We start from the raw sequence: 198,362 nt of genomic DNA on the forward strand, positions 1-198,362 counted from the left end.
CCACTGTGTGATGCGCCCGTTGGTCATCCTCGGACGGCCTCGGGCCACCGCCCACCGGGTAGCTTCGAGTGGTCGCCGACCTGCGTGGCGATGTCTCGGATGTTGCCCAGCGCGTCGACGAAGCGCTGGCCGATGGTGAGCAGAATGTCCAGGCCGGCGGTGACCAGGTCTCCGACCGACTCGGCGAGGGTGGAGATGGCCCACGGTAGGTCGATGACGGTTGCCCCTTCGGACGCCGCCTGCGCCAGTTTGCCGACCAGCCCCGTGACGATCTTCGCGAGTTCGACGGCGTAGTCGACGTTCGCCTTGGCGATCGTGAACAGCCACTGGCTGATGAACTCCGACTTGACGACGGACTCGTCGACCGCGGCTTTCTGCTTGAGCGCCTTGGCGTTGTAGGCACTCGCGGCGTCGCCGGTCCACTTGGGCAGGTTCTCATTCGCTGGGTCGGTGGTGACGGAAGAAAGGTCGGAGACCGGGGTCTTCACGTCGTTGACCCAGCGGAAGCTGACCTCGATTAGCGAGAGCACCGGTAGTTGATGCTCCAAGGCCTGCTCGACGCGGTCGAGAACGGCGGTCAGTGCCGTTTTGGTGCTGTCCAGGCTGTGCTTGATCCACAAGAGTGCTGCGGGTCCGAGGAGCCACTTCCACTGCTGTACCTGCTCGACGATCTCGTTGAACTTGGCGATCGCCGTGTCGATGCCGGCGCGGATGTGGTCGAACGCCTTGTTGAACGGTTCCCCGTACTCGAGATCAGTGGTGCCTGGCTGCATGTGGTGCTCCGTGCCCTCTCCGAACGTCGCGCGGTGGGGTCGCTAGGCCTTGTAGATCTTGTTGAGGTCGAGTGAGACGATCTCGTCGGCCCGGTCGTACTCGTCGGCGATGTGCTGCAGGGCCTTGCCAACCTGTTCGAATTCGGTCACCGCCCCATTCAGGACGGCGACCATGAAGGTGTGGAAGTCCCTGTACGCCAGTGAGTGGATGAGGACGTTCGCGTCACCGATGAAGAAGGCCGACGGGTCGAGGTGCAGCTGCTCCGCGGCGACCTTGATGGCAGCGACCCGGTCCGACAGCGTCAGCCACTTACCTCCCTCATCGCGTAGCGAGTCGGTGATGACGTTCAGTTCAGCCATCTCACTGCCTCACGATCCAGTCCGTCCGGCGCTGGCCAGCGCGAATGCGCGGAAGAGGGAACGGGCTTCGAACTGCAACTGATCGGCGTCGGCCCGTGCGATCCACCTGACGTCACCGGTGATGCCGGTGATGCCGCCTCCGCGGATGTGCAATGTCAGGCGGCCGTTGGGGCTCGACATGCTGGACTCGCCCTTCAATCCGGACAGGCGAGTCGCGGCGTCCAGCTCCTCGTCAAGGTCGTGCAGCGTCTGCCAGGTGTCGCGCAGGCACGTGTATTCGTCGATGTCCCGCTCGGGACTCCTGTCGAGCGGCTCCTGTTCCGGCGCTGCGGGACCTTTCTCCTCCGTCTGCAGACGGAGGAGCGCCGCCAATTCGAGGGCAGTCTGCACGGCGGCGACATACGCCTCGAAGAGCGCATCGGCGAACCCGCTGGGGCCGAGCTGGCTGCGCCAGTCGCGAGCGATCGTGACAGCTGAAACCTCTCGCTGGGTGTCGACCATGACCCGGACGGAGCCCGTCTGGTCCGCCCCGGAGCACTCCTCGGGGCGCAGTTCACGTTCCGTCTCGCGCATCACACGATTGGCCTGCTCGCGTAAGGCGGAATCGTCGCCCAGGAAGTCCAGACTCGCCAGCTTGAGGCGTTCGTGCCTGCTGCCCTGCTGCATTCGCCCCCGGCTTCCTGCTCGGTCAACGCTTTCCGTGCTGCGCCCGCCACGGCAAGGTAGGACCACGGTACGTGAATGACCAGGATCCCGGGGACCCCGGCGCTGGGCGGGACGTCTCGCTACGGCGAGGGACAGTGTCGCGCAGAGATGCCCCGGCAAGGCGCGCCTGACGGTGCGCGACCCGCCATGGGCCCGACCCGCGAAACCGCAGCTTACGAGCCGCGACCGAGTATTGGAGTAGGACAGGCGCGGCCGCGTTGACGACGCTGCCACCACTGCGCAAGCGCAAGGGCAGTCGTGGACGAGCGAACAGGCACAGATATTCCTCGAGTCCTACCGCGACGGCAAGAACCACCTCTCACGTTGGGCGAAGACCTGGCCAGCCAGCCTCAGGCGAACCTGAGCCTGGCTGGCCAGGTTACGTGCGGCTAGGCGCCGCCGGACCGTGCGCCGGGCAGCGTCCGCACGGCGGTCAGCGTCACATCGCCGCCCTGGTAGGACACCCTGAACATGTGGTGGCCCGCGTTCAGGACCCGCCGTTCCGGCAGGGAGTGGAAGTTGCCCCTGATCGAGTCGCCGCTCATGATCGTCAGTACCGTGCCGGGAGTGAGGGGCGCGCGAATGTCCAGGGTGAGTTCGCCGTTCAGCACCAGGTCACCCGCGGCCCGCACGCTCGTGTAGTCGTGGTCGCCGGAGATGGTGATGGCGAGGCGACCCGCTCGGCTGACGGTCACGTCGCCGCCGACGTTCAGGACGTTGCCCGGCGCGACGTCGGTCAGAGTGATGGACACCGCTGACGCCGCTTCCCCGGACGACAGGCCGGGCTGCAGCACGCCGCTGTCGACGTCGATGCTGCCTGCCACGAAACCGCTGCCGCCGAGCGTGCCGCCCTTGACGTGGATCGAGCTTGCGTGCGAGCCGGCGATCGAAAGCTTGCCGCCTTCCACCGTCGTGCCGCCCTCGTAGGTGGCGTGGCCCGACATGATCAGCAACCCGGAGCCCTGCTTGGTCAAAGACGCCGTGTAGAGGCTGTTGTCGATGTTGTTCTGAATGAAGGCCGCGCGCGCGTCCATCCATTCCTTACGCCACTTGGTGGCGTCCTCATAGCCAATCTTGTCGTACAGTTCCGGGTGGCCGTTGGTGATGGCTTGGACGTAAGGATCAGCCAGAATACCCTGAAGCAGGAAGGCGTTTTCGCTGAGCTTGCCGTCAGGGCTCAGTACGTTGGGGCTGAATTCACCGGCGAAGGCGATGCCCTGTTTCTTGTAGGCCGCCAGCCACTCCCGATCCTCCCGCTCCCTTTCCTTGATCGCGATCTGGCTGATGTCGTTCGACCAGACGTCCAGGGGCGCCTTGTCCATGTTGTAGGTCATGGGGCCCAGGAGCTGGCCGGGGCCATACATGCCCTTGTCCAGATCGGGGATGCCCCAGCCCCAGCGCGCGTCCGGAACGCCGTCGGGAGCGGTCCAAGCGATGGAAGCCCCGGAGGCAGAGGTTTGTCCGGTGCCGAGGAATCTCACACCGTCGGACATCTTGTTGTTCGCCGTGGTGAACATCAGATCACGGACCTGCTTGGCGTCCATGTTCGGATAGCGGGAGAGCAGAACCCCCATCACCGCTGTCGCAACGGGCGTCGCCGGAGACGTTCCGTTCGAGTTTGAATAGTTGGTGTCGCCACCGCTGTTCGTGGTCCGAACACTGTTCGACGGAGTGGACACGGTCCACCATTTGGCGAGCCCCGCCTCGTTGTACCCGGACTGCTTCGTGTATTCAGGATTGGCCGCAGTGGGCGGCTGCACCCCGCCGACGGATACCCACTGCTTTTCCGCCAGGGGATTGAAGATGGGATACGCCGGGCGAAAATACGGGTTGCTCCAGTCGTTGTTGCCGGCCGACCTTACGTTGACGGTGCCGCTGTCCTTGATAGCGTCCCAGATGGCATCCATGAAGGATCGTCCGGCGTAGCTCGGATTGTATTGGATGCCGTCTTTGGAATAGCTCTTCTTGAAAAGGAAATACTGATACTCCAGATCCTTCAAGTACTCGTTGGGGATAATGGTCGCCATTGCCGTGGCGCTGGCGCTGTCTTTGCCACGCAGTTGGTAGGCGTTGGCGAGGTTGCCATTGACTCCAAGGTCGTTTCCTAGGCCGTCAAAGCGGGTCCTGTCAATGGTCTGGACATACGATCCCCAACTGCTGTTGATGACCTGGGCGCCGGCGTCGACCAGGGCCTTGTTGGCGGTACGCCAGTACACGTAATCGTGGAAGGGGCCGTGGGACTGGGTGTCGGAACCGCCGGTCATGGCGACGTACATCTTCGATCCAAAGGCGATGCCGTGCTGGTCTTTGACATCGCGGATGCCGGAGGTGACCCCAAGCATGCCGGTCCCGTGCCCGTAGTCACTTGTTCTCGCCTGATCACCGGCCACAGTGAACGGCTGGCCTGCAGTAAACGGGTTCGCCGGGGTTGCTGCGTTTCGGTACCCGAAACCGGACGTGCCGTAGACGCCCTCCGCTCTCACCGGAACGATCAGCCCGGTCTGGAATGCTTCGTGTGTAGGCCTGTAGCCCGAATCCATCATGCCCAGCGCGACGCCCTGCCCGCGGTACCCTAGGGCGTAGGCGGTGGACGCGTTCACCGCGACAAGTTGCCATGGGGAATCGACAGCTGCGCCAGGGTTGGAAGGATTATGGCCGGTATAGTAACCATATTCCGGCGTTTCCCAGCTGGCTTTAGCGGCATCTAGTTCCCCTGGCCTCGTGGCGACAAAGCCGGGGTCTCCGGGGTACGCCGGGCCGCCGCCTGCATGGCCAGGGGTCGATGTCGGACCGGCCTTTGGCGATGCCCATGCGAACCCTGCCGGAAACAACGCGATGCTGCCTCCGGCAGCCAAGGCACCTCCCAGCTGACGCAGAAACTGCCGCCGATTCACGAACCTCATGCTCATCTCCGGCTCCTTCCGATGGGTCGATATATCTAACGGACCAGGGCGGCCCGTTGCGTCCCAGGGCCATGGTCTGCCTGCGCTGTTCGGGACAAAATAATGTGCCGTTCTGCCGCTTCTGCCAGGCGGATGTAAACGGCTTTGTTCGGGATCCCGACGGCGGCGCGAGCCGAAGCATGAACGTCGGGTGCCAACTGCTGTTGGGGCCGGCACCGAGGGTGACTTCGACGCCGGGAACGCTTCATGCCAGTGGCAGTGCAGACGGCGCAAGCCCGGTAACCGGCAACAGCCATTGCGAGCCGACGTGGTGCGCGCACCTTTGTGGCGTCAACCGCGATCAGAGGGAACCCCTGCCACGTCAGAACGGCGAACTGGATCGCTCCCACGAGTGGGCCTCCCTGCATGGTCACCAAATTAGACTGCGATAGAACTCCCTCGTCAAGGGGGCAAAAGCTGTCTACCAGAAACGGTTTTTGAGTGACCGCCCATATCGTTCATGTAACTGTTGTGCACTGGGCCACAGGTTACGTCCACGGAAGTGGTGTGCGACTTGTCCGTGATGGGCCTGTTGCGTAGATAAGAGACGGCCGAAGCCGACGCGGTCTGCGGCGTGGGTTGCCGGCAGCGCAGCGACGAGCGGGCCAACTCCCCGTAACGGTTACCGGCAGCGGGAGTGGGACGCCCGGGCCGGGGCGACCGACCGGATTCCGAACTGCGCCAGGGCTCCTACTTCCCGGACTGAGCTGAGTCACCGCCGGCGGGCTGAGCAGGCCTGTAGCGACCTCGTATCTGCTCGGCTGGGCCGAGGAGGCAGGTAACCGCTGGTAGCCCTCGTCAGAGACGTAGCTGCCGGTTGACCTCTGCCACCAGCTCGGCGGGCAGTTTGAGCAGCCGGCGGTCGTAGCTGAGCAGACCGTTCACCTCGTCTTCGACATCGGAGAGTTGGGTGTAGACCGTGGCACTCAGACCTTTGGCGATCGCCGGAGCGATCTGTTCGGCGTGCAGTCGGCGGAAAGCCGCACCGAGCGACGCCGCGTCGCGGAAACGGCGGTAGCCGAACTCGCGATCGGTCGACGTGTGCCCGCTGACGGCAAGGCTGTAGCCGCCGTACTCGGACAACACCAGCACCCGGTGGTCCCGGCCGCGCCGCGGCACCCGGAAGCGGCGGAAGTAGACGTGCAGGCTGCGCAGGTCGCCGCCGCCCTGGTCGTGCCAGCCGCTGGCGTGGTCGACACTGCGGGTCGGGTCCAGTGCGGCGACCTCGGCGGCGATCGCGGCGGCGTCGAACTGACCCCACCCCTCGTTGAACGGCACCCACACGGCGATGCTGACGACGTTGCGCAGCTGCTCGACGGTGTCGTGCAGCTCAGCCCGGAACTGCTCGCGCCCGGCGTCGTCGTCGCGGGCGAACCACCGCCGGCGTCGGTCGGTCAGCCGCAGCGGGCTGACCGCCGGAGCGGTGACCACCAGCGGCCGATACCGGCCACCACCGTTGACCATGTCCTGCCAGACCAGCATGCCGAGACGATCACAGTGGTAGTACCAGCGCGCCGGCTCGATCTTGATGTGCTTGCGGAGCATGGTGAAGCCGAGTTGCTTCATGGTCGCGATGTCGTGGACCAGGGCCTCGTCGGAGGGGGCCGTGTACCAGCCGTCGGACCAGTAGCCCTGGTCGAGGATGCCGGCGTGGAAGTACGGTGCGCCGTTGAGCAGCAGCCGTGGCGTGCCGTCCGGGGCGGGGCCGACACCGAAGGAGCGCATGCCGACGTAACTGCGGACCCGGTCGTCGCCCAGGTCCACAACCACCCCATAGAGGTACGGGTCCTCGGGGCTCCACCGCCGTGCCGCAGGGACCGGAACGCGAACCGGCCGTCCGGCGGATGCCTGCGCCACGCCTACCACGTCGTCGCCGGCCAGGATCGTCACCGTCGCATCGAGGGCGCCCGGGTCGGCGTGCACCGTCACCTCGAGGCAGCCCTCGTCGAGCAGCGGGGTCAGGCTGAGTCGCCGTACGTGCCGCGCGGGCACGCACTCGGCCCAGACGGTCTGCCAGATCCCGGACTGCGGGCTGTACCAGATTCCGCCGCGGCGCAGCCGCTGCTTGCCGCGCGAGTGGTGAGCGGTGTCGGTGTCGTCTCGTACCGCGACGACCAGCGTGTTGTCATCGTCGTGCAACGCACCGGTGATGTCGCAGTGAAACGGCAGGTAGCCGCCGGTATGCCTGCCCACCGGCGTGCCGTTGACAAAAACCTCGCAGGTCTGGTCGACGGCCCCGAAGTGCAACAGCACCCGCGCCGACGGGTCGGGCCGGAAACCGTCGGGCAGTCGTAAGACCCGGCTGTACCACAGTGTCTGGCCCGGTAGCAGTTGCCGGTTGACGCCCGAGAGAGGCGTTTCCGGCGAGAACGGGACGATGATCTCCCCGTCGTACCCCTGCGGCTGTTGGTGGCTGTCGGTGATCGCGTACTGCCAGCGGCCGTTGAGGTTGAGGTAGCTGTCCCGGACCAGCTGCGGGCGGGGATACTCCGGCAACGGCCGGTCCGGGTCGAGCGTCTCGCCCCACGGGGTCAGCAGTGGCCGGATCATCCGCGCGTCGCCGAGTCGTACCGGCGGCGCAACGTCAGCACCGGCACGACGATGAGGGCGAGCACTGCCAGCGCCGCCAGGAAGATGCCCGGCGTCGGCACCTGTTTGACCACGCCGAGGTCGGTGTAGGTCTCACCGGTGCCGTTGATGACCGCCGCGCCGAGGTAGGGCCCGACGACCATCGGCACCAGGATCGCGAAGATCATGCGCAGGCCCTGTACGTGGCCGGCGCGCTCCGGCGGGGAGAAGTCGCGTACCAGCGCCCCGATCGGGGCCAGCACCAGCATGAAGCCGGACATCATCAGCAGTCCGGCAGCGATCACCTGGCCGGTGCCCCGGGCCAGGTACATCGAGAACAGACCGGCCGCGTACACGGCGACGGCGGCCAGCAGGAAACTGACCCGGCCCATCCGGTCGATGAACCGGCCCACGACCACGCTGACGAGGGAGGCGCCGAGCAGCACGACGCCGAGCACGAGGGCGTAGCCGCCGATGTCCAGGTAGCGCTGCAGGTAGATGATCAGATATGGCAGGAAGACCTGGGTCGAGACACCCCAGATCGACCATGCGGCCAGCGCCAGGTAGAGCCGGGGGTTGGCGCGTACGGCAGCCGGGCGCAGCCCGTGCAACATCGAGCCGAGCAGGCGCTCGCCCCGCCGGACGGGCACGGGCTCGTCGCGAACCAGGAACCAGGCCAGCACCCCGACTGCGGCGATGATCCCACCGACGATCAGGAAGAACGTCCGCCACTGGCCGGCGCGGGTGAGGCCGTCGAACCCGCCGAAGACGGCGAGCATGGCCAGTAGCGGCATCGCGGCCAGCACCGACTCCACCCGGCCTCGGTTCGCCGGTCGGGTCACGTCCGTCACCCAGGCCTGGAACGCGGCGTCGTTGGCGCCCGAGCCGAGGAACGACATCAGGCAGTCCAACGCGATCACGGCGAGCAGTGCCAGTAGCACCGCGTCGGCGGCTGGTGCCAGTGCGGCAACACCGTCCACGGTGAGCAGGCCGAATGCCGCGGTGGCGACACCCCACGCGAGGTAGCCGCCCGCGATGAAGGCCCGGCGACGGCCGGACCGGTCGGAAATCGCTCCGATCAGCACGGTGGCCGCCGTCGCGGCCAGCGCACTCGCCGCGACCATGGTGGCGATGGCGGTCGGATCATCGGTGATCGTGTCGTGGACGAACACGTTGAGGTACATGTTCTCGACCGCCCAGGCCAGTTGGCCGACGAAGCCGAGCAGCACCAGTGAGGTCCAGGCGCGTCTGCCGAGCCGCGGGTCACCGGGGCCGGCGGGGGAGAACGTCGCGGGACCGGTGGCGGTGGGTACGGGCACAGCGCACCGTCCTTGCTAGCCGAGCCGGGGGCAGCCCGAAAGTGAGAGAGATTCTACAGATGTCCGTGTCTCGGCTGCGGGTGGTCAGATCACCGAGGTCCACGACGGCCGACTCACCATGCCGGCACTGACGCAGAGGGCGCGCGCGTAGACAGCCACGCGCAGTCCGTCGCTGGCGGTAAGAAACTGGTGGGAACCGTCCGTTGTCGATCCTGCCCCTGTGTCACCTTCGGCGATGGGCAGGTGGGGGTTCGAGTCACGGTCCGGGCGGCCAGCGTGTCAAGGTCGGCCCTGTACTGCGCCGGACGCGCCACCTCATCCAACGCGAGAGGCTCCTGGCCCGGTGGACCTGCCCTGCGAGGTGAGGTCCACCGCCATGGCGATCGTGCTCGTGCTGGCGGCCCTCGTGGCGAGGGTGCCGATGTCGAGGCTGCGGCCGGAGCCGTCGGTGATGACGCCGTCGTTCAGCCACAGGTCGGCGACGGGCGAGCCGAGAGTGGTCGACGCGGCCTCCAGCAGCCGCCGACGGGCTACGGCCGCGGCGACCCGGATGGGGGTGCAGGTCGAGATGATCGTGTTCGTTTCGCTGGTCACCTGGTTGAACGCCCCGTCCGGCCGGATGTCGGCCAGCGTGACGTGGACCCGCCTCCGTGGCACGGACAGTTCCTCGGCGATCAGCATGACGGTCGAGCTGGTGAGGCTCTGGCCGATCCAGGTGCGGGGCAACGCGAACGACACGGTCCCGTCCTGGCTGACCTCGACGGAGATCAGTCCTGATGTCGGCAGCGCGGCCGCGGTCATGATGTCGTTGAGGCCGAGCAGCCGCCTCACGTCTGACGACGGTAGCGGGGCGGTTGAGGTGGAAGTCACCGCCAGTTCAGCCGCGGTCACGAGGATCGGGGCGGCCAGCACGTACCCGAGGAACCGTCGCCGGGGGGCCCGCTCGACCACGGTACTGCCGCCGCCCGAGACCGGCCCGCCACCAGACCATGTCCCCGGCGCACCGAGAGCCCTCCGCGGTCCGCCCGCCAGTAGGACGTCGCGCCTGTCCAGCTCAGTCATGCCTCGACTCCTTACCGGACCACCAATGCCGGCACGCCGTGTCACGGGCTGAGTGCGTCGGGAAGAGCCAGGACGCGGGCCCGGCCCGCGCCCTTGGCTGCGACGCTCCCGATCAGAAGTCGCGATTGCCGACCGGGATCTCGATGTTGATCGACTGACCCTCGGACAGGAAGAGTAGGGCCAGCTTGCGCAGGAACTCGTCGAAGAGCCAGTAGCACTCCGGCGCGAGGGGGAGTGGGAGCAGGGCCTCCCGGACGGCGATGAACGGCCCCCAGAACGACCGCAACAGCGAGTCCCAGAGCAGGTCCCGGGGAATCTGGAGCCAGTTGGCGATCTGGTTACCGAGCATGAACCGCGTGAACGAGCCGAGGATGGGCTTGCTCAGTAGGCCGGCGTCGATCTCCTTGCCGAGGCTGAGCAGGATGTCCGCCAGCGCGATGCCCTCGGGCGTCGGTGCCAGCACCGGGTCGAGGATCTGGTCGGCCTGCGCGTTGGCCTCACTCCACGACGAGGGGATGTACTCGTCCTTGATGCCCAGCATGTGGGCGGCCACCTGCCACAGGTGGAGGAAGGCCGCCGAATCGCGGGCGGGGATCGGGACGTGCCAGGCGTTCAGCTTCCGCATGACCGTGGTCGGCAGGCTGTGCCAGGTGACCATCAGGTCCCGCTGACTGATCGGGATGTCCTCGGGGGCCACGTCGGTCCACTCCCGCGACTGCGGCAGGAGGTGCCGCACGCCGGCGTGCGCCAGCCGGGTCTTGACGGCCGTCACGATCATCGATCCGTCGGGTTGGTAGGCGTTGGCCGTCCCGATGTCGTATCCGAGTTTGGCGGTCTTGGAGATGCGGTCCTTCATGTCCGCGCCGCCCTTGGAGTAGTAGACGGCGCGGGCCTCCTTCGGAATGACGGTGCTCATCATGCCGCTGGCCAGGCCGTAGAGCACGCCGAGGTAGAGCCCCCGCTTCTCGTTGAACTGCACGGCGGTGGCCAGCTTCCCCTGGTCGACCCACGACGGCAGCACGCGGGCGCGCTCGATGAACTGGTGCACATCCGCTGGCAGCCCGGCTGGCAGTGGCTGACCGTTCTTGGTCCAGCCCCGTAGCAGTTGGTTGACCATGGGCACGTCGCCGCGGTCGAGCAGCGAGGCGACCAGTGGGTCGGCTTCCTCATCCCACACCCACCGCGGGTCGACGCCCGCTCCGGCGCCCGCCACTGAGCCCGAGGGGGACCAGGTCCACAGCGACTGGGCCTGCGCCGGCGCGGCGACACCCAATGCGCCGAGCGCACCCAACGCCCCACCGGCCTTCAACATCTTGCGTCTGCTGAGTGGATCCATGCTTGTCTCCTCCTCGAGCCCCCACTGATACGATGAAACGAATGTTGCGTCCGTGTATCAGATGAGAGCACACTGTGTCAGTGATCACAAGAATGAATGTGATGGTGCTCGATGTCTGAGGCGAGTGAGCCCACGACGCCGGCCCGCGCAGATCCACTTCGGACACAGGCTGGTCTGGGACGCCGCGCGGGACGATCGGAGGCGCCAGGTGACGGCATGCAGGACCTGACGGATCGGGTGAGAAAGTTCATCGATCACCAGGTGATCCCCGTCGAACGCGAGATCGAGACCGACCCCGAGGTCCGCGCGGGACTTCGCGCGGCCGCCCGCGCCGCCGGCGTCTTCGCCCCGTCGGCACCCAGGGGGTACGGCGGTCTGGGGCTGTCGATGCTCGAACAGGCCGACGTTCTCGAAGAGTCCGGCCGGAGTCTGCTCGGCCCGCTCGTCATAAACTGCGCGGCGCCCGACGAGGGCAACATGACGCTCCTCGAACACGTCGCCACGCCTGCGCAACGCGAGCGGTATCTCCGACCACTGGCCACCGGCGACGTTCGTTCGGCGTTCGCGATGACCGAGCCCGCCCCCGGTGCCGGATCGGACCCCGCGGCGCTCACCACGACGGCCGTGCGCGACGGTGGCGACTGGTTGATCGATGGCGGTAAGTGGTTCATCACCGGCGCCGACGGCGCCGCCTTCTTCATCGTGATGGCACGCACCGGCGCCGACGCCGCGACGATGTTCCTCGTCGACGCCGGCAGTCCCGGTCTGTCGGTCGGTCGGCACATTCCGACCATCGATGCCGGCTTCACCGGCGGGCACTGCGAGATGGTGTTCGAACGCTGCCGGGTGCCGTCGTCCGCCGTGCTGGGCGAGGTCGACCGCGGCTTCGCGAACGCCCAGGTCCGGCTCGGGCCCGCCCGCCTCACGCACTGCATGCGTTGGCTCGGTGTTGCGCGCCGCGCCCACGAGATCATGCTCGGCTATGTCGTCGAGCGTGAGCTGTTCGGTCACCGGCTGGCCGATCTCGGTCTGGCGCAGCACCTCATTGCCGACAACGAGATCGACATCGCGGCGTCCCGGGCACTGATCCGTACGACCGCCGCGACGTTGGACAAGCACGGGCGTGCGAACAACGAGACGTTGATCGCCAAGACGTTCGTGTCCGAGGCGGTCGGGCGCATCGTCGATCGCTCGGTGCAGTTGTGCGGCGGGCAGGGTGTCTCCCACGACCTACCGCTGGCGCGGTTCCTCGCCGAGGTGCGCCCGTTCCGCATCTACGACGGCCCGTCCGAGGTGCATCGCTGGGCGGTGGCTCGCCGCGCTGTCCGGCGGTACGAGGCCGCCCGACGCGGCGGGCAGGGCAGCGCTGAGTTCGTGACGAGAGACCCGCAGGGAGGGATCCGAGCATGACCACGGTCAAGGGACAACTTCAGGGCAAGGTCGCCTGGGTGACGGGCGCCGGCCAGGGTGTCGGAGCGGCGATCGCCGAAGGTCTGGCCGAGGCCGGCGCGTCAGTGATCCTCCAGTCGCGCCGGAGGGACGCGTTGCTGGCGGTGCGGGACAAGATCGTCGCCAATGGTGGCACGGCGGACATCGTGGCCGGCGACGTCACCGACGAGTCCATCGCTGATGCCGTCGTGATGTTGGCCCGGCAGCGATGGGGTCGTCTCGACGTCCTGGTGAACAACGCCGGGATCAGTCCGGCGCTGCACCGCAGCGAGCACCTGCGCGTCGCGGACTGGCAGTTGGTGATCGACACCAACCTGTCCGGGGTCTTCATCTGCGCCCGCGCCGCCGGCGCGGTCATGATCGAGCAAGGCGCGGGCAGCATCATCAACATGTCCTCGGTGCACGGTCAGGTCGGCCTTCCGAGACTTGCCGCCTACAGCGCCAGCAAGGGCGGAGTCGAGCAACTCACCCGGACGCTGGCGCTGGAGTGGGCGCCCGCCGGTGTCCGCGTGAACGCCGTGGCGCCCGGTTACCTGGAGACGCCGATGACGGAGGGGCTACGCAGCCACGAGCAGTGGTCGAAGCGGCTGCGCGAGCGCATTCCGATGGGTCGGTTCGGCCAGCCGCGTGAGGTTGTCGGCGCTGTCGCGTTCCTGGCCTCGGACGCTGCCAGCTATGTCACAGGCAGCGTCCTGCACGTCGATGGTGGGTGGACCGCCCAGTGACGAGCGGCGAACCCGCACGGCCCGGCTGGTTAGCCTGCGTTCGTCTGCCGGTGCCGCCCGCTCCCTGAGTCGAGCACATAACACCGATCGCTCCTTCCCAGAAAGTTAGCCGTCGTTTACAGTGCTGGAACGGGCCGCGGCGCCCTCGACGGCACCACGATGAGGGGTGCGCCGAACTCAACTCACACCACCACCAGGCCCGGTTACGGTTGAAGGAGTACCTCATGGATCCTGCCGACACCCTTGCCGACCGATGCGCCAAGACGGCCGCAGACCTCACCGTCCCCGCCCTCCTGCACCGCAACGCCACCGAGTTCGCCAACCTGCCGGCGCTGACAACGCTCGACCGCGACGACACCCGCACGTGGGCCGAGCTGCGCGATGAGGTCGCTGAGCTGTCCGGTGGCCTGGCCGAGATTGGTCTGGAGCCGGGCGGCCAGATGCTGATCATGATGTCGAGCAGGCCGGAGCACTGGCTGGTCGACCTCGCCGCCGTCCACCTGGGCGCGGTGCCCTCCACGATCTATCCGACGCTGAGCACCGACCAGATGCGACACCTGGCGCTACACAGCAGGGCCCAGGTGCTCGTGCTGGAAGGTGCCGCCGAGCTGGACCGCTGGCGTTCGGTCCTACCGGACCTGCCCAACCTGCGCCGGGTCGTGCTGGTCGACGAGCCCGGACTGGGCGACACGACCTCGGACGCCGTGCCGCTGTCACACGTACGCTCCGTCGGCCAGGCCGCGCACCAGGCCGACCCGGCCGCCTTCGATCGGCGCTGGCGCGCGATCCGACCCGAGCAGCCGGTGACGTTGCTGTACACGTCGGGGACGACAGGTGACCCGAAGGGCGTCGTACTCAGCCACCACAACGTGATCTATCAGGCCGTGGCCCTGGAGGCCAACGTGTCGGTCCCCGACCACTCCCCGTCGGTGGCCTACCTGCCGCTGGCCCACATCGCAGAGCGGTTCCTCGGAATCTACAACCCCATCTACCGCGCCGGTCACGTGACCATCTGCCCCGATCCCACCCAGCTCATCAAGGCCCTGCGCACCGTCGGTCCGCCATCGTTCTTCGGCGTTCCGCGAATCTGGGAGAAGATGGCCGCCGGTGTCCAGGCCCATCTGGCCACCGCGGAGCCGGCGGTGCAGGCCGCCTTCAGCGCCGCGAGCGCCGTCGCCCTTCAGGCGTACGAGCTGCGCGCGGCGGGCCAGGCCGTGCCCGACGAGTTGGCTGCCCGGTTGGCGCAGGCCGAAGCCACCGTCCTGCGACCGTTGCAGTCCACACTGGGCCTGCAGAACATGCTCTGGGCCGGCAGTGGTGCCGCCCCGATTCCGGTCGACGTCCTGCGGTTCCTGGCCGGGCTCGGCGTCGACGTGCTGGAGGTGTGGGGCATGACCGAGACCACCGGCACCGCCACCATCAACCTCCCGGAGGGTTTCCGCACCGGTACCGTCGGCCGGCCCCACCTCGGCATGCAGGTGCGCCTTGCCGACGACGGTGAGGTGCTCGTACGCGGGCCGCTGGTCTGCTCCGGGTACCTGCGCGGCGACGGCAGCGTCGAGCCGATCGTCGACGCGGACGGCTGGCTGGCCACCGGCGACGTCGGCACGATCGACGACGACGGCTACCTCACCATCACCGACCGCAAGAAGGAACTCATCATCACCTCGAGCGGCAAGAACATCTCGCCTGCGCACATCGAAGGGCTGCTTCGGGCACATCCGCTCATCGGTCAGGCGGTCGCGATCGGCGATCGGCGGCCGTACGTCACGGCGTTGATCGTGCTGGATGACGAGGTCGCGCCCCAGTGGGCGCGGTCGCATGGCATCAGCGACGCGCAGCTGCCCGGCCTGGCCTCGGACCCGCTGCTGCTCGCCGAGATCCAGGCCGCCGTCGACGCCGCCAACGCCCGGCTCGCCCGACCCGAGCAGGTCAAGACCTTCGAGGTGTTGCCGTCGAGCTGGACGCCGGCATCGGGGGAGCTGACCCCGACCCTGAAGCTGCGCCGCCGTGTCATCGTCGACCGGTACGGCGAGAGCATCGACGCCCTCTACCGGGCGACGGACCCGGCTGTCGAGTCCGTCACCGGATAGGGGCCTGAGCGTCGACTCGGGCCACTGGTCGACCACGCCGCCCCCGGCCGCCTCCACAACCCGTGCGTGCCGGAGTCGAAGGGTCAGCGATCACCCAACGGCTCCGGCCCGGCGGCCGGCGGCGGTTCCGGGCGGGCCAGCCACGTCGGGTCGAGGTCGGGTGGCGGTGGCGGCGAGCCCAGATCGGCGGGCTGGTACCCGTGCGGGTAGCCGGGGTAGGTGCGGTTGCGCGGCGCCTGGGTCAACCTGCTCGTGGTACGCGGCGGCAGCAGCCGCACCACCGCGGCCCGGGTCCGCAACCCACCCGTGACCGCCACGGACAGCCAGCGCGGCGCGGCTGGGAACGCGAACGCGTCACGTAGCTCGGCGGGCAGCAACGCGAGTACGCCGAGCCGCGCCGCACGACGCAAGGGCGCCGGGTACCACGAGCCGAACAGGTCCAGGGTGTAGGCGCCGATCCGCTGGTTGGTCGGGGCGTAGCGGAAGGTGGTGCGCTCATACTCGCGCTTGAAATCCCAGAACGCGTCGAAGTCGTCCGGCACGTCGCGGATACCCATTCGCGCACCGACGGCCCGGTAGTAGTGGAACGCGGCCAGCCGCTCGTGCTCGTGGGGCCGACGCCAGCCGAACCGGTCCAGCCAGTCGATCGGCTCGTACACGAAGGTGGACAACACATAGCGCATGTCGTCGTTGGAGATCGCGTACCGCTGGTGCGCCCGGTTGATGACCCTCAGCGCCTGCCGGCCGCGCGGCGAGTCATAGCCGTGCTCCGCCATCTCGGCCATCAGCAACGCGGTGTCGTCGTACCGCTGCTGCGCCCGCAGCCGGAACTCGCCTGTCGCGTCGAGCAGCGCGGAGATGCTGGGCACGCAGTACGTCCGCAGCAGCGCGAGCTCCAGGGCCCGCTGGTAGTCGAAGGGAAACTCGAAACCGATCGAGATCCGGTATATCTCGTGGTGGTCGCGAACCGGATCGAGTTCCTCGATACGACGCAACCAGCGGTGCCGACCGCCATCAGCCATCGCGTTCACCTCCCCAGCAGGTTCGGCGACGGCGCGGCGCGTTGTCAAGGCCGGGTGCGGCGCCGCGGTCAGGTCCCGACGACCCTCACCAGTGGCGTCCACACGGCAGCCTTGGGCGAGGCCCGCAGGCACCGGGTCCTGAAGGCTGCCAGGGTCACCTTTGCCCGCTACGGATACCGCCGCACCTCCATGGAGGCCATCGCCCAGGCCGCCGACATGTCACGACCGGCATCCTCGGGTGTCGCTACCCACCCCGGCGTACGGCGAGAGGAAGCCATCATGAACGCGAGCCTGGCCCTAGCCCGCTTCTCCGAGCTGCGCCGAGCGGGTGGCCGGGTCTCCGCCGCCGAGCTCGACGAGATCTGGGCCGAATTGGACACGGTTCGCCCCGAAGAGATCCTCGGCGAGTGGAAGGGCAGCGCGTTCGACACGGGGCACCCCCTCAACGGGCAGCTGGACAAGGTGCGGTGGTATGGCAAGGCCTTCGTCACCCTCACCGACGTCAAGCCGCTGATCTGCCGGAACGAGGAGGGCGAGCTGTACTCCAACACCGTGCTCGGCAAGGGCGGGGCCAGCCTGTGGGCAGTCGAGTTCCGCGGCGAGTCGACCGCGACGATGGTCTACGACGGGCAGCCGGTCTTCGATCACTTCAAGCGAGCCGACGAGAACACGCTCATGGGAATCATGAACGGCAAGTACGTCCCCGCCGACGGTCCCTTCTTCTACTTCGTACTCGAGCGCGTGGCCTGAGGCCGACCGTGCGAAGGAGTTCCCCATGCGAATCCGAGCTGCCGTCACCGACACCCAGAGCGGACCGTTCGTCGTCCAGGCCGTGGATCTCGAGGCTCCACGGCCGCACGAGGTGCTGGTCAGAATCGCCGCCGCCGGTGTGTGCCACACCGACCTCAGCATGCAGGCGATCTGGCCCCCGCGGCTGACTCCCATGGTCTTCGGCCACGAGGGGGCCGGCGTGGTCGAGGCAGTCGGCGCGGAGGTGACCACTCTCGCGCCGGGCGACCGCGTCTGCCTGACCTTCAGCAGTTGCGGTGCGTGTGAGCAGTGCGCGGCTGGCCATCCGGCCTACTGCCGCCGCCAGGAGGCCCTGAACACCTCCGGCGGCCGGGGCGACGGCACCACCCCACTGTCCCGCGACGGCACCCCCGTACACGGGGGGTTCTTCGGCCAGTCGAGCTTCGCCACGTTCGCGCTCGCCCACGAGCGCAACGCCATCCGGGTCCCCGCCGACCTGCCGGCCGTCGTTGCCGCGCCGCTGGGATGCGGTGCGCAGACGGGGGCGGGTACGGTGCTCAACCGCCTGCGCCCCGAGCCGGGAAGCTCCCTGGTCGTCATCGGCGCCGGCGGGGTCGGACTCACCGCGCTCATGGCCGCGATCGTTCGCGGCTGCGACCCTGTCATCGTCATCGAGCCGGTCGCCTCGCGACGCGCCCTGGCCACTGAGCTCGGCGCCAAGGCAGCCCTGGACCCGACGGCGGCCGGCCTCGTCGGCACCGTGCATGACCTCACCAGCGGCGGCGCACACCACATCGTGGACACCACCAGCCGGCCGGAGATGCTTCGCCGGGCCGTCGCCATCCTGCGTCCCCGGGGCGACCTCGCCCTCGTCGGTGTCGGCACCACAGTCGCCTTCAACGTCATGAGCCTGCTCGCCAAGGGAATCCGGGTCCACGGCGTGCTTGAGGGCGACGCGAACCCGGCGCGCTTCATCCCCGAACTGGTCGATCTCCACCAGCGTGGCCTCTTTCCGCTGGACCGGCTCATCGCCACCTTTCCCTTCGAGGACATCGGTGCCGCCGTGGACGGCATGCGCGACGGCTCCGCGATCAAGCCCGTCCTCACCTTCGACTGAGCCGCGTCGCCATCGCCGAGATGGCGGCGGTGCCCTTGTCGTACCTGCCCCTTGCAGGCGGAGTCAAGCTCCTCTATGTTAATAGAAAATCACACGTCTGGATGACTTGAAACGCGCTTGTAGTGCCCCAACAAGCTGGCGTTCAGGGCGATGTCCGGCTGGCCCGGGAAGTGGTGGCTAATGGAGAATCTCAGCAGACGAAGTGTCCTGACCCTCGGTGCCGCGCTGGGTCTGGTGACTGTGACCGACGTGCCGAAGGCATGGGCGTGGTCGTCCGCCAACTCGATCGCCGGAACCAACACGGTCACCGACCCGTGGGACGTCTGGGACGACGACACCGACCCGCTCGTCGCCTCCCTCCTCGACAACGGCCAGATTCCGGCCGTCAACAACGCGTTCAAGACGTTCATCAAGAACGGCGACCCGGTGCCCAGCGGCCTGCCCCCCGCGCTCGCCACCTACATCGGGCAGGTCAACAAGCTGCCGTCGTGGGCCGACCAGGCCAAGCTGGACCGTGCCGCCCAGTTCAACAAGCGCATGAGCATGTACCTGTTCCTGCTCTACGGGCTGGGCAGCGGCATCATGAGCACGGTGATCCCGCGGGAGGCCCGCAACGTTTACTGGTCCGAGGGCGGCGCCGACATGAAGTCGCGCGCGGCCAAGACTTTCACGTACGGCTACGACCTGAACACGCCCGACGCTTTCAAGGCGACGGGCAACTTCATCACCACCTCCACCAAGACCCGCCTGACGCACGCCGCGGTGCGGCACCTGCTGCCGCAGTCAGCAGCGTGGCGGGGGGTCACGGACCACCCGATTCCGATCAGCAACGGCGACATCCTGATCACCTTCCACAGCCTGGGCACCTACGTGCACAGCAAGCTGGTGGAGTGGCGTCGCTACGGCCTCCGGGTGTCGGCCGCCGAAGAGGAGGCCTACCTGCACATGTGGCAGGTAGCGCTGCACCTGCTCGGTGTACGGGACGAATTCATCCCCGCCACCTGGGCTGCCGCCCACGAGCAGTCGCAGTACGCACTGACGCCGATCCTCGCGCCGACACGGGAGGGCATCGACCTGGCCGACACCCTGCTGAACCTGACCTCATCGGTCGACCTGGGCATCACCAAGGGATTCCAACGCGAGTTCGCGCGCTATGTGCTCAGCGACCGGATCGGCAACTGGCTGAGGTTGCCGCGTGACCTCATCTCACGCGGCGTGATCGAGGCCGGTTGGCCAACGTACATCATGTTCCGTGAAGGGCTGTCGCCGGTCATGCCGGGCACCTTCTCGATGTTCGACCACTTCGTGCGCGGCCTGGCGATGCTCTTCCTCAACAACGGCACCTCGTCGTCCCACACCCCCATCACCATTCCGACGATGAACCGGCCCGGCAGCTGAGTCGGCGTCCCGACTTACCGGATCAGGGCACCGGTGACCAGTGCGGTGACCGTGTCCCGATGGCCGGGCGTATCCTGCCAGCGCAGGGCGCGCCCGGCCTCGACCACCACGCCGAAACCCGCATGGACCAGCATCCGGGCCTGTCGGGGGTCCAGCTCCGGGCGGACCAACCGCAACTGCTGCTCCCAGACGGCGATGTGCTCACGCTGCGCGAGGATCAAGGGGCGCCGCAGGTCGGCCGGAAGACTGGCGACCTCGGCGTCGGCGACGCTGTTGAGCGCGTTGTGCTCGAAGCAGTAGGCCACGTACGCCGCCGCCAGCGCGACCACGGCCTGACGTGGATCGGTCGCCCGCTGAAGGCTCCGCTCCACCGCCTGAGCCAGCAGGCCCGCAGCCTGCAGACAAGCCGCCACCAGAATGTCGACCTTGCCGGGGTAGTGGCGGTAGATCGCGGACGGGGCCAACCCCACGGCCTGTGCGATCTGCGCGTTCGTGACGTTGGCGAACCCGTCCTGTGCGAACAGCGGGATGGCCGCCGCCAGGATCTCGGCACGTCGAGTGCGCGGCACGGGCTGGGCGGGCAGTTCGACCAGGCTCGCGCTGCCCGCCGCCGTCGCCGGATCGGTCGCGACCACGCCCAGGGCAGATGCCAGCAACAGATCCTCGATCCGGCGTTGGGCGATCGAGGTGTGATGCATGGTGACGGACCCGATCACACCGAGGGCCGCCACCGCCCGCAGGTGCTCGCCGGGCAGCGGATATTCGCGCCGCACCAGTTCGATCACCCGCCCCACGACGTGGGCGAACTTCGTCCGAAGCAGCCGGCGGTCCGCGCGCTCGAGGTAGCGGGCCTCCCACCGGTAGAGGCCGCCCGACGCGCGGCGGGAGACCGTCACCCGGGTGACGGCGACGAGCACATCCTTCAGGGTCGCCTCTGGCGGGCACTCGTCGATGACCTCGACGAGCTTGTTCACGATGACATCGGCGCACTCGGCGAACAGCGCGTACTTGTTGGGGAAGTGCCGGTACAGCGCCGGGCCGCTGATACCGACCACGGCGGCGATCTCCTCCATGGACGCCGCGTGGTAGCCGCGCTCACTGAACACCTGGCCGGCCGCTTCGACGATGACCTGCCTGCGGTTGCGCGGTCGGGTGGCAGCAGTCGGCCCGGTGGTCACCGGATCAATCGATCAGAGGCGGGCGGACGCAGTGCCATACGCGCTAGTCAATCACAGCGCCATCGACGCTTCGAGAGCTCAGGCGTGCAGCACCGCGAGGGCGAGACGGGCCGTCTGGGTGTCGTAGCCCTCGGCGCGGTCGAAGCGGCCGAGCCGGCCGATGTCGGTGACGACGTTGAGCGCGGCGTGCACGAGCACGCGGACGTCGGCGGCCGGCAGGTCCGGTCGTACCGTCTCGACGAGGCGCATCCATTCCTCGACGTGCAGGCGTTGCGCCCCGCGCAGCTGGTGACGGTCCTCGTCGGGCAGGTTGTTGTTCTCTGCCAGGTAGACCGCGACGAGGTCGCTCTGGCCGAACGCGTAGGCGACGTAGGCCTGCACGACCCGGCGCAGAGCGTCCGCCGGGTCGCTCGCCTCGGCGATCGCGGTTGTCGTGGCCCCGGCGAGTCGGTCGGTGGCGCGGTAGTAGGCGGCCGCGAGCAGGTCGGCCTTGCTGGGGAAGTACCGGTACACGCTGGATGCCTGCATGCCGGCTGCGCGCCCGATGTCCTCGACGGCGACGGCGTGGTAGCCGTGGCGGTGGAACAGACGGATCGCCTCGATCAGCAGCAGTTCACGGCGCGAGGCGGGGCGCACCGGCGCGGTGCCCGGCGTGGCGTGCTGCTGTGGCGGCAACTGGGGGGCGTCGGCCCGCAGCAGAGTCCAGGCGACCCGGGTGAGCAGCTTCTCGGTGTCGGTGCCGGTTGCCGCCGCGCGGTAGGTGGTCACGCTGCCGAAGGCGCTGAGTGCCGCGTTGACCAGCAGCTCCGCCCGCCCGGCGGTCAGCTCGGGCCGCAGTTCGCGCAGCGGGCCGGCGAGGCGGCCGACCAGCGTGGCCAGGGTCGTGGCGAACTCCCGCCGATGCTCGGGTGTGAGGTAGCGGCCCTCCCACTGGTACAGCCCGGCGACGCGCCGTTTGCTCACGGCGACTCCGGCGATCGTGCTCAGTAGTTCGTCGAGGACACCCTCGGTGGTGTTCGCCTGCGGATCGGCGGTCGCGGCGAGCAGGGCGCCGACGACCTCCCGGGTGGCGTGCACCAGGATCGCGTACTTGTTCGGGAAGTGCCGGTACACCGCCGGGCCGCTGATGCCGACGACGGCGGCGATCTCGTCGACGGTTACCAGGTGATAGCCCCGCTCGCAGAACAGCTCGGCGCCGGCCAGCGCAATGCGGTCCTTGCGATCCTTCGGTCGTTTGGTCGCTGCCGGGCCCACACCGCTCGCTGCTGGTCGCACCCCTACAGGTTAGCGCCACCTCGCAGGGTTGCTGCGATTGCCCTCGGCCATCTTGCGTGCCATGCGTCGGTAAGGCCGAATGCAGCCAGCGTGCATCGGGTGTGGACGTTGCTTGACAAGCGGCCGTGAGCTCAACGAAAGTTAGGCTGGATTCGCATTTGGGTGAGCAGCGAGGAGCTTGGCGATGACAACCGAGGCGTTCATCTACGACGCACTGCGCACACCGCGCGGTCGGGGAAAGCCGAACGGATCGCTGCACGGGGTTAAGCCGGTCTCGCTCGTCGCTGGTTTGATCGAGGAGACCCTGCGGCGGATGCCCGGCCTTGACCCGGCGCTGATCGACGACATCGTCCTCGGGGTGGTGTCCCCGCTGGGCGACCAGGGCGCCGACATCGCCAAGACGGCCGCCATCACCGCCGGCCTGCCCGACACGGTGGCCGGCATGCAGCTCAACCGCTTCTGCGCCTCGGGCCTGGAAGCGGTGAACATCGCCGCGCAAAAGGTGCGTTCAGGGTGGGAGGATCTGGTCCTCGCCGGCGGCGTCGAGTCGATGTCCCGGGTTCCAATGGGATCCGACGGCGGAGCGTGGGCGCTGGATCCGGAGACCAACTTCAACACCAGCTTCGTGCCGCAGGGGGTCAGCGCGGATCTGATCGCGACTCTCGACGGCCATGACCGCGACGTGGTCGACGGCTATGCGTTGCAGTCGCAGGCCCGGGCGGCGAAGGCGTGGGCCAACGGCTACTTCAACCGCTCGGTGGTCCCCGTGCGGGACCGCAACGGCCTGACCGTCCTCGACCGCGACGAGCACATCCGGCTGGACTCGACCGCCGAGGGCCTCGCCGCGCTTCGCCCCTCCTTCGCCGGCATCGGGGAGAAGGCCGGCTTCGACGCGGTCGCGCTTCAGAAGTACCACTGGGTCGAGCGCATCAACCACGTCCACACGGCGGGCAATTCGTCCGGCATCGTCGACGGCGCCTCGTTGGTGGCCATCGGCAGCGAGGCCGTCGGTGCGGCCGCCGGCCTCACCCCGAGAGCGCGCGTCGTCGCTACGGCACTCAGCGGCGCCGATCCGACGATCATGCTCACCGGCCCGGCTCCGGCCGCTCGCAAGGCGCTGGCCAAGGCTGGCCTCGGCGTCGAGGACCTCGACCTGGTGGAGATCAACGAGGCGTTCGCGGCAGTGGTCCTGCGGTTCGTCGCCGACATGGGTCTGAGCATGGAGATCGTCAACGTCAACGGCGGCGCGATCGCGATGGGGCACCCGCTGGGGGCAACCGGCGCCATGATCCTCGGCACGCTCGTCGACGAACTGGAGCGACGCGGTGGTCGCTACGGGCTCGCCACGCTCTGCGTCGGCGGCGGCATGGGCATCGCGACCGTCATCGAACGAATCTGAGGAGTCACGAATGGTCAACACAATCCGGTGGGAGCGCGGCGATGACGGCATCGTCCTGCTCACCCTCGACCACCCCGGGCGTTCGGCGAACGTGATGAACGACGAATTCGGTGCGAGCCTCGTAGCGACGGTCGATCGGCTCGAAGCCGAGCGCGACCAGATCACCGGCGTGGTCATCACCTCGGCCAAGAAGACCTTCTTCGCCGGCGGCGACCTGGAAGCCCTGCTGCGGCTGACGCCGGCCGACGCCGAGACCTCGGCGGCGAACACCCGCATGCTCAAGAACGCGGTACGCCGACTGGAGACACTCGGTCGTCCGGTCGTGGCCGCCATCAACGGCTCGGCCCTCGGTGGCGGGCTGGAACTCGCCCTGGGCTGCCACCACCGCATCGTGCTCGACAACCCGGCCATCGAGATCGGCTTCCCAGAGGTCACCCTCGGCCTGCTGCCGGGCTGCGGTGGCGTCGTGCGCAGCGTCCGGCTGCTGGGCGTGACCGACGCGCTGACCAACTGGCTGCTCCGCGGCCAGCGGCGCCGACCGCAGGACGCACTCGCGCACGGGCTGGTCGACGAGATCGCCCCGGATGACGCGGCCATGCTGGGCGCGGCCCGTGCCTGGGTCACCGCCAACCCCGAAGCGGCCCAGCCGTACGACCGCAAGGGCTACAAGATTCCCGGCGGCACCCCGTCCACCCCCGCGCTCGCCGCCCAGTTGCCGGCGATGCCAGCCATTCTGCGTCAGCAGCTCAAGGGCGCGCCCTACCCCGCCCCGCTCAACATCCTCGCTGCCGCCGTCGAAGGCGCACAGGTCGACCTGGACACCGCCTTCACCATCGAGGGACGGTACTTCACCGAACTGGCCACCGGTCAGATCGCCAAGAACATGATCAAAGCACTCTTCTTCGACGTGCAGACCGCCGGATCGCGGGACATCGGCGCGGGCCACCCGCCGCTGCGGCGGGTGGCGGTCATCGGCGCGGGCATGATGGGCGCCGCCATCGCCTACGTGTGTGCTCGGGCCGGGATGCAGGTCGTGCTCAAGGACGTGACCCTCCTGGGGGCGCTGCGGGGGAGGGACTACTCGGTGGGCCTGCTCGACAAGGCCGTCGCCCGCGGTGTGTCCACGCTGGACGAGCGGGACGCGATCCTGGCCCGGATCCAGGCGACCGAGGACATCGCCGACCTCGCCGACGTCGACCTCGCCATCGAGGCGGTCTTCGAGGATCCCGCCCTCAAACACAAGGTGTACGCCGAGATCGAGCAGGTCGCACCGAACGCGCTCATCGCCTCCAACACGTCGACCCTGCCGATCACCCTGCTCGCCGAGGGCGTCAGCAAGCCGGAGGAGTTCATCGGCCTGCACTTCTTCTCGCCGGTGGACAAGATGCCGCTGGTCGAGGTGATCCGCGGCGAGCGCACCAACGAGGCCACGCTGCAACGGGCCCTCGGCCTCGTACGTCGGCTCCGCAAGACGCCCGTCGTCGTCAACGACAGCCGCGGATTCTTCACCAGCCGGGTCATCGGGACGTTCACCAACGAGGGCATCGCGATGCTGGCCGAGGGAATTCCGGCCGCAACCATCGAGCAGGCCAGCAGCCAGGCCGGATACCCCGCACCGGTCCTGGCGCTGATGGACGAGCTCACCCTCACCCTGCCCCGCAAGATCCGGCAGGAGACGGCCGCGGCCACGGTCGCCGCCGGCGGCACCTGGCAGCCGCACGCCGCCGACGCGGTCATCGACCGGATGATCGACGACTGCGGGCGGCCCGGACGCTCGGGTGGCGCTGGCTTCTACGACTACCGCGACGGTAAGCGGGTCGGCCTCTGGCCGGGCCTGCGGGACAACTTCGGCGGTACGAACCTCGGCACGCCCTTCGAGGACCTCAAGGAGCGGCTGCTCTTCATCGAGGCGGTCGAGTCGGTGAGGTGCCTCGAAGACGGGGTGCTCACCTCGGTGGTCGACGCCAACGTCGGTTCGATCCTCGGCATCGGTTACCCGAGCTGGACCGGCGGCGTCGTTCAGTACATCAACCAGTACGAGGGCGGGCTGCCGGGCTTCGTGGCTCGCGCGCGGGTGCTCGCGCAGCGCTACGGTGACCGGTTCAGCCCGCCCCAACTGCTGTTGGCCATGGCCGACCGGGGCGAGCGGTTCGAATAGTTGGTCAGAGCCCGGTGGCGAGTCGTTGGGCGTTCATGTACGCGATGGCCTCGACGGAGATCATCGGGTTGACGCCCAACGACGCCGGGAAGGTGGACGCGTCGGCGAGGACCAGGTTCGGGACCTCCCACGTGGCACCGTCGGGCCCGGCTACCGACGTGGCCCGGCTGCCGCCCATGCGGGCCGCGCCCATGATGTGCAGGGCGGCCATGGCGACCTGACCGGGCGCGGTCCCCAGGGTGTCCGTGTGGCGGATGAAGTCCTCGATGGAGCCCTTGCCGCTTTCCCAGATCGTGCCGCGCTGATGACCGGAGAACAGCTTGCGGGCGCCGGCCGCCTCGACGATGCGAGCGGCACCGGCGATCCCGGCCCGCATGTGGGCGGCGTCGTAGGCGGAGAGGCGGTAGTGCACCACCGGCTCGCCGTCGCTGCCGACCTTGACCTGTCCGCTGTCGCGGTCGCGGGTGATGATGCCGACCCCGCTGAGGTTCGGCAGCGACCGCATCTGGTCCAGGTGGGTCCGGGCGCCTGTCCAGCTCATGAAGGACACGGCGGTGGCCGGGTTGGTGGCGGCGGTCTCGTAGATGACGCCGTAGCCGAGGCCATCGAGATCGGCGTGTTCGGTGGAGTACCGGGTCTGCATTCCGCCCTCCCACGGGCGGACCTCCTCGGCGAACACGCCCCAGACGCCGGTGGCCGGGTGCAGATGGAGGTGCCGGCCGATGTTCGGGTTCGTGAGGCCGGAGCGGCGCAACAGGGCCGGCGTCTGCACGCTGCCGGCCGAGGCGACCACCGCGCGGGCGCGAATGATCACCGGGTGACCGTCGGCGGTGTGGCCGGCGACGCCGGTCGCCCTGCCGGCCGTGATGGTGACCGTGCGGACGTCGACGTCGACGAGAAGGCGCGCACCTGCGCGTTGGGCGTCGACGAGCCAGGTCTTGGTCGCGGATTTCTTGGCGCCGATGCGGCAGCCCAGGCCGCACCGCCCGCACTCGATGCCGGTGTCGCAGCCGTCGACGTTGCGGGGCATCTCGTCGACATGCCAGCCGAGCGTGGTCAGTCCGCGTTCCATGAGCGCGTCGCGGGACGAGATCCGGCCGTGGTCGCGGTTGACGCCGAGCCGGGACCACACCGCGTCGAGGCAACGCTCGTACTCGTCCGTGGCGAACTGTGGGACGCCCAGCGCGGCCCACTCGTCGCGAACCCGAGGCGGGGTGCGAAACGACGTGGTGTAGTTGACCACGGTGCCGCCACCGAGGCACTGCCCCTGGAGAATGCTCAGTTGGCCCTCTGCGGTGGCCGACGGGCCCGGGGCGTAGAGCCGCGACAATCCAGACAGCTCCCCGCCGTCGAAGTCCCTGTCGTCGTAGTACTCGCCCTTCTCCACGACGATCACGTCGAGGCCGTGCCCGGCGAGGACGGCCGCGGCGGTGCCGCCGCCAGCACCCGATCCGACGATGACGACGTCGCAGTCCAGGGTGGTGGCCACGGACGGACGGATCGGCGCCAGGACGGGCTCGGAGGCGTCGGTCCTGGTGCCGAGCGGTCCGGGGTAACCGATGGCGGGCCACACCGGCGATCGACCGGTCGGCCCGGGCGCCATGTAGTAGGACAGGGTGGCCGCGCCCTTGAGCGCCTGGAAGAGCGCCCGCTTGCGGGTGACGCCCGATTCGGCCAGACCCAGCAGCATCCGCTCGCGGCGCTGCTGGGTCTGCCGGGAGAACCGCCGTGCGCCGCCGCCGAGGATCAACTGGGTGGCGGGGGAGTCCCACAGATCCAGCAGTTGGAGGAACTGCCTGACCTCGGCGGCGCGAGGGTTGTGCAGGACCAGCGCGGCCATGATGTCGACCGCGCCGAGCTGACTGGCCGACGGGAGGTCGGCCCCATCGCCCGGTGCGAACGTGTCGCAGATGCTTGCCAGGGCGGCGCGCTGTCTGGCAGATAATTCCATGATTCTTCCATTCAGAGCGGTGGGCGGGGTTTCGCGTGTCCGGCGCCAGGCGCGGGGTGGTGCCGAAGGCCGACCATTGGCCGGATGACCCCGGCGGCGGTCAGCAGCGCCGTCGTTTTTCCCGCACCGCGGTCCGGTCGCAGGGCATCGCTCACGGCACGAGCTCCGATCCGAGATACGCGGTACGCACGGCCGGGTCGGAGAGCACGGCGCGCGGCGTCCCGGAGGCGATGACGGCCCCGTAGTCCAGGGCGTACACGCGAATCGCTGGCGCGGGAACCCTCTTCATGCTTACGGCACTGTAAATCACGCGTAACTTCTTGGGAAGGGTTCTGAACCTCGCACTAAGCAGGACAACTGCCGGACTGCTCGGCTTTCCGCTGGAGGGCTGTGTCGCCGGAGGGTGATGGTGAACCATGACTAACAAAGCACCCCGGCCGGTGAGTGTTCGGCACACTCGTCGGCCGGGGTGTCCGCCGTCGGTGGACGTGTCATCGACGGCGTGTCGCTGAGCCCTACCGCATGTGGTCGGACAGTCCGTAGGTCTTCGCGATGATCTCGCGCTGGATCTCGCTGGTGCCGCCGTAGACGGTGGACACGACCGAGGACCGGACCAGGCGCTCCATGTCGAACTCGGTCGCGTACCCGTAGCCGCCCATCATCTGCATGGCGTCCAGGGCGACGCGGCGGGCGGTCTCGGTGGCCTTGAGTTTCGCCATCGAGCTCTCCCGGGGCAGCAACGTGTCCGGAGAGCGGTCGACCTGGGCTGCGGTGTTGTAGACCAGGAGCCGGGCGCACTCGATCTCGGTGGCCAGGTCGGCCAGGCGATGCCGGATCACCTGGAACGACCCGATCGGCCGGCGGAACTGCTGCCGGTTCTTGACGTATTCCACGACGTCGTCGAACGCCCGCTGCGCGGTGCCGAGCATCAGGCTGGCGAGGATCAGCCGCTCCATGTTGAGCCCGGCCATCAGCTGCCGCCAGCCGTTGTCGATCTGGCCGACCACGGCGTCGGCGGGCAGCGCGCAGTCGGCGAAGTAGAGGTCGTTGACCTCCCGGCCGCCCATGGTGTCGATACCGGAGATCGTCAGTCCGGGTGCGTTAGCGGGGACCAGGAACATGGTCAGGCCGTCGTGGTCGCCGGCCCGGCCCGACGTGCGGGCGACCAGCAGAATGTGCTCGGCGAGATGGGCGTTGGAACACCAGGTCTTCTGGCCGTTGATGAGGAATCCGTCGCCCCGGCGCTCGGCGCGGCAGCTCAGGTTGGCCACGTCCGAGCCGGCCTCGGGCTCGGACATCGCGACCGCCTCGACGACGCCGCGGGCCACCCCGCTCAGGATGAGCTTCTTCTGCTCCGCCGAACCGAACCGCACGTAGGTGGCGGCGACGATGATCGACGTGGTGAAACCGCCGATCGGCGCCATCGCTCTGGCGGTCCCCTCCAGAAAGAGGCAGAGCTCCACCATCCCCGCGCCACCGCCGTCGAACTCCTCCGGCAGCGACAGGCCCAGCCAGCCGAGGTCGGCCATCTTGCGATACAACTCCGGGCTGTGGGGTTCCCGTCCGCCGTTGGTGAGTCTCTGCCGTTGCTCACGGGTTCCGGCCTCGCGGCGGCAGAAATCCTGCACGGCCGCGACAAGGGACCGTTGCTCGTCGCTCCATTCCACAGCTGTACCTCCAGCGTCGCAAAGGGATTGACAGCAAGGCTAGACTATCGAATATCAAATGTCAGGAGGCTGCCGATGACGTCCCTCGTTGAGCACCCTCGCCGGTTGCACGTCGTCGACCCGATCACCGGCGAGTCCCGCACCGATTACGACCTAGCAGACGAGGCCGCGGTGAGTGCCGCCGTGCAACAGGCCCGCGAGGCGGCCGGCTGGTGGTCCGGCCTGGACGCACGTCAACGTCGGCGTCATCTGCTCGCCTACAAGGCACTCGTCGCGAGCCGCATCGGCGAGCTGGCCGAGCTCATCCGCAGCGAGACCGGCAAGTCCCTCGCCGGGGCCCAGCTGGAGGTGATGCTCGCCGTCGAGCACCTGGACTGGGCCGCCCGGCACGCCCGGCATGTGCTGAAACGACGGTCGGTGTCCTCCGGCCTGCTCGCGTTCAATCAGGCCAGCTCCGTGGAGTACGTGCCGTACGGCGTCGTCGGCGTGATCGGGCCGTGGAACTATCCGGTCTACACGCCGATGGGGGCGATATCGCACGCGCTGGCCGCCGGCAACGCGGTGGTCTTCAAGCCCAGCGAGTACACCCCCGGCGTCGGCCTGTGGCTGGCCCAGCGTTGGAGCGAGCTGCATCCCGACCGACCGGTCCTGCAGGCCGTCACGGGTGACGGCACGACCGGGGCCGCGCTGTGCCGGGCAGGGGTCGACAAGATCGCGTTCACCGGGTCGGCCGCGACGGCACGGGCGGTCATGGCCGCCTGCGCCGAGAACCTGATCCCCGTCGTTATCGAGGGCGGCGGCAAGGACGCGCTCATCGTCACGGCCGACGCCGACCTCGACGCGGCCGCCCAGGCGGCCGTGTTCGGTGGCCTGGGCAACGCCGGGCAGACGTGCGCCGGAGTCGAGCGCGTCTACGTCGAGCAGGCCGTGTACGAGCCGTTCCTGGCCAAGCTGGCCGATCTGGTGCGGCAGGTCCGGCCGGGTGCCGAACCGGATGCGGCGTACGGGCCGATGAGCACGCCGGCCCAGCCGGGCATCGTGCTGAGCCACATCACCGACGCGATCGACCGGGGTGGCCGGGCGGTCGTCGGTGACACGAGTTCGGTGCGGCCTCCGTTCGTCGAGCCGGTCCTGCTGGCCGACGTCCCCGAGGACAGCACGGCGGTCACCGACGAGACCTTCGGTCCGGTGCTGGTGGTCAACCCGGTGGCCGACGCCGACGAGGCGCTACGCCGGACGAACGCGACCAGCTACGGGCTCTCCGGCTCGATCTTCACGCGCCATCGCCGCCGCGGACTGGCGCTCGCCGCGCGGCTGCGCGCGGGCGCGGTGTCGGTCAACTCGGTGCTCGGGTACGCCGGTGTGCCGTCACTGCCCTTCGGCGGCGTCGGCGACTCGGGCTTCGGGCGGGTCCACGGCGCGGACGGCCTGCGTGAGTTCAGCCGCCCGCGGTCGGTCACCTGGCAGCGGTTCCGGCCGGCGATCGACGTGATGACGTTGCAGCCGACCGCTTCCGCCATGCGGACCTCGTTGGCGATGTTCAAGTGGCGTCATGGTCGCCGGTGACTCACCCGCTCCACATCCCCAGACCATCGAGATGCTTCACCAACCGCTCTGCGCCGTCGGTGAAGTGGCGGGCCATGACGGGCCGGACGGTGACCGGGTCGTGGGCATCGAGCGCGTTGAGCAGGGCCTCGTGATCGGCGATCATGCTCGCCCGCCACTCCGGGTCGGCCGCGTAGAACCGCGATGGCGTGTAGCGCGTTGCCGTCCGCAGCAGCCAGGACAACTTGCGCGCGTCGGTCAGCCGGTTGATGCTGCGGTGGAACTCGAACTCGAGCTGCTCGACCCGGCTGACCTGCCTGGCCTGGGCGGCCCGGCGCAGCCGCTCGTGCTGCTGCCGCAGGTCGTCGAGTTGGGCCGGCGTGATGCTGACGGCGACCCGGGCGGCGAGCTCGCCGGCGATGTGACCCTGCAGGCTGAACACGTCGATGATGTCCTGCCTGGACAGCGGCGCGACCACGTGGCCCCGCCGCGGCTGCAGCTCGACCATGTCCTCCGCGCGCAGCATCAGCAGGGCCTCGCGCACCGGCGTGATGCTCAGCCCGGTCTCCTGCGCGACCTCCTCGAGCCGGATCCGCTCACCGGGGCGCAGCTGCCCCGACATGATCCGGTCGCGCAGCAGGCTCGCCACCGTCTCTGACAGCTGAGGATGAGAAACGTCCTGGACCTTGCTCCGCTCCGCCACACCGATAAGAGTATCAAATGTCAAATGTCACAAGAGATGCGTCGATGAGGTCGTTCCTGCGGGAGGCCGAACCGGCCGGTCGCGGTCTGCGGGCCGCGACCCACGCCGGGGTCCGCACGATCTGGTTCGACCGGCCCGACCAGCGGAACGCGATGACGCTGGACATGTTCCGCGACTACTACGCGGCGTTGCAGGCCGCCGACGCGGATCCGCAGGTGCGGGCGATCGTGGTGACCGGTGCCGGCGACTGGTTCTGTGTGGGCGCCGACCCGGAGGCGCTGCACGCGCTGCTCGACGAGCGTCACCGCGACCGGCTGGTGGACGATTTCGGCTTCGCACCCCATCTGCCTTTGACGCTCGGAACGCCGATCGTCGCGGCGGTCAACGGCGGCGCCGCCGGCCTCGGCCTGGTCCACGCGCTCTATGCCGACGTGCGGTTCCTGTCGTCGCAGGCACGCCTGGCCGCCGCGTTCAGCCGGCTCGGCCTCATCGCCGAGTACGGCAGCGCCTGGCTGCTGCCCCGGCTGGTCGGTGTCGGCAACACGCTCGATCTGCTGGTGTCCGGGCGCAAGATCGACGCCGCAGAGGCGTTCCGGATCGGACTGGTGCAACGGGTGCTCCCACGCGACGAGGTGCTGGCCGAGGCACAAGCCTATGCCGCCGATCTCGCCGCGCACTGCTCACCGGCGTCCATGGCGGTCATCCGCCGGCAGGTGTGGTCGGGCCTGGAGACCGGGGCCGCCGAGGCCGCCGCCGACGCCAACCGGCTCATGGCCGCGTCCCTCGCCGGGGCCGAGTTCGGTGAGGCCCTCGCCAGCCAGGTCCAGGGGCGTGCTCCCCGCTTCGCGGCGCGGTCCGGCGCATGAACGGCCCGCTGGACGGCATCCGCGTCGTGGAACTCGCCGGGATCGGCCCGGGCCCGTTCGCGGCGATGCTGCTGGCCGACCTGGGCGCCGACGTCGTCCGGGTCGACCGACCGGAGCCGGGCGCGCTGTCGGCTGGCTCCCCGGGACGGGACCTGCTCAACCGGGGCAAGCGGTCGGTCGTCGTGGACCTGAAGCATCCCGACGGGGCCGAGGTGGTCCTCGGACTGGCCGACCATGCCGCGATCATGATCGAGGGCTGGCGTCCCGGGGTGGCCGAACGGCTGGGCATCGGACCGCAGGTTGCGTTGGAGCGCAACCCGGGCCTCGTCTACGGACGAATGACCGGATGGGGACAGCAGGGGCCGCTGGCCCGCGCCGCCGGCCACGACATCGACTACATCGCCGTCGCCGGCGCACTCCATCCGATCGGCCGCGCCGGCGAGCCGCCGCAGATTCCGCTCAACCTCGTCGGTGACTTCGGTGGTGGCGCGCTCTACCTCGTCGTCGGCTGCCTGGCGGCGCTGCACGTGGCCCGGACCACCGGGCGCGGGCAGGTCGTCGACGCCGCCATCGTCGACGGCACGGCCCACCTCACCACGATGTTCACCGGCCTCCTCGCTGCCGGCGCGTGGCAGCCCGAGCGTGGCCGCAACCTGCTCGACGGCGGGGCGCCGTTCTACGACGTCTACGCGACCTCTGATGGCGGTTACATGGCGGTCGGCGCACTGGAACCCCAGTTCTACGCCGAACTCCTGCGGCTGCTCGGGCTGGCCGACGTGGACCTGCCGGCCCAGCACGACGTCGCCGGATGGCCGGTGCTGCGCGAACGCTTCGCGAAGGTCTTCGCCGAGGGCACCCGCGACGAGTGGACGAAGCTGTTTGATGGCACCGACGCCTGCGTGGCGCCGGTGCTGTCGCTCGCCGAGGCGCAACGCCATCCGCACCTGGTGGCCCGCGCGACGTTCGAGGAGCACTCCGACGTCCGGCAGCCCGCGGTGGCGCCCCGCCTGTCGCGGACACCGGGGGCGATCGGCGGCAGCCCGCCGGTGCCGGGCGCGGACACCGAGGCCGTGCTCACCGAGTGGGGTCTCGGCGCACACCGACAGCGGTGGCTGGACAACGGCGCCGTCAGCCAGACACAAGGAGTTCGCTGATGCGGATCGCGACACCGTTGGCCTATGCCACGGACCCCAGGAGCGGTGCGGACGCCGTGGCCGACTGGGAGCATGACGGCCTCGACGTGGTCTGGGTATCGGAGGCCTACGGCTTCGACGCCCCGACCATCATGGGCTACCTCGCCGCGAAGACGACCCGGTTGCAGATCGGCTCCGCCATCCTGCCCATCTACTCCCGAACCCCGGCGCTGCTGGCACAGACCGCGGCCGGCCTGGACGCGATCTCGGGGGGCCGCGCCATCCTCGGCCTCGGCGCGTCCGGACCGCAGGTGATCGAGGGATGGCACGGCGTCGCCTACGACCGACCGCTCGGACGGACCCGCGAGGTGATCCGGATCTGTCGGCAGGTGTGGCGACGCGAGACGCTGATCCAGGACGGCATCTACCGGCTGCCGTTGCCCGCCGGGGAGGGCACCGGCCTCGGCAAACCGCTGAAGATCCTCACCCACCCGGTCCGCGACCACATCCCGATCTACGTGGCCAGCCTGGGTGACAAGAACGTGCAGATGACCGCCGAGCTCGCCGACGGGTGGCTGCCCTTCCTGTACGACCCCGAGCGCGCGGCCGACGTCTGGGGCGCCGCGTTGACAGCCGGCCAGGCCAAGCGGCCCGACGATCTCGGACCGCTCGAGGTCGTGGCCGGCGGCCCACTGGCCATCGGACCGGACGTGACCGGCCTGCGCGACCTCGCCCGGCCACTGATCGCCCTGTACGTCGGTGGCATGGGCGCCAAGGGTCGCAACTTCTACCACGACCTGCTGTGCCGCTACGGCTACGCCGCCGAGGCGAGCCGCATCCAGGAGCTCTATCTGGCTGGTCGCAAAGCGGAGGCTGCCGCCGCCGTGCCGGCGGAACTGCTGGAACGCACCAGCCTGATCGGGCCGCAGAGCTACGTGCGGGACCGCGTCCAGGCCTATCGCGACGCCGGCGTCACGATCCTCAACGTCACGCCGCTGGGCTCCGATCCGCGGCGCCTCATCGCCTCAGTGAAGGACATGGCCCGGTAGGGACCTGTGGAGCAAGGAGCTGACGTACATGGCGAACCGCACCATCTTCTCCGACGACCACCTCGCGTTCACCGAACTGGTGCGCGCCTTCATCGACAAGGAGATCGCGCCGCACCACGACCGCTGGGAAGCCGACGGCATCGTCGACCGCGGCCTGTGGCGGGCCGCCGGCGCCGCCGGCCTGCTGGGCTTCTCCGTCGACGAGCGGTACGGCGGCGGAGGGGTGACGGACCGGCGCTTCAGCGCCGTCCTCACCGAGGAACTGGCCCGTGCGGGCGCGAGCGGCCCGGCGTTCGGCCTGCACAACGACATCATCGGGCCGTACCTCACCGACCTGACCAACGACGAGCAGAAGCAGCGGTGGCTGCCGGGCTTCTGCTCCGGCGATATCATCACCGCGATCGCCATGTCCGAACCTGGCGCCGGCAGCGACCTACAGGGCATCACGACCACCGCGGTCCGCGACGGCGACACCTACGTCCTCAACGGGCAGAAGACCTTCATCAGCAACGGCATCCTGGCCGACCTGGTCATCGTCGTGGCCCGCACCGATCCGGGAGCGAGGCACCGGGGGATCAGCCTGTTGGTGGTCGAGCGGGGCATGGACGGCTTCGAGCGCGGCCGCAACCTCGACAAGATCGGGCAGAAGGCGCAGGACACCGCCGAACTGTTCTTCGCCGACGTCCGGGTGCCTGCGGCCAATCTCCTCGGCGTCGAGGGGCAGGGCTTCGCCTACCTGATGCGCAACCTGCCCTTCGAGCGGCTGTCGATCGCCGTCGCGGCGCTCGCCGGTGCCGAGACGGTGTTCGAGCAGACCCTCGCGTACTGCAAGCAGCGCGAGGCATTCGGCCGTCCCATCGGCAGCTTCCAGCACAACCGGTTCGTGCTGGCCGAACTCGCCACCGAACTGCGCCTCGGCCGGGTCTTCGTCGACCAATGCCTGGTCGAACCCGCCCTCACGGCGGAGACGGCGGCGATGGCGAAATGGTGGTGCACCGAGCTGCAACACCGCACCGTCGACCGCTGCCTCCAGTTGCACGGCGGCTACGGCTACATGCGCGAGTATCCGGTGGCCAAGGCGTACCTGGACGCCCGTGTCCAGACGATCTACGGCGGCACCACCGAGATCATGAAGGAGGTGATCGGCCGGTCACTCGGCTTGTGAGTCGCACTCCAACATGGGCACGAGGAACCGCCGGGCCACGGCACGCAGCTGTTCGGCGTCATCGAGGTCGACGACGGCGCTGGGAGTGACGAGGAAGGAGCAGGACAGGCGCGTCATCAACTCGGCCACCACCTCGACGTCCACCGTCTCGGAGATGGTGCCGGCGTGTTGCTCGCGGCGGAGTTGGCCGGCGACGAACCGTTGCACCGTGGCCAGCGTACGCCCGCCGTCGCTGGTCATCGAGGGGATGACCGCGTCCGGTTCGGCGGTCATCAGCCCCCCGATCAGCGGGTTGCGGCGGAAAGCCTGCAACGCGCTGACGAAGCCCAGCACCACCCGGTCGCCGACGGTCGCCGCCTGCTGGATGTCGAGGAGGAACTGGTCGAAGTAGCGACGGAACTCCCGCCGGACCACCTGCTCGACCAGCCTGTCCTTGGTGGCGAACCGGCGGTACGCCGTGATCCGGGAGACGCCGGCCCGGCGGGCCACGTCCTCCATGGTGGACCGCCGGATGCCCATGCGGCAGAACTGCTCGTAGGCGGCGTCGAGAAGCCGTGCGGTGACCTCGTCGCTGTCGTCCGCGCGTTCCAGCGCCTCGGTGAACGCGCGTTCCAGCAGCGACTCCGGGCCGGACGCGGGCAGCAGCGGTTGGCCGCCGTGCCCGTCATGACCTGCCTCGGGTAGCCCGGGGGACGGTGCGTTCGCGGATGCGCTCCGGGCCATGGGCTGCCCTCTCGTGAGATACGGTGACGCACGTCTTGCATCACGGTACCAACCGCGTACCCGCAACGTTGATACCGGCGAGGCCGGTCTCGACGTACGGTTCCCACTCAACCCCGGGTGCCACCGATCGCGTCCTACTCTGCATCCGCTCGTGCACGCGAGGTGTACGCGACCTGGAGAGACGGCGCTGGCCAACACGAGCGGTGGGTTCAGCGCTTTCGTCGGCAGCACCACCCTTCCTACGAAACGGCGGGCAGCGCCGGGTTCTCGGCAGGGCCGTACACACACCTAGGCCTTGCCTCCGCTGGGGACGGTGGTGCGGCCGTCGGCGACGGCGATCTGGAAGGCGGCGTCGATAGCGGCGACGTTGCGGGTGATGTCGCCGCGGGTGGCGGCCCGCATGATGACGACGCCAGCATAGACGGACGAGTCGAGCGGGCCGCTGACGTTGTCGCCGACGCGAGTGGTGATGGTGGCGTCGACGACGCAGTCGAGGCGTAGGAGTTCCTCTCGGCTGGTGATGGCGGTGACGGTGCCGGCGGGGCGGGGCAGCATGTACTGGATCATGTGGTCGTCGCGCGGTGCGGGGGCGATGTCGACGCCGGCGCCGGTGGCGAGGTCGAGGAAGGTGTCCCACAGGTCGATGCCGTACTGGTGGCGGATCTGTGCGGTGATGCCGCCGCCGCCGGGGCGGCAGGCAATCTCACCGATGAGGTAGCCGTCCGGGCTCTTGAAGACTTCGAGATGGGTGACGCCGTCGCGGAGCCCGAGGGCGTCGACGACCTGGGTGTGCAGGTCGGCGATGAGGTGGGTTTCGGGGTCGTGGTCGGGCAGGGTGTACGAGCCGATGACGCCGCCGACACTGTCGAGGACGGGCGCGAAGTAGCGGGACACGGGCGCGAACCGCACGTGACCGTCGATGACCACGCCGTCGCAGTGGTATTCGGCTTCGATGTCGACCATCTGTTCGGCCAGCAGGGGGAACGGTGCGGTGCGCATGGCGGCGCGGCTGTCGTCGGCGAAGACGTCGTGCAGGTGGTCGGGGTCGCGGATGACGACGACGTAACCGGCGCCGCCGCCGCACGCGCGTTTGACGACGACGGGCCAGCCGAGGTGCCGGGCGGCCTCGACCGTGTCGTCGAGGGATTCCATCCGCCGGAACGCGGTGACGGGCAGGCCGGCCGCTGCGAGTTTCTGCTTCATCACGAACTTGTTGGAGAACGCGTTGGCGACCTCGTACCCCGGGCCGGGCAGGCCCAGGTAGGAGCGCAGGTAGCCGCCGGCCTGGACGCTCCACTCGGAGGGTGCGACAACCCAGTCGAAGGGGTGCCTCTCGCGGATTCGCAGCGCGGCGAGTCGTACGCCGGTGAGGTCGGCCACGGAGTCGACGAGTTCGACGTCGGTGCCCGGGTCGTAGAAGTGCCGGTACTTGTCGATGGTGATGACGGAGAGCCGGACGTCGGGGCGGTCCTGCAGGAGCCGGGCTCCGGTGCGGCAGTTGGAGTTGACGAGCAGCACGTTGGGCATGGTCACCCCACCGTTTCCTGAGGCACGGCGTGGGCCATGGCGGGGGTTTCCGTCCGGACGGGTCTGGGGTCGGTGGACCGGCTGGTGCGGGTGGGTGACCTGGTCCAGATGACGACGGCCAGTACGGCGGTGACGGCGGCGGGCAGAAAGACGAACACGGAGCCGGTGAGGCCGACGGTGAGGCCGAGCAGCAGTGACGACAGCGGCACGGTGCCGGTGATGAAGGTACGGATGACGGCGTTGACCCGGCCGGACAGTTCGGCGGGAATCTCGGCTTGGCGGTAGGCCATGGTCGTGGCGTTGACACCGCCTTCGCCGAAGCAGAGCAGGCAGAACGCGATGACGACGAGGATGGGCGCGACGAGCAGCAGGCCGACGGAGCCGAGGGCTGCGACGCCGAGCCACACGCCGATGCGCAGGTGGCGACGGTGCGGCCCGTTCGGTGCCAGAGGGCTGACCCAGGAGCCGATGGCAGCGGCGACGGCACCGAAGGAGACGGCGATACCGAGCGCACCAGGGGACCAGTTCCACTGGTTGGTGCCGATCGTGAGGATGGTGGGTTCGACGGCGCCGGCACCGAGGTTGTAGAGCGCGACGGCTGCGGTGAGCCGGCGCAGGTCTGGTCGGGCCCGGAAGTAGGCGATCCCTTCGCGGATCTGCTCTCGCATGGTGGGGCCGTGGCGTTCGATGACGGTGCGCACCTTGGGTAGGAACAGGGCGGCGACGGCGGTGACGAGGAAGCTGCCAGCGTCGATGATGAGGGCCCACGTGACACCGGCGGCGGCGATGGTCAGACCGGCCAGGGCAGGGCCGGCGAACCGGGCGACGAGCTGCGCGGAGTTGAACCAACTGGCTGCCTGGTCGAGCCGTTCGCGGGGGACGAGGGCGGGGATCAGGCCGTAGTCGCCCGCCACGTCGGAGACCACCTTGGCCAGGCCCATGACGGCGAGCATGACGAAGACCAGGGCGACCTGTTCGAACACGAGCAGCAAGGGGATCATCGCCACGGCGGCACATTGGACGATCTCGCCGGCGATGAACAGGGTGCGCCGGTCGTGCCGGTCGATGAACGCGCCGAGGAGCGGGGCAAGCAGGAAGGGCGCGGTCTGGGCGGCCATGCTCGTGACGGCGAGCAGGCTGGAGCCGGTGGATTCGAGCAGCGCCCAGGGCACGGCCAGGTACAGGAACGTGTTTCCGGCCATGGAGATGGCCGTCGCTCCGGTGTACAACCAGAACTTTCTCATGATCTTCCCATCGCCGTCGCGGCCGGGTGCGGCTCTCGCTGTGTCGGGCAGGGCCTTGGCGGTGCGGCGGACTCCGTTGGGGAAATCGTCCGGCGCGGCTATCCGTCGACAGTCATGTTGCCACGTCTTGCCAAATCTTGGCAATGCGGTCACGATGATGGCGCGATGAGGGGTGCTCCCGCTTCGCAGGATTGGCAACAATGGCCAGGCCTTGTGCGTGCCAGGCGAGCCAGGCGCAATCCATGCCCACACTCATCCGAGAGAGAGGCAGTACCGTGGCGCAGACCCTCGTGGCCCCATCGTCCGTCACCGTGACCCGGCTCGCGGGCAACATCGGCGCCGAGATCGGTGGTGTCGACACCAGCGGACCGCTCAGCGACGCCGCCGTCGCCGCCGTCCGTGCCGCCCTGCTGGCGCACAAGGTGGTGTTCCTCCGCGACCAGAGCCTCGACTACGACAGCCAGCAGGCGTTTGCCGAGCGGCTGGGCGAGCTGACGCTCAGCCACCCCATCTACGCCGCACCGGAGCGCCGTCCCGCGTTGCGCGAGATGGACTCCGCCCACGGCACGAAGGCAAACCACTGGCACACCGACCTGACCTTCATCGAGCGCCCACCCGCGTTCTGCCTCCTGCACGCCAAGATCATTCCGCCGGTGGGCGGGGACACGATGTGGGCGAACTGCGTCACCGCGTACCAGTCGCTGCCCGCTCCGCTGCGCGCACTCGCCGACGAGCTGCGCATCCTGCACAGCAACGACTCCGACTTCACCGACGACACCGTGGACCACCGCGACGACTACGTGTCCACCGCCTACGTCGCTGAGCACCCGGCTGTCCGGGTGCACCCGGAGACCGGCGAGCGTGCGCTGCTGCTCGGCGGCTTCGCCCGCAGCGTCGTGGGGATGACCCCGGCCGCCGGCCGCGACCTCATCCGGCTGCTGCAGGAGTACGTGACCCAGCCCGAGCAGACCGTCCGCTGGCAGTGGCGCGTCGGCGACCTCGTCATCTGGGACAACCAGGCGACGATGCACTACGCGATCTACGACTACGGCCGGGAGCGCCGTCGTGGCGAGCGACTGACGACCATCGGCCAGACCCCGGTCGGCATCGACGGCCAGGCCAGCGTCACCATCGCCGGTGACACCTCCGCATACAGCGCCGGCCTGCGCTGACGCCACGGCCCTTGTCGGACCGTGAGGAAGAGGCTGTGACATGAAGAACGTGCTGCTGATCAACTCGGGTCGCAAGGCCGTCGGCTGCGCACTCCAGGAACGGGACGACATCCTGCTGTCGGTCATCTCCATGCCCGGCTACCTCGACTGGTACGACGCGGGCACCGACCTGGAGGTTGTCGACACCATCGAGAACCTGGATCTGGTACGCGCGGCCGCCCTGCGGATCCGGGAGCGTAATCCCTTCGACTACGTGGTCGCCCCGTCGGAGTGGAGCGTCCCTGCCGGAGGCTTCATCCGTTCCTACTTCGGCATCCCCGGGCCGAGCTTCGACGTGGCGAACGCGTTCTCCAACAAGTTCGTGATGAAGCAGAAGGTCGCCGCGGCCGGGCTGCCGGTGGCGAGGTTCCGTCGGGTGAACACGCTCGGTCAGCTCGTCGCCGTCGGTGACGAGCTGGGCTGGCCGTACGTGCTCAAATCCGCCTTCGGCGGCGGCTCGGAGAACGTGTTCGTCGTCCGCGACACCGAGCACGCCAAGTCGATCATGGCCGGGGAGACCCTGGCCCGTCTGAGCGACCTGGACAGCCCGATGCTGGCCGAGGAGTTCGTCGACATCGACACCGAGTTCCACTGCGACGGGGTCGTCGTCGACGGCAAGGCCGTGTTCGCCGCCGCCTCCCGTTACCTCGCCCCGGTCCTCGACAGCCTCGGCGGCGTGATCGCCTCGTACACGCTCCCGGACGACCACGCCGACGCCCGCCTGATCTGCGACCTGCACGATCGGGTGGTCACCGCACTGGGGCTCCCCGACGGCGTCACCCACCTGGAGGTTCTCAAGTCCTCGCGCGGCTACCTGGTCGGTGAGATCGCCTGCCGGACCGCTGGCGGCGGCATCCCTCTCCAGCTTGAACACCAGTACGGAGTGGACACCACCGACGCCCTCATCGCCACGTCCATCGGCGACCCGGTCGAGTTGGACGTCCCGTCCCGATCCGACTACATGATCCAGTACATGCTGCCCCGGCCGGTGGGCACCGTCACCGCGATCAGTGCCGCCGCCGACCTGCGCTCCGCGCCTGGCGTGGAGTACGTCGAGATCAGCACGAAGGTCGGCGACCACCTCGCCGGTCCGGTGGACTCCTCGGTCTACGCCGGCATCGTGCTGATCCGGGCCGCGACCGAGGCGCAGGTGGCCGAGCGATGCGCGGAGATTGCGCGCCGGTACCGCATCGACGTGGCAGCGGAGCCGGTCGGCGACTCTGCGACGGCTGTCCTGGCCGAGACGAGGGGGTGACGCTGTGCGGATCACCGACCACCATGGCCTGGCTGTCGCTGACATCGTCCCGGAGGAGGTGGCGCAGCGGCCGTGGCGCGGCAGCGACAAGCACATCGACGTGGTACGCCTGCCAAACCCCCCGGACGATCTCCTGCCCGAACTCGCCGGACTCGGCTTCGTCCACAAGCCGGAACTGCTGTCGTGGCGCGCCGAACTCGGCCCGGACGAGGAGGAGTTCCTGGCCCGGCTGGCCACGAAGCCACGCCAGGACATCAGGCGCTCCATCCAGCGGGCCGAGGCCGCGCTCACCCTGACTGTCCACGACACCCTGCCGGCGCCGTTGCTCGACCGGTTTCTGGACCTGTACCGCTCGCGTGTGGCGGAGATGACCTACGGAATCACTATCGCGTGCCGGTACCGGGACGCGATGCTCGACGGTCCGGACAAGTACTACGGCGTCTTCGCGATGGACGGCGCGGAGATCGCCGGCGGGTGCCTGGTCCGTGAATGCCCGGACGAGGAGACGGTGCGCATCCGCTTCTCCGCCGTGACCGAGGAGTGGCGCCGGGCCAGCCTGGCTCGCACCCTCTACTTCGGGGCGATGCGAGTGGCCCGCGACAAGGGCTTCAAGTGGGTGACGTTGGGCGATGAACCCAACCTGTACGGCCACCTGACCAAGATGGGCCTGTTCCCATTCAAGGTCGCCATGGGCTTCCACCCGGTGCCGTCGCAGGACAATCACGACCCCGAGGGCCGCGACCTCGCTGACCTGGTCCTGACCGGCACGCACCTGAGCGGGCCCGGGCTGATGCTCGGGTATGTGCCCGGCCGTCGCCACGAGCGGCAGTTGACCGGGTACGTCATCAGCGACGAGCCGGTGGACCTGAAGCGGATCGCCGCCCCGTTCCTGGACGCGGTGGTCCAGGTGCCGCCTGGTGAGCGCGCCGCCTCGGCGGCGGTCCCGCTGCCCTGAGCGGCGCTGCCTGTTCCGCTGCCGACACTCCTGGACTGACTGACGCGACGGCTCCCGGTCCCGCCGGGAGCCGTCGTCGTGTTCCACCACGCCCGCCGCCTGATGAATCCCGTAGCGGCTCGCCGATGGCCGGTGACACGGCGAACCCCGGGTGTACGCCGGCGGACCGGCGCACACCCGGGGAACGGGCCCCGCTCACGTTGGCGGTGGGCTACATGCCCGCGCCCGCCACGAAGTCGGAGGTGTTGCCCTGCAACGTGACAGCGGGAGCGCCGTCGACACCGACAGTGGTGGTGCCGGCGACGGTGACCCGCTCACCGCGGCGGTGCTCGGTGTAGTCCTTGATCGCGTAGTGCAGGGTCGCCTGGTTGTCCCAGATCACCAGGTCGCCCTTCTGCCACTTCCAGCGCACCGTGTACTCGGGCTTGGTGGCGTACTCCGTCAGGATCCGGAGCAGGTCGCGGCCAGCCTGCGGGGTGTAGCCGGTGACAGCCCGCGCGAACCCGCCCAGCAGCAGGCAGCGCTCGCCGGTTTCCGGGTGCACCCGGACGGCCGGGTGTTCGGCCGCGAAGCGGTTCTTGAGGTACTTGGTCCGCACGTCGCCGTCGTAGGTGGCGTCGGTGAAGTCCGAATCGTTGGAGTGGACGACGCGCAGTCCGTCGGCCAGCGTGCGCAGTCCCTCCGGCAGGTCCCGGTACGCCGCACCGGTGTTGGCCCAGATCGTGTCGCCGCCGACCTCGGGGCAGACCACGTTGTGCAGGAAGGCGAAGGCCGGCGGGTTGTCCATGTAGGTGAAGTCCGCGTGCCAGTAGTTCGCGCGGGTGCCCTCGCCGCGGGAGTCCATCTCCCGCAGCAGCGGCTTGCCCTCGGGGCCGCCGTAGATCGGGTGCCCCAGGGTCAGGGTGCCGAACCGCTTGCCGAACGCCACCAGACGGTCGTAGTCCAGATCCTGACGCCGGATGAAGATCACCTTGTGGGTCAGTAGCGCCTGCCGCAGCTCGCGGATCACATCGTCGCTGAGGTCCTCGGAGGCGTCCACGCCGAGGATCTCAGCGCCGATGTTGCCCGCCACCTGCCGGATCCGGACCCGGGTGTTGACGGGGTTCTCGATGGTGTGAGTCACCTGGTCCTGCCCTTCCTTGTCGGAGTCGACGGCTCTGCCCGCGTGGAGCCTGGGAGGTGCACACGCTCCACGTCTGGGCGCCTGGCCAACGCCGCCGGTCTTGAGAGCCATATTGCCAAGTCTTGCCAGCCCTGGCAACGCCTGAATCCGCAGTATGGGAACTACTTTTCAGTCAGCAGCAACCTCGGCTCGGCGTCCGCCGATTGCTGGCTGTTGCCAAATCTGGCAGGCTTTGGCAAAGCGCATCGTCTCGTGGGAGGGCTAAACATGATCGATACCGAGGCCGTGGAGGCGATCCGCCAGGAGCTGATCACCTGGAGGTACAAGGGGCTGCCGGTGGCGCTGGACGGCTGCACCATCGCCAATGCCGCGGAACGCGGGCTCAACCTGTTCGAGGACGGATTCCTCGGGCCGATGCTCGTGCTCGACGACGACGCCCTGACCCACAACCTCACCACGATGGCGAAGTGGTGCGCCGACCGGGGAATGCAGCTCGCCCCGCACGCGAAAACGACGATGGCGCCGCAGCTCTGGGCTCGCCAGATCGAGGCGGGGGCGTACGGGCTGACTGCGGCCAACACCGCCCAGTTGCGGGTGTACCGCGCCTTCGGGGTGTCCCGGGTCATCTTCGCCAACGAACTGGTCGACAGTGCCGGGCTGCGCTGGGTCGACGAGGAACGGTCCGCGGACCCCGGGTTCGAGTTCGTCTGCTTCGTCGACTCGGTCGAGGTGGTGGCCCAGATGGAAGCCTCGCTGCGTCAGGTGGGTGCCGCGCCGGTGGATGTCCTGGTCGAGGTCGGCCGCACCGCCGGACGGGCCGGGGCGCGGTCGGTGGCCGAAGCGACGGCGGTGGCCCGCGCGGCCGCGGCCAGCCCACTCCTGCGTCTCGTCGGGGTGGGTGGCTACGAGGGTGTGCTGGTCAACGACCCGTCGCCGCACAGCATCTCGGTGGTCAACGAATTCCTGCACCGAATGCGCGAACTGACCATCGCCCTGCATCGCGAGGGACTGTTCGAGACCGACGAGATCCTGCTCACCGCAGGGGGCAGTTGCTTCTTCGACCAGGTCGCCGAGGTGTTCGGCGGGCCGTGGCCGGGCATGTCGGTGACCACCGTGCTGCGCAGCGGATGCTATGTCACCCACGACGACGGTTTCTACCGGTGGATGTCCCCGTTCTCCCGGGGCGAGGCCGCCAACGGCTCGCTACGGCCGGCCCTGAAGCTGTGGGCGCGGGTCACCTCGATGCCGGAGCCAGGGTTGGCCCTGCTGACCGCCGGCAAGCGGGACCTGTCGTTCGATGCCTGGCCGCCGGAACCGCAGCTGGTCCGCGGCGCCGACGGCGAGATCCGTGAACTGGCCGACTGCGCCATCCGCGCGGTCAACGACCAGCACGCCTTCCTCACACTGCCCGCCGGGCACGGGCTCGCGGTGGGGGACTGGGTCATGCTCGGACTGTCCTACCCGTGCACGGCCTTCGACAAGTGGCAGCTGATCCCCGTCGTGCGGGGCGAAACCGTTGTCGACTTCGTCCGGACCTACTTCTGACGAGGCTGCCCGGTGTGGGCGGCGCCGCCGTGGCGACGCCGCCCACACCGGACGACCCGGGCCCGGTTGGCTAGAGGAAGTGGCCGCTGGCCAGGTACGGCGTGGGTTCCGTCATGCCCCGCAGCGCCAGGTAGCCCTCCTGGCCGATGTCCAGCCGGGCGGCGAGCCCCACGTCGATCGCCCAGTGGTTGGCGGTGGTGATGCAGTTGATCAGCGTCGGCCCGCTCGACGAGGCCAGCGCCTCCCACAGCAGCGAGGACGCCGTCTGCGGGTCCTGGGCCGCCAGCAGCTTCGCCTGCCCGAGGTCCTCGTCGATGAACACGTACCCCTGCCGGCCCGACTGCCGGGACACCACCAGACGCATCCGGCGAATCATGTATTCGTGATCAGGGCCGTGCCCGGCGCCGCGTCGGCTCACGTCCAGCCGATCCATCCACTCGATGTCGTTCTCGTCGCCCTCGCTCAGGCCGGAGACCGTCGGCAGCGTGGACCGGTCCACGGTGCCCACCATGCGCATCTGCGGATAGAGCAGGAAACCCGCCAACCGGTAGCGGCGGGTGGCCCCGGGGTGCACTGTCGACGAGAACAGCCCCGGACGCCCATCGGCATGGGCCAGGACGGCGTCCATCAGCTGTCGGCCCAGCCCGCGCCCCTGGTGCTGGGGCAGCACGCCGTACGTGGCCAGATACCAGACCTGTTCCCGATTCTGCGAGATGGCGAAGCCGACCATGTCGTCACCGTCCATGGCCGCCCAACAGCCGCCTGGATCGGTCTCCACGAGGTACGACATCCGGTCGATCCACTGCTTGCCCACCGCGGCGGACCGGGGCTGAACCTCCGGCTCGCTCACCCGGCGGCTGAGCCGGTCGCCTTCGAAGAAGGTCACCGCCGAGGCTCGCTCGGCGGCTGGCACGTCCTCGACCCGCATCGGCCTGATCTGCGTCTCTCCCACGATCTCAACCGTCCTTTCCACTGCTCGCCGGTGGTCGCGCGCTCATTCCCCGTAGCCTGGCCGACGCCGACAGTGTCTCGGCCAGACTGCGCCAGGCCTCCGCCGCCAACTCCAGGTTGTGCGCCGCGGTCGCGTTGTGCGCCAGCCGCTGCAGGTGCGCGATGCCGGTCTCGGTGTCGCCCTCGACGATGGAGAGGCGGCCGCGCAGCACCTCGATCCGCAGCCGGTCCCGGAACGACAGGCGCCCGTCCGTATCGTCGATCCTGCCGGCCAGATCCTGGGCCTCGGCGAACCGCCCCTCCTCGAACGCCAGGTGTGCCTGCAGGGAGAGCATCTCCTGCTGGTGCAGCTCGGACCCGATCATCCGCAGCACGGGGGCGACCTCCTCCAGGCGGGCACGTGCCTCCGCAACCTGGGCCGGGGTGCTCTGCAGGTACAACGAAGCAGCGGCGAACCTCAGCCGCATCCACAGCTTGAGATCTTCGTGGCTGTCCAGCAGTCGCAGCGCCTGTTCCAGCATCTCCTGCGAGGCACGGTAGTCACCCTGGCGCATGCTGACCGTCGCCGATGCCCACAGCGCCTCCACGTACGCGGTGCCCGGAGTGCCTTCGGTGAGGGCGCACAGCAGGTCGGCGTGCCGGCGTGCCTCGCTCAGCCGGCCCGCCTCGGCCTCGGTGGGGATCAGCACGTGCAGCGCGGCCGTCCGGTCCGGCAGAGCGAGCGCGGTGGACAGTTTGACGGCCCGCTCGGCGTACTCGCGGGCCTTCACGATGTCGCCGAGGACCCGCAGGCAGCGCGACATCCGGGTACATGTGCGCACCAGCAGTTCGGGCACGTCCAGTTCCTCGGCCAGCGCGAGCAGTTCGGTCAGCAACGCGTACGCCGCCTCGTGCGCGCCCTCGTCACTGCGCAGCCCGGCCAGCAGCCACAGGGCCTGCCAGCGCAGCTCCGGCGCGCGTCCGTCGTCGAGGCGGAGCGCCTCGGCCACGCGTTCGGCGCTGTCGGTCTGCACACCCGACGTGACCGAGGCGAGCACGATTGCCAGTGTTGCCGACATCGGCTGGGAGAGGAACGCGGCCTCCTCGACCCCGAGCCGCTCTGCCAGGTACGCCACCACACGTGGCGTGGGTTGCCGGGCGCCCGACTCCAGCCGGGACAAATAGCCGGTGGAGATGTAATCCCCCGCGAGTGCAGCCTGCGACAGTCCGCGTCCCAATCGGAGGGCCCTCAAGCGTCGACCGAACTGCGGCTGATCCAATGTCTCATCCCTGAGGTGTGGGAGGCGGTGCCACTCGGCATCGACTCACATCTGCCGAGACACGCAATCACGGCAGAATGCAGACGGGTTGCGGCATCACGAATGTGATCCCCCCAGCGCCTCTTGGTGGCTTGACCGTAGTCGTGGAATAGCGGACTTGTCAACGCCAGGCAACAGCATTGTCAAAGACGTTGCCGTCCTCTACCGTCGTCGCTGAGCGCCACCCTGTCCCAGCTCGCCATCCATTCCGCCAGCCGCCGGCTGGTCCCGCGGCCGGTCGCCAGCGGGCGCTGGGTTCGCCACTGCTGGCGGCCTTTTGCCACGTGCACATTCCGGCGCGTGCCCTCTGCGAGGAGTCTCGAATGGCCTCGGTGAACACCCTCAGCCCGCCCACCGACCTCGACTTCAGCAAGCTGTCTCCCGAGATCCGGCGCGAGCTGCGCAAGCTGTGCCGGTTGGACAACCACCACGGAATACTCGGCGTCCTCTTCGACTACGCGGTCGTGGCGTTCGCCGTATATCTCAGCGTGGGTGTGTCGTACTGGTTCTACCCGGTGTCCCTGGTGCTCATCGGGTCCACCCAGCGTGCCCTGGTCAACCTCCTGCACGAAGCGTCGCACAAGGTGCTGGCACGCAATCAGACCTTGAACCTGGTGCTCAGCACGGTCTTCACCGGGCACCTGGTGTTCCACATGCACAACCCCTACCGCAGCTCACACATCGGCCTCCATCATCGCTACCTCGGTGACCGGGACAAGGACCCCGACTACAGCTTCCACGTGGAGTGCGGCATCTACGATCCGGGCGGCTCCAACCGGGCCTTCTTCCTGCGCAACATTCTCCTTGCGGCTCTGGGTCTGCGAACCCTCGAGTATGTCCGCTACGTGGTGGAGGACCGGCTGCTGTTCCGCGAGGACCAGATTGCCGTCTCGATGCCGATCAGCCTGCGCGCCGAGCGCTGGCTGCTGCTCGGAGTATGGACGGTGCTGCTGACCCCGATCGTGTCCGGCGGCTACCTGCTCGAATTCGTCCTGTTCTGGATTGTGCCGCTGTTCACCACCGCGGTCGCCATCGGCTGGCTGTCCGAACTGGCCGAACACTTCCCGTTGCCGGAGAGCGAGAACAGACAGATCCTGATGACCCGCAACCGCCACGGCTGGGCCATCGAACGGTTCCTGCTGGGGCGCCACAACGACAACTACCACCTGGTTCACCACCTCAACACCGGCGTGCCCTTCTGGAACATGAAGAAGGCCCACCGGATCCTGCTCGGCGATCCGGCTTACGCGTTGTGGGACGGGATGTGGGCTGGCATCATGACCCGCTCGCCGGGCCGCAGGGACAAGGAAACGCTGATCAGTTACGCCGGGAAATACCGCGAGTGGCGTCGCACCGGCGGCGATCCCGGCGACCCGGGGCAGCGCAGTTTCGCCGAGATCGCCGCGCTGGCCAGGCACTCGTGGACGCCGCCACCGCAACCACAGCCGGCACCGGTGCCCGCGCCGGCACGACCAGTGGCGGCACCGCCGCCGGAGCCTGCGGAGTCGCCCGTACCGGCCAGGGCCCGACGATGACGGCTGGCATGATCCACCTCAACACCGCCGGCGCGGGCCTGCCGGCCCCCGGCGTCACGGCCGCGATGACCGGCTACCTCGAGGCGGAGGCCACGGCCGGGCCGTACGAAGCCGAACAGGCCCGCGCCGACGATCTCACCAGCCGGGTGTACGCCGTGCTCGCGGACCTCGTCGGTGCGCAAGCGGAGCACATCGCCCTGTTCCCCAGTGCCACCGACGCGTGGTGCCGGATCGCGTGCCATCTCACCCTGCCCCAGGGAAGTCGGATCTGGACGACGCCGTACGAGTACGCGGGCAACCTCATCGCCCTGCAGCGGCTCGCCGCTCGCCGCGGGTGCGCCCTCGAGGTGATCCCGGCGGACGGCGCCGGCGACCTCGACCTGGAGTGGATGCGCGCCCACCTCGACGATCGGGTGGCGCTGGTGTCCGTGGTCCACATGCCGTCGGCGGTCGGTCTGATCCAGCCGGTCGAGCAGATCGGCGCGCTGCTGGCCGGCTCCGCGGCGGTGTACGTGGTGGACGCGTGCCAGACGGTGGGCCAGATCCGCGTCGACGTCGATGCGATCGGCTGCCACGCGCTCACCGCGGCGGGCCGCAAGTTCCTGCGCGGCCCGCGCGGCACCGGCTTCGCCTACCTGCGCCCCGACCTGTGGGACCGGATCGACCCCGTGTTCTACGACCTGCACGTCGCGCAGGCGCTGTCGCTGCACGAGCACCGGTGCGACGTGGACACGGCGGCCCGGTTCGAGACCGCCGAGCGTGGCAACGCCGCGATACTCGGCCTGCTCGCCGCCGCCGAGTACGCCCGCGCCGCGTCGCCGGCGCCGACGGCCGAGGTGTACGCGGCACTGACCGCCACCATTCGGCAGACACCCGGTGCCCGGCCACTGATGCCCGGCAGCCGACACGGCGGCATCGCGTCCTTCACGCACGACCGGCTGCCGCCGGAACGGATCCGCGACGCCCTCGCCGACGACGGGCTCAACACCTGGGTCGGCGTCGGCGCACACACTCCGCTGTACCTGGCCGCGGCCGGGATCGAACGGTTCGTGCGCACGTCGGTGCACCACTACAACAGCGTCGCCGACATCGAGGCGTTCGGCCGGTCGCTGCGCCGTGTCTGCGCCGCCTGACCGTTGCTGACCCGGCCTGCCGCCGAGGGGCGAGCGGGCACCGGCCCGGTTCAGCCGGTGGCGGCTCGACCGGCAAGGGCAGGGCCGTCACCGTACGGCTTGGCCAGGGTCTCCGCGAGGTTGCGCCACAGCTCGGCGGCGAGCTCGACGTTGTGGGCCTCGTCGGCCTGGCGGGCGAGGTCCTGCAGCGCCCGTATGCCGCCGTCGGCCTCACCGTTCAGAATGGACAGACGCGCGTGCAGGGCGGCGAGCTTGAGCCGATCGCGGAACGACAGCAGCGACCGCTGGGTGGCGGCCGCCTCGCACAGCACGCGCGCGTCGTCGAGCCGCCCCTCGGCGAACGCCAGGTGAGCCTGGAGGCTCTGCAACTCCTGGTGCTGACGCTCGGTGCCGATCAGGTTCAGGACCGGGCCGACAGCATCGAGTGCGGTGCGGGCCTGCGAGGGCTGCGCCGGAGTGATCTGCAGATACAGCGAGGCGGCGGCCAGGTGCAGCCGGATCCACAGCTGTAGGTCGTTGCGGCTGTTCGCGCCGGACAACGCCTCCTCCAGATAGGCGATGGCGCCGGCGTGGTCACCCTGGCGGGTGCGGACCGTCGCGGCCGACCAGAGCGCCTCGATGTGCAGCGTCCCGCCCGCAGGCTTGGTGAGGTGGCACAACTCGTCGGCATGGGTGCGGGCCTCATCGAGCTGGCCCGCCTCGGCCAGCGCGGAGACGAGGGCCTGCAGGGTTGCCGCGCGGTCGGTGAGCGACAGCTCGTCGGCGATGCTGTGCGCCTGCTGCGCGTACTCCCGGGCGCCGGTGGTGTCGCCGAGGGTGCGCAGGCAACGCGACAGCTGGGTCTGCGCGCGGGCCAGCAGCGGCGCGACGCCGAGTTGCGTGCTCAGCTTGACCAGCTCCTCCAACAGGTGGCGCTGCTCGTCGCGCTCGCCGGCGTCACCGCGGATCTCCGCGAGCAGCCAGAGCGCCTGCCAACGCTCGGCCGGGTCTCGCTGGCCGTCGGTACGCAGCGCCTCGGCCAGTGGTTCGGCGACGCGGTCGTCACCGCTGGCGGAGATCATCGCGGCCAGGATCTGGGTGAACGGAGAAGCCTGCACGACGTTCACCGGGTCGGCGTTCGGGTCTTCCAGGACCGAGGCCGGCACGCCGAGGCGCTGTGCGAGGTACGCCACCACACGGGGGGTCGGTCGCCGGGCCCCGGACTCGAGGCGGGAGAGGTAGCCGGTGGAGATTCCACCCTTTGCCAGCGCCGCCTGGGAAAGGCCGCGCTTTTCGCGCAGTGCGCGAAGCCGGGGCCCGAACTCGGACTGCTGCAGCATCTCCAACCCCCAAGGCCAAGGTCTCCGACAACCGACATCAAGCGCCGCAGGTGTGACCGCCGGTAATGACTCGGCATTGCCACCGACGGTATGTGGTTGAACAGGAGTATAGCCACGCCGGCGGGCAGCGTGACAGCGTGCCGGCACAGGGGTTGCCTCCACGGGTTGCCGGCGCGTTGCCGCGTCGGCAACCCTGCGTATCCGGGTCAGAACCGGGTGTTGTGCAGGGCGTACACCTCCGACTCGGGCATCGCCGCCAGGTCGCGAACGTCTGCGCGCTTGATCGCGGTGTAGAGGTCCCGGCGGGGCGAACCCAGCACCGACATCAACAGGTCGTCGCGTTCCAACGCAACGACCGCCTCGGCCAGGCTGGCGGGCAGGACGGTGACCCCGCGGCGCCGCAGTTCCGCGTCGGACAGGGTGTTCGGGTCGACGGTCAGTGGCGGGCCTGGATCGAGCCGCCGCCGTACCCCGTCCAACCCGGCATGGATGACGGCGCCCAGCGCCAGGTACGGGTTGGCGGTGCCGTCGCATGGCTTGATCTCGACGTTGGTGGTGCCGGACTCGTCGCCGCCCAGCACCGACGGGACCCGGACGGCGGCCTCGCGGTTGTCGAAGCCGTAACACCCGTAGGCACCGGCCCACCTGCCCCGCACCAGCCGCGCGTAACTGTTGACACTGGGGCACAGCAGGGCGGTGAGCGCTGGCAGGTGCGTCAGCACCCCGGCGATGAAGTGGTGCGCGACGTCCGACAGCCCCGCCCCGGGCGCGGCGAACGCGTTGCCGTCGCGCCAGAGGGACACGTGCAGGTGGTTGCCATTGCCGCGCAGCCCCGACAGCGGCACCGGGGCGAACGTGGCGCGCAGCCCGTGCTGCCGGGCCAGACCACGGGTGAGTATCCGCTGCCACACGTGGTTGTCGGCGGCACGCAGTGCCGGGGCGGGCCGGACCGTGACCTCGTGCTGGCCCGGCGAGGTCTCCGGGTGGTACTGCTCCACCGCCACACCGACCGAGCGCAGGGCGCGGATCAGCGCGATCACGTAGTCGTTGGTGACGTCGAACGCCTCGTTGTCGAGCGTGAGCCCGTCGTCGAACGGCACACCGTCGCGCAGCAGGGTGAACTCGGGTTCGAACGCGGCCACGACGGCGTACCCCTCCTGGTGGGCCTCGGCCACGGCGTCGCGGAGGAACGCCCGCGGACACGCACCCCACGGGGCACCGTCCCTGGTGAGCAGGTCACCGAGCATCGCCGCGGAGCCCGGCGCGTGCGGCAGCAGCGCCAGGGTGTCCGGGTCGGCGGAGATGCGCACCTCGTCCATCACCGCGAACCCCGGCACCGGCTGGGCCTGGTCCAGCAGGCTCGCCGCCTGGCGACCCACCGACAGCGGCACCCCCGACCGTAGCCGGCCGGGCAGCACCTCCCGGCCCACGCCCTTGCCCCGGAGGATCCCGTTGTGGTCCACCCACAGGAAGCGGACGATCTCCAGGTCGTGCCGCTCGACCAGTGCCAGGACGTCCGCCGCGGTCCGGCGCGGCGACCCGTCCACGGGACCGACATCGTCGGCGGGCGAACGGGGCAGGCCGGTGGTCACAGATCCCAGCGCGGCGGAGGTGATCGTCACGGCCCACTCCTCACCGGCGCGGGCAGGCAGTCGCCCAGCAGCGCCAGCGGCGGCTCGGCCACCAGGTAGAAGTGGTCGCCACGGACACCGTACGCGCGGACCGTCCCGGTGGTCAGCGTCGACCACGGGCGGCAGTCGGCGTCGTCGTCGGCGTCGCCCACGATCGTCGTCACCGGGCACCGCAGCATCGGCCCCGCGCCCGGTTCGTACGCGTGGAACATCCGGCCGTCGGCACGCACGTACGGCAGGACCAACTCCTGGAACTCGGGGTCGGCGGCCAACTCCGGGTCGGTGCCGCCGAGCGTCAGCAGGCGCTGCACGACCGCCGCGTCGTTCAGGTCGTCCGGGTCCGACAACTGCTCCGGCCCTGGGTACGGCGCGTCGCGCGATCCCGACGCGAACAGGTGGAACGGCTCGATCCCACGCTCCTGCAGGGCGACCGCGGTCTCCAGGGCGATGGCCGCGCCCATGCTGTGACCGAACAGGATCAGCGGGCGGTCCGCCAACGGCACCAGCGCGTCGGTGATCTGCGTGGCGAGCAGGCGAAGGTCGGTGGGCGGCGGTTCGGCGATCCGGTGCGCGCGGCCGGGATAGCAGACCGCGTGCACCTCGACGCCGGGGAGACGCCCGCCCCACGAATGGAACATGGCGGCGGAGCCGCCCGCGTGGGGGAAGCACACCAGACGCACGTCCGGGTCGGTGAGCGGCACTGGGCACCGCAGCCAGGTGGTGGTTTTGCGCATCGTCATCACTCTGCCTCCTGCATCAGGCCGGTACGCCGGGCGCGCAGCGCGCGGGCCCGCTGGGCGCGGGCGGAGCGGGCCTCGCCGGTGGCCGTGTCGGCGTCGGCCGCGTCGCCGCCGTCGCGCAGCAGCGCCACCTGCGACGCCACAGTGGTGTGCTGGAACAGGGCGACCACCGACAGTCGGCGCCCGGTACGCCGCTCCAGCGTGTCTCGTAGCCGGAACATCGCCAGCGAGTGACCGCCCAGGTCGAAGAAGTTGACGTCGGCGGGGACGTCGTCGCGCTGCAGTACATCGGTCCACGCCGCACTGACCTGCACGGCCAGCTCGGCCGGGTCCGCTGTGGGCGGCCGGGCCGGTCCGGCCGGCGTCGCCGCCTCGGCGGTCACGGGGCCGGCGTCGGCCAGGCCGCGCAGTGCGGCCCGGTCGGTCTTGCCGTTGGCCGTGCGCGGGAAGTGGTCCAGGACCACGATCCGGCTCGGCACCATGACCGCCGCAACCCGGTCGGCCAACTGCCGTCGCAGGGACTCCGGAGCAGCTCCGGCGAGAGATAGGACGAAGCCGACCAGCTCGGTGTCACCGGCGGCGGGGACGACCACGGCCTCGCGGACGCCGGGCAGCGCGCACAGCTGTGCCTCGACGGCCGAAAGCTCGATCCGATGACCGCGGACCTTGACCTGATGGTCCCGGCGACCGAGGAACTCCAGGGTGCCGTCGTTGGTCCACCGGCACAGGTCACCGGTGCGGTACATCCGCTCGCCAGGGATGGCCGCGAACGGATCGTCGCGGAACGCCCGGGCCGTGGCCTCGGGCCGCCCGTGGTAGCCGCGGGCCACACCGGGGCCGGCCACGTACAGCTCGCCCGACTCGCCGACGGGGACCGGGCACAGCTGCTCGTCCAGGACGTACACCCGGGCGCCGGGGATGGGACGGCCGATGGTCACCGGGGCTGGTGCGGTGAAACGCTGGTAGGTCGCCCACACGGTCGCCTCCGTCGGGCCGTACTCGTTCACCAGCTCGCAGCGACCGGAGGTCTCGACGAAGTGCCGCTCCACCAGCTGCTGCGGCAGGGCCTCACCGGCCACGATCGCGGTCCGCAGTGACTCCAGGCGGCCCCCTCCCATGCGCGCGGCGGCATCGAGCAGGTAGCTGTACAGCGAGGGGATGCACAGCAGGTGGGTGGCCCTGTGGTCGTCGACCAGTCTGACCAACTGCTCCGGGTCGCGTACCTGCGCGCCCGTTGCCACGATCAGGCAGCCGCCTGCGGTCAGCGTGCCCCACAGGCCGGCCACCGAGGAGTCGAAGCTGAGCGGGGACACCAGCAGGAACGTGGGTTCGCCCGGGTAGACCAGGCGCCGGGCCAGGGTCGAGGCGGCCAACTGCCCGTGCTCGACCACCACGCCCTTGGGCTCCCCGGTGCTGCCGGAGGTGTAGATGAGGTACGCCGGGTCGGTGAGCAGCACGGGGACGTCGACCGGTGCCCCGTCGGTGCCGGCGGCGGTGTCGCCTGCCGTGACCGGCACCAGGGGCAGGCCCGTGCCCGCCAGGCGGTCGGCGGTACCGTCACTGACCAGGGCCGCCCTGACCTGGGCATCGGCGAGGATCTCGGTCAACCGCTGGTCGGGCTGGCCGGGGTCCAGAGGTACGTACGCCGCGCCGCAGCGCAGCACGGCGAGGATGGCGGCGACGGTGGCCGTGCTGGCTTCGGCCAGGACCGCCACCCGGTCGCCGCGGCCCACACCGGCGTTCGTGAGCGCGGCGGCGATCCGGGAGCTGCGTGCGCCGAGTTCGGCGTAGCTCATCTCGTCGGTGCCGCAGCGCACCGCCGGCCGGGACGGCGTGCGCGCGGCCACCGCGGTCACCAGGTCCGGCACCGGCGACAGCGGACCGTCCGGCAGGGGATCGCCGAGGTACGCCGGGCACGGCAGGTCGGCCGGCGTGCCAAGCGGCGGGGTTATCGACAGCATGGTCATGGACGAGCTCCTTCTTCCCTGGTGACAAGGGTGCGGACGGAGATGCGGTAGCGGCGGACGGCGGCCACCCCGGCGTCGATCAGCCAACCGCGACAGGTACGCGGTCGCTGTCGACCAGGGCTCGGCACATCGACGTGTGATCGCCGAGCGTCGGGCGGGTCATGAGGTCGCGGATCGGCACCCGGATGCCGAGTTCGGTGCGTAGCCGGCGAGCCAGGTGGGTGATGCTCAGCGAGTCGCCGCCCAGCGCGAAGAAGTCGGCGTCATCGGACAACTGGTCCCGACCGAGCAGATCGCTCCACAGCTGGCCGAGCAGCGACGGCACGTCCTGCTCGAAGGCCCCGGCCGGGCGGTCGGCGCCGGGCGTCGCGCCGATGCCGCTGTCGCGCCCGGTCGCGAACACGGTCGCAGCCGCCGCCGGGGCGGTGACGGGCAGCGGGACGACAGCCGGCGGGTTGTGCCCGGCGGGCGCCGGTCTGGCCTCGGCGGCCAGGTGGCGTGGCCCGTGGAAGGCGTAGCCGGGAAGGTGGACGCGGCGCCCGGTGGGACACGTCGCGCCGATCTCCACCGGCTGCCCGACGGTCCACAGTCGTCCCAGGGCGGTGGGCACCGCCTCGTCGTCGGCGCCGGGCCGACCGCCGCACAGCGGCACGGCGGTGAGGCCGCCGCTCTCCGCCAGAGTGGACAGTGCGTGGCCTGGCCCGACCTCGACCACGACCGCATCGGTGAACCGCTCGCCCAGCCGCCGCAGTGATGGTCCGAACCGCACCGTGTGGCGCGCCTGTGCGGTGAACAGGGCCGCGCCGACGGGGGCTCCCGGGAGGAGCAGTTCACCGCTGTTCGTTGCCCACGGCAGCGTGGGCGGTCCGAGTCGCATCCCGGCCAATGCCTCCCGCAGTGGCGCAACCGCGGCGTCGACGAGCGCGGTGTGGAACGCGCGACGGCTGCGCAGCCGCCGCGCACGCACCCGGCCGCTCAGCCAGGCCTCAAAAGCGTCGACGACGTCCGGCGGGCCGGCCACCACGGTGTGGTCGGGAGAGTTGACGGCGGCGGTCTCCAGCGCCAGGCCGGATGCGCGTACCAGGTCAGCGGTCTCCTGTTCGCCGCAGGTCAGGGCGAGCATGGCACCGGGTGGGCACTGCTGCATGGCCGCCCCGCGCACGGTCACCAGCCGGGCGGCGTCGGCCAGGTCGAGCACACCGGCCACGCACGCGGCGGTGATCTCGCCGAGACTGTGCCCGGTGACGGCCGCCGGGTGCAGGCCGAGCTCGCGCAGCGCCATCGCGGCGGCGTACTCCACAGCGAACAGGGCGGGCTGGGCCAGGGCGGTCTCGGCCAGGTCGTCGGCGGCGAACCCGGGGTCGAGCAGCGCGCGGCCGACCAGTTCAGCGGTGGTGGGGTCGTACTCGTCGAGCACTGTCGCCAGCGCGGCGCTGAAGCCCGGCAGGTCGGCGGCCAGCGGCCGGGCCATGCCGGGGTACTGGGCGCCCTGCCCTGGAAAGGCGAACACCAGCGGTGCCGGGCCGGTCGTGGGTACGCGGCCGTGCGCGGTGGTGCCACGGGACTCCAGCCGCTCGGCGAGTTCGTCGGTGTCGGTTGCGACGACGGCGAGTCGCTCGGCCAGGTGTGCTCGGCCGGTAGCCAGGGTTCGCACCACGTCCTGCGGCAGGACGTCGTGGGTGCGGAGGTGCGCGGCGAGCCGGGTGGCGGCGCGGTCGAGCGCGGCACCATCGGCTGCGGACAGCACGACCAGGTGGCGGCCGGGGCGGGCGCCGCGGCGGGCGGTGCTCTCGACCGGGGGCTGCTCCACGACCACGTGGGCGTTGGTGCCGCCGACGCCGAACGCGCTGACCCCGGCGCGCCGAGGCTCCGTGCCGGGCCATGACCGAGCCTGCTCGGGCACGTACAGCGGCGACCCGTCGTGTTCGAGGAGCGGGTTGAGCGTGCTGTGCCCGGCGACCGGAGGGATCACCCCTTCCCGGACCACCATGATCGCCTTGATCAGGCCGGCCACACCCGCGGCGTTGTCGAGGTGGCCGGTGTTCGCCTTCAGTGCGCCCACAGCGACCTGGCCGGGGCGGGCACCACTCGCGCGCAGGGCCGCGGATGCGGCCGCCCACTCGATGGGGTCGCCGATGCGGGTGCCGGTGCCGTGGCTCTCCAGGTATCCGATGGAGTCGCCGTCGACGTCGGCGGCCCGCAGGGCAGCGCGGATGACGGCCTGTTGGCCTTCGACGGACGGCGCGTAGTAGCCGGCCTTCGCCGAGCCGTCGTTGTTGATGGCGGTACCCAGGATGACCCCGTGCGGGGCGGGACCGTCGTCGAGGGCGTCGGCGAGGCGCCGCAGCACCACGCAGGCCACACCGGACCCGGCGACGATGCCGTCGGCGCTCGCGTCGAACGGGCGGCAGTGGCCGGTGGGGGAGTGGATGCCGCCGGGCACGTGCAGGTGCCCCGCCTGTGGGAAGGCCATCCCGGCGGCGACCACGAGCGCCTGGTCGCAGTCGCCGTTGAGCAGTGCCTGAACGGCGAGGTGTACCGCCACCAGCGACGACGAGCAGGCGGTCTGCACCGCCAGTGCGGGGCCGTTCAGGTTCAGCCGGTAGGACAGGAGGCTGGCCAGGAAGTCGGGCTCGGTGCCGTGCAGCGCGTCCTCCAGTGTCAGCGGCGTGAGCTGGCCGCCGGCCACCATCCGCCGCAGGTAGTCGCTGCTGCTGGCGCTGGCGAACACACCGGTGGTGAGGCCGGTGTCGAGCGGGTTGGCGCCGGCGTCCTCAAGGGCCGACCAGGCGCACTCCAGCATGAGCCGGTGCTGCGGGTCGAGCATCTCGGCCTCGCGCGGGCTCATCCGGAACAGCACGTGGTCGAACCGGTCGGTGTCAGCGAGGTGGCCGTGCACCGCCACGTAGTCCGGGTCGTCGAGCAGGTCCGGGGGCACCCCTTCGGAGGCGAGTTCCTGTCGCTGGTAACGACGGGTGAGCACCCGACCGGCAGTGAGAGCGTCCCACCACTGGGTCAGCTCCGGTGAGCCGGGAAACCTGCCGGCCATGCCGGATACGGCGATGTCGAGGGAACGGTCGCGTGCCATGCACCCACCTTTGATCGGTCACCAGGAGCACCGTCCGGCGTGGATCGATGCGGTCTACATGCCCGGGCTTGCCAGTAGGTTGCCAGACTAGGCAATGTCATGGCAACGTTCGTGTTGAACATGGCGACGCACGTCGCCTGATCACCCCGAGAGGTACCGACGAGGGGAAACAGCGTGCACGCAGACCCGCGATGGTCGGTCGGCTCGCCCAACACCGCTCCGGCGGAAGGGCTGCACCAGACCGTGGCCCGGCAGGCGCGGTGCCGACCCGGCGCCGCCGCCGTCGTGGAGGGCCCTCGCACGATCACGTACGCGCAGCTCGACGCCGCCGCGGATGCCTGGGCGGCGGGCCTGGTCGCCGCCGGGGTGCGACCCGGCGACCGGGTGCCGATCCTGTTGCCACGCAGCGCCAACCTGGTCGTCGCGCTGCTGGCAGTGCTCAAGACCGGAGCCGCCTACTGCCTGTTGCCGCCGGACTGGCCCGCGCCGCGCCTCGACGCCGTGCTCACGGACCTGCGGCCCCCACTGGTGGTCACCGGCACCGAACCAGCCGGAGACCTCGCGGTGCCGGCATGGCCGATCTCGGCCGCACCGGTCAGCGCGGGCCCCGGTTTCCGGTCCGTGGCCGTCGCCGCTGCCGATCCGTGCTGCGTCTTCTTCACCTCCGGCACGACTGGTCGGCCGAAGGGGGTGGTCAGCCCGCACGGGGCCACCGCCCGCCTGTTGCAGCCCGGCGGCTTCGCCCGCTTCGACCACCGGACGGTGATCCCGCTCGCGGCCGCCACCCCCTGGGACGCGTTCTCCCTCGAACTGTGGTCCGCCCTGCTCAACGGGGGCACCTCGGTGATCGTGGCCGATCCCTACCTGTCGGCGTCGGCCCTGCGCCACGGGGTGGCCCGGCACGGTGCGAACACCGCGTGGTGCACCGCCAGCCTGTTCAACCTGATCATGGACGAGGCGCCCGACGCGTTCGAGGGCCTGGACCAGGTGATGATCGGCGGGGAGCGGCTGTCCGTGCCGCACGTACGCCGGTTCCTGGCGCTGAATCCCGACACCGTCCTGCTCAACGGTTACGGCCCGGTCGAGTGCACGGTCTTCGCCACCACCCACCGCATCCGCGCCGACGACTGCGAGCGGCCCGGCGGCATTCCACTCGGGCGACCCGTGCCCGGCACCGAGGTGTACGTGTTGGACGGACAGCGCCCCTGCGCCGTCGACGAAACCGGCGAGATCTGCCTGGCCGGCGACGGCCTGGCGATCGAGTACCTCGGTGACCCCGCCCTCACCGCCGCCAAGTTCACCCGGATCCGCGTCGGCGATCGTGAGGTCCGCGCCTACCGCACCGGCGACCTCGGCACCTGGGACGAGGACGGACTGCTGCACCTGACCGGCCGCGCCGACCGTCAGCTCAAGATCCGTGGCAACCGGGTGGAGCCGGCCGAGGTCGAACGCCAGATCGAGGAACTGCTCTCCGACGTACGACACTGCCGGGTGGTGGCCCGCGCCACCGGCCGCGGCGACCGGGAGCTGGTGGCGTTCTGCGTGCCCGTCCGCGACGGTGACCCGCTGCCCGAGGCGACGTCCCGGATCCGCGACGCGCTCGTCGCCTACCACCGTCCGGCCGCAGTGGTCAGCGTCGCCGCGTTTCCGCTCACCGCCCAGGGCAAGCTGGACGAGCGGGCGCTGCTGGCGCTGCTGACACCCCCCGCCGTCAACTCCGACCCGGCCGCGGGCTGCGACCCGGCCACCCTCGGCGACCCGGTGCTGCGCGACGTCGCCGAGTGCGCCGCCGCCGTCCTCGGTGTCGGCACGATCCCGCTGGACACGCCGTTCCCCGAGATGGGCCTGACCTCGCTCGACGCCGGCCGGGTGTGTGCCCGTCTCTCGGCGCGCACCGGCATTCCGGTGCCGGTGTCCTGGGTGTACGAGTGCCCGACAGTCACCGGCCTCGCTCGCCGGCTGTCCGACGCGACCGTCGTCGCGGGGGCAGGGCGGGAGGCGGCCCTGTCAGTACCCGACGACGACGCGGCCCCGCTGACCGCCGTTCAGGTCATGCAACTGACCCGGGAACTGCTGAACCCGGCCGACCGTACCGGGCACTGCCTGCTCAGCTGGGTCGTCGAGGGCGAACTCGACAGGTCGGCCCTGTCCGTCGCGATCGCTGCCGTACACCTGCGGCACGAGTCACTGCGCGCGGCATACCTGCTCGACCCGGAGCCGGCGGCGTATCCCGACGACGTGCCGGCGCCCGCGCTGACTGTGCTGCCGCCGCAGGCCGGCGTCGACGCGGCCCTCGCCGCCGCCCGCGAGGCGCTCGCCGCGCCGCTGGCACCGCAGGACGCCCAGGTGTGGCACACCGTCCTCGTGCCTGTCGACGTGCCGAAGCCGGCAGCGCCCACGGCCGTGCTCGGATGCGCGGTGCACCACGTCGCCTTCGACGGCTGGTCCGAGGCCGTCCTCGCCAACGATCTCGGCACCGCGTACCGGATCGCAGTGGGCGACGCCGACCCCGACCGGCTCGCGGTCGCACTCGGTCCCGGCCCCGCCCTGGCCGCCCTGGCCGGCGCCGACCTGGCCCGCTGCCGACTGGCCGAGCCCGAACGCCGCCTCGCCGAGGTGCGCGCCGCCCTGGCGGGTGTGCCGCCGTTGCGGTGGTCGTCCGATCCGTCAACCCTCGACGGCGACGGCACGGGTTCCGACGCCCCCGTTGCACCCGCCGAGTTCGCCGCAGCCGACGGTGCAACCGCGTTCGACCCCTCTACCGGCACGACGGCACCAGCCGCGATCGTGCCGATCAGGTCGCGTCGGCAACCCGAGCGGGTCGAGGTCAGGCTGGCCGCGGACGCCCTCGCGGCCGTTGACGCCGCCGCCGCAGCAGCCAACGTCACCCGCTTCGTCGTCCTCCTCGCCCTCTGGGCGGCCAGCGTCGCCGACGTCACCGGCCAGCGGGACGTCGCCTTCGGGGTGCCGGTGGCCCGCCGCGACGATCCCGCCCTGGAACGCGCGATCGGCTGCCACATCACCATGGTCTGCGTGCGACTGCGGGATGCCGCGTGCGCCGGCGACACCGGTGCCGTCCGGATCGTGGGCCGTACCGTCCAGCAGATGCTCGCGGCCCAGAGTCTGGCCGGGTTCCACCTGCTCGGCGAGGCCGGGCGGCCACCGGCGTACCAGACGCTGTTCGCCTACCAGAACAATGCCGTACCCGAGCTGGAGCTTCCGGACGCCCGCGTCACCTTCGTCCGGCAGCCGTATCTCGACCTGCCCTTGGAGTTGCACGCCGAGCTGTGGCCCGACGGCGACGGCCTGCGGCTGGAGATCACCTACAACCCCGCGGTGGTCACCGAGAAAACCGCGGCCGACCTCGCCAAGCACTTTTCCGAGTACGTGTACAGCCAGGCGACGGGAGCAGTCCGGCCATGACCATCAGCACCATTCCGGCCACCACCACCGAGCCAGCGGAGATCGACGCGTCCGGCCGGGCCATTGCCGGCACGCCGCCGCTGTCCCGGCTCACCGACTCGGACCTGTACGCCACCGGCGATCCGCACCCACTGTGGGCGTGGATGCGCGCCGAAGCCCCGGTGCACTGGCAGCCGGCGACCGAGCTGCCCGGGTTCTGGTCACTGACCAGGCATGCGGACATCCGCGCGGTCTACCAGGACAGCGCCACGTTCAGCTCGGCGCAGGGCGTGCTGCTGCGGCCAGCCGCAGCCGGCCCCGATCCGGGCGGCAACCTCACCCTCGCGCTCACCGACGCCCCCCGCCACAGGCAGCTGCGGACACTGATGGCCGGCTGGTTCAACACCCGCGCGGTGCGGGCGTTGGAGGGCTACGTGCGCGCCAGTGTCCAGGGCGTCCTGGACCGCGCGGCAGAGCAGGACACCTGCGACTTCGCCACCGACGTGGCGGGACGGCTGTCCCTGATGACGATCGCGCACATCCTCGGGGTGCCCGAAGCCGACCACGACAAGCTGTACCGATGGACCGACGAGGCTTTCGCGGCCCACAGCTCGCTCGTCTCCCACCCCGACATCGTCGACTACTTCATGGACCTGCTGTACCGCCGGATGGAGGAACCGACCGACGACCTGGTGAGCGCGCTGCTGCACGGCACCGTGGGCGGTGACCTGCTCACCGAGATCGAGGTCGTGCTCAACTGCGAGAACCTCATCGGCGCCACCGAGAACGGCCGGCTGGCCCTCATTGGCGGGGCACAGGCGTTACTCGAACACCCGCAGCAGTGGAAACGCCTCGCTCAGGACCGTGCGCTGTTGCCCAGCGCGATCGAGGAGATCATGCGGTGGACATCGAGCGCCACCCACAGCGTGCGGACCGCCACGCGCCCGTACGAACTGCGCGGGCAGCGCATCGCCCCCGGCGACAAGGTCGTGCTCTGGCTTCCCTCCGCCAACCGTGACGAGGACGTGTTCACCGACCCGTACGAGTTCGACATCACGCGTACGCCGAATCGGCACATCGCCCTCGCCGTCGGTGAGCACTTCTGCATCGGTGCCACGCTGGCCCGGGCACAGATGCGGGTGCTCTTCTCCGAGCTGCTCGACGGGGCGTACGCGATCGAGTTGGACGGCCCGGTCCGCCGGGTCAGCTCGATCGCTGTCAACGGCACGGAGAGCCTGCCGGTCCGGCTGCGGGCGCGGTAACCGGCGACCACCGCCGCGCCCGCCCGGCAATCAGGCCCCGACCGCTCGGCGTCCTGGAGCCGCGGTGGTCGCGTACGCCCGCACCATCACCGAATCCTCGGGAGGACACTGTGCCAACACCACGCATCACCCACCTGGCCGAGCCCGCCGGCGTGCAGCCAAGCTCCGGTTACACCCACGTCGTCGTCGCGCGGGGCCGGCTCGCCGCCATCGCCGGGCAGATGGCGTTCGACGCCGATGGGGAGCTGGTCGGCCCCGGCGATCCCGAGGCGCAGGCGCGACAGGTCTTCACCAACATGGGCCGCTGCCTCGCCGCAGCCGGCGGCAGCTTCGACGACGTCGTCAAGCTCACCTGTTTCGTCACCGACGTCGCGTTCGTACCGACGGTGCTGGCGGTGCGCGACGAGTTCATCGACACCTCCCGGCCACCGGCCAGCACCGTCGTGCAGGTGGTCGCGCTCTACCGCCCGGACCTGCTGCTCGAAGTGGACGCTCTGGCACTGCTGGAGGAGGCGTGATGACCGGGACCGTGGCCGCCGCAGCCCCACCACCGTTCGACCCCGAGTTGGCCGGTCCGCTGTCGGAGATCCTGTCCGAGCTGCCGATGCCACTCACCGCCGACCTGATCGCCGACCGACGGCAACGCTCCCGGACCGGCCGTCTGACCGACGCGCAGATCCGCCGCGAAGGGGCGTTCGAGATCGAGGAACGCAAGGTCCCCGGCCCGGCCGGTGCCCCTGACATCACTCTGCTGATCTGCCGACCGGTGGGCGTCACCACGCCGGTTCCGGTGGTCTACCACACCCACGGCGGCGGCATGGTGGCCGGCAGCCACCGCAGCACCGAGCTGATCGGCGAGCTCGACCGAGCTCAGGCGCTCTCCCTCGCCGTGGTGTCGGTCGAATACCGGCTCGCGCCCGAGCACCCGGATCCGGCCCCGGTGGAGGACTGCTATGCCGGGCTGCTGTGGCTTGCCAGTCACGCCACCTCCCTCGGCCTTGATCCCGACCGGATCGTGTTGAGCGGTAACAGTGCCGGTGGCGCCCTGGCTGCCGGCCTGGCCCTGCTCGCGCGGGACCGCGGTGGTCTCAGGCCCAAGGGGCAGCTGCTGCAGTTCCCGATGCTGGACGACCGGTGCGCGTCGGACTCCTGCCGTCAGCTCGGCAGGGTCGGCCTGTGGGACGGGCTGTCCAATGAAGCGGGCTGGACCGCGCTGCTCGGCGAGCGCCGAGGCCTGCCGGCAGTGTCCTGTTACGCCGCTCCGGCGCGGGCGACGGACCTGTCCGGTCTGCCGCCAGCCTTCATCGAAGTGGGCTCGGTTGAGGCGCTGCGCGACGAGGGCATCGAGTACGCGAGCCGGATCTGGCGTGTCGGCGGGGAGGCCGAGCTGCACGTCTGGTCGGGCGCGTTCCACAGTTTCGACGAGTGGGTACCTACCGCCACGGTGTCTCGAACCGCCCACCAGGCCCGCGTTGGCTGGCTGAAGCGGGTGCTCGGCTGACCGAGGCCGGCCAGCAGCCGTGGGGGAGCCGGGTCACCGCCGTGTGGGCGGCCCGGCTCGACGCATGGGTGGGGATCTACGCTGTCCGAGACAACGGGCTTGGCATATGTGAGGCAACACCTGAGGTCTCCCGTGGCTGTGCTCTGGTCGATGAAGGTGCGGCTACGCGCCGGTGGCATGGCCGGCCTGTCCCTATCTGTGACGTATTTCCGCACCTTAACCGCAGTTGCCTAAACGGAGATTCACTCGTGCCAACCTCTGGCAAAACCTTGCCAAGCCATGGTGCTCCAGATAGGTTGGTCGTACCAGAGCGGACAACCCGACGCGGTACGACCGCCGGCTTTGCCCTCACCCGCATCCCTCAAATCTGGAGTTGACTGTGCGTAGGTGCGCCATGATCGCCGTTGCCGTCCTCGTCTCCGTGCTGTGCACGACCAGCCCCGCCTCGGCCTCCGACATCGACTGGCCGGTGGCCCCGACCTCCAGCGCGCGGTGACATCGCGGCTCGCCGGGTTCGCCTGCCGTCCGAGATGTCGGCGGTGACCAGCTGATGGCCTCCTTCGACGAACCGGACCTGGCCAACGGAGACGCGCTCCGATGGCGGACAGGATCCGACACCGGTGGGCATGAGGGGGCCAGCACGGTCCTCCCTCATGACGCGGCACGGGCACTGGTTGCCGCTGCGGCGCTGGTGAACACGACCGGAGGAGACGGCGTCCAGCCCGACGATGCCGCGCTCAGACGCATTGTCCAGATCCTGGCCTGGGATGAGGGGCCGGCCTGTGGCAGGAACGATCTGCAGACGCTCCGCAGCCTCCGCCCCCGCCTCCGTGAACTCTGGCAGGCAACCGGAGACACCGCGGCGAGCGTGGTCAATCAACTGCTCCACGAGTTCAACGCGCTTCCACAGCTGGTCAAATGCGGCAAGTGGGGTTACCGCTTGGAGGTCGCGCCCGCGGATGCGCCACTAGCGGCCCGCTTTGCCATCAGAACATCGATCGCCGTTGCCGACCTGCTTCGTCAGGGAGAGCTTCGCCGGCTACGGTCGTGCGCCCACCCCGAGTGCCACAACGTGATGGTGGACCTCTCCAAGAACAGGTCCAAGAGGTACTGCGACGGTCGTTGCGGAAATCGTGCGGCCGTCGCCGCGTACCGCGCCCGTATGTCGGCCAGCGTAACCAGCGGCTGACAGCGCCGGGATGGACCGCCCCCGGCGATCCGGGCCGGGGGTGCCCTTGAGCGGGTCGCCGCTGGCCGGGCACTCGGTGCGTGCGGGATTTCCCCGTCGGTGTCCGGACGTGGTGAGCACGGCACTGTCCGCTCTGGCAGCGACCGCCCGGACGTGACTCCATCGACGGGGCATCGGTGTGGACAACAGGTGTCGTGCAACTTCCCGAGCGGTGTCGGCGAGGGCAGCCGAGCGGCCCTGCCGAAGATCTATGCCGCAGCGGCAGGTGGGGATCCGACGATCGTCAGCCCCCACCTTCATCGCCGCATGTGGACATTTGAGCGATGCTGCCGGCGTCAGCGCCCGGTGGACACGATGTTTGAAGAATTCCCGTTCTGCTCGTCGCGCTTCAGGCGCTTCGCAGTCTGCTTCTCCTTGATCGTCTTACCCTTCTTCTTGACGTTCGCCTTGCTCGTCGAGTCCTTGGACATGATCGAACCTCCTGGAGCAGGTCGGTGAACGTGCAGCGTGGTACTCGCCTGATCGCGGCGTGCAGGTGACGGACGACTCGCGCGGCGACGCGAAGTCTTCACTGCACACTGACCCTACGCTGTTCCAGCTCTTACCAACGTTGGCATGCATCGCCGGTGACGGGCGATGGTTCGTGTCGCCCAACCGACACGGACCCCATCCCTCCGGTAAGCGGGTCATGACGGGCATGCCGAAGTTCGGTTGTGCCGCGAACGCCGTACTGGGCTGACGTTGCCGTTCTGCCGCGAGCGAATCCGCTTGTCTTGGTGCGGGGCGCTGTAGAGGATCGCTGGATGGATCTCCAGACTGCGGAACGGCAGCTCCAAGCCGCTCAGCGCGCCGCCGATGTCGAGTCCCTCGACGCGCTTCTGCACCCCAGGGTCGTGGGTGCTGGACCGGATGGCACGGTTTTTACCAAGGAAGATGACCTGGAGAGCTACCGCTCGGGGGCCCTGCGAATCACCAACCTGGTGGAGGAGTCGCTCGACGTCCAGGAAGACGGTGAGACCGGGGTGACCCGCACGGTCGCTGCGGTGGATGCCGTTCAGGGCGGTGCCGTTATGTCCGCGCGGTTGCGCTACACCCGGCTGTGGGTGCGTGAGGACGGCAACTGGCGGGTGTTGGCCGCCACCTTCGTCCCGGTCCAGTGAGCGTGGAGATGCCGTGGTGAGCGCATGAAACGCCGAACGGCGGCCCGCTGAATCAGTCGGGCCGCCGTTAGCAGAGTGTGGATCAGAGCGGGCGGATGTTCTCCGCCTGCGGGCCCTTCTGGCCCTGGGTGATGTCGAACTCCACCTTCTGGTTCTCGTCGAGGCTGCGGAAGCCGCTCGCCGAGATCGCGGAGAAGTGGGCGAAGACGTCGGCGCCGCCGTCGTCCGGGCTGATGAAGCCGAAGCCCTTGTCGGCGTTGAACCACTTCACGGTACCTGTAGTCATGTCTGCTCCTCGCAGGCTGTTAGAGACCGCACTGTGCGGACCCTTACGCCGCTGCGTTGATCACCCGCGTCGAAACGACACGAAAACGAAAAAGCGCCTGGACGGGTTTGATACCCCATCAGGCGCTGAAAAACGTCTACGGAAATCAAAACTGCAACTCGGTTACCGTAGCACATGATCCGCCGCCGCTCCGATGGAGGTGAGCCGACCTGGTCACCTGGCTGCTTCATCGATGCCACCGGGGGTCACAACCGCGAAGCGAACGTCGACCGGGCCGTCGCCGTCGCGACCAGCCCGGCGGCCGGCTCGCGCTCGCCCTGGCCGCCCCACAGAGGACTCGTCGTCATGTGGAAGGCCGGTCACTGTCTCCGCTCGGAGTCAGGACGTGTCGGGTCCGGTCCCCGGTCCAGGCCGCTTCGAGGATCGCGGTCAGGCTGGCGGTGTCGGTCGGGCCTGGATGGTTCTGGATCAAGCGGGTGACGCCACTGGCCATCTCCGCGAAGCGCGGGAGGTCGGCGCGTGCCACGCCGATGTCCGCCAAGGTGGGAGGGATGCCGATGTCGGCAAGGAGCCCGTCGAGCCAGGTGAGGAACGTGTCTGCGGCCTCGGCATCCGAGGCGTCGTTCACGTCGAGCCCGCACACCGCGGCGAGGGTGGCCAACCGGTCGCTGATGGCATGCCTGGCCGCGTCCAGCGCGTAGGGCAGTAGCAGCCCGACGCCCAGGCCGTGCGGGGTGTGCGTGGCTGCGCCGATGGGGTACTGGAGAGCGTGCGGGGCCGCGTTGCCCGCGTGGGAAAATGCGAGCCCGGCGAGCATGGAGCCGTAGGACATGTCCGCGCGCGCGTCCGTGTCGCCTCCATCCCGGACAGCACGCCGCAAGCTACGGGCGATCCGCTCCGCGGCCAGGAGCGCGTAGTGGTCGGTGATCGGGTTGCGGCCGAGGAACACCTGCTCCACCGGGTCCCGCGGTCCGTGGGCCCGGGGTCGCGCGGTGTAGCTCTCCACCGCGTGACAGAACGCGTCGATGCCGGAGTGGGCGGTGACGTTCGCAGGGCAGGTGTAGGTGAGTTCGGGGTCGACGATGGCGAAGTCGGGAACGATGTGGACGCTGGAGACCCCCACCTTCAGCTCGCGGTCCGGGTCGGTCAACACCGAGACGGGTGTGAGCTCGGAGCCGGTGCCTGACGTCGTCGGGACCGCGACGAGAGGAAGCGTCGGCCCCGGCACCTTCGACTCGCCGTAGAAGTCGCGCGGCGTCCCACCGTGGCGCCGGATGACGCCGACGATTTTGGCGAGGTCGATCACCGTGCCACCCCCGATGGCGAGGATCACGTCGGCGTTAACCTCGGCGGCGACCGAGACGGCCAGGGCCACATCGGAGAGTGGCACGTCCGGAGTCGCGTCGGAAAATACCGCGACGACCTTGACCTTCTCCCGCACGGCGGCCACGATCTCGGCCACGCCCGGCTGCCCCAGAAGAACCTGGTCGGTCACGATGAGGACTCGCGAGCCACTCTCGGCCACCACTCGTGGGATGTTCTGCGCGACCCCTTCGCCCACTATCAGCTGGCGTGGTCCGCGGAAGGTCTCAAGCATGTCAGTGCCTCTCCGGAACGTCGGCGGCGATGTGCTGGGCGGACGTCCAGGTCACCTGCGAGACCGGGACGGCGTCGGCAAGGTTGGCCCGGATGGCGCAGGCGGTCACGGTAGGTCGATCGCCACGTAGGTGAGGTCGAGGTATTCAAGGACACCCTCGTGCGACCCCTCCTTGCCGATCCCGGACTGCTTCACGCCTCCGAACGGAGCTGACGGGTCCGATATCAGGCCACGGTTGATGCCGAGCATCCCCGTCTCCAGCCCCTCGGCGAACCGGAGCGCCCGCTGGAGGTCACGGGTGAAGATGTATCCGGCCAGGCCATGCTCGGTGTCGTTGGCCTTCGCCATCACCTCGTCGTCGGACGTGAACGAGATGATCGGCGCCACCGGGCCGAAGATCTCCGCCTGCAGCATCCGCGCATCTTCGGGCACGTCGACGAGGACGGTAGGCGGGTAGAAGTGGCCCGGCCCATCCGGGCGCTCGCCGCCCACCAGGAGCCGGGCGCCGCGATCGACCGCGTCGGCGACGAGCTCGTCGATCTTGGCGACCGAGGCCTCGTCGATCAACGCCCCGACGTCCACGCCGTCGTCGAGACCATGGCCCACCGCAAGCGCGCCCATCCGCTCGGCGAAGCGCGCCGTGAACTCCTCGCGCACCGGCTCCTCGACGTAGATCCGGTTGGCCGCGATGCAGGACTCCCCGATGTTGCGCATCTTGGCCACCATGGCACCGTCGAGCGCGACGTCCAGGTCAGCGTCGGCACACACGATCAAGGCCGCGTTCCCGCCCAGTTCCATTGAGGTACGCAGCACGTTGTCCGCAGCCTGTCGTAGCAGCACGCGCCCGACCTCGGTCGACCCGGTGAACGAGAGCTTGCGGGTCCGACTGTCGGCCAGCAGTGCCGAGACCACCGCGCCGGCGCGCTTGGTGGTCACCACGTTGACGACGCCCGGGGGAACGCCGACCTCCTCCATGATGCGGGCCAGGAACAGCATGGTGAGTGGCGTCTGGGCCGCTGGCTTGGTGATCGTCGTGCAGCCCGCGGCCAGCGCAGGAGCGATCTTGCGGGCACCCATGGCCAACGGAAAGTTCCAGGGCGTCACGAAGACGCACGGTCCGACCGGCTTCGGCACGGTGAGGATGCGATATCCACCTGCCGGAGCGGTGCTGTAGCGCCCCTCGACACGTACCGCCTCCTCAGCGAACCATCGGAAGAACTCGGCGCCGTAGGCCACCTCTCCCCGAGCCTCGGCGAGCGGCTTGCCCATCTCGAGCGTTATCAGCCGGGCGACCTCCTCGGATCGCTCGGTCAGTGCCCGGTACGTCGCGGTCAACAACTCCGACCGTTTCCGCGGCGGGGTGGCCGCCCACTCCGTCATTGCCTTGCTCGCCGCGTCCAGAGCGGCGAGCCCGTCGACGACGTCGGCGTCCGCAACCTCGGCGATGGTCTTGCCGGTGGCCGGGTCCTCGACGGCAAAGGTGGCTCCGCTTGCCGCGTCGCGCCAGGCGTCGCCGATCCGGAGCCGCCGGTGCTCGGGGGCCAGGACGTTCGTCGGGTCACTCATCGCGTCGCCTCCTGTGATCTTCGTGGTGATGTCCGGCGTGCCTCAGCGATGGCCACGGCCGTCCCACCGCCGTCAGGCCGTGCGCACTGGTGACGGTCCGACGCTCGATTGCCCCGTACGGGCGCATGTTGCCGTCGCCGCCCGGCGCGGTTACCGCCCCGCCTCGGACAGCGACAGCCCGGTGCCCGCATCGAACAGGTGCGCACGATCCAGGTCGACAGTGACAAGCAGCCGCTCGCCCGGCGTACCGGTGACGGTGGGTCGTGCCTTGACCTTGAGGATCTCCGTCCCCACTCGGACGTCGACCACTGTCCGGTCACCGAGCGGTTCAAGCCCGTAGAGCTCACCCGACAACGACGCGTTCCCACGCTGCTCGACGGACAGGTCCTCCGCGCGCAGGCCCAGCATCAGCGCACGACCGTCCTCGGCCGTGGCCCAGCGGGGCCTCGGGAGCGTCCACCCTTCAGCGCCGACCAGACGATCACCCTCGGCGTGGCAGGCGAGCAGGCTGATCGGCGGGCTCCCGACGAATCCTGCGACCCACTGGTTGGCTGGACGCTCGTACACCTCGGTCGGCGTTCCGACCTGTTGCACCTTCCCCTCCTTGAGGACCGCGACCTGGTCGGCCATGGACAGGGCCTCGACCTGGTCGTTGGTCACGTAGACGAAGGTCGCTCCGAGGCTCCGGTGGATGCGGGTGAGCTCGGTGCGCATCTCGACGCGGAGCTTGAGGTCGAGGTTCGTCAGCGGCTCGTCCATGAGAAACGCGCGCGGGCGACGGACCAGCGCCCGGGCCAGGGCGACACGCTGCATCTCACCGCCCGACAACTGCGCGGGACGACGCTGCAGCAGACGTTCGATGTGCAGCAGGCTCGACATCTGCTCGACGGCAGCGGCGATCTCGCTTGGAGAACAGCGGCGTGCCCGCAGCGGTGAGGCGATGTTCTCGTACACCGTGTGTCGCGGGTAGAGGGCGTAGCTCTGGAAGACCATGGCCAGGTCGCGTGCGGCCGGGGCGTCACCGGTCGCGTCCCTGCCGTCCAGATGCACCGACCCGGCGTCAAGCCTGTCAAGGCCGGCTATCGCTCGCAGGGTCGTCGTCTTCCCTGCCCCGGAGGGCCCGAGCACGACGAAGAACGAGCCGTCCGGCACGTCCAGCGTCACCCCGTCCAGGGCTTGGACTTTTCCGAAGGACTTGCGCAGCCCGTGCACTGCCACGGTTCCCATCAGGCCACCAGCTCTTCCGTGCTCACGTCGTAGACCGCCGGGGTCCCGCCGGTGTGCCGCAACCCGACAGTTGCGTCAGCGGCGAAACGGACAGTCGGTGGCATCCGAACCCGGACGTCGCGCTGGCCGCTGTGGTCGACCACGTAGATGATTTCGTCGCCCAGCCACTCCGCCGAGACCACGCGGGCCGGGACCGAACGTTCCGCCCCTGGTGCGGTGACTTCCAGCGCCTCCGGCCGGACGCCTGCGACCAGGCGACGGTCGCGCGGCAGGCCTGACGGTGGCGTGAGGACCAGTCCGCCCTGACCGCGCAGCTTCCCGTCGGCAACCTCCACGTCGATGAGGTTCATCGGCGGTGAACCGATGAATGCGGCGCAGAAAAGACTCGCCGGACGGTCGTAGACCTCCAACGGTGTGCCGATCTGCTCGACGCGGCCCTTGTTGAGGATGGCGATTCGGTGACCGAGCGACATCGCCTCGACCTGGTCGTGGGTGACGTAGACCATCGTCGCCCCCAGTTCCCCCTGCAGGTGCTTGATCTCCGTGCGCATGTCCGCTCTCAACTCGGCGTCCAGATTGGTGAGAGGTTCGTCCATGAGGAAAGCGCGCGGTCGTCGCACCAGGGCGCGAGCAAGCGCGACGCGCTGCTGCTCCCCGCCGGACAGCTGGCGCGGTCGCCGGTCCAGGAGCGGACCAAGCCGCATCAGCCGGGCGGCCTCTTCAACCCGTTTGTGCACCTCGGGCTTGGGCAGTCCCTCGGCCCGCAGTGGGAACGCCAGGTTGTCGCGGGTTTTCAGATGCGGGTAGAGAGCGTAGAACTGGAACACCATGGCGATGTCGCGCTCGGCGGGCGGCAGGTCGTTGACCAGTGTGTCGCCGATGCGGATGTCGCCCGTCGTCTGCCTCTCCAGGCCGGCTATGGCCCGCAGCGTGGTCGTCTTGCCGCAACCCGAGGGGCCGAGCATCACGAACAGCTCGCCGTCGTCGATGGACAGGTCCACGTGGTCGACCGCGACCGTCCCGTCCGGGTAGCGCTTGTGCAGGGCGGTCACCTCGATGCCCGCCATCAGCGTCGCACCGCCCCGAGCGTCACACCGGCGATGAGGTGCCTGCGCACGAGGTACGCGAAGACGAGCACCGGTAGGGCGAACACCACGGAGGCGGCGGCGACGAGACCCCAGTCCGTGGTGGTGCCGCCGATGAGGCCGGCGATGGCGGGTGGGGCCGTGCGGACATCGTCGCTGGAGGTGAGGAAGGTGGCGAACACGAATTCGTTCCACGAGAAGATGAGTGCGAAGACCGCCGTCGCGGCGATGCCGGGCACGAGCAGGGGGAGGGTGAATCGCCGGAACGCCTGCAAACGGGTGTAGCCGTCGAGCATGGCGGCATCCTCGTACTCAGCGGGCACCTCGTCGACGAACCCCTTCATCATCCAGATCGTGAACGGGACGTTGAAAGCGCTGTAGATGAGGATCAAGCCGAGCTTGTTGTCGATGAGTCCGACTTGGCGGTACATGAGGAAGATCGGGATCACGACCACCACGGGCGGCATGAAGCGCGTGGACAGGATGAAGAACAGTTGGTCCTTCTTGGCCTTGACGGCGAAGCGTGAGTAGGCCCAGGCCGCCGGGACCCCCAGCACGGTGGCCAGCACCGTGGAAGCTCCGGCGACCACGACGGAGTTGAGGAACGAGACGGACAAGGCCGAGCGACCGCCGTCGGGGGCGAAGAACACGTCCTTGTAATGGGCCAGAGTGACAGTGAAGTCGAAGAACTTGGCCGGGATGGCGTAGACGTCCCGGTTTTCCTTGATGGACGTCTCGATCATCCACAGCACCGGAAAGAGCATCACGACGGCCAGCACGGTCAGCAGCGTGACCTCCAGCGCGGGGCGGCCCCGTCCGCCCAGGCGGCGCGCGGGGGGCGTGTGATCCCGGGCAGGACCTGTGGACACGGCCTCGTCGACGGAGACGGCCATCAGCCCTCCTTGAGCTTGTTCAGGTAGCGCAGGTAGAACTGCGTGAGGACGATGACGACGAGGACCATGAGGATCCCGTACGCCGAAGCGGTTCCGGTGTTGAAGCCCAGGAACGCGACCTTGTAGATGTGGAACGACAACGTCTCGGTGGAGACACCCGGCCCTCCGTTGGTGAGGATGTAGACGAGGTCGAACAGCCGGAATGCCTCGATGGCCCTGAACATCACGGCAATGAGAAGCAGTGGCCATACCAGTGGAAGAGTGATGGTGCGGAACCGGAACCACTCGGACGCCCGGTCGATCGAGGCGGCCTCGTAGAGGTATTTGGGAACCGCGGTGAGGCCCGCAAGCGCGATGAGCATGATGAACGGCGTCCATTGCCAGGTGTCGACCACGATCAGGGAGAGCAGTGCTGTTCGCTGCCGGGTGAGCCACTCCACCTGCCCCAGGCCGAGCGAGCCGAGCATGCTGTTGACCACACCGAACTGCGCGTCGAGCATGAATCGCCAGAACAGCCCGACCACGACCGGCGACAGCATCATCGGAACCAGGAACAGAGTGGTCAGCACTCCTCGCCCATGCGTGCGTCGTGAGATGAGGTAGGCGATGCCGAATCCGAGCACGGTCTGCAGGCCGACCGCGCCGACCACGTAGATCAACGTCGTCAAGGCACGCGTGTGGACCTGCGCCGACGTCAGGATGGCGGTGTAGTTCCCGAACCCGATGAAATTGGCGGGCCCTCCGCGAGTGGCCGAGTAGTCGGTGAAGGACAGATACAACGCCCACAGCAACGGGAACACCGACATGGCGAGCAACAGCAGCATCGCGGGGGAGATGAAGGTAACGGCGAGCCAGCGGTCGCTCAACCGGCGGGACCGACCCGGTGCAGGTGGCGTCGCGGACGCCACCTGCCCGGGGTGATCGGTCTTCAGAGGGACGGCGTCGCTCACAGTCCGCCGCCGCCCTTGCGGCTGCTCGAGTCGAGCACGCTCTGCTGCTCCTTGGCGATGTCGTCGAGCGCATCCTTCGGCTTCTTCGCGCCGTTGAGAGCCGCGTTCACGTTGGTGTTCTCAATGTCGACGAGGCGCGCGTACTCGGGCACGTTCCACATGTCCCGCATCCGCGGAACCGAGTCGGTGTACACCTGGTTGAACGGCCCGGCATTGAGGAACTCGGGTGACTCCAGGGCATCCGTACGCGATGGCACGCCACCCGCCGCGGCCCACTTCTTCTGGATGTCAGCCCGCTCGAACCACTTCATGAAGTTCAGGGCCTCCGCCTGGTTTGCCGCGGAGGAGTAGGCCGACACGTGCATCCCCATACCGCCGAGCGGCACCAGGTTCGTCTTCTGGCTCGGCAGGGTGGCAAACCCCAGCTTGTCGAGAATCTGCTCCCGCGTGGTGCCGAGCGTCGACTGCTTCGGATCGAGCAGGCCGCCACTCGCGGCGATCCAGTTGAACGCGATGCAGGCCTTGCCCTGGGCGACCGCCGCGTTCACCTCGTCGATGAACCAGTTGCCGGAGCCCTTGGCGGTCAGCGGCTTCATCTTGTTGACCAGGACGTCCATCGCCTCCTGGCCCGCAGCGTCGTTGAGGACGCCCTCGATCTTGCGGTTCTTGGGGTCCCAGAGGTTGCCGCCGTAGACGCCGTTGACCGTGTTGTAGGTGACGGCTGCGGCGTCGGAGCCGTTGGCCTGGTGGAAAGCCAGCCCGCTGACACCAGGGTTGTCCGCCTGGCACCTCTCGGCGGCTGAGATCATCTGGTCCCAGGTCTGCGGTGGCTTGTCGCCGATCAGGTCCTTGCGGTAGATCATCGTCCAGGTGTCGCCGAGCAGCGGCAGTCCGTACAGGCTGGCGTTCTCGTCGCGCTTGCCGGTCTCTGCCTGGGGGAACTGGCCATACGCCGCCAGGAGGTACGGGTTGTAGGCCGTGACGTCGATGTTGTTCTTGACGAAGTCGGTGAGGTCGAGGATGTTGCCGTTCGTCACGGCCTCGCCGATGTGTTGCGAGTCCAGGATCGCGATGTCGAAGTCGGTCTTGCGCGCGGCGAACTGGGTGAACATCGCGTCGTGCCAGTTGGCGTTCGGCACGGTGTTGACCTTGATAGTCGCGTTCGGCCGCTCTTTCTTGTACTCCGCGTTCGCGAAGGCTTCCAGTGCCTGGGCGGGCGGCCAGTCGAACCAGATGAAGCTGAGGTTCAGCGGGTCCTTGGTGAGCTCCGGGATGGTCGCCGGCGCCTTGGGGGCGCTCGTCTTCCCGCCGTCGTCCTTGTCATCGCCGCAAGCCGTCACGGTCGTGGCCACCAGCAGCATGGCCGCCGTCGCCAGCCGCACCTTTCGGCCGGGAGCGGACATTCTTCCTATTCGCTTCGGATGGCGCATTTTTATGCCTGCTTTCTGGGTGGGGACTTCTAGAACCTCGCTATGTGCTTCGCCGAGCAGTTGCTGGGTTGTGCAGGGGTGTTGCCGGGCTGTCGCGGGGGCCGACCCGCGGACCGGCGTCACGAGTGCGCCGCGATGTACTGGGTCGTCATGCTGTCGAACAGTCCTTCGGCCCATTTACGGCCCGGTGACGAACCGAGCAGGACGTCGAACATGCCTAGGGGAGCTTCAGGTGATCGAAGTAGAGCGATGGCTGGCGGCCCCGCCATGGGTGCGGGATGGCGGGCATCCGACACCTTTCCTATACGATCCGAGTGGGGGCGTCAGCATCCCGCAGCGCTGCGATCGATGTCAACAGCTTCCCGAAGACGCAAGGAAGGACCTCACGCCACGATGGACGACGAAGCGATGACCGCGCGGGGCCGTAGGGCCGTGACGGGCGGAATGCCGCCGGGAAGATCTGGTGGCCGGCTCGCCGACGAGGTGTACGACACGCTGCTCGGGCAGCTGATGTCGCTACGGATCGAGCCTGGCTCCCGCGTCACGATCGACGTCCTCGCGCGAGAGCTGGGAGTCTCGCAGACGCCGATCCGAGACGCTCTGAACCGCATGGAGGCCGAGGGCCTGGTCGTACGTGTTCCTCATGCCGGCTACCGCATTCCTCCCCAGATCACCCGTCACCGATTCGAGGACATGCTCGAGGTCCGGCTGCTCCTCGAACCGGCGGCGGCGCGCAGGTCCGCGGAACGCGCTTCCTCGGAGCAGGTGGCCGGTCTGCGACGAATGCTGGAGGAGATGGCGGAGCTGGAGGGGGGCAACGAGCCGATGGCCTACGGCGCCTTCGGGCTACGCGACGCCGCTTTTCACGATCTCGTCGCCCTGAGCGCGGAGAACCAGGTCATCCGTGAAGCGCTCGCTCGCCTGCACAGCCACGTGCACCTCTTCCGGCTTCACCACGACACCCAGGTCACTCACCTGGCCATGGCCGAGCATGAGGACATTGTGGCCGCGATCGCCGCGCGTGACCCGGACGCAGCCGCCTACGCGATGCGTCGGCACATCCTGCGGTCCGGCGAGCGTTTCCGACGATTGTTCGACGAGGTCGAGGGCGCGGAAGGAGTGGCGGTAGAGGCTTGACGGGCACGCTGGGCCGAGGAATGCTAACTCAATCCTGATCGGATCGGATTGGATTGGATCCACCTCACCCGCCCCCAGATGCGAGGAGAAGCAGGTGCCCAGAGCGCTGCTCCTGACCGGCGACGCCGCCGAGGAGCTCGACACCATGTACCCCTACTATCGCGTGCAGGAGGGCGGCTGGGACGTTGACGTCTCGTCACGGACGATGCGTGACGTGCAACTGGTCATCCACGAGTTCGACCCCAACTCCGACGCCTACGTGGAGAAGAACGGCCGGAAGCTGCCGGTCGACGTGCCCTGGGCCGAGGTCGACGTCGAGCGCTATGACGCCCTGATCATCCCCGGGGGACGTGCCCCCGAGTGGATCCGGGTCGACGCCGACGTCAGGCGCATCACCGAGCACTTCTTCGCGCGCAACCTCCCCATCGCGCTGGTGTGCCACGGCGCGCAGGTACCAGCGGTGTACGGGCTGCTGAAGGGTCGAAAGACGGCGTGCTTCCCCCCGATCACCGGTGACATGGAAAACGCGGGCGCGACGGTCATCGACGCTCCCGACGTCGTGGACGGCAACCTCGTCTCCTGCCGGGGATGGCCCGACATGCCGCAATTCGGCAGGGCGATGATGGAGGTCTTCTCGAAGTCCGTCAGCCCCGCATCGGCATGAGCGCACCCGCCCTGCCCCGGTGACGGCACTTCGGACCGTCACAGTCGACGGCTCACCCGTCCACGTCCTGGAGAGCGGCACCGGGCCCGCGGTGCTGATGCTGCACGGCTCCGGACCCGGCACGACCGGGTCCGGCGCCTGGGCAACGACGGCGCAGGCGCTGGGCACGTCCTGGCACCTGGTGGCTCCTGACCAGGCGGGCTTCGGCCGCACGCCTGTCCCGGCGGGCTCCAGGGGTGGGCTCCGGCTGTGGACGGAGCAGGCCGCGGGCCTGATGGATGCTCTCGGGTTCGAGCACTACGCCGTGGTGGGTCACTCCATGGGCGGCGCCGTGGCGCTGGCGTTGGCGGCCGCGCGCCCCCAGCAGGTCACCCGTGTCGTGGCGGTCTCGACGATGGGCGCCCCGGGGCGCCGCTGTCCGCTGAGCTCGACGCGATCTGGGCCGCCCCCGCAGACCCGGTCGGGGCACGAGACATGCTGAGTCGCCTCGTCCTCGACCAAGCGCTCGTGACCGATTCGGCCGTCGATGCCCGTGCGTCTGCGATGCGAGCGGGGGCGGCCGCATTCGCGTCGTTGTTCCCTCCACCCAGGGCACGATGGGTCGACGAGCTCACCCTCTCGGCGCAAACACTGGCAGCGGTGCGCGCACCCGTGCTGCTCGTACACGGCGCCGAGGATCGAGTCACTCCACTTGAGACGGCGGCCCAGCCCCTGCTCGCACACCTGGCCGATGTCCGTCTGCACGTGCTCGGCCGATGCGGGCACGTGCCGGCGATCGAGCACCCGCACGAGTTCAGGCAACTGCTGTCGTGCTTCCTCGGCCGGGACCGAGATCACTGATTGCTGCGGCAGGTCGCGGCCCGTGCTCAAGCAGATCAGCATGAAGCAGACGTGATCCGCGCAGAAGCTGACGCCCTCCCCGAGACCCGAACCCTGCGGCTTTCAACTGGCTGAGCGCTCGGCGGTGGCACGTCGACGCCGGGTCCGCCGTAGGCCGCGTGATGGCGTGAGCAAATCCGCACACCGCATCATCCGCTGCCTGCACCATCCAGGGCCCCAAGCGCCGGCGGTCGTAGTGCAGCGCGTCGGCAGGATTCCTTAACTCGGCCCGCTTTTGCTGTCAGCTACCTGGGCAGACGTGCTTGAGCCTGCCGCTGGCCACCGGACTACTCAGGAGTTCCTGCTAGCGACGGGGTCGCTAAATAGCCCGGCTGTCGCACAGTTCGGCGTGCGGAGCGGTGACTGGCGGCGGGCCGGGTGGTTACTTTTTGGTCCTTTTAGATCACTGATCGCTGTGTTCCCAGTTCGCGCAGAATTGTCGAGGTCTCGATGAGCTGGACAACCGGGGTCCCGCCGGAGGAAAACAGCCGGCAATTCTGACGACTTGGCTGGCGGAGTTGACGGGCCATTTTGCCAACGCTATGTTCCGTGACGCTGTACATCTGTCCCTTGCTGCTATACACCGAATGTCATCGATGACGGCGGCCGAGGAGCACCTGCACAGCTGGACCTTTCGGCCCTGTTGAAGCTCCGGAAGGTCAACCACCACGACTGAGAGGCAAGCGAATGTCGAACCAGAGCCCCGCGCCGGGTCACGTGCCTGCGCCGCCCCCGCAGAAGAAGAGGATGTCGACAGGGCTGAAGATCTTCCTGATCATCGCCGGCCTGTCGGTAATCCTGTGTGGCGGCGGCTTGGTCGCGTGCACCGCCCTGGTCGGCAAGGCGGCGAGCGACGTCAGTAAGGATCAGGAGGCCAAGGCGGGGCACGTCGCGCTGAAGACGTGCGAGATCGACTCGGCCGACAGCGACCTCCTGCCGAACGTGAAGTTTGACCTGGAGGTGAACAACTCCAGCGAGAACCAGAACACCTACTTCATCGACGTCTTCGTGTACGACGCCAAGGGCACCCGGGTCGGCAACACCAGCAGCATGGTGTCCGACGTACGGCCGGGCCAGAAGGCCGTCGAGGAGGGATCAATCCTGCTGAGCCAGAAGGTCTCAGGCAAGATTACTTGCAAGGTCGACAAGGTGTCCTGATACAGCTGCGCTGATCGCGCTCGCCGGGCTCACGTTCGGCGGGTGCGCTCGGCGGCGGTGACGCGAAACAGGAGTCGCCGGCGCCGTCGATCGGGCGTGATGTCGGTTCGCGGCGGCGATGTTGGTGACTCCGGTCAGGCGCAGGGCACGGATCGCGGCGTTGCGTAACGTGGCCATGAGCTCGGGTCCGGTGCCGGTGCGGATCTGGCTGCGGTCTTCGTCGTAGGTGACGTCGCGTACCCAGTGGATTTTGTTCTCGATTGACCAATGCCCGCGGATCCAGCTGGCCAGTTGTGCCGGTTTTGCCTGGTGGACTCGAAGAGGTCGGTGACGGCGTAGACGGTCTCGGTGGTGAAGCGTTTCGGCTGGTCGAGGCGGCGTCTGCGGCGGCGAATCTGGATGGCTTGGGTGGCGTGCGGGAAGTCGATGCCGGTGGAGATCGTCAGGATCTTCAGGCTGCGGATCTCGCGGCGGCCGTGTCCGGGGCGATCAGTGTCTGGCTCGCTGGTCGGGTCGCCGACCTCACCTGGCACGTGGATCAGGCAGACAGGCGAGCGCTTCGGGTAGCCCCCCAGATGTGTCGGCAACGGTCAGAGCCGGTGCGCAGGACAGGGACGAGATCAGCGATTATGGCAGCGGGGGCATGACTCACTTCGGGCGATCAGCATGGCGTAGAGAACCTTGATGATCTTCTGAGACGCCCCGGCTCGCGATGGCGGGCCACGCGCGCGACGTCCTCGCGGAACTCCTTGGGCCGGTGACCGTGCGTGGACAAGTCGGCTCAGAGGCACGAGGCCAATCAGACCATGGGTCACACGCATGGCCACCAGACCACAACCCAGCACAGTCAGGCTGCGGCAGCGATCCGCACTGTCAGCCCAGGATCGCTCGGATGACCGCGGTGTTCCCGTCCAGTTCCAGCAGGTGTACGACCCACCCTCCCGGTTTGGGCTCGGCTCCGGGTTGGTCGCATCCGACTCGACCGCCGCCGTCGGCGTGTATCGCCACACTGCACCCGGGGCCTGCCATGAAGCCGCCACCGCCGCCCCTGCCATTGGCGTCGGTCAGCCGCACCCTGACACCGCCATCCTCCACGGAGGACGACACCGTCCACCTGTCGAGCGGGAATTTGACCGAACCGGAGAAGGACACTGTGCAGTCGCCGTCGGCACACGCCTTGTACTTGGTGCCGCCCCCACTCGGCGCCTGCGTCCTCTGTACCGCTCTGGGCTCCTGTGCCGCGTCCGCGGTGGGGGAGGAAGATGCGGAAGCTTCGGCATCACGGGGACCTGGGGAGGAAGCAGCGCGGGAGGCGGTCGCGGTAGCGGCGGTGTCCGGGCTCGACCACGTGGCACCGGAGGACGATTCCGCCTTGGAATGGCAGCCGGCTACGGCCAAGACCAGCAGTAACGCCCCGATCGCTGTGCGTTTGGCGGAGGAAAGTCGGCAATGCTGCATTCGCGGAGTCTAGTGGCCCCATTTTGCCGGAGCCCTGCCCCGCCGGAACTCTGCCTCCCTCGGCCCTCATAACGGCTACCCCATCGGCCGACGCCCAAAAACGCAACGAACGTGGGCGACATGCCAGACAGGTGTCAGTTCAGCGGGCCGGCCACGCCGCGTCGGCGTTCCGCTCGGCGAGCCCGGCTTTGCGGCGTTCACGGAAGCCGAGGTCCGCGTCGGCTTCTCGCGTCAATCGCAGGTCCATCGACCGGCCCCCAGCCGGCTGCTGGGGGCCCTGTTGAGGCAGTTCTGCTACGCGGTGCCGGGCTCGCCCCCGGTGCGCTGAGGCGTCCGACCGTGAGTCACCGCGCTGTCGGTCACGCGCCTGTCGAGGACCGGCGTCGACTCATCCTCGGGCACCTCGACTGGGTCAGCCAGGGGATCCCCGGCCGGCTGCTCGCCGGGCTGAGCCGGCCCCTGCCCCGGCTCACCTCCGCCGATGCCCTCCTGCGGCTGACCGGTCGACCCGTCACCCGCCGACTCGTCCGGGACGGTGGGCTCGACTACCGGATCGATCGGTCGGCCCGGCTCGTCGCCACCCCCGTTGGCAGGCGCCTCATCCTCGGGCACGTCGGCACCGGGCGCCTCGTCGCCGGGCGCGCCACCCGGAACCTGGCCGCCGGGCTCACCGTCGGTCGGCGGCTGGTCAACCGGCGCCTCGTCGCTGGGACCGGTGGCCGGCGGTGGAGTTGGCTCGGTCGTTGGTCCGGTGGCGGGCGGGGGTGGGGTCGCCGGCGGTGGAGTTGGTCCGGTGGCGGGCGGGGGTGGGGACGCCGGAGGTGGAGCGGGCGTCGTCGACGGCTCGGCCGGAGTCGCCGCCGGACCTTCCTGGGCTGGCGTCAGCACCATCCCATCCCCGCCCTGACCCTGCACGACGTCGACCGGGGTCGTCGTAGGGATCGGCAGCGACTCATCGCCGACGAGAATCCGAGCCGCCGTCTTGCGAATAATCTCGTCCACATGGGCCATCTCGCGGGCGTTCGACTCTCCCCGGCCTGGGGCGGGCAGCAGCCCCATCTTGAAGGCGACCTCGGAGATGTCCGCAGGCAGGGTGACGTCCTCACTCAGCCGCTCGGCCCATCGCTGTAGCCGGTCCCGATCACTGCCATACATCAGCCACCGGTCGCCGACGACGAGATCCGGCAGCAGTGCCTTGTCCGTCGGGCTCGTCTTGACCCAAGCCTGCACGCCACCCTCGGAGGCGAAAACCTTGAGGGTATTGCGGTGCTGCAGGCCGGTCTTGGCGTCGCGGTAGGTAAAGACAAAGGTCAAGGAGTTCGGTCCAACCCACGCCTCGGCGTGCATCACCGTGCCATCCGGCGTTGTGCAGGTAGCCACCAGGTCGGAGTTGTCGGTGCCCTGGCAGTCCCAGGCCGATCCGACCTCCATCCGACTGAACACGGGGTTCTGCCAGGCTTCGGCGGCGGCCACAGGCGCCGACCCCGCGCCTTGGACGAGCGGCACGACGACCACCCCCAGGGCGGCTGCCGCGGCCATCGACGTCAGATGAATTCCGGCACGGCCGACCCTGCTGGCGGCATGCCGGCCACGCTTGGCTCGGCGCTCCTGCCGGTTCAGTTGAGGGACGGCGAGAGGGGTCGTGGAGGGCATCGCGGCCTCGACCCAGTGCCCGACGGCGTCGGGGTGGACGTTAGGCAGCGCTGTTCGAATGGCCTCTGCCATGCCCTCGCGGGTCAGGGCTGGGTCGACGAAAATTACCTGCTCATCGGGCAGGGTCACACACGTCGAACCGGTCTTCAACCGGACGATCTTCAAGGTGCAACCTCGGGGAGGAGGGGAAATAGGACGGGGCGGTGCCGGCGAGCCTTACTTCCTGGACCGGAGATACGCCTGAACAACAGCGGCTACTGCGTCCAGCTCGTGTGGCTCCAGATCTTCGATGTTCGCGATGATCATTTGCTTGGTCGGGTCGTCCGGCAGCGCCCGTTCCCAGACGTGGTAGCCGCACGCTGACTGGGCTGCTCGGGTCACGATCGCCAGGTCCAGGTCCAAGCCGCGGGCGAGACCCTCCAGCGTTCCCGCCTCAGGCATCGCCTTCAGCGGCTTAGTGGCGAGGTTGTAGACCGTCATGTGACTTTTCAGGCCACCACTCTCGGCGATCGCCCGGTAGCTCGGACTGCTCAGCTGCCTCCGGCGTTCTTCGATCAGGTTCGCGAGCGCCATGCCGGCGACCGTCTGATGTGGCATCAAGACCTCTTCGCAGGGGGATGGACGAGGGCTGGGGTCGGGACCGGCGCATACGGCGCGGGTAGTGAACTGTTCATCGGCACTGTACAAGATGTGCCTGACGTTTCCACTCTGAGCCGGTGCAAGCTTGCTGCCGGGCAACGATGGCGGTTATTGCCGAACGAGGATCGAGGCTATTCTCACCTGCCCGCCGGGCGGGAGCGCCCTCGTCCGGCATGCCGGTCATGCCGAGATCCTGCGAGATCTTATCGACGGCGCAGCCGGCCGGTAGCAGGTCGCGACTCGGGGCCGCCCCATCCGGTGCCTACGCAGCATCGTCGAGTGCTCGTAGACCACCAGCTTCCTTACTCGGCCAAGTGACGGTGAGGAACGCGCTGATCTGCCGCCAACCGCGTGTCACCGACAGATGCCGCCTGCCGCTGGGGCGGCCGGACCTGTCGAAGAGTGGATCCCGTGGTTCATGAAGCCAACCTCCCTGACGGCATAGCCCGTTGTTCGCGGTCAGCGTGACGAGCGGGGTGGCGGCCCCAGGGCCGAATCGTGAAGGGTGTGGTCATGAACGCCGCCTACGTTCTTGTGCACAGTCCATCGGTCGGGCCCCTCACCTGGGCGTCGACAGCGCAGACACTCGAAGACTCGGGCGCGGTGGCCATCGTGCCGTCACTCCTGGGCGTCGCGGATGCGCGTCCGCCGTTCTGGCGGTCCGTCGCCGAGAAGGTCAGAGCCGCGATCGGCCGGCTACCGCCGGACCAACCCGTCGTCATCGTGGCGCACAGCAACGCTGGCCTCTTCGTGCCGGTGATCGTGGAAGCAAGCTCCCGACGGATCGTCGGCTGTTTGTTCGTCGATGCGGCGCTGCCGTCACCCGCCGGACCGACGCCTGTCGCGCCACCTGAGCTGTTGGAGTTTCTACGCCCGAAGGTGACCGACGGTCGGCTTCCGCAATGGACGGCGTGGTGGGACGAGTCCGACGTCGCGCCGATGTTCGCGGACGCGCAGACGCGCAGAGCTGTGTCGGCCGAACAGCCCCGGCTGCCGCTGAGCTACTACGAGGAACTCGTGCCCACCCCGGCCGGCTGGGACGACCGGCCGTGCGGCTACCTGCTGTTCGGTCCACCGTACGAGCCGGTCGCCACCGATGCGAGGCAGCGGGGCTGGGCCGTCGACCACGTTCCAGGCAGGCATCTGCACCAGCTGGTGGACCCACGCGCTGTAACGGACCGCATCATGGCGATGACCGGTGACTGGCGATCCTCGACGTCCTGAGTCCCGACCTGATCCGACGCACTGATCTGCCGCTGACGGCGGGCCTCGACTGACGACGTCGCCGGGCCTACCCGAGCAGCGTGGCCGCCGCGGCCAGGGTGGCCAGCGACAGCGTCGTGGTCACCACCACCGCCCGGTTGGTCACCGTCTCGCCGACGCCGTACTCCTGGCTGTAGATGAATGTGTTCTGCGCTGTCGGCAGGCCCGCGCACACCACCACGGCGAGCAACTGCGGCGCGGACAGGTGCAGGGCCAGCCCGGCCGCGTACGCGATGACCGGCTGTGCGACGAGCTTCAGCGCGGTGATCATGGCCAGCTCGCCCGGCTTGGCCGGCTCGGCCCGCGACGGTGACGTGCGGTGCAGCGACGCGCCGAGCGCGACCAGGGCGGTTGGCACCGCGGCGCCCGACAGCAGGGTGAGCGGCGCGCTGGCCGCCGACGGCAGGTGCAGGCCGGTCGCCGAGCACGCGACACCGAGCAGCGACGCCAGGATCACGGGGTTGCGTACCGGCAGGGAGGCGAGACGGCGGGCCCGTACCCGCCCGGCCGGGTCGCTGTGCCGGTCCAGGGCGACCAGGATCACGGGCGTCACCACCAGCAACTGCAGCAGCACCACCTCCGCCAGGAACGACACACTGCCGAGAACCTGCGTTGCGATGGGGATGCCGAGGTTCGCCGAGTTTACGTACCCGGCGGCCATGCCCCAGATCGGTCGTTCGCCGGGCTTGCGACCGAACAGCCAGCTCGCGCCGACCCAGCCGAACCCGACGACCGCGGCCGTGCTCACCCCAAAGGCGAGCAGCGGGCGGCCGGCGAACCCGGAGAGCGGCATCTGGGACAGGGCCAGGAACAGGGCGGACGGCATCGCGAGTTGGAACACGAACCGGCCGAGCACCGCCGCCGCCGCCTCGCCCAGCAGGCCCCAACGACAGGCCGCGTAGCCGACCGCGGTAAGGATCCAGATCGGTACGAACGCCGACACCAAGCTCATCCGGGCGTCACCGGCGGCGGGCGTCGCGCCGGCTCAAGGACTGGCGGGCGTACGAGCCGAGAGACCCGGCGACGATCTCCACCTGGGCGAGGATGTCATCGAGCTGCGCAGGGTGAGACCGCTTCCGTGACACTCCACCGCGTTTTCGCCGGTCATCAGATACATCGACGCGTCCAAGGTACGTACCAAGCCGCCGGGCAGCCGGGGTCGTCCACGTGTACGTCGATCGGGAGGCCACGCGTTCAGCCTCGCATCCCGTCCGGACCGGGCAAACATCCCGCTCATCCACAACTTCACGCGGTCATCCCCAACGTGTGCATCTGCCGCGTACCGCGCTGCATCGAGCGTGATGCCCAGGGGGTGCTGCAGCTCGCGCCCGGCGGTCGGCGGGGTCTCGGGACGGGGGATGAGACATCGCCGTGGAATGCTCTGGTGTGGTCTGGCTCATCCGCCGCGCCGTACGAAGCCGGCCACCGAGGCCGGCAGTTCATCCTGCGGCATGTCCTCGCACCCGGGACGGACGAAATCGAACAGGAGCACAACGCGGTCACTGGTGCCGTAGTTCCACGCCTCATGCGTGACGGTGTCGTCGAAGACGAAGGTTTCACCCTCGCGCCACTGTCGAGTCTCGTCGCCCACTCGCAGCGCGCAGTCCTGCGGCACGACGAGTCCGAGATGCGCGCGGTAAACGGTGGTAACCCATCCCTGATGGGGCTTGATGTGGGTGCCAGGAGCCATCCGAGAGAACCCAGCGGTCGTCAGGTGAGGGATCTTCGTCAACGCGGAGGCAGTGTTCGGGCATGCTTCGAGCGCCTCCTCGATCCGTTCCCCGAAGGCGACAAGTCCATAGACGCTCCAGCCCTGGCCGTACATCTCGCGTTGGACCCACGGCTGGTAGGTCTCAAGCGAGAGAGCAAGGCATTCATCTCGAATGGCATCCCACCGTGCCCGAAGGTCGGCCAGGAAAGGGAACTGCCGCTGGTCCACGAACATGAGAAACCATGATGCACCAATGTCGGGTGGTGTGGGGTACGACGCCGCACGACCCGACTCCAACGATCATGCCAACCATCAGTCGAGCGGGATACCAGGCCGTGTTCCGAACCGGGACACCCAGGCGATGGTCGGACGGCCCTGCGGCCGCCCGACCATCGTCCTGCTTTCAGGCAGTCAACTGCCGGCTCACATCGGCTGAGTCGTGCAGGTTGGTCATCTGCACGAAACGGCCGTCGTTGACCTTGTAGATCGCGTACTCGACGATCTCGAACGACTTTCCGGTCGGAGCGACGCCGAGCCACTCCTTCACCGGGGTGCCGGTGTTGACCACACGCGCGGCGATGCGGTCGCGGTCGAACAGCAGTTCCTGAACCCCCCAGTGCATGTCCGGAACGGCGTTGACGATGGACCGCATGTCGGCGAGGACATCGGCCCTCGTCCCCGGCTCGCCGTTCAGCATGACCTCGTCGGCGATGAACTCGTCCATCCGGTCGAGCTCATGGGCGTTGAGTGTCGCGATGTACCGCAGATACCAGTCACGCATGTCGCTGTCGGTCACTGCAATCATTCCTTCGTTCAGTAGGTGATCCGGCCCTGGCGGTTGTGGTACTCACCGGTGGGACCGTCGGGGCCGATCAGGGCCAGGGCGACAGTGGCGTCGGTGCCTTCGGTGACGGTCTGGTGCCCCTTGTGACTGTTGAGGTCGGTGGCGGTGTAGCCGGGGTCGGAGGCGTTGATCCGCATTCCTGGCAGGTTCTTGGCGTACTGAATGGTGAGCGCGAGCACCGCGGCCTTCGAGCTGGCGTACGGAATCATGTATCCGTTGAAGGAGTCGTCCTCGGGGTCCAGCAGGGCGCGGGGGAATCCGAGTCCGGAGGCGACGTTGACGATCACCGGCGCGGACGACTGCCGCAACAGGGGCAGGGCGGCCTGTGTGACCCGAACGACGCCGTAGACGTTGGTCTCGAAGGCCACGCGCATCGCGTCGACGTCCAGGTCGTCGAGGCCCCACGACGGTCCCACGACGGCCGCGTTGTTGATCAATACGTCGAGGGTTCGCAGCGACCCGATCGCCTTGTCGACGCTGTCCTGGTCGGTGACGTCGAGCTGAACCGCGATGGCTCCGAGGTCGCGGGCGGCATCGCCGGAGGCCAGGTCACGCATGCCGGCGTAGACGGTGTGGCCGGCGGCGATCAGGCGGCGGGTGGTTTCCAGACCGAGGCCCTTGTTGGCTCCGGTCACCAAAGTTGTGGTCATGCCACCCAATGTGCGCCGCCGCCGGACCGACCGGCAGGCCCTGTTCGACGGTGGGACCAGCAGTACCACCCACTGCGCCGGATGCCGGGCATCATGGATGACGTGGATGAGTTCGCGCAGGTCCTTCGAGCATGGCGGGACCGGGTACGCCCGGCGGATGTGGGCCTGCCCCCGGGCCTGGGTCGTCGCGCTCCCGGGCTGCGTCGTGAGGAGTTGGCTCTGCTCGCCGGGGTGAGCGTGGACTACATCGTCCGCCTTGAGCAGGGCCGGGCCCGTCACCCCTCGCCGCAGCTGCTGGCCTCGCTGGCCCGGGCGCTGCGCTTGAACGACCTGGAACGCGACCACCTGTTCCGGGTCGCGGGCGCGGCCGTACCGCCGGCCGGATTCGTGCCCCGACAGGTGACTCCGAGCGCGCAGCGGATGGTGGACCGGTTCCGCAACGCCCCGGTGGCTGTGGCGGTGCATACCGCGATCGGTGAACTGGTGCTGTGGAATCCACTCTGGGCGGCCCTGTTCGGTGACCCGTCCAGCCTGACCCGGCTGGAGCGCAATGTCACCTGGATGTACTTCGCGGGTTCTATCCCGGTGACGCACACCCCCGAGGACGACGAGGCGTACGCGCGAGACCTCGTCGGTCACCTGCGTACCGCGGCCGGCCGCTACCCCGACGATCCGGACATCCCCCAGCTGGTCGATCGTCTGCTCAAGGCTTCCCCTGACTTCGCCCGGCGCTGGAAGGCCGGGACGGTCGGGGAACTACGCACCAGCCGCAAAACTTTGCACACGGAGCTGGTGGGGGACATCATCGTGGACTGCGACACGTTCACCGGCGGCCCCGGCGACCAGACGATAGTGATGATGACGGCGGTGCCGGACTCCGAGGACGAGCAGAAGCTCGACCTTCTTCGCGTCATCGGGCTCCAGCAGCTTCAGCGGCGGCCGGGTTAGGACCCACGTCGTGCCCGAATCACAGCGGAGATGAGGGCGCCGGCACCGACGTGCTGTGGCAGCGCGGGCAACGGTCTGTTCATCGATATGACTAGCATCCCCTCATGATCCAAGAGTTGATCAAGGGCGCGGCCGCGGAGAACGACGACGCGATCGAGGAGCTGTGCGTGATAGCGGATGCTGATCCCGGGAGGCTGACTCCGTACCTGGGCCCACTGCTCGATGTCGATGTGCTGTGGCCAGCGAAGTTGTATCGGGCGGCGGAGGCCGACGTGGTCCGCCGAGTCATCGAGCGGATCGACGGCGGCCGGACGCCGGACTGCCTGAATCAGCTGCTCGTCATCCTGGCGCACACTGCTCACCCGCTCGCCGAGAGCGCCATGCGTCGCTGGTCGACGCAGCCGCCGGCCGGTGCGGACGAGCTGTACGTCAGTGCGATGAGCTATGCGCTCGAGGGCGGCTGGACGGCCGAACCGGACGGCCGCAGCCGAGACCTGTGCGGCAGCATCGCGTACCGGTGGGTCATGCGCGAAATACCGCGACGCGCGGATGGTCGCATCTGTCCATGGTGCGCGTCGCCGCTGTGGATTGCGGCGGACCTGGACACCGCGGACCCTGGTGTCGGCGCCGCGCTGGCACATACGGGCTGGTCCGGCCGACTGGTGATCGAGACCTGTCATTTCTGCGCCTGCTATACGACTCTGTACAGCCAGGTCACGTCGGCCGGCGCCACCACCTGGTGGGCCGGTAACACCCGCCCGAGCTACCTCGGTTCATCCGATCCCGAGGACCCGCCGGCGCTGGCGCCGGTCCTGGGCCCGGCACGGCCGAGTCCCTATCAGGCCAGTGCCTGGAACCGGGGCGGGTCGACGCTGGGCGGCCGACCCGAATGGATCCAGGACGCCGAGCACGCCGACTGCCCGGGCTGCGGCCAGCCGATGGACTATGTGGGTTTGATCGGCGGCGCTGATCTGGACGACTACGGCGAGGGCGCCTACTACCTGCACCTGCACCAGCCGTGCGGGTTCGCCGCGGTGAACTACCAGCAGAGCTGACTGCCATATGTGTTCCGCCGGTATCTTGCGGCACCGGGTACGGGAGACTGGCGGGACTTTTTCTCGCCCGGGTCATCTGATGCGTCCGTCGGCGGGGCGCGCCCTCGCCGACGGACCTCAACGGAAAGCTGGAGCCTACGGTTTGCGGGCGAGGAGCCCGACAAAGGTGTGATAGGTGTCGGTCTGCACCGCCGCCGGTGCGTCCGGCTCTGGGCGCCACTCGGCCAGCGGCACCAGCCCCGGCTCCAGCACGGTCAGCCCATCGGCGAACGAGAGGATCTCCTCGTCGGTGCGCCAGCGGCCGGTGCCCAGCGACTCGTTGAAGATCCGCTCGACCTCGCGGGCCTTGCGGGAGCCCTCCGGGTCTCGCTCGCCCGGGTCGCGGAAGTGCGAGATCGCCACGTAGCTGCCGGAGGGCAGTGCGTCGATCAACGCGGCCGCCACCGCTCGCGGGTCCTCGTCGTCGCCGAGGTGGTGCAGGATCGCGAAGAGCAGCAACCCGATCGGCCGGTCGAAGTCGAGGAACCGACGTACGTCCGGGTGGTTGAGGATCGCGTCCGGCTCCCGGATGTCCGCCTGGATCACCGTCGCGGTGCCCTCCGCGGCGAGCAGGGCCCGTCCGTGTGTCAGGACGATCGGGTCATTGTCCACATACACCACCTGAGCCTTCGGGTTCTGCTCGGTGGCGACCTCGTGCACGTTGCCCTGGGTGGGCAGCCCCGATCCAATGTCGAGGAACTGGTCGATGCCCGCCTCGGTGACAAGGAAGCGGATCACCCGACGCAGAAAGGCCCGGTTCGCCTGGCCGGCTGCCGGCCCGTCCGGTGTGATCCGCAGGGCGTGCTCGGCGACCTTTCGGTCGACCTCGAAGTTGTCCTTGCCCCCCAGGAAGAAGTCATAGACCCGCGCCACGCTGGGAATGTTGGGGTCGATGCCGGGGGGTGCCGCCTTGTCGCGGGTCACAGGCGTCTCCATTCGATGGGGATGGCGCAGGCTGAGGTCTGCGGGCGGTGCCGGCATTGCGGCGAGTGTAGCGATCGGGAGGGTTGAATTCCGCCCCGCCTGGTATCGCTCCCAGCGATCGTCCCATCACCAGTCAGCGGCCCTGTAGGCGCTTCACGTTGTCGCCGAACGTCCAGCTCTTCGACCCGTCCCAGTTCGCCGACCAGGTCATCAGGCCCTTGAGGCCGGGCACGGAGTTCCAGGCCTGCGTGACCAGCGACGTCGACATGTGGCCGCCGCCGGCCCCGATCTGGGCGGGCAGGCCCGGGACCTGCTTGTCGTACGGGACGCGGATGGTGGTGCCCTGGATGGTGAGGCCGTTGTTGAGGCACTGCGTCTGCACGGTGAAGCCCTGAACGGTGCCCGCCGGGTACGAGTCGCCGGCACAGCCGTACATGCTGCCGTTGTAGTACTGCATGTTCAGCCACCAGAGCCGGCCGTTGTCCACGTACTTCTTGATGATCGGCAGGTACGAGCCCCAGATCGAGCCGTAGACCACGCTGCCGCCGGTGACGTAGGCGGTCTCCGGTGCCATGGTCAGGCCGAAGTTCGACGGCATCCGTGCCAGCACGCCGTCGATGATCCGGATCAGGTTGGCCTGCGACGCCGACAGGGTGTTGATGTTGCCGCTGCCGGTCAGGCCGGTCTCGATGTCGATGTCGATGCCGTCGAAGTGGTAGGCGGTCAGGATCGGCACGATCGTCGCGATGAACCGGTCGGCGACCGCGGTGGAGCTCAGGTCGATGCCCGCGGCGGCACCGCCGATCGACATCAGGATGGTGGCGCCGGCCGCTTTGGCCTGGCACATCTCGGCCGGGGTGGCCACCTTCACGCCAGCGTCCATGCCGTTCTCCCAGAGGACCGTGCCGTCTGAGCGGATCACCGGGAACGCCGCGTTGATCACGTTGTAGCCGTGCTGGTTGAGCCGGCTGTCGGTGATCGGGATCCAGCCGAGGCCGGGGTGTACGCCGTTGGAGGCGCCGTCCCAGTTCTCCCAGTAGCCCTGCAACACCTTGCCGGTGGGCCGCGACTTCACCGCGCAGGTCCCCCCGGTTGGCGGCGGCGTGGTGGGGGGAGGGGTGGTCGGTGGTGGGGTGGTCGGGGGAGGGGTCGTCGGTGGTGGGGTGGTCGGGGGAGGGGTGCTTCCCGAGCACGCGCCCAGGTCGCGCCACAGCGAGGGGGTCGCGGCGGGGTTCCAGCCGGCGCCGGGGTGCGCGGTGTGGGTGACCAGTGCCTGGTAGAGCCGGCCGCCGTAGGTGACCTGGCCGCCCGCCTGGTAGGTGGTGCCCTCGGCCCAGGCCGGGGCGGTGCAGGCGACCATCGGGACGGCGGTGGCCGAGGACACGGCCGCCATGCTGCTGGGTACGAAGGCGACGGCGGCCGTGAGGGTCATCGCCGCCCCGGCTACCACTGCGAAAATCCGACGGCTCCTCATGGCTCACTCCCCAGGCTTCGGCGACCCGCGACCTCCACATATTGACGTTCGTGAAGTTTAATATCAAGGGTTGTTTACAGATCCCGGGAAGTTGGGGGAGTGCCGATCTGCTACGAAGAGGACGTGTCCGACCCGACGAGTTCTGCTGGTGCCACGTCCCTGGAGACTCCGCGACTGCTTCTGCGCCGCTGGCGAAGCGATGATCTGAACGGGCTCGCCGCGGTCAACGCGCAGCCCGAGGTGATGCGCTACATCCATGATGGCCACACGCTGGACCGGGCCGCGACCGCAAAGCGTCTGGCCAACTATCAGCGGCACTGGGACGAGCACGGCTTCGGCCTGTATGCGGTGGAGATCAAGGAGACCGGCGAGCTGGCCGGTTTCACCGGACTGGCCGTGCCGACCTTCCTACCCGAGATCATGCCGGCCGTGGAGATCGGCTGGCGGCTCGGTCGCGCGTACTGGGGCCGGGGCCTGGCCACCGAAGCGGCCCAGGCCGTTGTCGCCCACACTCGGGCCGAGCTCGCCCTGCGGCGGCTGGTCAGCATCCACATAGTCGGCAACGAGGCGTCCGCCCGGGTGATGGTCAAGCTGGGCATGTCGCTGGAGCGCGAGACCGTGCAGCCGGACACCGGCCGCCAGGTCCGGGTGTACGCCATGGACCTGTAGGACGGATCGCGTCGGTGGTGTCGGGCCTGCTGTTGCGGCGGTCGCCCGGCGCTGCACCCGGGTCGCCGGGCGGTGGAGCCGGTCGACCGTCGCCGAACCATGCTCGTCGACGGCCGACCAGTCCTTGCGAAACGGGCCCTAGTCTCGCCCGCGGCTGGCGACTCGACGGAGGGCCAGATAGCCGACCCCTGCGGCCAGCACCCAGGGTGCGGCGACGAGGACCGGGTCGAGCAGGTGGTGTGCGCGGTCGACCCGCTTGCCGCGCAGCCGTGACGGGAGACCGTGGTGGGTGAATTCACTCAGGACGCCGGTCTCGGTGACCGGGTTGTCGGGATGGCGGCTCAGGAACGAAGCGAAGGTGCTCTCGACCACGTCCACCCGGTCGGCGGCGAGCAGGAGCAGCCAGTGAGCGGCGCGTCCCTCGCTGTAGGTGCGGTAGGAGTATCGGCGGATCAGCCCGGAGAGCCCCTTGGGTGGGCACGAGGTGCCGAAGACCGGGGTGAGGAACTTGTGTTCGATCGACCTCTCCCTCGGCCACTTCTCAGGCTGCCGTTCGGGGAACTCCCAGTGCGCACCGTTGAGAGTCGGGTCGAACCGCTCCTTCGGCACCGAAGGCCGGTCCTTCGGGTCGAGGTCGACACCCCACCCGGGGATACGCGCACGCAGCTCGTCGCTGGATTCGGCCAGTTTCGGCTTGTCGGCTGTGTAGGGCATGGTCGGTCTCCCGGTCCGGTCAGGCGGCGTTCGGAACGATCAGCGGCTTGATGCAGCCGTCGAGCTTGGCGGAGAAGATGTGGTACGCCTCGGCGATGTGTTCCAGCGGGATCCGGTGGGTCACGATGTCGCTGGGCTTGAGGTGGCCGTTGCGGATGTGCTCGAACAGGCGCGGCCACTGACGCTTCACCGGGCACTGGTTCATCCGCAGAGTCAGCCCCTTGTTCAGCGCGTCGCCGAACTTCACGGCGCTGAACATCGGCCCGTACGCGCCCATCACCGAGATGTTGCCGCCCTTGCGGACCGAGTCGATCGCCCAGTTGAGGGCGACCGGGGAGCCACCCTGCAGCTTCAGCTTCGCGGCAGTGACGTGCTGCAGGAGGTTGCCGTCGGCCTCGGCTCCGACGGCGTCGATGGCCACGTCGGCGCCCAGGTGGTCGGTGATCTTCTTCAGGTGCACGACGATGTCGTCGTACTCGCCGAAGTTGTAGGTCTCGGCGTGGGCGAACGACGCCGCCTTCTCCAGCCGATAGTCGAGGTGATCGATGACGATGACCCGGCCGGCACCCATCAGCCAGGCCGACTTCGCGGCGTACAGGCCCACGGGTCCGGCACCGAAGACCACGACCACGTCACCCTCGACGATGTCGCCGAGCTGGGCCCCGAAGTAGCCGGTGGCGAGCGCGTCGGTGAGCAGGACGGCGTCGTCGTCGTCCATCCACTCGGGGATCACACTCGGGCCGACGTCGGCGAACGGCACCCGGACGTACTCCGCCTGGCCGCCGTCGTAGCCGCCGCAGGTGTGCGAGTAGCCGTAGATGCCGCCGACGGCGGTGGCGTTGGGGTTGACGTTGTGGCAGTTGCTGAACAGACCTCGGGCGCAGAAGAAGCACGACCCGCAGTAGACGTTGAAGGGAACCATGACCCGGTCACCCGGCTGGACGTTGCGCACCGACGGACCGACCTCGTCGACCACGCCGACGAACTCGTGACCGAAGGTCATCCCGACCCGGGTGTCGGGCATCATTCCGTGGTAGAGGTGCAGGTCAGAACCGCAGATCGCCGCACGCGTCACCTTGATGATCGCGTCGTTGGGATGCTCGATGGCGGGGCGGTCCTTCTCCTGCACGCGCAGGCGGTAGGGACCGCGGTAGACCGTTGCTCGCATTGGCTGCCTCCTGGACCGAAGGGGTAGCGGATGTGTCGGCCCGGGTTCCGTCCGAAGCACTGCGAAATCGGTACCCCTGTCCTCTGCCCACAAACCGGCGCCGGGATGAGCTCCATGCCGCCGGCTCAGGCCGGGGCGACGACGACCGGTGGCAGAACGCCGCCGACCGTTCTACGCTCTCCTGTGGGTCAAGCCACGTGCCCGACACGATCCCGGATTCCGGGAGGTCCGCACGTGACCGACGATCCAGCAACCGCAGCGGCCGCGAAGGCCCACCTGATGTCCATCGACGCAGGTGTGCGGGGGGCTGACGGCCCGTCCTGGTCCAGGCACTGTGCGGTCCCCACGCGGGGGTCGCGACAACGCCCACCTCGGACAGCGGAGGAAGCCCATGATCACCACCTCGACGAGTCGGCCCGCGCCGACGTACAGCCTGGCTGACCGCTGCACCGCGCCTGAATCGCCAGCCAGCCACCTCCTCACCGTGCTGATCGCGCTGCCGGCTGACCACCCGTCCAGGCCCGCCGCCCGGGCCCGCGCCATCGAGGCCTGGCTCCCGCTGGCCAATCACCTCGCCCGGCGTTACTGCGGTCGGGGCGAGCCGAGCGAGGACCTGACCCAGACGGCGGCACTGGGCCTGATCAACGCGATCGACAGGTTCGACCCGTCACGTGGGATCGACTTCGCCAACTACGCGATCCCCACCATCGTGGGGGAGATCAAGCGCCACTTTCGTGACCGCACCTGGGACGTCCGCGTTCCCCGGCGCCTGCAGGAGCGACGCATGGCCATCGCTGAGGCCAACAACACCCTCAGCCAGTTGCTGGGCCGCTCGCCGACCGTCACCGACGTCGCCCGACATCTGGACCTCACGGAGGAGGAGATCCTCGAAGGGCTGGAAGGTGCCCGCGCCTACAACGCGGTCTCACTGTCCATCCCGATCGGCGACGGCACCACACACAGGGAGCTGGGCGACACCCTCGGTGGCGACGACAACGAACTCGCCCTCGCCGAGCTGAGGGTGGCTCTCGGGTCGGCCCTCGCGCGCCTTGACGACCGGGAGCAGAAGGTCGTCGCACTGCGCTTTCACGGCAACCTGACGCAGCAGGAGATCGCCGAGCAGGTCGGGGTGTCACAGATGCACGTCTCCCGGCTGCTGACCCGCGCGCTGACCAAGCTGAGGGTGCAGCTCGCTTCCACGCGATAAGGAGCGGGTCGCTGCTCTGCGGCGGTCGGTGGAACCGGCCGCCGCAGGGCCGACGGCGCCCAGCCGGCACGTGACGAACGGGGCTGTTCGCCGCGTCAGTCGTCCCATCCGAGGCGTCGGGCAGCCGCCCGCCACGCCGCGGTGTCGCCGCGTGGCTCGTACCGCACGATCTGTTGGGTCTCGCGCAGCACGGACCGCAGCGACGCCAGGTCACCGCCGATCACGCCGAGGGCGCGGGCCTGCACCAGCGCGTTGCCCAGTGCGGTGGCCTCGACCGGCCCGGCGAGCACCGGCAGGCCGCAGGCGTCGGCGGTGAGCTGACACAGCAGGTCGTTGCGGGCGCCACCGCCGACGACGTGTACGGCGTCGACGTGCCGACCCGAGAGCCGTTGCGCCTGCCAGACGGCGCGCCGGTGCGCCAGCGCGAGGCTGTCCAGGATGCACCGGACCGTGGCTGCCGGGCTGTCCGGCACGGGCTCCCCGATGCGCGAACAGGCGCGGTTGATGCGTGCGGGCATGTCGCCGGGCGACAGGAAGGTGGGGTCGTCCGGGTCCACGACGGAGCGGAAGGCCGGCTCCTCTGCCGCCTGCCGGAGCAGGGCGGGCAGGTCCGTGGTGCCCCAGGTACGCAGCGACTCCTGCAACAGCCAGAGGCCCATCACGTTACGCAGGTAGCGGATCGTGCCGTCGACGCCGGATTCGTTGGTGAAGTTGGCCCGCCGGCTGGGCTCGCTGAGAACCGGGGCGTCCAGCTCGACCCCGACCAGGGACCAGGTGCCGCAGGAGATGTAGGCGAAGTGCCCATCGACCGCCGGCACACCCACCACCGCGGAGGCCGTGTCGTGCGATCCCACCGCCATGACGTCGGGCGATCCGGGTAGGTCGAGCGCGGGCAGGACCGGGCCGATCCGGGTGCCCGGCTCGCGCAGCGGCGGGAACAGCTCGCTGCGGATCCCGGCGTCGGTCATCAGGTCGGTCGCCCAGGCGCGGCGACGCAGGTCGTACAGCTGGGTGGTGGAGGCGTTGGTGACTTCGGCGCCGACCTCACCGGTGAGCCAGTACGCGACGAGGTCCGGGATCAGCAGCAGCGTGTGCGCGGCCTCCAGCTGGGGTGTGCCGGCGGCGGCGGCGAGCTGGTAGAGGGTGTTGAAGGGCAGGTGTTGCAGCCCGGTCGTGGCATAGAGCCGCTCCGATCCGAGCTGCTGCGCCACCCGGTCGCTGACGCCGTCGGTTCGTTCGTCGCGGTAGTGCACCGGGTTGCCGAGCAGAGCGCCGGTGGCGTCGAGCAGCCCGTAGTCGACCGCCCAGGTGTCGATGCCGATGCCGGCGACCGGGCCGGCAGCCCTGAGCCCTTCCAGCACACCCCGGTAGAGCGCCAGGATGTCCCAGTGCAGGGTGCCCGCGACCCGCACCGGTTCGTTGCGGAACCGGTGCGCCTCCACGAGCTCCAACCTCCCCGGCCCGACGCGCGCGAGCATGACCCGACCGCTGGACGCGCCCACGTCCACGGCGGCCAGTCGCACGGCGGTCATCAGCGGAGGAAGGCCGCTGCGACACCGGCGTCCACCGGGACGTGCATGCCCGTGGTGTGCGACAGCTCGCCGCCGGTGAGCACGAAGACCGCGTTGGCGACGTGCTCGGGCAGCACCTCGCGCTTGAGCAGGGTGCGCTGGGCGTAGAACTCGCCCAGCTTCTCCTCCGGCACGCCGTAGACGGCCGCCCGCTGTGCACCCCATCCTCCGGCGAAGATGCCGGAGCCGCGGACCACCCCGTCCGGGTTGACACCGTTGACCCGGATGCCGTGGCCGCCTAGTTCGGCGGCGAGCAGCCGGACCTGGTGGGCCTGGTCGGCCTTCGCCGCACCGTAGGCCACGTTGTTCGGGCCGGCGAACAGGGAGTTCTTACTGGAGATGTAGACGATGTCGCCGCCCATCCCCTGCGCCAGCAGCACGCGTGCGGCCTCCCGGGAGACGAGGAACGAGCCCTTCGCCATCACGTCGTGCTGGATGTCCCAGTCGGCCTCGGTCGTCTCCAGCAACGACTTGGACAGCGACAGCCCGGCATTGTTGACGACCAGGTCCACCCCGCCGAAGGCCAGCACCGCCTCGCGCAGGGCAGCGGCCACGGCGTCACCGTCGCTGACGTCAGCCGCGACGGCAACTGCCACGTCGGTGGTGCCGATCTCTGCGGCGACGGCGGTGGCCGCCTGTGCGTCCCGGTCGGCGACCACGACACACGCGCCCTCGGCGGCGAGTCGGTGGGCGATCGCCCGGCCGATCCCGGAGCCACCGCCGGTGACGAACGCGACCCGCGTGGCGAGGGCCTTCGGCTTCGGCATCCGCTGAAGTTTCGCCTCCTCCAGGGCCCAGTACTCGATCCGGAACTTCTCAGCCTCGTCGATGGGCGCGTACCGCGACACGGCTTCCGCGCCACGCATCACGTTGATCGCGTTGACGTAGAACTCGCCGGCGACGCGGGCGGTCTGCTTGTTGGCGCCGAAGCTGAACATCCCCACACCGGGCACCAGGACCACGACCGGATCGGCGCCCCGCATCGGCGGGCTGTCCGCGTCGGCGTGTCGTTCGTAGTAGGCGCGGTAGTCGTCGCGGTAGGCGCTGTGCAGCTCCCGAAGGCGGGCGATCACCTCCTCGACAGGCGCGGTGGGCGGCAGGTCGAGCACCATCGGGCGGACCTTGGTGCGCAGGAAGTGGTCCGGGCAGGAGGTGCCGAGGGAGGCGAGGGCGGGGTGCTTCTCCCGCGCCACGAAGTCGAGCACCACGTCACTGTCGGTGAAGTGGCCGACCTGCGGCCGGTCGGTGGACGCCAGGCCCCGCAGCACCGGGAACAGCGCCGCCGCTCGACGTCGGCGTTCGTCGGTGGGCAGCGGCTCGTAGCCGGCGATGACCGACCCGAGAGGCTCGGCGCGACCCCGCTCGTCGAGGTAAGCCTGCGCGGACCGGATGATCTCCAGTGAGTTGTGCTCGCACTCGTCGCTGGTCGCGCCCCAGGCGGTGATGCCGTGACCGCCGAGGATCACGCCGATCGCCTGCGGGTTGGCCCGAGCCACCGCGGCGATGTCCAGGCCGAGCTGGAAGCCGGGCCGCCGCCAGGGCACCCACAGCACCCGGTCGCCGAAGATCTCCTTGGTCAGCTCCGGCCCGTCGGCGGCGGCGGCGATCGCGATCCCGGCATCGGGGTGCAGGTGGTCGACGTGCGCGGCGTCGACGAGCCCGTGCATGGCGGTGTCGATGGACGGCGCGGCTCCGCCCCGGCCGTGCAGGCAGTAGTCGAACGCGGCGACCATCTCGTCCTCCCGCTCGATGCCGGGGTAGACGTCGACGAGCGCGCGGAGCCGGTCCAACCGCAGAGCGGCCAACCCGGACGGGGTGAGGGTGCCGAGGTCACCGCCGGAGCCCTTCACCCAGAGCAGCTCGACCGGGCCACCGGTGACCGGGTCGGTGGCCGCGCCCTTGGCGGAGGTGTTGCCCCCGGCGTAGTTCGTCGTGGTCGGGTCGGCGCCGAGCCGGTTGCTGCGCGCGATCAGGGCCTGAACCTCGGATTGCATGTCCTCACGTCCCCAGTCTGCGTTTCTCAAGCGTGGTCAGGCGCCCCAGCCGGCCTGCTGGCCGCCGGCGCGTTCGGCGCGGATCCGGTCGAAGTAGCCGGAGCGGGCGTACGCGGCCATCGGGTCCGGATCGAGCCCCAGGTCTGTACGGAGTTCGGCGAGCAGCGGTCGGACGTCGGTGTTGTACGCGTCCATCAGCACGGCGTTGGCGGCGAGCACGTCACCGCTGCGTTGCGCGGCGGCCAGCGCGTCCGCGTCGACGAGCAACGCCTTCGCCGTCGCCTCCTGCACGTTGAGCACCGAGCGGACGATGGCCGGGATCTTCGCCTCGATGTTGTGGCACTGGTCGAGCATGAACGCGATGCCGGCCTCCGGCGCCAACGCGTCGCCCCGGACGATCTCGTACATGATCCGGAACAGCTGGAACGGGTCCGCGGACCCGACCATCAGGTCGTCGTCGGCGTAGAAGCGCGAGTTGAAGTCGAACGCGCCGAGCTTCCCGGCGCGCAGCAGGAACGCCACGATGAACTCGATGTTCGTGCCCGGTGCGTGGTGGCCGGTGTCGATGACCACCTGGGCCTTCGGGCCGAGCTCCAGGCAGTGCGCGTACGCGGTGCCCCAGTCCGGCACGTCGGTGGCGTAGAAGGCCGGCTCGAACAGCTTGTACTCCAGCAGCAGCCGTTGATCGTCGCCGAGCCGGTCGTAGGTTTCGTGTAGCGCCGTCGCGAGCCGGTCCTGCCGGGCGCGGATGTCGTCCTGCCCGGGGTAGTTGGTGCCGTCGGAGAACCAGAGCTTCAGATCACGGGAACCGGTGCGGTCCATGATGTCGACACACTCGAGCAGGTGGTCGATGGCCTTGCGGCGCACCCCCGGATCCGGGTTGGTGACGCTGCCCAGCTTGTAGTCGTTGTCCTGGAAGACGTTGGCGTTGATCGCGCCCAGAGCGACGCCGTGATCCCCGGCGAACGCGGCCAGGTCGGCGTAGTCGTCGACACGGTCCCACGGGATGTGCAGCGCCACAGTGGGTGCGACGCCGGTGAGCTGGTGGACGACCCCCGCGTCGGCGACCTTCTCGTACGGATTGCGCGGCACCCCCTCCTGCGGAAAGACCTTGAAGCGGGTCCCGGAGTTGGCGTACGCCCAGGATGGCGTCTCGATGCGCTGCGAGCGCAGAGCCAGCTTGACCCGTTCGAGGGTCCGCGCGTCGGGCTGCGTCATGATGTCTCTCCCGTCGGCTCCCCCGGTCGGTGCACGACGTGTGCCGGCACCGACCGGGAGGGCGATCAGAACTGGAACTGGTCGATGTTGTTCTTGTCGAAGACCGTGGGCGGGCCGAGGATGACCACACCCTCCTTGCCGACGGTGAACTCGCCGAGCTTGCCGGCCTTGAACTTGTCGCCCTCGGCGCCGGTGATCTGACCGGAGGCCAGTGCCGCGCCGGCGTACGCGGCGAGGTAGCCGAGGTCGGCCGGGCTCCACAGGGCGAACGCGTCGACGGTGCCGTCCTTGACGTACTGGCGCATCTGGTTCGGGGTGCCCAGACCGGTCAGCTTGACCTTGCCCTTGTACTGCGACCCGCTGAGGTAACGGCCGGCCGCCGCGACACCGACAGTGGTCGGCGAGATGATGCCCTTGAGGTTGGGGTACGACTGGAGCAGACCCTGGGTCTCCTGGAAGGACTTCTGGTCGTCGTCGTTGCCGTACGCCACGGTGACCAGCTTGATCTTGCTGTACTCGGGCTTCGCCAGCTCGGTCTTCATCAGCGCGATCCAGGCGTTCTGGTTGGTCGCGTTGGCGGTGGCGGAGAGGATGGCGATCTCACCCTCGCCGCCGATCTGCTGCGAGATGAGCTTGACCTGGTTCTCGGCGATGCCCTCGGCGGTCACCTGGTTGACGAAGATCTGGCGGCACTCCGGCTTGGTGTCGGAGTCGAAGGTGACGATCTTCGCGCCGGCCGCCTTCGCCTGGTTGAGCGCCCCGCAGATCGCGTTCGGGTCGTTGGCGGAGGTGACGATCACGTCCATGCCCTGCTGGGACAGGGTGTTGATGTAGCTGACCTGGGAGGAGGCGCTGGCCTCGGAGGGGCCGACCTCCTTGAACTCGCCCTTGAACTCGGTGACGGCGTCCTTGCCACCGTTGTCCGAGACGGTGAAGTAGGGGTTGTTCAGGGCCTTCGGCAGGAAGGCGATCTTCAACCCTGCCTTGATGACGGCGTCCGGGTTGGCGGCGCCGCTCGCCTTGTTGCCGGCGCCGGCGTCGTCGTTGGAGTTGTCCCGGGTGGTGCCGCCACAGGCGGCGCTGAGCAGCAGTGCGGCGAGGGCGAGGCTGGTGGCCCCGACCCGGGGGCCTCTGCGGTATGCGGACATCGTCGACCTTTCCGGGGGGTGGGTGGTGGGTGTGCGGGGGAGCGTCACGAAGCGACGGGGTGCCGCTGTCGTCGGCGGTGCAACCGGGCGCGGACGTCCGCGACGGCGTTGGGCAGCACGACGGATGCGATGAGCAGGCTGCCGGTGACGATCGTCAGCGCGTTGGCGTCGACGTCGGCGAGTTGCAGCGCGTTGCGCAGGACGCCGAGGAGCAGCACACCGGCCACCACACCGAGCAGAGCACCCCGGCCGCCGAAGATCGAGACACCGCCGAGCAGCACGGCGGTCACCACTGTCAGCTCCAGGCCGGTGGCATTGTCGCCGCGGGCGCTGGCGTACCGCAGCGTCCAGAAGATGCCGACCAGCCCGCACACCGCACCGGAGACCACGAAGAGCCAGAACTTCGTCCGGGCCACCGAGACGCCGGTGAACGTGGCGGCCTGGTCGTTGTTCCCCATGGCGTAGAGCGCGCGACCGGCGGCGGTGGCGTGCAGCACGACGCCGAAGACCACGGCGAGCAGCAGCAGCGGGACCACCACGACCGGGATCGACGTGCCGGGGATGGCGCGCACCGCGGCAGCGGTCCAGTCGGCCGGGAAGTCCGCGACCGCCTGGTCGCCGAGCACCACGAAGGACAACCCCCGGTAGAGGGCGAGCGTGCCGATGGTCACCGCCAGTGACGGCAGACCGAAGCCGGTGACGAAGAGACCGTTCACCGCGCCGAGCACGGCGCCCAGCAGCACCACGAGAACACAGATCAACTCCAGGGACAGCCCACTGGAGAGCCAGAGCTGCCCCATCAGCGTGCTGCACAGCCCGACCATGCTGGCCACCGAGAGGTCGATCTCACCGGTGATCACGATCAGGGTCATCGGCAGCGCGATGAGCGCCAGCGGCATCAGGTCCAGCAGCAGGAACTGGGCGTTGCGGCCGGTGGCGAAGTTCTCCACGGTCAGGCTCGCGACCAGCACGGCCACCACGAGGGCAGCGACGATCACCGCGTCCCAGGAGCCGAACAGCCCGCGCAGGCCGGCGAGGCGGTCCGCTCCGGGCTCGGCCTCGGCGGTGGTCGGTGCGGCGTACAGGCTGTCATGCGCCATGCGCGCTTCTCCCTCGGAGCCGGGCCGCCACCCGCAGGGCCAGGAGCCGGTCCAGCCCGATGGCGGCGAGGATGAGTGCGCCGACCACGGCCTGCTGCCAGAACGGGTCGATGCGCAGGACGGCGAGCGAGCTGCCGATCGTCGTCAGCAGCACGGCACCGAGTGCCGCGCCGTAGGCGCTGCCGCTGCCTCCGAAGATCGCCACCCCGCCGACCACGGCGGCGGCCACGACCTGGAGTTCCAGGCCACTGCCGGCGGCCGCGTCGAGGGTGCCGAACCGGGCCGCGTACAGCACGCCGGCGAGCCCGGCGAGGGCTCCGCTGGCCACGAAGACGGCGAACACCCGCCGCCCCACCGGGATGCCGGAGAGTCGGGCGGCGGCCGGTTCGGAGCCGATCGCGTACAGCTCCCGGCCGCTGCGGTAGGAGCGCAGGTAGAAGCCGACGGCGGCGACGACGACCAGCGCGACGAGGAACAGCACGGGTACGCCGAGCACCGTCTGGTTGCCCAGCCGCAGGAACGACTGGGGCATGTCGGCGGCGTTGATCTGCCGGCCGGACGCCCAGTAGTAGTCGACGCCGCGGAAGGCGTAGAGGGTGCCGAGCGTGATGACCAGGGCGGGCACCCGGGCCACCGCGATCAGGCCACCGTTGACCGCGCCGCACAGCGCGCCCAGTGCGACACCCACGACGAGCGCCACGGGCCACGGGGTACCGGGTGCGGAGAGGAACAGCGAGCCGGTGGCGAAGGCGACCAGACCCAGGATCGAGCCGACGGAGAGGTCGACGTTGCGGGTGACGATGACCAGGGTCTGGCCGACCGCCAGGATCACCAGGATCGCGCAGCCCAGCAGCAGGTCCTTGATGCTCTGGCCGCTCAGGAACCTGTCGTTGCGAACTGTGGTCACCAGGACCAGCAGGCCGAGCGCGATCAACAGGCTCAGCTCGCGTACGGCGAACAGCCGTTCGGTGAGGCTGCGGCGCTGCCGACCGGGGTGGGTCGGGGCGTTCCCGCCGGCCCGTTCGGGCGCACCGGCGTCGGTGAGGCTCATGCGGTCGCTCCTTGCCCGGTGGCGGCGAACATGATGGAGGCCTCGTCCGCCTCGGCCCGGGGCAGCTCGCGGACCAGTCGTCCCTCGTGCATGACGAGAACCCGGTCGGCCATGCCGAGCACCTCGGGCAGCTCGCTGCTGATCATGAGGATGGCCAGGCCCTCGCCGGCCAGCTCGGAGAGCAGTCGGTGCACCTCGGACTTGGTGCCGACGTCGATGCCGCGGGTCGGCTCGTCGATGATCAGGACACGTGGTTCGGTGGCCAGCCACTTGGCGAGCACGACCTTCTGCTGGTTGCCCCCGGAGAGGGTCGCCACGGGAGCGCCGAGCCGGGAGGCCTTCACCTGTAACCGCCGCGTCCAGCGGCGGGCCTCGGCGCGTTCCGCGCCGCCGAGCAGGAGGCCCAGTCGGCTCAGCGCCCGGCGGCGGGCAAGCGTGGCGTTGCGCTCCACCGACAGCTCCATGACCAGGCCCTGCTGCCGTCGGTCCTCGGGGACCAACGCCATGCCGGCCGCGATCGCCCGGCCCGGGTTCCCTGCCGGGACGGCGCGACCGGCCACCAGCACCTCGCCCGTGTCGTAGCGGTCGACACCGAAGACGGCGCGGGCGACCTCGCTGCGCCCGGCGCCGACCAGCCCGGCGAGCGCGACGATCTCCCCACCCCGGACGGAGAACGACACATCGGTGAAGACGCCGGCCCGGGTCAACCCACGGACCTCGAGCAGGGTGTCGCGCAGCTCGGCGGCCTGCTTCGGGTAGAGCGCGGAGACGTCCCGGCCGACCATGCGCCGCACCACCTCGTCGACGGTCAGGTCGGCGGCGTCGTCGCTGGAGACCCAGGCGCCGTCGCGCAGCACTGTGACGCGGTGGCACAGGTCGAACACCTCGTTGAACCGGTGCGAGATGAACAGCACTGCCGCCCCACCCTCGCAGAGCGACCGGGCGACCGCGAAGAGCCGTTCGACCTCCACACCGGAGAGCGCGGCGGTGGGCTCGTCCATGACCAGGACGCGGGCGTCGAACGAGATCGCCTTGGCGATCTCGACGAGCTGCTGGTCGGCGATGGAGAGGCCACGCGCGGGCCGGGTCGGGTCGATGCGCACACCCAGCCGCTGGAACAGCCGCTCGGCGTCGCGGTTCATCGCGGTGGTGTCGATACGACGCAGACCGCGCAGCGGTTGCCGACCCATGAAGATGTTCTCCGCCACGGAGAGGTCCGGGAAGAGCGTCGGTTCCTGGTAGATGACCGCGATGCCGGCGGCTCGGGCGTCGGCGGGACCGCGCAGCCGCAACGGCTGCCCGTCCAGGGTCATCGAGCCGGAGTCCGGTGCGTGTGCGCCGGCCAGCACCTTTACCAGAGTGGACTTGCCCGCCCCGTTCTCACCGACCAGGGCGTGCGCCTCACCAGGGTGCAGCGCCAGGTGCACCCCGCGCAGCGCGGCGACGGCCCCGAAGGACTTCGTCACGCCGTCGAGGACCAGCAGCGGAGCCGGGTTGGCCGGTGCGTCGGCGGTCATCCGAACCCCTCCTGAATCGTTTCATGCGTCGTTTGCATGGACGGTAGGGGTAGGTCTCCGAGAGCGTCAAGACTTTCGATGCTATTTCTTCGCCGTTGCTGACGCGGGCTCCGGGCCAGCTCGCAGCGCTGCTAGTGCGCTCGATGAAACGTTTTAGGCGCTATACACTGCCGAGCGACCCGGTCGGCACGGGCCGCGACCACCGTAGGGAGCATCTGGGGAGTCATGGCAACGGCGAACATCAAGGAGGTCGCCCGGCACGCCGGGGTTTCCCTCGGCACCGTGAGCAACGTGCTCAACCGACCCGACACCGTCGCCCCCGCCACCCGTCAACGGGTGCTGGACGCCATTTCCACGCTCGGCTACGTCCGCAACGACTCCGCTCGTCAACTGCGAGCAGGGCGCAGTCGCACCGTCGCGATCGTCGTCCTGGACGTGGCCAACCCGTTCTTCACCGACGTGGTCCGGGGTGCCGAACAGGCGATCGAGGGGGCTGGCGCCATGCTCGTCGTCTGCAACAGCGGCGAGGACAGCGCCCGGGAGCGTCGCCACCTGGAGCTGCTGGAGGAGCAGCGGGTCCGTGGTGTGCTCATCACCCCGGTCGGCCATGGCCCGCAGCCCATCCTGGACAGGCTCATCGAGCGAGGCATCCCGGTGGTGTTGGTGGACCGGGGAACGGGCCGGGCAAACCGATGCTCGGTGGCGGTCGACGACGTGCTCGGCGGCCGACTCGCCATGGACCACCTGCTGGACCAGGGCCACCAACGCATCGCCTACCTCGGTGGCCCGCTCACCATCGCCCAGGTTGCCGACCGGCACGCCGGGGCCGCCGCAGCTCTGCGGGACCGCGGCAGCACCGCTGACCTTCGGGTGGCGGTGACCCCCAGCCTGACCGTCGCCGCTGGCCGGCGTGCCGCCGAGGAGCTGCTCGCGTTGCCGGTCCGCAAGCGCCCGACCGCCGTGTTCTGCGCCAACGACCTGATCGCGCTCGGTGTGCTTCAGGAGCTGACCGCGCGCGGCGTGCGGGTGCCGATCGACGTGGCCATCGTCGGCTACGACGACATCGAGTTCGCCGGGGCCGCGGCGGTGCCACTGTCGTCGGTGCGCCAGCCCCGCGACCAGCTCGGCCGCGCCGCAGCCGAGCTGTTGCTCGAAGAGGCCGAGTCCGGCGACACCCACCGGCACCGACACGTGGTGTTCCAGCCCGAGCTGGTCGTACGCCGATCCAGCGACCAACCCCGACGCACCCGGCGCTGACCGGCCGCACCGACGACAGAGGAGCCGGGCGGATGCCCGCCCGGCTCCTTCCCGCAACACCCAGCCCGGTCAGGTCGCGGGCATCGCCCAGACGTCGGCGATCGACGGGTCGTAGCCGGTGCCCGTGTCCTGATACCGCACCCGCACCACGCCGTCGCGGGTCGCATCGGGCAGGTTGACGACGAACTGGTAGCTGACCGTGCCCGGCCCGCCCGCGGTGCGCTGCCACGAGCGGGTGTGGGCCACCACGCCGTCCACGATCACCTGGTAGTCCTTGAGCTGCGGCCCGTCGTACGTCTCCACCGAGCGCAGCGCGAACGGCTCACCCGGTTTGACCGCGAGGTCGAACTCGAACCAACCGCCGGGGCGGGTCGTGTCGGTGTACCGGCGGGTCAACCCGGCCTCGGTGCTGGTGGCCGAGTAGGTGGAGGCGGCGAGTCGGTGCGCCTGCTCGGACGCCGCGACGCCGAGATCGACGTGGTCGTACGCGCCCGTCGGTGGGACGACAGCGAAGGAGTAGGAACCGGACCCGATCTCGTACACGGCGACCGCGCCGTCCATCCGGACGAACCGCACCCCGGCAGCCTGCTCCGCAGGCCGGCCGCCCTCGGTGACCGCCTCACGCCCGGGCGTCGGGAAACGCACCGTCGCCGTGGTGTTGGGCGGCACTGTGAGACGCAGCCGCATGTCGCCGCGTGCGTCGAGGTCCCAGTCACTGCCGATCGTTCCGTACGCCGAGCGGTACGACGCCTTGGCCGAGGTGAGCCCACCTCCCGGCTGAGGGGCGAACGTGACGTGCTCGTACCCGGGGTTGGCGGCGTCGGGCTGGATGCCCGCGACCGTCCGGTACATCCAGTCGCCCACCGCGCCGTACGCGTAGTGGTTGAAGGAGTTCATCCCCACGTCACCGAAGCTGCCGTCGGGTTTGATCGAGTCCCAGCGCTCCCAGATCGTGGTCGCGCCCTTGCCGATCTCGTAGCCCCACGACGGGTAGGTGTCGTTGAGCAACAGCCGGTAGGCGACATCCAGGTGCCCGGTGGCGGTCAGCGCCGGCAGCAGATCCGGGGTGCCGAGGAAGCCGGTGGAGAGGTGCCAGTCGTGCCGTTGCACGTTGGCGACCAGCCGGTCGGCAGCCCTGGCACGCAGCGGATCGGTCAGCAGGCCCATGCCGATGGCCAGCACGTACCCGGTCTGGCTGTCGCCCTGCACCGTGCCGTCGGCCGAGACGTAGGCGTTGACGAACGCCTGGGTGATGGTCCTGGACAGCGCCGCGTAGCGGGTCGCGTCGGCGTCGCGCCCGATGGCGGCGGCCAACTCTCCCAGCAGCCGGATGCTGTACGCGTAGTAGGCGGTGCCGACCACGCCGGCCGGCGTCGGGTCCTCAAGGTTGAGCCAGTCGAGGTACGGACCGGCGTTGGTCCGCAGGTTGCCCGAACTGGTGCTCTCCAACCAGGACGCGTACCGCACCATCGACGCGTAGTGCTCCTCGACGACCCGGGTGTCGCCGTAGCGCTGCCACAGCGCGTACGGAACGGTGATCCCGGCGTCGGCCCAGCCGGTCGCGCCGTCCCCGCAGCAGGCGCGCGGGGCGACGTCGGGGTACGCGCCGTTGGCCGACTGCGCGTCGCGCAGGTCCTGCAACCACTTGCTGAGGAACGTCAGGCTGTCCATGTTGAACGTCGCGGTGTTGGCGAAGACGTTGATGTCACCGGTCCAGCCGAGCCGCTCGTCGCGCGCCGGCGTGTCGGTCGGGATGGAGAGGAAGTTGCCGCGCTGCCCCCAGGTGATGTTGCTCTGCAGTTGGTTCACCATGGCGTTGGAGGTCTGGAACTCGCTGGTGAGGTCCCCGTCGGTGTGCATCACCAGCCCGGTGACCGAGGACAGGTCGGGGGTGCCCGGATAGCCGGTCAGCTCGACGTAACGGAAGCCGTGGAAGGTGAACGTCGGCTGGTAGACCTCGGCCCCGCCACCTCGCAGCGTGTACTGGTCGGTGGCCCGCGCCGAGCGCAGGTTGGCGGTGTAGGCGGTGCCGTTCGGGTTGAGCACCTCGGCGTGCCGGATGCGTACCGTCGTGCCGGCCGGGCCGTTGAGCTTCAGCCGTACCTTGCCCACCATGTTCTGGCCGAGGTCGAAGATCCAGGTGCCGGGGGTGGGCTGGGTCAGCGTCCGGGCCGCCAGCTCCTGCGTGACCCGCACCGGCGGGTCGACCTGGGCGACGATCTTGTCGGTGGCGTCGACGTCGTCGACGGTGGCGGGCTTCCAGCCGGCGTCGTTGAACCCGGGCCGGTCCCAGCCGGCCGGCAGCCGCCGCGCGTCGTAGGTCTCGCCGTGAATGAGGTCGCTCTGCAGGAACGGCCCGCCCGTGACGCGCCACGAGCCGTCGGTGCCGACCGTCGCGCTGCGTCCGTCGGTGTAGTCGATGACCAGCTGGGCGCTCAGGTGCGGCCGGGAGCCGTAGTTGTCGGTGCCGAACCAGGCGATGCTGCCGGCGTACCACCCGTCGCCGAGCAGGGCGCCGAGGGCGTTGTCGCCCGGTTGGAGCTGGCGGGTCACGTCGTACGTCTGGTACTGCACCCGCTTGTGGTAGTCGGTCCAGCCGGGCGCCAGCTCGTGGTCGCCGACGCGCTGGCCGTTGAGGGAGAGCTGGTAGACCCCGAGCGCGGTGGCGTAGATCCGGGCCCGCGTGACAGTGCCGTCGACGCGGAAGCCCCGGCGCAGCAGTGGGTTCGCGTCCAGCGCGGTGAGCATGGCCTCGGTGTCCCCGCCGACCCGCAGGCCGGCCGAGGTGGGAGTGCCCGCCCCGAACGGGTTCACCCCGTCGGTGAGCGGGGCCGTGAAGAGCGTCTGACCGCCGCTGGTCACCGAGAAGTTGGAGAAGACCCCGGACTCCAACCCGTTGGTACGCAGGCCGACCGAGCCGGCCTGGTGCGCGGTGCTGGTGGTGACGTCGACCTGGGTGCCGTCAACCCAGGTGGTGATGGTGTTCCCGGCTGCGGTGATGCGAAGGGTGTGCGGCGTGGTCAGCCTGTCGGCCGGGACGACTCCACCGAGCGGCACCTCCTTGAGCAGGGTCCAGGCGCCGTTGACCCGGACGTGCGGGCGCAGTTTGGCACTGCCGTTGGTGATGGAAAACTGCCACATGTACGCGTTCGCCGCGCCCCGGGCGCGGAGGTAGATCCCGGCCGCGTCGCGTTCCAGCCGTACCGTCGTCTGCACCGTGTAGTCGGTCCAGGCCTCGGTCACCGACGGCATGCCGATCCAGTCGGCCTGCCAGCCCGCGCCACCGCGTACGCCGGTCTCCCAGGACGCGGGTGTGCTCCAGCCGGAGGCGTTGCCGGCGGTGTCCCAGACCTGGACCTGCCAGGCGTACCGGGTGCGGGTCGCAGTTGCGGGCCGGCGTACGGGACGAGGACGCTCTGCCGCGACCGGACCCGGCCGCTGTCCCAGACATCGGGGGCGTTGAGGCGCTCCGCGCTGGTGGCGACGCGCACCTGGTACGACTCCTGGAGCACGCCCCGGGCGCTGGCGTCGATGCGCCAGCCGAGTCGGGGCTGCGCCACGTCCAGGCCGATCGGTTCGGTGGCGCGTTCGGTGGTCAGGTCGGTCGCGGTCAGCGTCGCGGCTGCCGGCGCTGCGGTGGCCGGGCCGGTAGCCACCAACGGCGTCAGGCCGAGCAGCAGCACGAGAAGCGCGGAGGTTGCGGCGCGACGGCGCGTTCTGCGCATCATTCCAGGGCCTCATCCTTCTGGGCGGCGGTCTCCCGGCACGGGCGCAGGGGGGTGGTTGGCCCGGAACGGGGGAGGGGCGGTGGGTAAAGATGAATCGTTTCAGTATGTGTTTCACGAAGATTACGCGCTCCCGTTGGTCAAGTGAAGACGTTCACAGCAATCAATATGAGCAGGCTCGAACCGACGTCGGCGGGCGGCGAAACGTCGGCATTGGCAGCTGGTGCACGACAACTATCCCGAAGGGTCGTCCTGTGCCGATCATTGTCGAGATCGACGTGAGTCTTTCTCGCCTCCGGGTAGGACGCCCGGGCACGGATGGCGACAGGTCGGCAGCGGCAGCCGGGCGTACCCGAACGGCCCGACTCCGCGTCCCCGGAGGACCGTCATGCCCAGACCCGCCCTGCGCGCCCGCCTCGCGGCGCTCACCACCGCCGTCCTGACAGCGAGCGTCCTGACGGCCATCCCGCCGTCACCGGCGCTCGCCGCCACCTTCACCCCCGACGACTACTGCCTCGGCCAGTGCGCGGACATCCTGCCCCCCGGGCAGAACGGCAACGCCACGCTGGCCGCCATCCTGGCCCACCAGGCGCTCGGCACCCGCCCGGCGCACTCCAGCGACCAACTCGACGAGTACGCGAACCTGGTCTACAACTACGCCGGGCTGACCGACGAGCAGATCGCCCACTTCTACAACGACGCCTCGTTCGGCGTCCCCGCCGGGCAAGTCGAGAGCACCGTCTCACCGCGCGCGGACGTCACCATCGTGCGGGACAAGGCCACCGGCGTCCCGCACGTCACCGGCACCACCCGCGCCGGCACCATGTTCGGCGCCGGCTACGCCGGAGCACAGGACCGGCTCTGGGTGATGGACCTGCTGCGGCACGCCGGTCGCGGCACACTCACCTCGTTCGCCGGCGGCGCGCCGGGCAACCGTGAGCTGGAGCAGAGCATCTGGGCCAACTCGCCCTACTCGGAGACGGACCTCCAGGCACAGGTGGACGCGCTGCGCTTCAAGGGCGCCCGCGGCCAGCAGCTCTACACCGACGTGGTCGACTACATCGCCGGCATCAACGCCTACATCGACAAGTCGATCGCCGACGACAACTACCCCGGCGAGTACGTGCTGACCGGTGCCGGCAAGCCGACGCACTTCACCATGACCGACCTGATCGCCACCGCCGGTGTGGTCGGCGGGCTCTTCGGCGGAGGCGGTGGCAGCGAGGTCCAGTCCGCGCTGGTCCGGGTGGCCGCCCGGGCCAGGTACGGCGCCACCGAGGGCGACCGGGTCTGGCAGGCGTTCCGTTCGCAGAACGACCCGGAGACGGTGCTGACGCTGCACGACGGGCAGAGCTTCCCGTACGGCGCGACACCGCCCCGCGCGACCAGCGCGGTGCTCCCCGACGCCGGCACGGTCGTCGCCGAGCCCCTCGCCTACGACCCCAGCGGCGGGGCCGCCGCCCGCGCCGGTGCCAGCACCGCCACCGACGGGCTGCTCGGCGGCCTGTCCAACCTGCGCGCGCACGGCATGTCCAACGCGGTGGTGGTCTCCGGTCGGCACACCACCACCGGCAACCCGGTAGCCGTGTTCGGCCCGCAGACCGGCTACTTCGCCCCGCAGCTGCTCATGCTCCAGGAACTCCAGGGGCCCGGGATCAGCGCGCGCGGCGCCGCGTTCGCCGGACTGAACCTCTACGTGCTGCTCGGTCGTGGTCAGGACTACGCCTGGAGCGCCACCTCCGCCTCCCAGGACCTGACCGACACGTACGCCGTGCCGCTGTGCACCACCGACGGCAGCGCCCCGACACTGCGCTCCAACCGCTACCTCTACCGGGGCCAGTGCCTGGCGATGGAGGCACTGGAGCGGCGCAACTCCTGGTCGCCGACGCTCGCCGACTCCACCCCGGCCGGCTCGTACACGCTGCGCGCACTGCGCACGAAGTACGGGCTGGTGTCCTACCGGGGCCTGGTCGACGGGCAGCCGACCGCGTTCACCAAGCTGCGCTCCACCTACCGGCACGAGGCCGACTCGGCGATCGGCTTCCAGGCGTACAACGACCCGGCGGCGATGGGCAGCGCGGCGGCGTTCCAGGCGTCCGCCACGAACGTCGGGTACGCGTTCAACTGGTTCTACGTCAACTCGACCGAGGCGGCGTACTTCAACTCCGGCTCGAACCCGGTGCGGCCCTCCACCGCCGACCCGAACCTGCCCACGAAGGCCGAACCGGCCTACGAGTGGGTGGGCTGGAACCCGGACACCAACGACGCGACCTACACCCCGGCGTCGGCCCACCCCCAGTCGGTCGACCAGGACTACTACGTGAGCTGGAACAACAAGCAGGCGCGGGACTTCGGTGCGGCCGACGGCAACTTCAGCTACGGCGCGGTGCACAGGGCTCAACTGCTGGACGGTCCGGTGCGCGCCGCCATCGCCCAACGCAAGCTCGGCCGCGCCGACGTCGCGAAGATCACCGCAGACGCGGCGGTGACCGATCTGCGCGGCCAGCAGGTCCTCGGCGAGCTGCTGCGGGTGCTCGACAGCACGCCGGTCACCGATCCGGCGCTGACCGCCGCGGTGAGCAAACTGCGGGCCTGGCAGCAGGCCGGCACCCGCCGGGTGGAGACGGCACCCGGCTCCAAGGTCTACCAGCACGCCGAGGCCATCCGGATCTTCGACGCGTGGTGGCCGCTCCTGGCCGCAGCCCAGTTCCGCCCCGGTCTCGGGCCCGACCTGTACGCCGCCCTGGTCGACGCGATCGAGGTGAACGAGGCGCCGTCCGGTGGCCAGAATGGCGGCCGTGACGGCACCGTGAGCTGGGCGCCGCAGGGGCAGGCGCACAAGGGCTCGTCGTTCCAGTACGGCTGGTGGGGCTACGTCGACAAGGACCTGCGCACCGTGCTCGGCGACCCCGTCGCCGGCGGGCCGGGGCGCGCGTACTGCGGCAACGGCAACCTCGGCGCGTGCCGGCAGGCCCTGCTCGACGCGCTCGGCCAGGCCGCCGCGGTGCCCGCCGCCACGGTCTACCCGGGTGACGCCTCCTGCGGAGCCGGCGACCAGTGGTGCGCCGACTCCATCGCCCAGTCCGGGCTGGGCGGCATCACCCAGCCGCTGATCGCCTGGCAGAACCGCCCCACCTACCAGCAGGTCGTCTCGTTCCCGGCGCGACGCGGCGACAACCTCACGAACCTGGCGCAGGGCCGTCCGGCCACCGCGTCGAGCACCCAGTTCCTGACCGGCAACACCCCCAACAAGGCGGTCGACGGCAGCCTCGGCAGCCGGTGGTCCAGCAGCTACAACGACAACCAGTGGCTCCGGGTGGACCTCGGCTCGACGCGGACCGTCAGTCGGGCGGTGCTGCGCTGGGAGGCCGCGTACGGCAGCGAGTACCGGATCGAGGTCTCCAGCGACGGCACCTCCTGGCAACCGGTGTTCAGCACCACTTCCGGCAACGGCGGCGTCGACAACGCCACCTTCGCCCCGGTCAATGCCCGTTACGTGCGGGTGTACGGAGTCAAGCGGGCCACCTCGTACGGGTTCTCGCTCTACGAATTCGAGCTCTACGGACGGTGACCACAGCCGGAGGGGCCGGCGGAAACCACCCGCCGGCCCTTTCGGGGCGTGCGCAGCGCCATGGAGTGCGACCGTGTCCGACCACCACCTCGATCACCTCACCTACGAGGATGCCGACAAGTCGATCGCCGACATCGGCACCTGCTCCACCTGACGAAAGAGCAGCCTCCGGACGGGCGCGGTTAGAAGTCTCCCGAGGTCCGCGCGTACACCCTATTTCTGCTCGGCTCATTCGTCGGGAGCTGTCGCCCGCGGCGGCGTGGAGGGCCAGCAGTCGGTAGTAGTCGAAACGGGGCTTGCCGGGGGTGATCACGACGAGGAAGTCGGCATCCTGGCCGTCGGCGGGGGCGAAGGCGTGCGGAATGTTCGGCGGGACGAAGAGCGCGTCTCCCTTGTGCAGAGTGTGCACGTCGATGCAGGTGTGGCGGCGCGCACCGTCGGTGCCGTGCTTGAGCAGGGTGCGGTTGCTGGTCAGGGCGGAGGAGCTGTTCCAGTGCGACCAGATCCTCAGCAAGGGGCCGGGCGAGCACGCGGGCGTCGACTATCGACGGTCCTGGGCGTTCACCCAGGCCATGCGAGGTGCCGACCTGGCGTGACGGCGGGAACTGGCCGGAAGGACCGTGGCTGACGTCCGGGCCAACCGCGTGGCGGCGGCGAACATCACCGCGAAGCCGGTGGCCAACTCGCCGCCGTTGATCGAGCCGGCCAGGCTGGCGGCGGCCACCTTGGCCACCACGAAGAACGAACCGATCACGGCATCCCGGCCGGAGCCCCAGCGGAACAGCGCGGAGACCAGGAGGACCAGGAAGCTCGCCGTGAACATCTGACAGGCATCGCCGGGCCGCACGAATGGGCCGACCGTCGTGAGGCCGAACGCTATCGCCACCATCGCGAGCGGCTTCGTAAGCCGCGAAGGAGCGTCGGCAGCAGCGCGAGCGCGACGACGACGCAGCCCACCCGCCACGGCAGATCGGGCCGGAGTATTCCTTCCAACATGATCGCCGGCGCGATGACTGCGATCAACGCCCAGTCGCGCCACACATGGGACCGAACGTGTGGGACGCGCGGCTCGCCAACACAGTGCGTCACCTGACGATTGGTGCACCGGGCGGCGCGCTGGCGGAAACCTCCGGCGATCAGATCGCGACACGTAGACATCTTTCAAAACCATCGATGATCCGCTATATTCTGCGCATCGTTGATCTCTTCGGTTTCCCTTGAGAGGTGCACATGTTCGACGACTTGGCGCTGCGGCGGCGTACCCTCCTGGCGGCCCTCGCTGGTGCTGCGGCCGTCCCCATTCTCGGAAGCCCCGCGCGGGCCGCGTCGCCCAAGGTCTACATCGACCCCGGCCACGGCGGCACCGACTCTGGGGCGGTCGGCAACGGGTTGCAGGAGAAGGCCCTGACGCTCGACATCTCCCTGCAACTGCGCAGTATTCTGCTGGCCAACTGGAACGTCGACGTCCGCATGTCCCGAACGACCGACATCACTCGCAGCCTGGCCTACCGCACCGATGACGCCAATGCCTGGGGCGCTGACCTCTTCGTCAGTGTGCACATCAACTCCGGGGGCGGCACCGGCTTCGAGAGCTACCGGTACCTGACGGCGGACGCCGCCACCACCAACCTGCACAACGCGTTGCATCCGAGAGTGATCGCCGGTATGCGGTCGGTCGGTTCAGTCACCGACCGAGGGCTGAAGAGCGCCAACTTCCACGTGCTGCGCGAGACGACCATGCCGGCGGTGCTCACCGAGAACCTCTTCATCGACACCGTGGCGGACGTGAACCTGCTCAAACGGGCCGACTTCATCACTGCCACCGCCCGCGCGCACGCCCAGGGCATCGCCAGCTATCTGGGACTGGGCAGTACCACCCCGCCCACCTTCAGCGTCATCGTGGACAACGCCACCGCAGGACGGTTCACGGCGAGCGCCAACTGGGGGAGCTCGGCCTACTCCAGCCAGCGCTACGGCGCTGACTACCGCTTCGCCAGCCCCACCCCCGCCAGCGACGCCGCCTGGTTCAAGGTCGACATCCCGGCGGCCGGGAACTATCGGATCGAGGTACGGCACCCGGCCGACCCGGGTTACAACAGCACCACCCCGCACGTCATCGTCACCGCCTCCGGCAACCAGACACTCAACGTGGACCAGCGCTCCAACGGTGGCGTCTGGCGTTCGCTCGGCACCTTTGCGCTCGCTGCCGGTGACCGCAACCTGGTTGCGGTGAGTCGGTGGACCAGCGCAGCCGGCTACGTCGTGGCCGACGCCGTCCGGGTTGCCCGAGTCTGAGGCGTGTTTCGTAAGTCAGGCCGGCAGCGTCGAGGTCACGGCGTGGCAGTGATCGATGACAGAAGATGTCTCCGGTATTTGTTCTGCGACCAAGCAGGAACTTCGCACTCGAGTCGATATCCCCGCGTCTGAGCGCCGCCCGTGCGGGAGGCTCGTCGCCGTGGGGCAGTTGATCAATGTGCGGGACGGGTCCGTCTGGGCCGAAGACACCGGGGGCGGCCTGCCGCCGGTCGTGCTCCTGCACCCAGGGCGAGGGCGATTCTCGCATCTGGGACCCCGTCTGGGAGCCACTCGCCGGGCAGCACCGGCTGATCCGGTACGAGGTGCGGGGCTTCGGCCGCTCCGCGCCGCCGTCCGGGCCATTCTCCCGGTTGGACGATCTGCGTCGGGTGCTTGACCGGCTCGGCTGCGGGCCGGCATTGTTCGTCGGTTGCAGCATGGGCGGCGGCACCGCGCTCGACCTCGCCCTCGCCGAGCCGGATCGAGTTCGCGGGATGGTGCTGGCGTGCCCCGGCATTTCCGGTGCCCCGCCCGCCCACGATCCCGACGACGAGCCGGACAGCGTCGACCCAGATCGATGATTGACGATAGGGGGTCGGGGCGCGCACCACGACCGATGCTCGCCGACCCAGGCTCAGCCGTCGCCGGGGCGGACCAGCCCGCTCTCGTACGCGATGACCACGAGCTGGGCGCGGTCGCGGGCGTTCAGCTTGTGCAGCAGGCGACTCACGTACGTGCGGGCGGTGTCCGGGCTGATATGCAGGGCCGCCCCGATCTCCACATTCGACCGTCCGGTGCCGACCTGTGCCAGGACGTCGCGTTCCCGCCCGGTGAGCCCGGTCAGCCGGGCTGGATCCGCGACGGGGGAGCGGGCCGCCGCAGCGATCACCCGCCGGGTCACCGCCGGTGACAGCAGAGCGTCCCCGCCGGCCACCACACGGACAGCGTCCCGCAGGGCGTCGGGCGGGGTGTCCTTGAGCAGGAAGCCGGCGGCGCCGGCGCGGATGGCCTCGAAGAGGTACTCGTCGTCGTCGAAGGTGGTCAGCATGACCACCCGAACGTCGGCCAGCGTCGGGTCGGTGAAGATGCGGCGCGTTGCCTCGATGCCATCGCCACCAGGCATCCGGACATCCATCAGGACGACGTCGGGCCGCTGGTCGCGGGCGACTGCCACGGCGGCCCGGCCATCGCCGGCCTCGCCGACCACTGTGATGTCCGAGGCGCGTTCCAGCAACGCGCGCAGGCCGGTGCGCACCAGGTGCTGGTCGTCGACGAGGACGACGCGTACGTCGCTCATGCGGCGATCCCGGCCAGCGGTAGGTGGACCGAGACCCGGAAACCGCCGGCAGCGGCCTCGCCGGCATCGAGGGTGCCGCCGAGCAGGGCAACCCGCTCCGACATGCCGCGCAGCCCCTGACCCGTCTCACCTGCCGCGCCGCCTGCAGATCCCCGACCATCGTCGACGACCTCCACCGACAACCCGGACGGGGTCGCCCGGATCGTCACCGTGGCGCGGGTGGCGTGGGCGTGGCGCAGCACGTTGGTCAGTGCCTCCTGCACGATCCGGTAGACGGTGCTGCCGACCACCGTGGGCAGGGCGTCGACCGGGCCGTCGAGACGCAGCTCGACCGGCAGCCCGCCTCGGCGGACGCCCTCGACGAGCGTACGCAGCTGGGTGAAACCGGGGGCCGGCTCGCGCGGCCCGGGCTCTCGACGCAGGGTGCCCAACGTGGCGCGCAGTTCGGCCATGGCGCTGCCGCTCACCGAGTGGATCGCGGCCAGGGCGGCCTCGGCCTGCCCGGGCTCGGCATCGGCAAGTGCCTCCCGCGCCACAGCCGACTGGAGGGTGATCACCGAGATGGTGTGTCCGAGCGTGTCGTGCACCTCCCGGGCGATGCGCAGCCGCTCGGCCTCGACCTGCCGGGCGGCCTCCCGGCGGCGTTCCTCGGCCGCGAAGGCGGCCTGCCGGGCCAGCGCGGCCCGAAGCGAACGCCGGTTGCGGACGGCGTCACCCAGGGCGATGACGGCGAGCATCAGGGCTGCCTCGGAGCCCAGACCGGCACCGATCACGACAGAGATGTCGTCTCCCTCGACGAGCCGGCCGGCCACCGAGACGATCAGCAGACTCCCGCCGACGGCGGCGGCCGGGACCACCCGGCCACGCTGCGCGGCCACGTAGAGGATGGCGGCGGCCGGGGCGGCCACGCCGACCGGTGGCAGCTCCAGCGCGTAGTAGCCGAGGATGCCGGCGGCCGTCGCCAGCAGCGCGGGGACCGTCCAACGCCGGGCCGCCAGCAGCAGTACGGCCAGTCCGACCCCGAATCCGCCGGCCAACGCCGCCTGGGAGGTTGACGCGCCCTCGGTCACGACCGCCGCCGTGACCAGGCCCAGGATGGCCACGGCGAGCAGCGCCTCGGTTCGGGTGGGTGAGGTGGCCTGCACGTTCGTGAGCCTAAGTCGGTGCGGGCCCGCGCCGCTGCCGTCCGCAGGCATCATCCCCGCCCCGGCCCGTACGTCGAGAAGCGATGCCAGCTCGCGCGTCTGCGCGGCAGACGGTCCCGGGTTGGCGACCTAGCGTCGACGGCGACCGCACAGATCGTCCCCACCGGGGCTGGAAAACCAAGGAGAAGTGCTGCTGTGTCCCGTATCAAGCTTACCTGGATCGTGCTCATCGTGCTCGTCTGGGCGGCGATGATGTCCTTTGGAGGGGTCGCGGCCGAGACCGTGATGCTCTACCCGAACATCTTCGGGGATGCCCCCGCCTCGCTGGACCGGGCCCGTGAGTTCCTGGTCGCCGGCGGCCCGAGCGACTACTTCCCGCCGCTGGGCGCCTCGGTCGTCCTGACGAGCCTCGCCGCGACCGCCCTCACGTGGCGCAATCGGCGACTGCGGTGGTACGTCGCCGCCGCCGCGGTGGTCTTCATCGCCTGCGAGTTCCTGTTCTCGGTGGTGTTCTTCTGGCCGCGCAACGAGATCATGTTCGTGGACCCGGTCGGCACGCACTCCCCGGAGTATCTGCGCCAGGTCGCCGAGGAGTTCGTCGCCGGCCACTGGGTACGCCTCGCCGGCGGAGCGGTGACGTCCGCGCTGGCATTCACCGCCCTGCTGCGCTTCGCCCGGGAGACCGCGCCGGTACGGGTCGAGCGATGAGCGCCGGACGTCGTACTCTCGGGTCTCCTGGCCGGCCCTGGTCGGTCAGAGCATCTCGGTGCGGTACTCGGGTGCCAGATCGGTTGCGCGTTGCCGGCGCTCCGCCATCTCGTCGTCGGTGAGCTGCGGCGGCGGTGCGTCCTTGCCGGCGACCTCGTCGCCGACGCGGAGGAAGTATTCGTCCTGGCCTGCGGGGGTGCAGACGCACAGCATGCGGGCGGGTGCGCCGGAGGTGTTGCGGAAATTGTGCGGCGCGTTGGCCGGGATGTTCACTGTGGAACCGGCTCGGACGAGGTGCTTCTCACCGCGGAAGGTGAACTCGATCTCGCCTTCGAGAATGGTGAACATTTCCTCGAAGTCGTGCCGGTGTGGCGGCGGTCCTCCGCCGTCGGGGATGCGCATGTCGATGAGGCAGTACTGACCGTTGGTCTGCTTGCCGGTGATCAGCATGGCGTAGGTGCCACCGGCGAGAGAGATGTAGGTGGTTGCGGGGTCGTCGGGGTTGGCCACGGTCAGGGTTCGGCTCGGATCGTCGTCCGGGATGGCCGGGGTGGCGCGCTGGCGGTCGGTCATGCCGCTGTCCTTCCTGCCGTGGTTCTTCCGAGTAGGCGCGCAGCCGTCGACCGAGGTGATCCTTGGTCTCCGGGCTGCGCGGCCCTGCCCGAATCCTAGAATCACCGTCACCTCTGAGGTGAGCGGACAGCGACGGCCGCGCCGAATTCCGACGGGCGAGAGGATGTTGGCAGCGGTGTTACCGCTGAAGATGGAGCCCGGCGGCGATGCGGTCCACCGCCTGCTTCGCCTCGACCAGGCTCGCGCCGGTCTGCTGGCGGTACACGCGTACAGCCCGGATCACCCGGCCGCTCTCCAGGTGCCGGACCACTTCCGACTCCACGGGCGCGACGATGCCGAGGTGATCCATAACCAGGTCGAGCTTGCGCTGCACGGCCGCGAGCTGGGTGGCCGAGCTGCGCTTGTCCTGGAACCAGGCACCGACCGCTGCCCCGACCGACCCGATCGTGGCGATGACGAGCAATGTTGCTTCCCACGGACCCATCAGCACATCTAATCAGCGGTGCGCAACCGGGACACTGCGCGCCCCTGGCGGCACAGCGGCCACGCGCCGCCCGGGACAGGACCCCGGGCGGCGCGTGGCCGACATGGCAGACGATGCGCGATGCGGCACTAGTTGCGCGTGCTCCACTGCTGGTTGGCGCCGCCGTGGCAGGCCCAGAGGTGTAGTTGCGTCCCATTGGTCGTGCCGGAACCGACGGCGTCGAGGCAGAGCCCTGACTGGACGCCGGTGATGGTGCCGTTGGAGTTCACGTTCCACTGCTGGTTTGGTTGGCCGTTGCAGTCCCAGATGAGGACAGCGGTGCCGTTGCTGCTGCCTGCCCCGCTGGCATCCAGGCACTTGTTGCCGTAGACGGTCAGGGTGCGGTTGGCGGTATGGGTCCAGCGCTGGTTGGTGCCACCGTGACAGTCCCAGAGTTGCGGGCGGGCGCCGTTGCTGGTGCTGGAGTTGGGGATGTCGATGCACCGGCCGGACTGGCTACCCGCGATCAGCACGTTCTGCTGGCCCGGCGGCGGGGTCGATGGTGGCGGAGTGGTGGGCGGCACGGTGGAGCCGAACTGGGTGAAGAACCGCCACACCTCCTGCTTGACCCAGCTCCGCGCGCCGCTCTCACAGCCGGCGCACCCGTCCACCGGACCTTGCTGGTGGCCGCCGTCGAACGCGGCCCAGACCACCGGGTATCCGGCCTGGCAGGAGTAGGCGGTGGTGATGTGGGTCCGGCTGCCCGCCGCTGGTTCGGGTGGGTTCTGCGCGGCACAACCGTTGTTGCGGACGAACCTGTCGCGCAGCGACCGCCCGCTCGGGATGTTGTCGTTGATGCCGTGAATCCCCAGGTACGCCACTGGCTGGGTGCCACCGCTGCATCCGCTGATCGCCCCCGGGGCCGCGATTGCCGCGACCGCCCGGAACACCGTTGGTCGGGAACACGCCAACGAATAGCTCATCGCGCCGCCGTAGCTGAACCCGACCGAGAAACGTTGCGTGGTGTCGACGCAGAGAGCGTTCTCGATGACGCGGATCATGTCGTCGGTGAAGGTCACGTCCTCGCCGTTGGAGTTGCCCCAGCCGTTGTTGAGGCCCTGCGGGGCGACGAAGATGGTGCTGTTGTTCGCCTGGGAGAGCATGCCGTAGTAGGCCCAGGCGGCCCCGTCGGTTCCACCCGACGCGACCTGGTTGGCTGTGCCGCCAAGCCAGTGGAACCCGAAGGCCAGCCGGTGGGCATAGGTGTTGTCGTAGCTGTCGGGCAGCCGAAGGATGAAGCTGCGGCTCTTCCCGCTGCTCTGGATGGTGTGGGTGCCGCTGTTCAGTCCGGGCGCCTTGCCGCAGCCGGCAGTCGTGGCTGCGGCCGCTGGTGTGACGGTCGTGACGACGTACGCTCCGACGGCGATCAGGACCATGACGGCCAGGGCTGCCCCCAGCCAGGGGGCGGAGAGTTTGCGAAATGGCACAGCTGAGCCTCCTTGTGCGTGCCTGAACGTCCATTGGGTCGGTGCCGGGTTGCGCGGCGGGTTCAGCTCCGGCTCCATCGTTGGTTGGCAGCGCCGGTGCAGTCCCAGATCTGGATGCGCGTGCCGTTGGCCGTCCCGTTGCCGACCGTGTCCAGGCACCGGCCCGAACCAACTCCGGTGATCGAGCCGTCGCTGTTGAGCCGCCACCGCTGGTTGGACTGGCCGTTGCAGTCCCAGATGATCACAGAGCTGCCGTTCGCGGTGCCCGCGCCGCTGACGTCGAGACACTTGCCGCCGAAGACGCGCAGCTCGCCGGCGGCGGTCGAGGTCCAGCTCTGGTTGCTCTGGCCGTGGCAGTCCCAGATGATCGCCGCCGTGCCGTTGGCCTGCGAGGCACCGTTGACGTCCAGGCACCGTCCGGAGGACGTGCTGCGCAGGGCAGACGTGGCGCTCGGTGGCGGGGTGGTCGGATCCGGTGTGGGGTCGGTGCTACCGAACTGAGTGAAGAACCTCCACACCTCGCCCTTGGTCCAGGTCCTGGCTCCGCTGTCCCCGCCGCCGTCCACCGGGCCGGGGGTGTGCCCACCGTCGAAGGCGGCCCACACCACCGGATAGCCGGACCGGCACCCGGAGTAGGTGGTGGTGATGTGGGTCAGGCTGCCCGCCCTCGGCTCGGGCGGGTTCTGTGCGGTGCACCCGTTGTTCCGCACGAACGTGTCACGCAGGGACCGCCCGGCGGAGACGTTGAGCACCGGGTCGCCGATGCCATGGATTCCCATGTACGCGATCGGTTGGGTGCCGCCGCCGCACCCGCTGAGCTGCCCGCCGGAGTAGACCGCGACAGCGCGGAAGACACCTGCCCGGGAACAGGCCAGCGAATAGCTCATGCCTCCGCCGTAGCTGAAGCCGAGTGCGAAGAGCTGCGTGGTGTCGACGCAGAGGTCTGCCTCGATCACCCTGATCATGTCGTCGACGAAGGTGACGTCCTGGCCCCCGGGGTTGGCCCAGCCGTTGCCGTTGCCCTGGGGGGCGACGAAAATGGTGCTGTTGTTCGCCTGCTGCCGCAGCCCGTAATAGGACCAGGCCGCCCCGTCCGACCCACCGCCGTCGATGTCGTTGGCGGTGCCGCCGTTCCAGTGGAATCCGAAGATCAACCGGTAGGGGTGGCTCCTGTCGTAGTTGTCAGGAATCCTCAGGATGAAACTACGGTTCTGACCGCCGCTCTGGATGGACCGTTGGCCGCTGGTCAACGTGGGCGCCTTGCCGCACCCGGCGGTCGCTGCGGCGGCTGCGACGTTCGCGGCGGACGCAGTGGTGCTCAAGCCACCGGCCAGCGCCGCCGCGCCCACGGCCACGACGACTGTCGCCGTCGCAAGAAAACCAAGGATGGGTCTGCGTCTTGTCATGATGGGGCTCCTGCCACTCGGCACGAAATGGTTGGACGAGGTCCGCGGCGCCCGGCCGGCTCATGGACACAGGTCCCTGCCACTGGTCCCGCCGCCCACGCGGGATCAGTCGGTCATCGAATCGATGTGGCCCACACCGTGCGCGCCCGAACACCACGTGACCGATCGTCTGCGGGTGCCGCAGCACCTGGCCCGACGTCGAATCGATTCGCTCCGACGCTAGATTGCACAGTGAAAGATGTCAATGCCATGTCTGGCAGGTTGCGGCCTGATCAGGTGCTCGTGAGGTCGGCCGCGCCGAAGGAGACCGCGAACCGCTTGCACCAGATGGAGACGCTGCGGAAGTCGCGCGGATCGACCGAGGCTGGTAGCTCGTACACCTGGTTGCCCTTGTTGCCTTTGAGCTTTGCCAGCTCGACCCATTCGCCGTCGTCGAACACCCGCCAGCCGGCCGTGCCCCGGGTGACCGGTTGGTCGGTCAGCCACACCCGCAGGTCCGGCCCGTTCGACGTCTTCAGGTCCTTCACGACGAGCTGGTGGCGCCCGTTGGCGAGCCGGACGATCTCGGCGCTGCCGGTCGTCTCGTGCTCATGGGTGACGAACTCGCCCGCGGCCAGGATCTCGTTGACCGCAGGGGTGGTGGCCGATGCCGTGGGGGACTTGGGCGTGGACATCGGCATCGTGGCGGCCGGTGTCACCCCGGCGGGAGGAAGCGCTTCGTCGACGTACGTGTCGGTGAACAGCTTCCACGGCTGGAACCAGTAGGCGGCCAGAACCGCCACGACGACAACGGTGGCGAGACCAGCCCACGCCACCGGCGACCGGAAGATCGATGCCCTCATTCCCGGAGCGTACGACCGCCGTGACCGTCGGACTGGCCGCGAACCCTTTCGGATCTCTTACGATGCTTCGCGGTTGAGGGTGCAGTCGTCGTCTGAACGCGCCCAGGAGTAGGTCATCTGTCGGGGGATCCCGCGAGGGCGGGGCCGAGGAGGAGTCCACCGTCGATGACGTACTCCGAACCGGTGATGAACGAGGCGTCCGATGACGTGAGGAACAGGAGAAGCCGGGTGACGTCGGTCGGTTCCCCAAGCCGGGGGATGGCGAACGGCTCGGGTGAGTAGAAGTCGGCGATTGCCATGGTGGCGCCAGCTGCTGGTTCCTGGATGAAGGGGGTCGCGATCACGCCGGGGTGGATGGTGTTCACACGGATGTGGTCGCGGCCGAGCTCGAGCGCCGCCGTTCGAGTGAGGCCACGCACGGCCCACTTGCTGGCGACGTACGGCGCGTAGTGCGCCGTGCCGCCCAAGCCCATGGTGGAGGCGATGTTGACGATGGTTCCCCCTGCCGCGCGGCGCAGAGCGGGGGCGGCGACCTTGATGCCGAGGAAGGTCCCTGTGAGGTTGATGTCGAGGATGCGCGACCACGTGGCCTGGTCCGTGTTCTCGATCGGCGCCGGCGGGTTCTGGACGCCCGCGTTGTTGACGAGCACGTTCAGGGCACCGAAGGTGCTTTCGGCGGCCTGCACAGCGGCGGACCACGAGCTTTCGTCGGTGACGTCGAGGCGGGTGAAGCGAGCACGGGTCCCGAGTTCGTCGGCGAGAGCGGCGCCGCGTTCGGCGTCGATGTCGCCGATCACCACGTTCGCTCCCTCCACGTGAAAGGCCCGTACGTGGCTGGAGCCCTGGCCGCCGGTCCCACCGGTCACGAGCACGGTCTGGTTGTCGAAGCGGTTCATCGGATGTTCCTTCGGTGCAGGGGTGACCGACCGGGAGCGCCGGCCGATGGTGAGTCGAGCGACTCACCACTGCCATGACACTAGGTGGGTGGCAGTGGTGAGTCAAGCCGCTCACCTCGTATGCTCGGTCCATGAGCAGGGTCGTGACGACGTATCACCAGCGTGTAGCCCAGGAGAAACGCGCGCTGATCGTGACGGCCGCGACGGCACTGTTCCTCGAGTTGGGCTACGACCGGACGTCGCTGGCGCAGATCGCAGAGCGCTCGGGCGTTTCGCGGGCCACCTTGTTCAAGCAGTTTCCGAGCAAGGCTGCCCTGTTCGACGCCATCGTCACCGAGTCCTGGGCAACAGCTGACGAAGAGGAGCCTCCGCCGGCGGGCAACCTCGTCGACGGGCTCAGGACCATCGGTCGCCGCTACGCCGAGCTGTTGAGCCAGCCCCGGATGACCGACCTGTTCCGAATCGTCATCGCCGAGCTGCCGCGATTCCCCGAACTGGCCCACGCGCAGTTCTCGCACGGGAAGATGCCCTACTTCGAGTCCGTACGCGGCTACCTCCTGGCCGAGCACGAGGCGGGAACGGCGCGGGTCGAGGACGTGGAGCTCGCAGCCACCCAGTTCCTGGGCATGATCTCCAACTACGTCTTCTGGCCGACACTCCTCGTGCCGGGCTGGGAGGTGAGCGCCGAACGCGTCGCTCAAGTGGTCGACGAGGCCGTCCGCACCATCGCCGCCCGGTACGCCGCGACTGGACCAGCAACGTCCACCACCGACTGACCCCGCCACCCGCAGGCGCAGGCGCGCGACCACACCCTCGTCTGTGAAGAGCCCGACTACCGCGTGATTATCAGCTGCCCGAGTTCCTGGGTGCATCGGGTGAGCGCGACGTAGAGCCCGTTCCAGCCGCGCGGTTCGGCGGCGATGCCCTGAGGGTCGATCAGTAGCGTCGCGTCCCATTCCAGTCCCTTGGACTGGGTCGCGGTGAGCACTGGCACATCATTCAGCACGGCCCGGAGTTCGGCGACGCGGTCGGCGGGGGCGATGACGCCGACCATGCCGCCCTGCCATCGTTGCTGGAGCTGTCGCACTGCCTGGGCGGCGGCGCCGGCAAGCTCGGCGGGGGTGATCGTGAGCTCCCAGGGGGCGATGCCGGAGGATCGCACCGCCCGTGGCGGCGCGTTGTGGCTGCCAGCCTTCTTCAAGACCGGTCCGGTGAGGTCCATGACCTCACGCGGGGTCCGGTAGCAGATGGTCAGTTCCGCAGCGGTCCAGCGGTCTCCGAAAGCAGCCTGCACCGCCTGCGCCCAACTGGTGTGCCGGTGCGCCGCCTCGGCCTGGTCGATGTCGCCCACGGCCGTGATGGAGCGACTGGGGCAGCGCCGCAGGACCATCTGCCACTGCATCTCGGACAGCTCCTGCGCCTCGTCGACGACGACGTGGCCGTACACCCAGCCGCGCTGCCGGCGAGCGTGGTCGGCGACGAACTCGCCCTGTGGTTGCGGGGCGTCGACGTCGCCGAGCAGGTCGGCGAGGGCGTCGAGCAGGGGAATGTCGCTCGATGCCCATGGGGCCGGCTCGGCCGCGACGGCGGTGAGCTCCTCCGGCGACAGTTGCGGGGCGATCCGGGCCAGCAGGGCGCGGTCGCTCAGGAGGTCACCCAGCAGGGTTTCGGCGTCGAGGGTGGGCCACAATGCCTCGACGAACCGGGCGATGGTGGCGTTCTCGGCGATACGGGTATGCAGGTGTTCGATCTCTTCCTCGGAGAGCAGCCCGTCGACGTCGCTGCCCGTGGACGTCCGGGCGGGACGGTGGTCATGTTCCATCCCCTTGTCGACGCGGGCGAGGATGTCCTCGAAGCCCTCCTCCATCTCGTTCATCAACGTCTCGCGCTGCTCGGCGACGGCGTCGGCGAGGAGGTGGTGCAACTGCTCGGCGAACGCCGCGCGGGCCCGGTGGTAGGGGCGTCCCTGCACCGCCGAGGCGAGCGCCTGCGCCACCGTTGCGGCGTCGATGACGTAGAAATCGCCCTCCCAGCGCAGCTTCAGCTCACGGGGTCGGGGGAGCAGCGACGCGACGTAGCTCTCGAGCGCGGGCTGCCAGAGGGCGCGGCCCTTGATCTCGGCGAGAAGCCGGCTCTCGTCGCGGCCCACGCGGATGTCCGCCAGCAGGGTGTCGCAGGTCGCCGAGACGACGGCGGTCTCACCGAGGGCGGGTAGCACCTGGCCGATGTACTGGAGGAAACGCGGCGAGGGGCCGAGGACCAGGACCGCCTGCTCGGCCATCTTCCGGTAGGTGAACAGCAGGTAGGCGACGCGGTGCAGCGCAACCACGGTCTTGCCGGTGCCGGGACCGCCCTGAACGACCAGCGGGCCGGCCGCCCTGGCCCGGACGATGTCGTCCTGTTCGCGTTGCAGCGTGGAGATCGCCGTCGACATGACACCGGTGCGCCGCTGGTCGAGGGCGGCCAGGAGGGCGCCCTCACCGACGAGTTCGGCCGTCATGCTCCCGTCCAACGGCTCGTCGTCCACCCCGACGACCGTCGACCCGTTCGTGCGTACGTGACGCCGTCGTGCCTGACCCTGGGGGTCGACGGCCGTCGCGGTGTAGAACGGCCGGGCTGCGGGAGCGCGCCAATCCACCAGCAGTGGCTCACTGTCCTCGACGTCGTCGCGGAGACCGACGCGGCCCACGTGTCGCACGGTGCCATCGAGGCCGTCGAGGCGACCGAAGACCAGCCCCTCCCGAGCTCGCTGCAGCTCTTCGTACTGCTGGCGGAGCATGCGCTGCCGGGCATGTTCCAACGCGTCCAGGGCCTCCGACGAGAGCTCGACCTCCAGGTGCTCGGTCAGCCTGTCGCGCCGGGCCGTGGCCATGTCGAGGAACGCCTGTTCCTCGGCGATGGCAGATTGGCGTGCGCCGCCCTCCGGGGTGGAGGTCGGCTGTTCACCGCCCGGTGTTACTCCGCTGGCATCGGCAGTGCCGTTGTTCAGGGCAGAATTCCGGCGCATTCGCAAATCCTCGGATGGGTGTTCCCCTCGGCCCCGGATGAGCCGCAGTGCATTCCGCCGGCAAGCATAGGGAGCGTTTCTCTCGTCGGCCAGGAACTCCGCCGACCGAGATGGGAGTCTCAACGCCTTGCAGTTCCGGGTCGCTTGTGGCCTCACTCGATCGTGATTTTCTTATTGACAGCTTCGGCAATATCTGATCTGCGGCTGCATTTCCACCAGCCACACGTCGTCCACGATGTAAAGCCCCGACGACAGCATCATCGGGAGGGGGTCGAGAGGCGGACCTTCAGGTCGCAGTCGGCCGGCACCGTGACGGTGCTGCGCAGCAGGTCCGTGCGCGTCAAGCCCATCCCAGCGTCGGGCAGCACGGCCGACCGGAGCGTGCCCGTGCTAGCGGCGACGCCGGGCGTTGGCCTCGGCGTCGAGCAGATCGTTGAGTGTCAGCGCTGAGTTGATCAAAGAGAGATGGCTGAACGCCTGAGGATAGTTGCCGATCTGCTCCCCGGTCGCGGCGATCTCCTCGGCATAGAGGCCGAGGTGGTTGCTGAAAGTGAACATCTTCTCGAACGTGAGTCGGGCGTCGTCGAGGCGGCCGGAACGGGCCAACGCCTCCACGTACCAGAAGGTGCACATGTTGAAGGTGCCCTCGTGGCCGGGGAGACCGTCGGGGGAGTGGACCGGGTCGTACCGGTGCACCAGGCTGTCGGAGACCAGCTCGCGCTCGATGGCGTGCAGGGTCGACTGCCACAGCGGGTCGCTCGGCGTGACGAAACCGACTGACGGCATGGCGAGCAGCGCCGCGTCCAGCACGGTCTCGTCGTACGCCTGCACGAAGGTGCCGCGCTCCCGGTTGTATCCGCGGGCCATGACCTGGTCGTAGATGCGGTTGCGTTGCTCCGTCCAGCACGTCATGTCCCCCGGGCGGCCGGTGCGGGTGGCCAGCCGGATGGCCCGGTCCAGCGCGACCCAGGACATCACCCGACCGAAGGTGTAGTTGCGGGGGTGGTGGCGGCTCTCCCAGATGCCGGCGTCGGGCTGGTCCCAGTTGTGGCAGAGCCAGTCGACGAGCCGGACGGTGCTCTTCCACACCTGGTGCGAGACGCGGATGCCCTGCTCGTCGGCGAGGTGCATGGCGTAGAGCGCCTCGCCGTGGATGTCGAGCTGGATCTGGTCGGCGGCGCCGTTGCCGATCCTCACCGGCCGCGAGCCCCGGTAGCCCTCCAGATGGTCCAGCACCTCCTCGTGCAGGTCGGAGGAGCCGTCCACCCGGTACATGATCTTCAGGGGATCCTGGTGCTCGCCGGCCTCGCGGATCCGCTCGTCCAGCCAGTTCATGTACCGGCTGACCTCCTCGGTGAAGCCGAGGCCGAGCAGCGCGTGCACCGAGAACGACGTGTCACGTACCCAGGTGTAGCGGTAGTCCCAGTTGCGGGTTCCGCCGACCAGCTCGGGCAGCGCGGCGGTGGGGGCGGCGATCATCGCGCCGGTCGGCGCGTACGTCATGAGTTTCAGCGTGATGGCGGAGCGCTCGACCATCTCCCGCCAGCGGCCGGTGTAGCTGGATCGCTCAAGCCAGCGCCGCCAGTAGTCCCGGGTCCACTCGAACATGCCCTGGACCTCTTCCGGCGAGAAGATGCGCGGCTCGGTGCCGGCCGTCTCCAGGACCACGCCGCCGGTGTCACCCTCGTTGAGCGTGCCGTACGCAACCAGGTCGCCGCCCTCGAGGCGGACGTCGCCGTGTTCGGCGAGCAGCCGCCGCACCGGGTCGACCGGGTTGAACGTCATCGTCATCGACCGGCTGCGGAAGACATAGCCGTGGCGATGCCGTTCCAGCTGATGCTCTTCGCGGGCGTAGTCGAACCGCGGCCGGCACTCCACCCGGAAGCGCATGCTCCCCCGGACCATGTTGACGATGCGGACCAGGCGGTGCGCGTCGGTGGCCCGCTCCCCGGTGACCGGCATGAAGTCCATCACCTCGGCCACCCCGTCGGCGCTGATGAACCGGGTGATCAGGATGGGCGTGCCGGGCAGATAGAGCTGCTTGGTCACGTACCGCGTGTCGTGCGGCGCGATCTGGAAGTAGCCGCCCTTCTCCTTGTCCAGCAGCCCGGCGAAGACGCTCGGCGAGTCGAAGCGCGGCGCGCAGAACCAGTCGACCGTCCCGTCACACGTCACCAGCGCGGCGGTCTGCAGGTCGCCGATGAGTCCGTGATCCTCGATCGCCGGATAGCTGTCCACGTCTCTCCCCGGTTCGGCTGCGTCCTGCGCATCGAATCTAGGGGGAGAATTGCCGAGTTAGGTGGGATTCGCGTTCAGCCACCCTGTCGCGTACCCCGAGGTGCCTCGACCCCCCGACCGGCAGCTTCGTCCAGGGCCCGCCCTGACCGGGTGGGTCAGGTCTGCTCGGCCGTGGTCGGTAGCACCGCGATCAGATCGAGCACCTCGGCGGCCTGGTTTGGCCCGAAGGCGTCGGTCAGGATGGCCGTGAATGCCTCGTCACCGAGCCCGGCCCGCAGTTCACGCAGCGCGTTCAGGTCGAGCGCCGCGTTCCTCGACCCGATCTGCCGGTCGATGGCCAGGGCCTCGACGATCAGGGGGATGCCCTCCGCGGGGTGGCCCTGCTTGACCCGCAGCTGTCCGATCGCTACCTGGTCCAACGCCACCTCCTCCCAGTTGCCCTGCTCGCGGTCGATCCGGAGGCAGGTCCGGTAGCACCGCTCGGCCATGGCCTGGTCGCCGCGCAGGCCGGCCACCCGGCCGAGGTGGAAGGTGCTGTTGGAGACGCCCGACTGGTTCCCCAGCCGTTTCTTGATCGCGATGGAGCGGCGGTAGAACCCGTCCGCGCCGGCGAGGTCCTCCTGCTCCTCGCAGACCCGGCCGAGCTGGTGCAGGACGATGGCCTGGTTGGGCTCGTGGCGCAGCGCGCGGTAGACCTCCAGCGCCTGCTCGTAGCGGGACCGGGCCTCGGCCAGCTGGCGGGTTTCCAGTGCCACCATGCCGAGGTCCTCGTGGCATTTGGCGATCCCCGCCCGATAGCCGGCGGCGGCACAGATCGGCAGTGCCCGCAGGAGGCACATCCGGGCGGTGCCGAACTCGCCCGCCTGGGCGGCGGCGATGGCCAGCAGGACGTATCCGCTGCCGAGCGGGGTCGGGTGGCCATCGGGAAACCGGAACCGAAGGTACGCCTCGACCCGCTCGGCCCGATGCGCCGCCTGCGCCCGGCCGAGGTGTCGGGCCAGCAGGTCGGCGAAGGCCGGCGCGCCCAGTTCCAGGCGTTGCACGGCCAGCCACTCCAGGGCCGACGGGTGCGGCGGCCCGTCGTTCCCGCCCATCACGCTCAGGGTGTGCGGCACCGCCTCGACGACCCGCCCGAGAACGGTCCGGACCTGGCCGAGCAGCTCGTCGCAGCGGCGCAGCAGTGGGTCCTCGCCGAGCGCCGCGACGATCGTCCGGGCGCGGGCGAAGCAGCTCTCGGCGAATTCGAGGTCGCCGAGGTCCCGGGAGAGGTGACCGAGCAGCAAGGTGCACTCCGCGATGCGGCCGTTGCTGCCGACCTCTTCGAAGATCTCCAGGGCGGCTCGGACCCGGGACTCGGCGATGTCGTACGCGAAGCGGGCGAGGGCGATCCGCCCGAGCATCACCAGCCCGCTGCCCTGCTCGACCCGGACGCCCATCCGCGCGTAGGTGCTGATCGACACCTGGATGCACTGCTCCGCCTTCACGAGGTCCCGGGCTTCGAAGGCGAGCATGCCGATCTGGTGGTGGCTCGCGGCGATCCCGTCCAGGTCGTCGAGTTCCCGGGCGATCGCCAACTCTTCCAGGTAACGCGCCATGGCCAACTCGACGTCGCCGTCGCCCCGGGCGATGCCGGCGAGCTGGTGCAGGGTTCGGGAGACAGCCCCGCGGTCGCCGAGCCGACTCAGGATCGTCAACGCCTCCTGGTACAGCCGGTCTGCTGTCGCCCGGTCGCCCCGGTTGTCGGCGACCAGGCCCAACTGGTGCAGGAGCTTGCCGACCCCGCTGTCGTCGCCGAGGTCCCGATAGACGGCCAGCGCTGCCTGGTAGCGCTCCGTCGCCTGCGGGTACTCGCCCCGGTTGAGGTGCACGTCGCCCAGTCCCTTGAGGAAGCTCGCCGCGAGCGCCGAGCCGGGCGGCGCCATCGGCAGGAGCTCCCGCCAGATCTTCTCCTCCCAGGCCCAGTGCCCGGCCGCGTGCAGCACCTGGCAGGCCAGCTCGGAGTAGGTGATGGCATGCTCGGTGTCACCCGCCGCCAGGTGGTGGTACCGCGCCTCGACGACCTGCCGGATGAAGGTGTGCTGGTCTGCGGCGTTCCGGGCCCGCCAGCCCCAGTAGCGGCCCGCCCGGCGGTGTGACTCGGTGACCGCGTCGCGGCCGGCGACGCGCAGCAGGCTCGTCGCCGTCCACCGGTGCACCAGGTGACCATCGGCCACCGGGGCCAGCAGCCCCAGGTGCGACAGGGGCGTGATCGCTTCGTCCAGCCCCGCCGACTCCGGCGGCGGGTCGTCGCCGTTCGCCGGATCGGCGAGTTGCCAGGAGAGCCCGGTCCGGTCCACCGGGGTGCGGTAAACCGCCGCGCCGAGCAGCAACCGGCGGGCCGCCGGGACGGCCTCCAGGTGGGCGAGCAGCCGGGGCAGCAGCACGTCCTCGGCGGCCAGCGCGCCGGCCTCGGCCAGCGGCGCGCCGACGCCGGTCGCCCTGGCGTCGTCGCTGCCGCCGACTGCCGCCAGACGACTGGTCACCTCGCCGGCTCGGGCGCTGCCGTCACGCAGTAGACCGTCGAGGTATTCCAGCGCGCGCGGGTGGCCGCCCAGCCGGTGCCACATCCGCTGCTGTTCCGCCGGAGCCAGCCGGCCGACGCCCGGTAGCCGCCAGAGCAGCTTGCGGGTCTCCTGCCAGGAGAGCGGGCCAAGGTGGTAGGGCTCGATGCCGGCGACCGGGAACGGGTGCCGGCTGGTCACGACCAGCTCGTGCCGGGTCGCCCAGTCGGCGAGGAACGCGGCCAGGTCCCCGTCGGCCAGCTGGTGCTCGTCGTCCAGGGCGTCCTCGGCGTTGTCGAAGACGAACAGCAGCGGCGTGCCGCCGGTGCCACTCGCCGCGAGCCGTCGACGCCAGTCCTGGCCGGGCTCGCCGAGGGCGACGAGAAGTTGTCGCAGCGGGTCGTCCGGTGCGGTCGCCGGCCGGGCACATCGGATCTCCACCTGACGGCGGAGCTCATCCAGGATCCCGTCGACAGTGGCGTCGCCGCTGGTCGCCACGACAATGCCGCCCGCGTCGGCAAACCGCTGCGCGAGTTCGGCGGCGAGGCTCGTCTTGCCGATTCCGCCGATGCCGTGCACGAGGACCCGCAGCCTGCCCCGGGACAGCCGGCGCAGGATCTCCCGCCGGCCCACGAAGTCCGTCGGCGCGCGTACCACGCCGTCCCCGACGACCGACTGGCCCGGCGGCCCGGCGACGGCCCCGCCGTCCCGCCCGCCGGCCAACCGCAGCGCGGGGTCGGCCAGGAACAGCGTCGGCATCCACCACTCGGCGGAGGTCGGCGCCAGCTCTCGGCGGACGGCGGAGACCTCCGCCAGGAGTTCCGGCTCGCCCCGGGCGGCCAACCGCTCGTAGAGCCGGGCGCAGAACTCAATGGTGTACGCGTCGCTGACTGTTCCGTTCATCGCCAGGACCGCCGGCGCACCCTGGGCCAGCAACGCGCCGGCCAGCCCGGGCAGCTCCCGCTGACCCTGGCGGGCGGTCGAGCAGCCGGCGAGCACGATCAACGGTACGGTCCTGCCCCGCGGCAGCACCTCGGTCAGGAACCGCGCGGCGTCCACCCGGTCCTCCGCGCCGGTAGGGGTTTCCAGCAGCAGCGCGCCGGGACGCGCGTGGCAGGAGACGTGCAGGACGTGGAACGGCTCCTCGGTGAGTGCGGTGCGGATCGCGGCCGCGCTGCCCCACTCCAGGACTCGCACCCGCACTCCGTGCCGGTGCCCGGGTTCCACCGCGCCGAGGATCCGGCCTAGCTCCCGCTCATGGTCGAGCAGCGGCTGGGTGGAGTCGTCCGGGCTTGCGATCGCCGCCAGCATCCGCAGCGGGCCGTCCACCCGGGCCGCGGACACCGCTGCCCGGGGGCCGGTCCGGCACACGTCGACGTCGGGGCGCAGCGCCAGCGGCAGGTCCTCGCCCGGCGGCACCAGGGTTTCCCACGGCAGGTCGGCCAGCGCCGGATCGGTGACCTCGATGCCGAGGCGGTGCCGGCCGGGCCGGGCCAACTCCGCGCGTAGGGCCGCGCCGGGAGCGCCGAGGAAGCGGTGGCCGAGCGCGGCGCCGACCTCGTACGACAGCTCCACCGAGGGGTCGCCGCGTAGCCGCCAGAGCAGGTCGGCGGTGCGCTGGTCGGCCCGGCCCACCGGGTGTCGCCACCGTTCACCCCGAGCAGCCATGACCACGTCGGTCGCGCTGACGGTCAACCGGATCACAGACGCTCCCCGCGGTCGCCGGCAGACGACCCGATGCCAGGGCGCATTGCCGGACTGACCGATACTGTATCCATGGCTGACGATTCTGAGGAGCTCGCGCAGGTCAACGCCGTGCGGATCAACGAAGTCGGCGAGATGGAGTTCTTCGACGGCCAGCGCTGGGTGCCGTACACCGATCTGCCCGACGACGAGACCGGCCCGCTGGGTGTCGTCTTCCGCCGCGACAACAACCAATGATCGGGGAGCCGCCGACGGGCGGCGGAGGGCTGGACGCGCTGCCGTCCCCGTTGGACTCGGTCGCGGACAGCCGGGCGGCGGCGCGCTGGATCATCTCCTCGGCCGGGGCGGTGGGCGCGCTGCTGCTCGGCGCCGGCCCGCTCATCGCCGCCGGCAAGGTCACCGACTGGGTCCACGCGACGTGGGCGGGCGGCGGTCTGCTGGTGTCGCTGCTCGGTGTGGCCTGGGCGATCTGGCGAACCAGCGAGGTGCTCGTCCCGCCGATGACCACCCCGGCGTCACTCACCGGGCCGGAGCTGCGCGGGCTGCGCGAGCGGCTGCAGGCCGAGCCCTGGTACCACTTCGGGGGGTACGCCGAGGACATCGACGGCCTGCTGCGACACCGCCGGATCGCCGCTGCGATCACCGGCCGCCTACCGACGGCCCCGCCAGAGGAGCGGGCGGCACTGCGAGAAGGCCTCGCCGTCGCGCGTCGCAACATCGTTCGGACCGACCCGTACCTGCGGTGGCTGCTGACCACCGCGCACGCCTGGCAGGTCCGGGAGACGTTGCGCCAGGCCCGCCGACAGACCTTCCTGGCCTCCGCGCTGGTGGTGGTCGGTGCGGTGGTGTTCATCGCCGCGACCGCCGGATAGCGCGCGATCTCCGTGATGTCCGAATGCGTACATTTAGTGCAGGCGTACGACCGTGCTGGCGATGAGGCGGTCAGCCGCCGGGTTGGCGAGAGTGGTGAAGCTGGAGACCGTCGATCGGAAGGTCCCGGCGTTGCGCTACCGTCAGGGTGCCCACACCGGCGTCGAGTAGCCCGCGTCCGTCGGCTGTCGATGGCCCGCACTGCCCAAGAACCCAGGGAGATACCGATGCCGGAGCCTGAGCCCGTCGAAGACGCCCACGCGGCGGACGCCGACACCTCAACCACGGACGAGACCGACCAGCCTGCCGTTCCCTCGAATCGGGCTGCCCGTCGCGCGAAGGGCAAGGGCGTCTCGCCTCAGCCGCACGGAAAGGGTCAGCACCTCGGCGGCCGGGGCTCGGTCCAGAGCCCGCGTCAGTACGGTAATCGCCGAAGCGGCTGATCGCCCGTCCCGGGTTTCACGCGTATCAGTCGGCGGGCTGTGGGAGGGCAACCTCGCGCGGCGGTGGTGGGCGCCTGCGACGGTAGCCGCCGCGCCGACGTACTGGTCCAGGTCTGACGCCGCTGTGGCATGAGTAGGCCGTCGAGGACTTCACCGACGCCCTGACCGGCTACATCATCGTGGAAGCGGACTCGCACGACGAGGCAGTTCAGATCTTCTCCGGGCACCCGCACCTGGGGCTGTTCGCCGGAAATTCGATCGCCGTCCTGGGGTGTCCCTCTCCGCCCAGCTGATGCCCTGGTTGACGAGTTGTCTGTGAGCGGACCGGCGCTGTTTTCCAGGCCGGTGGCTCGATGCCGTGATCGTCCGGTCTGAGCTGTGAAGAGACGTTTCGGGTCGCAGGCCGTGGCCAACATGGGGTCCCTCCGCAGGCGTTGGCTTTAGCGCAGGAGTCCCCCTATGGTGGAGGCATGCCGTCGGTGACTTTCTGCTCGTCTGTCGTCACTGTGCTGGCAGCGCTTGGCGCTGCTCGCGCAGCGACGCAGCGACGCCTGACGGTTGGGATGCGCGTGCCGGTTGTCCGCGCGCTGCACATTGCGCCCTCGCACAAGCTGTCGAGCCCGCCGCCAATCGGCCGAGACCCTCCCGCGGAATCGTTGCATCCCAGAACGACCGCAGGGCGAAGCCATTCGAGCTTCGGCCCTTTTTCTTTTCCCCTGGAGAGGTAGACCATGAGCGTCGATCATCGTGCTGTTGATCAGATCTGGCTGGCTGATCTGCGAGCGTCCCTGGCGGACGACTTCGCCGCACAAACGGCTCGGCTGCGGGAACTGACCGAGCTCAACGCGGACACCGGCGACCCCAGCGAGGCGCACAACCAGGCTGCGCTGCTGTTGGCCACCCGCCGCAACATCGAGCAGATCACCGGTGCTCTGGGCCGGATCAGCGAAGGCACCTACGGTGCCTGCCAGAAGTGCGGCCAGAACATCCCGGCCGAGCGGCTCGAGGTTCTCCCGCACGCGCGCTTCTGCGTGCCGTGCCAGGAGAAGCACAACAAGTGACGCCGCGTGTGGCTGCCGCGCCGGTGCACGGCAGCCACACACCGGCGATCAGAGCCTGACCTTCGCAGGGGACGGGCGGAGCCCAGCACAACCGACAGAGGCGTCACATGCGCGTTTACGCGATCGGGTCCCAGTCTGCGAGCTGCTCCATCGGCTCGGTGTCGCCGGTGTTCTCCAAAGCGTCGAGCGGGAGGCGCTCGTAGAAGTAGAGAATCATCTCGCTCGCTGTGCCTCGCATCGCCATGTCGCCCGGCTCCGCGTCGCCGGCGAGGTCGTCGCAGCGGACGCCGTCAGCGTTGAGGGTCAGGCGCCAGGAGCGGCCCTCGGTCGCGTGCAGGTCGATGGTCGCCGGCTTGAACGGCCAGGGGACGGTCGTCGCCGAGACGGTCGTCAGGAACTCGTCGACGCCCTCGACCGCGACGTCCGTCGGCAGCGGCTGTGCGGCCCCCTGGGTGAACTGGGCGTCGTAGGTGTGGACGGCCAGCTCCTGGATCTGGTGCCGGGCCACGGCTCCGCTGGTCTGCGGGGCCTGCGAGCGGCCCCACCAGGTCCAGCAGCCGCGGTCCGGGCCGGCCTCGCGCATCGCGGCGAGCATGAGCTCGGTCGACTCGGCTAGCCAGGCGTCCAGGGCTTCGCGGTCGCGGGGCGCGGTCGGGGCTCCCTTCGGGTCCGTCCTCGCCGGGGGCTCCGCGCCCGGGCCCGCCGCGATGATGGCGGCCTGGCGGCGGCGGCCGTCGCCGATGTGCTGCGCCAGTTCGCGCAGCGTCCAGTCCGGGCAGGTCGGGACCTGGACGTCAAGGTCGGGGGCGGACGCGATCGCGGCGCGGAACGCGGCCGAGCGGTCGTCGATCAACCGCAGGACCTCGGGGAACTCCACAGTGTTCTGCACCTCGGTTGTGTATCACTGCGCTCCAGCCGCCGGATAGCGAATTTGTCGGACGAACGAGTCGACACCCGGCGGAGCGCCGGCGCCGAACGCGGGCGCGAACGTCGACCATGTCGTGCGTCACGTCGATCTCATGTCACGGACACGTCGGCAGCTTGCGTCTGGTGGTCGTCAGCGCGAGGAAAGAGGCGGAACGATGAGCACAGAGCACGAGGTAGGGACGGCGGCTGCGCACCGGGTGGTGATTCTGGGGGCGGGGTACGCGGGGATGGCCGCGACGATCCAGCTCGCGGCGCGGGTCAGGCGCCGCGACGGTGTGCGGGTGACCCTGGTGAACGCGCAGGAGCGGTTCACCGAGCGCCTGCGGCTGCACATGACGGCGACCGGGCAGCGGCTCGCCGAGATGAGCATTCCGGAGCTGCTGGAGGGTACGGGCGCGCAGTTCGTGCGCGGCTGGGTGACGGCGCTGGACGCGGATGCGAAGACCGTGCGGCTCGACGACGACCGGGTGCTGCACTACGACACACTGGTGTACGGGTTGGGCAGTGTGGCCGACACGGCGGCGGTGCCGGGTGTCGAGGACTACGCGTACACGCTGAACAGCGTCCAGGACGCCGAGTTGCTGGCTGACCGGCTGGCGCGGCTCGGCAGCGGCACGGTGGTGGTCGGTGGCAGTGGGTTGACCGGCGTCGAGTCGGCTGCGGAGATCGCCGAGCGGCATCCGGAGCTGAACGTGGTGCTGCTGGGTCGGCAGGAACCCGGCGCGACCATGATCCCGAAGGTCAGGGCGCACCTGCGGGCCGCGCTTGAGCGCCTGGGCGTCCGGGTGCGCAGCGGGGTCGAGGTGGTGAAGGTGCTGCCCGGTTCGGTCGAGTTGGCCGGCGGGGAGACCATGGCCGCCGACGTCGTGGTGTGGACGAGTGGCACGCGGGTGTCGCCGCTGGCTGCGGCGGCCGGTCTGGCCGTCGAGGAGCGCGGCCGCATCGTCACCGACCCCGCGCTGCGGTCGGTGTCGCACCCCGACGTGTACGCGGTGGGCGACGCCGCCGCGATCCGTCAGAGTTACGGCGTCATGCACGGCACCTGCCAGGGTGGCATGCCGACCGGGGTGCACGCCGCCGTGGCGATCGTCCGCGCGCTCAAGGGTAAGAAGGCGAAGCCTTTCCGCTTCGGCTACTACCACACGCCGGTGAGTCTGGGACGGCACGATGCGGTCGTCCAGTTCACCCACCCCGACGACAGTCCTCGACGGACGTATCTGACCGGCCGCAGAGCGGCCTGGTACAAGGAGACGGTGAGTGCTTCGCCCTGGCCGACGTACGGCCGCATGAAGAGGATGCCCGCCGCGGGCGCGTTCTGGCCCCGCGGTGGCCGCTTCACCCGGGTCCGGGACGCGCGGTGACCCATCCGTTCCGGGAGCTCGACCAGCGGGTCTACAACGAGCATCGCAACCTGCTGTTCTCGGTGGCCTACCGCATTCTCGGCACGGCGGCCGACGCCGAGGACGCGGTCCAGGACGCCTGGATCAAGTGGTCGGCCGCCGACCGCGCGCAGGTGGCCGACCCCAGGGCCTATCTGACGCGGATCGTGTCGAACCTGGCGATGGACCGGCTGCGCTCCACCCGGCACAAGCGCGAGACGTACGTCGGGCCGTGGCTCCCGGAGCCGATTCTCACTACCGGGGACACCGCCGACGCCGTCACGACCGCCGAGTCCGTCTCGATGGCCATGCTGGTGGTGCTGGAAACACTGAGTCCGTTGGAGCGGGCGGTGTTCGTACTGAAGGAGGTCTTCGACCTCAGCCACGCCGAGATCGCGGAGGCGGTGGACCGAACCGAGGCCGCGGTGCGCCAGGCCGCGCACCGCGCTCGCGAGCACGTTCGGGCCCGGCGGCCACGCTTCGTCGCGGACCGCTCGCGGCAGCACGAGGTCACCCGACGGTTCTTCGCCGCCGCGACCGGTGGCGACATCAACGCCCTCATGGAGCTGCTGTCGCCGGACGTCACACTGTGGACCGACGGTGGCGGCAAGGTCCGCCAGGCCATGCGTCCGGTGGTGGGGGCACAGACGGTGGCCGCCTGGTTCGCGGCCATCGGCACCGTCACCTACCAGGGCGTCGAGCCCGCCGACATGAGCGCCGAGCTGGTCGAGATCAATGGCGGGCTGGGCATGGTGTTCCGTGGTCCGGGTCGTGTGGTCGCCACCGTCACCGTCGAGGTCGACGCCGGCGGCCGCATCATCGCCATCCACAACGTCGCCAACCCGGACAAACTCCGGGCCATCGCCGAAGGCGCCACACGCGACGTCCGTACACGCTGAGCTTTTCCCAAGGTGACGCGGGTGACGGCCCTCGCGGCCGGCACCGGGTCGATGCCTGACCAGACGGTACGTGGGCGCAGGTTTGCGGGACGGGCGGCTCGGATACTCGTCGCGCATGTTTGACGGTTTCACCGACGAGAGGGTCGACGTCGGGGAGGTGGAACTCCGTGTCCGGCACGCCGGGCAGGGACCCCCGGTGCTCCTCATCCACGGGCATCCGCGCACCGGGTCGACGTGGCACCGGGTGGCACCGCGGTTGGTGGACCGGGGCTTCACCGTCGTCTGCCCTGACATGCGCGGCTACGGGAGGTCCGGCAAGGCGAAGATCCTCCCGGACCACTCGCAGCAGTCCAAACGGGCGGTCGCGGGGGACATGGTCCGTCTGATGGGCATCCTGGGTCATCCGACGTTCGCCGCGGTCGGGCACGACCGTGGTTGCTACGTGGCGTTGCGCCTGGCACTGGACCACCCGGACGTGGTCAGCCGGCTCGTGGTTCTCGATGGCGTGCCCATCAGTGAGGCCCTCGCCAGGTGCGACGCGCGGTTCGCCCACGACTGGTACCACTGGTTCTTCTTCGCGCAGCCCGACAAGCCGGAGAGGGCCATCGCCGTCGATCCCGATGCCTGGTACGGCAACAAGGCCCAGCCCCAGAGCATGGGGGCCGAGAATTACGAGGAGTTCCGGGAGGCCATCCACGACCCGGCCACGGTCCGGGCGATGCTGGAGGACTACCGCGCCGGCCTGGGTGTCGATCGGGAGCACGAGGAAGCCGACCGGCGTGCCGGTCGCACAGTCCGCTGTCCGACGCTGTTTCTCTGGTCGACCCGTGACGACATGGAGGACCTGTACGGTGATCCGCTCGCTGTCTGGCGGCCCTGGGCCGACGATCTGCGCGGCCACCCGATCGAGTCCGGGCATCACGTCGCCGAGGAGAACCCCGACGACCTCACGGCGGCGCTGCACGGCTTCCTCGCCTGACCATCTCCTCGGCCTTTAGGCCCGAGTGCTGATCCTGTACGGGCCGACCGAGTTCGACGGGGCACGCGGGGCGATGGGTCTCGCCCCGCGTGCCCCCGACGTCAGCCGGCGACGGAGCGGAAGACCGGGTAGTAGCCGCTGGACTGGCCGGCCGCGGTCGGGTGGTAGGAGATGCCGAGGTTGGCGAAGTTCAGGGCGTGCAACCACTTGTCGCCGTAGCTGCACAGTTGGTGCCCGACGAACTGCGACCGGACGTCGGCGAAGGTGAAGCCGGCGGCCTGGGCGGCGCTGCGGGTCAGGTCGTTCACCAGGTTGATACCTTCGTTGATCTTCGCTCGCGAGGTGGCGCTGAGCCCGACACACGTCGTGCCCAGTTGGTAGAAGACCGGGTAGCCGACGACCACCACCCGGGCTGACGGCGCACGGGTGCGGATTCCGTTGTAGACGGTGCGCAGCAGGTTGGTGAGGTCGGCCCGCGCCTTGTCCTCGGCGGTCTGCACGGCGGCCACGCAGTCGTTGGTCCCGTAGAGCACGCAGGTGGTCATGATGTTGGCGAACCCGACATCGTTGCCGCCGACTGTGACGCTGACCAGGGTCGTGGTGGTGCTGAGCGCGCTGAGCTGCGTGTTGTTCACGCTGGCGGTGGTGGCACCGGAGCAGGCAACCGAACGGTACGACGCGGGTCGCACGTTGGTGGCGTACAACGCCGGGTAGGCGTTGGTGCTGCGCTGGCAGGAGCCACTCTCGGCGGTGTAGCTGCCGGCACCCACCCCCGAAGAGTAGGAGTCGCCGAGGGCGACGTAGTGGTCGCTGGGAGCGGCCTCGGCGGGCGCTGCCAGGGTGAGGGTGGCGGCCAGGGCCGTCGCCAGGCTCAGGGTGAGGGTTGCCAGACGGGATTTCCGCACGTCGCGCTCCAGTGGGGGTGGGAGATTCGGTGTGACATAGATATCACTGGATATCGACGTTGGGAAGATCCCTAAAAGGGTCCTGGGGTGTTACGCGGCCGTCAGGGGTTCGGGGGCCGCGCTGGCACACTGGCGGACATGGTGGACTGGCATACGCAGGCCGAGGTGGGTGACGACGTCATCCGGATCTCGGAGCCGCACGTCAACGAGCTGCTGTCCGCGAACTTCTGGTGGCTGCGCGGCACCGATCGAGACCTGGTGATCGACGCCGGGCTCGGTGTCGTCCCCCTGCGCGAGGCGATCCCGCGCCTGTTCCACCGCGATCCGATGGTCCTGCTCACCCACGCGCACCTGGATCATGTCGGTGGAGCAGCCGAGTTCGCCGACCGGGCCGCCCACCCCGCCGAGGCCGAGGTCCTCGCGGCGGGCGTACCGGCGAGCCTGTACGGCGCGGAGCTCTACGACAAACTCGGGATCGACCCGGCGGGAGAGCCCGTCCCGGAGCTCATGCTCGACGCCCTGCCCAGTCCCGGCTACGACCCGGCCAGCTACCGCATCGCACCCATGACCCTGAACCGGATGGTCGACGACGGCGACCGGATCGACCTGGGCGGGCGGGTGCTGACCGTGCTGCACCTTCCCGGCCACACACCGGGGAGCATCGCCCTGCTGGAGGAGCGCACCGGGACCCTGTATTCCGGCGACATCATCTACGACGGTGCCCTGATCGATGATCTGCCGAACTCGGACGTGGCTGCCTACCGGCGAAGCATGCAGATGCTCGCCGACCTCGACGTGTCCGTCGTCCATCCCGGCCACGGGCACAGCTTCGACAGGGCACGGCTTCGCCAGTTGGCCGACACGTACCTGCGCAGGAGAGCCTCAGGTTGAGTCGTATCCGGTGCTCAGCAGGCGGCGCGGCTTCCTCAGGCGTCACGCTGCGACCGCTACCGCCTCTGGGTCATCCGGAGGTGGAGAAGGTGAGGAAGGTGTCGGGAGGCCGGCTTTCGGGAGTGGGACCGTCGTGGGTCTTCCACGTGTCCCCGACGACCTGGGTCGCTACCCGCGACCAGAACGCTTCGACGCCGGGGTTTTAGCGCTGGAAGCCGATGCTCCACCGCCCCGGGAACAGGGCGATGATTCGAACGGCAGCGGCGCGACCGACGCCTGTGCGACGCAGCGCGCGGACGATGAAGAAACTCGTGATGGACGTGCCGCCGGCCTCAGCCGGGGTCGTCATCGCAAAGCCCGCTGTCCGGCCGGCCGCAGTGATCAACCACGCGCGGCGCTGCGGGTCGACACCGGCGAGGAACCGGTCCAGCGGTCGGTCATTGAACGTGCCGTCGTCGTTCGGGAGGTGACCGTACGCCTCTGACAGATCATGACGGTACAACTGACCCAGATTGCCGAGCACCGCCCGATGTGAACGGTCGACCGGAATGAGGGCGACGGGATGCGACGGCGGGCGGGGCGGAATCGCGGCTTCCCAGGGCATCCGGACAGTCTTCCACGCCGGACAACGCACCCCGAGCTGCGCCGGCGGCGTCAGGGGATGAGTCGGTCGAGAAGTTCGAACCGGTCGTACGGCTGGTTGTAGTCGCCGAAGTGCCCGTCGTCGCGCACGATCTGGGTGCCGCCGAGCCGCTCGAACATGGCGCGCCCCTGTCGGTCGTCGCAGCCGTACGGATCCTTGCGCGAGTTGATGAAGTAGATGTCCCGCACGTGCGACCGGATCGCGGCCCAGTCGTAGCTCTGCTGGAGGACCGGCTCTTCCTCGGTGTTGGGCCGGGTGCAGTAACCCGCGACCAGGATCGCCTGGGCGACTTTGACATCGACATGCTCCAGGAGCGCCAGCAGCAGGGCCGCGCCCCCCGAGTGGCCCACCAGGATCGTGTCCTCGTCGAAGCTGTGCCCGTCGAGCACCTTCGGCAGGAACGTCGCGATCGGCTCGACGTTGATGCCCGGGTGGTGCGGCACCTCGACGGTGTAGCCCCGGGCCCGGAGTCGCTCCGCCAGCCAGGGATACCAGCACACGTCCGGGTTGCCGCCGGTCCCGTGAAAGATGATCGCTCTGCGCCCCACCAGGCCCCCCTCGTATCGACGTCTTGATCAAAGCACGTGATCCGAGAAGTGGGCACGACGAGTGGCCGGTACGCGGATCTGCCGATGAGCCGATCCGCGCCCGATGCGAGCCGGAGATGCGGTAGCTGGTCGAACGTCAGGGCGTGACGTCCACCAGTACCTTGCCAACCACGCCGGCCTCCACGGCTCGGTGAGCGTCGGCGGTGCGGTGCAGTGGGAAGCGGAGCAGTGGCAGGCCGTGCTCTTCGCCAACCGGCAGGGCGCCGTCACGGATCGCGGCGGCGACGTCCTCGACGCCTGCGGCGCGCGCCTGCGGGCCAGCCGTGTAGAGCACCAGGAACTGCAGGCGGGTGTTCAACACCATGTTCTGGCCCACGTTCAGCTCGACCGCCCGTCCGCCCTCGTTGGCGTACGTCGCGATCGTGCCGCGGGCACGCAGCACGGCCAGGTCCAGGGTGAGGTTAGCGCCGAGCGCCACCTCGGCGACGATGTCGACGCCGTCGGGGGCGATCGCGCGGATGGCGGCGGCCGGGTCACCCTCGCGATAGTTGATCGTGTGGTGGGCTCCAGCCGCAGCGGCCAGCTTCGCCTTCTCCGGGCCGCTGACCGTGCCGATCACGGTGGCGCCTGCCCATCGGGCGAGTTGGATCACCGCGTGCCCGACCGCGCCGGCTCCGCCGGCGGCGAGCACCACCTTGCCGTCGAGTGCACCGGGGTGCAGGCGGCGTGGTCCGTCCTCGGCGACGGTGAGGGCACGGTGTGCGGTCAGCGCGGGGACGCCGAGTGAGGCGCCGACGTCGAAACTGGCCTCGTCGGGCAGTGGCACAGCCTGATCGGCGGGTACGACGGTGAACTCGGCGGCGGTGCCGGTGGGCCGACCGGCGGCGGCCATGAACAGCCACACCCGCTGACCGACCCGGCCCGGATCAACCCCGTCACCGACGGCGTCGATCACGCCGGCGCCGTCGAGGTGTGGGGTGATCTCGGAGAACAGCTTGCGGTGGGCGACGCCGGAGCGGGCCTGCCAGTCGGTCGGGTTGACCCCGGACACGGCGACCCGGACTCGGACTTCGCCGGCGTCGGGTGCGGTCAGGTCACGCTCGACGAGCTGGAGCACGTCGGGGCCGCCGTTGTCGCGGTAGACGATCGCTTTCATGACACATCCTCTGTTCGACCTGCATCGTACTGTTCGAGCCGCGTCGAACAGTACGACGAGGGTCGTACTTTCCGCAACATCTGGCTAGGCTTCGTCTCGTGACCGAGGTGATCGAACCTTCCATCGAAACCGTGACGATCGACGTCGTGCTCAGCGCGCTCGCCGACCCGGTGCGGCTCACGCTCGTGCGTGCCCTCGACGCCGCTGGGGACTGGACGTGCGGCAGCGACGTCCTCAAGGGCAGCCGCTTCACCATCGGCAAGTCGACGCTGTCGCACCACATCAAGGTTCTGCGCGATGCCGGACTGATCCGCACCCGCGTCGACGGCATTCGCCGGCTGGTCACGCTGCGCTACGACGACGTGGAACAACGCTTTCCCGGGCTGCTGAGCATGCTCCGCGAACATGACGCCGAAGAGGCGCCCGCCTCAACCGCATGACGCAGACGAGCGAAAACAGAATCTCCGGCAGGAGTGATCCCGTTCGTCGCGATGCGTGCGTTGACGCCCCCGCGCCTCGCTCCTCTGCGGGAGTGAGACCCACCCAGGGAGGGAGGCGTCAGGGTGCTGCCGAGGCGATGGTGCTGGTATGCCCGCTCTCACCGATCGTCGCTGGGCGTACGGCGCCTTCGCATGGTTGATCTTCTTTGTGGTGTCGCACGTGATCCTGGTGTTCTTTCCCGGCGACGATCCGACCGGTGACGGCCCCTGGGACATGAGGGCCTACGTGATCTTCAACGTTGTGCTCATCTCGATGTCGGCCATCGGGGCAGCCGTCGTCCTGGCCACCGTCCGCCCGCCTGCTCGACATCTCCCTCGGTGGCTACTGCTGGCGCCGCTGTTGGGCGGCAGCGTGCTGCTCGTCATCCGGGGTGTTCCGGGGATGGCCGAGAATCTGCTGATGGTCACGGGTGTCCGTCGCGGTGGCTTCATGGGGGCCGCAGACATCTCCACGGGCGAGTTCTGGATCGGCATCGGAGTCAACACCTACTTCTTCACCGGCGCGGTGTTGCTGGTGGGGACAACTGTTTCCTACAGCCGCCGATCAGCGGGAAGCGGTCCGAGGAGATCAGCCGACCAGGTTCGGTGAGGCGGACGGCTCTGTCGCTCACAGTGGAAGGCCGAAGTGGCGGGCGAGCGAGGCGCGCAGGGTGTCGGCGTTCCCGGCGGACCAGGCGACGAAGCAGTCGGGGCGCACCAGCAAAGCGGTCGCGGTCGTGCCCTCCAGCGCGCCGGTGACCACGTCGACCCGGTCTCGCCACGGCGCGGCGACTCCGGCGTAGGCACCCGTGGAGTCCAACAGCAGCGGCCGGGCGGCGCGGGTCAGCTCGGCGAGGCGTAGCGGGCCGTGCTCGCTGTGCACGACCACGTCGGGGGCGAAGCGGCCGGCCAACGGGTCGGCCGGATCGACGGGATAGTGAATGTCCGCGCCGGACATCAGCGCCGCGATGTGCCCTGTCACCTCCGGCTTGCGCAGCAGCTCGGCGAAGAGTTGCCGAAGGCCGGTGATCTCGTCGCCGGGGCCGATGAGCGCCGACTGTGCCTGGGTGGACATGACGACCCGTTCGGCGACGGGGCGGCGCTCGGTCTCGTACGTGTCGAGCAGACCCTGCGGTGCCCAGCCGCGCACCGTGGCGGCAAGCTTCCAACCCAGGTTGACGGCGTCCTGGAGGCCCAGATTGAGGCCGGGGCCACCGATCGCGGGGTGCACGTGCGCGGCGTCGCCGACCAGCAGCACCCGGTCGGCGCGGTAGCGGTCGGCGATGCGGGTGTTGCCGCCGGTCAGCCGCCGCAACAGCCCGGGGCCCTCTGGCGCGCCGAAGGGGATGTCCACGCCGAGCACCCGGGCGACGCTGGCGCGTAGCTCCGCCAGGTCCATCGAGGTCTCGTCGCTGGTCGGCGCGTCGGGCCACTCCGTCGTGCTCAGGATCGCCGGACGGCCGGGGAACGGGGCCCAGGCGATCAGTCCGCGCGCGGTGCGGGTGTGTTGGAACGGCGGGACGACGCCGTAACCGGGCGCACGAAGGCCACCGGTCTCGGGGTCGAGGGACGACGCGGGGACGCTCACCGTGGCGGTACGGGAGATGGACCGGTCGAAGGTGGCGCCGGGAAAGCCGATGCCGGCGAGGCGGCGCACCGCGCTGCGGCCCCCGTCGGCACCGACGAGGAAGCGGGAGATGAGCTGCGTACCGTCGGCAAGGCAGACCTCGACCGCGTCGGGCCGTTGGCGGAGGTCAACGACCTCGTGGCCGCGGCGCAGGTCGACTCCGAGCTCGACGGCCCGATCGGCGAGGGCGGCCTCGAGCTGGGCTTGCGGCACGCCGAGCACGTAGTGCGGGTTCTCCGCGACCATCGTGAGATCCAGCGGGAACGCGCCGAAGACGAAGGCCGGCTGGGGCGACGGCGGGGTGCTCTCGCCGCTGAGCCGCCCGTAGAGCCCGCGCCGGTCGAGCAGGCGGACGACCTGGCCGACGAGGCCGTTGGCGCGGGGCTCGCCGGTGGGCGCGGCGTGGCGTTCGAGGACGACGGGGTGTACGCCGGCGAGGGCCAGCTCGCAGGCGAGCATGAGGCCGTTGGGACCGGCTCCGACGATGAGGACATCGATCATGATCGTGATCCCTTCTGGGTGTGCGTCATCGCCACGGCAGGCGCGGCACGCGGCCGGCCCGCCGCGGAGGTGCGACGCGGCTGAAAGGCGTGGATGAGGTCGTGCGGTGAGTGCGGGCCGGGGCTTCAGCGGGGCGGCGGGAGCCCGGCGGCGACCTGGGCGAAGGCGTCGGTGATCAGGCGCTCGATCGGGGTGGGCGGGTCGGTGCTGTCGAGATAGTGCTGCATGGCGACGGTGACGGCGGCGCTGGCGGCAGCCGCGACGAGCCTCGGATACATGTCGGTGGCGAGGTCGGTGCCGGTGCGCTCGGCGACCGCGGCGGCAAGCTCGGCCTCGGCGACCGCGACGGCGCGCAGCCGCTCGCCCTGCAGCGCGGGCTCGGCGAGCATGGTGCGCACCCCGGCCACCCACTGGGCGTGTGCGGGGGAGGGCATCGCCTCGACCTCGGGGCCGGGCGTGAACTGCTCCAGCGCTGCCTGGGTGAGCGCCGCCCAGAGCGGCTCGTCGGCGGGGCGTTCGCGCAGCGCGGCGGCGGTGCGCAGGCTGCGGTCGAGGTGGCGGGAGGCGATCGCCTCGGCCTTGCTGGAGAAGTAGTTGTTGAAGGTGCGCGGGGAGACACCGGCCGCCTCGGCGATGTCCTCGACGCGGACGTTGTCGTAGCCGCGCTCGACGGTGAGGTGGATGGCGGCCCAGCCGAGCGCCGCCCGCGTCTCGGCCTTCTTGCGCTCCCGAAGTCCCGTCATGCCACCACGCTAGCACTTTTTGCGTGGCACGCAAACATGCGTGCCACGCAGAAATGCCGATACCGGATGGTGGGGCCGTATCTTCTGCAGACGTTGGGGGTACAGGCCGTCAATGCGCCTCCATCACGGTGAGATCGAAGCCGTCGGCTGGCGGCCGGTGACCGTGTTCGACGCGGTCCGGCAGCTGCGCGATGCATCACCAGACGTCACCGGACGTCCGCGAGTGATAGCGATTGATGGGCGGGGTGGTGCGGGCAAGACGACCCTGGCCGAGAAGCTGGCGGCTGTGGAAGCCAACTCCGCCATCGTGCACACCGACGACGTCGCCTGGAACCACGCCTGTTTCGACTGGGGCACCATACTCGTCGAGAACATTCTGCAACCCCTGCACCGAGGGGAGCCCGTGGACTTCCGCCCCGACGCCTGGGTCCGCCACGATCGCGCGGGATCGATCGCCATCCCCGCCGGCACTGACGTCGTCTGGGTCGAGGGCACCGGCATCCTCCGGGAAGAACTTCTCCCGTGGTTGGACGCCTCCGTGTACGTGCAGGGAGATCTTGACGAGCAGGAGCGGCTGCTGGTCGCTCGCGACGGCGACTCACCGGAACAGCAGGAGCACGTGACGAACTGGCTGCGCGAGGAACTGCCGTTCATGCTGCGAGAACGCCCGTGGTCCCGGGCCACCCTGATCGTGGCCGGCCCTTCGCGGATTGACCACGACCCGGACACCGAACTGGTCGTGGCCCCGCCAACCAGCCCCTAGTGCTGCACCTGCTGTCGAGACGGGGGACAGTAACCAACCTCGGCTTGACCGTCGGCCACACTTACGGCGTGACGACGACGATCGTGCCCATCGGCTGCACCCATCCGGCTTTCGATCAGGTAGCTGCTCTGTTTGACGACTATCGCGTGCACTACGGCCAACCGTCATCCCCTGAGATCACACGCACCTGGCTGCACGACCAGCTCGCGCAACACCGGCTCTCCGCCGCTGCCGCCATCCGAGCCGATGACGTCTGTGGCTTCATCACGGCCATGATCATGCCGGCGTCGCTCACGCTGGGCACCGCATGGTCGATCCGCGACCTCTACGTGGCCCCGCGCCATCGCCGTAGCGGCATCGCGAACGCCCTCCTGGAGCACACCATCCACAACGCGCGTTCCGCTGGCGCGCGTCGTGTGTCACTCCAGACCGAGACCGACAACGCTCCGGCTCTGAGGCTCTATACCGAGGTCGGCTTCCAGCCCGTTACCGGCCTGGAACTGCTCAACCGCAGCTTCGATCTCACCGACCAGGATCCAGGAGACACGGCCTAGCGGGCATTCTCGAACCTTCCAGCACGCTCCTGCCGCTGACCGCGGTCGTGCTGCGATGCGCGAGCACCGGCCCGTATGGTGGCGCGATGATCACTTGCGTCGTGCACTACACCATCGACCCCGCGCAGATCGAGGCCTTCGAACGCTTCGCTCGTGAGTGGATGCGGCTGGTGGCCGCGCACGGTGGCGTGCACCACGGCTATTTCCTGCCCGCCGAGGGAGCCAGCGACAAGGCGGAGGCGCTGTTCAGTTTCGAGAGCCTGGCAGCCTACGAGCGTTACCGTGCGCGGTTCGGTAATGACCCGGAGTTCGTCGCGGCGGACAGCATCCGCAACGACTCGGGTTGTGTCGTGCGGTACGAGCGGACCTTCATGCGACCGCTCCTGCCGACCGACTGAGCCCGGCCGGTCCTACTGCTGCGCGTCGAGGTCGCGTGTCGCGTAGCGAAGGTGCTCCCACTCCTCGTCGAAGATCACGTGGAGGCAGTGCAGGACCGGCCGCTCGTGCGCGGGTGACCACGGAGTCGGCCGAGGCTCGGCGAGCAGCCCCGGTGTGACGGTCGCGAGGAAGCCGCGCACCATGGCCTGCCGCTCGGCACGCAGGTCGAGCACCTCGGCGAAGCTCGGACGCCGCGCGGCAAAGACCGACATGTCGAATCCATCCGTCTCGTACTCGGTGTATGGCTGCCCGAGCGGATGGAAGGGTTGCGGCAGGCGCAGGATCGCCTTGCCGAGCCATGCGTCCGTGGCGAACGCGAGGTGGCGCAGGGTCTGCGCGAACGACCACTCGCCACCGATCGAGGCGTCGGCGGTGCTCTGCGGCATGGACTCGACCCGGTCGACGGCGGCCGACCAGGCCCGTTCGAGTGCCGCCCACGCCACGCGCAGGCCCTCGGGATCGCCGGCATTCTTCAGCTCGCGGCCGGGAAACCGCCGGTTGAGCTCGGCCTCGACGAGCGGCACCACGTCGACACCGTTGATCAGCAGCGTGCCGTCCGCCAGCCACGGCGCATCGATGTCGAGCCCGCTGACATCGACACCGCGCATGACCGCACCGGCCAACGTCGACCTGTTGAACCGCGCGCCTCGTAGGTCCCTGTCGACGAACGTGGTGGTGTCGCTCTGGGTCATGACAGCCTCCATCCGATGGCGTTCGCGGCGATGCTAGCGGGCCGGTCCGACAGAGCCCGCCGCCCGATGTCCGGCGACGCGGGCGCACGTGCGGCGCCGGCGGGCGCCGGCCCAGGGGGCGCGGAGCGCGGGAACATGCTCGCGGCGATGGCGACCGGTGCCGCTGGCGAGGATTGCCGTGACCACGTGGACCGCCATGGAACCCCCTCACGCGCTCCGCTCACCGGTCACGCGCGTCCGCGGCAGCCGCCCGGCGCGGGACTCGCCGGAGAGGGCGTCGCCGTGAACGATGACGTCGTACGCCAGGTTGAGGCGCAGCGGTCTGGTGATGCTCTGCCGCCAGGTGACGCGCTGCCCGGTCGGGTCCTCGTGGACCACGATGTCGGTGAGGGGCGTGGTCTCGCCCGCGCCGGTCGCGCTGCCGTGGATCACGCCATCCTCTTCCTCGAAGTGGTAGGCGGCCTCGATGGTGCCGACGGGTGTCTTCATACGGAGCAGCCAGGTGCCGACAATGGTGTTCATCTGCTTGGTGACTTTCCTTGTTGGAGGGGCGGGGCAGGTCAGGCCGCGTGCTGACCTGTGGTCTTCCAGGTGGTGCCGCGACGCTCGTACTCGAACAGCTCCTCGACCGCGTGCGCGGCCTGCGAACCGAAGTCCCGTTCGAGCAGGTAGAGGGCTACGTCGAGACCCGACGTCACGCCGCCGCCGCTGACCAGGTCGCCGTCGTCGACTACGCGCGCGCGGACGGCGTTCACGCCGGTGGCGTCGAGCATGTCGATGCCGAGCACATGCGTGGTCGCGGTGCGACCTTCGAGGAGACCGGCCATCGCGAGGGCGAGTGATCCCCCGCAGAAGGCCGCGACGGTGATCCTCGGGTTGTCGAGCGCGCGGCGGATGAGGGGCATCGCGTCGCTCTGCGCGAACCGACCCAGGAGTACGGGGATCGTCTCGTCTCCGGCGTCCGGATCCCCGTCGACGGGGCCGACCGCACCCGGGACGACCACGTAGCCGGGTACGTCCGGATCGAGCCTGGCGGCGGCCGTCAGGGTGATCTGGGAGTTGCCGGCTCGCACGACGCCGGGACCGCTCGCGCTGACGAACTCCACGGCGAGCGCGCCACCGAGGAACTGACTGCCGGCGGTGAGCACCTCGAACGGGGCGATGACATCTAGGGGATCGAAGCCGTCGAAGAGCACGATCTGGACGTGGACCTGTGTCATTGAGGATCCCTTCCGGTGGGCGTTTCCTCCTATTTTTGCGCCGCGCCGGACCGCGTTGCGATGGCTATCAAGACAGATAGCTCCTGGATCTGGCCAGTCGCGAAGTGCCCTATCCTGCGGGGGTGTACACCGTCGTCGTGCTTGCGCTCCCCGATGTGATTGCCTTCGATCTGGCCACCCCGATCGAAACCTTCGGACGCGTGCGCCTACCGGACGGCCGCCCGGGATACCGGGTCGTCGTCGCCGGTCACGAGCCGTCCGTCCAGGCCGGTCCGGTGCGCCTGGCCGTCGACGACGGGCTGGACGCCGTCGAGCGGGCCGACCTCGTCGTGGTGCCAGGGAGGAACGACCCGTTGCAACCGTCGCCGCCCGCTGTTCTCGCGGCACTGCGGGCCGGAGCCCACCGTGGGACGCGAATCGCGTCGATCTGCGTCGGCGCGTTCACGCTGGCCGAAGCGGGCCTGCTCGACGGCCGGGACGCGACGACCCACTGGCTCGCCGCTGACGAACTCGCACGAAGGCATCCCGCTGTCCGGCTGAACCCGGATGTGCTCTACACGGACAACGGAAGCATCCTGACATCCGCTGGCGCCTCGTCCGGTCTCGACCTCTGCCTGCACATCGTCCAGCGCGACTACGGGGTGGCCGTCGCGGCGGACGCCGCCCGCCTCGCCGTCGCCCCGCTGCACCGCCCCGGAGGGCAGGCGCAGTACATCGTTCGGAACCGGGCAACGCACCGGACGTCGACGCTGCAACGAGCGCTCTCATGGATCGAGGCGAACGCGTACCGTGACCTGACCCTCGCGGACATCGCCGCCGCTGCCGGCATGAGCGTGCGCACGCTGACCCGCCGATTCAAGGACGAGACCGGGCAGAGCCCCATGCAGTGGGTGTCGGGGGTGCGCATCCGCCACGCGCAGGACCTGCTGGAGACCACCGACCACACCGTCGACCGGATCGCTGCCCAGACTGGCTTTCCGACGACCAGCAACTTCCGGTTCCAGTTCGGACAACTCCTCGGTGTCACGCCCGGCGCGTACCGGCGGGTCTTCCGTCCGCAACCGTCACCGAATGTTGCTGTTGCCAGGGATCTCCCGAGCCGCCGGCGGTGAGGTGCTGCTCGTAGCTGGCCACCTTGACGTCGACGAGCTCAAGGCAGTCGCGCAGCCGCGCCAGCTGCTCGGTGATGTGGCGCCGGTGTTCGCGGAGCAGAGCGAGCCGCTCGGCCTCGTTGCCGCTGCCCTCGCGGACGAGCTGGGCCAAGCGGCTGATCGTCGTGAGCGGCATCCCGGAAGCGCGGAACTTCACGCAGTTCGCCAGCCACTCGACATCCCAGGCGCTGTAGACGCGCCTGCCGGACCCGTCCCGCCGTACGTCACCGGCCAACAGACCCGCACGCTCGTAGAGCCGCAGAGTGTGCACGCTCAAGCCGGTGCGCTGCGCCACCTGCCCGATACTCAGGTCCCCGTCCGCCATGGCGTCGACCGTAGCCATTGACCTAGACCTCGGTCTAGCACCTAGCGTCCGCGACATGACAAGCGACACGACCCACACCATGTTCGGCGCCCACAGCACCACCGCGGATGTCGTCGCCGGCATCGACCTGACCGGCAGGACCGCCGTCGTCACGGGTGGCTACTCCGGCCTCGGACTCGCCACGACCCGCGCGTTCGCCCAAGCCGGGGCTCGGGTCGTTGTCCCCGCTCTCCGGCCGGACGCGGCGCAGCGGGCGCTCGCCGGCGTACCCGGGGTCGAGGTCGATCAACTCGACCTCGCCGACCTCGGCTCCGTCCGCGTGTTCGCCGAACGGTTCCTTCGCAGCCATTCCGCCCTCGACATCCTGATCGCGAACGCAGGGATCATGGCCTGCCAGGAGACACGGACAGGACACGGCTGGGAAGCGCACCTCGCGATCAACCACCTCGGCCACTACGCGTTGGTGAACCTGCTGTGGCCCGCGCTCACCGCCGCCGGCACGGCTCGTGTCGTCTCGGTCGCCTCCGGGCGCAACCCGACGTGGCGTATCCGGTGGGACGACGTGCAGTTCGAGCGCGGCTACGACAAGTGGGAGGCGTACACCCAGTCCAAACTCGCGAATGTGCTGTTCGCCCGCCACCTCGACCTGCTCGGCAGAGGGCAGCGCGTCCGCGCCTTCTCGGTCAACCCCGGCTGGATCCGCACGCCCCTGCAACGACACCTCGCGGTCGAGGAGATGGTCGCCGCCGGCTGGATCGACGCGGACGGAACTCCGACGCCGGGGCTGTTCAAGACCGTCGAGCAAGGCGCGGCGACCCAGGTCTGGGCCGCCACGTCACCTCAACTCGACGTGAACGGCGGCGACTACTGCGTGGACTGCCAGCGCACCGACGGCAGCCCCACAGACGACAGTGAGGCAGCCCGACTCTGGGCGCTGTCGGCCGACCTGACCGGCCTCGACGTCATCGGATAGCCCTCACGCTCGCGCTCGTCCGCCGTCCTCGGCAATGTCAGGCGTGGGCAGCGGCCGGCGGCGTAGCTCGCGCAACACGCCGTGCCGGTGCGCGGCCCACGCGAGGCGTCGGACGCTCGGGTGTCTGACGAACAGCACCGCCGCCCGACGGATCAAGCCGAACCGGTTGTCGCTGACCTGGTTGTCGATCGCCTGCCAGATCAGCTCGCGCGCCTTGGCGCTGTCGAGGACCGCCCGCACCTCACGTCGCACCGCGGGATCCTCGGCCGCCGAGGCGATGGCAGCGGCCTGACCCGGCCGGTCCGCGAGCGGCTCCACCACCGCCGCGACGAGCGGCCGGCGCACCTCGTCCCGCTCCAGCAGCAGCAACACCGCTTCCCGGATCTCGACAGTGTCCAGGCTGGACCGCAGCAGGCTCAACAGGCTGCTCTCCACCTCGCGATCCTGATCCGCGACGGACAGCGTGGCCAGCAGCACCGACACCTCGTCGAGATCGATGAGGTGTCGCAGCCCGCTGCGGAACTCCGGCAGCCCCCACGCGACCTGCAGAGCCTTCACGAGATTGCGGTTCATGAGCCACCCGCTACCCGGAAGCGACAGCCGGCGAAACCCCGGGGCCGGCCGGGATTGATCAGCTGAGGCTTCTACAGCGTGGATGCCTGCTGCTCGGACATCGTCACCTCACCGGGTTGCCGGCGCGGTAGACGGCGAGCGGGCGGCGCAGTGCGCTGATGTCGCTCGTCGGGTCGCCGTCCACGACCAGCAGGTCAGCCTCGAACCCGGGGCGGACGCGGCCCTTGCGCCGCCCCAGGCCACACACCTCGGCACCCACCGAGGTGGCCGCGGCGAGGGCGGCTGCGGCGGGAATGCCGCAGGCGACGTACTCGACCAGCGTCTCTGGCAGGATCCCGTGCGGCTTCGCGGGGCCGAGGCCCGCGTCCGAACCGGCCACCAGGCGGACCCCGGCCCGGTGCAGGGTGGCGGCGCCGTCGCGCAGCGTTGCCGCACTGAGCCCGGCCCGTGCCGCCATCGCCACCACCTCCGGCGGCGTGACCACGGTCGGGTCGGTGCCGAGCGTGGCACACACCGCCACCCCGGACGCGGCCAGGCGGTCCGCCACCTCGTCGGGGACGTGGGCGCCGGCCGCGGTTACGCACGTGCAGTGCTCGATGCCGTTGACACCGACGCGCAGCGCCTGCTCGACGGCGTTGAGCGCGTGCGCGTGCACTGTCACCGGCAGGCCCAGATCGTGCGCCTGGGTCAGCGCGGCGGTCAGCTCCTGGTCGGTGAACTGCGGCCGGGTGGTGTCGGTGCCGGGGGTGAACACGCCGCCGCTGGCCATGACCTTCACCAGGTCGGCCCCGGCTGCCGCCTTGAGGCGTACGGCCTCGCGGATCCCGTCGACGCCGCTCACCTCGCCCCCCATCGACCAGCAGTGCCCGCCGACGGTGGTGACGGGGGCACCCGAGGCCACCACCGTGGGCAGGTCGTCGCGCACCTCCCGGGCCCGCCACCGGAGCACGGCACCGCGCCGGTCGCCCAGGTCCCGAACGGTCGTGACGCCAGCCGCCAGATGCGCGCGCAGTGACGCCTCGACAACCGCGTCGAGGTCCGTCTCGGGACGCTCGGCGAGCCGGCCGAGCGCGTCGGGACCGGCATCGGCGCACAGGTGTACGTGAGCGTCCACCAGGCCGGGCAGCACGGTGCCGTTCGGCTCCTCGCGCACCGGCCAGCCCTCCGGCGCCTCGGCCCGGCCCCGCTGCACGTCGACGATGCGCCCACCGTCCAGCAGGACCAGCACCCCGCCGTCCACGAGTCGCTCGCCGTCGAACATCCGCGCCACCCGGATCGCACGCTTCGTCATCGACCCTCCCCGTTGATGTGAACCGCTCCGGTCAGGCTCTCATTCGGCGGCGACGGAATCCTGCTCGAACTCTGGCCCCTGCGACGGCGACGGCAACCAGGGACGGTCACGGTCCTGACATCGCCGGCCCATCCAACGACGTCGGCGGGGCCCGGACGAAGCGGAATAGGCTTCAGCGATGACTGGTGTGCTCAGTGGTGCCCGAAGCCCGGTGAACCCCCTTCGCCAGCTCACGCTCGACCAGCTCCGGCAACGGACGAGCCTCAAGTGGCGGGAGTACCCCGACGACGTGCTGCCGCTCTGGGTGGCGGAGATGGACGTGCCGCTGGCCGAGCCGGTCGCGCGGGCGATCACCGACGCCGTCGCGCGCGGCGACACCGGCTACACCTCCGGTACGGCGTACCCGCAGGCGCTGGCGGAGTTCGCCCGGCGTCGGTGGGGTTGGGACGGGCTGGCAGTGGAGCGCACCGCGCTGGTGCCCGACGTCATGCACGGCATCGTCGAGGTGCTGCGGCTGGTCACCGAGCCGGGGGACGCGGTGGTGGTCAACTGCCCGGTCTACCCACCGTTCTACGAGTTCGTGGCGCACGCCGACCGCCGGATCGTGGAGGCGCCGCTCGGCCAGGACCTGCGGATCGACCTCGACACGCTGGAGGACGCGTTCCGGCAGGCTCGGGCCGGTGGGCGGCCGGCGGCGTACCTGCTGTGCAGCCCGCACAACCCGACCGGCGTCCTGCACACCGTGGACGAGTTGACCGCCGTCGCCCGCCTGGCCGAGCGGCACGGGGTGCGGGTGGTCGCCGACGAGATCCACGCGCCGGTGGTGGGTGGGGGAGCGCGCTTCGTGCCGTACCTCTCGGTGCCCGGCGCGGAGAACGGCATGTCACTGATGTCCGCCTCCAAGGGGTGGAACCTGGCCGGTCTGCGCGGTGGTCTCCTGGTCGCCGGCCCGGCGGCGGCCGGTGACCTCGCCCGAGTTCCGTTCGAAGCCAGCGTCAGCACCAGCCACCTTGGCGTGATCGCCCACACCGCCGCCTTCACCGACGGCGGCGAGTGGCTCGACGCCGTGCTGGCCGGCCTGGACGACAACCGTCGTCTGCTCTCCGCGCTGCTCGCCGAGAACCTGCCGGCCATCCGTTACCAGCCCGGTCAGGCCACCTATCTCGCCTGGCTCGACTGCCGTGCCCTCGGTCTCGGCGACGACCCCGCCGCGGTGTTCCTCGACCGGGGCCGGGTGGCGCTCAACTCCGGTCTGGCCTTCGGCACCGGCGGCAGCGGGCATGTCCGGTTGAATCTGGCCACCGCGCCGGAGTTGATCACCGAGGCGGTACGCCGGATGGCCGCCGCGGTCGCCTGAGCAGCCGATCGCCCGGAGGGCGACTCCGCGTGGTCGGACCGGGCCGTGCTCAGCGGCCCGCGGGCATGCTCAACCCGACCTTTCGGGCGGCCGCCGCATGGTCGACCACCGCCACCACCGCAGCACCGACCCGTTGCGCCTCAGCCCGCAGCGCGGAGATCGTCTCTCCGACACCGTGGGCGCTCCGCCTGGTCATCAGTCCGTCGTTCACGGTCGAACCCCCGCTCACCGTGTCGCTGGGCGAATCCATCTCATCCTGCTCGCAACCGGGGCCGGTTCGCGGGGATTTGCCGCCAACCCGCCGTCGGCACCGCGTCCGGCTCCGGTAACACACGCGCTCCGCCGTACGAATAAGGGGTGTGACGGCTACGAGAGGACGGCCTGTGAATGACCCCAGCCCAGCGGAGGGTGACATCTCCGGCATCGGAGTCGACCCGGTGGCCTTCGCGGTCTTCTACCGGCGGCACGTGGAGGCGGTGGGCCGGTTCGTGGCACGGCGGGTCGACGACCCGCACCTCGCCGCCGACCTGACCGCCGACGTGTTCCTCGCGGTGATCGAGTCGGCAGCAGGTTACCGGCCGGACCGGGGCAGCCAGATCGGCTGGCTGTACGGGGTGGCTCGCAACGTCATCGGCGACGAGCGACGGCGGGCGGCCCAACGGCTGCGGGTGACCGGCCGGCTGGCCGGACGACGGGACCTGGGCCCCGACGACATCGCTCGCATCGAGGAGCGCATCGATGCCGAGTCGGCGGCCCGCCGCACCCATCGTGCGCTGAGCGAGCTGCCCGAGGACACCCGGACGCTTGTCGAACTGATCGCCGTGGACGGCCTCACCGTCGCGGACGCGGCGACCGCCCTCGGGATCTCGCCGGTCGCCGCCCGGGTCCGTCTGCATCGTGCCCGTCGCGTCGTCCGCGCCGTGCTCGCCCGCCCAGCCACCACCCTCGCCTGATGGAAGGAGATGACGTCATGAACAAGACCGACCAGTCGTCGCACAATTTCGAGGAGCAGCTCCTCACGGACCTGACCGCACACGTCGCCCGGCGGGCCGACCTGATCTCGGCGGCCCGTCCCGCTGGACGTCGTGCCCGGTTCCTGCACGGTTGGCGCCTCGCCGGGGCGTTCGGCCTGGCAGTCACCCTGACCGCCGGTGCGCTGGCGGTCCAGACGATGAGGGTGGGCGACCAGCCGCCGCCCACGGCCAGCGCCGCGGAGATCTTCCGGAGGGCGGCCGACGCCGCCCGGCAGCAGCCCGAGCTCACTGCCCGACCCGATCAGTACGTCTTCACGGAGCGCCTGGCGACGACGCGGGAGATGCCGGGCAGCGGCCCGTACATCACCATTCGCGTGCAGAGGTGGGAGTCGGCTGGGGGAGTCGCCCACGCGCAGACACGTTACCGACCGGAGGCCGACCCGAACGGGTGGAGCGATCTGAGGGTGCACCGCATGGACGATCCCGGCGATCCCGACAAGGAGCTCGACGCGTTCCCGCCGCCCGCGTACCACGACGATCTGCCCACCGATCCGGACGAGCTGCTTCGACACCTTCGGGAACACCCGGTCGACCTGCATCTTCCCGAGGGTGCCGACGAAGAGGCCGTCTACGGGGACGTGAGCATGGCGTACACCACCGCGCGGTCGATGCTCGACGGTTACGTGCCGCCCCGAGCGCTGGCGGCGCTGTACGAGCTGCTGGCTCGGGAGCCCGGAGCGGTCGTCATCTCGGGCGACGTGGTGGACGCCGCCGGTCGGCACGGGGTGGCGATTCGGATGCCCGGCGTGATCGGTGGCCACGAGGACTTCATCTTCGACCGGGACAGCCACATCTTCCTCGGCAGGCGTGGGTCGGTAGTGCGCAACGGCAAGGAGTCGCTGTACTCGACTGCAGCGTTCATCCGGCTCGCCATAGTGGACCGACCGGGGCAACTGCCCTGACCGGTGCTGGGATCGCCTGTGCACGGCTCACCGCGCCGATCTCCTACCCGGTTGGTAGGCCCTCGCCCAGCCAGGAGAGGTCGCGTAGTGAGCCTTCCAGGTGCGCGATCGCGATGGTCGCGACGGTGTCCACCCCGACCCCGGTGTGGGCGACGATGCGCCGAGCCACACTGATTGCCTCCTGCGGGCTGGTCGCCTCGAACAGCAGTGGCACCAGCGCGCGTACCGCGGCGCACCTGCCGTCGACGTCCTCCAGCAACCGGGGGTGTCGCTCGACGAGCCGGGTGAGGCGGTGGTCGACCACCGTGTCGAGCATGGGCTGCGCCCGTCGCTGAAGGGCCGCCCGCAGCCGGGCCCTGCCGTGCGGGGCGCGCAGCAGGTCCGCCGGGTCGGCGCCGGCGCGGAACTCGGCCGCCAGCAGCGGGCCGGGACAGCGCGCCTGTCGGAGCAGGTGCCACGCGCGGTCCACCGCCGCGCGGCCCGCCGGGTCCGCGTCGAAGGCCGTGACCAGGCCCCGCGCGGCACCGGGCAGCTCCCGCAGGATGGTGGCCTGGGTGTCACTGAGGGTGGTGCCACACGGTGCCAGGGCCACCGCTCCGGTCCGGCCGGACCGGGAGTAGGACAGCCACACCGCGAGGACGTCGGCGGGCCCCTCGACGAGGACCGGAGTCCATCGGGCGGCGATGCGGTCCTGCTGCTCGGCCAGACCGAACAGCAGGTGGCTCTTGCTGTAGATCGCTGTCCGCGGGTTGTTGAGGTACTTCGGAACGTCTCCGGCATGTGGGCCGGCGCGGCCGAGGAATGCCACTGCGTGCCCGGCCGGGTCGCGTACCGGGAACATGACCCGGTCGCGGAACACGTCGATGAGGTGGTCCGGGCCGGTCCGGGTGCGGGTCGACAGGCCGGCGCCGATCAACTCCTCCGGTGTGAAGCCGGCGGCGCGCAGGTGGCCGGTCAGCGCACTCCAGCCCGGCGGGGCGTACCCGACCCGCCACGGCCACTCCCGCTGCACGAGGACACCGAGGCCCCGTTCGGCGAGGTAGGCGCGCGGCGCGTCGGCCTGCGCGAGCTGGGCGCGGTAGTACACCACCGCGGCGTCGACGGCCGCCAGCAGACGCCCGGGCTCAAGCCCGGCGCCGCGTACCGCTGACGTCGGCCGACGGAGTCGGGGTGCGCCCATCGGCTACCTCCGGGATCCACGCTAGCGGCCGCCGGCCCGTCACCGCCAGGATCGGGGGTACGCCCTGAAGTTCAGTACGGGTAGCCGGGAACGTTGAGTCGCACGCTGTAGAGGCCGGAGTCGTTCCGCGGGCCCGAGGTGACGTAGAGGGTCTGCCGGTCGGGGCCGCCGAACGCCACGTTGGTCGTACCGGAGGTGCCGGCCCGGATCGTCCCGAGCTGGGTGCCAGCCGGGGAGTAGACGTGCACCAGGGAGTCCGAGCCCGACGCCCAGTACACGTTGCCCGCGCAGTCGATCGTCGCGCCGTCCGGGCCACCGATGTAGTTCACGAAGACGCTGCGAGCGCCGGTGCTGCCGTCGGGCTGGACGGCGTACTTGTAGATCTTGTTCTCGGAGTAGGCACCCACGTACAGCGCGGTCCCGTCCGGCGAGAGCGCGATGCCGTTGGGTTGGCGCAGCCGGTCGTCCACCAGTGACACCTGGCCGCCGGAGACGCGGAAGACGCTGGTACGCCCACCCATCTGGTCGGCGCGGTTGCCGCGCTGGAAGTTCGGGTCGGTGAAGTAGACAACGCCATCCGAACGGACCGCGACGTCGTTGGGCGAGTTGAACGCCCGGCCCTGGTAGTTCGCCGCGACGGTGCTGCGTGCCCGGTCGCTCAGCCGGTACGCGGACACGCTCCGCTGGTCGTGGGTCGCCGCGACGACCTGCTGGGCGTCGGCGCTGAGCGCCAGGCCGTTGCTGCCCGCGTTGGCGATGAACGTGTCGAAGGTCGCCGGCGGGGTGAACCGACGGATCGTGGACGGCTGGACGTTGTACGGCCCGGTGCCCGCGGCCATGTCGGACATCAAGAGGTAGCCACCGTCGGCGACCCAGACCGGCCCTTCGAGGAACGAGAATCCACCTGGATCCTGGGCGCTGTCACGGAACTGGCCGGCAGCGGCGGGCCGTATCCGGTCCCCGTCGGGCATGCGCCCGCTGGCGTGCCGGGCGGATTGGCGAGCGCGCCACCGGCTGCGGAGTGAGCGCTAACATGAGCGGCACGCAGAGTGTCCGGGGGAGCGGCGGCGGCCCCGCTGGTGAGGGGTGCGGTGCTGAGCGCGAGGCACAGACCGCCCAGCGCGGCGATGGTGGGACGCCAGTTCATCGAAGACTCCTGTCGACGTCGGCGGGCGCGAAGCCCGGCGATCGACGGCGGGCGTGGTCGCGGAGGCGGCACGGCGCGCGCGGGCCGTCAACGTGGGTACGACGCAGCATATGCGACATGCCAGTGACTAACGTCGATGCACGGTCTGTTGTTTTGCCAGATTTCCGGCGCAGTGGTCACTGCCTCAGGCGGTCGTGGACGGTCGCTGTGCCCCGATCCCCACGATGCCGGCGACCAGGAGCACCGCCACCGGCAGGAACGCGCCTCCGATGCCCAACCCGAGCAGCAGCCCCCACGCGGTGATGATCAGCGCGGCCACCACGTCGGCGACCACTGTCAGCCGACCGATCCGCTGCGCGAGCACCGGCAGCGTCGCGGCCACCACTGGCACGCCGAGCAGGTAGCTGGCCGCAGCCCCGGAATCGTCCACGGTGTAGGGAGTCAGCGCGGCGGCCACCAGCACCGTGATCACCAGAGCCGACCACCGGACCACCCGTCGAGCGTCGACCGGCTTGCGGACCAGCACCACGACACCGACGAGCAGGACGCCGACGATCGCCCCGACGGTCACCAGATCGATCATCGTGTCCTCCTCGACCGCAGGTATGGTGCCGCCATGGCATCCCCAGTCTGGGCCGACGGTACGGCCTACGAGGCCTACGTGGGTCGGTGGAGCCGGCTCGTCGCTGTGGAGTTCCTGCGCTGGCTCGACCTGCCGCGCGGACTGCGCTGGCTCGATGTGGGTAGCGGCACCGGCGTGCTGACCTCGACCGTGCTGACGACCGCGCAACCGCGCCAGATCACCGGCGTGGACCCCTCCGAGGGGTTCGTGACGCAGGCCCGCGCCCAGGTCACCGACCCGAGGGCCGACTTCGCGGTCGGCGATGCCCGGGTGCTGCCCCTGCCGGACGACGCCGTCGACGTGGTGGTGAGTGGTCTGGTGCTGAACTTCGTACCCGAACCGGCGCGGGCGGTGGCGGACTTCGCCAGAGTGGCCAACCCCGGTGGGGTGGTGGCCGCGTACGTCTGGGACTACGCCGAGGGAATGGAGATGATGCGGCACTTCTGGGACGCGGCCAGCGCGCTCGACCCCGCCGCTGCTGCCCGGGACGACGGCCGCGGCTTCTCGCTGTGCCGGCCGGATGTGCTCCAGGCGCTGTGGCGCGACGGCGGGCTCACGGACATCTCGGTACGGGCGATCGAGGTGCCGACCGTCTTCGCCAGCTTCGCCGACTACTGGACACCGTTCCTCGGCGGGCAGGGCTCCGCCCCGGCGTACCTAGCCTCGTTGGCGGAGCCCGAGCAGGCCGCCCTGCGGGATCTGCTCGCCGCCCGGCTGCCGCCCGGACCCGACGGGTCGATCCGGCTCACGGCCCGCGCCTGGGCGGTCCGTGGCACCCGGCCGACGACTGGCGCCTCGCCGACGTAGCAGCCCCGTCGGTGACTGGGAGAGGTGGTGCCAGCACCGTCAGCGCAGGTACGCGGACAACCGGTCGGCGAGCTGCTGCGGATGGCTGAACGACACCGCGTGGCAGCCGTCGATCTCATCCGGGGTGACGCCGAGCCGGTCGGCGGCCACCCGGCGCTGGAAGTCCGCCGGAAAGAACTGGTCCTCGCGGGCGATGAGCACCTTCGTCGGCACGTCCGGCCAGGCGTTCAGAGGCCACGGCTCGTTGCCCTCGGCGCTGACCTGGTCCCGGTTGTGCGCCGCAGCCTGCGCGATCAGCTCGGCCGGCACCCCGTTGTAGAACTGCTCCTCCTCGGTGAGCCCTTCCGTGCCGCGATAACCGGTGTTGCCCCACCAGTCCCCGGGCTTTTCACCGGGCTGGGGGATCATCGGTGTGAGCAGGACGATCAGCCGCACCGGCAGCCGGTCGGCGATCAGCGGCGCGGTGAACGCGCCATACGAGTGGCCGACGACCACAAGATCGTGCCGGTCGCCGATCGCGCTGACGACCGTGTCGCAGAACTCGGCGAACCCCGCCGACCTGTCCTCGATCGGCAGCTCCGGCACCACCACGTCGTGGCCGCGGCTGGTCAGCTCGGGGACCACGAGATGCCAGTCCCAGGCGCTGCCCCCGCCGCCGTGGATCAGAACGAAAGTCGCCATGACCCGAAGCCTCGCACCCGGGTACGACATGCGCGTTGGCAAGCGATGGAGCCGCCCAGCGGCGACAATGGCAAGAGTGGCGCCCGCCTTCGTCCTGCACGATCACCGCAAACCACGGCCGCACTTCGACCTGCGGCTCGAGGAGGACGGTGTGCTGCGCTCCTGGGCAGTGCCGCGGGGCCTGCCGGACAGCCCCCGCGACAACCGGCTCGCCATCGCCGTGCCCGACCACCACCTCGATCACCTCACCTACGAGGACGCCGACAAGTCGATCGCCGACATCGGCACCTGGGAGGAGCACGACCGCACCGACCGTCGGATGCTGTTCACGTTGCACGGCCGCACCGGCAGTCGGCGGTACGCGCTGATCCGCACCGGTGAGGGGTGGCTGCTCCACCTGACGAAGGAACAGCCCTCCGACGATCTCGGATAGTTGCCGTCGTCGATCCTCTGGACTTCACGCGCGGGCCGGGCGGTGCCGTCGGATCACCGCATCGCCTCTGCGAGGTCGGTGGCGGTGTCGAACGCGGACGCTGCCCGCGCGGTCTCGTCCGCGGTGAGCACGACACGATCGACCCGGCTCAGCATCTCCGTCGCGGTCTCCTGGTCGTGCAGCACCATCGCCAGTTCGGCGCGGTAGACGAGAACCTCCACCTGTGCGACCGGGTCGTCGTCGGCCTGCGGCCGGGCCAGCGCGCTGTCGAGGATCCGGACGGCCTGGTGGACGTCGCCCCTGGAGTCGGCCTGCACGACGGCGTTCGCCAGGGCTTTGGCGAGTCGTCCGTCGGGCGTCGTGGCTGGCGCGGGCGTCGTGGTGGCGTTCTGTACGACGCGGATCCAGTTGCCGCCCGGGTCGATGACGCTGAACCCGCTCAGACCGTCGTAGTTCTTCCGCGCCCGGGGCCGCGTCATCCGTGGCATGCCGGACACCAGCACCTTGCCGTACGCGGCCCGCATGCCCGCCGCGAACGCCCGGTGCAGTTCCCCGACATCTGAGGTGAGGACGAGGCAGGAGCCGTAGGACTGTTCCGGGTCGAACCCGGTCATCTCGAAGAAGTGCAGATGCAGATCCTCGCGCCGCAACGCCACGTACGGGCTGGGCTTGCGTTGTTGGTGCGTGGAGTGGAATCCGAGAGCCGCGTAGAAGGTGACGATGTCGTCGATGGACGCACAGGGCAGCAGGGGAACGGTCACCTCGTTGGTCATGGCCTATTCCTAGGCGTCGCGGAGGGCCTGTCGCACATGGAAATAACCGATCGTCGTCTTCAGCGGTCCGATCGGGTGATGCGGCCGATGCGTCGCTGCGGCAGCGCCCTCCGGCGATCAGCACTCCGGCAGAAGCCTCGTCACCGCATAATCAGGGCGTGCGGTCCAAGAGCGACAATCCTCGTCTGGTGCGTCAACCCGGTCGGTTGATCTCCTTCAGCGACGCTGTGTTCGCCATCGCCGTGACGCTTCTCGTGCTGGAGATCCAACCCCCGCAGGACTTCGGGCATCTCCTGCGGGGCCTCGGCGCGCTGTGGCCGTCGTACCTGGCGTACGCGCTGAGCTTCCTGCTCATCGGGCAGGTGTGGGTCAACCACCACGTCATGTTCGACCGGGTCCGGCACGTCGACCGGGAGGTCCTGTTCCTCAACACCCTGCTGTTGATGGTCATCGCCTTCCTGCCGTTCTCCACGTCGTTGCTCGCCGACGCGTTGCGCGCGGAACAGGGTCTGCGCGTCGCGGTCGTCGTCTACGGCGCCACACTGTGGACGGCGGCGGCCCTGTTCAACGTCATTTGGGCCCATCTCCGCCGCGCCAGACTGCTGGACCCCGACCTGGGCCCCTTCGGTATCCGGGCCATCGGCCGTAGGTTCGCGCTCGCGTTGGTCTGGATCGGCTCCGGCATCCTCGTCGGCGCGTTCGTGCCGATCGCGGGCGTCGTCATCATCGCCGGCTTCCTGCCCGCCTACTACCTCCCCATCCGCGGCGAGTACGGCGAGGACACGGCCACCGAGCGGCCCGGCTAGCCCCCCACGACCCCCGACGTTCGCGGATCGCCGGACCGTTGGGTGTCCCGGTGTGGACGCGGTCGGCTTCGGGTTAGCCTGCTGTCGTGGCGGGAGCTGAACTGGATGAGTTGATCGTCGCGGACGGCGACGGGCTGCGGGCGTGGTTGTTGGCCAACCACGCCACGTCACCGGGTGTCTGGCTCGCACTGGCCAGGAAGGGCGGCACCGTCACCACGCTGACCTGGCAACAGGCGGTTGACGAGGGGCTGTGCTTCGGCTGGATCGACGGGCAGGCCCGTAAGCGGGATCAGGAGAGCTCCTGGATCCGGTTCACCCCACGCAGGCCCCGCAGCTCGTGGTCGCAGCGCAACGTCGCCAACGTGGCTCGGCTGGAGGAGCAGGGTCGGATGCTGCCTCCGGGCCGCGCCGCGGTGGACGCCGCGAAGGCGGACGGGCGGTGGGCGGCCGCCTACGCTCCACCCTCGGAGGCCGAGGTGCCGGCCGACCTTCTCGCCGCGATCGCCGCCGACCCCGCTGCCCAGGCCATGCTCGACGTCCTCACCAAGGCCAATCGATTCGCTCTCATCCACCGCGTCAACGGCGTCAAGCGGGCTGAGACGCGGGAGCGGAAGATCCGCGAATTCGTCGCGATGCTGGCCCGCCACGAGACGTTCTATCCGCAGAAGGCCAGACCAGCGGATCCGCCGCCATCGGCATAGCGCATCCGTCCGAGGGCGGCGGCAGAGGCGCAACGGCTGTACCAAATGACTGGTGGGCCGACGACGGGGATCCGCCGTGTCAGGAGTTAGGGGTGGGCCGACGCCGGCCGGGTCCGTAGATTCAGCTTCGGTTGCGTTTGTGCGGCCGCGAGGGGGCTGGCCATGCTGTTGCCGTCGTTGTCCGGAGATGTGCCCGATCGTGCGGACGCCGTACGCGTCGACGGCGACGCCATCTCCCGGGAGGCGTTGCGGGCCGCTGCGGGCGCGGTGGCCGCCGACATCGCCGGGGCCGGGACGGTGGCGGTGCTCGCCACCCCGAGCGTGGCAACGGTCGCCGCCATCGTCGGTGGCCTGTTGTCCGGGGTGGCGGTGGTTCCGGTGCCGCCGGACACCGGCGCGGCCGAACTCGCCCACGTGCTCACCGACTCGGGGGCCCAGCTGCTGCTGGCCGGTGAACCGGACGCGCCGGTGCTGGCGGACTGTCCGATACCCGTGGTGCCGGTCGACCCGGGCCGGCGTGGTGAGGTGCCGACGAGCGGCCCCGCCCCGTCCACGACCGGGTTGATCCTCTACACCAGTGGCACCACCGGCCCGCCGAAGGGCGTGCTGTTGAGTCACGCGGCGATCCGGGCCGGTATCGACGCGGTCGCGCACGCCTGGGACTGGACCCACGAGGACGTCCTCGTGCAGGGTCTGCCGCTCTATCACGTACACGGTCTCATCCTGGGTCTGCTGGGGCCGCTGCGCGTCGGCTCGCCGCTGGTGCACACGCGGCGGCCGACCCCGGGCCGGTACGCGGCCGCCGGCGGTTCGCTGTACTTCGGGGTGCCCACGGTGTGGAGCCGGATCTGTGCCGAGCCGACGGCCGCCCGCGCGCTGTCCGCGGCCCGGCTGCTGGTTTCCGGCAGCGCGCCACTACCCGCGCCGGTCTTCGCCGAGCTGGAGAGGCTGACCGGGCACCGGCCCGTCGAGCGGTACGGCATGACCGAAACCCTGATAACGCTCAGTACGCGCGCCGACGGCCCTCGTCGAGTCGGGTCGGTCGGCCGTCCGGTACGCGGGGTGCAGGCCCGGCTCGTGGACGACGCGGGTGCGCCGGTGCCGGCCGACGGGCAGACCTTCGGGGCGTTGCAGATCCGTGGCGAGACGCTTTTCGACGGCTACCTGCACCTGCCCGACAAGACCGCTGAGACGTTCACCGCCGACGGTTGGTTCCGCACGGGCGACGTGGCGACGGTCAGCGAGGCGGGGGAATACCGCATCGTCGGGCGGGCCAGCGCCGACATCATCAAGAGCGGCGGATATCGGATCGGTGCCGGTGAGATCGAGGACTGCCTGCTCACCCATCCGCAGGTGCGCGAGGTGGCGGTGGTCGGCGCCCCGCACGACGACCTGGGCCAGGAGGTGGTGGCGTTCATCGTCGGCGAGCGGTCACTGGCAGCTCGTACGCTGGTGACCTATGTGGAAAAGCGGCTGGCCCGGCACAAAAGGCCGCGCCGTGTCCACCTGGTGGAATCGTTACCGCGTAACGCCCTCGGCAAGGTGCAAAAGACAACTTTACTGTCGCTGATGGAATCGGGGACGTTGCCGGGCGGTAACTGACACCTGGCATTTCGATGACCTGCCTGGCCGAAAGGTCGAGTTCGGCTGGGACCTTCGGTCAGCTAACCGGCTCTCATATTTTCGACCCGTGGTGACTGCTCGTAGTCTCTAGGCGAACACGGGGGGTGAGTCGTGTATCTAGATGTCTCTATCTCCAGGCCGGACTCGCTACGGTTGCAGGGCTGGATCCCCAGCCGACCGAAAGTACGGCACCGAGCGACTCCGACGTCGCGTCACCGCGAGGGAGGTGCTCGTGGAGGTACGGGTTCTGGGGCCGCTTGAGGTTCTGATCGACGGCAGTCGGTTGGACCTGGGCGGACACCGGCAGCAGATCGTGTTCGCCAGCCTGGCGCTGGAGGCCAACCGGGTCGTCCCGGTGGGGCGCCTGATGGAGGCCATCTACGGCGATGACCTGCCCAGCACCTCGCGGGCCCAGGTGCAGATCTGCGTCTCGGCGCTCCGACGCCTGTTCAACACCCACGACCATCCGGACACCATCGTCACCCGGTCCCAGGGCTATCTGCTCCGGGTCACCGATGGCGACCTGGACCTCGACCGGTTCGTCAGTCTCGTCGAGGGCGGTCGCCGGGCCCGTTCCAGCCAGAACTTCGACGAGGCGGTCCGACACAGTCGCGCCGCCCTTGCTCTGTGGCGTGGCCGTGCCCTCTACGGGCTGGAAAGCCGGCTGGTCCAGTCCGCGGCCAACCGCCTCGACGAGCGGCGGATCAACCTCCACGAGGACTGCGTCGAACTCGAACTCGAACTCGGCCGGCACCGCGACCTCATCCCCGAGCTCTCCGACCTGGTCGAACAGCACCCGCTGCGCGAACGGCTCCGTGGCCAGCTGATGCTCGCCCTGTACCGATCCGGCCGTCAGGCCGAAGCTCTCGGCGTCTACCGGCAGGCCCGCCGCACCATGATCGACGAGTTGGGCCTCGAACCGAACCAGTGGCTTCAGCAACTGGAACACGCCATCCTCACCTCCGACGAGGAACTCGCCGCACCGGTCTCACCCGCGCCCGCCCCGCCTTCGGCCCTCCCACCAGCGCCGATCTCACCCGCGCCGCTGCTGCCCGTGCCGGTCCCGCCGGCGCTGGTCGTCGCACCGGTGGACGACCTTCCCCTCGGCGCGATCACTCCGCCGGTGATCGTCACTCCCACCGAGCCGGTCGTCCCGGTCACCGTGCCCTGCCTGCTACCCACGGACATCGCCGACTTCACCGGCCGGTCCAAGCAGATCGACGTGATCGAGCAGCAGCTGTTGATGGCCGCCGAGAGCCCGACGCAGTTCGCGGTGCCGATCGTGGTGGCAGCCGGTAAACCGGGCATCGGCAAGACCACCCTCGCCGTGCACGTGGCGCACCGGGCCGCGGCGCGGTATCCGGACGGCCAGTTGTTCGCCGACATGCACGGCCGCAGCCCACAGCGCGTCGGCCCGATGCAGGTGCTGGAACGCTTCCTGCGGACCCTCGGCGTCCCCGGGACCGCGATGCCCGAAGTGCTGGAGGAGCGCGCCGAGCTCTACCGTGACCTGCTCTCCGACCGCCGGATGCTGATCGTGCTGGACAACGTGGCCGGTGAGAGCCAGGTGCTGCCGTTGCTGCCCGGCACCCCCCATTCGGCGGTGCTGGTCACCAGCCGCAGCCGCCTGGCCGGGCTGCCGGGCGCTATCCACCTCGACGTCGACGTCTTCGACGAGGAGCACTCGCTGGAACTCCTGGCGCACGTCGCCGGACGGGAACGGATCGACCAGGAGCCCGCCGCGGCCGCGCAACTGGCCTACCTGTGCGGGAACCTGCCCCTGGCGCTGCGGATCGCGGGCGCCCGACTCTCCGCCCGCCAGCACTGGACCGTCGAGCACCTGGTCGAGCGGCTCGACAACGAGGCGCGGCGGCTGGACGAGCTGAAGCACAGCGGGATGGGGATCAGGGCCAGCATCTCGCTCACCTACGACAGCCTCACCGAGGAGGCCCGCCGGCTCTTCCGTCGACTCGCGGTCCTCGACGTCCCGTCGTTCTCCGGGTGGGTCAGTGCCGCACTGCTGGACGAGCCCGTGATGGACGCCCAGGACCTGCTGGACGACCTCGCCGAGGCGCAACTGGTGGAGAGCACCAGCATGGGGCCGGGGCAGGTCCCGCAGTACCGGTTCCACGACCTGATCCGGGTCTTCGCCCGCGAACGCCTCGCCGCCGAGGAGACCGTCGCCGACCGCAACGCCGCCCTGTGCCGGGTGCTCGGTGCCCTGCTGTTCCTCGCCGAGGCCGCCCACTGCGGCCTGCACGGCGGCGCCTACTTCGTCCTCAACAGCGACGCCCCGCGCTGGCCGTTGCCGGACCGGCTCACCGGCCAGCTGGTCACCCATCCCCTGAACTGGTTCGAACGGGAGCGGCACTCGCTGGTCGCCGGTGTGCGTCAGGCCGCGCAGGCCGGCTTCACCGATCTGTGCTGGACGCTCGCCCACACCGCGGTGACCCTCTTCGAGCCGCGCATCTACCTCAACGACTGGCGGGAGACCCACCGCGTCGCGCTCGCCGCCAGCCTGGCGGCGGGTGACAGCCGTGGACAGGCCGCCATGCTCTACTCCAACGGTTCACTGTGCCTCGCCGAGCAGCGGTTCGACGAGGCGCGCCGCGACCTGGAAGCCGCCGGGGCCATCTTCCGTGGGCTCGGCGACGAGCAGGGGCTGGCGCTGGTCACCCGCAACATCGCGTTCGCCGACCGGATCCGGGGCGACCTGCCGGCCGCCACCACCCGCTACGAGCACGCGCTGGCGAGCTTCCGGCGCAGCGGCGACCTGGGCGCGGCCGCCTACGTGCTGCACAGCCTGGCGCAGGTGCACACGGAGAGCGGCAATCCGCACGAGGCGCTGAGCATCCTGCCGGAGGCGCTGGCGTTGAGCCGCAGCGCCCGCAGCCGTCGCGTGGAGGCACAGGTGCTGCACCGGATGGGAGACACCTACCTCAACACCGGGGATCCTCTCGCGGCGGCGAGCGCGTTCGCCGAGGCGCTGGCGGTCGTCCAGGACATCGGTGACCCGGTCGGTGAGGCGTACGCACTGCACGGGATGGGCGTGGCGCACATGACGGCCGGTGATCTGGTCGCTGCGGAAACCGCGCTGCACAGCGCGCTGAGCCTGGCGAGCACGGCCGGCGAGCGACTCATCGAGGCGCGGGTGTCGCTGGCTCTCGGCGAGCTGGCGCTCGAACGCGGCTACGCGACGCAGGCGGTGGTGCACCTGCACCGCGCACTGGGACTGTTCCGAGGCATCCGCGCGCCGAAGTTCGAGCAGCGGGTGTTGACCAAGCTGACCGAGGCGTACGTGGCGGCCGGCGGCCGGGACCACCCGGCGTCCGTGGCGGCCGAACCGGTGCGAGACAACGTGGTTCCGCTGGTGCGTCAACCTCGGCCGCAACGGCCGGATCGCACGGGCAGCGGTTCCTCGGTGGTGCAGGGTATTCGTCAGGGCTGAAACTCGGGGTGCTACCGGCCGGCTCGTCAGCCGTACCGGGCCCCCTCGGGACGTGCGCCCGGTGGCCGTTGATCAGATGGCCCGCCGGAACCCCACGCGGTGACGATCAGCCCCAGGGCTGGCTGGGGGAAGGGGTCGTGCTCGGCGTGGGGGTGGCCGCCGGGGCCGGGGCGGTGGCGCCGTCGGCCTGTGCGGCGGTCGCTCCGAACAGCCCGACCGTGATGGCGGCGGCGACGACGGCGAGGGCGATACGGGCCTTGACGGTGATCGAGACGTTGTTGCGCATGGCGATGTTCCTCCAGCTGAGGGGGGATTTCGTTCCGCCGTGTTCGGCGATGTCACCAACGTAGGAACGAGCCCCATCACCGCGTTATCTGTTCACCTGCCAACCCCTATCACCGCTATCGGATAGCGGCGGATAGCCGGCGATAGAACGGCGAAGGCCATCCGATAGCCAGCCGGCGCACAGTTCTGCCCAAGGCCGGGAATCCGGCAACCAACCGTCGCCCGTTCGCACTGCGGGCACGAGCGACGGGACTGACTGGCAGGTGAAAACGACATGAGTGTTTCGGCGCAAGCTTTGGACGGTGTGTTCGGCCGCCCCGCGGCGGGCATCCGGGCGCGACTCGAACGCGCCTCTGACGGCGGCTGGAAGCCGGTCGCCGACGCGGAGTCCGACCCCGACGGCCACATCGACGACTGGGCGGCAGAGCTTCTGGAGAGGGGCCCCTACCGGATCGTCTTCGACAGCGACCACTACTTCTCCGGCCTCGGCGTCAGCGCCGCCTACCCGGAGATCGCGGTCACCTTCCGCGTCCAGGACGAGTCCGACACCTGCCAGGTCCAGGTGCTCCTCACTCCCTACTCGTACTCGATGTACTTCGGCACCCGGGGATGAGTCAGGTGGCGCCCGGGCCGCGAGTCCCGGCTCCTCACCGCGAGGAAAGGAACCCATCGTGAACCCGAGTCGACGATCTGCCGGCCGCTACCTGCCCGCCGCTCCGGTGAGCCTGCCGGATCGAAGGTGGCCGAGCCGTACGGTCACCACCGCGCCCCGGTGGCTCTCGACCGACCTGCGCGACGGCAACCAGTCGCTGGCCAACCCCATGAGCCCGGCCAGGAAACTGGCCATGTTCCGGTTGCTCGTGGAGATGGGCTACAAGGAGATCGAGGTGGGTTTCCCGGTGGCGAGCCAGGACGATCACGACTTCGTCCGGTTGCTGATCGAGGACGACCTGATTCCGGACGACGTCTGCATCACGGTGCTGACGCAGGCCCGCGACGAGCTGATCCGCCGCACCGTGGAGAGCCTGGCCGGCGCTCCCCGCGCACGCATCCACATCTACAACGCCACCTCGCCGCTGTTTCGCCGGGTCGTCTTCGGCATGACCCGGGCCGAGTGCCTGGACCTCGCGGTCCAGGGGACACGGCTGATGATGAAGTACGCGGAACGCACCCTCGCCGGCACCGACCTGCGCTACCAGTACTCGCCCGAGCTGTTCAACGACACCGAGCTGGAGTTCTCACTCGAGGTCTGCGAAGCGGTCATGGACGTGTGGCAGCCGGAGCCGGACCGGCCGATCATCCTGAACTTCCCGACCACTGTCGAGCGGACCATGCCGAACATCTTCGCCGACCAGATCGAGTGGCTGGACCGCAACCTGTCCCGCCGCGAGCACGTGTGCCTCTCGGTGCACCCGCACAACGACCGCGGCACCGGGGTCGCCTCCGCGGAGCTGGCGACCCTCGCCGGCGCGCAGCGGATCGAGGGCTGCCTGTTCGGCAACGGCGAGCGGGCCGGCAATGTCTGCCTGGTCACGCTCGGGCTCAACCTCTACACCCAGGGCGTCGACCCGGGCATCGACTTCTCCGACATCAACCGGATCCGGCGCACCGTCGAGTACTGCAACGAGTTGCCGGTGCACCCGCGCCACCCGTACGGCGGGGACCTGGCCTACACCGCGTTCTCCGGCTCCCACCAGGACGCCATCAAGAAGGGCTTCGACGAGCGAGCCCGGGCCGCGATGGCGATCGGCGCGTCCGTCGACGACCTGCCCTGGGAGGTGCCGTACCTGCCGCTGGACCCGGAGGACGTCGGCCGCACCTACGAGACCGTGGTGCGGATCAACAGCCAGTCCGGCAAGGGCGGCGTCGCCTACGTGCTGGCCAGCCGGCACGGTCTGCGCCTGCCGCGCGACCTTCAGCTGGAATTCGCCGGCGTGGTCCAGGCGCAGGCCGACGCCGCCGGGGTGGAGATCCCACCGGCCCGCATCGGGGAGCTGTTTTTGAAGGAGTACGTCGTGCAGCGCCCACTGTCGGTGCCGTTGCGCTTCCGCGACATGGTCGCCACCGAGCTGCACGTCGGCGGCGGGTTCACCGTCGGCGCCGCCCGGGCCGACGCGGTCGAGCAGATCCGCACCACGATGCTGTCCTGGGGGATCGACGTGCGCGCCGTGCACCGCACCGGGGTCGGTGCCGTGTGCGAGCGCGACGACGTGGTCGTCTACGCCGAGTGTCGTCTCGGCACCCGTACCGTCTGGGGGGTCGGCATCGACGCCGAGCCGGACACCGCGGCCTTCGCCGCCGTCCGCGCCGCGCTCAGCCGCGCCCTCCGTTCCGGCAACGCCCTGGAAACCGTCGGGGATCTCGACGCCCCGGCGATGCACCCCGCGCCGCCCCGGCTGCGCCCGGTCCTGGCCGGCACCGTCGGCCTCAACCTGGCCGGCTGAACACCAATCGAGGCCGTTCACCACACCAGACCTGGGGAGATCCACATGGGACTCGTTGAAAGAGACAAGGCGGTGGCCGGCCTCGAGGGTCTGCTCACCGAGGCGGTCGCGGGCCGCGGCCGGGTGGCGATGATCACCGGCACCGTCGGCACCGGCAAGAGCGAACTTCTGCACACCCTGGCCGACCGGGCGGTCGACTTCGGTGCACTCGCGGTCACCGCGAGCGGCGCCCACGCCGAGCGCAACCTGCCCCTGGCGCTGCTCAGCCAGCTCTTCCACGACGCGCCCCTGCAGGACCGTGAGCGTGAGCGGGCGATGAGCCTGCTGCACGAGGGCACGGTAGCGGCCCTGGCCGCCGGCAACCGCGACGACAACGAGCACATCGACGTGCAGATCGTGCACGGGCTCTGCACCATCCTGCTGGAACTGGCCGAGCGCTACCCGCTGGCCCTGCTCGTCGACGACGTGCACCAGGCCGACCGCGCCTCGGTGGTCTGCCTGGCGTACCTGGCCCGCCGCGCCCGGTTCGCGCCGGTCCTGGTCGCCTTCACCCAGACCGAGTTCGGACGCAGCGCGGAACCGTCCTGGCAGGCGGAACTGCTGCGCCCGGGGCACGGCAGCCGGGTCAAGCTGACCCCGCTCACCGGCCTCGGCGTCCAGCAGCTCGCCGCCGAGACGGTCGGAGCGGAGGTCGCCGAACGGCTCGCCGGCCAGTGGTACCAGCTCACCGGCGGTAACCCTCTGCTGGTCAGCGGCCTACTGGAGGACTACCAGACCGCCACCGAGGAGACCGGCGCCGCGCCGGACGAGGTGGTGGTGGGGGAGCGGTACGCCCAGGCCGTCGTGTCCTGCCTGCGCCGCGGCGATCCGCAGCTGCTGGAGGTCGCCCGCGGCGTCGCCGTGCTGGCCGACACCGAAGCGCTCGACCGGCTCCTGCGCACCGACGCCGGCGTGGTCGCGCAGACCATGCGGGCTCTGACCACGGCCGGCATCTTCACCCTCGGTGGGTTCCGGCATCCGGTGGCCGCGGCCGCCGTGCTCGCCGGATTCGACCAGGACGAGCGGGCGGAGCTGCACCGGCGCGCGGCGGTGCTCGCCTACGACGGCGGCGCGTCCGCGCGGGTCGTGGCCGAGCACCTGCTGTGCGCCAAGGAGGCCAGCGAGGCGTGGGGAGTGGCGGCGCTGGAGGACGCAGCCCGGCAGGCCCTGCGCGAGGGTCAGGTGGAGTCGGCTGTCAGCTACCTCAAGCTGGCCTGGCGGGCCTGCACCGACGAGCGGCAGAAAATCAAGATCATGACCACTCTGGTACGCGCGGAGTGGCGGGTCAACCCCAGCTCCTCCAGCAGCTACCTGCCCGAGCTCGCCGGGGCCCTGGACAAGGGCTTCCTCCAGGGCAGCGACGCGGTGATCCTGGCCAAGGCGCTGCTGTGGCACGGGCAGCTCGCCGAGGCGGAGGTGATCCTGGAGCACCTCGCGGCCACCGGAGTGGACCTCGACCCGGCCGCCGCCGGTGAGCTGGCCATGACCCGGCCCTGGCTGCGCTGCTCGTACGCACCGCTGGCCCAGCACTTCCGGCCGGCCCCGGTGACCGTCTCCACGGTCTCGGCGAGCCGTCGCCTGGAAGCCGCCAACGCGCTGTCCACGGTGCTCAGCGCCACCCCGTCGGAGAGCGTGGCCGGGGTCGTCGAGCGCATCCTGCGCAGCTCCCGGCTCGACGAGATGAGCCTGGACACGGTGGAGAGCGCCCTGCTCACCCTCACCTACGGCGGGCACGCCGAGCAGGCCGCGCCGTGGTGTGACCTGTTCATCGAGGAGGCGCACACCCGGCGCGCACCCAGCCGGCAGGCCCGGCTCTCCGCGATCCGGGCCGAGGTGGCTCTGCGCCTCGGTGACCTGCCTGGCGCGGCCCGGCACGCCCGTCTGGCCCTGGAGATCATGCCGCCGAGCAGCTGGGGGGTGGCCGTCGGTGTGCCGCTGGCCAGCCTGGTGACGGCCTGCACCGCGATGGGTCGCTTCGAAGAGGTCGCCGAGTGGTTGGACCAGCCGGTTCCGGAGACGATGTTCCAGACCCGGTACGGGCTGCACTACCTGCACGCGCGTGGTCGCTACAGCATGGCCACCGGCCACCTGCCGCTGGCGCTGCGCGACTTCCAGAAGTGCGGTGAGCTGATGACCACCTGGGAGCTGGACGCTCCGGGTCTGGTGGCGTGGCGCACCGACGCCGCCGAGGCGCTGCTGCGGATGGGACGCCCGGACCAGGCCCGCCGGCTCATCGAGGATCAGCTGGGTCGCTGCGGCAAGGACATGCCGCGCGTACACGGCTCGGCGCTGCGCCTGCTCGCCGCGACCAGCCAGCTGCGGCACCGGCCGATGCTGCTGCGGCAGGCGGCCGACCTGTTGCAGTCCGGCGCCGACCGGTACGAGCACTCCCGGGTGCTCGTCGACCTGACCGAGGCGTACCACGCTCTGGGTGAGTCGCGGCGGGCGGGAATGATCGGCCGGCGGGCCCGGGCCCTGGCGGAGGAGTGCGACGCACAGCCACTGCTCCGTCGGCTCTCGCGGGACATCGGCTGGGACGACAAGGAGACCGCCGCGGCACAGCCGAGCGTCACCGGCAGCGCCGCGATGCTCAGCGACGCCGAACGCCGGGTCGCGGCCCTGGCCGCGATCGGCTACACCAACCGGGAGATCTCCGACAAGCTCTACATCACGGTGAGCACCGTGGAGCAGCACCTGACGCGCATCTACCGCAAGCTCGGCGTGGTGGGGCGTACCGACCTGCCGGCCCACCTCGAACTCGACCTGTCCGCGACCGTCTGACCCCGCACACCAGGCCCCGCACCGCGTCGACGCGTGGCGGGGCCGCGGTGTGCGCGGGCCTGTCTCAGCGGGGGTGCGCACGGCCAACGGGCTGGCGCGAACCGGGCGGGGCTGGCTTGGGGAAGCGACCATGCGACGGGGGTGCGCCCGCTTCGGTCAGGACGGCTCGCCGGCGGGAAGAATGACACGCAGCGGGTCACCGTGCCGGCCGTACAGGTCCTGCTCGCGGGGGTAGCCGAGCGAGACCTCCTCGAAGCGGACCCCGTCCTCCAGGGTGGTCCTCGGGATGTGCAGGTGGCCGTAGACCACCACGGCCGCCCGGTGCTCCAGGTGCCACCTCGCGGTGCCGGTGGTGCCGCACCACTGGGCGAACTGCGGATAGCGCAGCACCCAGGTCGGCTCCCGGGTCAGCGGGAAGTGGTTGACCAGCACGGTCGGCAGCGCCGGATCGCACGCGGCGAGGCGCCGCTCGGACTCCCGCAGCCGGGCCCGACACCAGTCGTCGGCGCCCTGGTAGGGGTCCGCGTGCAGCAGGAACTCGTCGGTGCAGACGATCCCGGCCGACTCGGCCCAGTGGCGCGCCTGCTCCTTCGTGGTGCCCGGCGGGCGGAACGTGTAGTCGTAGAGCACGAACAGCGGCACCACGACGACCGGGCCGCCGGCCCCGCGCCACACCGGGAAGTCGTCCTCCGGCGTGACGACGCCCAGGTCACGACACATCCGGACGAGTTCGCGGTAGCGCTCTTCGCCGCGCAACTGGACCGGGTCGTCGGCGGGCGTCCACAGCTCGTGGTTGCCCGGCACCCAGATCACCGTGGCGAAGCGCTCGGCGAGCACTGTCAGCGCCCACCGGACGTCGGCCATCTTTTCGCCGACGTCGCCGGCGACGATCAACCAGTCGTCGGCGTGCCCCGGGCGCAGCCCGAGCACCGTCTCCCGGTTGCGGGCATAGCCGACGTGCAGATCGCTGATCGCCAACAACCTGCCGTGCGGGACCGTACCGGGAACACTCACGACGACGATCGTAGGCGCGGACCGGTGCCGACCGGAACGGTCGCGGACCGGATCACGGGCCATCTGAGCTGGCCTACGGGAGCTAGGGGGCCCGCTAAGGGTTGTCCGCGCCCAGGCCTCTCCCGATGCTGGTTGCGATAGGCGAATGCCGGTACCAGCGCCGTTTTCGAGGATTTCCGCCGACGGTGGGATCCCTGTCGAGAGGAGACCACCGATGATCAAGGCGCGCGGTCTGACCAAGACGTTCCAGATCAACAAGTTCACCGTCGAAGCCGTACGCGGCATCGACCTCGACGTCTCCTCCGGCGAGATGGTCGGCTTCCTCGGCCCCAACGGAGCCGGCAAGTCCACCACGCTGCGGATGCTGACCACGTTGCTGCGGCCCACCTCCGGTGAGGCCAACATCGGCGGCTGCGACCTGCTCAGCGACCCCGCCGGTGTCCGTAAGCTGATTGGCTACGTCGGCCAGAACTCCTCGGCCGGCGTCGAGTACAAGGTCCGCGAGGAGCTGGTCACCCACGCCCGACTCCAGGGCCTGTCCGCGTCGGTCGCCCGCGCCCGGGTCGCGGAGATGCTGGACCAGTACGACCTGACCGGCCTTGAGGACCGCATGATCGGTGCCCTGTCCGGCGGCCAGAAGCGACGCATCGACATCGTGATGGGCGTGCTGCACCGGCCGCCGGTGGTCTTCTTCGACGAGCCGTCCACCGGACTGGACCCGCAGAGCCGCAGCAACCTGTGGGACCACATCCGCAACCTGCGCCGCGACTACGAGACGACGGTCTTCCTCACCACCCACTACCTGGACGAGGCCGACAGCCTCTGCGACCGGATTCTCGTCATCGACGGCGGTCGTATCGTCGCCGAGGGCACCGCCGACGAGCTCAAGGCCCAGGTCAACGGCGATCTGGTGACTCTGGAAACCTCCGCGTCCCCGGAAACCGCCGCCGCCGCCGAGCGACTCGACGGCGCGACGGAGGTGACCGTCGACGGGGCGACCGTCCGGTTCCGCATCGCCCGCGGCGACCGCGTGCTGCCCGGACTGCTGCGCGAACTCGACCGCATCAACGTCGACGTGTTCTCGGTGCGAACCAGCCGGCCGACACTCGACGACGTGTTCCTGACCGTCACCGGGCGCAGCCTTCGCGACAGCGAGACCGCCCCGGCGTTCCCGGGCCTGTGAAGTGAGGATCCCCATGTCGTTCCTGCGAGACACCTGGTTGACGTTCGACCGGGCGGTCCGTCCCGCCCTCCGCAGCCCCGGCACGCTGATCGTCGGTGTCGCGGTGCCCCTGGTCTACCTGGTCCTGTTCGGGCCGTTGCTGAGCGACACCACCGACGAGAGCGGCCTCAGCTCCTGGCAGTGGTTCGTCCCCGGCATGCTCATCCAGCTCGCCCTGTTCATCACCGCCAACGCCGGCTTCTCCCTGATCCCGGACACCCGCTCCGGAGTGCTGGAGCGGATGCAGGTCACCCCGCTCAGCCGGGTGGCCCTGCTCACCGGCCGGGTCCTCAAGGACGTGGTGCTCCTGCTCGTCCAGGCCATCCTGATGATCGGGCTGGCGTTCATCCTCGGCTTCCGGGCCGGCGTACTGCCGATCCTGGCCGGGCTGGTCCTGCTCGCCATCACCGCGGTCGCGGTCGGCTTCACCTCCTACGGCCTGGCGCTCAAACTCAAGCACGAGTTCGCGCTGGCCCCGGTGGTCAGCGGCATCGTCGTGCCGCTGATGCTGCTGTCCGGTGTGCTGCTGCCCATGGACCGCGCCCCGGACTGGCTGTACTACCTGTCCCGGGCCAACCCGCTCAGCTACGTCGTCGAGGCCGAGCGTGAGCTGATCAGCGGCAACTACGACCAGCAGATCGTGCTGATCGGCGCGCTGGTCGCGATCGGCCTGCTGGTCCTCAGCACCACCTGGTCCCTGCGGCTGCTGCGCCGCCAGCTCGCCTGAACCGCGCCACCCCCCAACGCCGCCGGCCTCGGCGCCATGCCCCCCGCAGGGGCCGTGGCACCGAGGCCGGCGGCGCTGGTCAGAAAGCCATCGAGGTACGCATCGACCAGACGAACACGTTGCCCAGCTCCGCGTCACGCTCGAAGTGCTCGTACCCGTCCAGGTGGCAGATCTTCAGCTTCTCGTTCGCCGCCAGTGTCTTGCTGACGACGAGGCTGCGCGGGATGACGCTGGGCCCACCGACGAGGTTGACCTGCACCACGGAGGTGAGCTGCTCGGCGGTCACCACCGTCCGGGAGTGGAAGGCCGCCTTCTCGAAGTCCAGCGGCGGGTTGGTCGCCGGGTTGGCGGCGTCGTGGCTGAAGTAGTGCTGACCCAGGAACCTGCTCAGCTCGGCCGGCGGGCCGAAAGCGTCAGTAGAAGCATCGATCGGCGTCAACAGCGTCGTGGTCATTGTTCTGCCCTCCCGAAGAGTCACCCGGTCCTTCCGGCGGAGCCCGGATCGGCGCTTCCTCGCTGCCGTCCCGTTCTGCTCCGTGCTTTGTGTATTGAGAATGACTCCCGGGGCACCCCCGTAGATATCCCCTACCTACCCCTACCGGCTGACCGGTATCGGGGTGCCGTCGGGGCGCGCGAGGGTCCGTCGCGACCCCGCAGGGGTTGTTGGCCCACCAGGGCTTCCATAGCGTCCTGATTGCGGATCGCCGTATTCCGGCCCAGCTCATTCCGGGTCGCTCTGCCTTGAAGAGGTGGCATCGTATGGCAAGCGAAGAAACGCTCCGGGACTATCTGAAATGGGTGACGACCGACCTGCACAAGGCGCGTCAACGCATTCGGGAGTTGGAGTCGGCCGGCTCCGAGCCGATCGCCCTGATCGGCATGGCGTGCCGCTATCCCGGCGGGGTGCACAGCCCCGAGGACCTCTGGCAGCTGGTCGCCGAGGGACGCGACGGCATCGGCGCATTCCCCACCGACCGCGGCTGGGACCTCGACGGGCTCTACCACCCCGACCCCGACAACCCGGGCACCTGCTACACCCGCGACGGCGGCTTCCTGGCAGACCTGGCCGCCTTCGACGCCGAGTTCTTCGGCGTCAGCCCGCGCGAGGCGATGGCGATGGACCCGCAGCAGCGGCTGCTGCTGGAGACCGCGTGGGAGGCCACCGAACGGGCCGGCATCGACCCGCACCACCTGCGCGGCACCCGAACCGGCATCTTCGCCGGCACCCCGAGCACCCAGGACTACGTCTCGCTGCTCCAGCAGAACCCGCCCGAGGGCAGCGAGGGCTACTTCCTCACCGGCACCGCGCCCAGCGTGATCTCCGGCCGCGTCGCGTACCTGCTCGGCCTGGAGGGACCGGCCGTCACACTGGACACCGCCTGCTCGTCGTCGCTGGTCGCCCTGCACCTCGCCGGTCAGGCGCTGCGCCTGGGCGAGTGCGACCTGGCCCTGGCCGGCGGCGCCACCATCCTCGCCTCGCCGACCGCGTTCATCGGCTTCAGCCGCCAGCGCGGTCTCGCCCCGGACGGACGGTGCAAGTCGTTCGCCGGCGCCGCGGACGGCACCGGATGGTCCGAGGGCGTGGGCCTGCTCATGCTGGAGCGGCTCGGCGACGCCCAACGCAACGGCCACCCGATCCTCGCCGTGCTGCGCGGCTCCGCCGTCAACCAGGACGGCGCGTCCAACGGGCTCACCGCCCCCAACGGCCCCGCCCAGCAGCGCGTCGTGTTGCAGGCTCTCGCCAACGCCGGGCTGACCACAGCCGACGTGGACGCCGTCGAGGCGCACGGCACCGGCACCGTGCTCGGTGACCCGATCGAGGCCCAGGCGCTGATCGCCACGTACGGCCAGGACCGGCCCGAGGATCGTCCGCTGTGGCTCGGCTCCCTCAAGTCCAACCTGGGGCACTCCCAGGGTGCTGCGGGCGTCGGCGGTGTCATCAAGATGGTCGAGGCGCTGCGGCACGAGACGCTGCCCCGGACCCTGCACGTCGACGAGCCGACCCCGCACGTCGACTGGACCGCCGGCAACGTGCGCCTGCTCACCGAGGAACGTCCCTGGCCGACCGGCGAGCGGCCGCGCCGCGCTGGGGTGTCGTCGTTCGGGATGTCCGGCACCAACGCCCACGTCATCCTGGAGGAGGCGCCGGCCGCCGAGCCGGCCTCCGTGGTGGAGCCGGCCGAGCCGGTCGCACCGAGCGCCGGGGAGCTTCCCTGGCTGATCTCCGCCGCCACCGCCGACGCCCTGCGCGACCAGGCGTCGCGGCTGGCCGCCCACCTCGACGGCCCCGGCGCCGGCACCGCAGCGGCGGACGTCGCGCACACGCTGCGTACCGCCCGCTCGGTGCTCGCCCACCGCGCGGTCGTCCTCGGCCCGCGGCACCGGGCCGGCCTTGCCGCCCTCGCCACACCCGGCGGCACCACCGACACCGACGTCGTCACCGGCACCGCCGTCGGTGACGCCGAGGTGGTCTTCGTCTTTCCCGGCCAGGGCTCCCAGTGGAGTGGCATGGCCGCCGACCTGCTCGACACCGCGCCGGTCTTCGCCGACCGGATCGCCGCCTGCGCCGACGCGCTCAGCCCGCACGTCGAGTGGAACCTGCTCGACGTGCTCCGCTCCGACGACCCCGGCCTGCTCGACCGGGTCGACGTGGTGCAGCCGGCGCTCTGGGCCGTGATGGTGTCGCTGGCCGAACTCTGGCGCAGCCACGGCGTCACCCCCTCGGCGGTGATCGGCCATTCCCAGGGTGAGATAGCCGCCGCGGTCGTGGCCGGCGCGCTGTCCCTCCGGGACGGCGCGAAGGTCGTCGCGCTGCGCAGCCGGGCCCTGCTCCAGCTCGCCGGCACCGGCGGCATGGTCTCGGTCAGCGCCCCGCTCGGCACCGTCGAGGACCTGCTGGCCGACGGCGTCACGATCGCCGCCGCCAACGGGCCGTCCGCCGTCGTGGTCGCCGGCCCGGCCGAGGCCGTGGACGCCTTCCTGACCCGGTGCGAGACGGCGGGCGTCCGGGCCCGACGGGTCGCTGTCGACTACGCCTCGCACTGCGACGCCGTGGAACCGGTCGCGGCCGAACTGACCAGCGCGCTGGCCGGCATCACCGCCGGCCCGGCGTCGGTGCCGTTCCTGTCCACCGTCACCGGCGCCCTCGCCGACGGCGGCGCCCTCGACGCCCGCTACTGGTACGCCAACCTGCGCAACCCGGTCCGCCTCGACCAGGCCGTCACCGCAGCGGCCACCGCCGGCAACCGTCTCTTCCTGGAGATCAGCCCGCACCCGGTGCTGACCGCCGGGATCAGCGACACGGTCACCACCCCGGTCCTGCACACGCTGCGCCGTGGCGAGGGCGACCAGCGGCGGATCGTCCGCGCGCTCGCCGAGGCGCACGTCGTCGGCGCCCCCGTCGACTGGTCCACCGTGCTGCCCGAGGCCCGGCGCACCGACCTGCCCACGTACGCCTTCCAACGGCGCCGGTTCTGGCCGGACCCGGCCCCCGAGCTGGTCGCCGCCGACCCGGTCGACGCCGAGTTCTGGGCGGCCGTCGACAACGGGGACCTGACCGGTCTCGGCATGGGCCACCTCAACGACGCCGTCGCGCAACTGGGCGACTGGCGTCGGGGACGCCGCGAGCACCGGGCGCTGGACACCTGGCGCTACCGGGTGACCTGGCGACCGCGCACCGACCTGCCGCAGCCGCGACTCGACGGCGGCTGGCTGCTGCTCGTGCCGGCGGGCACCGACCAGGACCTGGTCTCGACGATCACCGACCGGATGACCCGGGCCGGCGCGACTGTCACCGTCACCCCCGAGGCGGAACTCGCCCGGGCGCTCGACGGCGCCGCCCCGGTCGGCATCCTGTCCCTGCTCGCCCTCGACGAGAACCCCACCGACCAGCACCCGGCCCTCACCCGGGGCACCGCCGCCACCACCGCCCTGCTCGCCGCCCTGCGCGAGACCCACCCGCAGACTCCGGTCTGGGCGGCCACCCGTGGCGCGGTCTCGACCGGTCCGGCCGACCCGGTACGCCGGGTCCCGCAATCGTTCGTCTGGGGCCTCGGCCGGGTCGCCGCCCTGGAACAGTCCGCCTCCTGGGGCGGTCTCGTCGACCTGCCGGAAGCCCTCGACGAGCGGGCCGCCGACCGGCTCTGCGCGGTCCTGACCGGCATCACCGCCGGCGACGGCGTCGAGGACCAGGTCGCCGTGCGCTCGTCCGGTGTCCTCGCCCGCAGGCTGACCCGCGCCGCCACCGGCACCGCGCCCACCTGGCAGCCGACCGGCACCGTCCTCATCACCGGTGGCACCGGCGGCATCGGCACCGAACTCGCCCGGTGGCTCGCCCACAACGGCGCCGACCACCTCATCCTCACCAGCCGGCGGGGTCCGGCCGCGCCCGGGGCCGCCGAGCTGACCGAGGAACTCACCGCGACCGGTGTGCGGGTCACCGTCGCCGCGTGCGACGTCGCCGACCTCGACGCGATCACCGCGCTGGTCCGCGACAGCGCCGAGGCCGGCGACCCGATCCGTGCCGTCATCCACACCGCCGGTGTCGCCCAGCACACGCCGATCGCCGACGTCACCCTCGCCGAGTTTGCCCACGTGCTCGACGCCAAGGTCACCGGCGCCGCGAACCTCGACCGGCTCTTCGGTGAGCCCGACGACCTGGACGCGTTCGTGCTGTTCTCCTCGGTCGCCGGCACCTGGGGCAGCGGCGGGCAGATCGCGTACGCCGCCGGCAACGCCTACCTGGACGCGCTCGCCGAGGCCCGCCGGGCCCGCGGCTGCGCCGCTACCGCCGTCTCCTGGGGTGCCTGGGGCGGCGGCGGTATGGCCACCAAACAGGAGACCGCCGACCACCTGCTGCGCCGCGGCCTGCCGCCGATGCCGCCCGAGCAGACCACTGTCGCGCTGGCGCAGGCAGTCGGGCTCGGCGAGGCCACCGTCACTGTCGCCGACGTGCGCTGGGACCGGTTCGCCCCGTCCTTCACCGTCGGACGGCCCAGCGCCCTGCTCGCCGACCTGGACGACGCCCGCACCGCGCTGTCCGCCGCGGCTCCCGACGACGACAGCCAGGCCGCCGGGCTGCGCGAGCGACTTACCGGGATGACACCCGGAGAACGCGACACGTTCCTGGTCGACCTGGTGCGCGGCGAGGCCGCCGCGGTGCTCGGGCACGCCGACGCCTCCGCCGTCACCCCGGACCGGGCACTGCGTGACCTCGGCTTCGACTCCCTGTCGGCTGTCGAGTTCCGGAACCGGCTCTGCACCGCGACCGGCCTGCGGCTGCCCACCACGCTCGCCTTCGACCACCCCAACGTCCAGGCCATCGCCAGGCTGCTGCGCGACGAGGTGGCCGGCACCGTTCCGGCCCCGTCGGCGAACCCCACCACGGCTCCCGCCACGACCGACGAGCCGGTCGCCATCGTGGCGATGAGCTGCCGCCTGCCCGGCGGCGTCCGCAACCCGGACGACCTGTGGCAACTGGTGCTCGACGGCCGCGACGCGATCGGGGACTTCCCGGCCGACCGCGGCTGGGACGTGGAAGCCCTCTACCACCCCGACCCGGACCACCCCGGCACCAGCTACACCCGCTCCGGCGGATTCCTGCACGAGGCCGCCGAGTTCGACGCCGACTTCTTCGGCATCTCCCCCCGCGAGGCGCTCGCCACCGACCCCCAGCAGCGGCTCCTCCTGGAGACGGCCTGGGAGGGCTTCGAACGGGCCGGAATCGACCCGCACTCGTTGCGCGGCAGCCGGACCGGCGTGTTCGTCGGCGCGTCGAGCCAGGGCTACGGCGCGGGCGTCCGCAACGCCCCCGAGGGCACCGAGGGCTACCTGCTCACCGGCACCGCCACCGCTGTCATCTCCGGCCGCATCTCGTACGCGCTCGGCCTCGAAGGGCCGGCGCTCACCGTCGACACCGCCTGCTCGTCGTCGCTGGTCGCCCTGCACCTGGCCGCCCAGTCGCTGCGGCGCGGCGAATGTGACCTGGCCCTGGCCGGCGGCGTCGCGGTGATCGGCAACCCGATGGTCTTCGTCGAGTTCAGCCGGCAACGCGGCCTGGCCGCCGACGGCCGGTGCAAGGCCTTCGGCGCGGACGCGGACGGTACCGGCTGGGCCGAGGGCGTCAGCGTCCTGGTCGTCGAACGGCTCCGCGACGCCGAGGCCAACGGCCACCAGGTCCTCGCCGTCATCCGGGGCAGCGCGGTCAACCAGGACGGCGCCTCCAACGGCCTCTCCGCCCCGAGCGGCCCCGCCCAGCAACGGGTCATCCACGCCGCGCTCGCCGATGCCGGACTCACGGCTGCCGACGTCGACGTGGTCGAGGCGCACGGCACCGGCACCGTCCTCGGCGACCCGATCGAGGCGCAGGCCGTCATCAACGCCTACGGTTCCGGCCGCGACGAGGCCGACCCGCTGTGGCTGGGCTCGCTGAAGTCCAACATCGGCCACACCCAGGCCGCCTCCGGCGTCAGCGGAGTCATCAAGACCGTCCTCGCGCTGCGGGCCGGGGTGCTGCCCCGCACCCTGCACGCCGACGAGCCGTCACCGCACGTCGACTGGTCCGCCGGCACCGTCCAGCTGCTCACCGAGCGCCGCGACTGGCCGGACACTGGTCGTCCCCGGCGCGGCGCCGTCTCGTCGTTCGGCGTGAGCGGCACCAACGCCCACGTCATCCTGGAACACCCGGCGGCCCCGGCACCGGTGGCGCCGACCGGCGGTGGGTCGCTTCCCGCCGTACCGGTCACGCTCTCCGCCGCGACCGCCCCCGCCCTGCGGGCGCAGGCGGCGGCGCTGCTCGACCACCTCACCGACGAGCCCGCCGCGCACCTCACCGACCTCGGCTGGTCACTGGCCACGACCCGCGCGGCCCTCGACCACCGCGCGACCATCGTCGCGACCGACCTCGACGAGGTACGCCTGAGCCTCACCGCCCTGCGCGACGACACCACGGCTCCCGCGCTCAGCACCGACGTCACCGTCGACGGGCGCACCGCGGTGCTCTTCACCGGGCAGGGCAGCCAGCGGGCCGGGATGGGCCGGGAGCTGTACGACGCGTACCCGGTCTACGCCGACGCGTTCGACGCGGTCTGCGCCCACCTGGACGCCCACCTCGACCGGTCGGTCCGTGACCTCGTCCTCGACCCGGCACACGCCGACCTGCTGGACCGCACCGAGTACACCCAGCCGGCGCTGTTCGCCGTCGAGGTCGCCCTGTTCCGGCTCTTCGCCCACTGGGGCATCGCCCCCGACTACCTGGCCGGGCACTCGATCGGCGAGCTGAGCGCCGCCCACGTGGCCGGTGTCCTCGACCTGGCCGACGCGGCAGCCCTGGTCGCAGCCCGCGGCCGACTCATGCAGGCGCTGCCCGCCGGCGGTGCGATGGCCGCCCTCCAGGCCGGCGAGGCGGAGGTGCTCGCCGCACTCGACGGGGTGGACGGCCGGATCACCGTCGCCGCCGTCAACGGTCCGACCTCCACTGTGGTCTCCGGGGACGAAGCCTCGGTCGAACAGCTCGTGACGCACTGGCGCGACACCGGGCGGCGGGCCAAGCGGCTCCAGGTCAGCCACGCCTTCCACTCGCCGCACCTGGACCCGATGCTCGGTGAGTTCCGGCGGGCCGCGGCCGCGGTGACCTACCACCCGCCGCAGATCCCCATCGTCTCCACCCTGACCGGCGAACTCGCCACCACTGCCGAGCTCACCTCGCCCGACTACTGGGTGCGGCACGCCCGGGAGACGGTCCGCTTCGCGGACGCGGTCCTCGCACTCCACCAGCGCCAGGTCCGTACGCTGCTCGAACTCGGCCCGGACCCGGTGCTGGCCGCGATGGCCGAGGAAACCCTCGCCGACCAGCCCGGCCGGGCGGCGGTCGCCGTCGCCGCGCTGCGCACCGGACACCCGGAGCCGGTCACCGTCCTGACCGCACTCGCCCGGCTGCAGACCCGCGGCGCCGACCCGGACTGGACGGCGGTCTACGCCGGCTCCGACGCACACCGCATCCCGCTACCCACGTACGCCTTCCAACACCAGCCCTACTGGCTGCGTCCGGACCCGGCCGATCCCGCCGACAGCGGCACCGGGCACCCGCTGCTGCACACCGTCACGACGCTCGCCGACACCGGTGAGGTGCTGTTCACCGGCCGACTGGCCACCGCCCTGCAACCCTGGCTCACCGACCACACCGTGCTGGGCACCGCGATCCTGCCCGGCACCGCCTTCGTCGAGATGGCGGCGCACGCCGCCGACCACGCCGGCTGCGGCCAGGTCGAGGAACTCACCCTGGAAGCGCCGCTGGTCATCCCGGACGACTCCGGAACCCGGCTACAGGTCCGCGTCGGCCCGGCCGACGCCGACGGCCGACGCACCCTCAGCGTGCACTCCCGCCCGGACCGGGACGACAACGGTCCGTGGACCCGGCACGCCGCCGGCACCGCCTCCTCGGTGCCGGTCGGAGAACCCGACGCGGACGAGACCTGGCCGCCCACCGACGCCACCCCGATCGCTGTCGACTTCCTCTACGACTTCCTGCCCCAGCTCGGATACGGATACGGCCCGGCCTTCCAGGGCCTGCGGGCGGCCTGGCAACGCGGCGAGGAGATCTACGCCGAGGTCGCACTGGCCGAGCCGACCGCCACCGAAGCCACCCGCTACGGCGTGCACCCGGCGCTGCTCGACGCCGCCACCCACGCCATGGGCCTCGGCATGGCGGCCGAGGCGCAGCAGGGCCTGAGCCCCACCCAGAGCCGGATGCCGTTCTCCTGGACCGGCATCGGCCTGCACGCCACCGGCGCCGCCGTGGCCCGGGTGCGGATCGTCCCCAACGGCGACGACGGGGTCCGCATCGACCTCGCCGACCAGACCGGGCAGCCGGTCGCCACGATCGGCAAACTGGTGCTGCGGCCGGTCTCGGTCAACCAGCTGCGGCAGCCGACCGACGAGGCCCTGCTGTTCACTGTGGACTGGACACCCGTCGAACCGCAGGCCGCCCCCACCGGCGGCCGGTACGCCGTCATCGGCGCACCCGAGGGGTTCGTGGCCGACGCCGCGGCCGCCGTCGGATCCCTCGTCGACGACTACCCGGACCTGGACGCGCTGGCCGCCTCGGGCGCCGTACCGGACCTGGTCTTCGTCCCGGCGCAGGCCGGCGGGGCCGCACCCGGCCCGGCGGTCGACGCCTGGCTGGCGCTCGCCCAACGCTGGCTCGCCGACCCCGCCTTCGCCGGGGCACGAATGATCCTGCTCAGCCGCGGCGCGGTCGACCCGGACCCCGGTGTCGACGCCCCCGACCTGGCGTACGCCGCCGCCTGGGGCCTGATCCGCTCCGCGCAGTCGGAGGACCCGGACCGAATCGTGCTCGCCGACGTCGACGACTCGCCGCTCTCCGCGGCCAGCCTGCCCGGTGTCCTCGCCGGCGGCGAACCGCAACTGGCGCTCCGCGACGGCTGCGCCTACGCGCCGCGGCTCACCCGGGCCACCGCCGCCCCCACCGGCCTGGGCATCGACCCGGACGGCACGGTCCTGGTCACCGGCGGCACCGGCGCCCTCGGCGGCCTGCTGGCCCGGCACCTGGTCACCACCCACGGGGTACGGCACCTGCTGCTGACCAGCCGACGTGGACCGGACGCGCCCGGTGTCGCCGAACTGACCGGGCAGCTGACCGGGCTCGGCGCGACCGTCACCGTGGCGGCCTGCGACACCGCCGACGCCGAACAGCTCGCCCACACCCTCGACGCCGTCGCGGCCGAGCACCCGCTCACCGCCGTCGTGCACGCCGCCGGCATCGTCGACGACGGTGTCCTCGCCTCCCTGACCCCGCAGCGGGTCGCCGCGGTCCTGGCCGCCAAGGCCGACGCCGCCCGCAACCTGCACCAGCTCACCCGGGACCTGACCGCGTTCGTCCTGTTCTCCTCCTCGGCCGGCAGCTTCGGCGGCCCGGGACAGGGCAACTACGCCGCGGCCAACGCCTACCTGGACGCACTCGCCCGGCACCGCCGCCACCACGGCCTCACCGCGATCTCCCTCGCCTGGGGGCCGTGGGCGGTCGGCGGTGGAATGGCCGGGCAGCTCAGCGACGCCGACATCAGCCGGATGACCAGCTTCGGCATCACCCCCTTCACCGCCGAGACCGGCCTCGCCGCGTTCGACGCGGCGGTGGGCGCCGGCACTCCCGTCGTCCTGCCGATCGGGTTGCAGCCGGCCGTCGCGGCCGGCAACGGCCCGGTGCCGCCGCTGCTGCGCAACCTGGTCCGTCGACCCGCCCGCCGGGTCGCGGAGAACTCCGCCGACGCCGCCGAGCCCGGTGCGGCGCTCAAACGGCGACTCGTCGGCGCGGCACCCGCCGACCGGCCGCAGATTCTGCTCGAGATGGTGCAGACCCAGGTCGCCGCGGTCCTCGGTCACGCCTCCGCCGACGCCATCCAGCCCGACCGCGGGCTGGTCGAGTGCGGCCTCGACTCCCTCGCCGCCGTCGACCTGCGCAACCGGCTCGCCGCCGCCGCAGGTCTGCGACTGCCCGCCACGATCGTCTTCGACCAGCCGACGCCCGCGGCGCTGGCCCGCTATCTGCAGGACGAACTGCTCGACGAACGTGCCGCCTCCGCCCTGTCGGTGCTCGGCGAACTGGACCGCCTCGAAGCGGGCCTGGCCGCCGTCAGCGCCGACGACCCGGACCGGTCCAAGGTCGCCGCCCGCCTGCACAGCCTGCTCGACGCCTGGGCCGGCGCCAACCCTGCACACGACAGCGGCGCCCTGCACGGCGCCACCGCCGAGGAGCTGTTCGACCTCCTCGACGACGAACTCGGCATTGCCTGACCGCATGAAACACCGACGGGGAGTGACGTTCTGATGGCCGACGAAGCCAAGCTCCTGGACTACCTCAAGCGCGCCACCAGCGACCTGCGCGACACCCGTCAGCGGTTGCGCGAGATGGAGGAGCGCGATCGCGAGCCGATCGCGATCATCGGCATGGCCTGCCGCTACCCCGGCGGTGTGGAGACGCCCGAGGACCTGTGGCGCCTGGTCGCCGACGAGCGGGACGGCATCACCGAGTTCCCCGTCGACCGCGGCTGGGACCTGGAGTCGCTCTACCACCCGGACCCCGACCACCCCGGGACGTCGTACACGCACGAGGGTGGCTTCCTGCACGAGGCGGGCCAGTTCGACCCGGCCTTCTTCGGCATCTCACCGCGCGAGGCCATCGCCATGGACCCGCAGCAGCGCCTGCTGCTGGAGACGTCCTGGGAGACCTTCGAGCGGGCCGGCATCGACCCGACCGGGTTGCGCGGCAGCCGTACCGGGGTGTTCGCCGGGGTCATGTACCACGACTACGCGGTCAACCTGAGCAGCATCCCGGACGACGTCGCCGGCTACCTCGGCACCGGCAACTCCGGCAGTGTCGCCTCCGGGCGGGTCGCGTACACCCTGGGGCTGGAGGGGCCGGCGGTCACCGTCGACACCGCCTGCTCGTCGTCGCTGGTCGCCCTGCATCTGGCGGTCCAGTCTCTGCGTCAGGGGGAATGCTCCCTCGCCCTGGCCGGCGGCGTCGCCGTGATGGCCACCCCGGTCGTGTTCGTCGACTTCAGCAAGCAGCGCGGCCTCTCCACCAACGGCCGGTGCAAGTCGTTCGCCGCCGCCGCCGACGGCACCGGCTGGGCCGAGGGCGCCGGCATGCTCCTCCTGGAACGGCTCTCCGACGCGGTCCGCAACGGCCACCGCGTCCTCGGCGTCGTCCGGGGCACCGCAGTCAACCAGGACGGCGCCAGCAGCGCCCTGACCGCCCCGAACGGTCCGGCCCAGCAACGCGTCATCCGCAGCGCCCTGGCCAACGCCCGCGTCCCCGCCGAGCACGTCGACCTCGTCGAGGCACACGGCACCGGCACCACCCTGGGCGACCCGATCGAGGCGCAGGCCCTGATCGCCACCTACGGCCAGGACCGCTCCGCCGACGAGCCGCTGTGGCTGGGGTCGATCAAGTCGAACATCGGGCACACCCAGGCCGCCGCCGGTGTCGCCGGCATCATCAAGATGCTGATGGCGATGCGGCACCAGACCATGCCGCGAACGCTGCACGTGGACGAGCCGACGCCACAGGTGGACTGGTCGGCGGGCGCTGTCGAACTGCTCACCACGGCCCGGCCGTGGCCCGGCACCGAGGACCGGCCGCGCCGGGCGGGCGTGTCGTCCTTCGGGGTCTCCGGCACCAACGCGCACGTCATCATCGAGGAACCGCCGGCCGCCGACGTCCCGCAGCGGGACGCGGCCGTCCTGCCGGCACGGGTGCCGTGGGTGTTGTCGGCCCGGTCGCCGGAGGGTGTGCGGGGTCAGGCGTCGCGGTTGGCGTCGGTGGCGGGTGTGGATCCGGTGGATGTCGGGTTCTCGTTGGTGTCGTCGCGGTCGTTGCACGCGCATCGGGCGGTGGTGTTCGGGTCGGAGGAGTTGGCGGCGGTTGCCGCTGGTGAGTTGGGTCCGGTCGTCGGGTCGGTGGTGCGTGGGAAGACGGCGTTCGTGTTCTCCGGTCAGGGGTCGCAGCGGCCGGGCATGGGCTTGGAGTTGGCGGCGTCGTTCCCGGCGTTCGCCGAGGCGTTCGACGCGGCCTGCGCGGAGTTGGATCGTCATCTCGACCGGCCGATCCGCGACGTGATCGCCGACGACGCGGAGGCCCTGGACCAGACGGTCTACACCCAGGCGGCGCTGTTCGCGGTCGAGGTCGCCCTGTTCCGCCTCGTCGAGTCGCTCGGTGTCACCCCGGACTTCCTGGTGGGGCATTCGATCGGTGAGATCGCGGCCGCGCACGTTTCCGGGGTGCTGTCCCTCGCCGACGCGGCGAAGCTGGTTGCCGCCCGGGGTCGGCTGATGCAGGCCCTTCCGACCGGTGGGGTGATGGTCGCGGTTCGGGCCACCGAGGCGGAGGTGCTGCCGCTGCTGACCGACGGCGTGTCCGTCGCGGCCATCAACGGCCCGCGCTCGGTGGTGCTGTCCGGGGCCGCCGACGAGGTCGCCGCGGTGGCGGCGAACTTCAAGAAGTCCAAGCGGCTGCGGGTCAGCCACGCGTTCCACTCGGTGCTGATGGAGCCCATGCTCGCCGAATTCGCACAGATCGCCGAAACGTTGACCTACGCGCAGCCCCGGATCCCGGTCGTGTCCAACGTGACCGGGCAGCTCGCGGAGACGCAGGACGCCGGCTACTGGGTGCGGCACGTACGGGAAGCAGTCCGGTTCGCCGACGGCATCGCCACCCTGGAGTCCGCAGGCGTCAGCACGTTCGTGGAGATCGGCCCGGACGGGGTCCTGTCGGCCATGGGCGCGGACTGCGTTTCCGACGCGGTGTTCGTACCCGTGCAACGCTCTGACCGCGACCAGCCGACCGCCTTGCTGACCGCCCTGGCTCAGGTCTTCGTGCGCGGCGTCGCGGTGGACTGGACGCCGTGCCTGACCGGCGGGCGCATGGTCGACCTGCCCACCTACGCCTTCCAGCGGCAGCAGTACTGGCTCACCTCGCCTCCCGCCGAGCGGACGGAAACGGCCGGTGATCCGGCCGACGGGCACTTCTGGTCGGCGATCGAGCGCCAGGACACCGCCTTCCTCGCGGAAACCCTGGGCCTCGGCTCGGACGAGGACCGCGAAACCCTGGAAGCGCTGCTGCCGGCGTTCTCCGCGTGGCGGCGGCGACGGCACACCCACGCGGTGCTCGACACGCTGCGCTACCGGATCGGCTGGGAGCCGCTGACCGGCTCGCCCCGCACGCCGACCACCGGTCGCTGGCTCGTGCTGACCAGCGTCGACGTCGACGTCAACGCGACGCTGCTGACCGTCCTCGGCGACACCACGGTGCTCACCGTGACACCGGAGCGCGGCGCTCTCGCCGAGCGACTGCGCGCCGCCGGGCCCACCGACGGCATCCTGTCCCTCCTCGCCCTGGACCCCGCGCTCGACCCGGCGGCGACCCTCCTGACCACCGCGCAGGCCTGCGCCGACGCGGGCCTGGAAGCACCACTCTGGGCCGCCACCCGGGGCGCCGTCTCCACCGGCCGCGCCGACCACCTCGACGCGCCCCGCCAGGCCCTGGCCTGGGGTCTCGGCCGTGTCCTCGGCCTGGAACGCCCCCACCTCTGGGGCGGCCTCATCGACCTGCCGGAGAAGCTGGACCAGCGCGCCGCCGAACGGGTCGTCGCCGCGCTGCACGGCAGTGGTGAGGACGAGATCGCGGTACGCGGCTCCGGCACCTACGTACGTCGCCTGCTGCGTGACCCGCACACCGCCGCCGCGCCCCGCGACGCGTGGCTGCCGCGCGGCACCGTCCTGATCACCGGCGGAACCGGCGGCCTCGGTGCCCGGGTGGCGAGCTGGGTCGCGGTCCGCGGCGCCGAACACGTGGTCCTGGTCAGCCGACGGGGCATCCACGCCCCCGACGCCGATCTGGTGGCCGCCGAGGTCCGCCGCCACGGCGCCCGGGTGACCGTCACCGCCTGCGACGTCGCCGACCCCGCAGAGGTGAACCGGCTGGTCGAGCGACTGCGGGCGGACGGCGAGCGGATCGGCACCGTGGTGCACGCCGCCGGCGTCGACCACCACACCGACCTTGCCACCGCCACCGACGCCGACCTCGACGCGGTCCTGGCCGCCAAGGTCGCCGGTGCGATCAACCTGGACGCCGCGCTCGGCGACGAACCCAGCACCTTCGTCCTGTTCTCCTCGATCTCCGGCGTCTGGGGCAGTGGCGGACAGGCCGCGTACTCGGCGGGCAACGCCTTCCTCGACGCGTTCGCCCAGTGGCGCCGCGCCCGTGGTGCCGCAGCCACCTCGGTCGCCTGGGGCGTCTGGGCCGGCGGTGGCATGGCCGACGACCCGGACATCACCGAGCAGTTACGCCGGCGTGGCCTGCTCACCCTCGACCCGGAGCTGGCTCTCTCCGGCCTCCAGTCGGTCCTCGACCACGACGAGACCTGCGTGACCATCGCCGACGTCGACTGGGACCGCTTCCTCCCGATGTACGCGTCGGCCCGCGTCCGCCCCCTGGTCAGCGCGCTGCCCGACCACATTCGCCTCCAGGCCGCCACCGCTGAGCCGGCGGCGCCGGCCGCCGGCCGGTACGCCGCGATGAGCGCCGAGGAGCGGTCCCGCGAGCTGCTCGACCTGGTGTTCACCAGCGCCGCTGCCGTCCTCGGGCACACCGGTGCCGGCCTGATCGACGCCGACCAACCGTTCAAGGAACTCGGCTTCGACTCGTTGACCGCGGTGGAGTTGCGTAATCGGTTGGCCGCTGCGACGGGTTTGTCGTTGCCGTCGAGTGTTGTTTTTGATTATCCGTCGGCGGGTGTGTTGGCGGGGTTTTTGGGGTCGTTGTTGGGTGGGGATGAGGGTGTTGTTGCGGAGGTAGTAGCGGGTTCGGTGGTGGATGAGCCGGTGGCGATTGTGGGTATGGCGTGTCGTTTTCCGGGTGGTGTGGGTTCGCCGGATGAGTTGTGGGATTTTGTGGTTTCTGGTGGTGATGGGGTGGTGGAGTTTCCGTCGGATCGGGGTTGGGATCTGTCGGGGTTGGTCGGTGATGGGGAGTCGTTCGGGACGTCGTATGTGTCGTCGGGTGGGTTTTTGGAGGGTGTGGCGGGGTTCGACGCGTCGTTTTTCGGGGTGTCGCCGCGTGAGGCTTTGGCGATGGATCCGCAGCAGCGTTTGTTGTTGGAGGTGTCGTGGGAGGCGTTGGAGTCGGCGGGTGTGGATCCGTTGGGTTTGCGGGGTTCTCCGGTTGGTGTGTTCACGGGGACCAATGGTCAGGATTATTCGACGTTGTTGTTGGCGGTGCCGCGGGAGGCTGATGGTTTCCTGGGGACGGGTAATGCGGCGAGTGTGTTGTCGGGTCGTGTTTCTTATGTTCTTGGGGTGGAGGGTCCGGCGGTCACTGTTGATACGGCGTGTTCGTCGTCGTTGGTGGCGTTGCATTTGGCGGTGCAGGCGTTGCGGTCGGGGGAGTGTGGTTTGGCTCTGGCCGGTGGTGTGACGGTGATGTCGACGCCGGGGACGTTTATTGAGTTTTCGCGGCAGCGGGGGTTGGCCGGTGATGGGCGGTGTAAGGCGTTCGCGGCGGCGGCGGATGGCACGGCGTGGGGTGAGGGTGTTGGTGTTCTGGTGGTGGAGCGTTTGTCGGATGCGGTGCGTCTTGGGCATCCGGTGTTGGCGGTGGTGGCCGGTAGTGCGGTCAATCAGGATGGTGCGTCGAATGGTTTGACGGCGCCGAATGGTCCGTCGCAGCAGCGGGTGATTCGTTCGGCGTTGGGCAGCGCTGGCCTGGGTGTTGCTGATGTTGATGTGGTGGAGGCGCATGGCACGGGCACCAGGTTGGGTGATCCGATCGAGGCGCAGGCGTTGTTGGCCACGTATGGGCAGGACCGTGCTGGTGGTGAGCCGTTGTGGTTGGGGTCGGTGAAGTCGAACATCGGTCACACCCAGGCCGCCGCCGGTGTCGCGGGTGTCATCAAGATGGTCCAGGCCCTGAAGCACAATGTGTTGCCAGCGACGTTGCATGTGGACGAGCCGACTCCGCAGGTCGACTGGTCCACCGGTGAGGTGCGGTTGCTCACCGAGACCCGCCCCTGGCACCCACAGACCAACCGGCCACGCCGCGCGGGTGTGTCCTCATTCGGTTTCTCCGGCACCAACGCCCACCTGATTCTCGAAGAACCCCCGACCGTCGAGGCCGCGACCGACCAGCCGGTCGCCGCACCGCACCCGGTGGTGCCGTGGCTGATCTCCGCTCGTAGTCACGACGCCCTGCGGGCACAGGCAACCCGACTCACCGACCACCTC

The 198,362-nt window shown here is 70.0% G+C and carries 161 protein-coding genes and 3 pseudogenes (1 of these 164 cut by a window edge); 75 read left to right on the plus strand and 89 right to left on the minus strand.

Annotation, left to right across the window (positions count from 1 at the left end; genetic code table 11):
- Positions 1-11, plus strand: the 3' portion of a protein-coding gene (locus AC3CF1_RS31795) for a hypothetical protein (protein WP_354982695.1). The gene continues 586 nt to the left of window position 1, outside the view; 11 of the gene's 597 nt are visible here — the last part of the coding sequence; the start codon falls outside the window, past its left edge; its stop codon occupies positions 9-11.
- 12 nt (positions 12-23) lie between these two features.
- Here the strand turns inward: AC3CF1_RS31795 and AC3CF1_RS31800 are convergent, their stop codons facing one another.
- The 4 genes from AC3CF1_RS31800 to AC3CF1_RS31815 all read right to left on the minus strand — a co-directional run bounded on the left by AC3CF1_RS31800 (position 24) and on the right by AC3CF1_RS31815 (position 4,747).
- On the minus strand, positions 24-773 hold the full coding sequence (locus AC3CF1_RS31800; protein ID WP_488451914.1) for a hypothetical protein: 750 nt from the start codon (positions 771-773) through the stop codon (positions 24-26).
- Positions 774-815: 42 nt separating this feature from the next.
- Positions 816-1,133 (minus strand): hypothetical protein, encoded by a 318-nt coding sequence (locus AC3CF1_RS31805; protein WP_488451915.1) that lies wholly within the window; start codon positions 1,131-1,133, stop codon positions 816-818.
- Positions 1,134-1,142: 9 nt separating this feature from the next.
- The gene (locus tag AC3CF1_RS31810) at positions 1,143-1,799 is read right to left on the minus strand and encodes a hypothetical protein (RefSeq protein ID WP_488451917.1); all 657 of its coding nucleotides are present in this window, start codon (positions 1,797-1,799) and stop codon (positions 1,143-1,145) included.
- Between the two features lie 428 nt (positions 1,800-2,227).
- Complete coding sequence (locus AC3CF1_RS31815) at positions 2,228-4,747, minus strand: S8 family serine peptidase (protein ID WP_488451919.1); 2,520 nt, start codon at positions 4,745-4,747, stop codon at positions 2,228-2,230.
- 583 nt (positions 4,748-5,330) lie between these two features.
- Between AC3CF1_RS31815 and AC3CF1_RS31820 the strand changes: the two are divergent.
- A pseudogene (locus AC3CF1_RS31820) lies at positions 5,331-5,535 on the plus strand (transposase); the annotation flags it as partial.
- A 43-nt stretch (positions 5,536-5,578) separates the two neighbouring features.
- Here AC3CF1_RS31820 and AC3CF1_RS31825 read toward each other — a convergent pair.
- The 4 genes from AC3CF1_RS31825 to AC3CF1_RS31840 form a co-directional block, all read right to left on the minus strand.
- Entirely contained in the window at positions 5,579-7,330 is a 1,752-nt protein-coding gene (locus AC3CF1_RS31825) for a glycoside hydrolase family 2 protein (RefSeq protein WP_488451920.1), read from the minus strand.
- On the minus strand, positions 7,327-8,667 hold the full coding sequence (locus tag AC3CF1_RS31830; protein ID WP_231927335.1) for an MFS transporter: 1,341 nt from the start codon (positions 8,665-8,667) through the stop codon (positions 7,327-7,329). The genes AC3CF1_RS31825 and AC3CF1_RS31830 overlap by 4 nt, the downstream gene beginning before the upstream one ends.
- 315 nt (positions 8,668-8,982) lie before the next feature.
- On the minus strand, positions 8,983-9,498 hold the full coding sequence (locus AC3CF1_RS31835; RefSeq protein ID WP_328849835.1) for a molybdopterin cofactor-binding domain-containing protein: 516 nt from the start codon (positions 9,496-9,498) through the stop codon (positions 8,983-8,985).
- 343 nt (positions 9,499-9,841) lie between these two features.
- On the minus strand, positions 9,842-11,065 hold the full coding sequence (locus tag AC3CF1_RS31840) for an oxygenase MpaB family protein (protein ID WP_328375625.1): 1,224 nt from the start codon (positions 11,063-11,065) through the stop codon (positions 9,842-9,844).
- A gap of 216 nt (positions 11,066-11,281) precedes the next feature.
- Between AC3CF1_RS31840 and AC3CF1_RS31845 the strand changes: the two genes are divergently transcribed.
- The 3 genes from AC3CF1_RS31845 (at position 11,282) to AC3CF1_RS31855 (ending at position 15,332) form a co-directional block, all read left to right on the plus strand.
- Positions 11,282-12,475 carry an acyl-CoA dehydrogenase family protein gene (locus AC3CF1_RS31845; protein ID WP_488451921.1) on the plus strand — a complete coding sequence of 398 codons (1,194 nt, stop codon included), beginning with the start codon at positions 11,282-11,284 and terminating at the stop codon, positions 12,473-12,475.
- A complete protein-coding gene (locus tag AC3CF1_RS31850; RefSeq protein ID WP_488451922.1) occupies positions 12,472-13,239 on the plus strand; it encodes an SDR family NAD(P)-dependent oxidoreductase in 768 nt (255 codons plus the stop codon). Before AC3CF1_RS31845 ends, AC3CF1_RS31850 begins: the two co-directional genes overlap by 4 nt.
- 224 nt (positions 13,240-13,463) lie before the next feature.
- Positions 13,464-15,332 (plus strand): AMP-dependent synthetase/ligase, encoded by a 1,869-nt coding sequence (locus tag AC3CF1_RS31855; RefSeq protein ID WP_488451923.1) that lies wholly within the window; start codon positions 13,464-13,466, stop codon positions 15,330-15,332.
- Between the two features lie 83 nt (positions 15,333-15,415).
- On the opposite strand, the gene AC3CF1_RS31860 is transcribed toward AC3CF1_RS31855, so the two are convergent.
- Positions 15,416-16,354, minus strand: a complete 939-nt coding sequence (locus tag AC3CF1_RS31860) for an oxygenase MpaB family protein (protein WP_328375617.1) — start codon at positions 16,352-16,354, stop codon at positions 15,416-15,418.
- Between the two features lie 54 nt (positions 16,355-16,408).
- Between AC3CF1_RS31860 and AC3CF1_RS31865 the strand changes: the two are divergent.
- The 4 genes and pseudogenes from AC3CF1_RS31865 to AC3CF1_RS31880 form a co-directional block, all read left to right on the plus strand.
- A pseudogene (locus tag AC3CF1_RS31865) lies at positions 16,409-16,573 on the plus strand (TetR family transcriptional regulator); the annotation flags it as partial.
- Positions 16,574-16,633: 60 nt separating this feature from the next.
- Entirely contained in the window at positions 16,634-17,104 is a 471-nt protein-coding gene (locus AC3CF1_RS31870) for a DUF4334 domain-containing protein (RefSeq protein ID WP_488452154.1), read from the plus strand.
- Positions 17,105-17,129: 25 nt separating this feature from the next.
- Positions 17,130-18,221: an NAD(P)-dependent alcohol dehydrogenase gene (locus AC3CF1_RS31875; protein WP_488451924.1), complete on the plus strand. Its 1,092-nt coding sequence runs from the start codon at positions 17,130-17,132 to the stop codon at positions 18,219-18,221.
- Positions 18,222-18,401: 180 nt separating this feature from the next.
- The gene (locus AC3CF1_RS31880) at positions 18,402-19,619 is read left to right on the plus strand and encodes an oxygenase MpaB family protein (RefSeq protein ID WP_328375609.1); all 1,218 of its coding nucleotides are present in this window, start codon (positions 18,402-18,404) and stop codon (positions 19,617-19,619) included.
- Between the two features lie 14 nt (positions 19,620-19,633).
- Here the strand turns inward: AC3CF1_RS31880 and AC3CF1_RS31885 are convergent, their stop codons facing one another.
- Positions 19,634-20,797, minus strand: coding sequence for a TetR/AcrR family transcriptional regulator (locus AC3CF1_RS31885; protein WP_488451925.1), 1,164 nt, complete (start codon positions 20,795-20,797; stop codon positions 19,634-19,636).
- A 78-nt stretch (positions 20,798-20,875) separates the two neighbouring features.
- On the minus strand, positions 20,876-22,072 hold the full coding sequence (locus AC3CF1_RS31890; RefSeq protein WP_328375605.1) for a TetR/AcrR family transcriptional regulator: 1,197 nt from the start codon (positions 22,070-22,072) through the stop codon (positions 20,876-20,878).
- A 184-nt stretch (positions 22,073-22,256) separates the two neighbouring features.
- Between AC3CF1_RS31890 and AC3CF1_RS31895 the strand changes: the two genes are divergently transcribed.
- Complete coding sequence (locus AC3CF1_RS31895; RefSeq protein WP_488451926.1) at positions 22,257-23,471, plus strand: acetyl-CoA C-acetyltransferase; 1,215 nt, start codon at positions 22,257-22,259, stop codon at positions 23,469-23,471.
- A 10-nt stretch (positions 23,472-23,481) separates the two neighbouring features.
- Complete coding sequence (locus AC3CF1_RS31900) at positions 23,482-25,629, plus strand: 3-hydroxyacyl-CoA dehydrogenase NAD-binding domain-containing protein (RefSeq protein ID WP_488451927.1); 2,148 nt, start codon at positions 23,482-23,484, stop codon at positions 25,627-25,629.
- A gap of 4 nt (positions 25,630-25,633) precedes the next feature.
- Here AC3CF1_RS31900 and AC3CF1_RS31905 read toward each other — a convergent pair whose 3' ends face one another.
- The 3 genes from AC3CF1_RS31905 to AC3CF1_RS31915 all read right to left on the minus strand — a co-directional run bounded on the left by AC3CF1_RS31905 (position 25,634) and on the right by AC3CF1_RS31915 (position 29,247).
- Positions 25,634-27,580: a GMC family oxidoreductase N-terminal domain-containing protein gene (locus tag AC3CF1_RS31905; protein ID WP_488451928.1), complete on the minus strand. Its 1,947-nt coding sequence runs from the start codon at positions 27,578-27,580 to the stop codon at positions 25,634-25,636.
- Between the two features lie 151 nt (positions 27,581-27,731).
- On the minus strand, positions 27,732-27,869 hold the full coding sequence (locus AC3CF1_RS31910; RefSeq protein ID WP_488451929.1) for an ABC transporter ATP-binding protein C-terminal domain-containing protein: 138 nt from the start codon (positions 27,867-27,869) through the stop codon (positions 27,732-27,734).
- A gap of 226 nt (positions 27,870-28,095) precedes the next feature.
- On the minus strand, positions 28,096-29,247 hold the full coding sequence (locus AC3CF1_RS31915; RefSeq protein WP_088947601.1) for an acyl-CoA dehydrogenase family protein: 1,152 nt from the start codon (positions 29,245-29,247) through the stop codon (positions 28,096-28,098).
- A 75-nt stretch (positions 29,248-29,322) separates the two neighbouring features.
- Here AC3CF1_RS31915 and AC3CF1_RS31920 point away from each other — a divergent pair, with 75 nt between their 5' ends.
- Positions 29,323-30,813: an aldehyde dehydrogenase family protein gene (locus AC3CF1_RS31920; protein WP_488451930.1), complete on the plus strand. Its 1,491-nt coding sequence runs from the start codon at positions 29,323-29,325 to the stop codon at positions 30,811-30,813.
- Position 30,814: 1 nt separating this feature from the next.
- On the opposite strand, the gene AC3CF1_RS31925 is transcribed toward AC3CF1_RS31920, so the two are convergent.
- Positions 30,815-31,495 (minus strand): GntR family transcriptional regulator, encoded by a 681-nt coding sequence (locus AC3CF1_RS31925; RefSeq protein ID WP_088947603.1) that lies wholly within the window; start codon positions 31,493-31,495, stop codon positions 30,815-30,817.
- Between the two features lie 44 nt (positions 31,496-31,539).
- On the opposite strand from AC3CF1_RS31925, the gene AC3CF1_RS31930 reads away from it, so the two are divergent.
- The 4 genes from AC3CF1_RS31930 to AC3CF1_RS31945 are packed head-to-tail and all read left to right on the plus strand — an operon-like array spanning position 31,540 to position 35,708.
- The gene (locus AC3CF1_RS31930) at positions 31,540-32,361 is read left to right on the plus strand and encodes an enoyl-CoA hydratase-related protein (RefSeq protein WP_488451931.1); all 822 of its coding nucleotides are present in this window, start codon (positions 31,540-31,542) and stop codon (positions 32,359-32,361) included.
- On the plus strand, positions 32,358-33,515 hold the full coding sequence (locus AC3CF1_RS31935; RefSeq protein ID WP_393395256.1) for a CaiB/BaiF CoA transferase family protein: 1,158 nt from the start codon (positions 32,358-32,360) through the stop codon (positions 33,513-33,515). Before AC3CF1_RS31930 ends, AC3CF1_RS31935 begins: the two co-directional genes overlap by 4 nt.
- Positions 33,515-34,543, plus strand: coding sequence for an LLM class F420-dependent oxidoreductase (locus AC3CF1_RS31940; RefSeq protein WP_330467973.1), 1,029 nt, complete (start codon positions 33,515-33,517; stop codon positions 34,541-34,543). Before AC3CF1_RS31935 ends, AC3CF1_RS31940 begins: the two co-directional genes overlap by 1 nt.
- Before the next feature lie 28 nt (positions 34,544-34,571).
- Positions 34,572-35,708, plus strand: a complete 1,137-nt coding sequence (locus AC3CF1_RS31945; protein WP_330467972.1) for an acyl-CoA dehydrogenase family protein — start codon at positions 34,572-34,574, stop codon at positions 35,706-35,708.
- Here the strand turns inward: AC3CF1_RS31945 and AC3CF1_RS31950 are convergent.
- From AC3CF1_RS31950 to AC3CF1_RS31960, 3 genes are all read right to left on the minus strand, one after another.
- Positions 35,694-36,431 carry a TetR/AcrR family transcriptional regulator gene (locus AC3CF1_RS31950; RefSeq protein WP_488451932.1) on the minus strand — a complete coding sequence of 246 codons (738 nt, stop codon included), beginning with the start codon at positions 36,429-36,431 and terminating at the stop codon, positions 35,694-35,696. The genes AC3CF1_RS31945 and AC3CF1_RS31950 overlap by 15 nt on opposite strands.
- 288 nt (positions 36,432-36,719) lie before the next feature.
- On the minus strand, positions 36,720-37,958 hold the full coding sequence (locus AC3CF1_RS31955; protein ID WP_247672262.1) for an ATP-grasp domain-containing protein: 1,239 nt from the start codon (positions 37,956-37,958) through the stop codon (positions 36,720-36,722).
- Positions 37,959-37,960: 2 nt separating this feature from the next.
- Entirely contained in the window at positions 37,961-39,403 is a 1,443-nt protein-coding gene (locus AC3CF1_RS31960) for an MFS transporter (RefSeq protein WP_488451933.1), read from the minus strand.
- A 110-nt stretch (positions 39,404-39,513) separates the two neighbouring features.
- Here AC3CF1_RS31960 and AC3CF1_RS31965 point away from each other — a divergent pair, with 110 nt between their 5' ends.
- The 3 genes from AC3CF1_RS31965 to AC3CF1_RS31975 are packed head-to-tail and all read left to right on the plus strand — an operon-like array spanning position 39,514 to position 42,623.
- Positions 39,514-40,374, plus strand: coding sequence for a TauD/TfdA dioxygenase family protein (locus AC3CF1_RS31965; RefSeq protein WP_488451934.1), 861 nt, complete (start codon positions 39,514-39,516; stop codon positions 40,372-40,374).
- A gap of 40 nt (positions 40,375-40,414) precedes the next feature.
- Positions 40,415-41,668 (plus strand): ATP-grasp domain-containing protein, encoded by a 1,254-nt coding sequence (locus tag AC3CF1_RS31970; RefSeq protein ID WP_488451935.1) that lies wholly within the window; start codon positions 40,415-40,417, stop codon positions 41,666-41,668.
- 4 nt (positions 41,669-41,672) lie between these two features.
- Positions 41,673-42,623: a GNAT family N-acetyltransferase gene (locus tag AC3CF1_RS31975; RefSeq protein WP_488451936.1), complete on the plus strand. Its 951-nt coding sequence runs from the start codon at positions 41,673-41,675 to the stop codon at positions 42,621-42,623.
- A gap of 211 nt (positions 42,624-42,834) precedes the next feature.
- Here the strand turns inward: AC3CF1_RS31975 and AC3CF1_RS31980 are convergent, their stop codons facing one another.
- Positions 42,835-43,746, minus strand: a complete 912-nt coding sequence (locus AC3CF1_RS31980) for a TauD/TfdA dioxygenase family protein (RefSeq protein ID WP_210792650.1) — start codon at positions 43,744-43,746, stop codon at positions 42,835-42,837.
- Positions 43,747-44,013: 267 nt separating this feature from the next.
- Here AC3CF1_RS31980 and AC3CF1_RS31985 point away from each other — a divergent pair, with 267 nt between their 5' ends.
- Positions 44,014-45,291 carry an amino acid deaminase gene (locus AC3CF1_RS31985; RefSeq protein ID WP_425887699.1) on the plus strand — a complete coding sequence of 426 codons (1,278 nt, stop codon included), beginning with the start codon at positions 44,014-44,016 and terminating at the stop codon, positions 45,289-45,291.
- A gap of 70 nt (positions 45,292-45,361) precedes the next feature.
- Here the strand turns inward: AC3CF1_RS31985 and AC3CF1_RS31990 are convergent, their stop codons facing one another.
- Together AC3CF1_RS31990 and AC3CF1_RS31995 are read right to left on the minus strand one after the other, a co-directional pair.
- Positions 45,362-46,243, minus strand: a complete 882-nt coding sequence (locus AC3CF1_RS31990) for a GNAT family N-acetyltransferase (protein ID WP_328849839.1) — start codon at positions 46,241-46,243, stop codon at positions 45,362-45,364.
- Between the two features lie 4 nt (positions 46,244-46,247).
- Positions 46,248-47,501 carry a helix-turn-helix domain-containing protein gene (locus tag AC3CF1_RS31995; RefSeq protein WP_488451937.1) on the minus strand — a complete coding sequence of 418 codons (1,254 nt, stop codon included), beginning with the start codon at positions 47,499-47,501 and terminating at the stop codon, positions 46,248-46,250.
- 362 nt (positions 47,502-47,863) lie between these two features.
- On the opposite strand from AC3CF1_RS31995, the gene AC3CF1_RS32000 reads away from it, so the two are divergent.
- A complete protein-coding gene (locus AC3CF1_RS32000) occupies positions 47,864-49,075 on the plus strand; it encodes a fatty acid desaturase (RefSeq protein ID WP_488451938.1) in 1,212 nt (403 codons plus the stop codon).
- Complete coding sequence (locus AC3CF1_RS32005) at positions 49,072-50,208, plus strand: aminotransferase class V-fold PLP-dependent enzyme (RefSeq protein ID WP_488451939.1); 1,137 nt, start codon at positions 49,072-49,074, stop codon at positions 50,206-50,208. The genes AC3CF1_RS32000 and AC3CF1_RS32005 overlap by 4 nt, the downstream gene beginning before the upstream one ends.
- Positions 50,209-50,258: 50 nt before the next feature.
- Here the strand turns inward: AC3CF1_RS32005 and AC3CF1_RS32010 are convergent, their stop codons facing one another.
- The 5 genes from AC3CF1_RS32010 to AC3CF1_RS32030 form a co-directional block, all read right to left on the minus strand.
- Entirely contained in the window at positions 50,259-51,527 is a 1,269-nt protein-coding gene (locus AC3CF1_RS32010; protein ID WP_488451940.1) for a helix-turn-helix domain-containing protein, read from the minus strand.
- A gap of 206 nt (positions 51,528-51,733) precedes the next feature.
- Positions 51,734-53,149 carry a glutamine synthetase family protein gene (locus tag AC3CF1_RS32015; RefSeq protein ID WP_488451941.1) on the minus strand — a complete coding sequence of 472 codons (1,416 nt, stop codon included), beginning with the start codon at positions 53,147-53,149 and terminating at the stop codon, positions 51,734-51,736.
- Complete coding sequence (locus AC3CF1_RS32020; protein WP_488451942.1) at positions 53,146-53,898, minus strand: thioesterase II family protein; 753 nt, start codon at positions 53,896-53,898, stop codon at positions 53,146-53,148. The genes AC3CF1_RS32015 and AC3CF1_RS32020 overlap by 4 nt, the downstream gene beginning before the upstream one ends.
- Positions 53,898-55,865 carry a non-ribosomal peptide synthetase gene (locus tag AC3CF1_RS32025; protein WP_488451943.1) on the minus strand — a complete coding sequence of 656 codons (1,968 nt, stop codon included), beginning with the start codon at positions 55,863-55,865 and terminating at the stop codon, positions 53,898-53,900. The genes AC3CF1_RS32020 and AC3CF1_RS32025 overlap by 1 nt, the downstream gene beginning before the upstream one ends.
- Before the next feature lie 79 nt (positions 55,866-55,944).
- Entirely contained in the window at positions 55,945-58,953 is a 3,009-nt protein-coding gene (locus AC3CF1_RS32030) for a type I polyketide synthase (protein ID WP_488451944.1), read from the minus strand.
- 174 nt (positions 58,954-59,127) lie between these two features.
- Here AC3CF1_RS32030 and AC3CF1_RS32035 point away from each other — a divergent pair, with 174 nt between their 5' ends.
- The 5 genes from AC3CF1_RS32035 to AC3CF1_RS32055 all read left to right on the plus strand — a co-directional run bounded on the left by AC3CF1_RS32035 (position 59,128) and on the right by AC3CF1_RS32055 (position 66,307).
- The gene (locus AC3CF1_RS32035) at positions 59,128-62,376 is read left to right on the plus strand and encodes an AMP-binding protein (protein WP_488451945.1); all 3,249 of its coding nucleotides are present in this window, start codon (positions 59,128-59,130) and stop codon (positions 62,374-62,376) included.
- Positions 62,373-63,617: a cytochrome P450 gene (locus AC3CF1_RS32040; RefSeq protein WP_488451946.1), complete on the plus strand. Its 1,245-nt coding sequence runs from the start codon at positions 62,373-62,375 to the stop codon at positions 63,615-63,617. The genes AC3CF1_RS32035 and AC3CF1_RS32040 overlap by 4 nt, the downstream gene beginning before the upstream one ends.
- Before the next feature lie 110 nt (positions 63,618-63,727).
- Positions 63,728-64,135 (plus strand): RidA family protein, encoded by a 408-nt coding sequence (locus AC3CF1_RS32045; RefSeq protein WP_328534734.1) that lies wholly within the window; start codon positions 63,728-63,730, stop codon positions 64,133-64,135.
- Positions 64,135-65,118 carry an alpha/beta hydrolase gene (locus AC3CF1_RS32050; protein WP_488451947.1) on the plus strand — a complete coding sequence of 328 codons (984 nt, stop codon included), beginning with the start codon at positions 64,135-64,137 and terminating at the stop codon, positions 65,116-65,118. Before AC3CF1_RS32045 ends, AC3CF1_RS32050 begins: the two co-directional genes overlap by 1 nt.
- 550 nt (positions 65,119-65,668) lie before the next feature.
- Positions 65,669-66,307: a CGNR zinc finger domain-containing protein gene (locus AC3CF1_RS32055; RefSeq protein WP_354982718.1), complete on the plus strand. Its 639-nt coding sequence runs from the start codon at positions 65,669-65,671 to the stop codon at positions 66,305-66,307.
- Between the two features lie 335 nt (positions 66,308-66,642).
- On the opposite strand, the gene AC3CF1_RS32060 is transcribed toward AC3CF1_RS32055, so the two are convergent.
- Entirely contained in the window at positions 66,643-66,777 is a 135-nt protein-coding gene (locus tag AC3CF1_RS32060; protein WP_255508804.1) for a hypothetical protein, read from the minus strand.
- Between the two features lie 333 nt (positions 66,778-67,110).
- On the opposite strand from AC3CF1_RS32060, the gene AC3CF1_RS32065 reads away from it, so the two are divergent.
- Positions 67,111-67,467: a nuclear transport factor 2 family protein gene (locus AC3CF1_RS32065; RefSeq protein WP_488451948.1), complete on the plus strand. Its 357-nt coding sequence runs from the start codon at positions 67,111-67,113 to the stop codon at positions 67,465-67,467.
- Between the two features lie 82 nt (positions 67,468-67,549).
- Here the strand turns inward: AC3CF1_RS32065 and cspE are convergent, their stop codons facing one another.
- The 8 genes from cspE to AC3CF1_RS32105 all read right to left on the minus strand — a co-directional run bounded on the left by cspE (position 67,550) and on the right by AC3CF1_RS32105 (position 76,453).
- Positions 67,550-67,753 (minus strand): transcription antiterminator/RNA stability regulator CspE, encoded by a 204-nt coding sequence (cspE, locus tag AC3CF1_RS32070; RefSeq protein WP_013283833.1) that lies wholly within the window; start codon positions 67,751-67,753, stop codon positions 67,550-67,552.
- Between the two features lie 343 nt (positions 67,754-68,096).
- A complete protein-coding gene (locus tag AC3CF1_RS32075; RefSeq protein ID WP_488451949.1) occupies positions 68,097-69,350 on the minus strand; it encodes an iron-containing alcohol dehydrogenase in 1,254 nt (417 codons plus the stop codon).
- A gap of 105 nt (positions 69,351-69,455) precedes the next feature.
- Positions 69,456-70,916, minus strand: a complete 1,461-nt coding sequence (locus tag AC3CF1_RS32080; RefSeq protein ID WP_354982722.1) for an NAD-dependent succinate-semialdehyde dehydrogenase — start codon at positions 70,914-70,916, stop codon at positions 69,456-69,458.
- A gap of 150 nt (positions 70,917-71,066) precedes the next feature.
- Positions 71,067-72,143 carry an ABC transporter ATP-binding protein gene (locus AC3CF1_RS32085; RefSeq protein WP_488451950.1) on the minus strand — a complete coding sequence of 359 codons (1,077 nt, stop codon included), beginning with the start codon at positions 72,141-72,143 and terminating at the stop codon, positions 71,067-71,069.
- Positions 72,143-73,210, minus strand: a complete 1,068-nt coding sequence (locus AC3CF1_RS32090; protein WP_088947634.1) for an ABC transporter ATP-binding protein — start codon at positions 73,208-73,210, stop codon at positions 72,143-72,145. Before AC3CF1_RS32090 ends, AC3CF1_RS32085 begins: the two co-directional genes overlap by 1 nt.
- Positions 73,210-74,121: a carbohydrate ABC transporter permease gene (locus AC3CF1_RS32095; RefSeq protein WP_488451951.1), complete on the minus strand. Its 912-nt coding sequence runs from the start codon at positions 74,119-74,121 to the stop codon at positions 73,210-73,212. Before AC3CF1_RS32095 ends, AC3CF1_RS32090 begins: the two co-directional genes overlap by 1 nt.
- Positions 74,121-74,987, minus strand: a complete 867-nt coding sequence (locus AC3CF1_RS32100) for a carbohydrate ABC transporter permease (protein ID WP_225854939.1) — start codon at positions 74,985-74,987, stop codon at positions 74,121-74,123. Before AC3CF1_RS32100 ends, AC3CF1_RS32095 begins: the two co-directional genes overlap by 1 nt.
- An 80-nt stretch (positions 74,988-75,067) precedes the next feature.
- Complete coding sequence (locus tag AC3CF1_RS32105) at positions 75,068-76,453, minus strand: extracellular solute-binding protein (protein WP_488451952.1); 1,386 nt, start codon at positions 76,451-76,453, stop codon at positions 75,068-75,070.
- A 441-nt stretch (positions 76,454-76,894) separates the two neighbouring features.
- On the opposite strand from AC3CF1_RS32105, the gene AC3CF1_RS32110 reads away from it, so the two are divergent.
- The 5 genes from AC3CF1_RS32110 to AC3CF1_RS32130 all read left to right on the plus strand — a co-directional run bounded on the left by AC3CF1_RS32110 (position 76,895) and on the right by AC3CF1_RS32130 (position 80,339).
- A complete protein-coding gene (locus AC3CF1_RS32110; protein WP_088947638.1) occupies positions 76,895-77,638 on the plus strand; it encodes a GntR family transcriptional regulator in 744 nt (247 codons plus the stop codon).
- 94 nt (positions 77,639-77,732) lie between these two features.
- Positions 77,733-78,302 carry a DJ-1/PfpI family protein gene (locus tag AC3CF1_RS32115; RefSeq protein WP_088947639.1) on the plus strand — a complete coding sequence of 190 codons (570 nt, stop codon included), beginning with the start codon at positions 77,733-77,735 and terminating at the stop codon, positions 78,300-78,302.
- A gap of 19 nt (positions 78,303-78,321) precedes the next feature.
- Positions 78,322-78,783, plus strand: a complete 462-nt coding sequence (locus AC3CF1_RS32120; protein ID WP_488451953.1) for an alpha/beta fold hydrolase — start codon at positions 78,322-78,324, stop codon at positions 78,781-78,783.
- A 158-nt stretch (positions 78,784-78,941) separates the two neighbouring features.
- Positions 78,942-79,142 (plus strand): alpha/beta fold hydrolase, encoded by a 201-nt coding sequence (locus tag AC3CF1_RS32125; protein WP_488451954.1) that lies wholly within the window; start codon positions 78,942-78,944, stop codon positions 79,140-79,142.
- 726 nt (positions 79,143-79,868) lie between these two features.
- Positions 79,869-80,339 carry an FxLYD domain-containing protein gene (locus AC3CF1_RS32130; protein ID WP_328849845.1) on the plus strand — a complete coding sequence of 157 codons (471 nt, stop codon included), beginning with the start codon at positions 79,869-79,871 and terminating at the stop codon, positions 80,337-80,339.
- Positions 80,340-80,473: 134 nt separating this feature from the next.
- On the opposite strand, the gene AC3CF1_RS32135 is transcribed toward AC3CF1_RS32130, so the two are convergent.
- The 3 genes from AC3CF1_RS32135 to AC3CF1_RS32145 form a co-directional block, all read right to left on the minus strand.
- Entirely contained in the window at positions 80,474-80,872 is a 399-nt protein-coding gene (locus AC3CF1_RS32135; protein WP_488451955.1) for a hypothetical protein, read from the minus strand.
- Positions 80,873-82,091: 1,219 nt separating this feature from the next.
- Complete coding sequence (locus tag AC3CF1_RS32140; RefSeq protein ID WP_488451956.1) at positions 82,092-83,615, minus strand: hypothetical protein; 1,524 nt, start codon at positions 83,613-83,615, stop codon at positions 82,092-82,094.
- Between the two features lie 51 nt (positions 83,616-83,666).
- On the minus strand, positions 83,667-84,047 hold the full coding sequence (locus AC3CF1_RS32145; protein WP_488451957.1) for a hypothetical protein: 381 nt from the start codon (positions 84,045-84,047) through the stop codon (positions 83,667-83,669).
- A gap of 555 nt (positions 84,048-84,602) precedes the next feature.
- Here AC3CF1_RS32145 and AC3CF1_RS32150 point away from each other — a divergent pair.
- Positions 84,603-85,313, plus strand: coding sequence for an alpha/beta hydrolase (locus tag AC3CF1_RS32150; RefSeq protein WP_488451958.1), 711 nt, complete (start codon positions 84,603-84,605; stop codon positions 85,311-85,313).
- Between the two features lie 67 nt (positions 85,314-85,380).
- Here AC3CF1_RS32150 and AC3CF1_RS32155 read toward each other — a convergent pair whose 3' ends face one another.
- The 4 genes from AC3CF1_RS32155 to AC3CF1_RS32170 form a co-directional block, all read right to left on the minus strand.
- On the minus strand, positions 85,381-86,304 hold the full coding sequence (locus AC3CF1_RS32155; protein WP_488451959.1) for an AEC family transporter: 924 nt from the start codon (positions 86,302-86,304) through the stop codon (positions 85,381-85,383).
- Between the two features lie 444 nt (positions 86,305-86,748).
- The gene (locus AC3CF1_RS32160; protein ID WP_488451960.1) at positions 86,749-87,297 is read right to left on the minus strand and encodes an aspartyl/asparaginyl beta-hydroxylase domain-containing protein; all 549 of its coding nucleotides are present in this window, start codon (positions 87,295-87,297) and stop codon (positions 86,749-86,751) included.
- A gap of 169 nt (positions 87,298-87,466) precedes the next feature.
- Positions 87,467-87,859 carry an ester cyclase gene (locus tag AC3CF1_RS32165; RefSeq protein WP_488451961.1) on the minus strand — a complete coding sequence of 131 codons (393 nt, stop codon included), beginning with the start codon at positions 87,857-87,859 and terminating at the stop codon, positions 87,467-87,469.
- Positions 87,860-87,876: 17 nt separating this feature from the next.
- Positions 87,877-88,557 (minus strand): SDR family NAD(P)-dependent oxidoreductase, encoded by a 681-nt coding sequence (locus tag AC3CF1_RS32170; protein WP_488451962.1) that lies wholly within the window; start codon positions 88,555-88,557, stop codon positions 87,877-87,879.
- 102 nt (positions 88,558-88,659) lie between these two features.
- On the opposite strand from AC3CF1_RS32170, the gene AC3CF1_RS32175 reads away from it, so the two are divergent.
- A complete protein-coding gene (locus AC3CF1_RS32175; RefSeq protein ID WP_488451963.1) occupies positions 88,660-89,505 on the plus strand; it encodes a helix-turn-helix transcriptional regulator in 846 nt (281 codons plus the stop codon).
- Between the two features lie 116 nt (positions 89,506-89,621).
- On the plus strand, positions 89,622-90,560 hold the full coding sequence (locus AC3CF1_RS32180) for a hypothetical protein (RefSeq protein WP_488451964.1): 939 nt from the start codon (positions 89,622-89,624) through the stop codon (positions 90,558-90,560).
- 135 nt (positions 90,561-90,695) lie between these two features.
- Here AC3CF1_RS32180 and AC3CF1_RS32185 read toward each other — a convergent pair whose 3' ends face one another.
- On the minus strand, positions 90,696-91,523 hold the full coding sequence (locus tag AC3CF1_RS32185; protein WP_088947647.1) for an SAM-dependent methyltransferase: 828 nt from the start codon (positions 91,521-91,523) through the stop codon (positions 90,696-90,698).
- 133 nt (positions 91,524-91,656) lie between these two features.
- Positions 91,657-92,955 carry a carbohydrate-binding protein gene (locus tag AC3CF1_RS32190; protein WP_488451965.1) on the minus strand — a complete coding sequence of 433 codons (1,299 nt, stop codon included), beginning with the start codon at positions 92,953-92,955 and terminating at the stop codon, positions 91,657-91,659.
- A gap of 165 nt (positions 92,956-93,120) precedes the next feature.
- Between AC3CF1_RS32190 and AC3CF1_RS32195 the strand changes: the two genes are divergently transcribed.
- Entirely contained in the window at positions 93,121-93,666 is a 546-nt protein-coding gene (locus AC3CF1_RS32195; protein WP_354982731.1) for a GNAT family N-acetyltransferase, read from the plus strand.
- Positions 93,667-93,804: 138 nt separating this feature from the next.
- Here AC3CF1_RS32195 and AC3CF1_RS32200 read toward each other — a convergent pair whose 3' ends face one another.
- Both AC3CF1_RS32200 and AC3CF1_RS32205 read right to left on the minus strand, forming a co-directional pair.
- Positions 93,805-94,380, minus strand: a complete 576-nt coding sequence (locus AC3CF1_RS32200) for a hypothetical protein (protein WP_488451966.1) — start codon at positions 94,378-94,380, stop codon at positions 93,805-93,807.
- A gap of 19 nt (positions 94,381-94,399) precedes the next feature.
- Positions 94,400-95,548 carry a zinc-dependent alcohol dehydrogenase gene (locus AC3CF1_RS32205; protein ID WP_488451967.1) on the minus strand — a complete coding sequence of 383 codons (1,149 nt, stop codon included), beginning with the start codon at positions 95,546-95,548 and terminating at the stop codon, positions 94,400-94,402.
- Positions 95,549-95,939: 391 nt separating this feature from the next.
- Between AC3CF1_RS32205 and AC3CF1_RS32210 the strand changes: the two genes are divergently transcribed.
- Positions 95,940-96,755: a SigB/SigF/SigG family RNA polymerase sigma factor gene (locus AC3CF1_RS32210; RefSeq protein WP_488451968.1), complete on the plus strand. Its 816-nt coding sequence runs from the start codon at positions 95,940-95,942 to the stop codon at positions 96,753-96,755.
- Between the two features lie 95 nt (positions 96,756-96,850).
- On the opposite strand, the gene AC3CF1_RS32215 is transcribed toward AC3CF1_RS32210, so the two are convergent.
- The 7 genes from AC3CF1_RS32215 to AC3CF1_RS32245 form a co-directional block, all read right to left on the minus strand.
- Entirely contained in the window at positions 96,851-98,287 is a 1,437-nt protein-coding gene (locus tag AC3CF1_RS32215) for a rhamnulokinase (protein WP_488451969.1), read from the minus strand.
- Entirely contained in the window at positions 98,287-100,320 is a 2,034-nt protein-coding gene (locus tag AC3CF1_RS32220) for a bifunctional aldolase/short-chain dehydrogenase (protein WP_488451970.1), read from the minus strand. The genes AC3CF1_RS32215 and AC3CF1_RS32220 overlap by 1 nt, the downstream gene beginning before the upstream one ends.
- 36 nt (positions 100,321-100,356) lie before the next feature.
- On the minus strand, positions 100,357-101,538 hold the full coding sequence (gene rhaI, locus AC3CF1_RS32225; RefSeq protein WP_488451971.1) for an L-rhamnose isomerase: 1,182 nt from the start codon (positions 101,536-101,538) through the stop codon (positions 100,357-100,359).
- 65 nt (positions 101,539-101,603) lie between these two features.
- Positions 101,604-102,686, minus strand: a complete 1,083-nt coding sequence (rhaS, locus tag AC3CF1_RS32230; protein ID WP_488451972.1) for a rhamnose ABC transporter substrate-binding protein — start codon at positions 102,684-102,686, stop codon at positions 101,604-101,606.
- A gap of 44 nt (positions 102,687-102,730) precedes the next feature.
- Positions 102,731-103,786 (minus strand): ABC transporter permease, encoded by a 1,056-nt coding sequence (locus AC3CF1_RS32235; protein ID WP_210927470.1) that lies wholly within the window; start codon positions 103,784-103,786, stop codon positions 102,731-102,733.
- On the minus strand, positions 103,776-104,837 hold the full coding sequence (locus tag AC3CF1_RS32240) for an ABC transporter permease (RefSeq protein WP_488451973.1): 1,062 nt from the start codon (positions 104,835-104,837) through the stop codon (positions 103,776-103,778). The genes AC3CF1_RS32235 and AC3CF1_RS32240 overlap by 11 nt, the downstream gene beginning before the upstream one ends.
- A complete protein-coding gene (locus tag AC3CF1_RS32245) occupies positions 104,834-106,354 on the minus strand; it encodes a sugar ABC transporter ATP-binding protein (protein ID WP_488451974.1) in 1,521 nt (506 codons plus the stop codon). The genes AC3CF1_RS32240 and AC3CF1_RS32245 overlap by 4 nt, the downstream gene beginning before the upstream one ends.
- Positions 106,355-106,579: 225 nt before the next feature.
- Between AC3CF1_RS32245 and AC3CF1_RS32250 the strand changes: the two genes are divergently transcribed.
- Complete coding sequence (locus AC3CF1_RS32250) at positions 106,580-107,611, plus strand: LacI family DNA-binding transcriptional regulator (RefSeq protein ID WP_488451975.1); 1,032 nt, start codon at positions 106,580-106,582, stop codon at positions 107,609-107,611.
- A gap of 69 nt (positions 107,612-107,680) precedes the next feature.
- On the opposite strand, the gene AC3CF1_RS32255 is transcribed toward AC3CF1_RS32250, so the two are convergent.
- Entirely contained in the window at positions 107,681-110,854 is a 3,174-nt protein-coding gene (locus AC3CF1_RS32255; RefSeq protein ID WP_488452155.1) for a family 78 glycoside hydrolase catalytic domain, read from the minus strand.
- A 105-nt stretch (positions 110,855-110,959) separates the two neighbouring features.
- Positions 110,960-111,339, minus strand: a pseudogene (locus tag AC3CF1_RS32260) (glycoside hydrolase family 78 protein); the annotation flags it as partial.
- A gap of 385 nt (positions 111,340-111,724) precedes the next feature.
- Here AC3CF1_RS32260 and AC3CF1_RS32265 point away from each other — a divergent pair.
- The gene (locus AC3CF1_RS32265; protein WP_488451976.1) at positions 111,725-114,907 is read left to right on the plus strand and encodes a penicillin acylase family protein; all 3,183 of its coding nucleotides are present in this window, start codon (positions 111,725-111,727) and stop codon (positions 114,905-114,907) included.
- 541 nt (positions 114,908-115,448) lie between these two features.
- Here AC3CF1_RS32265 and AC3CF1_RS32270 read toward each other — a convergent pair.
- A complete protein-coding gene (locus AC3CF1_RS32270) occupies positions 115,449-115,730 on the minus strand; it encodes a hypothetical protein (protein WP_210927481.1) in 282 nt (93 codons plus the stop codon).
- 230 nt (positions 115,731-115,960) lie between these two features.
- Here AC3CF1_RS32270 and AC3CF1_RS32275 point away from each other — a divergent pair, with 230 nt between their 5' ends.
- The 3 genes from AC3CF1_RS32275 to AC3CF1_RS32285 all read left to right on the plus strand — a co-directional run bounded on the left by AC3CF1_RS32275 (position 115,961) and on the right by AC3CF1_RS32285 (position 117,783).
- Positions 115,961-116,128 (plus strand): hypothetical protein, encoded by a 168-nt coding sequence (locus AC3CF1_RS32275; RefSeq protein WP_488451977.1) that lies wholly within the window; start codon positions 115,961-115,963, stop codon positions 116,126-116,128.
- Between the two features lie 9 nt (positions 116,129-116,137).
- Positions 116,138-117,202, plus strand: coding sequence for a golvesin C-terminal-like domain-containing protein (locus tag AC3CF1_RS32280; protein WP_488451978.1), 1,065 nt, complete (start codon positions 116,138-116,140; stop codon positions 117,200-117,202).
- A gap of 176 nt (positions 117,203-117,378) precedes the next feature.
- Entirely contained in the window at positions 117,379-117,783 is a 405-nt protein-coding gene (locus AC3CF1_RS32285; protein WP_488451979.1) for an alpha/beta fold hydrolase, read from the plus strand.
- A gap of 53 nt (positions 117,784-117,836) precedes the next feature.
- Here the strand turns inward: AC3CF1_RS32285 and AC3CF1_RS32290 are convergent, their stop codons facing one another.
- Positions 117,837-118,499, minus strand: a complete 663-nt coding sequence (locus AC3CF1_RS32290) for a response regulator transcription factor (protein ID WP_488451980.1) — start codon at positions 118,497-118,499, stop codon at positions 117,837-117,839.
- The gene (locus AC3CF1_RS32295) at positions 118,496-119,644 is read right to left on the minus strand and encodes a sensor histidine kinase (RefSeq protein ID WP_488451981.1); all 1,149 of its coding nucleotides are present in this window, start codon (positions 119,642-119,644) and stop codon (positions 118,496-118,498) included. The genes AC3CF1_RS32290 and AC3CF1_RS32295 overlap by 4 nt, the downstream gene beginning before the upstream one ends.
- A 195-nt stretch (positions 119,645-119,839) precedes the next feature.
- Between AC3CF1_RS32295 and AC3CF1_RS32300 the strand changes: the two genes are divergently transcribed.
- Positions 119,840-120,352, plus strand: a complete 513-nt coding sequence (locus AC3CF1_RS32300; RefSeq protein WP_343059623.1) for a DUF1772 domain-containing protein — start codon at positions 119,840-119,842, stop codon at positions 120,350-120,352.
- A 45-nt stretch (positions 120,353-120,397) separates the two neighbouring features.
- Here the strand turns inward: AC3CF1_RS32300 and AC3CF1_RS32305 are convergent, their stop codons facing one another.
- From AC3CF1_RS32305 to AC3CF1_RS32330, 6 genes are all read right to left on the minus strand, one after another.
- Complete coding sequence (locus AC3CF1_RS32305) at positions 120,398-120,925, minus strand: cupin domain-containing protein (protein WP_327643827.1); 528 nt, start codon at positions 120,923-120,925, stop codon at positions 120,398-120,400.
- A 178-nt stretch (positions 120,926-121,103) separates the two neighbouring features.
- Positions 121,104-121,409, minus strand: a complete 306-nt coding sequence (locus AC3CF1_RS32310; protein ID WP_488451982.1) for a hypothetical protein — start codon at positions 121,407-121,409, stop codon at positions 121,104-121,106.
- A gap of 128 nt (positions 121,410-121,537) precedes the next feature.
- The gene (locus AC3CF1_RS32315; RefSeq protein ID WP_488451983.1) at positions 121,538-122,875 is read right to left on the minus strand and encodes a ricin-type beta-trefoil lectin domain protein; all 1,338 of its coding nucleotides are present in this window, start codon (positions 122,873-122,875) and stop codon (positions 121,538-121,540) included.
- A gap of 62 nt (positions 122,876-122,937) precedes the next feature.
- On the minus strand, positions 122,938-124,281 hold the full coding sequence (locus tag AC3CF1_RS32320; protein WP_488451984.1) for an RICIN domain-containing protein: 1,344 nt from the start codon (positions 124,279-124,281) through the stop codon (positions 122,938-122,940).
- 272 nt (positions 124,282-124,553) lie between these two features.
- On the minus strand, positions 124,554-125,123 hold the full coding sequence (locus AC3CF1_RS32325; protein WP_488451985.1) for a DM13 domain-containing protein: 570 nt from the start codon (positions 125,121-125,123) through the stop codon (positions 124,554-124,556).
- A gap of 113 nt (positions 125,124-125,236) precedes the next feature.
- Complete coding sequence (locus tag AC3CF1_RS32330) at positions 125,237-126,019, minus strand: glucose 1-dehydrogenase (RefSeq protein WP_354982750.1); 783 nt, start codon at positions 126,017-126,019, stop codon at positions 125,237-125,239.
- Positions 126,020-126,150: 131 nt separating this feature from the next.
- Between AC3CF1_RS32330 and AC3CF1_RS32335 the strand changes: the two genes are divergently transcribed.
- The gene (locus AC3CF1_RS32335; RefSeq protein ID WP_354982751.1) at positions 126,151-126,795 is read left to right on the plus strand and encodes a TetR/AcrR family transcriptional regulator; all 645 of its coding nucleotides are present in this window, start codon (positions 126,151-126,153) and stop codon (positions 126,793-126,795) included.
- Positions 126,796-126,851: 56 nt separating this feature from the next.
- Here the strand turns inward: AC3CF1_RS32335 and AC3CF1_RS32340 are convergent, their stop codons facing one another.
- From AC3CF1_RS32340 to AC3CF1_RS32350, 3 genes are all read right to left on the minus strand, one after another.
- The gene (locus AC3CF1_RS32340) at positions 126,852-129,026 is read right to left on the minus strand and encodes a HelD family protein (protein WP_488451986.1); all 2,175 of its coding nucleotides are present in this window, start codon (positions 129,024-129,026) and stop codon (positions 126,852-126,854) included.
- Positions 129,027-129,416: 390 nt separating this feature from the next.
- Positions 129,417-131,264, minus strand: coding sequence for a glycoside hydrolase family 15 protein (locus AC3CF1_RS32345; RefSeq protein ID WP_488451987.1), 1,848 nt, complete (start codon positions 131,262-131,264; stop codon positions 129,417-129,419).
- A 155-nt stretch (positions 131,265-131,419) separates the two neighbouring features.
- Positions 131,420-135,508 (minus strand): tetratricopeptide repeat protein, encoded by a 4,089-nt coding sequence (locus AC3CF1_RS32350; protein ID WP_488451988.1) that lies wholly within the window; start codon positions 135,506-135,508, stop codon positions 131,420-131,422.
- 72 nt (positions 135,509-135,580) lie between these two features.
- Between AC3CF1_RS32350 and AC3CF1_RS32355 the strand changes: the two genes are divergently transcribed.
- The 3 genes from AC3CF1_RS32355 to AC3CF1_RS32365 all read left to right on the plus strand — a co-directional run bounded on the left by AC3CF1_RS32355 (position 135,581) and on the right by AC3CF1_RS32365 (position 137,882).
- Positions 135,581-135,745 (plus strand): hypothetical protein, encoded by a 165-nt coding sequence (locus tag AC3CF1_RS32355; RefSeq protein WP_354982755.1) that lies wholly within the window; start codon positions 135,581-135,583, stop codon positions 135,743-135,745.
- Complete coding sequence (locus AC3CF1_RS32360; RefSeq protein ID WP_354982756.1) at positions 135,742-136,380, plus strand: hypothetical protein; 639 nt, start codon at positions 135,742-135,744, stop codon at positions 136,378-136,380. The genes AC3CF1_RS32355 and AC3CF1_RS32360 overlap by 4 nt, the downstream gene beginning before the upstream one ends.
- A gap of 1,172 nt (positions 136,381-137,552) precedes the next feature.
- Positions 137,553-137,882: a TraR/DksA family transcriptional regulator gene (locus tag AC3CF1_RS32365; protein ID WP_354982757.1), complete on the plus strand. Its 330-nt coding sequence runs from the start codon at positions 137,553-137,555 to the stop codon at positions 137,880-137,882.
- A gap of 115 nt (positions 137,883-137,997) precedes the next feature.
- Here the strand turns inward: AC3CF1_RS32365 and AC3CF1_RS32370 are convergent, their stop codons facing one another.
- On the minus strand, positions 137,998-138,771 hold the full coding sequence (locus tag AC3CF1_RS32370) for a maleylpyruvate isomerase N-terminal domain-containing protein (RefSeq protein ID WP_488451989.1): 774 nt from the start codon (positions 138,769-138,771) through the stop codon (positions 137,998-138,000).
- Between the two features lie 193 nt (positions 138,772-138,964).
- Here AC3CF1_RS32370 and AC3CF1_RS32375 point away from each other — a divergent pair, with 193 nt between their 5' ends.
- The 3 genes from AC3CF1_RS32375 to AC3CF1_RS32385 all read left to right on the plus strand — a co-directional run bounded on the left by AC3CF1_RS32375 (position 138,965) and on the right by AC3CF1_RS32385 (position 142,066).
- Entirely contained in the window at positions 138,965-140,170 is a 1,206-nt protein-coding gene (locus tag AC3CF1_RS32375) for an NAD(P)/FAD-dependent oxidoreductase (protein WP_488451990.1), read from the plus strand.
- Positions 140,167-141,087, plus strand: a complete 921-nt coding sequence (locus AC3CF1_RS32380) for an RNA polymerase sigma-70 factor (RefSeq protein ID WP_354982760.1) — start codon at positions 140,167-140,169, stop codon at positions 141,085-141,087. The genes AC3CF1_RS32375 and AC3CF1_RS32380 overlap by 4 nt, the downstream gene beginning before the upstream one ends.
- A 115-nt stretch (positions 141,088-141,202) precedes the next feature.
- Positions 141,203-142,066: an alpha/beta fold hydrolase gene (locus AC3CF1_RS32385; RefSeq protein ID WP_488451991.1), complete on the plus strand. Its 864-nt coding sequence runs from the start codon at positions 141,203-141,205 to the stop codon at positions 142,064-142,066.
- Positions 142,067-142,167: 101 nt separating this feature from the next.
- Here the strand turns inward: AC3CF1_RS32385 and AC3CF1_RS32390 are convergent, their stop codons facing one another.
- Positions 142,168-142,971, minus strand: coding sequence for an SGNH/GDSL hydrolase family protein (locus AC3CF1_RS32390; RefSeq protein WP_327643837.1), 804 nt, complete (start codon positions 142,969-142,971; stop codon positions 142,168-142,170).
- Positions 142,972-143,109: 138 nt separating this feature from the next.
- On the opposite strand from AC3CF1_RS32390, the gene AC3CF1_RS32395 reads away from it, so the two are divergent.
- Positions 143,110-143,862 (plus strand): MBL fold metallo-hydrolase, encoded by a 753-nt coding sequence (locus AC3CF1_RS32395; RefSeq protein WP_488451992.1) that lies wholly within the window; start codon positions 143,110-143,112, stop codon positions 143,860-143,862.
- Positions 143,863-144,064: 202 nt separating this feature from the next.
- On the opposite strand, the gene AC3CF1_RS32400 is transcribed toward AC3CF1_RS32395, so the two are convergent.
- The 3 genes from AC3CF1_RS32400 to AC3CF1_RS32410 form a co-directional block, all read right to left on the minus strand.
- Entirely contained in the window at positions 144,065-144,466 is a 402-nt protein-coding gene (locus tag AC3CF1_RS32400; RefSeq protein ID WP_488451993.1) for a hypothetical protein, read from the minus strand.
- 50 nt (positions 144,467-144,516) lie between these two features.
- The gene (locus tag AC3CF1_RS32405) at positions 144,517-145,053 is read right to left on the minus strand and encodes an RBBP9/YdeN family alpha/beta hydrolase (RefSeq protein ID WP_488451994.1); all 537 of its coding nucleotides are present in this window, start codon (positions 145,051-145,053) and stop codon (positions 144,517-144,519) included.
- A 136-nt stretch (positions 145,054-145,189) separates the two neighbouring features.
- The gene (locus tag AC3CF1_RS32410) at positions 145,190-146,209 is read right to left on the minus strand and encodes an NADPH:quinone reductase (RefSeq protein ID WP_488451995.1); all 1,020 of its coding nucleotides are present in this window, start codon (positions 146,207-146,209) and stop codon (positions 145,190-145,192) included.
- A gap of 98 nt (positions 146,210-146,307) precedes the next feature.
- On the opposite strand from AC3CF1_RS32410, the gene AC3CF1_RS32415 reads away from it, so the two are divergent.
- Both AC3CF1_RS32415 and AC3CF1_RS32420 read left to right on the plus strand, forming a co-directional pair.
- Positions 146,308-146,649: an ArsR/SmtB family transcription factor gene (locus AC3CF1_RS32415; protein WP_231927348.1), complete on the plus strand. Its 342-nt coding sequence runs from the start codon at positions 146,308-146,310 to the stop codon at positions 146,647-146,649.
- 148 nt (positions 146,650-146,797) lie between these two features.
- Positions 146,798-147,298, plus strand: coding sequence for a hypothetical protein (locus AC3CF1_RS32420; protein WP_488451996.1), 501 nt, complete (start codon positions 146,798-146,800; stop codon positions 147,296-147,298).
- Between the two features lie 18 nt (positions 147,299-147,316).
- Here AC3CF1_RS32420 and AC3CF1_RS32425 read toward each other — a convergent pair whose 3' ends face one another.
- Together AC3CF1_RS32425 and AC3CF1_RS32430 are read right to left on the minus strand one after the other, a co-directional pair.
- Complete coding sequence (locus AC3CF1_RS32425) at positions 147,317-148,816, minus strand: FAD-dependent monooxygenase (RefSeq protein ID WP_488451997.1); 1,500 nt, start codon at positions 148,814-148,816, stop codon at positions 147,317-147,319.
- A 125-nt stretch (positions 148,817-148,941) separates the two neighbouring features.
- Positions 148,942-149,559, minus strand: a complete 618-nt coding sequence (locus AC3CF1_RS32430; protein WP_488451998.1) for a TetR/AcrR family transcriptional regulator — start codon at positions 149,557-149,559, stop codon at positions 148,942-148,944.
- A 112-nt stretch (positions 149,560-149,671) separates the two neighbouring features.
- Between AC3CF1_RS32430 and AC3CF1_RS32435 the strand changes: the two genes are divergently transcribed.
- From AC3CF1_RS32435 to AC3CF1_RS32445, 3 genes are all read left to right on the plus strand, one after another.
- The gene (locus tag AC3CF1_RS32435) at positions 149,672-150,322 is read left to right on the plus strand and encodes a uridine kinase family protein (protein WP_488451999.1); all 651 of its coding nucleotides are present in this window, start codon (positions 149,672-149,674) and stop codon (positions 150,320-150,322) included.
- 68 nt (positions 150,323-150,390) lie between these two features.
- Complete coding sequence (locus tag AC3CF1_RS32440) at positions 150,391-150,876, plus strand: GNAT family N-acetyltransferase (protein WP_488452001.1); 486 nt, start codon at positions 150,391-150,393, stop codon at positions 150,874-150,876.
- Positions 150,877-150,962: 86 nt separating this feature from the next.
- Complete coding sequence (locus AC3CF1_RS32445; protein WP_088951663.1) at positions 150,963-151,274, plus strand: NIPSNAP family protein; 312 nt, start codon at positions 150,963-150,965, stop codon at positions 151,272-151,274.
- A 12-nt stretch (positions 151,275-151,286) separates the two neighbouring features.
- Here the strand turns inward: AC3CF1_RS32445 and AC3CF1_RS32450 are convergent, their stop codons facing one another.
- The 3 genes from AC3CF1_RS32450 to AC3CF1_RS32460 form a co-directional block, all read right to left on the minus strand.
- The gene (locus tag AC3CF1_RS32450) at positions 151,287-152,006 is read right to left on the minus strand and encodes a DinB family protein (RefSeq protein WP_488452002.1); all 720 of its coding nucleotides are present in this window, start codon (positions 152,004-152,006) and stop codon (positions 151,287-151,289) included.
- Positions 152,007-152,213: 207 nt separating this feature from the next.
- Complete coding sequence (locus AC3CF1_RS32455; RefSeq protein ID WP_088947687.1) at positions 152,214-152,528, minus strand: hypothetical protein; 315 nt, start codon at positions 152,526-152,528, stop codon at positions 152,214-152,216.
- Between the two features lie 38 nt (positions 152,529-152,566).
- Positions 152,567-153,226, minus strand: coding sequence for a DJ-1/PfpI family protein (locus tag AC3CF1_RS32460; RefSeq protein WP_355161736.1), 660 nt, complete (start codon positions 153,224-153,226; stop codon positions 152,567-152,569).
- Positions 153,227-153,330: 104 nt separating this feature from the next.
- Between AC3CF1_RS32460 and AC3CF1_RS32465 the strand changes: the two genes are divergently transcribed.
- The gene (locus AC3CF1_RS32465; RefSeq protein ID WP_488452003.1) at positions 153,331-154,338 is read left to right on the plus strand and encodes a GlxA family transcriptional regulator; all 1,008 of its coding nucleotides are present in this window, start codon (positions 153,331-153,333) and stop codon (positions 154,336-154,338) included.
- Here the strand turns inward: AC3CF1_RS32465 and AC3CF1_RS32470 are convergent.
- Positions 154,250-154,702 (minus strand): MerR family transcriptional regulator, encoded by a 453-nt coding sequence (locus tag AC3CF1_RS32470; RefSeq protein WP_488452004.1) that lies wholly within the window; start codon positions 154,700-154,702, stop codon positions 154,250-154,252. The genes AC3CF1_RS32465 and AC3CF1_RS32470 overlap by 89 nt on opposite strands.
- 55 nt (positions 154,703-154,757) lie before the next feature.
- On the opposite strand from AC3CF1_RS32470, the gene AC3CF1_RS32475 reads away from it, so the two are divergent.
- Positions 154,758-155,675 (plus strand): SDR family NAD(P)-dependent oxidoreductase, encoded by a 918-nt coding sequence (locus AC3CF1_RS32475; protein ID WP_488452005.1) that lies wholly within the window; start codon positions 154,758-154,760, stop codon positions 155,673-155,675.
- Positions 155,676-155,678: 3 nt separating this feature from the next.
- Here the strand turns inward: AC3CF1_RS32475 and AC3CF1_RS32480 are convergent, their stop codons facing one another.
- Both AC3CF1_RS32480 and AC3CF1_RS32485 read right to left on the minus strand, forming a co-directional pair.
- The gene (locus tag AC3CF1_RS32480) at positions 155,679-156,248 is read right to left on the minus strand and encodes a hypothetical protein (RefSeq protein WP_210792726.1); all 570 of its coding nucleotides are present in this window, start codon (positions 156,246-156,248) and stop codon (positions 155,679-155,681) included.
- Positions 156,249-156,351: 103 nt separating this feature from the next.
- Entirely contained in the window at positions 156,352-157,539 is a 1,188-nt protein-coding gene (locus AC3CF1_RS32485; RefSeq protein ID WP_488452006.1) for an amidohydrolase family protein, read from the minus strand.
- A 178-nt stretch (positions 157,540-157,717) separates the two neighbouring features.
- Between AC3CF1_RS32485 and AC3CF1_RS32490 the strand changes: the two genes are divergently transcribed.
- Complete coding sequence (locus AC3CF1_RS32490; protein WP_355161740.1) at positions 157,718-158,896, plus strand: MalY/PatB family protein; 1,179 nt, start codon at positions 157,718-157,720, stop codon at positions 158,894-158,896.
- A gap of 49 nt (positions 158,897-158,945) precedes the next feature.
- Here AC3CF1_RS32490 and AC3CF1_RS32495 read toward each other — a convergent pair whose 3' ends face one another.
- Positions 158,946-159,092, minus strand: coding sequence for a DUF302 domain-containing protein (locus tag AC3CF1_RS32495; RefSeq protein WP_158240899.1), 147 nt, complete (start codon positions 159,090-159,092; stop codon positions 158,946-158,948).
- 187 nt (positions 159,093-159,279) lie between these two features.
- Here AC3CF1_RS32495 and AC3CF1_RS32500 point away from each other — a divergent pair, with 187 nt between their 5' ends.
- A complete protein-coding gene (locus AC3CF1_RS32500; protein ID WP_355161741.1) occupies positions 159,280-159,849 on the plus strand; it encodes an RNA polymerase sigma factor in 570 nt (189 codons plus the stop codon).
- 17 nt (positions 159,850-159,866) lie between these two features.
- A complete protein-coding gene (locus AC3CF1_RS32505) occupies positions 159,867-160,832 on the plus strand; it encodes a CU044_5270 family protein (RefSeq protein ID WP_488452007.1) in 966 nt (321 codons plus the stop codon).
- Positions 160,833-160,875: 43 nt separating this feature from the next.
- Here the strand turns inward: AC3CF1_RS32505 and AC3CF1_RS32510 are convergent, their stop codons facing one another.
- From AC3CF1_RS32510 to AC3CF1_RS32520, 3 genes are all read right to left on the minus strand, one after another.
- Complete coding sequence (locus tag AC3CF1_RS32510) at positions 160,876-162,012, minus strand: toprim domain-containing protein (protein WP_488452008.1); 1,137 nt, start codon at positions 162,010-162,012, stop codon at positions 160,876-160,878.
- A 71-nt stretch (positions 162,013-162,083) separates the two neighbouring features.
- Entirely contained in the window at positions 162,084-162,860 is a 777-nt protein-coding gene (locus tag AC3CF1_RS32515) for an SMP-30/gluconolactonase/LRE family protein (protein ID WP_488452009.1), read from the minus strand.
- A gap of 483 nt (positions 162,861-163,343) precedes the next feature.
- On the minus strand, positions 163,344-163,742 hold the full coding sequence (locus tag AC3CF1_RS32520; RefSeq protein WP_488452010.1) for a hypothetical protein: 399 nt from the start codon (positions 163,740-163,742) through the stop codon (positions 163,344-163,346).
- A gap of 33 nt (positions 163,743-163,775) precedes the next feature.
- On the opposite strand from AC3CF1_RS32520, the gene AC3CF1_RS32525 reads away from it, so the two are divergent.
- The gene (locus tag AC3CF1_RS32525) at positions 163,776-164,588 is read left to right on the plus strand and encodes a class I SAM-dependent methyltransferase (protein ID WP_488452011.1); all 813 of its coding nucleotides are present in this window, start codon (positions 163,776-163,778) and stop codon (positions 164,586-164,588) included.
- 39 nt (positions 164,589-164,627) lie between these two features.
- Here AC3CF1_RS32525 and AC3CF1_RS32530 read toward each other — a convergent pair whose 3' ends face one another.
- Complete coding sequence (locus AC3CF1_RS32530; protein WP_488452012.1) at positions 164,628-165,269, minus strand: alpha/beta fold hydrolase; 642 nt, start codon at positions 165,267-165,269, stop codon at positions 164,628-164,630.
- Between the two features lie 67 nt (positions 165,270-165,336).
- Between AC3CF1_RS32530 and AC3CF1_RS32535 the strand changes: the two genes are divergently transcribed.
- Positions 165,337-165,702, plus strand: coding sequence for a DNA polymerase ligase N-terminal domain-containing protein (locus AC3CF1_RS32535; RefSeq protein ID WP_488452013.1), 366 nt, complete (start codon positions 165,337-165,339; stop codon positions 165,700-165,702).
- A gap of 53 nt (positions 165,703-165,755) precedes the next feature.
- On the opposite strand, the gene AC3CF1_RS32540 is transcribed toward AC3CF1_RS32535, so the two are convergent.
- On the minus strand, positions 165,756-166,475 hold the full coding sequence (locus AC3CF1_RS32540) for a VOC family protein (protein ID WP_488452014.1): 720 nt from the start codon (positions 166,473-166,475) through the stop codon (positions 165,756-165,758).
- 158 nt (positions 166,476-166,633) lie between these two features.
- On the opposite strand from AC3CF1_RS32540, the gene AC3CF1_RS32545 reads away from it, so the two are divergent.
- The 4 genes from AC3CF1_RS32545 (at position 166,634) to AC3CF1_RS32560 (ending at position 173,053) form a co-directional block, all read left to right on the plus strand.
- A complete protein-coding gene (locus AC3CF1_RS32545) occupies positions 166,634-167,281 on the plus strand; it encodes a TMEM175 family protein (protein WP_488452015.1) in 648 nt (215 codons plus the stop codon).
- Between the two features lie 86 nt (positions 167,282-167,367).
- Positions 167,368-167,982, plus strand: coding sequence for a YdeI/OmpD-associated family protein (locus AC3CF1_RS32550; protein ID WP_488452016.1), 615 nt, complete (start codon positions 167,368-167,370; stop codon positions 167,980-167,982).
- A gap of 162 nt (positions 167,983-168,144) precedes the next feature.
- On the plus strand, positions 168,145-169,584 hold the full coding sequence (locus AC3CF1_RS32555; RefSeq protein ID WP_488452017.1) for an AMP-binding protein: 1,440 nt from the start codon (positions 168,145-168,147) through the stop codon (positions 169,582-169,584).
- A gap of 253 nt (positions 169,585-169,837) precedes the next feature.
- Complete coding sequence (locus tag AC3CF1_RS32560) at positions 169,838-173,053, plus strand: AfsR/SARP family transcriptional regulator (protein WP_354982789.1); 3,216 nt, start codon at positions 169,838-169,840, stop codon at positions 173,051-173,053.
- A gap of 106 nt (positions 173,054-173,159) precedes the next feature.
- Here AC3CF1_RS32560 and AC3CF1_RS32565 read toward each other — a convergent pair whose 3' ends face one another.
- Positions 173,160-173,339 carry a hypothetical protein gene (locus AC3CF1_RS32565; protein WP_088947704.1) on the minus strand — a complete coding sequence of 60 codons (180 nt, stop codon included), beginning with the start codon at positions 173,337-173,339 and terminating at the stop codon, positions 173,160-173,162.
- A 273-nt stretch (positions 173,340-173,612) separates the two neighbouring features.
- Between AC3CF1_RS32565 and AC3CF1_RS32570 the strand changes: the two genes are divergently transcribed.
- The 3 genes from AC3CF1_RS32570 to AC3CF1_RS32580 are packed head-to-tail and all read left to right on the plus strand — an operon-like array spanning position 173,613 to position 178,602.
- Positions 173,613-173,951 (plus strand): hydroxyisourate hydrolase, encoded by a 339-nt coding sequence (locus AC3CF1_RS32570; protein WP_099857337.1) that lies wholly within the window; start codon positions 173,613-173,615, stop codon positions 173,949-173,951.
- 58 nt (positions 173,952-174,009) lie between these two features.
- Entirely contained in the window at positions 174,010-175,782 is a 1,773-nt protein-coding gene (locus AC3CF1_RS32575; RefSeq protein ID WP_488452018.1) for a 2-isopropylmalate synthase, read from the plus strand.
- A 45-nt stretch (positions 175,783-175,827) separates the two neighbouring features.
- Entirely contained in the window at positions 175,828-178,602 is a 2,775-nt protein-coding gene (locus AC3CF1_RS32580) for a helix-turn-helix transcriptional regulator (protein WP_354982791.1), read from the plus strand.
- A 156-nt stretch (positions 178,603-178,758) separates the two neighbouring features.
- On the opposite strand, the gene AC3CF1_RS32585 is transcribed toward AC3CF1_RS32580, so the two are convergent.
- Complete coding sequence (locus AC3CF1_RS32585; protein ID WP_231927350.1) at positions 178,759-179,616, minus strand: metallophosphoesterase family protein; 858 nt, start codon at positions 179,614-179,616, stop codon at positions 178,759-178,761.
- Positions 179,617-179,830: 214 nt separating this feature from the next.
- Here AC3CF1_RS32585 and AC3CF1_RS32590 point away from each other — a divergent pair, with 214 nt between their 5' ends.
- Positions 179,831-180,799 carry an ATP-binding cassette domain-containing protein gene (locus AC3CF1_RS32590; RefSeq protein ID WP_088947707.1) on the plus strand — a complete coding sequence of 323 codons (969 nt, stop codon included), beginning with the start codon at positions 179,831-179,833 and terminating at the stop codon, positions 180,797-180,799.
- A 13-nt stretch (positions 180,800-180,812) separates the two neighbouring features.
- The gene (locus AC3CF1_RS32595; RefSeq protein ID WP_099852477.1) at positions 180,813-181,565 is read left to right on the plus strand and encodes an ABC transporter permease; all 753 of its coding nucleotides are present in this window, start codon (positions 180,813-180,815) and stop codon (positions 181,563-181,565) included.
- Positions 181,566-181,644: 79 nt separating this feature from the next.
- Here AC3CF1_RS32595 and AC3CF1_RS32600 read toward each other — a convergent pair whose 3' ends face one another.
- Positions 181,645-182,019 carry a DUF5988 family protein gene (locus tag AC3CF1_RS32600; protein WP_354982792.1) on the minus strand — a complete coding sequence of 125 codons (375 nt, stop codon included), beginning with the start codon at positions 182,017-182,019 and terminating at the stop codon, positions 181,645-181,647.
- A 305-nt stretch (positions 182,020-182,324) separates the two neighbouring features.
- Between AC3CF1_RS32600 and AC3CF1_RS32605 the strand changes: the two genes are divergently transcribed.
- Together AC3CF1_RS32605 and AC3CF1_RS32610 are read left to right on the plus strand one after the other, a co-directional pair.
- On the plus strand, positions 182,325-192,374 hold the full coding sequence (locus AC3CF1_RS32605; RefSeq protein ID WP_488452019.1) for a type I polyketide synthase: 10,050 nt from the start codon (positions 182,325-182,327) through the stop codon (positions 192,372-192,374).
- Between the two features lie 33 nt (positions 192,375-192,407).
- Positions 192,408-198,362, plus strand: a 5,955-nt coding sequence (locus tag AC3CF1_RS32610; protein ID WP_488452020.1) for a type I polyketide synthase, incomplete at its 3' end; no start/stop codon positions are given.

The sequence above is a fragment of the Micromonospora sp. MGP-C2 genome, from assembly GCF_057766525.1.

What these genes read in the sequence shown, in the direction of transcription:
- AC3CF1_RS32265 (WP_488451976.1), top strand. Translation starts at nt 111,725, where the DNA reads ATGCCCAGACCCGCCCTGCGCGCCCGCCTCGCGGCGCTCACCACCGCC.
- AC3CF1_RS32490 (WP_355161740.1), top strand. Translation starts at nt 157,718, where the DNA reads ATGACTGGTGTGCTCAGTGGTGCCCGAAGCCCGGTGAACCCCCTTCGC.
- AC3CF1_RS32325 (WP_488451985.1), bottom strand. Translation starts at nt 125,123, where the DNA reads ATGAGGGCATCGATCTTCCGGTCGCCGGTGGCGTGGGCTGGTCTCGCC.
- AC3CF1_RS32385 (WP_488451991.1), top strand. Translation starts at nt 141,203, where the DNA reads ATGTTTGACGGTTTCACCGACGAGAGGGTCGACGTCGGGGAGGTGGAA.
- AC3CF1_RS32400 (WP_488451993.1), bottom strand. Translation starts at nt 144,466, where the DNA reads ATGCCCTGGGAAGCCGCGATTCCGCCCCGCCCGCCGTCGCATCCCGTC.
- AC3CF1_RS32050 (WP_488451947.1), top strand. Translation starts at nt 64,135, where the DNA reads ATGACCGGGACCGTGGCCGCCGCAGCCCCACCACCGTTCGACCCCGAG.
- AC3CF1_RS31850 (WP_488451922.1), top strand. Translation starts at nt 12,472, where the DNA reads ATGACCACGGTCAAGGGACAACTTCAGGGCAAGGTCGCCTGGGTGACG.
- AC3CF1_RS32340 (WP_488451986.1), bottom strand. Translation starts at nt 129,026, where the DNA reads ATGCGCCGGAATTCTGCCCTGAACAACGGCACTGCCGATGCCAGCGGA.
- AC3CF1_RS32355 (WP_354982755.1), top strand. Translation starts at nt 135,581, where the DNA reads ATGGCTGACGATTCTGAGGAGCTCGCGCAGGTCAACGCCGTGCGGATC.
- AC3CF1_RS31985 (WP_425887699.1), top strand. Translation starts at nt 44,014, where the DNA reads ATGATCGATACCGAGGCCGTGGAGGCGATCCGCCAGGAGCTGATCACC.
- AC3CF1_RS32220 (WP_488451970.1), bottom strand. Translation starts at nt 100,320, where the DNA reads ATGCAATCCGAGGTTCAGGCCCTGATCGCGCGCAGCAACCGGCTCGGC.
- AC3CF1_RS31900 (WP_488451927.1), top strand. Translation starts at nt 23,482, where the DNA reads ATGGTCAACACAATCCGGTGGGAGCGCGGCGATGACGGCATCGTCCTG.
- AC3CF1_RS31815 (WP_488451919.1), bottom strand. Translation starts at nt 4,747, where the DNA reads ATGAGCATGAGGTTCGTGAATCGGCGGCAGTTTCTGCGTCAGCTGGGA.
- AC3CF1_RS32005 (WP_488451939.1), top strand. Translation starts at nt 49,072, where the DNA reads ATGACGGCTGGCATGATCCACCTCAACACCGCCGGCGCGGGCCTGCCG.
- AC3CF1_RS32110 (WP_088947638.1), top strand. Translation starts at nt 76,895, where the DNA reads ATGGACGACGAAGCGATGACCGCGCGGGGCCGTAGGGCCGTGACGGGC.
- AC3CF1_RS32090 (WP_088947634.1), bottom strand. Translation starts at nt 73,210, where the DNA reads ATGGCGGGCATCGAGGTGACCGCCCTGCACAAGCGCTACCCGGACGGG.
- AC3CF1_RS32540 (WP_488452014.1), bottom strand. Translation starts at nt 166,475, where the DNA reads ATGACCAACGAGGTGACCGTTCCCCTGCTGCCCTGTGCGTCCATCGAC.
- AC3CF1_RS32375 (WP_488451990.1), top strand. Translation starts at nt 138,965, where the DNA reads ATGAGCACAGAGCACGAGGTAGGGACGGCGGCTGCGCACCGGGTGGTG.
- AC3CF1_RS31845 (WP_488451921.1), top strand. Translation starts at nt 11,282, where the DNA reads ATGCAGGACCTGACGGATCGGGTGAGAAAGTTCATCGATCACCAGGTG.
- AC3CF1_RS32555 (WP_488452017.1), top strand. Translation starts at nt 168,145, where the DNA reads ATGCTGTTGCCGTCGTTGTCCGGAGATGTGCCCGATCGTGCGGACGCC.
- AC3CF1_RS32305 (WP_327643827.1), bottom strand. Translation starts at nt 120,925, where the DNA reads ATGACCGACCGCCAGCGCGCCACCCCGGCCATCCCGGACGACGATCCG.
- AC3CF1_RS31930 (WP_488451931.1), top strand. Translation starts at nt 31,540, where the DNA reads ATGAGGTCGTTCCTGCGGGAGGCCGAACCGGCCGGTCGCGGTCTGCGG.
- AC3CF1_RS32235 (WP_210927470.1), bottom strand. Translation starts at nt 103,786, where the DNA reads ATGGCGCATGACAGCCTGTACGCCGCACCGACCACCGCCGAGGCCGAG.
- AC3CF1_RS32475 (WP_488452005.1), top strand. Translation starts at nt 154,758, where the DNA reads ATGACAAGCGACACGACCCACACCATGTTCGGCGCCCACAGCACCACC.
- AC3CF1_RS32270 (WP_210927481.1), bottom strand. Translation starts at nt 115,730, where the DNA reads ATGTTCACGGCGAGCTTCCTGGTCCTCCTGGTCTCCGCGCTGTTCCGC.
- AC3CF1_RS32280 (WP_488451978.1), top strand. Translation starts at nt 116,138, where the DNA reads ATGTTCGACGACTTGGCGCTGCGGCGGCGTACCCTCCTGGCGGCCCTC.
- AC3CF1_RS32215 (WP_488451969.1), bottom strand. Translation starts at nt 98,287, where the DNA reads ATGACCGCCGTGCGACTGGCCGCCGTGGACGTGGGCGCGTCCAGCGGT.
- AC3CF1_RS31825 (WP_488451920.1), bottom strand. Translation starts at nt 7,330, where the DNA reads ATGATCCGGCCACTGCTGACCCCGTGGGGCGAGACGCTCGACCCGGAC.
- AC3CF1_RS32065 (WP_488451948.1), top strand. Translation starts at nt 67,111, where the DNA reads ATGGATCTCCAGACTGCGGAACGGCAGCTCCAAGCCGCTCAGCGCGCC.
- AC3CF1_RS32570 (WP_099857337.1), top strand. Translation starts at nt 173,613, where the DNA reads ATGAGTGTTTCGGCGCAAGCTTTGGACGGTGTGTTCGGCCGCCCCGCG.
- AC3CF1_RS32480 (WP_210792726.1), bottom strand. Translation starts at nt 156,248, where the DNA reads ATGAACCGCAATCTCGTGAAGGCTCTGCAGGTCGCGTGGGGGCTGCCG.
- AC3CF1_RS32600 (WP_354982792.1), bottom strand. Translation starts at nt 182,019, where the DNA reads ATGACCACGACGCTGTTGACGCCGATCGATGCTTCTACTGACGCTTTC.
- AC3CF1_RS32030 (WP_488451944.1), bottom strand. Translation starts at nt 58,953, where the DNA reads ATGGCACGCGACCGTTCCCTCGACATCGCCGTATCCGGCATGGCCGGC.
- AC3CF1_RS32020 (WP_488451942.1), bottom strand. Translation starts at nt 53,898, where the DNA reads ATGACGATGCGCAAAACCACCACCTGGCTGCGGTGCCCAGTGCCGCTC.
- AC3CF1_RS31810 (WP_488451917.1), bottom strand. Translation starts at nt 1,799, where the DNA reads ATGCAGCAGGGCAGCAGGCACGAACGCCTCAAGCTGGCGAGTCTGGAC.
- rhaI (WP_488451971.1), bottom strand. Translation starts at nt 101,538, where the DNA reads ATGACGCAGCCCGACGCGCGGACCCTCGAACGGGTCAAGCTGGCTCTG.
- AC3CF1_RS32200 (WP_488451966.1), bottom strand. Translation starts at nt 94,380, where the DNA reads ATGCCCTACACAGCCGACAAGCCGAAACTGGCCGAATCCAGCGACGAG.
- AC3CF1_RS31950 (WP_488451932.1), bottom strand. Translation starts at nt 36,431, where the DNA reads ATGGCCCGGAGCGCATCCGCGAACGCACCGTCCCCCGGGCTACCCGAG.
- AC3CF1_RS32435 (WP_488451999.1), top strand. Translation starts at nt 149,672, where the DNA reads ATGCGCCTCCATCACGGTGAGATCGAAGCCGTCGGCTGGCGGCCGGTG.
- AC3CF1_RS32505 (WP_488452007.1), top strand. Translation starts at nt 159,867, where the DNA reads ATGAACAAGACCGACCAGTCGTCGCACAATTTCGAGGAGCAGCTCCTC.
- AC3CF1_RS31935 (WP_393395256.1), top strand. Translation starts at nt 32,358, where the DNA reads ATGAACGGCCCGCTGGACGGCATCCGCGTCGTGGAACTCGCCGGGATC.
- AC3CF1_RS32190 (WP_488451965.1), bottom strand. Translation starts at nt 92,955, where the DNA reads ATGACCCTCACGGCCGCCGTCGCCTTCGTACCCAGCAGCATGGCGGCC.
- AC3CF1_RS31895 (WP_488451926.1), top strand. Translation starts at nt 22,257, where the DNA reads ATGACAACCGAGGCGTTCATCTACGACGCACTGCGCACACCGCGCGGT.
- AC3CF1_RS32365 (WP_354982757.1), top strand. Translation starts at nt 137,553, where the DNA reads ATGAGCGTCGATCATCGTGCTGTTGATCAGATCTGGCTGGCTGATCTG.
- AC3CF1_RS31840 (WP_328375625.1), bottom strand. Translation starts at nt 11,065, where the DNA reads ATGGATCCACTCAGCAGACGCAAGATGTTGAAGGCCGGTGGGGCGTTG.
- AC3CF1_RS32155 (WP_488451959.1), bottom strand. Translation starts at nt 86,304, where the DNA reads ATGAGCTTGGTGTCGGCGTTCGTACCGATCTGGATCCTTACCGCGGTC.
- cspE (WP_013283833.1), bottom strand. Translation starts at nt 67,753, where the DNA reads ATGACTACAGGTACCGTGAAGTGGTTCAACGCCGACAAGGGCTTCGGC.
- AC3CF1_RS32000 (WP_488451938.1), top strand. Translation starts at nt 47,864, where the DNA reads ATGGCCTCGGTGAACACCCTCAGCCCGCCCACCGACCTCGACTTCAGC.
- AC3CF1_RS32150 (WP_488451958.1), top strand. Translation starts at nt 84,603, where the DNA reads ATGAACGCCGCCTACGTTCTTGTGCACAGTCCATCGGTCGGGCCCCTC.
- AC3CF1_RS31905 (WP_488451928.1), bottom strand. Translation starts at nt 27,580, where the DNA reads ATGGAATTATCTGCCAGACAGCGCGCCGCCCTGGCAAGCATCTGCGAC.
- AC3CF1_RS32470 (WP_488452004.1), bottom strand. Translation starts at nt 154,702, where the DNA reads ATGGCGGACGGGGACCTGAGTATCGGGCAGGTGGCGCAGCGCACCGGC.
- AC3CF1_RS32205 (WP_488451967.1), bottom strand. Translation starts at nt 95,548, where the DNA reads ATGCGAGCAACGGTCTACCGCGGTCCCTACCGCCTGCGCGTGCAGGAG.
- AC3CF1_RS32055 (WP_354982718.1), top strand. Translation starts at nt 65,669, where the DNA reads ATGGCCTCCTTCGACGAACCGGACCTGGCCAACGGAGACGCGCTCCGA.
- AC3CF1_RS32310 (WP_488451982.1), bottom strand. Translation starts at nt 121,409, where the DNA reads ATGGGTCCGTGGGAAGCAACATTGCTCGTCATCGCCACGATCGGGTCG.
- AC3CF1_RS32395 (WP_488451992.1), top strand. Translation starts at nt 143,110, where the DNA reads ATGGTGGACTGGCATACGCAGGCCGAGGTGGGTGACGACGTCATCCGG.
- AC3CF1_RS31920 (WP_488451930.1), top strand. Translation starts at nt 29,323, where the DNA reads ATGACGTCCCTCGTTGAGCACCCTCGCCGGTTGCACGTCGTCGACCCG.
- AC3CF1_RS32330 (WP_354982750.1), bottom strand. Translation starts at nt 126,019, where the DNA reads ATGAACCGCTTCGACAACCAGACCGTGCTCGTGACCGGTGGGACCGGC.
- AC3CF1_RS32170 (WP_488451962.1), bottom strand. Translation starts at nt 88,557, where the DNA reads ATGACCACAACTTTGGTGACCGGAGCCAACAAGGGCCTCGGTCTGGAA.
- AC3CF1_RS32080 (WP_354982722.1), bottom strand. Translation starts at nt 70,916, where the DNA reads ATGAGTGACCCGACGAACGTCCTGGCCCCCGAGCACCGGCGGCTCCGG.
- rhaS (WP_488451972.1), bottom strand. Translation starts at nt 102,686, where the DNA reads ATGTCCGCATACCGCAGAGGCCCCCGGGTCGGGGCCACCAGCCTCGCC.
- AC3CF1_RS32430 (WP_488451998.1), bottom strand. Translation starts at nt 149,559, where the DNA reads ATGACGGGACTTCGGGAGCGCAAGAAGGCCGAGACGCGGGCGGCGCTC.
- AC3CF1_RS32450 (WP_488452002.1), bottom strand. Translation starts at nt 152,006, where the DNA reads ATGACCCAGAGCGACACCACCACGTTCGTCGACAGGGACCTACGAGGC.
- AC3CF1_RS32290 (WP_488451980.1), bottom strand. Translation starts at nt 118,499, where the DNA reads ATGAGCGACGTACGCGTCGTCCTCGTCGACGACCAGCACCTGGTGCGC.
- AC3CF1_RS32495 (WP_158240899.1), bottom strand. Translation starts at nt 159,092, where the DNA reads ATGACCAGGCGGAGCGCCCACGGTGTCGGAGAGACGATCTCCGCGCTG.
- AC3CF1_RS32595 (WP_099852477.1), top strand. Translation starts at nt 180,813, where the DNA reads ATGTCGTTCCTGCGAGACACCTGGTTGACGTTCGACCGGGCGGTCCGT.
- AC3CF1_RS32510 (WP_488452008.1), bottom strand. Translation starts at nt 162,012, where the DNA reads ATGGGCGCACCCCGACTCCGTCGGCCGACGTCAGCGGTACGCGGCGCC.
- AC3CF1_RS32130 (WP_328849845.1), top strand. Translation starts at nt 79,869, where the DNA reads ATGTCGAACCAGAGCCCCGCGCCGGGTCACGTGCCTGCGCCGCCCCCG.
- AC3CF1_RS32565 (WP_088947704.1), bottom strand. Translation starts at nt 173,339, where the DNA reads ATGCGCAACAACGTCTCGATCACCGTCAAGGCCCGTATCGCCCTCGCC.
- AC3CF1_RS31855 (WP_488451923.1), top strand. Translation starts at nt 13,464, where the DNA reads ATGGATCCTGCCGACACCCTTGCCGACCGATGCGCCAAGACGGCCGCA.
- AC3CF1_RS32040 (WP_488451946.1), top strand. Translation starts at nt 62,373, where the DNA reads ATGACCATCAGCACCATTCCGGCCACCACCACCGAGCCAGCGGAGATC.
- AC3CF1_RS32515 (WP_488452009.1), bottom strand. Translation starts at nt 162,860, where the DNA reads ATGTCCGACATGGCCGCGGGCACCGGGCCGTACAACGTCCAGCCGTCC.
- AC3CF1_RS32525 (WP_488452011.1), top strand. Translation starts at nt 163,776, where the DNA reads ATGGCATCCCCAGTCTGGGCCGACGGTACGGCCTACGAGGCCTACGTG.
- AC3CF1_RS32085 (WP_488451950.1), bottom strand. Translation starts at nt 72,143, where the DNA reads ATGGGAACCGTGGCAGTGCACGGGCTGCGCAAGTCCTTCGGAAAAGTC.
- AC3CF1_RS32075 (WP_488451949.1), bottom strand. Translation starts at nt 69,350, where the DNA reads ATGCTTGAGACCTTCCGCGGACCACGCCAGCTGATAGTGGGCGAAGGG.
- AC3CF1_RS32245 (WP_488451974.1), bottom strand. Translation starts at nt 106,354, where the DNA reads ATGACCGCCGACGCACCGGCCAACCCGGCTCCGCTGCTGGTCCTCGAC.
- AC3CF1_RS32590 (WP_088947707.1), top strand. Translation starts at nt 179,831, where the DNA reads ATGATCAAGGCGCGCGGTCTGACCAAGACGTTCCAGATCAACAAGTTC.
- AC3CF1_RS32250 (WP_488451975.1), top strand. Translation starts at nt 106,580, where the DNA reads ATGGCAACGGCGAACATCAAGGAGGTCGCCCGGCACGCCGGGGTTTCC.
- AC3CF1_RS31955 (WP_247672262.1), bottom strand. Translation starts at nt 37,958, where the DNA reads ATGCCCAACGTGCTGCTCGTCAACTCCAACTGCCGCACCGGAGCCCGG.
- AC3CF1_RS31805 (WP_488451915.1), bottom strand. Translation starts at nt 1,133, where the DNA reads ATGGCTGAACTGAACGTCATCACCGACTCGCTACGCGATGAGGGAGGT.
- AC3CF1_RS32320 (WP_488451984.1), bottom strand. Translation starts at nt 124,281, where the DNA reads ATGACAAGACGCAGACCCATCCTTGGTTTTCTTGCGACGGCGACAGTC.
- AC3CF1_RS31800 (WP_488451914.1), bottom strand. Translation starts at nt 773, where the DNA reads ATGCAGCCAGGCACCACTGATCTCGAGTACGGGGAACCGTTCAACAAG.
- AC3CF1_RS31870 (WP_488452154.1), top strand. Translation starts at nt 16,634, where the DNA reads ATGAACGCGAGCCTGGCCCTAGCCCGCTTCTCCGAGCTGCGCCGAGCG.
- AC3CF1_RS31945 (WP_330467972.1), top strand. Translation starts at nt 34,572, where the DNA reads ATGGCGAACCGCACCATCTTCTCCGACGACCACCTCGCGTTCACCGAA.
- AC3CF1_RS31970 (WP_488451935.1), top strand. Translation starts at nt 40,415, where the DNA reads ATGAAGAACGTGCTGCTGATCAACTCGGGTCGCAAGGCCGTCGGCTGC.
- AC3CF1_RS32335 (WP_354982751.1), top strand. Translation starts at nt 126,151, where the DNA reads ATGAGCAGGGTCGTGACGACGTATCACCAGCGTGTAGCCCAGGAGAAA.
- AC3CF1_RS32095 (WP_488451951.1), bottom strand. Translation starts at nt 74,121, where the DNA reads ATGGCCGTCTCCGTCGACGAGGCCGTGTCCACAGGTCCTGCCCGGGAT.
- AC3CF1_RS32160 (WP_488451960.1), bottom strand. Translation starts at nt 87,297, where the DNA reads ATGTTCGTGGACCAGCGGCAGTTCCCTTTCCTGGCCGACCTTCGGGCA.
- AC3CF1_RS31860 (WP_328375617.1), bottom strand. Translation starts at nt 16,354, where the DNA reads ATGGCTGATGGCGGTCGGCACCGCTGGTTGCGTCGTATCGAGGAACTC.
- AC3CF1_RS32285 (WP_488451979.1), top strand. Translation starts at nt 117,379, where the DNA reads ATGTGCGGGACGGGTCCGTCTGGGCCGAAGACACCGGGGGCGGCCTGC.
- AC3CF1_RS32410 (WP_488451995.1), bottom strand. Translation starts at nt 146,209, where the DNA reads ATGAAAGCGATCGTCTACCGCGACAACGGCGGCCCCGACGTGCTCCAG.
- AC3CF1_RS32420 (WP_488451996.1), top strand. Translation starts at nt 146,798, where the DNA reads ATGCCCGCTCTCACCGATCGTCGCTGGGCGTACGGCGCCTTCGCATGG.
- AC3CF1_RS32060 (WP_255508804.1), bottom strand. Translation starts at nt 66,777, where the DNA reads ATGTCCAAGGACTCGACGAGCAAGGCGAACGTCAAGAAGAAGGGTAAG.
- AC3CF1_RS32210 (WP_488451968.1), top strand. Translation starts at nt 95,940, where the DNA reads ATGATCACCACCTCGACGAGTCGGCCCGCGCCGACGTACAGCCTGGCT.
- AC3CF1_RS32145 (WP_488451957.1), bottom strand. Translation starts at nt 84,047, where the DNA reads ATGCCACATCAGACGGTCGCCGGCATGGCGCTCGCGAACCTGATCGAA.
- AC3CF1_RS32605 (WP_488452019.1), top strand. Translation starts at nt 182,325, where the DNA reads ATGGCAAGCGAAGAAACGCTCCGGGACTATCTGAAATGGGTGACGACC.
- AC3CF1_RS32240 (WP_488451973.1), bottom strand. Translation starts at nt 104,837, where the DNA reads ATGAGCCTCACCGACGCCGGTGCGCCCGAACGGGCCGGCGGGAACGCC.
- AC3CF1_RS31910 (WP_488451929.1), bottom strand. Translation starts at nt 27,869, where the DNA reads ATGAAGAGGGTTCCCGCGCCAGCGATTCGCGTGTACGCCCTGGACTAC.
- AC3CF1_RS31940 (WP_330467973.1), top strand. Translation starts at nt 33,515, where the DNA reads ATGCGGATCGCGACACCGTTGGCCTATGCCACGGACCCCAGGAGCGGT.
- AC3CF1_RS32530 (WP_488452012.1), bottom strand. Translation starts at nt 165,269, where the DNA reads ATGGCGACTTTCGTTCTGATCCACGGCGGCGGGGGCAGCGCCTGGGAC.
- AC3CF1_RS32425 (WP_488451997.1), bottom strand. Translation starts at nt 148,816, where the DNA reads ATGATCGATGTCCTCATCGTCGGAGCCGGTCCCAACGGCCTCATGCTC.
- AC3CF1_RS32445 (WP_088951663.1), top strand. Translation starts at nt 150,963, where the DNA reads ATGATCACTTGCGTCGTGCACTACACCATCGACCCCGCGCAGATCGAG.
- AC3CF1_RS32535 (WP_488452013.1), top strand. Translation starts at nt 165,337, where the DNA reads ATGGCAAGAGTGGCGCCCGCCTTCGTCCTGCACGATCACCGCAAACCA.
- AC3CF1_RS32455 (WP_088947687.1), bottom strand. Translation starts at nt 152,528, where the DNA reads ATGAACACCATTGTCGGCACCTGGCTGCTCCGTATGAAGACACCCGTC.
- AC3CF1_RS32520 (WP_488452010.1), bottom strand. Translation starts at nt 163,742, where the DNA reads ATGATCGATCTGGTGACCGTCGGGGCGATCGTCGGCGTCCTGCTCGTC.
- AC3CF1_RS32580 (WP_354982791.1), top strand. Translation starts at nt 175,828, where the DNA reads ATGGGACTCGTTGAAAGAGACAAGGCGGTGGCCGGCCTCGAGGGTCTG.
- AC3CF1_RS31880 (WP_328375609.1), top strand. Translation starts at nt 18,402, where the DNA reads ATGGAGAATCTCAGCAGACGAAGTGTCCTGACCCTCGGTGCCGCGCTG.
- AC3CF1_RS32485 (WP_488452006.1), bottom strand. Translation starts at nt 157,539, where the DNA reads ATGACGAAGCGTGCGATCCGGGTGGCGCGGATGTTCGACGGCGAGCGA.
- AC3CF1_RS31875 (WP_488451924.1), top strand. Translation starts at nt 17,130, where the DNA reads ATGCGAATCCGAGCTGCCGTCACCGACACCCAGAGCGGACCGTTCGTC.
- AC3CF1_RS32025 (WP_488451943.1), bottom strand. Translation starts at nt 55,865, where the DNA reads ATGACCATGCTGTCGATAACCCCGCCGCTTGGCACGCCGGCCGACCTG.
- AC3CF1_RS32010 (WP_488451940.1), bottom strand. Translation starts at nt 51,527, where the DNA reads ATGCTGCAGCAGTCCGAGTTCGGGCCCCGGCTTCGCGCACTGCGCGAA.
- AC3CF1_RS32360 (WP_354982756.1), top strand. Translation starts at nt 135,742, where the DNA reads ATGATCGGGGAGCCGCCGACGGGCGGCGGAGGGCTGGACGCGCTGCCG.
- AC3CF1_RS32460 (WP_355161736.1), bottom strand. Translation starts at nt 153,226, where the DNA reads ATGACACAGGTCCACGTCCAGATCGTGCTCTTCGACGGCTTCGATCCC.